Here is a 230,686-nt window from a genome sequence, read left to right as displayed (position 1 = left end):
TTTACCTGCAAAAACTTCGCATGCTTTATTAACTCCAGAATCTAGGAAAGCGCAAGGCATATCTGATGGATTAATTCGGTTTTCGGTTGGGATTGAATCTAAAAAAGATTTGATTAAAGATATAGAGCACGCTATAAGTTGTACCTTGAACCCTGAACTGATGAAAACTAATGCATAAAAATAATAAACACAAAAAAGGCTATAATTTTAAAGAATTAATTCAAATACATCCTGCTTTAGAACCTTTTGTTTTTGAGAATCCTCATGGTAGTACTACAGTCAATTTTGCAGACCCACAAGCGGTTAAAGCATTAAATATAGCGTTACTTAAGGCATATTATAATATTGAATATTGGACTTTTCCTGACGCTCATTTATGCCCACCAATTCCAGGACGCGTAGATTATATACATCATTTAAATCAATTGCTCAAACCTTACACACTAAAAACGCCTATACACGTATTAGATGTTGGTGTAGGAGCGACTTGTATTTATCCTTTGTTGGGACATTCGGTTTACCAATGGCATTTTGTAGGAACTGATATTGATCCTAAAGCGATGAGTTATGCACAAACCATTATTGATAAGAATGGTTTTTCTGAGTCTATTGAATTGCGCTTGCAAGCTGAAAAATCTCAGATACTTAAAGGCGTTATAAAGTCTTCTGATGCTTTCGTTTTAAGTCTGTGTAATCCGCCTTTTTATAGAAGCGAGCAAGAAGCTTTAGAAGCAACGCAACGTAAAATGAAAGGATTAGGTAACGCAGCTCCAATTAGAAACTTTAGTGGAACAGCTAATGAACTTTGGTATGAAGGTGGTGAAAAAGCGTTTTTGCATAATTATTTATATGAGAGCTCATTATATAAAACCCAGTGTTTTTGGTTTACTAGCTTAGTTTCTAAAAAAGACTTAGTTAAGTCTATGCAAAAATCATTTCAGAAATTAGGAGCGACACAAGTTAAAATCATTCCTATGCAATTAGGAAATAAAGTGAGTCGTATTGTGGCGTGGACTTTTTTAACTGAAGCTGAGCAAAATGATTTTATAGTTGTAAATTCGTAATTCATAATTGATTAAAGATGAAACTAGATATATTAGCTTTTGGAGCACATCCTGATGATGTTGAATTAGGCTGTGGAGGCACTATTGCCAAAGAAATTGCCAACGGGAAAACAGTAGGTATCATAGATTTAACACGAGGCGAATTAGGCACTCGTGGCACTGCTGAAACTAGAAAACAAGAGGCTAGGCAAGCGGCAAAAATACTAGGCGTTTCTGTGCGAGAAAACTTAGGTTTTGCAGATGGTTTTTTTGTAAATAACAGACAGCATCAATTAGATATTATAAAAGTGATTAGAAAGTACCAGCCAGAAATTGTGTTGTGTAATGCTATTGACGACAGACATATTGATCATGGAAAAGGAAGTCAGTTAGTCAGCGACGCCTGTTTTTTAAGTGGTTTAATTAAAATAGAAACAGAAGTCGAAGGGCAATCACAAGATTTATGGCGACCTAAGCAGGTGTATCATTATATACAATGGAAAAACATTGAACCCGATTTCGTGGTTGATATATCAGGATTTGCGAATCAAAAAATGGATGCGGTTTTGGCTTATAAAACTCAATTTTATGATGCCAATAGTAAAGCACCAGAGACACCAATTTCAAGTCAGAATTTTACAGATAGTGTGTTGTATAGAGCAAGAGATTTAGGCAGATTGGTAGGCCTAAGTCATGCCGAAGGCTTTACGACAGAACGATATGCAGCTGTAGAAAGTTTGTTTGATTTGAAGTAATAATATTTAAAAAAAATCTTTGCAGTATATCCTAAAAGATTTACATTTGCATTCGCATTACAAATGTATGCTACATGGTGGTTGTAGCTCAGCTGGTTAGAGCGTCGGTTTGTGGTACCGAAAGTCGCCGGTTCGAACCCGGTCTTCCACCCAAAAGTAAAAAGCCTCTTAGTTTTAAGAGGCTTTTTTTGTGCCATAAGATGAGCATAAATAAAAACCGCTTCAAGTTATTCTTGAAGCGGTTTTGCGTGAGTGATTGCAACGGCATCCTTTTGTTTTGTGAACTAGTTTCTGCATTGTAGTGCAGCATAAAAAAACAAAAGATATAGTGTAAAGCACGACTGTTGTAGTGACCACTACAAGAGGCACGCCCAAAAAAAACTATCTCGTTGCTTTATCGACAATAATGCGGTTGTCGCGATTTGCTAATTCCCATGCTGTATGGAAAATTAATCGCGTTCTGTTTTCTAATAAATCGTATTCAATTTTGTCTGGCGTATCACTTGGTTGGTGATAATCGTCGTGTGTACCATTAAAATAAAAGATAACAGGAACGTTATTTTTTGCAAAATTATAATGGTCACTTCTGTAGTAAAAACGGTTAGGATCGTTATCGTCGTTGTAGGTGTAATCTAAATCTACGTTACAATATTTTGAATTTACGGCTTCTGAAATGTTGTGAAGTTCTGTACTTAATTTATCGCTTCCTATAAGATAAACATAGTTTCTGTCGCCACCTTCACGCTTAGGATTGGTACGACCTATCATATCAATATTTAGATTTGCAACGGTATTTTCTAAGGGTATAATAGGATCGACATCTGTGTAATATGAAGAACCTAGTAAGCCTTTTTCTTCACCAGTAACATGTAAGAACAGGATAGAGCGCTTAGGACCTTGTCCGTTTTTTGCAGCTGTTTTAAACGCTTCTGCAATTTCTAGCATTGCAACAGTTCCAGAACCATCATCGTCTGCACCATTATATATTTTTCCGTCTTTAACACCTTCGTGGTCTAAATGTGCAGAGATTACAATTACTTCGTTTGGCTTTTCGCTTCCTTTAATAAGGGCTGCAACATTTTCAGATTCAAAATCGGTAGCATCATTTTTATAATCGATACTAAGGGTTGCAGAAACCGTTTCGGAAGTTTCGGAAGTATCAAGATTTGGATATAAAGATTTTGCTAAGCCTTCAGTGATAAAGAAGTAATAAAAATCTTCGGTTTTTCCTTTAACACTCATTCTACCTCTAGAACTTGCAAAGCGTCTTTTTGCCATTTCGTAGATTTCAGGATAGTAAAATAATACAGCTTTTGCGCCACGATCTTTAGCAGCATCTCTTTTTGAAGCATAAGCTTGTCTAAAATTAGACCATTTTGAAGCCTCGCTATTTCCAGAAATCACAAAATTTCCATCTGCATTTTTAGGTTCACCAGATTTAATAAGGACTATTTTTCCGTTAACGTCTAAATTGCTATAGCTAGAGTATTTTTCATCATCAATACCATAGCCTGCATAAACAATATCATCTGCTTTAAAAGTGCCATCTTGACTCGACAATACAGACATGTAATCGTCCATTGCAGTATAGGTTTTACCATTCGCAATAAGCTGAACCGTTGGGACTTTTAAAACTTGTAAAGGGACTTCTTGAAAGTAATCATTATTAGGTTGCGCCGAAGGAATCCCAAGGTCTATATATTGGTTTTTAAGATATTCAACAGCTTTCTTTTGACCAGGTTGACCAGTTTCTCGGCCTTCGAACTCATCGGATGCATAAATGTATAAGGCTTCTTTTAATTCTGCTGAAGTAATGCTATTTGCATAAGCAGTAACATCTTTGGTTTGAGGTGTAGATGAAGCTTCAGCTGTAGATTTATTTTGTGAAGAACCACAAGATAAAATCATACTCGAAACACCAAGAACGACTAGTAATTTTTTCATGTTATTTTGAATTGTATTTGGTTGGTAATTTGTGTTTTATATGAAAATGCATATAATTTCCGAAATTACAAAAAAGCCATTTAGCACTTTGAGAAAGCTATTTTTTTTAACAAACTTTAACAGCATGATGCTGTTTAAAAATCAACGTTCATTAAAAGCCTGTTTTCTTGGTTAGCCAATTGCCAAGCTGTAGCAAAAATAAGTTGAGTTCTTTTTTCAAGCAGTTCGTAATTTATTTTATCTGGTGTGTCTGTAGGTTGATGATAATCTTCATGCTCACCATTAAAATAAAAAATGACAGGAATATTGTGTTTTGCAAAGTTGTAATGATCGCTTCTAGAATAGTATCGGTTACTATCGTTTTCATCATTATACTTGTATTCTAAGGTTATGTTTGTGAAGTTGTTGTTGACTTTTTCGTTAATGTAATGCAGCTCTTTGCTTAATCGATCTGCTCCAATTATATAAATATAATTTGGGTTGTCTTTATGTGAACTGTCAACTCTACCAATCATATCGATATTTAAATTTGCTATTGTATTCTCTAATTTAAATAAAGGGTTTTGTGTATAGTATAAAGAGCCTTGAAGTCCGATTTCTTCAGCTGTTAAGTGCAGGAAAAGCACGCTTCGTTTTGGTCCATGACCATCTAACTCTGCTTGTTTAAAGGCTTCAGCCATTTCTAAAATAGCAACAGTACCAGAGCCATTATCGTCTGCTCCATAATGTAAATCGCCATCTTCAAAACCTAAATGGTCATGATGGCCAGAAATAATTAGAAGTTCTTCAGGCTTTTCAGAACCTTTAATATAGGCGACTACATTTTCGGTAGCATCAATTTCATCTGGAAAGAAACTCTTTGGAATTTTCTGGAAGTAAACAGAGTCGTTAATTGGGGACTTAATATCTTCTTTTTGGTAATAAGATTTTAAGAAATTCACAGCTCTTTTTTGTCCAATTTCACCTGTAAACCTACCTTCAAAATCTCTTGAAGCAAATTGATAAAGATGCCTTTTTAATTCGTTAGCAGTAATTGTTTTAGCGTATTTTTGAACAAGAGCACTATCAACGATTATAATATTTTTTTTAAGATTTTCAATTTTAGTAGTATACCTGACTTCAGCACATGATCCAATGAGGATAAATGCTGAAAGAAAATAATACAACTTCATAAGCCTATTTTTTTGAGCATCAAATATATAGAAAAAAAGGCAATGAACTATTCGGTTATTTCAATATTGTCAAGTTCTTCTAAAGCATTATCTTTTACTTGCTCTTCGCGGACTTCTAACTCTTCAGTATTACCAACTTCAGTTTCGTTAAAAATTGTTTTATAAGTAGAAATGACTAAAGCAATAATGGTTAATAAAAATATAAGCTGAACACTTTTTTTAGATTGGTTTTGCTTTTTAGAAATATAAAAAGCTGCTAATCCAAAAATTAAAGCAGCAATTGCAGGAATAAATGCCATACTAAATAGAGGCAAAGCCGATAGAACCACAGCGAGTATAGCAGCAATAGTTCCTAGAATAATGAATAGATTTCTCATAGGTCTTAGTTTTTTAATCCAGTAGCAGATTTAATTTTTAATTCACCTCTTCCAACGGCAACTTCAAATTTGGCTAAAACAGGTATTTTATTTTCGTCGGCTGTCAGCCAAAGCACATTAGCGTTATTGCCTTTTAGAACGTTGCTATTGTTAATGCGGATGGCTAATTTGTAACAGGCTTTACTTCCTATTTGTGTGTTTAGTGTTTCTTTTCCTAAAAGGGTTATTGAAACGACAGTTTCCTTATTGTCAAACAAAACAGTAAATGAATCTGTAGAGCCAATACTCGCCTTATGTATATCTAAAGTCCTGATATGATATATGGTACTTACAAGATCTTTAGTGCCTGGGTTAAATTTGATGTTGTCATTTCTATCCCAAAAACCAGATTCAAAATTTTCGCTTTTTTGACGTCTTAGGCTTTTTACTGTTTGTGTTTTATAATCAAAATTATATTTCACAAATTTATAATGACCACCTTCATCTATATCTCTTTGGTATAAGTATGGCGCCAGTGTTTGTGGGTTTACATAGCTTTCATAGATGTCTCTAATTTTAAAAAAATTATCCCATTTGCTATAAGTTGTTGCTGTGCATTTTAAACGGAGTAAAGTTGCTTTAGAGGTGTTTACTTCGCTTGTTTCCATACGAACTTCGGCAAGATCTGTCATTAATCCAGACATGTTATACGAGGCTGTTAAGACCAGTTTTTCCCCAGCTTGAAAGGCATTATTTTGCGCGTTAACAGATGCCGTTAAGAAAAGCGTTAGAATGAAGAATAAATATTTCATAGATGTTTTTTATATAATCATTAATAACGTTTGATTAATCATAAATTGTGCCTAAAATAAAAATTAATCTAAGATTAAATGAAATAAAATTATTGAAGCAATTATGAAATCACTATTCAATAATTAAAATGCAATAATAAGAAGGATATATTTAGGCGCCATAAAAAAACTATTTTTTGTATGAATTTTATAAGTTACCTTTGTTGTGTATAAGACCCTAAGATATATTGAAACGATTACAATTACTCCTTCTCGTGCTAATGATTTCTGTTAGTGCTAAATCACAAGTTGGAATTGGTACAACTTCTCCAGATTCATCCGCTGTATTAGATATCTCATCGACTTCAGGAGGCATATTATTGCCTAGAATGAATACCTCTCAACGCGACGCTATTCCTTCTCCAGCTACAGGCTTATTAATTTATCTTATTGATGGGACAAAGCAATGCTTGCAAGTGTATAATGGCACAGGTTGGGAGAATATATATTGTCCGACCACTAATACAGTACCTATGGCATCCAATGTAACTTTTAGTGGTACGCTAAGTGTTGGAGGTACTTTAACTGCAGAATATGTTTATACAGATAATGAACTTGATCTAGAAGACGTTTCGATTTATCAATGGTATAGCGCCGATGATGCTTCGGGGACAAACGAAATTGCAATAAGTGGCGCGACAAGTTTGACCTATACTATTGGTGCAAGCGACAATGGTAAATATTTAAGCTTTGGTGTAGTTCCTGTAGCCGCCACTGGGGCTTTAACTGGTGTTGAAGTTAGAAGCAGTTATTTAGGAGCCATTGGTACAACATCTAATGTGGCTAGAATAAATGAGTTTCATTATGATAATGTGTCTACTGATGTCAATGAATTTGTAGAAATTAGAATTACTGAAGGCTTGGCCAACCAGCCAGCAGATTTATCTCAATATACCGTTTCGCTTTATAATGGATCTACACAAACGGCTTACTTAACCCAAACTTTAGATAATTTAACCCAAGCCTGCGACGCTTCAAATTGCTATTATGTTTGGGATGCTATTAGTATACAAAATGGTGCTCCAGATGGTATAGCATTAAGTGGTCCTTCTGGTCTTATAGAATTTATAAGCTACGAAGGCACATTTACAGCTTCAAATGGAATCGCTTCTGGAGCGACAAGCACAGATGTTGGTCTTGCTGAATCGAATGCAACTTCAGCGAATGGATCCATAGAACGTACCGCAGCAGGAGGTTGGGGCTCAAATCCGAATGCCAACACCAAAGGTCTAGTCAATAGCTTATGAAAAATTTGTCCGTTCTATTTTTCATATTTATAATGGCTTCTAATCTGTTTTCACAAGTTGGAATCGGAACTAATACACCTAATGTTTCTTCAGCATTAGATGTAGAAAGCAATGCTAAGGGCATGCTTCCGCCTCGAATGAATTCCGCTCAGCGAGATGCATTATCAACCACAACAGCTTCTAAAGGCCTTATTATTTTTAACACAGATTCTAATCGATTAAATATTTTTGATGGCATAAGATGGCATGCGATTGTAAATCAGCAATCTGAAACTATTTGTGAAAACGCAACAACCTTATCGGAGTTTTTAAATTGCTTACAAAGCAACTATACACCAGCGCAAACTTTGGGTTATAGTTATGCTAGAGATGTGCTTTATAGTAGTATTGATGTTGACCCAAGCACGCAAGAGTTAAAAGGAATCTATTCTGGATTTACGATTATAATGGATTACTCTACAGATCCAGATCCTTCTGTACATGCCTTTAATTTAGGAATTAATACAGAACATGTTTTTCCTCAAAGTATGGGCGCAGGCGATGAGCCAGGAACAAGTGATATGTTTAATATTTTTCCTTCTAGAGTTGAAGTGAATTCAAGTCGAGGAAATTGTCCGTTTAATGAAATTGTTGATGCTGATACAGAAACATGGTATTATTTAGACCAAGAAATGACAAGCATTCCTACAAGTAATAGAGATGATTATTCTGAAAAAGATAATGAGGCTTCATATCCTTCACTTGGCATAAGTCAACAATGTGCTTTAGAACCACGAGAAGCTAAAAAAGGCGATATTGCTAGAGCGCTATTTTACTATTATACAATTTATAATTCGGTAAATATCAATACCTATCCTTCTTACGCCAATGAAGATTTTTTTATGGCTATGAAAACCATATTGCTGCAATGGCATATCAGCGATCCTGTTGACCAGATAGAAATCGATAGAAATAATGCCATTCAAACCTATCAAGGTAATAGCAATCCTTTTGTTATAGATGCTACTCTGGCGCAAAGAATGTTCAATTAAAAGAGCGTCTAAAAAGAGGTATTTCTATAAACGTATAAATGCTCTAAACGATTCATTGGACACTATCAAGCATTTAAAATTTTAATATTAACATTAGTTTGTTGATATAAAATAAGTGCTATTCTGCTATAAGTGGTTTAAAAGTTTTAGTTTCGTTTTACGCTAAAATACAGAACAATCCTGTACTTAATTAATTAAACAAAAACACTAACCATTATGAATTTAACATTACCATTTAACTTTAAAAACATTTGTTTTGCATTGGTCTTATCCTTTTGCTCATTGCAAATAAATGCTCAAATGCCATGTGGTATGCCAGACATTACACCAGATGAAGCCAGAGCACTTATTGAAGACCTTGAAATCCTAAGACGTGCAGACGTGACGCCAACAGGTTTAATTACAGTGCCTTTTCAACCGCATATTGTGAGAACAGATGCTGGGACTGGTGGACCAAATGTAACGAATGCCATAAACAATATTATTGCGGCTAGAGACAAGTATTTACCTTATGGCATTACTCTCGATATTTTACCTATAAATTATATTAATAATACAGACTTAATGGTTTTAGGAACCAATGGCGATCCAGGATCTGGTTATACTGAAGGCGATAACATACTGCAGTTAAACAATGTGCCTAACGTGGTTAATGCTTATTTTGTAGATACTGCTTATGGATCTAGTGGAGGTTCTATTGGAGGTTATGCTAGATTTCCATGGAATTTACCTAACGATTATTTTGTGATTGTAAACAATAATGCAAGTGATAATGGGACGACAGTTGCTCATGAAATGGGACACTATTTTGGACTCTTACACACTTTTGAAACGGCTTATGCTGTAGAGCTTGTAAATGGTTCTAACTGTGGTGTTGCAGGTGATTTATTATGTGACACTCCAGCCGATGGCTACCATACCTTTGGAGATGTCAATTCAGGGACATGTGCTTATACTTCTGGAACAGATGCTAATGGCGACCCTTACGCAGCAGATCCTACTCAGATCATGTCTTATAACCAACCTTTTTCTTGTAGCACCAACTTTTCTTCGGATGCAGAAGATAGAATGCGATTTTATATGGGAAAAGAAGACCCAAATAATACACGAGCTTATTTGTTTCAACCTACAATGGTTTGTAGTAGCTATAGTGCTGTTTTAGGTGCTGGCGGAACCGTTTCTGTTACTGGTGCTAATATTGATGGAGGAACTACAGATCCTAATGGCGACACCATTACTCTTACGGCAACACCATCTTCTTTTACCTGTTCAGATATTGGCGATCAATTGGTAACCTTAACGGCTACAGATCCTAACGGGTTTACAAATACTTGTACAACAACGGTAACCGTGTCAGATAATGTGGCTCTTTCTGCGATTTGTTCTAGTCCAACCATTTCACTAGATACTTCAGGAAATGCAACAATTACAACTGCACATATCGATGGTGGTTCTGCTGTTGGTAACTGTGGCCTTGATTCGGAGTATTTAACTATAGGTTTTGAAGAGGTGTCATTAGTGTCTGCTTCAGGAGTTGAAGTTGGCGGACCTGGTAATATGTTTAATATTAAAGCAATTAATCCTATTACAGTTAATTCTTTCGATATTCATGCCAATATTGGATCAATAGAATCGCATAGCTACGAAGTATATTATAAAGCAGGATCTTTTGAAGGCTCTCAATTTACTATTGGTGATTGGACCTTAGTTGGTAGTACAACATTAATGGCGAACCCAATAGGTTCACTAACTCCATTAAACTTGTCATTAGGCATCGATATTGCTGCTGGTGAAACCGTAGCATTTGCTATTTTTGCTTCAGATGGCTCTAATATTATTTTTGAAAATGGAAGCGCATTAGGAACCTTATGGACAAGCGATTCTAACCTTGAGTTTTATGAAGGGTATTATAGTGCTTACCCCTTTGCTGGAATTGCTAATCCTTATGTGTTTAACGGAAATATTGTGTATACTACAGCAAGCTTATTTGATGGTAATTTTGATTGTACTGATATTGGTACACATACTGTGACCTTAAATAGAAGAGACAATACAGGAAATGTAGCCACTTGTGATGCTACGGTGACTATTCAAGATGCTGAAGATCCTTCGGTAAACTGCCTTGCTGATTTTGCTGTCGATAGTGCTGGTGATTTTACTCTTCCTGATTATTATGCAGGTGGTTCTGTAACGGCTTCAGATAATTGTAGTATTGCTAGTGTTGTTCAAACTCCTGCGCCAGGAACTAGTTTAGCCGATGGTGTTCATGCAATAAGTTATTTGGCTACAGATAGCAACGGAAGAACCAGCACATGTTCGTTTAATTTAACGGTTAATGATAATACACTAAGTGTCGATTCGTTTGAGTTAGGTTTAAATGATATTTCTTTAACACCTAATCCTACCGCAGATAAGATTGTACTGTCTAATAACAGCCAGATAAAATTAGTTTCTGCCGAGTTAATAGACTTAAACGGACGCATCATTACAACGGTTAATTTAGAGCACATGACAACGAATAAAGAAATTAACCTTTCTTCATTTGCAAATGGTCTGTATTTAATGCGTATTGTTTCTGAACATGGTAGTATTACGAAGCGTATTGTGAAATACTAAGTCCATGATATTTTAAAAAAAAAGAGCAACATAAAATGTTGCTCTTTTTTTTTGTTGAGGTGTTTGGTGTTGAGGTGTTTGGTGTTGAGGTGTTTGGTGTTTAATTGTTTAGGTGTTGAGGTGTTGAGGTGTTGAGGTGTTTGGTGTTGAGGTGTTGGGTGTTGAGTTGTTTGTTGTTAATTGCATCATTAAAAATGCAGGAAAAAGTAAAAGTTATATATTTGATGCGTTATTTCAGCATTGGAGTTGTAATCCTTTGTGATGGATAATGACACCAAAGTGTATTTCCTAATGGATAGAAACCATCAAGGGAATGGCTTTGGTGTTTTTTATAGAATCTCTTTTTAGATTTTAATAAAAGTCCTATATTTAAACTCTTCCTTTTTACGATTAATTATAACTAACTCTTGTAAGAATTTCTATTTTTACAAAACACATAATATATTATTTACCTGAATGGGCAAAAAAAATAAAAACACCTTTGAGCAAGACCTGTTCAAAGCCGCAGATAAATTGCGTAAAAACATAGACGCAGCCGAGTACAAACACGTCGTTCTCGGACTCATATTTTTAAAATACATTTCTGAATCTTTTGATGAACTGTACCAAAAGCTTCTAAAAGACGAGTACTCTGACGCCGAAGACCGTGACGAGTACATTGCCGAAAACACTTTCTTTGTTCCAAAGCTAGCACGTTGGAGTCACATACACGCACAAGCAAAACTTCCATCGATTGGTCAAACTATTGATGAAGCTATGGAAGCGGTAGAAAAAGAAAACAAAGAACTCAAAAACGTACTACCACAAGTTTACGGTAAAGCCAACTTAGATAAAACCGCTTTAGGTGAACTTATCGATTTAATCTCCAATACCGAATTACAAGCCGAAAACGAAAACTCTAAAGACCTTTTTGGTCGTGTATACGAATACTTCTTGGGTGAATTTGCCAATGCCGAAGGTAAAAAAGGCGGACAATTCTACACGCCAAAAGCCATTGTAAAACTTATGGTAGAAATGATAGAACCCTACAAAGGGCGTATTTACGATCCTGCGTCTGGTTCTGGTGGTATGTTTATTATGAGTGAGAAATTTGTAACCGCACACTCTGGTAATATAAAAGACATTACGGTGTACGGACAAGAAAGCAACCAAACCACTTGGAAGCTCTCAAGAATGAACCTTGCCATACGTAACATTAACAGCAAGTTCGTCGCTTGGAATACCGAAGGCTCGTTTCTTAAAGATGCACACCCAGATTTAAAAGCCGATTATATACTAGCCAATCCACCATTTAATCAAAAAGAATGGGGCATAGACATTTTACAAGACGATACACGTTGGCAATATGGCACACCACCAAATGGGAATGCCAATTTTGGGTGGATGCAGCACATGCTCTACCATTTATCGCCAAACGGTGTTATGGCAACCGTTTTAGCCAATGGCTCTTTAAGTTCTAACACCTCTGGCGAGGGCGATATACGTACAGCCTTAGTAGAAGCAGGTTTGGTAGAGTGTATTGTAGCCTTACCAAAACAACTGTTTTACAACACAGGTATTCCTGCTTGTATTTGGTACTTGCGTAGAGGTAGAGCCAACACCAACGAAGTACTTTTTATCGATGCCTCAGAAATGGGCTTTATGAAAAGCCGAGTACACCGCGATTTTACAGAAGAAGACATCACTAAAATAACAGAGACCTATTTAAATTGGAAAAAAGAAGGTGACTACCAAGACATAAAAGGCTTCTGCAAAAGTGCCAACTTAGACGCTATACGCAAACACAAGCACGTACTCACACCAGGACGTTACGTGGGCATACCAGACGAAGAAGACGATGGCATCCCATTTGAAACCAAAATGGCAGACCTTACCGCAACCTTACAACAACAAATGCAACAAGAGGAAGCCCTAAACCAAGAAATTAAAACACAACTGGCTAATATTGGGTTTAGATTATGAGTAGCGTAGATAATGAATTACCTGATGGTTGGTTGGAGTGTTCTTTAGGAGAAACCGTTGAAATTTTATCAAGCAAAAGAATATTTGCTGCTGATTATGTTCCTGAAGGCATACCGTTTTATAGATCTAAAGAGACTATTGAGAAGTCTAAAGGTGAAGTAATATCAAATCCTTTGTATATAAGTCCTAAAAGATTTAATGATATAAAGAACAGCCATGGTTCACCTATAAATGGAGATATACTTTTGTCTGCTGTTGGTGAAAGAGCTGGTATTCCATATTTAGTAAAAAATGAATCGGATTTTTATTTTAAGGATGGAAATCTAATTTGGTTCAGAAATTTTACAAATAAGATTGATTCGGAATATTTAAGTTACTTTTTTAATTCTAGAATTGGGCAGCATAAATTAGAATCACAAATGATTGGTTCTGCGCAAAAGGCATTAACAATTGTTGGCTTGAAAGGAATGTTGTTAGAATTACCACCAATCCAAGAACAAAAAGCCATAGCCAAAGTCTTAACCGCTTTTGATGATAAAATAGAAAACCTACGCGCACAAAACCAAACCTTAGAACAAACCGCACAAACTATTTTTGCAGCATGGTTTGGTAAATACCAAATTGGAGATGAACTGCCTGAGGGTTTGCGTGTTGGGAAAATAGAAGATTTAGTTGGAGAGCTAGAAAGTGGTAAAAGACCAAAAGGAGGAGTAGGAAATATTCTAGAAGGTATCCCAAGTATTGGTGCCGAAAGTATTGGAGGAATTACAAATTTTGATTATTCAAAAACAAAATATGTTCCAATAGATTTTTTTAAGAAAATGAATAGAGGAATTGTTAAAGAGTATGATATTTTGGTATATAAAGATGGAGGAACACCTGGTACATTTATTCCTAAATTTTCAATGTTTGGAGAGGGTTTTCCTTTTAAAGTATTCTGTATAAACGAACATGTTTTTAGAGTACAACCAAAATTTGAATATCAGCGCTTTTATTTATACCAATGGCTTAATAGTTATTATTGTAAGAAACAGCTTCAAAATATTGGAGGCAAAGCAGCGATACCAGGAATAAACTCTACTGATTTTAAAAACTTAGAAATAATAATACCGCAAGAAGATTTAATAAAGGAGTTTAATAAATTAGTTAAAGATTTTTATAAAAAAATATTAACTAACATGACACAGATTCAATCATTAAGTAAAACCAGAGATGCTTTATTACCCAAGTTAATGCGTGGTGAGATAAGAGTTAATGGGTTTGAGAATAATAACACCTAAACTTAATTATGAAAGATACTTTAAAAGCAATATTAATTATAATAATGGCGATTGTTGTTCTAGGAGTTGTGGGTGGTATTGTATTCGATGCTTTAGACGCATTACAACGTTTTTTAGATAGTATTCCTTGGTGGTTTTGGTTAATTGGAGTGATTCTGTTTATTTATATACTATCAAAACAAAAATAAGTTATCGTTTCAAAAACTTTAGACTATTTATTATTAAAGAAGATATGGCAAATATAAAATTAGTTGCGGACAGAGAATTTGAAAGAGATTATCAAATCTACGATGGAAGAATAATAACATTAGTTTTTGATGAGTGGGATAATTCAATCACGTTTAGTGAAAACGGAAATAAAATAGGAGATGAATTCAAATTTATTGATTATTCAGAAAGAGAAGAACGATATCTTTTAGCAAGAATGTTTAGTCCTATAGAAAGAGCTGGTTTAGGTAGAGAAGCACTGAAATTTTTTATAGATATTACTGGAGCAATAATTTATGCACAAAAAAATGATGGACAAGTAAGAAAAGATGGATCTAACCTTACAGGAAACGCACCATTTTTTGTAGGTAAAATGCAAGAAGAAGGATTAATAGAAAAGTATAATTATTAGAATCATATTAGATATACATTATGGAAGAACCATTTAAACCATCCAGCCTATCAATTAAAGAATTATATGGTAATGCAGATGCAAAATATAAAATACCGCAATACCAAAGACCCTATAAATGGGAAGATGAACAGGTAGAAATACTATGGGATGATATTTATGATGCGTATATAAATGAAGAAAGTAACTACTTTTTAGGCTCTGTTATTACTGCTAAACCTAGAGATAATGAAAACACAGCATATTCAGATGTGGTAGATGGTCAACAACGTTTAACAACGTTAATGATTTTGTTTTGTGTAATTAGAGATTTGTACCCAGATCTAAATAAAGACGAAGAAATAGACCAAACTGTTGTTAAGTTACATACCATACAACATTCTATAGCGGAATTTGGACAATACAACAGGCTTAAATTATTTACACATGCACAGCATAGTTCAGATTTTGAAAGTCTTATTTTAAAAGGCGATACATTAAGTTTAAGAAAGCCGTATAAATATCAAATACGTACTGACGAAGAACCTAAATATAAGTTTATGAATTCTGCTGTAATTTTTAGACAGCGACTAGAAGCTATAGGTTTAAAAGAAGCCGAAAAATTTATTAATTTTTTATTCAATAATGTAAAAATTATTAGAATTGATTGTAAAAATAGAGAGTTTGCGATAAAACTTTTTCAAGTGTTAAACGACAGAGGAATGGATTTAACAGCAGCCGATTTAATAAAAAGTTTTCTCTTAGAAAAATTATACAATACACATAAAAATAACCAAGACGTTTCTAAAATAAAAGAAGAACAGTTCATTTCCGATTGGAGAGAAATGGAGCAAACCATTAAAAGTAGCGACTTAAATCTAAACGATTTATTTATTATATATGAATATTATACGCTTGGGCAGAATCCTAAAAAGTCCTTATATGATGAATTGCAAAATGCTTTTAAAGATAAAGACCCAAACACTTTAATTGGAGATATAAAAGTTTTCGCAAATACATATCTAACAGATATACATGATAAAGATGATAAGGTATTATATTCATTTTGGTATATCCGTTGGTCGATGTACTGGAAAAGTATTTTAATGACAGCTTTACATAGCAATTATGAAAGCTATGAAGACTTAAAAGTAGAATTAAGACGTTTTTATTATTTGTATTGGATAGCAGGAAAAACTTTGTCTCAAATAAAGCAAACCTCTTTTAATATGATTCGATGGATAAAAGAGAAAAAATCCATAGAATATATAAAAGAAGAGTTAGATAAGAAGCTAGATGCAGATGGTATTACAAACTTAGCATCTCGATATTTAACATCAGAACATGTAGCAAATGAACCGTGGATTAAACCATTGTTACTTTTAATGGAGTATAATGTAACAGATGATAGTAAATTATCTTATGTACCATTAAGTAAAGATTTACATCTTGAACATATCTTACCTGTTAAGTATAATAAATTTGATGAGTGGAATCACGTATCAAATGAATTAGCTGGTAAATGGTTAAATAGTGTAGGAAATCTTACTTTATTGGGAGGCAAAAAGAATATAGAAGCCAGTAATAATCCATTTTCGGTTAAAATGGGAATCTATAAAGGAAAAGGGAAATATGATGATAAAGATGATAAGATAACAGCATTTATGATTACGCAAAGTATTATGCACAATTATGAAAATAAGAAGTACAATCAACTTTGGAATGATGATGCAATGAAAGATAGATGGAAATGGTTTTTTAAAGAAGCTGAACAAATATTAGATTTAGATTTTTCAAATATTATTGTGAATCAAGAACCTATTTTAATTTAATGAAACTATCAGAAGACAACATAGAACAAGTCTTTATAGACCAGTTAGTAGGTCAAGGTTACACCTATCATTATGGTCCAGCCATTGCACCTTATAGTGATAATCCGCAACGTGAAGGTTTTGATTCTGTGTTGTTAGAGCAGCAATTAAAGCATGCCTTACGTCATTTAAATCCAGACGTTCCAGAATCGGCTAGAGTAGAAGCCTACCAAAAAATAGTCAACCTTGGTACACAAGACCTTATGGAAAACAATGAGCGTTTCCATACCTTGTTAACCAATGGTGTAACGGTAGAGTATAATAAAGAAGGCAGGACTAAAGGGATTAATGTAAAACTATTAGATGTTGCTCAGCCACAAAACAACCAGTTTTGGGTAGTCAATCAATTAGTAGTTAAAGAAAACAACAACGAAAAACGTTTTGATGTAGTAATTTATATTAACGGATTGCCTTTAGTATTTATAGAGCTTAAAAATGCTACAGACGAAAATGCAACGGTACGCAAAGCCTACCAACAGATTCAAAACTATAAAACCGCTGTGCCAAGCATTTTTTATTACAATAGTGTATGTGTTATTAGTGATGGTATAGATGCTAAAACATCGAGTGTGTCAGCACCTTTTTCACGTTTTCTCTCTTGGAAAGCACCAAAAAAAATAGACAACGACCCAAGAACAGAATTACAAATTCTAACCGAATACATGCTCAATAAAAAAACGGTGGTAGAACTCATTCGCTACTGTACCGTTTTTGAGCAAGAAGAAAAAAAGGATGATAACACAGGCTTAATTTTTCAAGTAAAAATTAAAAAAGTCGCTGCTTACCATCAATATTACGCAGTACAAAAAGCAGTAGCGCAAACTATAAGAGCTACAGATAGTAAAGAAGGTGACCGTAAAGTAGGTGTAGTATGGCATACCCAAGGTTCTGGTAAGTCCTTATCTATGGTGTTTTATTCTGGTCAAATAGTAACGCATCCACAAATGGAGAACCCAACTATTGTGGTACTAACAGATCGAAACGATTTAGACGACCAATTGTTTAGCACCTTTGGGAACTGTAAAGACTTGTTACGTCAGACACCTGTGCAAGCACAAAGTAGAGACCACATCAAAGCATTATTAAATGTGTCTGGCGGAGGTGTTATTTTTACAACCATTCAAAAATTCTCGCCAGAAGAAGGCAATGTGTTTGATACCTTATCAGAACGTACAAACATTGTTGTGGTTGCAGACGAAGCACACCGCAGTCAATACGGATTTAAAGCACGTGTGGTTGAGATAGAAGATGGTTCTGAAATTAGGTACGGAAACGCTAAGTACTTACGCGATGCTTTACCAAAAGCTTCTTATATAGGATTTACAGGAACACCCATAGAAAAGGAAGACAAATCTACACCAGCAGTTTTTGGAGAGTACATTGATGTGTACGATATTAAACAAGCAGTCGATGATGGCGCCACAGTGCCTATAAGTTACGAGTCGCGTTTGGTAAAAATTAAATTGAATGAAGAAGTTACTAAATCTATAGACAGCCAAATAGATGCTATAGAAGGTGCAACGGAAGATCAAATAGAGAAAGCAAAGACTAAAAGTGCAGCCATAGAAAAAATTGTTGGTAAAGACGACCGATTAAAAGACATAGCTACAGATTTGGTGAGTCATTTTGAAGCCAGACAGAAAGTCTTCGAAGGTAAAGCGATGATTGTGAGTATGAGTCGTAAGATTTGTGCAAAACTTTATAACGAGATTGTAGCCATACGTCCAGAGTGGCATCATACAGATTTAGACAAAGGCGCTTTAAAAGTGATTATGACAAGTACCAGTGATGATGAAGCCATTTTACAACCACATCATACCACAAAAACACAACGAAAACTATTAGCAGCTCGAATTAAAGACCCAAACGACCCCTTGCAAATGGTTATTGTTAGAGATATGTGGTTGACAGGTTTTGATGCGCCAAATTTACATACCATGTATATTGATAAAAAGATGCAAGGTGCCAACTTAATGCAAGCCATAGCACGTGTAAATCGTGTTTATAAAGACAAACCAGGAGGTTTAATAGTCGATTATATTGGTATAGGTCAAGATTTACGTAACGCGATGGCAACCTATTTACAAAGTGGTGGTGAAGGCACACCTATTGTAGATATAAAAGAAGCTATAGCTGGTATGTTAGAAAAGTTTGAAGTAGTAGAACAAATTTTGTTTGGCTATGATTACAGATCTTATTTTAAACTAGACACCAATGCAAAACTTCAGATTCTACTAGGTGCACAAAATTTTGTGTTGCAAAACGAGAAATTAAAAGACCGTTTTCTTAAAGAAGTAACATTGCTGTCTAAGTTGTTTGCCATGTCTATTCCTAGTCCGCAAGCCAATAAAATTAAAGATGAGGTTGCGTTTTTTCAAGCAGTAAAAGCTAGGTTAAATAAATTTACTGGTAATACCATAAAATCAGATTTCGAAGTAGAAACAGCGATTAAGCAAATAGTAGATGATGCCTTATCTAGTGAAGGTGTCATAGATGTATTTGAAGCCGCAGGAATAAAAGCCCCATCTGTAGGGATTTTATCCGATGAGTTTTTGTTGGAAGTTAAAAACATGCAACAAAAAAATGTGGCGTTTGAGTTGCTTAAAAAATTGTTGGCAGATGAAGTGAGAGTGCGTAAAACAAAAAATATTGCGCAAGGCAAACGCTTTTCTGAAATGTTAGAATCTGTAGTAAAGCGCTATCATAACAATCAAATAGATTCAGCCCAAGTATTAGCAGAATTGTCTGCTATTGCAAAAGACATGCGATTGGAAGACCATAAATCTGAAGAATTAGGATTAACTCCAGAAGAATATGCTTTTTATAGTGTATTGACACAGAACGATTCCACAAAAATGTTGGATGACGAAAAAATGAAGGAGTTAATACATGTTATTGTAGATGTTATTCGTAAAAATGCCACTGTAGATTGGAGTAAGCGAGATGACGTTAGAGCTAAATTGAGATTAACGGTTAAGAAAATATTAATGCGATACGGTTATCCGCCAGATTTAGCCAAATTAGAAGCCGATAAAGTATTAGAGCAAAGTGAGTTGTTGGCAGATGTGTTAACTAAAAGTTGATATGAAAATAGACAGCTTACCATAAGACATTATTGCGAAAGCTTTTGAAGGTGAGTTGTTGGAGTAGTTGGATTGTGGTGGTAGTACTGAGGTGTTGTTGGATGAGGTAAAGGTATAATTAAGAAATCTTGTATAGGAAAGAAAATAGAGTTAGAATAATTGAAGTAAAAAATGGCATTATTTTTAAATACCCAAAAACTAAACCACTGGATACCTAAATTAATTGAAGAAAGCGAAAAAGAATTAATTTTAATAGTTCCATATATACAAACATCAGAAAACATTATAAATGCTCTAAATGAAGCTGATACTAATGGTGTAGAAATAACATTAATTTATAGAGAAAATAAATTATCAGAACACGAAAAAAATAAGCTTTTACTACTTAAAAATATAAACCTATTGCATCACCCCAATGTGCATTGTAAATGTTATTACAATGGCGATTTACTTATTACAGGCTCTATGAATCTTTATGAGTATTCTGAAAAAAATAATAGAGAAATGGGTATGCTAATGCATAGGCATTCTATTGAAGAGGATAAGAATACTATTAATAGGGATAGAAAAGAGGTTTTTGATGATGCTATATTAGAAATCCGACAGATAATTAATAGTGCTAGTTTAGAAAAAGCAAGTGAAAAAGCGAAACAGTCTGCTTTCAAAATTGATATTATTAAAACGGATGAAGAGTTAGCTAGAGATTTTTGCGATAGATTAAATAAAGCCTTTTTAAATAAAAAATTTAAACCTTTCAAAAATATTGATAAAAACAATTTTGGGAGAATTGTTATAAAAGGGAGTGTTACTATAAAGTGGTATGCAAAATGCGATAACTTTTTTGATAAGGTAGATGTCGTTTTTGAAGATAATAGAATAGCAATCACATTTAATCTGGAGGAAGTAGATTTAAAGAAGTTATACACAGCTTGGGAAAGTGTATACGATGAGTTCGAATTTCATGGTTTTAAATATTATTGGAATAGTTTAGATCAAGATTTATTCCTTTATAGACATGATAATTTTGATTGGAGTGATGAAAATAATCAACAAAAAAAGTATGCAAAATATAACGAAGGTATTACTGCGATTATTAATAAGTATAGGGAATTAGCAAATAAATAAACTATTCGAGGAGGATGATTTCTGCTTAAAGTTGGTTCCGACGTTGTCGGAATTTCAAGTGGTGTTGGTGTTTGGTTGTGCTTAGTCTTAATGTTGATTTTTGCATTGCCTAAAAGGAGGTGCAAGCTTTATAGTGGGTTTGTTTATTTTAAATATAGGATTGAAAAATCAAATAGGAGTATACTATTACAGGAAATAAAGTAAGGTTATATTAAATCTTAAGAATTAATTTAGAATATAGGGTTAAATTTATAGCCTTAAATTTAAAGCGATGAAATATTTAATAGCTGAAGATGAGCTAGCGTTACAGCAATCTATAGTCACTTATTTAAAGCGTGATGGTCATGTTTGTGAAGTGGCATCAGATTATCATGAAGCGATTCAAAAATCAGCGATTTATGACTATGATGTCATCATACTTGATATCAATTTAATTACAGGAAGTGGTTTAGACGTGCTTAAAGAAATTAAAAAAGATAAAAAAAAAACTGGTGTTATTATCATTTCGGCAAATAATTCTTTAACCGATAAACTAGAGGGCTTAGATTTAGGTGCAGACGACTATATTACAAAACCCTTTCATTTGGCAGAACTTAATTCTCGTATAAATGCCGTTTTAAGACGTGGTACTTATGGTGGCGATGAGATTATGAAATTTAATGAAATACAAATAGATACAAAGTCTAGAGTCGCATATATAAATGAAAAACCAATGGGACTTACAAAAAAGGAATACGATTTGCTAGTGTTTTTTATTTCGAATAAAGGTAGAGTGTTATCAAAAGGCATGATTGCAGAACATCTTTGGGGCGACGATAGTGATCTTCTTGATAATTTTGACTTTATTTATGTGCACATAAATAATTTACGTAAAAAGCTAACTGCTGAAGGAGGGAAATATATAAAAACGGCTTATGGCAGTGGTTATAAGTTTATTGATGAATAATTAATGGGAACAAAAACAAATCTAATAAAGAAAACTTCCAAAACCTTCCTTATAACAGGTTTAGTTTTAGCCATTCTAAGTTCTGTAGTGCTTTATTTTTATACCAAAAACCTTTTACAGGAAGAGATTGAAGAAGCACTTTACTCAACAGAAGCCAGAATTGTAGAGCGCATGACCAAAGGAGAGGCTCATTATGATTTGCCTCCAATTATAGAAATACTAAATGTAGAGGGGTTAAGAAAAGACATTTTAAAAGATACCATTATATACGACCCTTCACAAGATGAAATGGAAGTGTTTAGAGAGCTTTCAACGTTTAAAACGATTAACAATAAAAACTATCAAATTACAGTGCGAGATATGATTGTAGAAACTGAAGATATTCTTTCTGCTATCGTTTTTTCTTACATTGTTATTATTGTACTTGCTTTTTTGTTTTTGTATTATTTTAATACTGCAAGAAATATTAAGTTATGGCGTCCTTTTTTTATAAATTTAGAACAAATGAAATCGTTTTCATTGACCTCAAATCATAAATTGGAGTTGGTTGAAAGTGATATTTTAGAGTTTTCTGAATTAAAAGTTGAAATTGAAACGCTAACGAACAAGGTACGGTCAGATTACCTAAATTTAAAACAATTTACAGAGAATGTCTCTCACGAATTGCAAACCCCTTTAGCAATAATTCAAGCAAAGATTGATAATATCATTAATGAGAAATCAATTAATGATACTCAGTTCGAACAAATTACGTCGATTCAAAAAGATATTCATCGCCTTAAGCAACTCAATAAACGAGTAACTATTCTTTCGAAGATTGATAATAATCAATTTGCAAATATTGAAAATGTCAATCTTACAAATCTATTTAAAGAGAAGATTGGTAGTTTTAAAGAGATGGAAATCGATAACATCACTCATTTAATTACTAATGAATTAATAGTGCCAATGGATGCTTTTCTTGCAGATATTCTTATTAATAATTTAATCTCGAACGCTATTAAACATAGTGATAAGAATGATGAGATTTCAATAATTACAACGTCTAATACTTTAGTTGTCTCTAATAAAGGCAAACAGGCTATTGGGCATCCAGAAAGAATATTTAATAGGTTTTATACAGAAAACACTAGTACTGAATCTACTGGGTTAGGATTGGCCATTGTAAAAAGGATTTGTGATTTCTATAAGTTCGATTTAGGCTATGAGTATAAAGACTTTAAGCATTCCTTTTCTGTGAGTTTTCATTGAAAAAATACCACTTATTACATTAGTGGCGTTTAAATTTAGTCCGTTAAAAATTTTCACAGCATCAATAAAACTTAAGATTTAATTTAGAATTGCCCTTTAATTTTATTCCTTATTAAGGAATAAAACAATGAGAAAAATAGATTTTTTAAAGCCAATTATTAACTTTTTTTTAATTGGATTATTAATAACAACTTTAAGTCGATTCATTCTTTTTATTGGGTTCATGCCTCGAATCATTGAAACAAAAAACTTTTGGTTACTTTTCCCAATAGGATTGCGTATGGATATTATTTTAATGTCTTATATGGCTATCTTACCAACAGTACTCATATTATTTATGCCTTTCCGTTTTTTAACACAATTAGAGAAATTTATACGCTTCTTTTTTATTGTCTGTTTGTTTTTTTTGTTGTTTATGGAATTGGCAACACCAAACTTTTTAATACAGTACGACACTAGGCCAAATCGCCTTTTTGTAGAATATTTAGTTTACCCAAAAGAAGTCTTAACGATGTTATTTAAAGGGTTTTTATGGATAATAATTGTGGCTGTTGCAATTTTAATTGCAAGTCTTTACTTTTTAGTTAAAAAGTCGAAAACATGGTTTTTAATAAGAAAAGAAACGTCCTATGCTTTTAAGTTAAAGATGGTCATTCCTGTTTTGTTTTTGTTGTTTTTTGGATTGCGATCAAGTCTTACGTCTGTTCGGCCAATTAACGCAAGTGATGCTGTGTTTTCAAAAAATCAATTTGTTAATAGTCTTGCCTTAAATTCACTCTATACAGTTGGCTTTGCGGTTTATTCTTTGAAAAATGAAGAGGATATGATTAAGATGTACGGCAGTGTGCCAAGTGAAGAAGCTCTAAATAGAGTAAAGAAATACATGACTGCTGAAACTAGTGATTTTACTAATTCTGAAATCCCTCTATTGCATTTTCAGGAAAGCACTCATAAAAGAGAAAAACCATATAACTTAGTTATTTTCTTACAGGAAAGTTTGGGCGCAGAATATGTTGGTGTGTTAGGTGGACTTCCATTAACACCAAATTTTGATGAGTTATCAAATGAAGGTTTGTTATTTACTAATTTATATGCAACTGGCACAAGAAGTGTTAGAGGAATTGAAGCTGTTACTACAGGATTTCTTCCTACACCTTCTAGAAGTGTTGTAAAGTTAGGAAAATCTCAAAACGGCTTTTTCTCTTTAGCAGATGCACTAAAAAGGAAAGGCTATGAAACTAGTTTTGTGTATGGAGGCTCTTCAAATTTTGATAACATGGCTTCTTTTTTTAATGGTAATGGCTTTGATGACATTATAGATGAGAGAGATTACTCAAAAAAAGAATGTGATTTTAAGGGTACATGGGGTGTTTCAGATGAGTCTCTGGTAAGAAAAGGAAATGAGCTTTATAAATCGTATCAAGGAAAGCCATTTTTCTCTTTAATGTTTTCTAGTTCTAATCATGAACCATTTGAATTTCCAGATAATAAAATTGAACTCTATGACAAACCAAAAGGAACAGTAAATAATGCCATTAAATATGCCGATTATGCTATTGGAGAATTTTTTAAAATAGCAAAAAAAGAAGCATATTATAACAATACTGTATTTATAATAATAGCAGATCACAACACCAGAACCTGGGGAGACGATTTGATTCCTGTAAATAAGTTTCATATTCCAGCGTTAATTATAGCACCAAATATTGATGGGGGAATGACTTATGATAAGCTTTTATCACAAATAGATATTCCACCAAGCTTACTTGACTTAATAGGTGTTGATATTGAAACACCTATGGTAGGTAGGAATATCTTTACACTTAATGATTCTATAAAAGGAAGAGCCATGATGCAATTTCATTCTACAAATGCTTTTAGAAATGGAGAAGATTTAATTGTGCTACAACCTGGGAAAGAAGCCTTACAGTTTAAAGTCACTAAGGATGATGCTTTAATTCTCGAAAACAATATTGATCAAAGTCTTGTTCGTGATGCGATTAGCCATATTGTATTAGCTTCACAATCGTATAATAAATTGGAGTATAGGTTACCAGAAGTAACGAGTAACGATTAAAACGGAGTGATTATTTAAAGGGTTCTGGAAAACATAATTTATACGCATCTTTTCTTCAAAAACATTTTAATCCTAATAAAAAAACTCAAAGGCTATCAGCAAATGAATTAAGCTATTTGACTTGCTTAAAATTTTCTTAAGAATTGACCTGTATTTTTATTGTAATTAGTTATAACCTTATATAATAAATAGGTTTAATTGTAAATTTAATATTTCAAATAGATGTTTAAAATCCGAATTATAGTGTTTATTTGTTTCTCATTTTGTTATGTAAGAGCACAAGAGGAAGACTCACCTCAGGAAATAAAAATAGAGCGTACAATTCAACAAATGGGAGATGTAGGGCAGTTTTTACCTATGGTAGCTTCTGCTACTTTAATTCTAATGAATGGAGATAAAGAAGGCGGATGGCAATATCTTAAAGGTTTTAGTGCAAATTTAGGAGCTACATATATTATGAAATATTCTATAAATAAAGACCGACCAGATGGCGCGACAGATGGACTAGCTTTTCCTTCAGGACATACCTCCTTAGCCTTTCAAGGAGCTTCTTTTATACAAAGGCGCTATGGTTGGAAGTATGGAATTCCTGCTTATGCTGTAGCAGGATTTGTAGCCTATAGTCGTGTTGAGGGCTTAGATGATCGGCATGACTGGTTTGATGTTATTGGAGGAGCTTTAGTGGGTATTGGAAGTACTTATTTATTTACAACATCATTTCAAAAAGAACACTTTAAATTATCATTTTCATCTGACAACAATGATTATATGGTAGGATTAATATATAAATTTTAAGTAATGCGAGTATAATGATATTAATTAATAAAATAAAAGGCTTTTTCTAAACTTTAAATCTATATAAACTATCAATCGTTTCGCTCAAGGTACCCTTGGCTTACTTTATAAAATACAAAAACCCATAACTTTCGTTATGGGTTTCTTTTGCGGAGAAAGAGGGATTCGAACCCCCGGAGGTGTGACCCTCAACAGTTTTCAAGACTGCCGCATTCGACCACTCTGCCATTTCTCCTTGAGTGCCTCATCAGGTATTCCCTGAATGCGGATGCAAATATAGAATCCTTTTTACTTCTTTCAAATAAAAAATGAAATTTTATTCCTTTAAGTTTTATAACTATAAGATAAATTTATCCTGAACTTAGTTATTAACTCATCTTCAAATATTATTTTTGTCTAAACTCCAATACCTATGAATATTATTGACCATTTATCTTGGCGATATGCTACCAAAACATTTAATGCTAATAAACGTGTTGAAGAGGATAAATTAAACATTCTGTATAAAGCGTTTAATTTAACTGCAAGCTCTTACGGTTTACAGCCTATAAAATTAGTGGTGCTTCAAGATAAAGCCCTGCAAACGCAATTGGTAGAACATTCTATGGACCAAGAGCAAATTGCTCAGGCATCACATGTTTTGGTGTTTTGTATTGAGACCAAAATAGATGCTGAGTATATTGTTAATTATTTTAATAGAATTAAAACCATTAGAAACACTCCCGATAGTATTCTTGAGCCTTTTAAAGATTTTTTAGTTGAAGATTTTTCTAATAAACACCAAACAGAAATTGAAAATTGGGCCATTAAACAAGCGTACTTGGCTATGGGAAATATATTAACGGTTTGCGCTATTGAAGGTATAGATAGCTGCCCTATGGAAGGGTTTAACCCCAAAAAATATGATGAGGTTCTTCAGCTACAACAAAAAGGCCTAAAATCGGTACTGTTATTGCCTATTGGGTACAGGTCTGATGATGATAGGTTTGCTTCATTTAAAAAAGTTAGAAAGCAAATTTCTGACGCTGTCATAACATACTAACAATAAGATGGCAAGATTGTTGTTATCATAAAAAATAATTACATTTGTGAAACCCTCAATATCAAATCAAAATGAAAAACCTATTCCTCTTATTTGTTTGTGCACTAGTTTTTAATGTTTCAGCTCAAGAAGAACATGTATCTAATCTTAATTGGCTAACTGATATAGACGAGGCTAAAGCTATTTCGTCTAAAGAGAATAAGCCCATTTTGGTTTATTTTACTGGAAGTGATTGGTGTCCGCCTTGTAAAATGTTGAAACAAGATTTTTTTAACTCTACTAAGTTTGAAGAAAAGGCTAAAGGTATGGTCTTGCTAATGGTTGATATGCCAAGGAAGGTCGATGTTATTACGAAAGAACAAAAAGCAAAAAACAGTAATTTGGTTCGACAATATAACAGCAGAGGGAGTTATCCTAATATTGTGGCACTAAACTCTAAAGGTGCTGTGCTTGGTGAACTTTCTGGTTATACTTTTTTAAGAGAAACCGATAGACATTATGCCTTTGTAGATTCAATATTAGAAAATTATTAAACCTTTTTTATAGATATTTTAAGAGCGTCAATAATTACATTGACGCTTTTTTTATTCTTTTTTTTAATTGTAAATTTGAAGATAAATTTTCACTCAATTTTATGCCTGGATTTGAATTATTTGGAGACTTAGAACGTCAAGAGTTAAATGATGTATTAGATAATGGTGTGCTTATGCGTTATGGCTTTGATGCGATGCGCAACGGACATTGGAAAGCAAAATCGTTAGAAAAGGCTCTTGAAGAAAAACTACAAGTGAGTCATGCACAATTGGTGTCTAGCGGAACAGCTGCGGTTTCTATTGCATTAGCAGCCGCTGGAATTGGAGCAGGTGACGAGGTGATTATGCCAACATTTACTTTTGTGGCTAGCTTTGAAGCGATTATGATGCTTGGCGCTGTTCCTATTTTGGTTGATATTGACGATACACTCACGTTGAATCCTGAGGCTGTTGAAAAAGCAATCACGCCTAAAACCAAAGCTATTATGCCTGTGCACATGTGTGGGAGTATGGCGAATTTGAATGCTTTAAAGCGTATTTGTGATGCTAATGATTTGATCCTGATTGAAGATTCTTCACAAGCAACTGGTGCAACTTATTACAGAAAACCTCTAGGAAGTATTGGCGATTTGGGGTGTTTGTCGTTAGATTTTGTAAAAATAATAACCGCTGGTGAAGGTGGTGCAGTGCTCACTAATAATCCGAAGTATGCTTTGCATGCCGATCATTTTTCAGATCATGGACATGATCATATAGGTAACGATAGAGGCGCAGAAAGCCATCCGTTTTTGGGTTATAACTTTAGAATCTCTGAATTACATGCTGCTGTTGGCTTAGCACAAATAAAGCGATTAGATGAGTTTGTTGCCATTCAAAAGAAAAACTATACTATTATTCGAGAAGCCCTTTCTCAAATTTCTGATCTAAAATTTAGAACAGTCCCAGAAGGTGGCGAAGAAAGTTACTCGTTTTTAAGTTTCTTCTTACCAGACTTAGAAATTTCAAGAAAAGCTTCAGCGGCTTTAAAAGAGGCAGGAGTTGATGGCTGTTTTCATTATTACGATAACAGTTGGCATTATATTCGTGAGTGGCAACACCTTAAAGATCTTAAAACGCTGTACCCTTTATCTAAAGAGGTTATTGATGGGCTTTCCTACCTTCAAACGAAAACCTTTGAAGCCTCTGACCATTATATTGGACGGAATATCTCTTGCTTGATTAAATTGTCATGGACTGAAGCTGAGGTTAAAACGCGAGCTGAGCTCATGGTAAAAGCAATTACTTCTGTGTTCAAATAATTTCTACAAAAAATAGATTACCTGCTCTGTCGTCAGACAGGCTTGACTACATTCATAATTCTATATTTTAAGTTGTTAAAAACCAATACGTTATAAATTATTTTTAAAATCCTAACCCATAAGGTTAGGTGCTAACAAGTTCATTTTAGGTAGTTTCAGCATAGAATTTTTAAAACGCTATTAACCTAAAACTGAATCACAATGAGAAAATTAATTTTCACGCTCGTGTTCCTTATGTCAGGAATCACGTTCGCACAACAAGGTATTAATTACAAAGCCTTGATTAAAGACGGTTCTGGCAACGTGGTTGCCAACGATTTAATTACCATCCAATTCACCATCTTACAAGGTGCAGCACAAACCAATGTCTATCAAGAAAGTCACGCACCAACAACCGATGCCAATGGCATTGTTATGGTAAACATTGGTGATGGCACACCCATTTCTGGAACCTTTAATGCCATAGATTGGGCAGCAGACGACCACTATCTAAACGTACAGATAAACACAGGAGGTGGTTTAACAGACATGGGCACCACACAGTTTATGGCAGTGCCTTACGCCAAACAAGCCGAAACCGCAAGCATAGCCAATAATGTCACTGGGCTGGAAACCAAAGACGAGGGCAATGGTATAGGTTGGCGTTTGGTAGGTAGAAACCCGAGTTATTTTGGTAACATAGGTCTTGATGCTGTAGATGTAAGCCAAAGCAACACCACAGGCAACTCTGGTGCTACTGGCGATTATGCCTTTGCTTCGGGACGCCAAGTGTTAGCTTCTGGTCGTTACGCTATGGCAAACAATTATGGTAACACAGCCTCTGGAGAGTACGCCACAGCCTTTGGATATATTACTTCTGCCGAAGCTTATGTTTCCATGGCATTGGGACAACGCAATGTTGGTGGTGGCAACCCAACGGCTTGGGTGCAGACAGACCCACTTTTAGAAGTAGGTAATGGTTTTGGAAGCACCTATAGCAATGCCTTAACCATTTTAAAAAACGGAACTGTTACAGCACCCAGTTTTGATATGGCAGAAATTACCGACCCAAAAGCTCTCATTACCAAAGAATATTTAGAAAACACAGCCATAGTTGCCACAGGGTTGGAAGCTATTGATGAAGGTAATGGCATAGGCTGGCGCTTGATTGGGCGAGATCCAGATAATTATTATAATATAGGAGAAAATGCAGTAGATTTGAGCAGAAGTGTGTTTAACAATGTTGCTGGTGCTTCAGGTATTGGTGCTTTTGCAGTTGGATATGCTGTTAATGCTACAGGTGATTACGCATTAGGAATGGGTATTAGTGTTAGAGCGTCAGGACACAGGTCAACAGCAATAGGAAACACAACAACTGCAACTGGATTAAGTTCTACAGCCATGGGAACTAGTACAGAAGCCTCTGGAGATCATTCAACAGCGATGGGACGTAGTACAGAAGCATCTGGAGATTATTCTACAGCAATGGGAAATGGCACAGAAGCATCAGGAGATTATTCAACAGCAATGGGAGATAATACAGTAGCATCAGGATACGTTTCTACAGCAATGGGAAATGGCACAGAAGCATCAGGATATATTTCTACAGCAATGGGAAGTAATACAGAAGCAATAGGATATGCTTCAACAGCTATGGGAAGTTTTACAGAATCATGGGGAGAAGCTTCAACAGCAATAGGTTTTTTTACTACAGCAGAAGCTTTTGCATCAGCAACAATAGGTCGTTATAATATTGGTGGTGGTAATCCAACAACTTGGGTAGCTACAGACCCATTATTTGAAATTGGAAATGGTACCTCTAATGCTAGTAAACAGAATGCATTAACCGTACTTAAAAATGGTAATATGGGTATTACCACCAACACACCAGAAACCAAGTTGCAGGTTACTGGTGGTAGTGATGCTGGTCTTAACCATGCTGGTGGTTTTGTGCTGTTGGGTGAGACCTCTGGTATGAATTTGGTTATGGATACCAACGAAATCATGGTTCGCAACAATGGTGTGGTAGCACCTTTATACTTACAAAACGATGGTGGTTCTGTACATGTTGGTGGTGCTGTGGTGCACAGTAGCGACCGTAGGTTAAAACACAATATAGAAACCTTGCCCTATGGTTTAAACGAAGTCTTGCAATTGGCACCTAAACAATACTACTGGAAAAACCGTGGCGAGCAAACCCACAAATCGTTAGGTTTAATTGCTCAAGAAGTACAACCCATTATTTCAGAACTGGTACACACAGCCAATGATGAAAACAACACTTTAAGTGTAAACTATACCGAATTGATTCCAGTTTTAATCAATGCCATACAAGAGCAACAAGAGATTATAGACAGCCAAAACAAAACCATTTCTGGACAATCAACAGCATTACAAACTTTGTTAGAGCGTGTGGAAGCTTTGGAAACTAAAACCGAAAATAAGTACGTCGTTGTAGACAAATTAAAAACGAAGTAATCTTTAGGTTAATAGCGAAACAACTTATAAGATTACATGCCTGTCGAAAGACAGGCTTTGTTTTTGTTTTCAATGTGATTTTTTTCAACTTTGACTTCAAGTAGATTTTTTTATTATATTTATTGAGTTGAAAATCAAAAAGATACCTTAAAATCCAGCCCAATGCTTTGTCTGCCATCAATCCATATATTAAAAAATATAGCCTTTATTCTGCTTTTTAATTTTTCAACAGGTGTCTTTTCACAAAACAACCAAGAACGTGTAGCCGAAGCGTTAGACGCGTTTATGACCACCGAAAACCCTAACGATGGTATAAAAAATTTATTAGAATTACAAGATGTTGTTGTAGAAACATCAGATTCGCTACAAGGGCATTATTATATGAATTTAGGCATTGCCTACGGCCAATTAAACCGAGCAGATTCATCCTTTTGGTATCTTGACAAAGCCGAAAAATTTGCCAATACTACAGAATCAGATTTTTTATTAGCCATGATTAATAACACAAGAGGTTTAGTGTATATGGGCAAAGCCGAATACGAAGCCTCTTTGGCTGCATACCAAGAGGTGATGAAATTAGCAGAAGGAAAAAACGATGATAAGCTTAATGATGTATTGAGTAAAACCTATGGCAATTTAGGAGGTGTGTATTTTCAGCTAGGGCAAATGGATAAGGCACTGGAAACCACAAAAAAATGTCTGGTATTGTCTGAAACCTTAAAAGATACCACAGATATGGCTTTAAATCATTTGCGTTTGGCTATGGTATATAACGATGTAGATAAATTAGAAGAAGGTATTTATCATTTAAATGAAGCGCGAACATTTTTTAAAGACTTAAACAATACGACCATGTTGGTTTATGCTGAAAGTAGTTTGGGTAAGATATTTGAAAAAAAAGGACAGCTAGGTCAAGCTTTTAGTCATTATGAAGCCGCACATCATTTAGCAACAACTGTTGGAGAGCAAGAAGAATATGCTTTAACCTTACTTTCCATGGGACAGGTAAGTCTTAAACTGTCTAAGTTTAAATCTGCTAAACGTTACGCAAAAGATGCGCTTATATTTTCAAAAGAAAAAGGGTTTGCAGATAGTGAAAAAAGCGCCTACGATTTGTTGTATAACATTGCTTTACAAAACAAGCAAACCAAACAAGCTTTAGATTATAGAAATGCCTACTTCACCTTAAGTGATTCTCTAAATAGTGTTGAAGTAAAAACACGTGTTGCCGATTTGGAGGCCAAGTACGAAACCACTAAAAAGGAAAAAGAAATACAGAAACTCACATTTGAAAGTCAGCTAAAAGATGCCAATTTAGCAAAGGCGAGAAGCACACAAATAGCCTTGACAACTGGAGCTATTGGTATTATCACTATTTTAATGGTGTTCTTTTTCTCTCGTCAAAAAAAGCTAAAAGCCGAACGCGAGGCTCAAGCGTTACAAGTAGAAGCGTTACAAAAACGTTTTATGGAATTGCATAGCAGTCCATTAGAACTTTCGGTAGAGCTGGATATGGACACCTTAAACAAAAAACTGCATACGCCTTTAACTGAACGGGAATTTGATGCTTTAAAACTATGCGTTTCAGGAAAAACCAATGCAGACATAGCCGAAAAGCTCTATATTTCAGTAAGTACAGTAAAATTCCATTTACGAAATGCGTACAGTAAATTAGGCGTTAATAACAGAAAAGAAGCGTTTCAATTTATGTTGAAATCAATTTGATGCCCTATAATTTAAAGCATGCCCTTTAATTATTTAAGTATCTAATCTATCGTATAGAACCAAGGCTGAGGTTAAAACGCGAGCTGAGCTCATGGTAAAAGCAATTTCTACCGCTTTGAATTCATAGTATTAAAACATTTTTAGTAACTTTAAGTGATGAATTTGCTATCAATGAATCACATAAAATTCTTTTTTTTTTGCTTTATTCCAATTATTTCTTTTTCACAAAGCAATAATCAAATCGCTTTTAGAGAACTAACAGTAGAGCATGGTCTGTCGCAAAATAGTGTCGTTAGTATTGCACAAGATAGTACTGGGTTTATGTGGTTTGCGACACAAGATGGCCTGAATAAATACGATGGTCGGAAATTTAAGCACTATGATATTCAGTTTGAAGACGTCACCAGATCGACCTATAGTAAGCTAGGGAAAACCTATGTGGATAAGAAGGGTAGATTATGGGTTGTTTCTAATTCTGGAAAATTGGAATATTATCTGCAAGAAACAGATCGCTTTCAGGCGGTTTCAAATATGAAACACGTCAGTACTCTTATTCAAGATACAAATCAAGATTATTACATAGGTACTTATAATCATGGCCTGTATAAGATAAAACCGCAAACACAGGACACCTTACAATTTTTAAAACCCAACCACGCAGCGCTTACTATATATGATTTTCTAGAAACCAATAACCAAACCATTTTGGCTGCCACTAATAATGGGATTATTGAAATTAAGGATAGCCATTATGAGATGATAAATATTGCTCCTCAAACTAATTTTAGCGCTTTAGCCACATCTAAAACAGGTGTTTTATATTTAGGAAGTTATGGCAAAGGCCTTTTTGTAAAGTCTCAAAGTGACCACAATTTTAAATCATTTAAAGGGTTTTCATCACAACAATTGCCCAATAATTTGATTATACAAGATCTGTTAGTAGATAGTCAAAACCGATTGTGGATTGCAACGTATGGACAAGGTCTGTTTGTTGTAGATTTCAATTTAGAGACGATTCAAAATTTCACCGAGAACAAAAATAATCCCTATGCTTTACATTATAATGATGTGTTGTCTTTATACCAAGATTACACAGGAACCATTTGGTTGGGAACAGATGGGACAGGATTAAGTTACTACGATGCCTATTTGGTTAAGTTTAATATTTTAACAAACGATCAAGTGCCTCAAAATGTCAATGTTGATGTTATTAGAGCCATTACTATAGATAAAAACGGTGCAATTTGGGTTGGTACTTCTGGTAAAGGACTGACTAGAATACATACTAAAAACCAAGAGTTTTTTACATATACTTCTGAGAATTCTAATCTTTTGGGTGATAGAATTATGAGTCTGTTGTATGATGATGATGTATTGTGGATTGGTCATCAATCTCATGGTCTTCAGATGATGGATGCCAAGGGTAAAATGACGACTTTTAATGAAACTGCTGATTTTACAATCTGGAAAATTTTTAAAGATGCCTTAGGGAATATGTGGCTTTGTACTCGAGATCATGGCCTTATAAAATTTGATGAAAGTACAGGCGTTATAAAGGAGTTTTCGCTAGAAAACTCTAGTCTAACCTCTAATAATATTAGAACAATAGAACAAGGAGAAGCCAATATACTTTGGGTTGGATCTGAATCTGATGGCTTATACCAACTAAATATTAAAAATAATAGTCTAATAAAAGTAGAGGGTATTTCAGATAAAATAAAGTCGCTATACTATCATGATGACATACTCTGGATTGGGACTAATGGTAACGGCTTAAAATCATATCACACCAAAAATAAAACCATTTTTAATTATACTAAAAAAGAAGGCTTGCCAAATGATGTGATTTACAGTATTCTTTCAGATGAAAACAAGAATTTATGGTTAAGTTCTAACAAGGGCATTACTAAGCTTAGTATTGTAAATGATCTTATTTCTGATATTGAGAATTATGGCAATTATGACGGCTTACAAGCATTTGAATTTAATACAGGAGCCTATTTTAAAGATTCGAAAGGGATGCTGTATTTTGGAGGACTAGAAGGGTTGAACTGGTTTAATCCGAATGATTTAGAGTTTAATCCTATTCAGCCAAAAACAATTATTTCTGGATTTGAAGTCTTTAATAAAGAGCGTGAATTAATTGAAAATCAAAACCTTAAAGCAGATGAAAATACAGTAACATTTACATTTTCTTCTTTACATTTCTCGCAACCTGAACGCAATCAATATAAATATAGATTGATTAATAATGATGACGATTGGATTGTTTCTGGAAACAATAATGTTGCTCATTATACTAATTTACCACCAAATGATTACGAATTTCAAGTGATTTCTAGTAATTATGATGGCGTTTGGAACCATTCACCTGCAACATACTCATTCACCATTTTAAAACCTTGGTATGCGACCAATTATGCAAAGACACTTTATGTTTTATTAGGATTGTTTTTTGCTTTCGGATTGTATAAATATTTAAAATGGCGTTGGCAAATGAAAATGCAATTACAATTTGAGCATAAAGAAACAGAACGTCTTAAAAAATTAGATGAATTTAAAACCAAACTTTACACTAATATTTCTCATGAATTTAGAACGCCATTGACATTAATTTCTGGACCAATAGATCATCAGTTAGCAAAACCAGAACTTAGTAAAAAGGACAAAAGAGAACTGACCTTGGTTAAACAAAATGCAGATAGATTACTAAAACTGGTAGAGCAAATGCTTAACCTTTCAATGATAGATTCAGGACAAATCAAACTCAAGGTCTCTGAAGGCAACTTGTCTGTTTTATTGAAGCAAATTGCGAGTGCATTTCAGTATAAAGCCAATCAGAGAAATATTAATATAAAAAGCAATATTCAAGATTTAAAGCAGGTTTGGTTTGATAAAGATATTATTGAAAAAGTAACCTCTAATTTGCTGTCAAACGCGGTAAAATACGCGCCACAACATAGTGTTGTTATTTTTGAAGCCAAGCAGCAAGACGAAATGTTAGTGTTATCTGTGATTAATACAAGTGATTCTGTTGGTAAAAATGACTTGAGTAAATTATTTCAAAGGTTTTATCAAGATAATGAGCTGTCTGAAGGTGTTGGTGTAGGCTTAGCCTTGGTAAGAGATTTAGTCACTCTAGCTAAAGGCACAATTATCGCTAATAATATTGATGATAATAAAATTCAGTTTACGGTATCGCTTCCGATTCAAAAAACAGCTTTTAGCCACTCTGAAATTTTTCAGAATAATACCATTGAAAATCAAGAGGAATTGATGCCAGAAGCAACAAACAATACTAATCCAAATAAACCTACTTTATTAATTGTTGAAGATGACTCAGAAATCCGCGAATTTATTCAATCTACTTTTAAGAGTAATTATACTATTATTGAAGCAATTAATGGCAAAATAGGTATTGAAAAAGCCAATAAAAATCTTCCTGATTTAATTATTAGTGATATTATGATGCCCGTACAAAGTGGTATTGAGCTTTGCCATGCGATTAAAACAAACGAACTTACGAGTCACATTCCAGTAATTTTGTTGACGGCAAAAGTAGGCGAGGTAAATGAGATTGAAGGGATTAAAACAGGAGCCGATGCTTATGTAACCAAGCCCTTTAATATTGAGAAACTTAAAATTAGAGTTGAAAAACTTATAGAAAGTAGACAAAAAATTAAAAAGCATTTTAGTCAGACCTTTCAAATTAATCCAGATTTAGCCATAACTTCAACCGAAAGCGATTTTTTAAAAAAGCTTCAAGCGGTTTTAAATCAGCACATTACCAATTCAGAATTTAATAGTGATGCTTTTGCAAAACACATGCATATCAGTAGAGCACAGCTACATAGAAAATTAAAGGCGATTACAGAAATGAGTACTAGTGAGTTTATACGTTCTCAACGCTTAAAATCTGCAATAAAATTACTTCAAAACTCAGACGCTACAGTAGCAGAAATTGCTTATCAAGTAGGTTTTAATTCACCTTCATACTTCAGTAAATGCTTTAAAGAAGTTTATGGGTGTACACCTAATGAGTACACTACTAGCGCTTAAAGGTCGCTACAACTTTACCAGCCTTTCCAATAATTGAAACATAATTTATATGCTTTGAAACATATCATGTATTCAAGCAGATGGTCTTTATCTAGTTTTAACCATCCTTAAAGCGTAGTTGATGAAAAGCCAAGAAAAAGCAGAAAATAAAATCTATTTAAATATAGATCATCTAAACAAAGGAGAATACGAATTAAAGATTTTATTGAACAATAAAGTCGTGAAATCAGTAAAAATTATAAAAACCAATAAATCAACAATATTATGAAAACAATTAGTAGAATAGTTATCACTTTTTTAACATTATTAGCAATATCATGTAGTAGCGACAGTTCTGATGATGGACAATCTGGAGGGCCTGGTGGACAAGATGCACACACGTATAGTTTAGCTTTTACAGGAGGAGATGTTGATGGAGATACATTCACAGGAAGTAAACCCAACAATGAAATACTTGCCGTAAGAATAGATGGGACTATTGATGAGCCAGATGTTATTTTATTGACTATTGCAGAAGAAGCTCAAGCCAATAATTTTAATGTAGGTTTTCAGATAAAAATGAATGGGGATACTCCTGTTTCATTTAACGAAAATGGCGATGCTAACGATTCACAAATGGTATTGACTTACGATGATTATACCTTAAACGCTACTTCTGGTTCGATGACAATTACAGGCATGGGTGAGGTTGTTTATCAAGATGTTGTATTGCCTTATTTTGAACTAGAATTTACAGCTGAAATGCAAGGGGTGAGCTCTTCTAATTCATTTGTAACTCAGGTCTCAGGAACTATAATAGTAAAACGTAAAAATTAAATAATATGAAAACTAAATTAGTCGTCCTGTTGACGTGTTTATCAATAGTTACAAGTATTGCCCAAAACAGTATCAATTACAAAGCCTTAATAAAAGATGATCTTGGTAACGTGGTTGTTAACCAAACAGTAGATGTACAATTTAGTATTTTAGAAGGCGCTACAATCGTCTATCAAGAAACCCATACCCCAACAACTGATAACAATGGTATAATAGTTCTTAATATTGGAGAAGGTACAACAACTGACGTGTTTGAAGATATTTCGTGGGGTGATGATGAACATTGGCTTAATGTGCAGGTAGATACTGGATCTGGTTTAATAGATATGGGAACTACGCAATTTATGGCTGTGCCATATGCGTTATCTTCCGGCGATAATTATTGGTCTAAAACAGGAAATGAAATATACACAACCAATACTAGTGTTGGAATTAATAGAGTGAATCCAGAGCACACGCTTGATGTTAGGTCTAATACTCAAACTGAACCTGCAGGATTCAATCTTTCTAATAGTGATAAGTCACGAAATTTAAGGCTTTTTAGTGGAAGTGATACCTTTCCAGATCCTTCTATGACTTGGGTTCCAGGGAATAGCTTGCTGTTTGCAACATACGATGACAATACTTCTGCATTCGAAGAATTAATGCACATATCACCATCAGGTAATGTGGGTATTGGTGTAGATGATCCGCAGGCAAGACTCGATATTCTTGGTGGAGACTGGAATTTGGATGCTGGTAATCCCGGAGATTTGAGAATTGGAAATGAGACTTCTAATTTCCGCATTGGAGTTGCAACTGGTGGAGGTGGAGCCGGAATTACTAGAATGTACAGTCAAGGCAACAGTCTTCATCTTGGGACGAATAATCGACCAAGTCTCACTATAGGTCAAAATGAGAACGTAGGAATAGGAACGACTACACCCAATACTAAATTGCAAATTTCAGGTGGAAGTGATGCGAGTAACAGTAACGGCTCGGGATATTTAGTTTTAGGGAATGAGTCTGGAGCGAACTTGGTGTTTGATAATAATGAAATAATTGCACGAAATAATACAGATTCGTCAGTTTTATATATGCAACAAACAGGTGGTTCTACGAGTTTTGGAGGTGATGTTTCAGTTTCTGGTGTTGCCACGACTCCATCAATGTATATTACCAATATTGAAGCTGCTAGTAGTAAAGTGTTGGTTACGAGAGAATATACTGAGGCAAAATATTCTAAAAGAACTAAAGAAATTGTGATCCCAAGTGTTGCATTTCAACCTAGTAGCAATTATCACCCTGTGCCCAGACCATTAGCCGGAGGACCGGATCTTCCCGCCACTAATCGTTACCAAATTCTAGATAATGGTTTGCTATATACAGTTTATGACACTGCCGACTATATGGCGCCTTTGACGCTACCCGTGGGTACCACTGTTAATCAAATAAGCGCTTTTTTATATGATAATGAACCTACAAATCTTCAATTTTCATTAACTGCTACCAGACTAACAAATAATATAAAAACTCCAATTTTCACTTTATACACAGATAATTCGAACTCAAATCAAACATTGACGCATTCCACGCCTTTAACAATTTTATCTGATTACATGTACTTTTTTACAATCACTACAGTGTCGGGAACGGACTGGGAAGATCAAGCCATTAAGGGAATTAAAGTAATTTATACAGAATAAGTTCATTTAAACATATAAAGTAATAATTAAAACGTATAGAATTATGAAAGTAATATTTTCAATGGTCATTTTACTTCTATCGTCTTTTGGGTTCGCTCAAGACGGCATTAACTACAAATCTATTATTAAAGATAACTTAGGTAACGTCATAGCTAATCAAACTGTAGATGTGCAGTTTACAATATTACAAGGCGTAGCACAAACGAATGTGTATCAAGAAACACATTCGCCAACTACAGATGTTAATGGCTTATTGGTAGTCAATATAGGTGAAGGCACAACAAGTGATGTCTTTACAGATATTAGTTGGGGCGATGACGATCATTTTTTAAATGTTCAAATTGATACAGGATCTGGTTTAACGGATATGGGAACGACTCAATTTATGGTAGTACCTTATGCTTTGCATGCGAAAAATGTCTCTGGACTTGAAGCTTTAGATGAAGGGAATGGTGTTGGCTATCGTTTAAAAGACTCCAATCCCGTTTATTATGGTAATATAGGAGATAGAGCTGTTGATTTAAGTTATGGAGGTGATACAGGTTATGATGCTGGTCAAGGTGCTGTTGGAACAGGTTCTGTAGCTATGGGACAATATACAACGGCCAATGTTGGTTCTGTAGCCATGGGATATGGATCTTCAGCAACAGGGCAGTATGCAACGGCTATGGGAAGCAATACCATTGCTTCAGGACCATTTTCGGTTGCTATGGGTGAAGCATCAACAGCATCGGGAATTTCAGCTACAGCAATGGGCTATAATACAGAAGCATCAGGACAAACCGCTACAGCTATGGGCTTGGAAACCGAAGCATCAGGAGAAAACAGTACCGCTTTAGGAAATGCCACAAATGCTATTGGCGAAAATTCATTGGCAGCAGGCGAACTTACACTGGCTATAGGTAAAACATCAACAGCCATAGGAAATGGCATCAATGCCAATGGATTGCTCACAACAGCCATTGGTCGATTTAATACAGGAGGAGGTGACCCAACAACTTGGGTAGACACTGATCCGCTTTTCGAAATTGGTAATGGAGCTAGCTTTGGAGCTAAAAGTAATGCTTTAACAGTTCTAAAAAACGGAACTATAACAGCTCCAAGTTTCGATATATCAGAAATTACAGATAATAAGGCGTTAATTACCAAAGAGTATGCAGATGCTAACTACACAGGAGGAGGAGGGGCTTCAACAGGACTTGAAGCTCTTGATGAAGGTAATGGTAGAGGATGGCGATTGATTGGAAGGGATCCAGCTAATTATGGCAACATTGGCTTCAATGCTGTTGATTTTAGTTATGGTTTAACGGATAATTATTATGGAGCACTTGGTCAATTAAGTTTTTCTAGCGGTTATTTAACAAGAGCTTTAGGTGAAAGTTCTTTTTCCGCTGGATCATCCACTTCTGCTTTAGGGTATTCATCTTTTGCTGCAAATTCTTCAACTGAAGCTAACGGAAATAGTTCTTCAGCCTTTGGTTTCTTTACGCAGTCTGATGCATATGCATCGTTTGCAATTGGAGGTAATAATATTGGAGGAGGATCTATAGACAACTGGGTTGAAACAGATCCTTTATTTGAAATAGGAAATAGTAACCAAGATGGTGTGCAAAATAGGAGTAACGCATTAACAGTTTTAAAAAACGGTACTATCACTGCGCCAAGTTTTGATATGTCTGAAATTACAGATAATAAAGCACTAATTACTAAAGAGTACCTTGAGGCCAATGGTGCTTCTGGTCTTGAGGCTATAGATGAAGGCAATGGAATAGGGTGGAGATTAAAAGGTAGTAATCCTGATTTTTATGGAAATATTGGGTTAGGAGCCATTGATTTTTCTAGAAGTTCTGGAAACTCTTCTTCATATGGAGCATTGGGTTTATATTCTTTTGCTACAGGCTTAAATTCTTCAGCATCAGGAACTAACGCTATTGCTTTGGGGCGAAACACTAGATCTATTGGATCTCGTTCTGTAGCTATAGGACAAAATGCTACTTCATCAGGAATAGAATCTATTGCAATTGGAGCAAATGCAACAACAGATGCTTCCGGTCAAAGAGCCATCGCAATTGGAAATAATGTTTTAGCTAGTGGGAATAATTCTTTTGCTTCAGGATACTATACATCCGCTTCTGGAGAAAGTTCTACTTCTATGGGAAATCAAACTGAAGCTACTGGAGATAGCTCAATGGCTATGGGTGAACAAACTGTAGCATCGGGCTATGCCTCGACAGCGTTAGGTAATATTACTGTAGCTTCAGGGTTTAGTGCGACAGCTATGGGGTTTGAAACTATAGCCGATGATCAATTTTCAACAGTTGTAGGACGATTAAATGATAATACAACGACAACGAGTGCTTTATTTCAAATTGGAAATGGTACATCTGGAGGACGCTCTAATGCATTTACGGCATTAATGAATGGTCATATCGGTATCGGAACAGATAATCCAGGGACTTTGTTACATATAGAAGGGTTAAATAATGTAGGATTAGCATCTGGAACTGGCTTATTTATGGTTGGTTATGAAGTCGGAAATAACTTAGTATTTGATGGTAATGAGATTCAAGCTAGACTGAACGGAGCAGCAACTAATCTTCATCTTCAATATCATGGAGGTAATGTAGCAGTAGGCGGTACTCTAGTACATAGTTCAGACCGACGCCTAAAAAAAGACATTGAAGATTTAAATTATGGCTTAAACGAAATTTTAGCACTTTCTCCCAAAGCTTATAACTGGAAAAATAGAGAACAAGATTATAAATCTATGGGCTTAATAGCTCAAGAAGTTCAGAGTGTGATTAATGAAATTGTTCATATCGCTGATGACGAGAATAAAACCTTAAGTGTGAGTTATACCGAATTGATACCTGTATTAATTAATGCGATTCAAGAACAGCAACAAACTATTAACACATTGAAAAAAAACAATTCAGATAAAGACGAGGTCTTAGCAAACTTAAATGGGCGACTACAAAATATTGAGAAATTACTGAGCATAAATAAGTAGCACTTCTTTAATTGTCTGTATGTTTACAATAACAAAATTAAAATCAGATTGTAGTGTTAGTTGTAGTTTTAAAATTGATAGGCTAATTCAATTCATAATATCTTGTTGTCTTTGATTTTTTAATCTTATTTTTTTGTAAATTGTTGAGACCTAGATAGGTATAAGTTATTTATGAAAATCAATCCAACAGATTATGAAAACAAAACTCACACTATTTGTCATGCTATGTATTACGCTTACTACAGTTGCTCAACAGAGCATAAACTATAAAGCCGTTATAAAAGATGATTTAGGCAACGTGGTTACCAATCAAACTGTAGATTTACGGTTTGCTATTCTCCGAGGCGGAGCAATCCTTTACCGAGAAACACACTTGCCAGTAACAGACGATAATGGTATTGTTATTGTAAACATAGGAGAGGGCACACCAACAAGCGGAAATTTTGAAACTATAATCTGGAGAAACGACCCACTTAGTCTTCGTCTTCGTGTTCAGGTTGATATTGGCTCTGGGTTGATTGATATGGGAATCACAGAATTTAAAGCTGTGCCTTATGCATTAAATGTTACAGGCTTGGAAGCTTTAGATGAAGGCAATGGGATAGGTTGGCGTATTATAAGAGATAGAAATCCTAATAATTATGGTAATATTGGATTAGAAGCCATTGACTTAAGTTTTTCTGATATACCCTCAACAACCAGTGGCGCAATAGGGTTGAATTCAACGGCAATGGGACGTTATACAACCGCTTCTGGATTAAACTCAACGGCAATAGGACAAGATACAGAAGCATCTGGCTTTGTTTCAACAGCAATGGGGTATCATACTACAGCACCATCGTATATCGAAACGGTTGTAGGTAGTTATAATACGAGTTATATTCCAAATAATGTAGTAGATTGGGATGGTTCAGATCGATTATTTGTTATTGGTAACGGTTCTTCTTCTGGAAATAAAAGCAACGCATTAACTGTATTAAAAAATGGCAATATTGGTATGGGTACAGCCACACCAAATTATAAATTAGACGTTTCTGGTGCTACCAATATTAACGAAGGCGTAAGCTCAGGTATAGCTTTACGAGTTAATGGAGATGAAGCCCTTTGGTACAACGGTAACTATTTTAGTTGGGGTTATGGTACTGGTGCTGGCTATAATTTTTTTGCAACCAACGTTGGACTTGGGGTCTATAATCCAAATGTAAGATTAGATGTGGATGGTAATATAGAATATACAGGTACTATTACTGATGTTTCCGACAGGCGACTTAAAGAAAATATCAAACCTATTGAAAATGTTTTAGTGCAACTTCAGAGCATCACAGGTTATACCTACAACATGAAAAACGATGCCACAAAAAAACGTGAATTTGGTGTCGTAGCTCAAGACGTACAAGCAGTATTCCCAGAAATGGTAAGCATTATAGATAATGAAGATCATTTAGGCGTTAGCTATATACAACTCATCCCAGTCTTGTTAGAAGCCATCAAAAAACAGCAGGAGATTATAGATTCGCAAAACTCCAAAATTGATAGTTTATCTGCTGATCTAGAACAGAGAGATCAACAAGCAAAGGCCTTTGATGAAAGGTTACAGCTCATAGAAAAGAATCAACGCATTAATAATTAAACACCCAACTTTTATCTATTTATAACCAACTATATGCTATTTCGTACTAACCATACAATTAGAATTACTAGGTTTTTATTTTTCGTTATATTGTTGATTGATAATTTTTACCAACTAAAACCTCAAATCATGAAAAAAGTAATTTTCTTATTAGCGTTTTGCATAACAATAACAACTTTTGCCCAACAAGGCATTAATTACAAAGCCATTGTTAAAGATAACATAGGCAATGTGGTGGCAAACGACCTCATACAAGTACAGTTTTCTATTTTACAAGGTGTAGCACAAATCAATGTCTATCAAGAAACCCATACATTAACTACAGATGCCAACGGACTCATTATTGTAAATATCGGAGAAGGCACTACAAGTGATGTATTTGCAGATATCAATTGGGGAACAGACGATCACTTTTTGAATGTGCAAATAGACACTGGTGCAGGATTAACAGATATAGGCACCACGCAGTTTATGGCTGTGCCTTATGCTTTACAAGCTGAAAAAGCGGCAAATGTAAGTGGACTTGAAGCTTTAAATGAAGGGAATGGTGTTGGTTGGCGTTTAATAGGTAAAGATCCAATTTATTATGGAGATATAGGTGAAAATGCCGTAGATTTAAGTAATAGTGATAGTACTAATCCTAGCGTCGAATTTGGAGGAACAGGAATAGAATCTTTTGCTGTAGGGAGTAATACATCAGCTACTGGTAATGGATCAGTAGCAATGGGAAATCATACAGAAGCTTCTGGAGAAATTTCTACAGCTATGGGGGGTACAACAGAAGCTCAAGGAGATTTTTCTACAGCTATGGGGAAATTTACCCTTGCCTCAGAATTTTCTACAACAGCAATGGGAGAGAGTACATGGGCCGAAGGAATGAATTCAACAGCAATGGGATATTTATCACATGCAAAGGGACAGTTTTCTACAGCTATAGGAAATAATACTAAGGCTGAATCTTATATCTCAACAGCCATTGGAAGGTTTAATATAGGAGGAGGAAATTCTACAGGATGGATTACATCAGATCCTTTATTCGAGATAGGTAACGGAACAAGTGGTGGAAATAGAAGTAATGCATTAACGGTTTTAAAAAATGGGACCATTACTGCACCAAGTTTTGATTTAAATGAAATTACTGATGATAAAGCATTGATAACAAAGGAATACGCTGAAGCTAATTTTGATGATAGTTCTGGTCTTGAAGCTTTAAACGAAGGTAATGGCACTGGTTATCGAATTGCTGGAAGAAATCCAAGTTATTATGGAAGTATTGGAGAAAGTGCTGTCGATTTAAGTTTGAATGAAAGTAATTCAACAATACGTGGCGCAACCGGACAATATGCTACAGCTCTAGGACGAATTACAACAGCTTCAGGGAAAGATGCTCTTGCGACAGGTTATTTTACAACAGCTTCTGGAGAATATTCTACAACTCTAGGGACTTTTACAATCGCTTCAGGGGAATCTGCTACAGCTATAGGAACTCAATCAACCGCATCTGGAGAAGGTTCTACGTCCATTGGAGGTGGAACAATAGCATCTGGGAATTTTTCAGTTGCTATGGGTTTTGGTTCTAAAGCTGAAGGTCAGGATTCTTTTTCCATGGGATTTATAACGGAAGCTTCTGGAAATGAATCTACAGCTATTGGTTATCAATTAAAAGCAGAAGCTTTAATTTCTACAGCTATAGGAAGATATAATGTTGGAGGTGGAAATGCTACATCTTGGGTCTCAACTGATCCATTGTTTGAAATTGGTAACGGAACAAGTAATGCTAATAGAGCCAATGCATTAACCATTTTAAAAAATGGCAAAATAGGTGTTGCTAAAAGTTCAGGTATTAATGCCAAACTAGATATCGATCATGCCAGTTCGCAAACCTCGCCTCAAATAAATATTAGGGAAACCTCTGGTACCTTTGCACGTCTTAATTTTTCTAATACAAATAGTTCAGACTATTGGGCCATTGCTGGGAGTTTAGATGGTAATACAATAACAGATCGTATTAATTTTTACCATTCAGATGTTGGCGATATTTTCACTATTGAAGGTGATGGCGATATTAAAGTAAACGGAAGTGTAGTCCACAGTAGCGATCGCAGATTAAAAAATGATATTGAAACGATTCCTTATGGTTTAGATGCTGTTTTACAATTACAACCAAAAGCTTACCACTGGAAAGCAAAACCAGACCAAGAGAATAAATCTTTAGGTCTAATCGCTCAAGAGGTGCAAACTGTTATTAAAGGAATTGTGCATACTGCAGATGATGAGAACAAAACCTTAAGTGTAAGTTATACCGAGTTGATTCCTGTATTGATTAAAGCTATACAAGAGCAGCAAGAGATTATAGATTCACAGCAAAAATTATTGGATAGTGAAAAACAAAAAAACATAGAGCAGGAAAATCAATTTCAAACCTTATTAAAACGCGTGGAACGTTTAGAGAATGACACATCCCAATAAATGTGACAATAATGATATGTTTTGTTACATATGTTATATAGAAGTTTTAAAAAATAAAAGAAATTTGATGAAAGCTAAAACAATAACTTAACGCAAAAGATATTTTATTGATTAAAAAAGTTATTACCATTCATACAAGGAAATAGACCAACAATACATTCTTTTATGAATTTCTAGCAAGAAACAACTACATTTAGTTGCTAATCAATATATTAAATTATGAAAAACATTACTACAGTATTTCTCGTTTTATTTATTTCATTTACAAGTTTTGCTCAAAATGGCATTAATTACAAAGCTGTTGTAAAAGACAATAGTGGTAATGTTATTGCAAACGACCTTATTGTTGTTGAGTTTACAATTCATTCTACCAGCGCAGTAGGACCTACTGTGTACCAAGAATCTCATACACCTAATACAGATGATAACGGACTTATTATAATTAATATAGGAGAAGGAAATCCTTTAAGTGGTGTTTTTAATGATATTGATTGGGCTGCAAATCTCCATTTTTTAAATGTGCAGATTAATACAGGAGACGGATTGCAAGATATGGGAACTACAGAATTTAAAGCCGTCCCTTATGCACTCTCTGCACCAGATACCTCTAAATGGGAGGATAACGGAAATGGAATTCACCGATTAAATGGTAATGTTGGTATAGGTACTGCTAATCCAGCAAGAAAATTACATGTTATAAGTGATGACCAAACAATTACGACATATTTCCAAAACAATTATGCTGGTAGTGGTTCTAAATATGGGATATATAATTATACCACATCCGATGGAACAGGAACTAGATATGGTTTGTATAATAATGTGAGTTCCAATGATGCTACGTCTCCAACTTACGGGATATATAATACATTAAGCACAGCTGGAGCTTCAGGTAATATGTACGGTGTTTACTCTTATATCTCAGCTAGTGGTACAGGAAATCATTATGCACTATATGGGTATGCCAGTGGTCCCGGTAACTATGGCATATATGCATACAATAACGATGAGCAGGGATATGCCGCATATTTTAATGGAAGAACTCAAATTTCCGATCGACTTATGATTGGAACTGATTCACACGGACGAACAGGACTTAATGTGAATCAAAAAGATCTTTACGTTAGAAATGCAGATACTACCACTGTAAGAACAAGATATTCTGGAGCAGGAACCGGTGGAGAAACGGAATATTATATGAATAGTGGATTTAGAACACTTGAATTGCAAGCTTCAGAAACAGCCAGTACAGGCTCACAAATACAAATGTATAAGGCCGATGGTTCATTGGGAATATCTTTAGATGCCGATTTTTTAGGTCTTGGAAGAGTGATAACTCAAGAAATTGAAGTTACAGGAGCTGATTTGGCCGAGTTTTATGCGGTTTCTAATGCTTCACAAGCAAAACCTGGCATGATCCTTTGTTTAGATCCAAATAAGCCTGGCGAGATGATGGTGTCTAATCAACCTTATGATAAAAAAGTAGCAGGTATTATTAGTGGCGCTAATGGCATACGGCCAGCAATTTTAATGGGAGGAGAAATGACTTCAGACGAAAGTGCTTTAAGCCAAGAGAATAGATATGCAACTAGCGATGGTAAACATCCATTAGCCTTAACAGGTAAAGTTTATGTGTATGCTGATGCATCTAATGGAAGTATTGAAGTTGGAGATTTGCTTACGTCCTCTACAACTCCTGGTTATGCCATGAAAGTAACGGAGTATTCTAGAGCACAAGGAGCCATAGTTGGAAAGGCAATGTCGTCTTTACCATCTGGACAAGGTTTTGTCTTGGTATTAGTCAATCTTCAGTAGATATTTTAGCTATTTAAATCATAATTTGATTGCAATTAATTAATTAGTAAAGTAACATTTAATTTTATAAGTATATTTGATTAATAAAATTAGAATTGCTTTTATAAAGAATCATAAAAACAAGTAGTATCATGAAAACAATCTCTGCAATTTTATGCCTTTTGGTGCCTTTTTTAGGAATGACTCAAACCATCGAAAAATTCAGTATCGATAGTGGAGGTGCCAGTGCCACAGCTGGAGGTATAGAAATTCTCTACACCATAGGCGAAGTGAATGTCCAAGAATTAAGTGCAGGAAACATTCAAGTTTCTGAAGGCTTTATTAATGGAAGTATGAAGATAAAAATAGACCCTAAGCTCTTCTTACAAGGGCCAATATTAAATCCAACGTCTGCAGGACTCATGAATGATGATTTAAGACAAAATACTTTAATTCCAACGACAAGCCCTTATGCTGATGCAGCAGTTTGTAATGCCTCAGTTTTTAATGTCACAGGAAACAATGCTATTGTAGATTGGGTTTGGGTAGAGTTACGTGCTGCCAATGATAATACAAAACTAATTAATGGGAAATCGGCTTTACTTCAACGTGATGGAGATGTGGTTGGATTAGATGGCGTTTCAGAAGTGGTTATGTTAGCAGCTCCTACCAGTTATTACGTAGTAGTTAAACATCGTAACCATTTAGGAGCAATGAGTGCTTCAACAATAACGCTAAACGAGTCAACTTCTACTGAAGTCGATTTTAGAAATAGTGGTTTTTCAACTTTTGGAAGCCATGCACAAGTTGTTTTAGGCTCTGGTGATACAGCTTTATGGTCTGGTGATACTAACTTGAGTAATCAGATAAAATTTTCTGGTGCTGGAAACGGATCAAATACCATAAAAGACTATATTTTATCAGATCCTTTAAACGGATTTAACTCCGTTACATTTTCGTCTTCAGGTTATTTAAATACAGATTTAAATTTAAATGGCCTAGCGAAGTTTTCTGGAGCAGGTAATGACAGTAATATTATAAAAGACAATGTTTTGATGCATCCATCAAATGGGTTTAATTCACCTACATTTACTATAAATACAACAGTCCCAGAACTAGATTAGTTGCTTTTGTTTTTATGATTTGTAAATTGAAATAGTCGTCTAATATTAATCCATGTTTTGGGATTAGTAATTTATTATAAAAAGGTGAAATATTCTTAAAATGAATTAAAGCTTTAATGAAAGAAAATTGTTTTAAAAACGGAATAAAATTTTTGAACGAACCAAAAGCAAAACCATGAAATTAAACTTAATAAAGAAAACTACCGTTTTGGTAATAATCCTTTTGGTCTTTAATTGTAAAAATGAGAAGAAGACAGAATCTATTGAAGAAGTTATAGTTGAAGATGTTGTAAAGACTCCTTCTAATGTTATTGATGTGCTAACTAGAAGCATGGAATTTCAATCGGTTGATACTATTCCATCTGGTTGGAATACAATAAAATATGAAAACCTTTCTAATGAGACTCATTTTATTTTACTCGATAAATATCCTGAAGGTAAAACCGTTGAGAATACTATAAGTGATGTCGCTCCTGTTTTTGCTGAGGGCATGGATTTAATTAATATTGGGAAGGCAGAAGAGGGGTTTGCAGCTTTTGGTAAGTTGCCTGAATGGTTTTTTAGTGTGGTATATAGTGGTGGTACAGGATTGATTGCTCCAAAACACACTGCTATTTCAACGGTTAAATTAGATCCTGGTTATTATATTATGGAATGTTATGTGAAAATGCCTAACGGTAAGTTTCATACACTCATGGGAATGGCGAAACCAATTATTGTAACCGAAGCAGATAGTGGTAATACACCACCTGAAGCTACTGTAAATATAACCTTATCAGGTGAAGAAGGAATCTCTTATGACAAAGGTATTACTAAAGGAAAACATATTTTTTCTGTGTATGTAAAAGACCAAAAACCGCATGAAAATTTTATATGGCATGATGTTAATTTAGTAAAACTTGAAGATTATGCAAGTGAAGAAGAATTAGAGGCCTGGATGGATTGGTCTGACCCAAAAGGCTTAGTTACTCCTGTTCCTAATGGCGTGACATTTTTAGGAGGTGTAAATGATATGGTTGCTGGTAATACAGGTTATTTTTATGCCGATTTAAAACCTGGTAAATATGCCTTTATTTCTGAAGTGCCAAAAACTAAAAGCAAAGGCTTGTTTAAGGTCTTTGATGTCGTAGAATAATGAGCCATGAGGTTGTTTAAGTTTAAATGGCCTAGCTAAGTTTTCTGGAGGAGGTAATGACAGTAATATTATAAAAGTCAATGTTTTGCATCCATCAAATGGGTTTAATTCATCAATATTAACTATAAATACAACAGTCCCTGAACAAAATTAACAGATACTAATTTGAAAAAAATCATAATACTCATAAATTTTAAAAAAATGAAAAAACTTTACAATTTTTTACTTTTAGCTTTCATCTCTTGCTATGGCTTTGCTCAAAGCTACGACTTAGGGATTATTCATATCACGAATTACGATTTTAAAATCGTAGCAATTCCGGATTTTGATTCTGCTGGCAATACAGATATCTCTGATGTAGGTTTTACTTTAGTACTGCCTGCTGGCAATGTTGATGTTATTAATCCTGTCGGGTTACTTACCGCAAGACCTTGGACTACCAATGAATATGACGCTGCCTTTTTAACGGGTCTAGGACTTGGAGATGGGACAAAAGATGTCTTTCAATTTAATATGCCTCCAGGTCAAAGTATTTTAGCACATACGACTGGTCAACAAATAGACTTAGTTAGCTTTTCTATTTCGAATACACCAACCAGTGATCAAATGTATTTTCTATTAAATAGCGATCCTATTGCCTTAGGAGCTGGAAATGTATTAGATAGTTTTTACAACTCTAATATTGATGAAACAACAACTCAAGATTATTTCTCTGCTCCAGCAGCTGGACTCGATAGTTTTATGTTTTCTACGCTTACTGTAGAAGATCATGTTTTGAGTAACACGTCTATTTCAGTATATCCTAATCCAACGTCTCATTATATAAATATTGATACAGCACTTGAAATAAGTAGTGTAGAAATTTTTGATATACTAGGTAAAAAAGTGTTAACGACGAAAAACACAAGAATTGATGTAAGCCATTTTCAAAAAGGATTATATCTAATGAACATATTCACCAAAAAAGGGAAACTCACTAAAAAAATAGTGATAGAATAATATTAAAAATGCTATTAATTGAGGTTAAGGGAGGTAATATAAATGCGTATTATTTCCCTTTAATTTTTTAATAGTTTACATACTCCACAATTTCTAAGCCATAACCAATCATACCAACGCGTTTAGTTTGTTCTGTGTTAGAAATAAGTTTTAGTTTATGAATATTTAAATCATGTAGTATTTGAGCGCCAATTCCAAAATCTTTATTGTCCATTTTAATTCGAGGTGCTTTTACCACTTCATTTGGCTTCTGAGAGGCTTTTAATGTTTGGAGTCTGTTCAATAAATTCATAGAACTGGATTCTTGATTAATGAAAATGATAGCGCCTTTGCCTTCTTCATTAATAACACGAAACATGTCATCTAGTTTTTGATCTGCATTATTTGTTAATGTGCCAAGAATGTCATTGTTAATTAATGTAGAGTTCACACGAGTCAAAATAGATTCAGAAGGACTCCAGTCACCTTTAGTTAATGCTATATGTATCTGATTGTTAGTTGTTTGTTGGTATGCTCTTAAACGATAACTTCCAAATCTGGTTTTAATGTTAAAGTCTTCTTTTTTCTCAATCAATGAATCATGAAGCATTCTATAAGCTACTAAATCTTCAATAGAAACTATTTTTAAATCAAACTTTTTAGCTACACTATAAAGTTCTGGTAAACGTGCCATTGTGCCATCTTCATTCATGATTTCAACAATCACACCAGCAGGTTTTAATCCTGCTAATCGTGCAAAATCAATTGCAGCTTCTGTATGTCCAGTTCGCCTTAAGACACCACCTTCTTTGGCAACTAACGGAAAAATATGTCCAGGACGAGCTAATTCAAAAGGTTTTGTATCATCATCAACTAGTGCTTTAACAGTTAATGCTCTGTCATTTGCAGAAATTCCAGTGGTTACACCATGACCTCTTAAATCAACAGAAACCGTAAACGCAGTTTCCATAGGATCTGTGTTATTGTTAACCATCATATGAAGTTCTAGTGCTTTACAACGTTTTTCTGTCAGAGGTGTGCAAATAAGTCCGCGACCATGAGTCGCCATGAAATTAATCATTTGTGGCGTTACCATTTCAGCAGCAGCAACAAAATCGCCTTCATTTTCTCTATCTTCATCATCAACAACAATAATAACCTTTCCATTCTTAATGTCATTTATAGCATCTTCAATGGAATCTAATTTGAAAGTTGAAATTGAGTTTGTTTTAGTATTTGTCATCATAACGCAAAGATATTGCTTATTTTATGTGTTAGAAAAGTCTTCATTAATTTTATTTCGTCTAACATAATGTGATAACGGATAAAACAAGAACCCAAAAAGATAATAGCCTATTTTTTTAGAATTGGTTTTCTCTTGAATAAAGGTGTACAGAGTGTTGGTGTTTAATAACGATTTCACGTAATAAAATAAAAATAAAACAATTGAAACTACAGATAATTGTATTGCAGCTGATGCAAAATTAGGAAGATTATTGTTTTTAAATACAAAGAATAGAATAAATAGAATTAATCCTGTTATGTAGAAAATCAATGCTGTTTTAGAATAAAAAGAATACGCTTTTAAAAGCAGATTAACTTGAGCCTTATCTTCTTCTTTAACAAGATTTTCTTTTATTTTTTTAGTTGAAGCCGCTTTTGCATCTGATTTAATTTTTAGTACTTTTTTAATCGGTTCTAAAATGTGATCAAACTCAAATAAACCTCTATCTGCTGTAGCTCTCTTTGTGAGATATACACCCAAAGGTAACATTATAAGTGTCGAAAACCAGGAAGCAAAAACAGGATTTAAACTGCCTTCTTTTGCACTATTAAGGGCAAAAATACCAATAAAGTGATAGGTTAAAAACAAGAGTATTGCAATAACCATTGGCAGTCCAATACCTCCTTTTCTAATTAATGCGCCTAGTGGAGCACCAACAAAAAATAGAATGATACACGCAATACCTAAGGCAAATTTTTCATGCAATGCAATAATATGTCTGTTGTAGTTACTGTTTTTATTCTTGAAAGAGTTATTCTTAGTCGAAATAATTTGTTGGGTACTATTTGCAGTATTTATAGCTAAATCTAAAAGTTGAATTTTCTTTCTGTCATCAAATAAGTCTAAGATTACACCTTTATAGATTGAATCATTAGTTTTAGGTTTTAGACCACTGTTAAGCTGACCTACATACGTTCTATCGTATAAGTTTGTTGAGAATTCGTCATATTCTTTTTGTTTTTCAACTGTAAGAGAATCTATAGTGTAGTTTAACGCGCTAATATTAAGCATGCTATGCTTATTTGAAATATTTTTATCGTCTAAGTCAACATCATTCTCTTCAGATAAATCGACGTTAATGGTATATTTTTTAAATATACTTTTAACCATTGGGTGTTTTTCGCGCTCTTTGTATTCTTTTGGAGGTGTATCATCATAAAAATAACCATCGTGAAGAATGAATTTCAAGACATTTGAATCTTTATTTCCAATTAATTCTCCAGTTTTTGAAATTATAGTTCTATGATTTCCTCTTGACTTTTTATTTTTTTCATGAATGACAACACCAGTAAGATATTGACCTTTATCTCCACTTTTTTCTTCAACTTTAATATTATAGTTGCCAGCTTCATTAAATTGTCCTGCCACAATAGCCATTGCAGGTTTTAATTTTTTGATGTTATTTCTTAAGTTATATGAATTGTATTCTCCCCAAGGAATCACATTATTACTAAAAAAAAAAGTGGTGATGCCAAGAATACCAATAAAAACACTAAGTCCAGCCATAGCACGTTGTAATGAAATTCCTGTCGATTTCATTGCAGCAAACTCATAGTTTTCGGCAAAATTACCAAAGACCATTATAGAGGATAATAGTATTGTTAGTGGAAGGACTAACGGAATTAATTTTGGAGAGTAGTATAGCAAAAATTTAAATACCACAATAAGGTCTAAATCTTTTCCAGCCAGCTCTTTAATAAATAGCCAAATCGTTTGTAAAACAAAAATCAGCATGAGTATTACAAACACGCTGATAAAAGTTTTGAGGTAAGTGTTTAATATGTATCGATCTAATATTTTCACACGTTGTGCAAGTTAACCTAATCTAGTTTTTCGATGTAGTAGTTCTTATACTTACTTTCATCAAAGGTAAATAAGGTTTTTGATAAAGGTTCATTTGTTTTAAAAGAATTAACAGTTAATGTGGTTTTTGTGCCATTCTTACCTGTTTCTATTAAATTATAAATGTGTTTCGTTTGAGCATCAATCCCAAGAAGTACACTTTTAATTTCAGAATTAGAATCAATAGGAACTAATTTTACATATTGAATTTTTCTCCCTTGAACATTTTGAATGATATCCATTTCATAAGTAAAACCATCTTCATAAAAGGATAACATTTTACTTGGCGTTATACTGCCTTCTTCTTCCATGTTTTCTGAAGAAATAGTGACTTGTTCATCTTCTGGACTAATGCTGTATAAAGTCTTTCCGTTGTAAATCCTTGTCATACCAAGAATATTAAGGCGATACTTTTCTCCTTCCATGACCACATCACCACGTGTTTCTTGTTTGATGTTTTCTGCTGAGTTATGAAGTACGTATTTAAAATCTATTGAGATGTTGTCATAGCTCTTTACTTTATCTGAAACTTCATTTAACAACATTTTTGCTTCATTTTGAGCACTACTATTGAAACTTATTAAGAGGGCAAATAAGAATATTAATCTTTTCATTTTTAAATATTTTACTATGTTATAGACTTTCGTTAGATAATAACTGATCAAGAGCCACTAAATCTGGAACCAAAACCTGTCTGGCTTTACTACCTTCAAAACCACCGACAATGCCTGCAGCTTCTAACTGGTCAATTAAGCGTCCTGCTCGATTATAACCTAATTTTAATTTACGTTGTAATAGCGAAGCAGAGCCTTGTTGAGCTGTAACAATAATTTCGGCAGCTTCTCGAAATAGTTTATCTCTATCTTCTATATTGTTATCAAGACTTGTGCCACTTTCTTCACCAACGTATTCAGGAAGCAAGTGTGCATCTGGATAGGCCTTTTGCGCACCAATAAAATCAACAATTTTTTCAACTTCTGGTGTGTCTACAAAAGCACATTGAATACGTACAACTTCATTGCCTTGTGTGTAAAGCATGTCTCCACGGCCAATAAGCTGATCTGCTCCAGAATTATCTAAAATCGTTCGTGAATCTATTTTACTAGTTACTCTAAAAGCAATACGTGCAGGGAAATTAGCTTTAATAATTCCTGTAATAACATTAACAGAAGGCCTTTGAGTTGCAATAATTAAGTGAATCCCAATAGCACGTGCTAATTGTGCTAAACGCGCAATAGGCGTTTCTACTTCTTTGCCTGCAGTCATAATTAAATCAGCAAACTCATCAACTACTAAAACGATATATGGTAAAAATTGGTGACCATCATTCGGATTTAATTTACGTGCTTTAAATTTTGCGTTATATTCAGCTATATTTCTACATAAAGCATTTTTAAGCAACTCATAACGATTATCCATTTCAATACATAATGAGTTTAATGTATTGATTACTTTGGTATTGTCGGTAATAATTGCATCTTCACTATCTGGCAGTTTAGCTAAATAATGACGCTCAATTTTGTTGAATAAAGTCAGTTCTACTTTTTTAGGATCAACCAACACAAATTTTACTTCTGCAGGGTGTTTTTTATAGAGTAGGGAAGTCAGAACAGCATTTAATCCTACAGATTTTCCTTGTCCTGTTGCTCCAGCCATAAGCATATGAGGCATTTTAGCTAAATCGACTACAAAGGTTTCATTACTAATCGTTTTTCCAAAAGCAATTGGTAATTGCATTTCAGACTTTTGAAATTTCTGAGAAGCAATCACAGAGCGCATCGATACAATTGTCGAATTTTTATTTGGAACTTCTATACCAATAGTTCCTTTTCCTGGAATTGGCGCAATAATACGAATCCCTAAAGCTGAGAGGGATAACGCAATATCGTCTTCTAGATTTTTAATTTTAGAAATTCTAACGCCAGCTTCTGGCACAATTTCGTAGAGTGTTACTGTTGGACCAATGGTCGCCTTGATGCTCGCAATGCCAATTTTATAATTGTTTAAGGTTTCAACAATTCTATTTTTATTTTCCTCAAGTTCTTCTTGGTTAATTGTGATACCTTCGGTGTCGTATTTTTTTAATAAATCTAATGTTGGGAATTGATATTTGCCAAGTTCTAAAGTAGGGTCGAATTGCCCAAAATCTTCAACCAATTTATTGGCTAGATTATCAGTTTCAGAAATTTCTTCAGCCACTTGCTCAACTTCCATTTCAACTGCTGGTTCAAGTTCAGGTTCTTTTTTAGATACTTCTACTTTAAAATCTTTTTCTTCGTTGTTTGTTGCTGAAGTGTTATTGGTTGTTGTTGCGGTGTTTTCAAGAGACATTTCTAAAGCCGATTTAATCTCTTCTGCTTCAGCGGTTAAATCATTGTCTAGCGGAATAAATTCTTCTTTAAAATCTTCAATTTCTTCACTTAGCTCTTTTTTTGCCTTTTTGAATACTTTTCTAAAGCTTTCAACAGTCATTTTAAATCGCGTTGCTAAATAAGTGATTAATCCAAAAACGAGTAAAAGAATCACTCCAATCTTTCCAATATAATCTTGTAAAAAAGAATTAATTTCAAAACCTATTGTTCCACCTAATAAATCATTTTTATGTGCAAAAAAACCAAATAAAATAGAAAGCCAAATCACAATACAAGTTCCCCAGAACCAGTGTTTTCTTAGTTTGCTTTTCTTTAAGTTTAATAAGACATAAACACCAGAAAGAAATATAAGTCCAGAAAATATAAAAGACGCAACACCAAAACCACGTTGAATAAAGAAGTCACTTAACCATGCTCCAGATTTACTAAGCCAATTTTGAGTTTCTACGTTTCTACTCGTAAATTCTGAAAGCGTACTTTGATCTGCTTTTCCTGTAAAAAAGAAAGATAGAAAAGCAATAAAAAGTAATAATCCAAGGATAATTAATAAGCTTCCAAATACCAATTTTTGTTGGTTAGATAACTTAAAACTTGGAGCTTTAAATTTTGGCTTTTTTTTAGTTTTAATTTTAGTCTTCTTTTTCGCCATGCTTACTTTCCATGATAGTGGAAATCTTTAATTTCTAATATTGTTTTAGATAAGAAACAAAAATACAAATTACTAACGTTAATCCTAGAGCAAATTGTATATTAAAAAATCTTTGGAAAATATATAATACAACCTACTATTACTGCAGCAATTGCAAAAATAAAAACAGCTCCAGCTGCGAGGTCTTTTATGAGACCAATTTTAGAGTGATGTTCTGGGTGAATAAAATCTGCAACTTCTTCAATTGCAGTGTTTATTCCTTCAATCGCTATAATAAGTGCAATGCATAATATTTGAATAATCCATTCTGTAGACGAAAGCTTGAAATAAAAACCAAGTATGGTCATAATAAGCCCAATAACACACTGAATTTTTATGCTACTTTCAGTAGTTATTAATAAATAAGCACCTTTAAAAGCGTATTTTACACTTTTAAGTCTATTGACCAGAAAGGAGTCTTTTTTATTCATTATAAAGCTTCTAATGCTGCTTTGTAGTTGGGTTCATCTACAATTTCTGAGACCTGTTCGGTGTGCGAAATGATGCCTTTTTCGTCTATAACAATTACACAACGAGAATGTAAAGTCTCTAAAGGACCATTAACAAAGTTTAAGCCATAATCTTTTCCAAATTTTCCGTTTTTATAATCTGAAAGGTTGATTACATTTTCTAACCCTTCGGCACCACAAAAACGTGCTTGTGCAAAAGGTAAATCATGAGAAATACACAAAACTTTTGTATTGTTTAAACCACTAGCTTCTTTGTTGAAAGTTCTAACAGATTGAGCACAAGTTCCTGTGTCAATGCTTGGGAAAATATTTAAAACCACCTTGCTTCCTGAAAAATCCGAAAGCGATTTAGAGGATAAATCTACTGCTGTTAATGTGAAATCAGGAGCTTTTGTGCCAACTTTTGGTAATTCTCCTGAGGTTTGTATTGCGTCTCCGTGTAATGTTACTGTTGCCATATCTTTTATAATTATAAGTGATGTAAAAGTACGTGTTTTTATCTGTTTTTTGAAATATAAAAACGATTACTGTAATAGGCATTCTTTATTTTTATATAAAAATTATCAATTTTGATGATGACATTTAAAGTGGTAATTTTAAGGAATTATAAAACTTAATAAAAAAGAAAATCAATGGAACATAGTAAAAATGGTGATATGAATAAATGTCCATTTCTTAGTGGAACTCAAAAACAGACAGCTGGTCGTGGAACTAGTAACAGAGATTGGTGGCCTAATGAATTAAAATTAAATATTTTACGTCAAAATGCTGAAAAATCTAACCCAATGGGAGATGATTTTAATTATGCTGAAGCATTTAGTAGTGTTGATTTTAAAGCATTAAAGCAAGATGTCATTGATTTAATGACAGACTCTCAAGATTGGTGGCCAGCAGATTATGGTCATTATGGTGGATTTATGATTCGTATGGCTTGGCATAGTGCAGGAACATATAGAGTTGGAGATGGACGAGGAGGAGCTGGATCTGGGTCGCAACGTTTTGCGCCACTTAATAGTTGGCCTGATAATGGTAATCTAGATAAGGCACGTTTGTTATTATGGCCTGTCAAAAAGAAATACGGTAATAAAATTTCATGGGCAGATCTAATGATACTTGCAGGTAATTGCGCATTGGAATCTATGGGATTCTCCACTTTTGGATTTGCAGGTGGAAGAGAAGATGTTTGGGAACCTGAACAAGATATCTATTGGGGAAGTGAAACAGGATGGTTAGATAATGATGAGCGTTATGATACAAGTGATGGCGATCTAGAAGGCCATTTAGGAGCAGCGCACATGGGATTGATTTATGTAAATCCTGAAGGCCCAAACGGTGAACCTGATCCGTTAAAATCTGCACATGATATAAGAATAACTTTTGGTCGAATGGCAATGAATGATGAAGAAACAGTTGCTCTTGTTGCTGGTGGACATACCTTTGGAAAGGCTCATGGTGCTGCAGATCCTGATCAATTTGTTGGCGCTGAACCTCATGGAGCTCCTATTGAAGAAATGAGTACTGGTTGGAAAAATACCTTCGGAACTGGAGTGCTTGATGATACGATAACAAGTGGTTTGGAAGGTGCTTGGACACCACATCCTACACGTTGGGATAATGAGTATTTTGATGTATTATTAAATTATGATTGGGAATTAACTAAAAGCCCAGCAGGCGCACATCAATGGACACCAACCGCGGCTTCTAATGCTAGAATGGCACCTAAAGCTGGTGATGCAAATGCTAAACAAGCTTTAATGATGTCTACTGCAGATATGGCATTAAAAATGGATCCTGGTTTTTTAGAAATATCTAAACGTTTTCACAATGATCATAAAGCTTTTGAAGATGCATTTGCTCGTGCTTGGTATAAGTTAACCCATCGTGATATGGGTCCTGTGAGTAGATATTTAGGGCCAGAAGTCCCAAATGAAGAGCTTATTTGGCAAGATCCAATCCCAACAGTTAATTATACCTTAAGCGATTCTGATATTAAATCTTTAAAGGCTATGATTTTAGCTTCAGGGTTATCCGTTTCTGAATTGGTTAAAACAGCTTGGGCTTCTGCATCAACTTATAGAGATTCAGATAAACGTGGTGGTGCAAATGGAGGCCGTTTGCGATTAGAACCTCAAAGAAGTTGGGAGGTTAATAATCCTGAAGAATTAAATAAAGTATTAAAGGTATTAGAAGGTATTCAAGACCAATTCAATGGAACCGTTTCTATGGCAGATTTAATTGTGTTAGCAGGTTCAGCTGGTGTTGAAGAAGCGGCTAGAAATGCGGGTCATGATGTTCATGTGCCTTTTACTCAAGGTAGAGGTGATGCATCTCAAGAACAAACCGATTTAGAATCGTTTGGATACTTAGAGCCTTTGGCAGATGGCTTTAGAAATTACATGAATTCTAAACTAAAGGTTGCCGATGAAGATTTATTAGTAGATCGAGCAAATTTATTAACACTTTCTATTCCAGAAATGACTGTACTTATTGGAGGTTTGCGAGTTTTAGGGGCGAATTATAATGGTTCTAAAAATGGAGTGTTTACCGATAAAGTAGGAAGTTTAACAAACGACTTTTTTACTAATATTCTTGATTTTTCTATTACCTGGAAAGCTGCAACATCAGAAGAGAAAGAGTTTATTGGACGCGACCGTAAAACAGGAGCAATGAAATTCTCTGGAACTCGAGCCGATTTAATTTTTGGTTCTAATACTGAATTGAGAGCTGTGTGTGAGGTTTATGGTGCAAATGACGGACAAGATAAATTTGTAAAGGACTTTGTTTCTGCTTGGACAAAAGTGATGAATCTTGATCGCTTTGATTTAAAGTAGTTTTAAAAAATGTTAAATAAAAAAGCCAACACAAATTGTGTTGGCTTTTTTAATTTATAATACGTTTTTAGTTAACGTGCTTCTCTAAAAATTCAGCAACACCTTCACGATTGGCATGCATAGCAGCATCTCCTTTTTGCCAGTTAGCTGGACATACTTCACCGTTTTCTTGAACGTGTGTATAGGCATCAATTAAACGTAAAAATTCAGAAACATTTCTACCTAAAGGCATGTGGTTTATGCTTTCATGAAAAATTGTCCCTTCTTCATCTATTAAATAAGTCGCTCTATAAGTCACATTATCACCTTCTACGGTATAAAGCCCAGTGTCCTCATTAAATGTTTCATTCGTAATGTCTAATATACCTAAAGTAGAGGCTAGGTTTCTATTGCTATCAGCAACTAAAGGATAAGTAATACCTTGAATACCTCCATTGTTTTTTGGTGTATTCATCCATGCAAAGTGAACTTCAGGAGTATCGCAAGATGCACCAATTAATAACGTGTTTCTTTTTTCTAACTCAGCTTTAGCAGCTTCAAAAGCGTATAGTTCAGTTGGACAAACAAAAGTGAAGTCTTTTGGATACCAAAACAATAATACTTTTTTATTGTTTTTTTGTGCTTCTTCTAAAATATTAATCTTGTTGTTTTGACCAGTTTTATCAATTGAATCAACTATAAGGTTTGGGAATTTTTTTCCTACTAATGCCATACTTTAAATTTTTAAAATGTTGTAATTATAATTTTGTGCAAAAGTAGTGAACAACATAAGAATTTCATATAAAATAAATATGAAATTTTTATAGTATTATAACTGAAGATTATTGAGTTTTGAAATCTATTTTTTAACGATTTGTCTAATCTTAATATTTAAAGCTGCAAAGAATAAAGTGGTAAAAGGACTTAGCCAGTTAAAAATGGCATAAACAAAGTAATCTGCAACATTAACACCTAAAACACCAGACTGATAAGCACCACAGGTATTCCATGGGATAAGTACAGAAGTAACCGTTCCTGAATCTTCAAGGGTACGGCTTAAGTTTTCTGGAGCAAGCCCTTTATCTTCATAAGCTTTTTTAAACATTTTTCCAGGAATGACTAAAGCTAGATATTGATCACTAGCTATAGCATTTAATCCTAAACAGCTAATAACCGTACTTGCAAATAAACCAAAAACAGTTGTGGCTACAGAGAGTAATGCTTTTGTAATTCGAGCTAATGCACCAATAGCATCCATAATACCACCAAATACCATTGCACAGCAAATTAATAAGATGGTCCAAAGCATGCCTTTCATACCTCCAGCGCTGAATAAATCATTTAGCTTGTCATTATCGGTAGTAATTTGTGTATCAGTGAATATTGAATTGACAATAGCAGAAATGTTAGAGTCCGCTAAGTTGTTGAGTACATCTGATTGAAAAATTAAAGCAAAAATTGCTGCTAAAACGATACCAACACCTAAAGCTATTAATGGTTTTGTCTTTAGTAATATTAATGCAATAACGGCTAATGGGACTAGAAATAATAATGGGGAAATTTCAAATGTGCTATCTATACTTGCGAGTAAATTAGTAACATCAGCACTTCCCGTTGGATCGATATTCATGCTTATAATTGAAAATACAATTAAAGTAATGATAATTGTTGGTACTGTGGTAATCGTCATATAACGAATATGCGTAAATAAATCGGTTCCAGCCATTGCAGGAGCTAAGTTGGTTGTGTCGCTTAAAGGGGACATTTTATCACCAAAATAGGCGCCAGAAATTACAGCTCCAGCAATCATTCCAGGGTGAATACCTAGCGCACTTCCAATACCAATTAAAGCAATACCAACTGTTGCAGAGGTAGTCCAAGAGCTACCAGTTGCAATTGAAATAACAGCACAAATTATAACCGAAGCAGGTAAAAATATGGAAGGACTTAATACTTCTAATCCATAATAAACCATAGCAGGAATAACACCACTTACTAGCCAAGTACCAGCAAGTGCACCAACTAAAAGTAGAATTATAATAGGAACAGAAACGCTTTTTAGGTTTTCCCAAACTTCTTTCATCATGATAAGAGGAGATACTTTGTTTAGCATACCTCCAACAAGAGCCACAAAGCCTCCCATTAATAAAATAATTTGATTGGTATATGTGCCAAACCATTCTTGACCTTCAACAAAAAAGATATTATACGCTAGAAGTCCCATTAAGATTACAACAGGTACCATAGCTTCAAAAATATTAAGCTCTTTATTATCAATGATTTTTTGTTCTTGAATGTCTATTTTAGAAAGATTGTCGTCGTCTTGCATGTTTGTTTTTTTAGTCTTGTAATGTTACGATTTTCATCTAAAGTATGCAAATTGAATTCCTTGATGTATGTTTGCAAACAATATGGATTCATTAACACAAATTGTATTAGGAGCTGCTTGTGGTGAAGCAGTTTTAGGAAAAAAAATAGGAAACAAAGCGTTGTTGTTTGGTGCTATTGGCGGGACTATCCCTGACTTAGATGTCTTAGTTGGTGGTTTTTTATATGGTAATGAAATTGATACAATGCTTTTTCATCGTGGGTTTATGCATTCTATTTTGTTTTCCATTCTTGGAGCTTTTGCTTTTGGCTGGCTTGTTTATAAAATTTATAATTCTGGTAAAAGAGAAGGTACAACATTACAGAAAGATTGGATTTTGCTATTCTTCTGGGCACTGTTTACACATCCTATTTTAGATAGCTTTACACCTTATGGTACACAGTTGTTTGCGCCGTTTTCTAACTATCGTGTTGCTTTTAATAATATAGCTGTAGCTGACCCATTATATACACTTCCTTTTTTAATAAGTATGATTGGACTTATGTTTTTTAAACGGACTTCCATAAAAAGGCGATTATGGCTGAAATGGGGAATTGGTATAAGTTCTGTATATATGATATTTACGATTGGGAATAAATTTTATATGGATGCTATTTTTGAAAAATCTTTAGCAGATACTCAGGTGAATTATACTCGTTATAGTTGTCAACCGAGTATTTTTAATACCATTTTATGGTATGGTATAGCTGAAACAGAATCGTCGTATCGAGTTGCTTTTTACTCGCTTTTCGACTCGACTAACCGATTTTCTGAATGGATGGAAATACCCAAAACAAGAGCCATTACAAAAGAAGAGTATCGAGATATTAAAGATTTAGCGTGGTTTAGTAAAGATTATTTTAATGTTATTGAAATTGAAACTGATAAGTATGTTTACAATGATTTACGGTATCCTTTGGTAAAAACAAAACAAGGCTATGAATCTGTTTTTAGTTTATTGCTTTTTAAAGAAAATGATAGATTAAACATGGAAGAATTTGAGCCAAAGGTTGATGATTTTAATGAGGCGATGTCAAATCTTTGGGAACGAATAAAAGGCATATAAATAGCCTTTCGTAATTAAATCAAAAGGCTATTTATTATACTAGTTTCTGTGAGTTGAATCAATTCTTAACTCAAAATATTTAATTCTAGCATGCAGTCTTTCATCATATTATAAGTACGTTCAATATCAGCATCTAATCCTATAGAAAAACGAATCAATCCATCACTTAGTCCCATTTCTGCTTGTTCATCTTCAGGTATTTCTGAAGATGTAGAACTTCCAGGTGCAGAGAATAAAGTTTTATAAAAGCCTAAACTAACAGCTAAATAGCCTAAATTTCGATCTTGCATCAGTTCCATTAAAGCATTGGCACGCTCTAAAGAACCAACATCAATAGTAAGCATACCTCCAAAACCATATTGAGGATTCATCATCGACTTAAACAGATCGTGAGAAGGATGCGATTTTAATCCTGGATAAACTGTTTTTAATCCAAGACTCTGAAATTTTTCAGCCAAATACAATCCGTTTTTACTATGTTGTTGCATTCTAATATGAAGGGTTCTTAAGTTCTTCAATATAGAAGCTGCTCTTAAACTATCCATTGTAGAACCTAACAACATACATGCGCCATCATTAACATTTCGCAAGTCATTAATAAATTCTTGAGTACCACAAATAACACCACCTACAGTGTCTGAAGACCCATTGATGAATTTGGTTAAACTGTGAATAACAATATCTGCACCTAATTCAGCAGGAGAAATTGATAAAGGAGAAAAGGTATTATCAACGACTAGTTTAAGGTTATATTTTTTTGCCAGTTTAGCTAATCCTGAAATATCGGCTACTTCCAATAGAGGATTGCTAACAGATTCGCAATAAAGCACTTTCGTTTTTGAGGTGATTGCAGCTTCAACAACCTCTAATTTTGTAATATCGACAAAGGAGGTTTCAATATTAAAACGAGGTGTGAAATTTTTAAGAAAAGCATAAGTTCCTCCGTAAATAGTTCGACTAGAAACCACATGATCACCAGCTCCACAAAGCTGCATGAGTACAGGTGTAATTGCTCCCATTCCTGACGCACAAACATTAGCAGTTTCGGTGCCTTCCATAGCAGCTAGTGCTTCGCCTAAGTATAAATTTGAAGGTGTAGAATGACGTGAGTATAAGTAGCAACCATCGGCATTACCTTCAAAAGTGTCAAACATGGTTTTTGCAGATAAAAACGTGTAAGTAGATGAGTCAGAAATTGAAGGATTCACGCCTCCAAATTCTCCGAAATATTGTAAATCTTGTATGTTATTTGCTGGTTTAAAAGCCATTATCTTAAATTTAATAAGTTTGTTTTGATGTAAAATTCGATTATATTAGATTAATAATCAATATATGTGTACTTAATAAGAAAATAAATCTATATTTTTATATTTTAGTAGTTTATTAATAATATAAAATAGATTTATCTCTGTTTTAACTGAAAATTTTTCAATATGACTTTTGATGCTATAGATCAAAAATTAATTCATCTTTTACAGCGTGATAGTAAGCAGACTAATAAAGAACTATCAAACAAGTTAAATCTTTCTGTAACCGCAGTTTATGAACGGATTAAAAAATTAGAAAATCAAGGTGTCATCTCTCGTTATGTGGCTTTAGTTAATAAAGAGAAGGTAGATAAATCTTTTGTTGCTTTTTGTCATATTAAACTTACTCAACATGCTCAGGATTATGTTGTTAAATTTGAAAAAGAAGTCACTAACTTGCAAGAAGTTTTAGAATGCTATCATATTAGTGGAGATTATGATTACCTTCTTAAAGTATTAGTAAAAGATATGGAGGCGTTCCGTGAATTTATGGTCAATAGACTTACGAAAATTAATCACATTGGTAGTACTCATAGCATGTTCATGATTAATGAAGTAAAACACACAACAGCAATAACAGTTTAATACGATGCAAAGTAAAACATACAAGATCATTGAATTTTTTATAATTTTTTTAGCGCTTCCAGTTAGTTTTGCTTTGCCTTATGCTCTCGCCTTGAAATTAATTTTGGGTGGACTTGGATTTATTTATGTAGTTTTTGTGTTGTTAAGAGTAGAAAAGAATGAGTTTAAAGTTAATCCGAGTTTAAATTGGAAATCCTTCTGGAAAAACACCTTATTTAAATTGTCATTAATAGGGACACTTACCATTTTGTTTGTGTGGTTTACTAATCAGGAAAATTTATTTATCGTAATGTTGAACAAGCCATTATTTTGGATTATGATTTTGTTTGTATATAGCATTTTTTCGGTTTATCCTCAAGAATTGCTATACAGAATTTTCTTTTTTCAACGTTACAAGTCTCTTTTTTCTAGTGAGATATTATTTATACTTATAAATGCAACCGTATTTTCTTTAGCGCATTTATTTTTTAAAAATATATTAGTACTCATCCTTACTTTTGTTGGAGGTATTCTTTTTGCGTTAACATTTAAAAAGACAAAGTCAACACTTTTAGTGTCTATAGAACACGCTATATATGGCTGTTGGTTATTTACAGTAGGTATGGGCGAGATGCTTGGTTTTCCTTCCTGAAAAGACATTTAAAAAAATCATCAGTTCTCATTCGTAATTCATAATTCTATGTTGTACTTTTGTATTTCAAAATTTAAAAAATCATTATGAATTCATACGATGTAGCAGTAATAGGTTCAGGACCTGGAGGATATGTAGCAGCCATTCGTTGCGCACAATTAGGCATGAAAACTGCAATAATTGAAAAATATTCTGTACTTGGTGGTACCTGTTTAAATGTTGGTTGTATACCAAGTAAAGCCCTTTTAGATTCTTCTCATCATTACGAAGATGCCATTAAACATTTTAGTGAGCATGGTATAGATATTCCTGGAGATATAAAAGTAAATTTAAAGCAAATGATTACTAGAAAGCAATCTGTGGTTGATCAAACAACTTCTGGGATTGATTTCTTAATGAAGAAAAATAAAATTGATGTTTACGAAGGTATTGGTAGTTTTAAAGACGCTACTCATATTACTATTTCAGGAAATGAATCGACTGAAATTGAAGCAAAAAACACCATTATTGCAACTGGAAGTAAACCTTCAACACTACCATTCATAAAAATAGATAAAGAGCGCATTATTACTTCTACTGAAGCTTTAAAGCTTACCGAAATCCCTAAACATCTTATCGTTATTGGTGGAGGAGTTATTGGTTTAGAACTTGGTCAAGTCTATAAACGACTAGGAGCCGAAGTTACTGTTATTGAGTATATGGACAGAATTGTACCTACCATGGACTCCGCAGTTTCTAAAGAATTAAATAAAGTATTTAAAAAGCAAAAGTTTTCTATTAATACTTCACATAAAGTGAAATCTGTAGAGCGTAATGGCAATGAAGTTATCGTTAAAGCCGATAATAAAAAAGGAGAAGAAGTAAGTTTTACTGGAGATTATTGCTTAGTATCTGTTGGTCGTCGTCCTTATACAGATGGCTTAAATGCTGAAGCAGCAGGTGTAAAATTAACTGAGAGAGGTCAGATTGAAGTGAATGCGCATTTACAAACAAACGTTTCTAATATTTATGCTGTTGGTGATGTTGTAAAAGGAGCTATGTTAGCACACAAAGCTTCTGAAGAAGGTGTTTTGGTTGCAGAAATCATTGCAGGTCAAAAACCTCATATTGATTATAATTTAATTCCTGGTGTAGTTTACACTTGGCCAGAAGCAGCTGCTGTTGGTAAAACTGAAGAAGAATTAAAAGAAGCTGGGATTGCGTATAAAACAGGTCAGTTTCCTATGCGTGCTTTAGGTAGAAGTCGAGCAAGTATGGATTTAGATGGCTTTGTAAAAATTCTAGCGGATAAAACTACTGATGAAATTTTAGGAGTTCATATGGTTGGAGCTCGCGCTGCAGATATGATTGCTGAAGCTGTAGTTGCTATGGAATATAGAGCATCTGCTGAAGATGTTTCGCGTATGTCTCATGCACACCCTACTTTTACTGAAGCAATTAAAGAAGCTGCGTTAGCAGCAACGGACGATATAGCACTTCACATGTAAGCCAAGAGCTTTAGAGTTTATTAAAATATTTAAAAGCGAACCACCTAGGTTCGCTTTTTTTATACACTTCATTTAAAAAATTAGACTTTCATCTGCTTAAATATGCCTTTTGTCGATTTGTTGTATTTACTTTAATTGCGATGCACTTTCGATTTCAATTTAAAATATTTTTAATTAATGTGACTTATTTAGAGAATACGTGTCTAAATATATAAGTCATCAGAAATTTAGAAATGAAATAGCATTTGGAAACCCAAATTAATATAACAAAACAATCTAAAAATGAGTTGTCTGATGAGGATTTAATTAAATCTATCGTGAAGACTAATGATACATTGCTCTTTGAAATTCTTTACGATCGATACGATAACGTCGTTTATAATAAATGTCTTGGTTTTGCTAAAGATGTCGATGAAGCAAAAGATTTAACTCAAGATATTTTTTTAAAGCTGTTTGTGAAGTTGGCTAGTTTTAAAGGGAACTCTAAATTTTCGACTTGGTTGTATGCTTTTACATATAATCATTGTGTGAATTATGTGACTCGAAATACAGAACGAAAAATCCAAAAAGAGTCTGTAGAAGTGTCTTATTTAGAAAACCTTAGCGAAGTAGAAAATGATTACAGCTTTCATCAGATGAAAGTTGAAAAATTAAAAATCGCACTAAATAAAGTGTCTCCAGATGATAAAATGATTTTGTTACTGAAGTACCAAGACTATTTGTCTATTAAAGAGATTGAAGATGTATTAAATGTTGGCGAAAGTGCTGTAAAAATGAGACTTAAACGCGCAAAAGAAAGATTGGTTTCTGTGTATAAAATAGTAAACAATGAATAATCCATTTAAGCAATTAAACAAACCATTACAGCCTGTTCCTGATGAACTCAAGGCTAAGGTGATGAGTGATATAGCTACGGCTAAATTGCTAATGGAACTTGCTGAACTATTTTCTTTAGATGCCGCAAAAGTGGTAAAGACTGTAATCGATAAAAGAACAAAAACGAAAAAATAAAGTATAATTTATATGGACAAAATAACAGAGTGGAAAAATTTAATGACGAGCTCACTTTCTTCAATGTTAAGTGAAGTAGGACAGGTGATTCCAAATATAATTGCAGCTATTTTTATTTTAATTATTGGTTGGTTATTAACAAAGTTAATTGTTAAAATTATAAAGAAAGCCTTAGTATTTGCTAAAGCCGATAAGTTAGATGATAAATTAAACGACATTGAATTTTTTGGCGAAGGAAAATTGAAGTTTAATATCATCAAAATTGTCACGAAATTTGTAAAATGGGTATTATATATTATACTGTTAATTTTAATTTCAGACATCTTAAATCTGACAATTATTTCTGAGGAAATTAGTAATTTATTACGCTATCTGCCAAAGTTATTTACAGCATTAATCATTTTTACTTTTGGATTACTCTTAGCAAATTTTGTAAAAAAGGGGATTCAATCATTTTTTGAATCTATGGACATGTCTGGTTCAAAAATAATAAGCCAAATTGCTTTTATTATACTCTTAGTTTTTGTGACTGTTACAGCTTTAAATCAGGCAGGAGTAGATACAAATATTATTACAAGTAATGTCACACTTTTATTAGCTGGATTATTAATTGCATTTGCCTTAGCATTTGGTTTAGGGTCTCAAAAGGCTGTTTCTAATCTGTTGAGTGCTTTTTATGCTAGAAAAACGTATGAGATTGGACAGAAAATTATTTATAAAAATGAAGTCGGTACAATTGAATCGATTAATAATATTTCAATGGTACTAATTACAAATAAAGGAAAAAGAGTAATTCCTATTAAAGATATAGTAGAAAGCGAAATAGAAATTCAAGAGTAAACACGTTGTGTTTATGGTTAATTAGCTATGGTTAGGTTAGAAGGGCTTGGATTTTTTGAGTTTTTTACTAGAAAACCCTTTTCAGAAATGGAAGGGGTTTTCAATATTATAACTCCCTTATTAAATCTCTAATACGTAAACGTTTATTGTAATTATATTCGTTTACATCTCTTACAAAACAGTACTCACTTATAATGTCTTTTTTTACTTTTTCAGATAATTCTTCAACGGTAAAAGGACCAAATTCTTGAGATTTTTCAATATAATAAAACTCATGATCGTATATTAAGTTGGTCACTTTTTGTTTGTACTTTTCCCGAAGAAAGTGTTGAACATCTTCTACAGAATTTAAACCATCACTATAACTGCTTTCATTAATAAATACAGCACAATCGCCTGTATTTTCTTTATTTAAAACTAAGATGTCATCATCTTTAAAAAAAGCTTTAACCGTTGTTGTTCCATCTTCCGTTTCAATAGTAAAGGTGTTTTTTACCTCAATAGACCACGATGTTTCTATTTTTTTTTCATTCTCTAGAATATTGAGTGTGTTTTCATCTTTAAAAATATAGACTGCTTTTTTCTTTGTTATACCATTAACCAATACCCAATGCTGATTTAAAAACAAGGGTTCAAAATGAACATCATAATTAAATGGTTCGAGGTTAGGAAGCATGTTGAATATTGCAGATGGCATGAAAATTTTGAATATGATTCAAAATAAAACTAACGAAAAAAAACAATTTTTATTCTAAAACATCAATATTTTCGATGAGTTGCAAGTTCCTTCTTACTTCTTTTTATTGCGCTTATTGTAATTTTTGTCGCCTCTAGTTTTTGGCTTTTTGTATTTCGCAGCAATTTTAAATTTATAAGAACCGCCTAAATTTTCTTTAGAATTTTTTGCCGATTTCTCATGAAATGCAGGACCTGGTGCATCCTCATCTTTTAACCTTTTGTGCGGATTGTTACGTTCTTTAATTTGCGGACGTTCTTCTTCGATGAGTTCTGTAGATATTTCTACAGCTTCAGGAATTTTAATTAAAGGAATTTCCATCTGCATTAATTGCTCAATTTGCTTTAAGGCTTCTTGTTCCTTTTCGGTTGAAAAAATTAACGCTTGTCCTTCACGTTCTGCACGACCTGTTCTGCCTATTCTGTGCATGTAGTTTTCTGGAAAATCTGGCGTGTCAAAATTAATAACATGTGACACATTATCAATATCTAAACCACGTGCCATAACATCTGTGGCGACCAAAATACGATTTGTGCCTTCCTGAAATTGCTCAATACTTCGCAGTCTGTAATTTTGTGTTTTGTTAGAGTGAATGACACACAACTCGTCGTGAAACGTCTCAGCTAAAGCTTCAAACAAACGATCTGCCATTTTTTTATAAGCAACAAAAATTAATACTTTATTGAAATCTTCTTCGTCTTGAAGTAAGTATTTTAATAGATTCAACTTGGTATGAAAATTTGGAACTGTATATTTAGATTGAGTAATATTATCTAATGGTGTTCCAGACACTGCAATAGATACACGTTCTGGAGAAATGAAAAAATCATTGATTAATTCACTTACATCTTGAGTCATAGTCGCCGAAAACATTATGTTTTGTCGTCGTTCTGGAAGAATATCAAAAATATTAATCAATTGATGTCTAAAGCCTAAATCTAGCATTACATCAACTTCATCAATTACTAATTTTTGAATGGACTTAAGTTGTAAAACTCTCGATAAGGCTAGATCGTACATACGTCCAGGCGTAGCTACAAGAATATCTAAACCTTCAGCTATAGCTTTTTTTTGTGTATTTATGTTGGTACCTCCATAAACGCCTAAAACTCGATTATTAATGTATTTAGATAGTTTTTCAATTTCATCAACAACCTGTACAACCAATTCACGAGTTGGCACTAAAATTAAAACCCTTGGGTTTTCTTGCTGTGAGTATTTTAAGTTTTTTAATATAGGAAGCATATAGGCAAAAGTTTTTCCAGTACCTGTTTGTGCTATACCTACAATGTCTTTTCCAGAACTTACAACATTAAATGCTTGCTCCTGAATTGGAGTAGGTGTTGTAAACCCTAAGTCGTCTAAAGCGTTATATAAAGGCGTATTTAAATTTAAATCGTTAAAAGTCACAGTGTATATTTAAGTCGCAAAGATAATTTAAATCCTTTAGCTATTCAGACTCTAGAGGTTTTAAAATTAAACGCTCTGCTTGTGCTTTCCAATCTTCCTCAAGTAAATCCCAATCTGTAATGACAGGATAGGCTTTATATTCATTTTGTTGTGTTACTTTATAAGAAGGTTCTACAACAGCCAAATAAGACTCATTGTCTTCTGGATTCTCATATGTGTAGTTTAAGGAATAGACATGATATAATTGCGATTTAACTTTTAATTCGCCTATTAATTTTGTTTCAGTTGGATACTCGTCACTATCGCTTAAGTATTGTTCAAGAGACAGTTTTGAGAACGCTTTTTGGGTTATATAATTATTTGGAACTTCATTTAACTTGTTTACCTGATGGTAGCTTTTTATCATAGAAAACCTAGTGTCTAAACTATCTAATAAAGAAGATTTTGTTTCCTTTTTAATAGGCAAATGATGTTTAATCCTAGTTTGAGCTGCTTCAAATATTAACCACCTCTTAGCATCAGAGGTTACTATAGGTTCGGTAAAATTATCGATAAAATCTATATGAGAGGATTCAGGGACGCTTTTTAGATAATTTAAGTAGTTATACATTAGGTTATGCTGTGCGTAATCATAATCTTCTTCAGAAGAAAGCATATCTTGAAACGATTTAAGATCTACTAAAGCGCTATCAGTAAGCTTGTTAAAATGTGAAAGAACCTCCTCTTTTTTGCTGTGATCTGATTGTAATATGTGAGCTGAAATACTTAAAACTTGAGTTTTATAGTTGCTTATATCTTTGAGGCTAATAAAATCTTTGTAGTTTTTAATTGCAAAATCTGTTGAATCTCTAAAAGGAGAAAACAGGCTATAATTGTAATTGGCTTCTTTTTTTGGAGGATTATTAAAAAATAAAGCTTTAAATATTTCTAAACGATTTTCGTTTTCTAGTTGTGGTATTAAGGTTAAAATATCTCGTTTAGCATCATCATTTACATCTGTTTGCTGATATAGTTTTTCAACAAAAGGTAAAGTTTCTTCATCATTAATAAGATTAAATTCTGAAATGATTGTAGAAAGTACTAAGGTTTTATTTTCGGCTGAAGCATAATCGCTTTGAGTTGCTTGATATAATTTTTTTAAATCAGAGTCATCAAACTCATAATACTCAAATGCACCAATTGCGTTTTTGAAGACTAAAGAGTCATTAGATTTTAAATCGTTTAGGATTTCATCGGTCTTGGAAGCATAATAGTCGAGAGTTTTGTTTTTGTTTTTATTTCGATAACTATATAAAATCTCTTGAGTTAAAGCACTATTAATATTTTCGTTATTAGTATAGGCAGAAGCCAGAAAAAAGTAATCATTATCTAGCCACATTACATGCTTTGTTTTTATACTATCATTATCACTAATTGCTATAAATTCAAAAGCTTCAACCTCATTAATAAAAACTGTTTTTTCATGAGTCGCAGTTTCGTTATAACTTAATAAATTTTCTTTATTAGTCTCAAAAAACTTTTGAAGCGTATCAATTTTAAAGTAAGGTTTCAGCTTAGAATAACCAAAAGCATACATGTCTCCACTATTATTATTTCTGGAATAATAATCGTTTGATTTTACAAAGTAAGAATCAGTATAATCATCTTCATCTATATTATACATATTTGATTTTAGGGTTTTAAAGCTGAAGTCTTCTGTACTGTGTTCTTCTATATCTTCATCAATAAAATCTTCAAATTTAAAGCTTTCAAAAAAGTGATTATTTGGGTCTGTTTTTTTTCCTTTTTCTAGTTTATGACTGAGGAGCATATAGGTTCTATTTCCTCTAAAAAACAATTTACAAATACCATGAGAGACTTCTTTTATGAGAAGTTCATATTGGCGACCTTCATAGCCATCTTTATAAATAACTTTGGGCTCAGAAAGTATTTCAGATGTGGCTAAAAACGAGTTTTCAATCGATTTAAATGAGGCTTCTAAATCTTCTAATCTGTACCCTAACGGAAAGTCGTTATAACGAACAATATAATTGTCTTTATTTACCATATCTTGAGAAGAATACATATTTAACACAGTCATTTCTGTAACACCTTCAAGTCCACTATTAACTTCTCTAGACGAATCTTTTGGTTCAGTAGGTAATTGAATTGAAAAGGCGCCTTTTTTATTATAATAATCAATCCACACATCAGAAGCGACTGGTAAAGGTTTCGGTTTAAAAAAAGTAATTGAATTAAAAAAACGATTAGCAGATTTGCTATTTACTTTTTCTTGATTTCCTAGAATAAAAAATTGATAAAAAATACCATTTTTAATCAAGTAAATGGAGCGTACAGCAGAAAACGCCTCTTTTTCTTTAAATTCGAATATAATATCATAGCCAGAAGCACCATCTATAGTTATGTTTTTTTTAATTATGTTTTCTGCCTCATACTTCGCTATAGCATTGTCTATAACTTGAGAGTAAATAGCTTCTTTATCTTCTTTTTGAGGATTGGCTCTAATGTCTATAGCAAAAAAAGAATAAAGCTTTTCAGAAACTAAATCTGTACTACTATTTATGGCAATTCTACTCGAAGAGTTGTCTATAGTCACTTCAGAAGGAGTTTCTACACTATAGCCTAAGTCGGCATTGGTATAAGTTTTCCATAACATTTTAGAATCATCTATTTCGTAATTATTAGCGACTCCTGTAAAATTTGCTTCAACAGGAGTAACTTGATAACCTTTCTTTTTTAATAAATTGATAATTCCAAATTCACCAGGTAAATGCGCAGCACCAACAGCAGAAAATACAGAACTTCCATTTTCTATTTCATGATTAATACTGTGACTCATTTCTTTATTTCTTCGTGCTAGTTCATCGTCATAGCCATCATGCAAGATTAGAAACGCATCAATAGCATTGATGTCTCCAGTAATGTAGATGTTTATCATGTCTTCCATTTGCGATTTATAAGTATCTATATCATACTCTACGATTTCAAGTAATGTTTCTCTCTTTTCATCCTTAGAAAGCTTTGCAAAATGATTCATTTGGTTATCTATATTTTCTAAACCAATTATTTGTTTTTGCATCGTTTTTGCATGTGCTAGAAGGTGTAAATCTACAAATCGTGCTTTGTCATCATCTTTCTCCTCATCTGGCTCAAACATAGCTAATAAGGCATCTGGATCATCAATATCGCTTTCTTCTAAGGTAAATCCATTCACTTCAAAAAACCGATCTTCCAACTGCTTGTATTCTTCTTCACTCATTAGTTCTTTAAAGACTAAATGTGCTTTAGTTTCAAATTTTTGAGAGGCCATTTGTAGTATTAAGGAATCTGGCTGAACTTCTAAAGCAAATTTTTCGCTACTCTTCATCGCTGGAAATACAGCATCACTAAAATTAAAAGCTCTGCTATCATCTAAATGCATAGTCCCAAACAAGTATGAAGGTTTCTTAGAATTTAGACCTTCAATTTTCCAAAGCAATTGATATTTACTGGTGTCTTGTGCATTTGTGCTAAAAGAGAGGAGTACAAGTAAACTGAAGCATATTGCTGACTGTATATAATTTTTTAAAAAATGATGCATAAGAAAGAGCGGTTAGGTATAAATGGTTTTATTTGTAGTTTATTTTTAACTAAAATAGGTAGATTCTTAATAAATTTGATGGATATCTGAAAAAGATTTTTCTTTGAGACAAACTAGAAAACATTTAATTGATAATATTGAAATTTTTAAAACCCAATTATTGGCTTGGAGTCAACAGTTTGATGATGTTGTTTGGTTAGACTCAAATCATTGTAAACAAAAATATTCTAAGTATGACGCTGTATTAGCTGTTGATGCTTTTACAAGTATTCAAACCGATTATAGCAATGGTTTTAATAAACTAAAAGATTATCAAAACACGACTGGCGATTGGATTTTTGGGTATTTAACATACGATTTAAAAAACGATGTAGAGCAATTAGGATCTAATAATTTTGATGGTTTAGAATTTCCAGATTTGTACTTTTTTCAGCCCAAAAAGCTTTTTTTAATTAAAGGAAAAAAGCTTGTAATAAAGTATCTTAATAGTGTTATAAATGAGTGGCAAGATGATATAAAGTGTATTGAAACGTATTCGTTTGATGGTCTTCAAAAAGTGTCAGACCATCCAATAAAAATAAAACTTCGCACATCTAAAGACGAATACTTTAATAAGTTAGATAAGATGTTATATCACATTCATCGTGGCGATATTTATGAAGCTAATTTTTGTCAAGAATTTTATACTGAAAACACTCAAATTCATCCTTTAGAAACCTATTTGAAATTAAACGCCATTTCAAAAACGCCATTTGCTGCCTTTTTAAAAGTTAGCGATAAGTACGTGTTGTCTGCTTCTCCAGAGCGTTATATAAAAAAGAAAGGAAGAAAAATAGTGTCTCAACCTATAAAAGGGACAGCTAAGCGTAGCGATAATTATGTTGAAGATCAAGCGTTAATTCAGCAATTAAAAACTGATGAGAAAGAACGTAGTGAAAATATTATGATTGTCGATTTGGTAAGAAATGACTTGTCAAAAACCGCAAAAAAAGGAAGTGTAAAAGTCAAAGAATTGTGTCAGGTTTATACGTTTAAACAAGTGCATCAAATGATATCTACAATTATTTCAAAAGTTAAAAAAGAAGTGCATCCTGTAGATGTTCTTCAAACGACTTTCCCTATGGGAAGTATGACAGGTGCTCCAAAAATTTCAGCCATGGAAATAATTGAAACCCTTGAAGATGCTAAACGCGGACTGTATTCTGGAGCTGTGGGTTATTTTTCGCCTAAAGGAAATTTCGATTTTAATGTCGTTATAAGAAGCATTCTATATAATGAAACCAATAAGTACGTGTCGTATTCTGTTGGTGGTGCTATTACTGCTAAAAGTCAACCTTTAAAAGAATATGAAGAATGTTTAGTCAAAGCAAAGGCCATGCGTGAAGTTCTTGAAAGTTGAATAGTCAAAAGCGAAAAGGCAAAAGTTAAATGTGTAAATTTGTTAAATGAATAGTCATGGTGTCTCTTGAAATAGAAAAAATGCTTAATGTTTTAATTAAAAAGCTTCTAAACTAATGCCTTGTGCCTAATTACTTATATCTTGTTTCAAACTTTCCAAAAACATATAAATCAAAACCTACCTTTTCTACAAGAAAGCAAACTTCTTATCGCTATTTCTGGCGGATTAGATTCTGTGGTTTTAACACATTTATGTCATCAAGCCAAGCTAAATTTTGCCCTTGCACATTGTAATTTTAATTTACGTGGAAAAGAAAGTGATGCTGATGAAGAATTTGTTCTCCAACTTGCTGAAGATTTAGACGTTGAAGTTTTTATTGAAAATTTTGATACTGAAACTTATGCCGAAACGAATAAATTATCAATACAAATGGCAGCTCGTGAATTGCGTTACCATTGGTTTTACGAATTAAGTCATCAATTACAATTTGATTATGTTTTAACAGCACATCATGCCGATGATAATTTAGAAACATTTTTAATCAATTTATCTAGAGGAACTGGGTTAGATGGTCTTACAGGTATTCCAGAAGTGAATGAAAACATTGTTCGTCCGTTGCTAGAATTTCCAAGAAAAGCGTTAGAGGATTATGCTAAAAATAATAATCTAAAATGGCGAGAAGATAGTAGCAATGCATCAATAAAATATTTACGAAACAAATTGCGACATGAGGTCATACCTAAGCTAAAAGAGGTCAATGCTGAACTGCTTCAAAATTTTAAGCACACTCAACATTATTTGCAAGCTTCTAAATCTTTGGTCGAAGATGCTGTGATTCGAGTTCAGAAAAAAGTGGTTTCTGTTGAAGGCAATACGATTAAATTCAATATTAAAAAACTTCAGAAATACTCTAACAGTAAATTGTATTTGTATGAATTGCTTAAACCTTTCAATTTTACTGCATGGAATGATGTGTATCATTTGCTAGAAGCACAATCTGGGAAACAAGTCTTTTCAGAAACTCATAGATTGTTAAAAGATAGAACACATTTACTTTTAACTGAAATTTATTCAGAAGAAAACCACGAAGCAATTCAAATTTCTGAAGATGATAAACTCAAGAATATTCCTTTAGGTCAACTAACTTTTGAAACTGTAAAACAAATCCATGAGCATAACAAGTCAACACTTTATGTTGATAAAGATTTGTTAAATTTTCCACTATATGTAAGACCTTGGCAAAAAGGCGACTATTTTTATCCTTTTGGAATGCAAAACAAAAAAAAACTGAGTAAATTTTTTAAAGACGAAAAATATTCGTTGATAGAAAAGGAGCAGACTTTAGTTTTGTGTTCTGGTGAAGATGTTATTTGGATTATCAATAAACGAAGTGATAATCGTTATAGAGTCTCAGAAAAAACAAAACAAATTTTAAAAATCACCATAGAATTATGAAGAAAATCTTTGCTTTTCTTTTCGTTTTATTTTCAATATTTACAGTTCATGCACAAATAGAGCGTGTAAAATGGACCACTGAAACTGAAAAATTATCAGACACAGAATACCATCTAATTTATAAGGCTGAGATTGAAGACCATTGGCATTTATACTCACAGTTTCTACCCGAAGATTCTACCATTCCAACAGAGTTTTTTTATAATGAAGAACAATTAGGGAAAGATTTTGAGCTAATTGGTAAAGCGACTGAAAGTGAGTCGATTACAGATTTTGACAAAGTATTTCAAATGGATTTAACCTATTTTGAAGACCATGCTACTTTCACCCAAAAAATAAGAATATTAAATCCAGAGATTAAAAATATTGAAAGTGAAGCTTCTTATCAGGCTTGCGACGATAAGAGCTGTATTTTTGATAGTCAGGTTCTTAATTTTAGCTTAACAGGTTCTAGTGAAGTAGTAGTAGCTACGATAGATGATAAGAGTAAAGTCCTTTCAGAAAAACTACAACTAAATGTGACTGGTTGGGATAAATACGAAAAAGAAGAGGTTAAAGAAAAATCTAATTTTGGTATTTTTATTCTTGGGTTTCTTGGTGGCTTAATAGCTTTATTAACGCCTTGTGTGTTTCCTATGATTCCGTTAACGGTTTCTTTTTTCACTAAAAGCGCTAGTAACTCGCAAAAAGGGTTGGTTAATGCTATGCTTTATGGCGTGTTTATTTTATTAATTTATGTGTTGTTAAGTTTGCCTTTTCACTTTTTAGATTCTTTAAACCCAGAGATATTAAATACCATTTCAACCAATGTGTGGCTAAATATTTTCTTCTTTCTCATTTTAGCCTTTTTTGCCTTTTCATTTTTTGGTTATTATGAAATCACTTTACCAGCATCATGGGGAAATAAAATGGATGCAGCCTCTTCTAATATAGGAGGCTTTATAGGCATCTTTTTTATGGCATTAACACTAGCTATTGTATCGTTTTCTTGTACAGGACCAATTTTAGGGTCGCTTTTAGCAGGCTCATTAACAAGCGATGGTGGAGCCATGCAGCTTACAATGGGAATGACAGGTTTTGGTTTAGCATTAGCTTTACCCTTTACATTATTTGCAATGTTTCCAAAATGGTTAAATGCACTTCCTAAATCTGGAGGTTGGCTAAATACCGTGAAAGTCGTTCTTGGGTTTTTAGAGTTAGCAATGGCTTTTAAATTCTTGTCTAATGCCGATTTAGTGAAACATTGGGGACTTTTAAAACGTGAAGTGTTTATTGGAATCTGGATAGTTTTAGGGATTGGTTTATTATTGTATTTACTTGGAAAAATTAAGTTTCCACATGATGGACCGCTTAAAAAATTAAGTTTCGGACGTATCTCTTTTGCGGTTTTAGTTGCTGCATTTGTAGTGTATTTAATTCCAGGTTTAACAAATACAAAACATGCTAATTTGAAGCTTTTAAGTGGCTTTCCTCCACCTTTACCATATAGCTTGTACGAAAAAGAATCTGACTGTCCATTAGGATTAAATTGCTATAAAGATTTAGCAGAAGGTCTTGAAGCTGCAAAAACTGAAAATAAACCTATCATGCTAGATTTTACAGGCTGGGCTTGCGTGAATTGTCGAAAAATGGAAGAACAAGTCTGGAGCCAAGATAAGATTTATAACCTATTAAAAAAGGATTATGTTATTGTGTCTTTATATGTTGATGATAGAAAAGAATTAGATGAAGATGAACAGTTTCAGTTTATAAAACATAATGGATCACTTAAAAACATAAAAACCATAGGCGATAAATGGGCAACTTTACAAACGCTTAATTTTGCTTCAAACTCACAACCTTTTTATGTATTGTTGAATCATGATATGGAATTGTTAAACTATACAAATGCTTATGAAACTGATGATGAGGCGTATTATGATTGGTTAATGGAGGGTTTGAAGAACTTTAAAGAATAAAATATTATTAAAAGTTATTATAAAAGCGAGATATACTCTCGCTTTTTTTGTTTTTATATAATAGCTTTACATTTGTAAATGAGTTGTTATTCTGCACTTGATGCGGAATCCATTTCCAATTAAATTCAAGTGAAATATGAAACTACAAGGTCAAATAGTAGATATAAAAAACAGACGTATTTTTAAAGGAGAAGTCCATATTGTCGATGGTAAAATAAACGCCATTATAGAAAAAGAACACGCGATTAATCATTACATTCTTCCTGGTTTTGTAGATGCTCATATTCATATAGAAAGTTCGATGTTGGTCCCAAGTGAATTCGCAAAACTTGCAGTTAAACATGGTACAATAGCAACGGTTTCAGATCCTCATGAAATTGGTAATGTATTAGGAGTAAAAGGTGTAGAATTTATGATTAATAACGGAAAGCAAGTTCCTTTTAAATTCAACTTTGGCGCACCAAGTTGTGTGCCTGCAACAAGTTTTGAATCTGCTGGAGCTGTTATTGATTCAGATGCGATTAAAACACTAATGGCAAATCCAGATATTAAATATTTAGCCGAAATGATGAACTATCCAGGTGTTTTGTTTGATGATGATGAAGTCATGAAAAAAATAGCTTGGGCTAAGCATTATAATAAACCTGTAGATGGTCATGCGCCTGGAGTGAGAGGTGAAGATATTACAAAATATATAGCTGCTGGAATTTCTACAGATCATGAATGTTTTACCTATGAAGAAGCTTTAGAAAAACTCCAAAAAGGAATGAAAATTTTGATTCGTGAAGGGAGTGCTGCTAAAAATTTTGAAGCGCTTATAGATTTACTTCCAGAACATTATGAAAACATGATGTTCTGTAGCGACGACAAGCATCCAGATGATTTGATAGTCGATCATATTAATAAGTTGTGTGCTAGAGCAGTTTCTAAAAATATAGATGTTTTTAAAGTATTACAAGCAGCTTGTGTAAATCCTGTAAAACATTACAATTTAGATGTTGGATTATTGCAAGTTGGAGATGATGCAGATTGTATTTTAGTTGAAGATTTAAAGAGTTTTAAAACCCTTCAAACCTATATTAATGGCGAATTAGTTTACGATTTTGGTAAGGTTAATATTAAAAATGTTGCTTTTGAAAATCTTAATAATTTCAATACAGAAAAGAAGTCGATTTCTGATTTCAAGATAGCATCTTCAGCAAAAAAAATCAGAGTTATTGAAGCTTTGGAAGGACAACTCGTCACGAATGAAATTATAGAACAAGCGACAATTTCAGAAGGGAACTTAATTTCAAATGTTGATAATGACATCCTAAAAATGACCGTAGTAAATCGTTATAATAATGATAAACCAGCTATTGCTTTTATAAAGAACTTCGGATTAAAAGAAGGTGCTATCGCGAGTTCTGTTGGTCACGATTCACATAATATTATTGCAGTTGGTGTTTCAGATGAAGCCCTTTGTAAAGCTGTAAATTTAATCATACAAAATAAAGGTGGTATCTGTGCAGTAGGAACTTCCGAAGAAAAAATTGTTCCACTTCCAGTAGCAGGCATAATGAGTGATCAAGACGGTGAAACCATTGGTAAGAACTATGGACATCTGGATCAAATTGCAAAGCGGTTAGGAAGCACGCTTCATGCACCATATATGACCTTATCGTTTATGGCACTTCTTGTTATTCCTTCATTGAAATTAAGTGATAAAGGCTTGTTTAATGGAACTACTTTTAAATTCACCTCATTAGAATTATAATAGATTTTTTATTCTCAACAATTTTCATACATTTATAGAAAATAGTCTATAATGCTTAAAAAAGTTTTTGGGAGTGCAGTATTTGGAGTAGAAGCTACAACCATTACAGTTGAAGTAAATGTGAATAGCGGAATAGGTTATCACTTAGTTGGTCTTCCCGATAATGCCATTAAAGAAAGTAATTATCGTATTGCTGCAGCATTACAGAATAATGGTTATAAAATTCCAGGTAAAAAAATTATTATAAATATGTCTCCTGCAGATTTACGCAAAGAAGGAAGTGCTTACGATCTTACTCTTGCCTTAGGAATTCTTGCGGCGACGAAGCAAATTCAAGCCAATAATTTAGAAGATTTTTTAATTATGGGTGAATTGTCTTTAGACGGAAGTCTTCAGCCTATTAAAGGCGCTTTGCCTATCGCAATTAAAGCCAAAGCAGAAGGTTTTAAAGGGTTTATTCTTCCAAAGCAAAATGCTAAAGAAGCTGCAATCGTTGATGACTTACAAGTCTTTGGAGTTCATAATATTAAAGAGGTTATTAATTATTTTGATAAAGACGAACCTCTAGAGCAAACCATTATTGATACCAAAAAAGAGTTTGAAAAAAACCTTGATTTCCCTGAGTTTGATTTTTCAGATGTGAAAGGCCAAGAGAGTATAAAGCGTTGTATGGAAATTGCTGCAGCTGGTGGACATAATATTATTCTTATTGGACCTCCAGGAGCTGGAAAAACGATGCTGGCTAAACGCTTGCCTAGTATTTTACCTCCAATGACAATTCATGAAGCTTTAGAAACGACTAAAATTCACTCTGTTGTTGGACGCGTTAAAGAAAATATTGGGCTTATGGCTCAACGTCCATTTAGAAGTCCACATCATACCATATCAAATGTCGCCCTAGTAGGAGGCGGAAGTTACCCACAACCAGGCGAAATATCTTTATCGCACAATGGTGTATTATTTCTTGACGAATTGCCAGAATTTAAACGTGAAGTTTTGGAAGTGATGAGACAACCTTTAGAAGATAGAGAAGTTACTATTTCTAGAGCACGATTTACAGTAACTTATCCATCTTCATTTATGTTAGTAGCGAGTATGAATCCTAGTCCTGGAGGGTATTTTAATGACCCAAATGCACCAGTAACATCTTCTCCTGCTGAAATGCAGCGATATTTAAGTAAGATTTCTGGACCTTTGTTAGATCGAATCGATATTCATATAGAAGTCACTCCTGTACCTTTTGATAAGCTTTCAGACGACAGAAAAGGCGAGACATCAGTGGAGATAAGAAAACGAGTCACTAGAGCGAGAGCATTCCAAACACAACGTTTTATGAATTCAGATCGTGTGCATTATAATGCTCAAATGAATACCAAACAAATCCGAAAATATTGTCGGTTAGATAATACTTCAAAAGCATTAATAAAAACAGCAATGGAGCGTTTAAGTCTTTCGGCTAGAGCTTATGATAGAATTTTAAAAGTATCTAGAACCATTGCAGATCTTGATAATCAATTAGATATAAAAGAGAGTCATATTAGTGAAGCCATTCAGTACAGAAGTTTAGATAGAGAGGGTTGGTTGGGTTAATATTTTTCTTACCTTTAAGGAGCTATTAACTTAAATTCTTACTTATGAAAAAATTATTATTACTACTTCTAGGCTTTGCTATAGGATTTTTAGTTGCTTACTACTGTTTTTGTAACCAAAATAACTTAGATAATATGTCAACACCAAAAGGGATTATTAAATGGACTGAAGCAGTTGCTTTAGATGAGGCGTTCAATTCACGCCACCAGTTAATTAGTGACTCCATTGTAAAAAGACCAGACAACCGTTCTTCGTGGTGGTCTTTAGATGATTTAGAAGGCTTTATTAAACATGCAAAAAAACAAGCAGATACTTTAAAATATGACCTTAATGGCTTTAGAATGTATTTAGGAGCTCATGCAGATTCAGGTAAAGAAGTAGGCTATACGACTATATTTATAGTGCCTACAGGAGTACCATCTTTATCTGAAGGTGGACTAGGTGATTTAAAGGTGGGTAATGGAGATATTCCAAAAGCAGATGGATTAAATGGAGGGGATCCAGGTGAGCCACCATCTGTAAATTATCCACAATAGTAAAACTTTGTGAAAGATTTTCTATATAAAAATTATACGCTATTAAATGATAGTGTAATAATAATGGCAGCTATAGCTGCCATTATTAGCTATAAGAAATTTAAAAACACTAATGTTAAGTATTTTATTTATTTTTTAATATATGTAGCATTAGTTGATTTTCTAGGAGGCTATAAATCATTTTTCTCTGAATATGATACTTTAAAAAGGTTTAAAGAAATTATTAAAGGGACTTTTTTTGATAATAATTACTGGTGGTTTACTTTGTTCTGGAATATAGGAAGTGCTTTGTTTTTTTCTTATTATTATTACAAATTGATTGTAAATCATAGGTTTAAGTCGATAATAAAAGTGACTTGTTCACTATTTTTATTGATGTCTTTTGGTTTAATTATTATTGATATAAATAGATTCTCAAATGCGTTCATTAATCCAATTAATATATTTGGAGCTGTACTTATTTTAATGAGCATTTCTTTTTACTTTATTGAAATATTGAAAAGTGATAAAATTCTTGGAATAGTGAAATCAATAAACTTTATTATAAGTGTCGCCATTTTTGTTTGGTGGTTAGTTGTTACTCCATTAATTTTTTATGATATATATTTTTCAAGTTCTGATTTGGAATTTGTACGATTAAGAAGAATGGTTTATCTACTTTCAAATATTTTTATGTATACTACATTTGCAATTGGCTTAATAGTTTTAAAACCAGAATACGATTAGTTTTTTGAATGGTAGAATTTTTAACGAGTAACTTTCATTTTATTGTTTATAGTTTTGAGATTATTGCAGCTTTAGTAGGAATTATTCTACTCCCAAAGTATAAAAACTCCTTCTCGAAATATTTTGTATATTTTTTAACGTATGTCGTTTTTGTTGAAGTGATAGGTTATACTTTAGCCTATTATCGAAATCATGAGTTATTAATTTTTATTAAAAATGCAGGTGTAAGCGGCTCAACTTGGTGGTATACCATTTTTTGGTCCATTGGAAGTATTTTATTCTTCATGTTTTATTATCATGGGGTTTTAAAGTCCCAACGAAATAAAGCAGTTATTAAAGGTATTAGTGCTATGTTTTTTGTTAGTGCTATACTTTATTTAATTATATATTCTAGTCAAGTATCAAGATCGTTTTCCCCTTTTTTACAAATTACAGGCGCATGTGCTTTATTAGTATGCTTGGTAAGCTATTTTACGGAACTCCTACAAAGTAACCTTGTATTAGATTTTAAAAGATTACTTAGCTTTTATATTTCTGTAGCGATATTTACTTGGTGGTTGGTCATCACACCATTAGTGTTTTTTGAAATTTATAATACAACTGATGATTGGGATTATGCCAACCTAAAGCGGTTAATATTTTTATTTACTAATGTATTTATGTATACTTGCTTTACTATTGGTCTCATTGTTTCAAAACCTAAATATGATTAACACAGTTTTAAAAATATTACAAGAACAAGGGCCAGTCTCTACATCAGCCGAGCGTTATTTATTGGTTTACATGATTGGTGTTTTACTCATTGTCTGCTCGTTAATTATTATATTTTTTATTGTTTTTCAGAAAAGAAAAAATCAACTTTTATTAGATAAAATTAAGCAGCAGCAAATATTTGATGAAGAAATCTCTAGAACTCAAACCGAAATTCAAGAACAGACCTTGAAAAACATTGGTTGGGAATTGCACGATAATGTTGGTCAATTATTATCTGTAGCGAGTATGCAATTAAGTATTCTAGGAACTCAAGTGTCTGAAGAGGTTAAAGCGAACATCACTGAAACGACCAATATTGTTAGAGAGAGTTTAAAAGAAGTACGCTCATTATCTAAATCATTAAATAATGAAGTCATTTTAAATATAGGTTTTGAAAAGTCGATTACTAATGAGTTAGATCGATTAAAACGTATGAAGTTTACAAGTGCAGAATTATCAGTTAAAGGAGAGAAAGTTGTTATTTCAGATAAAAAGCATGAAATCATTATGTTTAGAATTCTACAAGAATTTTTCTCCAATTCTGTTAAATATTCTGAGGCAAAAAACTTAAGTGTAAAGTTAGATTACAAAAAAGATTTTTTGATTATTAATGCTAGTGATGATGGAAAAGGCTTTGATGTTGACACTGCAGAATTAGGTTCAGGGCTATTAAATATGAAGAGTAGAGCAGAGCTTATAAAAGCCAAATTTAATTTAAGCTCTAAGCCTAATAAAGGTGTTTTACTGACTCTTGAATATCCACTTAATCAAATAGTTTAATTAGTGCATGCTTCCCAAATGGCATCTTTTGGTAATGGAGCAATTATGTTTAATTCTTTTTTTGAAACTGGATGAGTGAATTGAATTTGTCTTGCATGTAAATGAATACTCGCATCTTTATTACTTCTGTCAAAACCATACTTTAAATCTCCTTTAATTGGACATCCAATTGAAGATAATTGTGAACGTATTTGGTGATGTCTTCCAGTTTCTAGATTAATTTCAAGTAGAAAATAATGATCCAATTTTCTTAGTATCTTATAATGAAGTATAGCTTTTTTACTTTGATCTACTTCTTTTATATAAGCCCTAGATTTATTGTTTTTAGGATTTTTCTTTAACCAATGAATTAAAGTGTCTTCGGTTTTTGGAGGCTCATTTTTTACAACTGCCCAATAGGTTTTGCTAATATTTTTTGAAACAAATAATTTGTTTAACCTCGGTAAAGCTTTACTCGTCTTGGAGAAAATAACTAACCCAGTTGTAGGTCTATCTAATCGATGTACTGTGCCTAAATAGACATTTCCAGGCTTATTGTATTTAATTTTGATATATGCTTTTACAATATCACTTAAAGGTTGATCGCCAGTTTTATCACCTTGAACAATATCACCAGCACGTTTGTTAACGACAATGATATGATTATCTTCATAAATAACTTGAAGATTGCTTTTATGAGAAAGAATTTTTTCGGTCACTAATACTGTTCTTCGTCATTAGGAAAATCTCTGCTTTTTACATCTGTTACATATTGAGAAATGGCACTCGTCATTTCTTCATAAAGATTCATATAGCGACGTAAAAATCTTGGATTAAATTCATGGGTCATACCTATCATATCGTGTAAAACTAAAACTTGTCCATCAACTCCATTTCCAGCACCAATACCTATAACAGGAATACTAACGCTTTCTGCAACTTCTTTGGCCAACTTTGCAGGAATTTTTTCTAAAACTATCGCGAAACAACCTGCTTTTTCTAACATTAACGCATCTTCTTTAAGTTGTTTTGCTTCCTGTTCTTCTTTAGCACGAACAGTATAAGTTCCAAATTTATATATAGACTGTGGGGTTAATCCCAAATGTCCCATAACAGGGATTCCAGCATTTAAAATACGCTTAATAGATTCTTTAACTTCTTTGCCACCTTCCATTTTCACGGCATGACCACCAGACTCTTTCATAATTCTAATGGCAGAGCGTAGAGCTTCTTTAGGATCACTTTGATAACTTCCAAAAGGTAAATCTACAACCACTAGAGCACGATCTATAGCTCTAACTACAGACGAAGCGTGATAAATCATTTGGTCTAAAGTAATAGGTAATGTTGTTTCATGACCAGCCATAACATTACTTGCAGAATCACCAACCAGAATAACGTCAATTCCTGCACCATCAACAATCTTAGCCATAGTATAATCATAGGCTGTTAACATAGATATTTTTTCTCCATTAGATTTCATATCTACTAGAGTTTTTACAGTTATTCTTTTGTATTCTTTTTTTGCTACAGACATCTTTTAGGTATAATTTGATAGGATGTAAAAGTAATAAATTAAGTATACATAATGTTAAACTTTTCTTTAATGCTATTAAAATTGAGGGTTTGTAATTTATTTTAGCTAAAAACTAAACAATTATGACACGTGTAATACTATTTTTTGTAATGCTGGCAACTGGAACCATAGTTGCACAAGAGAATGCCCATGATGATGTGAGAAAAACTATTGAAACCTTTTTTGAAGGTTTCCATAAAGGTGATACTACTTTAATGAAATCTGTAATGATGAATAAATTTACTGCCCAGACTGCATTTAAGGATAAGGAAGGTAAAGATGTATTGGTTACTGAAGAATCTTCAAAATTAATTAACGCTATAGCAAATAGACCAGCTGACCAGAAATGGGATGAACGTTTATTAGATTTTAAAATTCGAGTAGATGGTAATATGGCAAATGCTTGGACACCTTATGAATTTTGGTTTAATGATAATTTCAGCCATTGTGGTGTAAATTCATTTCAACTATTTAACGATAATGGACAATGGAAGATTATTTACTTAATAGACACAAGAAGACGAGAGGGCTGTCAGGAGTAACAGATTATTAAAATTTGCTTTTTGTAGAAATTAGCTTCATATTTGAATGACTAATTTTTAAACTCACCTTATTTTGAAAAGAATTATTATAACTCTGTTAATGCTTTTTTGCATTGCTTTAAATGCTCAAGAAAGTGTAGAAGAAGAAGTTGTTGAAGCCTACAAAAATCCAATTAAAATTGGACTTAAAGGAGGGTTAAGCTTGCCTTCTTTATCAGATAATTCAGATAATATATATACTCAAGATTTTAAATCTTATGTGTCTTTTGAAACAGGACTGTTTGCCGAATACGGATTTAGTGATTTGTTGTCATTACAAGTTGAGCTAAATTACACGGTAAAAGGCGGTGAGCGAACTGGAAGCCAGCCTATTCCTGCCGCTCAATTAGAAGGGCAATTGCCTCCAGATATAGCACTTCCATCAGGAACAGTTCTTTATGCTGAGTTTAATAATAAGAGTGCATTAGAATATATTGAAATACCAATTTTAGCTAAATTTACTTTTGGTGAAGACTGGAAGTTCTTTGGAAATATAGGTCCTTATGCAGGTTTTTTAGTTGGCGCAACTCAAAAGACTAGTGGCACTTCTAACATCTCTGCCGATATTCCAGGAGTTGGTTTCTTACCAAACCTCTTACCAGATGAAGTCTCTTTTAATGCTGAAACAGATGTGAGTGATAGTATAAAGAACTTTAATTTCGGGGGAATTGCAGGAATTGGTGTTATAAAAACAGTTAGTAGTCACTCAGAAATCCTTTTTGAAGTTAGAGGTACTTACGGTTTTATTCCAGTTCAAGAAGATGAAACTTTTGGAGAAAGTCGAATAGGTAGTGTTGTCTTTTCTTTAGGATATGCTTATAAACTATAATCTTGTTAAGATTAACAATCTGACATATTAACACCAACAGCTAAACCACCTTCACTGGTTTCTTTGTATTTTGAATTCATATCTTTTGCTGTTTCCCACATAGTCGCTACCACTTTGTCTAGAGGAACCTTAACATTTTCAGGATCTGTATCTAAAGCTAATTCTGCGGCATTAATGGCCTTAATAGCTCCCATAGCATTACGCTCTATACATGGTATTTGTACTAAGCCTCCAATAGGATCGCATGTCAGCCCTAAATGATGCTCCATAGCAATTTCAGCAGCAACTAAGACTTGTTCTGGAGTACCACCAAGCAATTCGGTTAAGGCTCCAGCAGCCATTGCAGATGACACACCAATTTCTGCTTGACAGCCTCCCATTGCAGCAGAGATAGTTGCACCTTTCTTGAAAATGCTTCCTATTTCTCCAGCAACTAACAAGAATTTTTTAATGTCTTCAAAATTACCATCATGGTTTTCAATAACCAGATAATACATCAATACAGCAGGGATAACACCAGCACTTCCATTAGTAGGTGCAGTAACAACACGTCCTAATGAAGCATTAACTTCATTTACTGCTAAAGCAAAACAGCTTACCCATTTTATAATTTGACGAAACTTGACTTCGGTATTTCTAATAGAATAAATCCATTCCACAGGATTGGTGTATGCTGTATTTCCTTTAAGGTTTTGATTCATATCAAAAGCACGCCTCCTTACATTCAATCCACCTGGAAGATTTCCTTCTGTATGACAACCTATATACATGCATTCTAACATAGTATCCCAGATACGTTGTAATTCTTTGTCAATATCTTCTTCAGAACGAATTGATTTTTCATTTTCTAAAACGACTTGCGAAATAGGTAAATTTAAATCTTTACAAAACTGTAAAAGCTCTGTGCCTTTATCGATTGGATAAGGAAAAGAACATTTGATTTCAAAATTTCGTTTAGAATTTTTTCGTTCTTCTTTAACTACAAATCCACCACCAATAGAGTAGAAGGTCGATTTTTTGCGTTTATCCTTAATAAGGGCAGTAAATGTTATGCCATTTGAATGAAAGGGTAAAAATTTGCGATTAAAAATGATTTGAGTTTCAGGATTAAAATCAAGTGATTTTTCATTATTAAACGCAATAATATTTGATTTTTTTATAGTTGAAATAATTTCAGAAATGGCTTCGGTTGGAATTGTTTCTGGGTCGCAACCACTTAAACCTAACATCACAGCATAATCTGTAGCATGTCCTTTTCCAGTTAATGATAATGATCCGTAAAGATCAATATGGATTGATTCAACATTATTAAAAGTGTTCTGGTCTTTAAGTTCTTGAATCCAGCGTTCTGCAGCTCTCCAAGGGCCTAGTGTATGAGAACTAGAAGGTCCAATCCCAATTTTAAGCATATCAAAAACAGAAATACATTCCATAAAATATTAGCATTAATGCAAAACAAATATAAGTTTTTGCAGTATATGAAAGCAGAATTTAAATTAAAGTTTTTTTAAGTTTCTGACAGCTTGTCAGTTTCACGGTGTTGGCATAATCATTGACTTATACAACTCGAATAAAAAAATAAAATTTCAACACAATAAAATATAATTATGAGTAAGATTATTGGAATCGATTTAGGAACAACAAATTCATGTGTCTCTGTAATGGAAGGTAATGAGCCTGTTGTTATCCCAAACGCAGAAGGTAAACGTACAACGCCATCTGTTATTGCTTTTGTAGAAGGAGGAGAAATTAAAGTTGGTGACCCAGCAAAACGTCAAGCAGTAACAAATCCAACAAAAACAGTTTATTCTATTAAGCGTTTTATGGGAAACAAATATTCTGAATCTAAAAAGGAAGCAGAGCGTGTACCATATAAAGTAGTAAAAGGAGATAATGACACACCTCGTGTAGATATTGATGGGCGTTTATATACACCTCAAGAATTATCTGCGATGGTGCTTCAAAAAATGAAAAAAACAGCTGAAGATTATCTTGGACAAGATGTAAGTGAAGCTGTAATTACTGTTCCTGCATATTTTAACGATGCACAACGCCAAGCAACTAAAGAAGCTGGTGAAATTGCAGGCTTAAAAGTCCGTCGTATTATTAATGAGCCAACTGCTGCGGCATTAGCTTATGGTATGGACAAAAAAGGAACAGACCAAAAAATAGTGGTTTTTGATTTTGGAGGAGGTACACATGATGTGTCTATTCTTGAATTAGGTGATGGTGTATTTGAAGTATTATCTACAGATGGTGATACACACTTAGGTGGAGATGATGTTGATCAAAAAATTATTGATTGGTTAGCTGATGAATTTAATGCTGAAGAAAGTATAGACTTACGTAATGATCCTATGGCTTTACAGCGTTTAAAAGAAGCTGCAGAAAAAGCAAAAATTGAATTGTCATCTTCTGCACAAACTGAGGTTAATTTACCTTATGTAACAGCAACTGCTAGTGGACCAAAGCACTTAGTACGTACTTTAACACGTTCTAAATTTGAGCAGTTAATAGACGATTTAATTAAGCGCACAATAGAACCTTGTGAATCTGCATTAAAAGCCGCAGGTTTGTCAAAGAGTGATATTGATGAAATTATCTTAGTTGGTGGTTCTACGCGTATTCCTGCAGTACAAACTGCTGTAGAGAAGTTCTTCGGAAAAGCTCCAAGTAAAGGAGTAAATCCTGATGAGGTTGTCTCTTTAGGAGCTGGTATTCAAGGAGGTGTATTAACTGGTGATGTAAAAGATGTCCTTTTATTAGATGTAACGCCTTTATCTCTTGGTATTGAAACTATGGGGAATGTGATGACGAAGTTGATTGAAGCTAATACAACAATACCTACTAAAAAATCTCAAGTGTTTTCAACAGCAGCAGATAATCAACCTTCAGTAGAAATTCACGTCCTACAAGGTGAACGTGCTATGGCTGCGGACAATAAAACGATTGGACGTTTTCATTTAGATGGTATTCCACCAGCTAGACGTGGAACACCGCAAATTGAAGTAACTTTCGATATTGATGCCAATGGTATCATTAAAGTTTCGGCAACAGATAAAGCCACAAATAAAACTCAAGATATTCGTATTGAAGCATCTTCTGGTTTGACAGAGGAAGAAATTCAAAAAATGAAAGCTGATGCTGAAGCTAACGCTGAAGCAGATGCAAAAGCAAAAGAAACAGCTGATAAATTAAATAGCGCTGATGCCATGATTTTTCAAACTGAAAGTCAGTTAAAAGAATTTGGTGATAAATTATCTGATGATAAAAAACAGCCTATTGAAGAAGCTCTTGAAGAATTAAAGAAAGCTTATGAAACTAAAGATGTTGCTGTTATTGAACCAGCTTTAGAAAAAATAAATGAAGCTTGGAAAGTAGCCTCTGAAGAAATGTACAAAGCACAAGCTGAAGCGCAGCAAGGTGGAGCAGAAGCTGGACCTGATGCTAGTCAGAATGGACAAGAAGAAGGTAGCGATGTCGAAGATGTCGATTTTGAAGAAGTGAAATAATTTGATTCATACAAAGTATAAATCTAAAATGTTTAAAAACGCAATCATTAATTTGGTTGCGTTTTTTTAATAACTCACAATAAACTATGCATGCATAATATATTTTGTAGTATATTTGTTAAAATTATTTCTTAAAATATGCAAACTCAACTCACGCAACTTTTAAATATTAAATATCCTATTATACAAGCACCAATGTTTTTAGTATCTAATACAGCAATGGTTATTGAAGCTATGAAAGGTGGAATAGCAGGCTGTATTCCTGCCTTAAATTATCGTACTCTTGATGAACTAAGAGCGGCAATTAAAGAATTAAAAGCAGCTAAAGTCGAAGGTGGCTCTTTTGGTTTTAATTTGATTGTAAATAAATCTAACCTTAAGTATAAAGAGCAATTGCGTGTGTTATGTGAAGAAGGCTGTGATTTTATTATTACCTCTTTAGGTAGTCCAGAAGAAACGATTAATCAAGCCCATGCTGTGGGTATAAAAGTGTTTTGTGATGTCGTCGATTTAAAGTTTGCACAGAAAGTGGAAAGCTTAGGTGCTGATGCTGCAATTGCTGTTAATAACGAGGCTGGAGGACATCGTGGTAATATGACACCTGAAAAATTAATTACTCATTTAAAAGATAATATTTCTATTCCTGTAATTTCTGCTGGAGGTGTTGGTTGTAAAGCAGATATTGATAAAATGCTAAGTTATGGTGCTGAAGGTGTTTCGGTAGGAAGTCCTTTTATCGCTTCTGTTGAAGCTGGAGTTACAGATGAGTATAAGCAAGCTTGTGTAGATTATGGTGCTGATGATATTGTTATGACTGAACGTATTTCTGGTACTCCTTGTACTGTAATTAATACACCATATGTCCAAAAAATTGGCACAAAACAAACTTGGTTGGAGTCGGTTTTAAATAAAAACAAGAGGCTTAAAAAATGGGTTAAAATGATTCGTTTTACAATTGGTATGAATGCTGCAACTAAGGCAGCGACTCAAGTTACATACAAAACTGTTTGGGTTGCTGGACCTAGCATTGAGTTTACTAAAGCCATCTTGCCAACTAAAGAAATCATTAAAAAGTTAACGGTTTAAAAGCCCTCTAATCTATCTTTTCTATCTTTTCTTTCTTTGCTGAAGATTTTGTTAAAGGAGTTGTTAAAGGAAGAATCCAATCTGCTTTCCAAACAGGATAGGGTTCTGCTGCAATATCTATATCAGGATTTGTAAGTTGTTGTGGAGGTCTAGCATTTAGCGAAGATTCAATATCAGCATAAACAGATACATCTTGTCCTTTCTGTTTGTATTCTTCTTTTATTTTTTGAGCAAATTGCCATATCATTGGTGGTCTGTTAATTACTTTTCTAGATTGAAAATAGGGCATAAGTTGTTCAACATTAATAATATCCATGAGCTCTCCGTCTTTATTCTTTACATAAAACAAGCCCATTGCTCTTTTTGTTCTTAGTTTCATATGCCAAGCATACTTATGACCTTCTTCGGTCCAACTTGCATTTCCTGGAATGAGAAAATGACGTAAAGGCATAAAAACCATGATAAATACCCAGAGACCTAATCCGAAAGTAATTAACTTTTGCTTTTTATTTAAAGGGTTGTCATTAAGCTTTAAAACTTTATTTTGAATCCAGATCTCTTTTCTAAATAATTTATTAATCCATTGTCTCGGCCAATCTGGATCAAAAAACAGCGTACTAGCTGCAATCATAAACCAAGGGAAAATACCAATATTAAACAGCCTAGCGTTCATGAGATGAAATGTTGTGCCAATTAAGAAAGCCCAAATTCTTGTTCGTTTAATAATTAGAAAAGGAACTATAAATAAATCGATGATTAAACCTGAATATGCCATGATTAAAACCATCCAATATTCAGTGAAATATTTTCCAATTATTGGGAAATCGGTTATCCTGGAAAGCCAAGTTCCTAAAGGTTCTCCAACTAACCAATCTGAATTAATTTTTGCGACACCTCCAAAGAAAAATGGTACAGCAATCATAAATCGTAATAGCCATAAATGCCAATTGGAAACATAAGATTTTCGCATTTTCCGAAATAATAAAGCATCTATTGAAAAACTTCTACTTGCAGGAATAAACATCATGACAAAGCTTAGTAGCGCTACTAGATAAAAGTGATTAAGATAGCGTGTTTGTTCTAGCAAGAACATATAAGTAAAACTTAAAAAGAACAGGACAATACTTATTCTATAAAACAAACCTATGATAATAAAAACGGACAATAAGCCCATTAAATAAAATAGGTAATACATACCATCACCTTCTAAGGGTTCTAAAGATAAAAAAGGCCAATGTGGAAAATGATATTTCGGTTTAATCCAATAGGTATAAATCCAATTTTTATCAAAATATCGCCATACTTCCCATAACATAATTGCACCAAAGAAAATCCTAAAAACGATGATGCTTGCAATGTCAACTTCATCAAATAAGTGTCTTAATTTATGCTTTAGCTTTTGCATTAGTATGGTTGTTTAATTTTTGGTTGAACGAAAAATACAAAAATATTTTTTAGCTATTAAATCTGTTGGTCTTAATACTTGGCCATTCTTCTTTCAAAATACCATAACAGCAGGTGCTGCGTTTAAAACCATCTAGCATTAGTGTATCCTTACGCAGAATGCCTTCTAGTTTAGCGCCAAGCTTTTCAACAGCTTTTCTTGATTTTATATTTCGCTCATCTACACGAAATTCCACCTTGTCAAATTCTAAAGTTTCAAAAGCATATTGAAGCATTAAAAATTTCATTTGTTTATTTAAACCGGAGCCTTGAAATTCAGATCCAATCCATGTCCATCCAATGTGTAACACTTTATTCTTCCAATTAATAAGCGCAAAACGAGTACTTCCAGCATAAGCCTTTTTTTTCTTGTCATAAATGATAAAAGGAATAGCAGTTTTATTATAATACCGATTAACTGCACACTCAACATACTCTTTCAGTTTTTCAGGAGGAGAAATTGCGCTTGGAGAATAAAATACTAAATCTTTTTCTTCAGCAATTTTTGAAAGATGAGTATAATTGCTTAAATCTAAAAGAGAGAGTTTTACATATTCATTTTCAAGATGAGGTATATTCATTTATACTAATAAATTTATTAATTCTACATTAACGATATGTTTGCCTTCAAAAGGAATGATTTGTAAAGTCTGATCAAACAATTCTTGAGCTCTTAATGTTTCAGAGGCTATGCGTTCTTCAGTTAGGTATTCATCTTGAGTGCCATAAATCATTTTAACTTTTGCCTTTAAAAAGCTGAAATCTTTTGGCTTTAATTCTTTAGGAATGCCACCAGAATGTAATATCAATTGCGAGCACTGTAACTTTCGTTTTGCAACATAGCGCATGGCCACACTAACGCCTTGCGAATATCCTAAAACAATGAGGTTAGAGGAACTTGGGATTTTTTCAGCTTCAAAAATAGCATCAAAATTACGCATCACGTTTTCAGTCTCTTTAAGCGTATTTTCTTTTGTAAGCCAACTCGCACCAACATGCTTAAATTTAGGAGGAATATAATATTTGCTCTGCGCTTGAGGCGCAATAATATAGTTTTCGTTTGGAGGCAAGCCTTCAAAATATTTTAAAAAATAACGACTTAAATAACCCATTCCATGGCAAACAAACCAAATATTTTTAGTCGAATGCGTTAAGCTATTTAATGTTGTATAACTATTTGTAGTTGTATATGATATTTCTTTGTCTTCTAAATTCATTTTGTATTTTTACAATCCGACTTTAAAAATACAGTTTTATATGAACTTATCTAAATCTGAAATGCTTGCCAAAGCAAATGAAATTAGTAAAGGCACTTTATTAGAAACGCTTGGCATTGAAATTATAGATTATGGTGAAGATTTTCTGGTAGCTAGAATGGCTGTAACTCCTAGGTTACATCAACCAGATGGTGTATTACATGGTGGTGCTACTGCAGCATTGGCAGAAAGCGTAGGTAGTTTTGCAGCGCATTTGTTTTTAGATATAGAAAATAAGTTTGTGCGTGGTATAGAGATTACAGCGAACCATTTAAAAGCTGTTACTGATGGTTACGTATATGCCAAAGCTACCTTTATACATAAAGGGCGAACCACTCAATTATTTGATATTAGAGTTACAGACGATCACGATAACCTAGTCTCTGTTTGTCGTTTATCAACCATATCGTTATCTAAACCGACCTAATGACTTCAGGAGATTTTTTTGAAAGCCTTCAGCAGCATTTTAATAAAACACTTCCATTAGTTGTTTATAGAAAACCAAATAGTAAGGAAGTTAAAGCATTGCTTCAGGATAATGAAACTATTCATTATGTAAATGATTTTTCTGAAAGTGGTTTTGTATACTCTCCATTTGATGCTCTTGAGAAATCAATCGTAATGCCTTTAAATGCTTCGGAAGAAATTAAGACAGATTTTATTTTGTCGAGGACAACTGAAACATCACACCAAGCGACGAAATACTCAGATGCAGAAAAAGCAGCGCATATTCATTTGGTTCAACAAGGTATTGAAGCGATAAATCATAAAGATTTACAAAAAGTAGTTTTATCAAGATGTGAAACAGTAAACCTTTCCGATAGCCATCCTATAGAAATTTTTAAACGATTGATGAATGCCTATCCTAATGCTTTTGTGTATTGTTGGTGTCATCCAAAAATCGGATTATGGTTAGGCGCAACACCAGAAACTTTGCTTAAAGTAGATGGGAATCAGTTTTCAACAATGGCATTGGCTGGAACACAAAAATATGAAGACACTTTAGAGGTGATTTGGAAGACTAAGGAAAAGGAAGAACAGCAGCTCGTTACAGATTTTATAACGAATAGTTTGAAGAACTTAGTTCATCCTTTAAATGTTTCAGAACCAATGACTTTAAAAGCTGGGAGCTTACTACATATAAAAACATCAATTTCTGGAATTTTAAAAACGTCATTAAAATCTGTTATAAAAAAAATACATCCAACTCCAGCTGTTTGTGGTTTCCCAAAGGCACATGCAAAACAATTCATTTTAAAGCATGAAAATTATAACAGAGAGTATTACACAGGATTTTTAGGAGAACTCAATTTGCAACTCAAACAAACACGAAATACGAATCGTCGAAATGTGGAAAATAACGCTTATGCTACTATAAGAACCTGTTCTCATTTGTTTGTGAATTTACGCTGTATGCAATTAAAAAAACAACAAGCTTTAATCTATGTTGGAGGCGGAATAACAAAAGATTCTATAGCTGAAAATGAATGGCATGAAACGGTGAATAAAACTCAAACTATGAAGCGCGTTTTAGATTAAAATATAATTCTGTTTTGTATCTTTGAATGCAGATGAAATACCCAAAAATTCCTTTAGCGCAAACCGTTATTCAGCTTTGTAAAGCGAAACACATTGAGCATATTATCATTTCTCCAGGAAGTAGAAATGCACCTTTAACTATTGGTTTTACTCACGATGATTTTTTTACATGTTATAGTATTGTTGATGAACGCTGTGCTGCTTTTTTTGCATTAGGAATTGCTCAAAAAACACAAAAACCAACAGCTGTTGTTTGCACTTCTGGAAGTGCCTTGTTAAATTATTATCCAGCTATTGCTGAAGCATTTTATAGCGATATACCTTTGGTGGTTCTATCAGCAGATAGACCTAAGCATTTATTAGGTATAGGTGACGGACAAACCATCAACCAGGAACAGGTTTATAAAAACCACATATTATATTCAGCAAATTTAAAACAGGATTTAAAAGAAGGCCAAAGCTTTTTACAAGATGATGAATTACCAATCTTTAAAAACATAGAAAATAAATTAGAGAAATTTTTAGGTCTTCAGCAAAATCGGCAAGAGCAAAATGAGAATGAAATAAATGAAGCCCTTAATATTGCTATTCATAAAAAAGGGCCAGTACATATTAATATCCCATTTGACGAACCTTTATATGAAACCATTGATGTTTTAACTGTTAAGCCTAAGGCTATTGAAGTTACGATAAAACCCAAAAAAATTGAAGAATTACTATTAAAAGACTTAATTGAAGACTGGTATCATGCGACGAAAAAGATGATTATTGTTGGTGTGAATTCGCCAAATGCTATTGAGCAAAAATGGCTAAATGAACTTGCAGAGGATAAAAGTGTGGTTGTATTTACAGAAACCACTTCTAATTTACATCATCCTAATTTTTTTCCTAGTATTGATAAGATAATTGCGCCTTTAAACGATGATGAGTTTAAAGCCTTACAGCCTGATTTATTATTAACTTTTGGAGGATTAATAGTCTCTAAGAAAATCAAAGCTTTTTTACGTCAGTATAAACCTAAACATCATTGGCATGTTGATTTGCAAAAAGCAAATGACACTTTTTTTTGTTTAGAACATCATATAAAAACTACACCAAATCAGTTTTTTTCTGAATTTTTCCCAGAAGTTACTCACCTTACAAAAAGTAATTATTTTGAAACTTGGTCTTCGGTTAAAAAGATAAGAAAGAAGAAGCATATTGACTATTTAGAGCATATTTCGTTTTCAGATTTAAAAGCCTTTCAAAATGTTTTTAAACATATTCCTGATAATAGTATATTACATTTAGGTAATAGCTCAACAGTGCGTTATGCGCAACTTTTTAACATCAATAAAACCTTAGAGGTTTTTTGTAATCGAGGAACAAGTGGCATTGATGGTAGTACAAGTACAGCTATTGGTTGTGCTGTGTCTTCTGAAAAACAAACTGTTCTCGTTACAGGCGACTTAAGTTTTTTTTATGATAGTAATGCCTTGTGGAATAACTACATTCCGAATAATTTTAGAATAATTATTATCAATAATCAAGGTGGTGGAATTTTTAGAATTCTTCCTGGACATAAAAACTCTGAAAATTTCGATACTTTTTTTGAAACCAAGCATCAGCTTTCAGCCAAGTCATTAAGTGATATGTATGGCTTTGATTATGTTGCTGCCACAAAAGAAGATGATCTTAAAATAACCCTTTCTACATTTTTTAATAGCGATGAAAAACCTAAAATATTAGAAATTTTTACTCCAAGAGTTGATAATGACTCTATACTACTTAATTATTTTAAAGCTTTAGTGTAGTTTTCGTCGAATAAATACGTGCTTTGTCGATACTTTTAAGTGTTTAATATTTAATTCATATTTAAAGATTTCTAATTAAGTATCTTTATAAATAGATTTTTAAATTATAATAATAAAATAGTACCATGAGTAAAAGAGATGAATTAATCGCAAAATACGCTGCAGATTTAAAGGATAAATGTGGCGTAAATCCTGATATGGATTTATTAACCAAAGTAACTATTGGTTGTGGACCATCAATTTATAACGCAGATGCTGCTACAGTTTCTGGAAGTGATGCTTCAGAATTAGCTACAGTAAAAAACAATTTTTTAATCAAGAAATTAGGATTAAAAGATAGCGCAGATTTAGATAAAGCAATAGATGCTGTAATGGATAAATACGGACGTTCAAATAGAAATAAATATAGAGCAGTTGTATATTATTTATTAACGAAGCATTTCAAAAAAGAATCTGCATATTAAAATTAGTTCTTTTATAAAATTTATTAAAGCGTTACAATTTGTAACGCTTTTTTTATAGTTATCTTTGCAGCATGATACATATAGGCGAATACAATACTTTAACTATTTTAAGAGAAACAGATCCAGGGTTATTCTTAAGTGATGAAGAAGATAATGAGGTCTTACTTCCTAATCGATACGTTCCAGAATCATTTAAAATTTGGGATAAACTTGAAGTTTTTGTGTATTTAGATAACGAAGAACGTCTCGTAGCTGTAACCGATAAACCTTATATAAAAAAGAACGAATTTGCGCTGTTACGCTGTAATGAAGTGACTAATATTGGTGCTTTTTTAGATTGGGGAATGGTGAAGGAATTATTTTGTCCGTTTAAAGAACAAGCCTTTAAGATGAAAAAAGGAGGCTGGTATTTAGTATATTGTTATTTAGATGAAGAGAGCAATAGACTAGTTGCTTCTAGTAAAACAAATCAGTTTTTAGACAATAAAACACTAACGGTTAATCAATTTGATGAGGTTGATTTAATAGCTTCTCACCCTAGTGATATTGGCTGGAATGTAATCGTGAATAAAGTGCATCTTGGACTTATATATAACGATAATATTTTTCAAGATATTAGCGTAGGTGATAAGTTAAAAGGAATTGTGAAAAAAGTGCGTCCTGGTAATAAATTAGATATTACTTTAGGGCAAATAGGTTATAGAAATATCGAGCCTAATGCAGAGAAAATCATGCATCACCTTCATGATAATGATAGCTTTTTAAACTTAACAGATAAATCTGACCCAGAAAAGATTAAAGACATTCTTCAAATGAGTAAGAAAAGCTTCAAGAAAGCCGTTGGTTCTTTATATAAGCAAAAGCTTATTGAAATTAAAGAGGATGGTATTTATTTAGTTTAAAAAAGTTTAAATTGTAAGGCTTTCGGAATAGCATCCTTATGCACCATAATTGAGATGGTTTTTAGTTTTGCATAAGCCTCACTCATATAAATATAACCACCATTAGCAACACGACTCGAGTCTTTTCCCCAAGAATTTTTAACTTTATAATAGGTTGTTCCGTTTTGATCTTTAAGTAGTCCAGTAATATGCATTAAATGATCATCAGTTGTGTTATAATTTTCAAACTCTTGTTGTCTAAACTCAGCAGTAATCTCTTTTTCAGGACTTACATTCAGTAAGGCATCAGTAGAATCATTTAAAGGAATCACAGCAATACCATGTTTTGATGAGAACGTTTTTTCGCTTACATCACAATCCAATTCAATGCTGAATCCATTATGTAATGCATGATTCATAATTTCAATTAAATCATCTAAAGGCACATTATAAAAATCACCATTAGAAAAGTTATCAGGAATGTTTAAAACAAAATTGGTATAAAAAGGCTGATGTGTAAAAGAGGTAATTGTAACGTAGTCCTTTGGATTAATGGTAGTCATTTCTAAAAAGGATTGAGGCGTATACTCGATACCTTCATAATTAAACGAAGTTACGTTTGGACCTAAGTAATAATCCAAGACATGGTTTACATCATTTTTCCAATTTGAGGTGTAGGCATTAGTATCCTTTAAATAGGTTGTAAGAATGTTTTTTAAAGAATCAGCCATTTTAGAATGGTTATGTTTTTCTTCACCTTCTTTTAAACCAGAATACACATAATTAGGAACAATGCCATGTGTTGCAATGCTATTAGTAACATCATGCGCTAATCCTCCTTCACTAAATTGTGCTTTGCCTTGGCGCATTACATAAGTCCAAGCTTTTTTAAAATAAGTATGTCTTACTGTATACATTTCTGAAAGATCAATTTGTTTACCAGTAAGTCTCATGATTTCACTTTCTAGAAAGGATGATGTCGAAAAACTCCAACATGTTCCAGTATTTCCTTGGCTAATAACATTAGTGGCCTCTAAATCTACAGTAGTTTTAAATTCATAAGATTGAGAGAAACCAAGCCATGTCGTAAAAAGTAAAACGAAGAGTGTTATATTATTTTTCATCGGAATAGGATGCTTTTATTTAAAATAATTTATTTTTGACTAAAATAGTAAAAATGAATAAAGCAAATTGGAAAACTGCTAAAGAATATAAAGATATCACTTATAAAAAGTGTGATGGTGTCGCAAGAATAGCTTTCAACAGACCTAATGTAAGAAATGCTTTTAGACCTCAAACGACTAAAGAATTGTATGATGCATTTTACGATGCTGGTGAAGATACGAGTATAGGTGTTGTTTTATTATCTGCTGAAGGTCCTTCAACTAAAGACGGTATTTGGAGTTTCTGCTCTGGAGGCGACCAAAAAGCAAGAGGCCATCAAGGATATGTAGGTGAAGATGGTTATCATCGTTTAAATATTTTAGAAGTTCAGCGTTTAATTCGCTTTATGCCAAAAGCCGTCATTGCTGTGGTTCCAGGTTGGGCTGTTGGTGGAGGACATAGTTTACATGTGGTTTGTGATTTAACGCTTGCTAGTCAAGAACATGCTATTTTTAAACAAACCGATGCAGACGTTACAAGTTTTGATGGTGGGTATGGTTCAGCGTATTTGGCAAAAATGGTCGGACAAAAAAAAGCACGTGAAATCTTTTTCCTTGGAAGAAATTATTCTGCACAAGAAGCTTTTGAAATGGGTATGGTAAATAAAGTTGTTCCTCATGAAGCTTTGGAGTCAACTGCCTATGAATGGGCTCAAGAAATATTAGCTAAATCACCAACGTCAATAAAAATGCTAAAGTTTGCGATGAATTTAACTGATGATGGCATGGTGGGTCAACAGGTTTTTGCAGGTGAAGCAACGCGTTTAGCTTATATGACTGATGAGGCTAAAGAAGGACGAGATGCTTTCCTTGAAAAACGCAAACCTAATTTTCCTAAAAAATGGATTCCTTAATTTATGGCTGATTTAAAACATTGGATTGCAGCTGCACGATTAAGAACATTACCACTTTCTATTTCTGGAATCATAGTGGCATCTAGCTTTGCAGAATATAATGGGTTTTTTAATTGGCAAATATTTATTTTGGCCATTTTTACAACCTTAAGTTTTCAAATACTATCTAATTTTGCTAATGATTATGGTGATGGTGTAAAAGGTACAGATAATGAAGATCGGATAGGTCCTAAACGAGCCTTGCAAAGTGGTAAAATTTCTGCAGAAGATATGCTAGAAGTTATAAAAATAAATATTCTTGTTTGTATTATTCTTGCTTTTGCTCTCATCTTCTCTGCATTCGGAGTCAAGTATTTTGCACACACATTTATTTTCTTCATATTAGGAATGGGTGCTATTTATGCCGCTATTAGGTATACTATGGGTCATAATGCTTATGGCTATAAAGGATTAGGTGATATTTTTGTGTTTATCTTTTTTGGAGTGGTTAGTGTTATTGGTTGTTATGTTCTTTATAGTAAGCAAATAGATCATGTTGTATTTTTACCGGCTTGTGTCTTAGGATTGTTAAGTGCTGGAGTACTTAACCTTAATAATATGCGAGATATTAATTCAGATAGAAATGCCAATAAGAACACTTTAGTAGTTAAGCTCGGCCGTAAAAAAGCAAAATGGTATCACTATTTCCTTATTGTTTCTGCTATTATTATTGCTTCTCTTTTTGGTATTCTGTATTATACTAAGCCTTTAAACTTAATATTCTTTGTCGCCTTTATTCCTTTAGTCATTCATCTGGTAAAAGTGGCCAAAACTAAAAATCCAGCAGATCTCGACCCAGAACTTAAAAAATTAGCCTTAACTACGTTTCTTCTTGCTGTGCTTTTAGGAATAGGGTATTTATTGTAATCTATTTCTTATAAAAAAGACGATATTTTTTTATTTATTAGAATTAAGCCTTTGTAAATCAATTATTTATGCTTATATTTAATGAGTTGATAAATATTATCAACTTTGAAAGCTAAGGTATTAGCTTCAATTTTGGGGACTGAAAAACTCAGACAAATTCTACAATATGTCTGAGTTTTTTTTGTAATTTCCTGTTTTAATTTTAAGCTTATGAAAATTACTTTTTATGGCCATGCTAGCTTAGGTATTGAATTTGAAGATGTACATATTTTAGTTGACCCATTTATTACGGCAAATCCTAATGCATCACACATTAATATAGAAACCCTTAAAGCTGATTATATTCTACTCACTCATGCACACCAAGATCATATCCTTGATGTTGAAGCTATTGCAAAACGAACAGATGCTGTGATAATTTCTAATTATGAAATTGTGACTCATTTTCAAAAGTTAGGATTAGAAGGTCATCCTATGAACCATGGAGGTTCTTGGGAGTTTGAATTCGGTATGGTGAAATATGTTAATGCTATTCATACATCTTCGTTTCCTGATGGTAGCTATGGCGGACAACCAGGTGGTTTTGTTATTGAAGGTGAACATAAAAATATATATATCGCAGGAGATACGGCTTTGACTTTTGATATGAAACTAATCCCACTTTACACAACACTAGACTTAGCAATTCTTCCTATTGGTGATAATTTTACAATGGGTATCGACGATGCTATTCTGGCAAGTGATTTTGTAGAATGTGATAAAGTATTAGGTTACCACTATGATACTTTTGGTTATATTGAAATTGACCAAGAAGTTGCAAAACGTAAATTTTTTGATAGAAATAAAGACTTGATGTTATTAGAAATAGGAGAGAGTTTAGAGTTGTAAGGTATTAAGAACAAAAAACTACCTCACCTTACTTCGCAATACAAGTTTGTGTAGCAGTTTGGGAGATAAACGCTTCACATAAACGCCGAATTTTTCAAACTTACCAATATAAGCTTCAAATTTTTCTTTCTTAATGGCTTTAATCATTCGTTTTACAAAGACTTCGACATCTAATCCGTTTTCGGTCATGTTGTCTTGATAGCCTTGTTTAGTACCATCAGCAGTTAGTGCATTTCGTGCGACATTCGTATTTACAAACCCTGGACATATCATGGTCACTTTTACATTGTCCTTGTCGTGCTCTAATCGTAAGGCATCAAAAAAGCCATGTAGGGCGTGTTTTGCGCCACAATAAGCCGATCTATATGAAGAACTAAATTTTCCCATAAGACTAGAAACCACTACATAATGTCCAGATTGATTCGCTATAAAATGTGGTAATAAAGCTTTAGATAATGCAACTGTACCTAAGTAGTCTATTTCCATGAGCTTCCTGTCGACCTCAATAGATGTATCTATAATCGGTGAACGCTGACTAATACCTCCATTATTAATAAGTATATCAACTTGTCCAAAAGCAGTAACAGCTATGTTTGTAAGTGTTGGCATGTCATCAATTTCAGCTAAGTCTAAAGGCAAAACATAAACAAGATTAGGTTGTTTACAAAGCGTTTTAACATTTTCAAGCTCTGTTGTTCTTCGAGCAGAAAGAATGAGTTTACAATCCATCTTAGAAAGTGCTATAGCTAGGCTCTTTCCAATTCCGCTAGAGGCTCCAGTAATCCAAATGACTTTATTTTTGAAGTCCATGTTCTTTGTCTTTTAACCAATTAGCTCTTAAATCGTCACTTAAAGTACCTGTGCCATCGTGTTTCCAACCTGGTGGTTTTATTAAGTATAGCAATCTGTTTTTTATAGATTTATGCCCAGAAAATGCATCTTTAAACATGTATATCCATTCAATAAATGCAATTTTTATAGGATTGTAAGTGTCAATATTTTTAACGAGCCCATAAATCACTTTTTCATCGTCAAGTTCAGGTTGAAAAGTCCCAAATAATTTATCCCAAATAATTAAGATTCCTGCATGGTTTCGATCTAAATACAAAGGATTACTTCCATGATGTACACGATGATGAGAAGGTGTATTCATTATGGCTTCAAACCACTTTGGCATTTTGTTAATCGCTTCAGTATGTATCCAAAATTGATAGAGTAAACTTATAGACATTTGCAGCAGAATCATTCCAGGATGAAATCCTATTAGTGGTAACCACAACCAAAAAATAAAAGAATAAAAACCGCCAGACCAAGTTTGTCGCAAAGCCGTACTCAAATTATAATGTTGTGACGAATGATGCACAACATGCGATGCCCAAAATAATCGACATGAATGTGAAATACGATGAAACCAATAATAAGAAAAATCATCAGCAAAAAAGATGAGAATAAAGCTCCACCAAACTACAGGAATGGTAAACAACCTAAAATTCTCATAAATATAAAAGAAACATAATAGTACTAAAGCCTTACTGAAATAGCCTAAAAAAACATTGCCTAAACCCATTGCAATAGAGGAGAAGGCATCTTTAGTTTCGTAGGTTTTTATATGCTCTTTGGTAGTCACATATAGTTCTAATAGCATAGATACTATAAAAAACGGAATTGCATAAAGGATGATATCTGGGAATTCTGTCATTTTTTTATTTGTTAGATTTTGAGAAGTCAAAACCCATTTTGGTATGCAAAATACAAAATTTATTGCCTATTTTTGGGCAAATTATGACCGCAACTTACCAACAGTATATTTTAAATTTTAAACGCCCAAGTGGTACATCTCGTGGTATTCTTAAAACCAAAGAAACGTGGTTTATTATTCTGGAGGAAAATAAAAAGCAAGGCATTGGTGAATGTGGACTTTTACGAGGTTTGAGTGTTGATGATGTCCCTAATTACGAAGACAAGTTAAAATGGACTTGCAATAATATTCATTTAGGTTTAGATCTTTTGCTAGAAGCACTTATCGAATTTCCTAGCATTCAGTTTGGTTTAGAAATGGCATTTAAGTCGTTAAAAAGTAATCATAAATTCGAATTGTTTCCTTCTGAATTTACACAAGGAGATGATACCATTCCTATTAATGGCTTGATTTGGATGGGAACCGAAGATTTCATGAAACAGCAAGTCAAAGATAAAATTGAAGCTGGCTTCAGTTGTATAAAAATGAAAATAGGCGCTATAGATTTTCAAACAGAATTGAACCTTTTAAAATCAATTAGGCAAGAGTTTTCATCAAAAGATATAGAATTGCGTGTAGATGCTAATGGCGCTTTTCAGCCTTCAGAAGCTTTAGAAAAGTTAAAAAGACTTTCTGAATTTGATTTGCATTCTATAGAACAGCCTATTAAACAAGGTCAGTGGCAAGAGATGGCTCGACTATGCGAAGACACACCATTAGCTATTGCACTTGATGAAGAACTAATAGGTGTATTTTCGGGAACAAAAAAGAAAGACTTACTAGAAACTATAAAGCCTCAATATATTATTTTAAAACCTAGTTTTGTTGGAGGTTTTAAAGGGAGTCAAGAATGGATTCATTTGGCTAATCAACACCATGTAGGTTGGTGGATTACTAGTGCCTTAGAAAGTAATGTTGGATTGAATGCAGTTGCTCAATGGACTTACATTTTAGGAAATAAAAACCCTCAAGGCTTAGGAACAGGAAGTTTATTTACCAACAATTTTGAGAGTCCGCTACAAGTAAAAAATGGTAACTTGCAATACCAAAAAAATATAAATTGGAATTTTAAATTTTAGAATATGTATATAGCTCAAACATTTAATGTTTTACACGATTGGTGGCGTTATGTTATTGGAGTGATATTAGCAATTATTGGTGTTAGTCTTTTCTCAATGCCTCATTTTGTTGCTATTTTCGCTAAACGAATGAAGGCTGAAGTTGATATAAATAGATTAGATGATGTTAAATATTTAATGTCACTTTTTGAATCTAATGAAAACTTAATCTATATGCTTTTGCCATTTGCTGGAGGCTTATTGTTCTTAATTTTGACAGCAAAATGGTTACATAATCAGTCTTTTACACATTTAACGACATCAAGGCAAAAAATTGATTGGAAACGCTTTTGGTTTGTCTTTTTCTTTTGGGGAATTATTTCTTCTGGATTGGTATTGTTAGATTATTATTTGTCTCCTGATGAGTATGTAATAAATTTTAATTTGAAACCTTTCTTGATTCTTGCTGTTATTGCAATTCTACTAGTACCATTGCAAACTAGTTTTGAAGAGTATTTATTTAGAGGGTATTTAATGCAAGGTATTGGAGTTTTAGCAAAGAACAAATGGGTGCCATTACTGTTAACTTCTATTGTTTTCGGATTGCTGCATATTGCGAACCCTGAAGTAGAGAAACTAGGCTATGTTATAATGGTATACTATATCGGGACAGGTTTATTTCTAGGAATTATGACACTTATGGATGAAGGTTTAGAACTAGCTCTAGGCTTTCATGCGGCTAATAATTTATTCACCGCGTTATTAGTCACAGCAGATTGGACTGCTTTTCAAACCCATTCTGTACTTAAAGACATGTCAGACCCAACATCTGCTGGATTTTTTGATGTCTTTATGCCAGTTTTTGTTGTATTTCCTATCATCCTTTTCATCTTAGCTAAAAAATACAATTGGTCAAATTGGAAAGACAAGCTAGTAGGAAAAGTCGTTGAGCCTCCTAAGGAAGATTATAAAATTTTAGAGTAGTGATTCCTACTTTTAATAAAATACATAATCGCTTTAAGTTAAATAGTAGCTCCTATAATTTTGAAGAATTAAAGGAAGTCGCTTACAGTCATGTAAAAGAAGGTTTGCCTTTTGAAAAATCTATTGGCAACTTTTTAACTGATTGGTTAGATGACAAAGATTATATTTTAGTTCCTACTTCTGGTTCAACGGGAACACCAAAAACGATTAAATTACAAAAACAAGCCATGGTACATTCTGCCCTTGCTACAGGCGATTTTTTTAATCTGAAACCAGGAGATAAAGCTTTACATTGTTTGTCTTCAGATTTTATTGCTGGAAAAATGATGCTTGTGCGTGCATTAATTTTAGGACTAGAGTTAGATGTTACTGAGCCAGCTTCAATACCAGTTTTTGATTATAAAAAAGCCTACAATTTTTGTGCAATGGTGCCCATGCAACTTCAAAAAACCATAACACATTGTAGCAATATTAAAACTATTATTCTTGGAGGAGCGCCTGTGTCATCTGCTTTAAAAGCAGATCTTCAAAGTATTAACTCAAATGTCTTTGAGACTTATGGAATGACAGAGACCATTACTCACATTGCTGTAAAAAAACTAAACCATTTGAATGTTACTGATTCAGAGTTTTTTTTTCAAACCCTTCCTAATATTAAAATAACTCAAGACTCTAGAAATTGCTTAGTCATAGATGCTAAGAACCTTTCTGATAATAAAATAATCACTAATGATGTGGTTAAGTTGCATTCAGAAACAGCCTTTGAATGGCTTGGTCGTTATGATCATGTGATTAATTCTGGAGGCGTAAAAGTATTTCCAGAGCAATTAGAAGCTAAACTTTCTAAGGAAATTCCTTTTCGTTTTTTTATCAGTAAAGAAACAGATGATACTTTGGGAGAGCGTATCATTTTGGTTATTGAAGCTCCTTCAAATGAATTGAATTCTTCAGTATTTGAAGGTTTAAATAAGTTTGAAATTCCTAAAAAAATCTATTCCGTAGAAAAATTTACTGAGGCATCTAATGGTAAAGTGCTTCGTCAAAAGACTTTGAAAAAAATAAAATAACGAGTTCCCTCATTCAAAAGTATACTTCACACATTGCTGGTTTTATAGATTAAAGATTGCACATAAGTTTACACCAACTTAAAAACTAAACTTATGAAAACACTAATCCAAATGGTATTTGTATTAACGATTACAATCCAAATACAAGCGCAAGAAAAAATCATAAGAACAGAGTCAATTACTATAGAAAATGTTATTCCGTTTATGGTTGAAGAATATGCTTCGCCTTCTGAAGGTCATAATATTACGCTGTTAATTGAAACCACAAAAAGAAACTTTACAAGCGAAGAGGGTATTCTTTTAAAACAGGCTGTAAAATATGTTTCTGAGCAACTTTCTGAAGACGATTACATTTCAATTGTGGCATATAATAATTTAAATGGTATTGTGCTTGAACAAACTTCTGCTAAGAGCTTAAAGAAACTGCTTAATGTTATTAATGATTTTTCGTCACATCTAAGTTCAAAAACAAACGACGGCATCACTTTGGCTTATAACTATGCAAATGAAAATTATAAGGAAGATATAGAAAATACAGTCATAATGATTAGAAACCCAAATGGTTCAAAAGTTATAACGTCACAAGAACTTTCAAAAACTTCAGCTTTAGAAAATACAGAAGCAAAGAGACCAAAGAATAACATGGTTTTATTAACCGCAATTGCTGTGCTTCCAGAACTTATTGCAATTATAAAAGATTAGTTTATTTGTACTTCATTAAAATATGCTTTACTCATTGAAAAGGGCATTTAACGCATTCAAAAGTCTGTTTCACTCATTATAATACATTATATTGTAGTATTACTTTGTAAATTTGAGTAAACCAATAAAACCAAATTACTATGAAAACAATTATACAAATATTCTTAATCTGTGCAGTTTTTCAACTTCAAGCGCAATCAGACAAAAATAATGACAATACAATATTGACACAAAATGTTGATGAGGAAGATGAATTGGTTGTAACGGCTTTAGGACTTAAAAGAGACAAAGACGCAATAAGTTCTGCTTATACAGTGGTAGATAGCGAAGCGTTGGTTAAGGCAAATAATCCAAATATTATTGAAAGCCTTTCAGGAAAAGTTAGCGGACTTCAAATTGTTAGATCTTCTAGCGGATTAAAAGTTTATTTACGTGGTTCACGCTCACTGTTAAGCGATAATGCAGCTTTGATAGTTATTGATGGTGTGATAAGTAATGGGAGTTTTTTAGAAGCATTAAACCCAAATTCAATTAAATCTGTTAATGTAATTAAAGGTGCTAATGGTGCCGCTTTATATGGAAGTGATGCTAGTAATGGTGTTTTGGTTATTACAACTAAAGGCGGAATTAAAAAGAAAAAAATTGAACCCAAAGCTTTAAATAAACTAAAAGTATATTCAGGAAGTTTGAAAGTGAAGAATATTAAAAGTAATGCAAGTTATATGAGAGCTTATTCTTCAGCAACTTCTGCTCAAGAGGCTTATGATATATTTCTAAACCAAAGAGTAATGCACCAAGACGACCCAGCTTATTATGCTGATGTCTTTAGCTATTTTTTTAAATGGAATGCTAAAAACCAAACGAAGGCCATATTAAACTACATTTTACAAGTTGAACCAGATAATGTTGAATTATTAAAGGCTTTAGCATATAAATTAGAAGAAGCTAAAGAATATGATCTGGCAAGTTCTGTCTATCTGAATGTTTTAAAGCTGAGACCTGAAGATTCTCAGTCGTTTAGAGATTTAGCTTTAATGTATGCTGAAACCAATAAACCACAACGTGCTTTTGATTTACTGAACAGTCTCTTATTCGATAATTTAGATGAAACACTATCAAGTCCAGCAACTAATGAAGTGATAAGTATGCAGCAAATAGTAAGAAAAGAAGTGAATAATATATTGCAAAAAAATAGTGGGATTAATAAAAAAGCAATGAATAACTCTCATTCTGAAAATGCAAAATATGATTTGAGAATTGTTTTAGATTGGAATCGTGAAAATGCAGATTTAGACTTGCAGGTTATCGATCCATTATTAGAAATGTGTTTTTATAGCTATCCTAAAACTCAAATAGGAGGAACATTAACTTTAGATGTTCAAGGGACTTTTGGACCTGAAGAATTTACACTAAGAAACGCAAAAGTGGGCGATTATTATATTAAAGTAAATTATGATAATGCCGTTGATAAAAATGAAGCGCCAACCTTTTTAAAAGTTTCGACATTTAAGAATTACGGTAAGCCAAATGAAATGAAAGATGTTAAAGTTATTAGACTAAACAAGAATAAAGGTGATGATATAATAGCGAAGATTAAAGTTTAGTTTAGTAATTTTAATTGAGGAAAAAGGAATGCTTAAGCATTCCTTTTTTTGTTATAAACCTAAACCTGTAAAAGGCCTAGGTTAAATTTCTTCTCGATAGGAGCGTGGTTTGCAGCTTCAATTCCCATACTTATCCATGTTCTAGTATCTAAAGGATCTATAACTGCATCAGTCCAAATTCGTGCTGCAGCATAATAAGGAGAGACTTGATTGTCATATCTGTCTTTTATTTTATTGAATAGTTCAGCTTCTTTTTCAGCTGTAATTTTTTCACCTTTCTTTTCTAAAGATGCTTTTTCAATTTGCAATAATACTTTAGCAGCTGAGTTTCCACTCATAACAGCTAATTCGGCACTAGGCCAAGCCACAATAAGTCTTGGGTCGTAAGCTTTTCCACACATGGCATAATTTCCTGCACCATAACTATTGCCTAGAACAATGGTGAATTTTGGAACTACAGAATTACTTACAGCATTTACCATTTTTGCACCATCTTTAATAATACCACCATGCTCACTTTTACTCCCGACCATAAATCCAGTAACATCTTGTAAAAAGACTAACGGAATTTTCTTTTGGTTGCAATTGGCAATAAAACGAGTGGCCTTATCAGCACTATCGTTATAAATAACACCTCCAAATTGCATTTCTCCTTTTTTGGTTTTAACTAATTTTCGCTGATTGGCAACAATACCAACAGCCCAGCCATCAATCCTGGCGTAAGCTGTGATAATTGTTTTTCCATATCCTGCTTTATATTCATCAAATTCAGAATGGTCTACAAGGCGTTTTATGATCTCATACATATCGTATTGATCTGCTCTACTTTTAGGTATAATTCCATAAATGTCTTCAGGCTTATCCTTTGGTTTTATGGCTTTTGTTCTATTAAATCCTGCTTTATCATAGTCACCAATTTTATCAATAATATTTTTAATAGTATCTAGAGCATCTTTGTCATCTTTAGCTTTGTAGTCTGTAACACCAGAAATTTCACAATGTGTTGTCGCACCACCAAGAGTTTCGTTGTCAATACTTTCTCCAATTGCAGCCTTTACTAAGTAACTTCCTGCTAGAAAAATACTTCCTGTTTTGTCAACGATAAGGGCTTCATCACTCATAATTGGTAAGTACGCACCACCAGCAACACAGCTTCCCATAACAGCTGAAATTTGCGTAATTCCCATACTGCTCATGACAGCATTATTCCTAAAAATACGGCCAAAATGCTCTTTGTCTGGAAAAATCTCATCTTGCATTGGCAAATACACACCTGCAGAATCTACAAGATAAATTATTGGTAATTTGTTTTCTATAGATAATTCTTGAGCACGTAAATTCTTTTTTCCTGTGATAGGAAACCAAGCTCCAGCTTTAACAGTAGCATCATTTGCAACTACTATACATTGTTTTCCTTTAATATAGCCAATCTTTACAACGACACCTCCTGAAGGGCATCCTCCGTGTTCAGCATACATGTCTTCACCTGCAAATGCACCAATTTCTATGCTTTTAGATTTACTATCGAGTAAGTAATCTATACGCTCACGAGCGGTCATTTTTCCCTTTGCATGATGCTTATCGATGCGTTTTTGCCCTCCTCCAAGTTTAACTTTAGAAAGACGTTTAGTTAATTCTGAAACTAGTAATTTATTGTGATCTTCGTTTTTGTTGAAATTGATATCCATAAATAAGAATTATTTGCTACGAATTTACAAAACCAAACCTTGTATTAAAAGTGAATGTTTTGTTAAATAATATTACATGGAAATATATTCCTAGGAATATAAAATAATTTATTGTAAGTTTGTATCACTAAACAAAAATTATAATTATGAAAAAGAATAAAATTATCTTTTATGTAGCAACAGGATTGCTTACGCTATTAATGTTGTATTCTGTGAGCATGTATTTTTTTAAGCATGATGATGTTTCACAAATGTTTATCAATTTTGGTTATCCAGCGTATATCATTTATCCATATGCAGTGGCTAAATTATTAGGGTTATTTGCCATTTGGAATCCGAAGTTTAATATTATTAAAGAGTGGGCTTATGCTGGTTTTTTCTTTGCTTTTATTTTGGCGTTTTTCGCACATTATATGATAGGAGATGGGGAACAAATGGGAGCGTTAATTGCGTTGATTCTATTAATAATATCATATATTTTTAACAAAAAAGCACAAAACTAATATGAAAAAGATCATAGCCTTTGCTGGTAGTAGTAGTCAGCAATCCATTAATAAACAATTCGCTGTTTATGTAGCCAATCAAGTTCGTGGAGTACAAGTTGAAGTTTTAGATTTAAATGATTTTGAATTACCACTTTATAGTATTGATTATGAAACAGCGCATGGTATTCCAGATAATGCACAACTGTTTTTAGATAAGATTAAAAATTCAGACGGTATAGTGTTGTCATTAGCAGAGCATAATGGAGCTTATACTACAGTCTTTAAAAATATATTTGATTGGATGTCTCGTATCGATGGAAAACTATGGAATAATAAACCAATGTTGCTTATGGCTACTTCTCCTGGAGGTAGAGGCGGATCAACAGTTTTGGGAATTGCTAAAGGACGTTTTCCTTTTATGGGAGGAAATATAGTTGCTGATTTTTCTTTACCATCTTTTAATGATAATTTTTCTGACGGAAAGATCACTAATAAAGAATTGTATGAAGAGTTATCAAAACAAGTGACAATTTTCGAAAATGTAATATAATGGGTGACTTATCTAAAGATATCAATTCTGCTTTTCCAAATAATAAAGTAAAAGCAATGCTTAACATAATGTATACTGCAAATTGGATTAGCAGTTATCAGAATACTTTTTTTAAACCTTTTGGTATTTCACCGCAACAGTATAATATTTTAAGAATATTAAAAGGCGCAGGAGAGGCTTTAAAAGTGCAAACGATTAAAGAGCGTATGATAGAAAGAGCGCCAAACACTACGCGTTTAATGGATAAGCTTTGCGCAAAACATTACATAGAACGAATTCCTTGTCCAACTGATAGACGTGTCGTACATATTAAGATAACCAATCAAGGTTTAACGCTTTTAGAAGAAATATCTAAAACACATAGAGATGATTTACTTAAAAATTTAACTCAAGTTGAAGCTGAGCAATTAAGTAATTTATTAGATAAAATAAGATAAAAATAGAAAGGAAATAAAATGAAAACGATATTACGAAAAGCTGAAAACAGAGGGTTTGCAAACCATGGTTGGTTACAAGCAAATCATTCGTTTAGTTTTGCAAGTTATTACGATGAAAATAAAATACACTTTGGCGCATTACGAGTATTAAATGATGATATAATTGCGCCAAAAATGGGGTTTAGCACACATCCGCATGATAATATGGAAATTATTACTATTCCACTAGGAGGCGAATTAAAACATCGCGATTCTATGCATAACGAATGGCAATCTATTCTGCCAGGAGAAGTACAAGTCATGTCTGCAGGAAAAGGCGTTCAACATTCTGAAATTAATGGTTCGGTTCAAGAGCACTTAAGTTTATTTCAAATCTGGATCATTCCAAATAAACAGAATGTAGAACCACGTTATGATCAGAAAAAATTTAATCAGGAAGATCGAAAAAATAAGCTTCAAACCCTTGTGTCTTCTATTGAAGAGAACCATGAAGGGAGTTTAAAAATCTACCAAGATGCTACTTTGTCTCGAATAGATTTAGATAAGGATAAAACTTATAGTTATACATTAAAAAGTAAAAATCATGGTGTTTATGTTATGAATATTTTTGGGAATGTGATTATTAATGACCAAATATTAAAAACACGTGATGCTATTGAAGTTACTCAAACAGAGAAATTTATTGTCAATGCTTCAGAAGATTCTCAATTACTTTTCATTGAAGTGCCAATGATTTCATTATAAAATTTCAACTTCACCCTAAAAAGCATCTGAATTAAGATGCTTTTTTTATGCAAAAAACCGATATTTGTCTTAACTAACTAAAATTACAAATTAGATTATGGCAATGAATAAAAATACAGTATTAGCATGGGCAACATGGATTATGATTCTCGTCGGATTAGGACTTATGGCACTTGGTGCGTTTAGGTATGATGAAGTAGCAGGATGGGGATTTGCAGCAGTAGGCTTTGGCTTCTTTTGTATTGCTTGGGTGTTTAACGCTTTAAAAGGAAGAATGTAATGAGTGATGATAAAAAAATAATTTTCTCAATGTCTGGTCTAACCAAGACATTTCCTGGTGCAAATACTCCAGTTTTAAAAAATATTTATTTAAGCTTTTTTTATGGCGCTAAAATAGGAATCTTAGGTCTAAATGGTTCTGGTAAATCAACACTATTAAAGATTATTGCAGGAGTCGATAATAATTATCAAGGAGATGTTGTCTTTTCTCAAGACTATTCCGTTGGTTATTTAGAACAAGAACCGCAGCTAGATGAAGATAAAACAGTTATGGAAATTGTTAGAGAAGGTGCTGCTGAAACGGTAGCTATTCTTGATGAATATAACAGTATTAATGATCAGTTTGGTTTAGAAGAGGTTTATAGTAATCCAGATAAGATGGAAAAGCTCATGAATCGCCAAGCCGAGCTCCAAGATCAAATTGATGCAGCAAATGCTTGGGAACTCGATACAAAATTAGAAATTGCTATGGATGCCTTACGTACTCCTGATGGTGATAAAAAAATAAGTATACTTTCTGGTGGAGAGCGCCGCCGTGTGGCATTATGTCGTTTACTTTTACAAGAGCCAGATGTCTTATTACTGGATGAACCAACTAACCATTTAGATGCAGAATCTGTACACTGGTTAGAGCATCATTTAGCACAATATAAGGGTACCGTAATCGCAGTAACACATGATAGATACTTTTTAGATAATGTTGCTGGCTGGATTTTAGAATTAGATAGAGGCGAAGGTATCCCATGGAAAGGCAACTATTCTTCTTGGTTAGATCAGAAATCTAAGCGTATGGCTCAAGAAAGTAAAACAGCTTCTAAACGTCAAAAAACTTTGGAGCGTGAGCTAGAATGGGTGCGTCAAGGCGCAAAAGGCCGTCAAACCAAACAAAAAGCGCGTTTGAAGAGTTACGATAAACTTATGAGCCAAGATCAAAAACAATTAGATGAAAAATTAGAAATTTATATTCCTAATGGTCCGCGCTTAGGAACTAATGTGATTGAAGCTGTTGGAGTGAGTAAAGGCTATGATGATAAATTATTATACGAAGACTTAAATTTTAATTTACCTCAAGCTGGAATTGTTGGTGTTATTGGTCCTAATGGAGCAGGAAAGACCACAATTTTTAGAATGATAATGGGAGAAGAAACGCCTGATAAGGGCGAGTTCAAGGTTGGTGATACAGCGAAGCTTGCTTATGTCGATCAAAAACATTCTAATATAGATCCCGAAAAAACAATATGGCAAAACTTTAGTGATGAGCAAGAGCTCATTTTAATGGGAGGAAAAGAAGTAAATTCTAGAGCTTATTTAAGCCGATTTAATTTTTCAGGAGGAGAACAAAACAAAAAAGTTAAACTGCTTTCTGGTGGTGAAAGAAACCGTTTACATTTAGCAATGACGCTCAAAGAAGAAGGTAATGTATTGCTTTTAGATGAGCCTACTAATGATTTAGATGTCAACACATTAAGAGCTTTAGAGGAAGGGCTTGAGAATTTTGCTGGCTGTGCTGTAGTCATTTCGCATGATAGATGGTTTTTAGATAGAATATGCACACATATTTTGGCATTTGAAGGCGACAGTCAAGTCTATTTCTTTGAAGGGAGTTTTAGTGATTATGAAGAAAATAAAAAGAAACGTCTTGGAGGCGATTTAATTCCTAAACGAATAAAATACAAGAAGTTAATTCGATAATAAAAAAGCCAGCTATTGCTGGCTTTTTTATTCGTATAAGTTGCCTGAGTCTAATTTAAAATCAGAGACTACATCGAGTTCTTTTATTGCTTTAAAATTTTTGTCAAAGGTATTTATCTCAGTTTCAATAGACTGAGTATACTCGTTAGCGTAAAGAAGTTTTTTTGCTTGTATGGCTAGTATAAGAACAAGAAGCATAAAAAGGATAATGAAAATAATTTCAATCATCACTAGGTTCTTTTTTTCTTTGGTACATATGACCTTCGGTGAAATCGGTATATTCTTTTTCTTCTTCTTTTATTAATTCATCAGAAGCCTTTATTAATTTATCGTTTTCAGCTTTTAATTTATAAGACTTCCTTATACCTAGAATTAATAGTATTAAAAAGAAAAAGGAGCATATGCCTAATATCCAAACAACGTTAATCTGTTCTAATAAGGCAATAGTTTTGTATGTATATAGGGTACGCATAAATAGTGTCGTAGGCTAAATAATTTGGGTTATTTGTTTTCAAATATATAATAAATTTTTGAAGTAAAGTGCTAGTAGTGAAAATTTTATAGCATTCAATACCAATCTAATTGAATGACTTCAATGTCTTTATTTTGTGAATTCACTAAAGTTTTAAATAAGGTGACATCACTTAAGCCTTCAGTACCTCTATAATGATAAGGAAACACTTTTTTCGGCTTAAATTCTAGAACAGCATCTGCGGCACTTTCTACAGGCATAGTCCAAGGTAAATTCATACACACGAAGGCAATATCGATATTTTTTAGAGCTCTCATTTCAGGAATATCTTCTGTGTCTCCAGAGATGTATATACGGTCGCTTCCAAGAGTAACCACATAACCATTACCTCTGTCTTTTGTGTGGTATTGTAAGGCTTCTTCACGTAAGTTATACATTGGTATGGCTTCAATGCCAATCTTAGTGGTTCCAATATTCAAATCAATACTTTGAAAATTAGACATTACTGAAAGATCGGTTTTTAATGCTTCAGGTAATTTTTCCGCAACAGCTAATGGTGCAATAATTTTTGAATTAGGCGCTATAACTGCTTGTAGTGTTTCTGTATTTAGGTGGTCTGCATGAATATCAGTAATTAAAATCAATGATGGTTTTTTCATGTTTTTATATAATTCTGTTCCTCCAACAGGATCAACATAAAGCACAACATTTTCATATTCTAAAACCAAAGAGCCATGAGAAATAGGTAATATATTGACCTTATTATTTTTTACAATTGGAGCTGTAGTTGGAGTGTCTTCAGTTGTTGCTTGTTTTTCATTTTTACAAGACACTAGTATTAAACTAATTATAAAACATTGGTATATTATTTTTTTCATGATGAATGAATTTAGTATTTAAAGATAGTCACTTCTTCTAAGAAATTAAACTTTGTAACAAAATATATGTATTTGCTACCAATATTTTAGGTATTTATATTTCAAAAACGATATTTTTTATCGAAATTGCTTAACCAAAAAATTGTTCAACTTAAATACAATATAGAATATGTCTGATGATTTTGATTTATTAGAAACAAATTCCGAAGAAAAAACGGAAAAGGTAGATGTTAATTGGGGAAAAGCCATAGACCAAATGAAGTCGAAACTGGCTCAAGAAGATGATCCTGAAAGTCGCCAGAAAATATTAAACGCCACATTAGATAATGTTGTCGATATGGCAGAAAAAGACAGAACAACACTTCTAGATGCGATAAAAGATCTAACAGACTACCAAGATGAAGTCGGTATTATGTTCGAAGGCTTTTCTGCTTTAAATGCCGAAGAGCAAAAAGTCATCGATGATGCTATAAAACGTTTAGAACGTGCTAAAGTTGAACTTGAAGATGCTAACAGTAAACCAGATACATGGTGGAATAACCTTTGGGGAAGAAAAAGTAAAATAAGAAATGCAGAGGAGGAACTAAAAAATGCTCAGCAAGAGCGAAATGCGGCAGATAATAAAGCTAAAGCTTTATTTCAACAACGTATCGAAAGTGCAGATGTTCAAACCTTATTAAATGAGCTGTCTTTTAAAAGCCAAGCTGCTGTTAAACGTTTAAAGGATAGAGAGCTAGAAATTAAAGAAGTTGAAGAAAGCCTAAAAACGGCAATTGTAGAAGCCAGCAATAATCACACAAAGGCGCTTCAAAAGAAAAAAGAAGTCGAAACACAACTAGAAGAACAATACGCTTTATTAAAACAAGCACGTCAGGCTTTAGAAGAGGTTGCTGACAAACAATCTACTGAGTATTCAGATGCTTTAGCAAAAGTCACTCAATTAGAACAAAAAGTAGAAGAACTCGAAGGCCTTAAAAATGCATATACAACTTTAGCGGCTTCTAAAGATAGTTTTGTGCATAAGCATAATTTGACCATTAAGGTCTTAACATCTTTACGTAGTAATTTACAAACACATCGTGCTAAATTAAAGTCAGATACAGACGAGCGTCTTAAATATTATGATGGCTATATCGTGGCATTAAAAGCGAGAACAGATCAGGAATTTGCAGCCATTTTAGAGCATTTAGGTGTGAAAACCGACGAGCATATTGGCGAAACCCTAGCAGCAATGCATACAGCAAGTGCTAAAGCACGCCAAGAAATGATGGATAATATTCCAGTGCATGAAAAAGTCATGCAAGGCGTTTATGGTAGCTATGCTGAGGCTTTAAAAGAAATTAGAACCAAAGATGCTGCCATTCAGCAAAATTTTGCAGAGCGTTACGGCATCGATATGAAAGCCATTTTCGATGAGTATTATAATGCTGATCCAAATGCGCCTACTGATGGAGGAGGAGAGCCTGAAGGCGAGCCAAAACCTGAAGCTAATGACGATGATTTATTGTCTTAAAACAATTTGGGCGTTACCAAGACGTCTTTTATGAAACCGTCTTGGTCGCGCTTTCTCAAGTCGCTTTTATTTTTCGGTCATTCCGTATTTCAATACAGAACCCATTAACAAAAAATAAAGAGCTCCAACAATTGTTCAATCGCTAACGCAATACAATTTTAGAAAACTCGTGTCCTAAAAATGATAGTAACTCCTTTAGATTCAGCAGTACTCGATTCCAAAGAGCAATACGTTTTCTATCATAAAATGATAGATTTTGCACTCAAAGAACTCATAGTAGCTGTACAACAAAACCAAATTTGCAACGAACAGGAAGTCCTCTTGTTTAAACAATATTGCGATTTGTTGCTCTATTCTATCGAAGCCATGCGTGTAAAATACATGTATGATGAAGAAGAAAACATGAAAGTCGATTTAACAGACTCTGGTTTTCCTAACTATCTTGAGTTTCGTTACCTTTTTAATGACTTAGAGTTGCGTGAAGATTATCTAGGAAAGCTCACTAATGTAGATGTTTTAAAGGAAGAATTTCTTGATTCATTATTAAGAAAAAAAGAGCCTATTGCTAAGCGTAAGCTTTTTCAAGCGGCTTCAATTGTCTATTATACATCAGCTAAAAAAGAATATATTTTCAACCGATTTGTACAAGGTAAAATTATTAAAGCTCACGAAGGTGCTTCTGGATCGTATTTGGTAAGTTGGAGTTTTTATGATGTGTCACACAATAGACCTTTTATTTGTTATATGTATTTTGATTATGATGGTAGTGACGCCTTAAAAGAAAAGGAAGACATTTACGCTACACTTAAATCTGTTGCAGATCGTGAAATGACTCTAGATACAATGGCTTATGCAATAGATAAACGTTTGCCTAAAGTGTATCCAAAGCAAATCAAACGTGTCGACTTAGGGCCAATACATAATGTGTTTGCAAAAGATGAAAACCAAGTTACACATGCTATTCTAGAAGGTGTAGCCAATAAAACAATTCCTTTAAATTCGTATGCAATTTCTTTTAAAATTGATGAAGTCAGTTCTAAAAGTGAATTTAAAGAAGGAGGTTTTTTTAGTAAGCAAACCTTTCAAAAATGGGACAATATTTTTAGAGAAAAATATGTGTTTGCACCTCATAGAATAATACAATTGTTATACAACAAAACCCCAGAAATTATGAATAAGCTCGCTAAAGCGCCAATTCAAATTGCAGATTTAAATATCAAAAACTAATTCTTATGAAAAATTTTATTGTATTAATTCTTATAGTGATTTCATCTAGTAGTTTCTATGCACAATCCTCTCCGGAAGAAATGGTTGAAAAGTTTTTTGAAAAATATAAAACCGAAGGTTCAACAACTGCATTAAATTATCTCTATAGTAAGAACGATTGGGTAAGTCAGTCTAGCGATGATGTGATATTGCTTAAAAATCAAATGGAAGCTCTTAAAGAAGACTACGTTGGAAAATATTATGGTTATGAGCTAATCTTAGAGAAAAACCTATCTGATAGTTATGTATTAAAAAGCTATTTAGTAAAGTATGGTAGACAACCTCTCAGATTTACTTTTCAATTTTATAAACCTAATGACGTATGGGTTTTTCATGGATTTAGTTATGATGCTAATTTAATTGAAGAAGTCAAAGAAGCTGCTAAACTGTATAATTTCAGATTGCACTAGAGACCAAAAAGTAAAATAATATAATCTGGCTGCTTATGCAAAAGGACCACTGAACACAAAAAACATGGAACACAATTCAACTTTTCCTATAAAACAAAATGAACTCGATATGCTTCGCGATGAAGCCACATCGTATTTAAAATCAGTTCAATGGGAGCAAGGGCAACGTGCTAAGAACAAAGAAAACAATGATAAAGACGAATCTATTCTTTTGTATTTGTCTAGAGCTAATAATGGAAGCAATGTGAATGTGACTTCAGTGTCAAAAACGATTCTCGCATTAAAAAAGCGTTTGCTGCCAGAATCGGTTGCTATTCCTATTCATTTAAATCAGACTTTATATGCTGTTCAAGAAGGGATAACTCTTGGTATTTGGATAAAAGATAGTTATTATGATGCCTCTGGCTTGTCAAGTTTAAGTGAAAATAAGTCAGTTTTAGATAGTTCTGGAAAACGGGAATACGAAAGTAAAATGCATACGGCAACTGCGTTTATGTTATTCGCTTCAGCATATAAGATTTTACATGATTTAAAACCGCATGCTTCAGACGATTTAAGCGTGATGAAACAAAAGTTTGCTGGTATTCCTGAGGTCTCATTAATGTCGCCTTTAAAAGGAATTTCGTGTAGTCTGTTTTATTATGATAAGTATTTAGGACATCCAGAAATTATTAAATCTGATAAAGATGTGATTGATTTTTCTGTAGTATATTTTGAAGCGCTTATTGATGAGATTCAATTGCGTAAAAGTAGTTTAGAATATACAGAAACTATTGTCGATAGAACGTATAAGCTAGAAAACTCTGATTTTGCTATTTCTGGTTGGGATAATGTGTTTCAAGGAACGGCAAAAAGCGTTGAATTTAATAAAATTGAATTCGAGCAAATTGTAGGAAATAGAGATGCAAAGCATTTTGCACGTCGTTTAACCGAACGCATGTTGAGTTACGACTTTGAAGCTAAGAAAAACCCTTTTCAAGAATTAGGTGGTTTTATGCCAGTTTTTATGGGTTATGGTATTCCTGGAACAGGAAAAAGTATGCTAATTGCCGCTATTGCAACACGTTTAAAAATGCATTGCGATAATTTAGATATTCCATTTCTATTTCATCCTATGCCAGATACTTTAATTAGTACATTTCAAGGTGGTTCTGCCGAAAAAATGGTGGAGTGGATGAAGCCTTTACAGGATCCTTCTAAGTTAATATTTGCACCAATTGATGATGCAGAGAATAATTTGCAAGAACGTACAGCTCAAGGAGTTTCAGCAGGTGTAAAAGAGGTTATTGGTGTGTTTCTTCGTTATACTGAAGGCGCTTATGCCGTAAACTATGGTAATAGTTCAATAGGTTTGTTTACTAACCTACCAGAAATGCTAGACAAAGCGGTCATTTCAAGAGTACAAGGACGGTTTTTAATTGATGGTGCTCGAACAGAGCACGATTTTTTAGATCAAGATCATTTATGGTGGAGAAAATTAGACACGACAATGCCTGATTTTGTTAATATGCAAGGTCCCGAAAACTATAGCTATCTTCAAGATCAAGGCTTAGCTAAAAATATGGGTGAAATTTTAAATGTTTCAAATAAACCAACAGAAGAACGTGTTTTAGAAGCGTATAATAAAGTAGAAAAGCATTTTAAAACGAATCACCATTTGTTTTATGCGAACTTATATGTAGAGATTCAAAAAATATTTCCTTTCTTTTCATCTCGAGATGTTCGTAATATTCAAAGTGCAGTTTCACTTCGTTTAACCGATTTTGATTTAGAAGAAGATTGGTTTGATAATCCAGAAATCTATTTCAAAAAAGATTATGACACTAAGTTTAATATGCTTCAGGAATTAATGCGTGCCAATATGAAAGGTTTAGATTTTTCTGAAATAAGACGACAAGAAGTGGTGCGTTATTTAGATAATGTGGCTACTATTGCTGATACTGATTTTAAACGTAAAGTCGATGCGAGAATCAATCAATTAAATATTGATTTAGAGGCTAGAGAACAATTCAATAGTAACAAATAATAGGTAAAAACACTAGGTGAAAGTTTGAAAATAGAGCGAAATATTTAACTTTTTCTTTATAACTTTTGTCTTTTAGCTTAAAGAAAATATGCAAAAACTTAAAGCAGCTAATTTATATCAAAGTGAACTTATTCCAGTAAGCGGAAAGTTGGTAGAACGCTATAATAAGTGTTTAATTAAGCTTGGGTTTGAGTCGACTAAACTTAAAAGTTTTTCTATCGATGGTATAGGTTGGAGTCCTGAAATTGCTGAAGAAAAAGGGAATATGCACTATTTAAATCATGGCGATGCTAATCCGCATGGAATTATTATTACACCATTGCAAAAAGGAAAGCCTGTTTATATTCCTTACCATACTTTTGATCGTGAAATGATGAAGTTCATTTTTAATACTTACGAATCAAAAATAAATGATATTACTAGAGATTGTGCTATTTGTTTAGATTTTGACCAGCAGATTGATGCTTTTTATGAACCCTTAGATGTGCTTAAATATGATGTTGTTTCTATTAATTTTCATTTAATTAATGAGCTGTATCATGTACAGAAAGAACAGTTTCAACTTATTGAAACTTTTAAGTCTGAGAACAATTTTATTGACGAAGATTTACATCAAAAACTATTAAACTCCGCTAGAACGTATGGCGATTTACGTCATCGTGATTTAGAGTTACCAACCATTCAGTTTAAAACCAACTCTTTTTATACAAGAGCCTTAGGTGGTGTTTATGTCTTGCGCGATTTTATTTCGGAAATCGTCGTTTTTGAAGACGAGGAATGGTATAAAGAAGCTATAAAAGATACGATTCACGACGTGCTAATTTATCATATCGAACAGCCTGAACTCATGGATAAATTGCGAGATCATTTGCTTATTGAATGTGATTTAGAAAAGGTTGTAAAAACGAAACATTATCAGCGTGTAAAAAAAATAATGCTAGCCACAGAGTTAAAAGATATAAAGCATCCAATTAAAGATATTCTAGATGATAAGGTGTTGTTTAGACGTTACCTTAATACAATTGATGCAAAAGCCTTGAAGCGTGTAAATGGTGTCGAGATTTATTTAGAGCGTTTAGAGCGTAGTAATGCCTTCAAAATACATGATTTAGTCGATCAGAAGTTCTACGATGCTTTACATGAACCACATTCTTCTTTAGATGTAAAACATCAAGATTTAATGTGGAAGCTCCTCGTTAATGTATCTCCAAAAGATGTTTTATTTTTATATTGGTATGATAAAGAGGAATTCTATAATTTATATAAAACCTGGGATGATTCTATGAAAGATTGGGTTATTGCAACAATTAGTAACAATATATAAAGAAATTAGACTAACTTAGTAAGACAACTATTTAGACATCATTAGATTAAAAAATAGTAAAAACAAAAAACAATGGGATTAGAAATTATCATATTTATAGCAGCAATACTTTTTGGTATTTTTATCTATTGGAGAGAATCTAATGGAAATGGGTTGTACCGATTTATAAACAAAATAGTTAATAGTAAAGAATTACAAATGAAACCCAATAATAAAAAAGGATTTGTCTTCGGACAAGCTTTTTTGCCTAGATTGGTTTATGTAACAGGTTTTTTACTACTTGTTGCCATGGTGCTACAATTCTTAACACCTTTTAAAATATTTGCAAGTTATAACGGAGTTTCTGCCTTTGCATCAGTCATTGCTGGAACATTAATCGGAACTTATGTCGCAAATTTTGTAATTAAATCTGGAGATGTTATTGAAGAAAAAAGCGATTCCATTGAAGATGTTTTTCATGACACTATTGAGAAAGGAAAAGATTTTATTGAAGATATAAAGAACAAAGGAGAGCAAGCTATTGAGTCTACATCAGATAAAGTAAGCGATGCAAAAGAAGAGGTTAAAGAGGAAGCTAAAAGCGCAAGAGAGCGCTTGAAAGATAAAGGGTTAATGTAGTATATTTAGTATTACATGTGAATGACTTCTCGAGCGCAGTCGAGAGGTTATAAATTAGGTCACGACTGCGCTCGACCAGACAGAAAAAAATAAGAATGATAAAAAACTACTGGAATAAAGGAGGAAAACAAAAAGCAATTGTGATTATAACATCACTTATATTGCTTGTCGCATTATTTGTTTTAAGAGACGATTATCAACCTGCTCTGCTATTTTTAAGAAAATATATTTTCATTATTTTATTAAGTCTTATCGTTTTGTTTTTAGGCTTGCGAAAATTTAGAAGTTCTGCAGCTGGAGGAAAACGAATAGGTATTTTGTTTTTGCTGATTTTGTTCTTCGGCGTGTTATATGGTGTAGGTTGGCATTTTAAAATGTACGATTATATAAAGACATATAACGTTTTTAATAACTTGAATAAAATTGAAATTAATGAATTGCCTTTAACTCAAAACGAACGTATTCAGCCACTTCGAAATATTTTTTCAATGGCCAATGAAAGTGTAGGAGAAACAAAGGATGTGTCTCTTCCTCATTTAGTTCGTGTAGATGGTTTAAATAAATGGACAATGGCAATTCAGCCTACCGAAAAGTATGTTTGGCAAGGTATAAGTGATAACACTGAAGAAGTTTTTTCAGTATCAAGTACAACGCCTTTTCCTCGTTTTTCAAATGAAAATCGTATTCCTGTTACTTTTTCTATTGGTGAATCATTGAAGTTTAGTAGAAATACTTACAATGCAGTAGTGCAGCGTTTTAACGCTTGGATGCTCTTTAATTATGAACCAAGCGATACATTTTACATGAAGAATGATTCAGGTGAATGGGTAGAAGTTGTGAGCTTAATTAAATGGAAAGGTTTTTTCTTTCCTTATCCAACCTTTGGAGGTGTTATGGTTATAGACAATGGAGAGCATACTTTTAGCGATTATGTTGAGCGTATTTTAATTGGGAAAGGCACATATATCTCTCCCGAAGAAATGAAAAATCATCCTTATTTAATAGGGCAAAATACTTTGTCAGAAAAAGTTTCGAGATTACAAGCGGAATCGCTTAAGTTTCTTGGAGGATTTAATGATCCCTTACCTTGGAATATGGAAACAGCTGTGAAGATTCCTGATTTACCAGATGACCAAAATCAGCAGCCTTTTGTAACCGATTTTGATTTTTCTGATACTAAAGAAAGTGCTTATAGCGGATTGTATCATTGGTTCGGATTAGAGCCAGTTGGCGATGAACGTACTAGCTTAACATTTAGTGTATTCGTTCCTGCAGATGGTTCAGATAAGTTGTACTATTATGATCATGCAACCAAAAAACAAGGGTATGCTGGTGTGTCTGCAATGCCACTAAAAGTGATCGAATCCCGAAAAGAATATGATTGGTCTGTAAATAAACCTGTTGAGTTTAGACCATATATAAAAAATATAGCAGGACGTAAACGTATGTTTTTCCTCGGAACCATTTCTGCAATTAAAGATGCTAATTCTCAATTTGATGGTTCGGCAACTCCAGATTTAGCCTTAATTGATAGTGAGTATCGTGATGTGGTTTGGATTGATGCTAAGCATCCTAGTCAGTGGGAGAAATCGGTTTACGATCAACTCAATGAAGCTTGGCGTGCAAGTGAAGGAATTGGGTATTATTATGAAAGTGAAGCTAAAACTGTAGAAATGGCTCAACAAATTTTAGATTCAATAAAAGCCATTCCTGCTGCAGATAAAGCAACATTGCAAATTGAAGAATTACAGAGGCAAATAGACTCTATTAAAGCTTCAAAACAAGAAGAAAAAGAAGTTTCTAACTAAATTTCTTGTGTAATTCGGTAACTACAGTTTCAATTTTCTGGTTTTCCATGGCTTTGTTTAGCCAAACAGGAGGTGATTGTCTTGCTTCACAGTCTTTTATGGCACAACGCTGACATGTTACTCCAACATCCAATGTTTTTATTGAGGTATCCTCTAAGAAGTTTACTTTTCGCTCTAGCTGTTTGTTAATTAGTAATCCTATACTTATACTTCTGTAATGGTTGTCTTTAAAAGGGTCTTTTGTTGCTGAAGAAAATACTAAATACTTCATTTTGTCATCTGGATAATGTGAAATTTGCATTGCAAATTCATGCGTTTTGTTGCTGTTTTCAATATCTTTTAGTACGCCTAACGAAGCCCAACGCCTGCAATAAAACTCATTAGTTTCATTGGCATGAGGTGAGTGTTGATGCGATAAATGCAGCTCTTTTTTAAGATGAAACTTGTTGCTTTTTGCTTCATGTGTAAATCGCAAAAAGAATAAATTATGAATATTAAAGTCTTTTGGAAGAATATTAGTTATTCGTTGGTAAAAAGATTCAGGTGAAGCATTAAAAGTGTGCATCATCTTTAAAAACAATTTCTCATCAAACCTATCCTTTTCAAAAATAGTACTTAATTGATTGCTTATTGTGGTTCTTGGTAAAATTAATGCTCCAGCAAAATAGGAGGCGTAAAAATTATTCAGCACTTGATCAAAATTATCGAATTTTATCCATGAAAAAGTAAATAAGCGATCTTTTAATTCAAGGTAATTATATGCTAATTCCTTAGCATAAATAAAAGTTTTTTGAGCTTCGTCAATGGTATTTGCTAGCAATAAGGTTTTTTTCTTTGGAACAAAAATTGAGCGTAAATCTGATAAACTTTCATGTTTGTTTAATTCGTTCTGATTAATGGTGTAGCCATATTCCTCAATTAATATTTCTTCCAATTCTTTAGAAGTTATGGTTTGATTTAAATCAATTTGATATGCTTTTGCAAACTTTAAAACACTGTTCTCTAAATCTTCAAAATAATTATTATTTGCTTCTTGTAAAGAACGAACGGAAGCAAGATAGAAGTTCTCGCGACTAAAGTTGTAATGTTGTGCGATCTCTATAATAGTACTAATAAAGGCATTTACTTTTGTAGGAGCGTTTGCTACTATTTCTATGAGTGTGCTCTCTTTAATGCCAAAGATTTCCAGAGGAATCTCTTTTAAGATTTTTGACTTTAGTATTTCTCCTATTGGAGCTAAGTTTTTATCTAGTTTTAAGGAAACCATTTGGTCGTATGGAACGTCTAATTTTTCCGCGAGGATAGCAATTTTGTCAGGTTTCGGATATTTTTTTCCTTTCTCAATTTCATTTAAATAGGACTTTGATAAGCCTGAAAGTTTAGATAAACCAAATAGTGACAAATTCTTGTCAGTCCTTATCTGCTTTAACTTTAATCCTAATATTAGCTTGATGTATTCTTCTTCCATAAAACAAATATAATCAATTTTGCGAATATCAAACATTTTGCGAATTAAAAAATTTAGCGAACGTTCGCTTGGTTTTTTTAAATCTTTGTTTTAATATTGCGTTATAAAATTTTTTATCATGGAAAACCAAATATTAAAAATGCCAATAGTTCAATTCTCTAAAGATGTTAAAAACTATTACCCAGAAATTTTAACAGATGAAGCTTTAAAATTTATTAAAGTCCTACATGAAAAATTTAATAGCAAAAGATTGTTCTTATTGTCTAGAAGAAAAGAACAGCAAAAGTTATTTGATGCTGGAGAGTTTCCTAAGTTTCCACAAGAAACAAAAGAAATTAGACAAGGAGAATGGACAGCTAATTCAATCCCCAAAGACCTGCAGGATAGACGTGTTGAAATTACAGGTCCTGTAGATAGAAAGATGATTATTAATGCATTGAATTCTGGAGCAAAAACGTTTATGGCTGATTTAGAAGATAGTAATGCACCAAGTTGGAAGAATTCTATTGAAGGACAGCAGAACCTTAAAGATGCTAATAAAAAAACGATAGCTCTTCATGATGTAAAGCGAGGAAAATCTTATCAATTGAATGAAAAAACAGCTGTGTTATTAGTAAGGCCAAGAGGGTTGCATTTAAACGAAAGACATATTCTTGTAGCTAATGAAGAAGCTTCTGGAAGTTTAGTAGATTTTGGTTTATATGTTTTTCATAACACAAAGACCATGATTGAAAATGGAACAGCTCCTTATTTCTATTTGCCAAAATTAGAACAATACCTTGAAGCTCGCTGGTGGAATGAGGTTTTTGAATTTGCCGAAGATTATTTAAAGGTTCCTGTAGGGACTTTTAAAGCGACAGTTTTAATAGAAACGATTACGGCAAGTTTTCAGTTAGATGAAATTATTTATGAATTAAAAGATCATATTGTTGGACTTAATTGTGGTCGTTGGGATTATATTTTCTCTTACATTAAAAAGTTTAGAAATCATCCAGATTTTATTGTTCCAAACAGAGATCAAGTTACCATGACAACGCCTTTTATGGACGCGTATTCTAAATTGGTAATTCAAAGATGTCACAAGAGAGGTATTCTTGCAATAGGTGGAATGGCTGCGCAAATTCCTATTAAAAATGATGTGCAAGCTAATAAAATCGCTTTAGAAAAAGTTAGAAAAGACAAAGAGCGCGAAGTGAAAAATGGACATGATGGAACTTGGGTGGCGCATCCTGCTTTAGTTGAAGTTGCAATGAAGGAATTTGACAAGCATATGAAGACTGCTAATCAAATGCATGTTGCTAGAGAGGATTTAACAATTACTGAAAAAGACTTGGTGGCCTTACCTCTTGGGACTGTTACCGAAAGTGGTGTTAGAAAAAATATTAATGTTGGAATCTTATATATTGAAGCTTGGCTTCGTGGTTATGGAGCCGTTGCTTTGTATCACTTAATGGAAGATGCGGCTACTGCCGAAATTTCGCGCACTCAAATATGGCAATGGTTAAAGAATAAAGTGAAGTTGGAGGATGGACGATTATTCACCATGCAGCTATTTCAAGATATTTTTGATGATGAAATTGAAAAAATTATTGCTGAAGTAGGCGAGGATAATCTACCTAACACAAAATTTAAACTAGCAATTTCTTTATTTGAAAAGTTGGTTACAGAAAAAGAGTTTGAAGAATTTTTAACGCTTCCAGCTTATCAATACCTATAAAAAAATGTCTCGCAACTACTGCAATAGTTTGCGAGACCTAATTATCAAAATCTTGAAAAACCTTAATAATCAAATACAAAATTATGAAAAATTTAGCACAAAGTAATTATAGTTCTGCTTTAGAAACTGTACGCAACCTTAAAACAAAATATGGAAACTCTTGGGATAGTATACACCCAGAAAGTGCAGCTAGAATGGTTGCTCAAAATCGTTTTAAAACGGGATTAGATATTGCTCAATATACAGCAGCCATTATGAGGAAAGATATGGCAGAGTATGATGCAGACACAAAAAATTACACACAATCACTTGGTTGTTGGCATGGATTTGTTGCGCAACAAAAAATGATAGCTGTTAAAAAACACCATAACACTACAAATAAAAAATATTTATATCTATCTGGATGGATGGTTGCGGCATTGCGTTCAGAGTTTGGACCACTACCAGATCAGTCTATGCACGAAAAAACGGCTGTTCCTGCATTAATTCAAGAGATTTATGATTTTCTTAAACAAGCAGATGCTATTGCTCTTAATGATTTATTTAAAAGACTTGAAAATGGTGAAAATGTGCAATCTCTAATCGATAACTTTGAAACGCATGTCGTTCCTATTATTGCAGATATTGATGCAGGTTTTGGAAACGAAGAAGCGACATATTTATTATCTAAGAGAATGATTGAAGCTGGAGCTTGTGCTATTCAAATTGAGAACCAAGTGTCTGATGCTAAACAATGTGGTCATCAAGATGGTAAAGTAACTGTGCCTCATGAAGATTTTATAGCAAAACTAAATGCTATTCGATATGCTTTTTTAGAATTAGGTGTTGAAGATGGAATAATTGTCGCTCGAACTGATTCTGAAGGCGCAGGATTAACACAAAAACTTCCTGTAAGCCAGAAACCAGGTGATTTAGCTTCACAATATTTAGCCTTTATCGAAGCAGAAGAGATTGCTATTGAAGACGCAAAAGAAGATGATGTGCTACTTAAAAGAGATGGTCAACTAGTGCGTCCTATAAGATTAGCAAACGGACTCTATAAGTTTAAAGAAGGATCTAATATTGATAGAGTAGTATTAGATTGTGTTACAAGCCTTCAACATGGTGCAGACCTTTTATGGATTGAAACACCAACACCAAATATAAAGCAAATTGCACATATGGTAAATAGAGTGAGAGAAGTTGTCCCAAATGCGAAATTGGTTTACAATAACTCACCTTCTTTTAATTGGACTTTAAATTTCCGAAATCAAGCTTATGACGATATGCTAGCTTTAGGAAAAGATGTTTCTAAATATGATAAGAATAATTTAATGGATGCTTCTTATGATGATTCAGAATTATGTAAGCTTGCTGATGAGAAAATTAGAACCTTCCAGATTGATGGAGCAAGAGAAGCTGGTATTTTTCATCACTTAATTACTCTGCCAACGTATCATACCACAGCGCTTCATATGAATGATTTAACTGCAGGCTATTTTGGAACTGAAGGTATGTTGGCTTATGTGAAAAGAGTGCAGAGGCAGGAAATTAGAAAAAATGTGTCTTGCGTAAAACATCAAAGAATGGCTGGCTCAGATTTAGGAGATGATCATAAAACATTTTTTGCTGGAGAAAAAGCATTAAAAGCAGGAGGAGAGAAGAATACTTCAAATCAATTTGAGACTCAAAGTAAAAAAAATAAAAATGAAGAAAGAATAAGTGTTCTTGCTTAAACCGTTAGTTTTACATTTAGTTAGTAAAAAGCACTTCTCATTGAATGGAAGTGCTTTTTTTTATAAAGGAAATTCCATTTTAATATCACAGCGTGCATAAGGGCAATTTTCTTCTACAGGCACTTCAATAAAACCATATTTCCTATAAATATAAATTGCATTTTCGAGCTTACGACTAGAGTAGAGAAGTAGTCTTTTAAATTTTTGATTTTTAGCAAAATCTAAGCAGTATTGCATCAATTGCTGTCCAATGTTATGACCACGATGTTCTGGTGAAACGGCCATTTTAGTGAGCTCGAATGTGCCTGATTCTTGAATTGGCATCAATGCTACTGTTCCAACAACATTATGGTTCAGCATTGCAAAAAAGATATAGCCACCTTTCTCAATAATATATTTTTCTGGTTGACTCAACACTTCTTCGTCAAACGGTTCGACATAAAAATGGGTTTTTAGCCATTCAATATTAAGCGTATAAAAGTCTTTAGAGAAATGAGTTTTAAAAGGAATAATATTAATGGTCATGAGCTCTAATAAAATCAGTAATTAAATAAGTGATGAGTTTACCTACTTGTGTTTCAGTTTCTGTAGATGGAGCAGCTTCACAAATATGTAAGTAAGTTGCATTTTTGTGATTTGCAAAATGGTCTACAAAACGTCTAGCTTTATTAACGTTAAAACCACTAGGAGACATGGCGCTACTTGGTATATTTTCAATGGCGTCACAATCTATTTCTATACCAAAAGGTTTGTCGGAAATATGTTTTAAAGCACGATCCATTTCTGTTTTGAATTTCAATGTTTTTCTAATGGATATAGCTTCAAAAGTATTGTAATCAATGGTTTTTAGCTTATTGATAGTATTTAAAATATTTTGTGATGTGTAGTTTTCGTGTATACCAAAAATGAAATAGTTTTTCAGGAAACCTTCCGCGAAAGCGTAACTAAATCCGTTACCACTATGTCGTCCCTCTTCTGGTCTAAAATCAGTATGCGCATCAAAATTAACAACATTAATAGCGGTGTTTAGTGCAAGTGAAGCTCCTTTAATATTACCATAAGCATTGTTGTGGCCTCCACCTATAATAATAGGCTTCTTTCCTGCTTTAACAATGTCATGGATTATAGACACCACTTGTTTATCGATTTTACTAACCATTTTTCTGGCTTTAGCAACATCTTTCTTTTTAGATTGGTCTAAAAGTTTAAGTTTTTCTAATTCATCTTCAAAATTTAAATGCCCTAGAATAAGTACTTTTTTAGGGTTGGTAAATGCATTACTTTGAATATTTAACAAAATTTTAATGGTAGCCTCATAAGCTGATGAAGTTCCTGATTTCCCGTAGTTTGCGAAAACTCCTACATCTTCAGGCAAGCCAATTATTACATGCTCGACATCTAAATTTTTAAGTTGCTCGTATATATTGAAAACAGAAGCTAATACAGTAATGTGTTCGCCAAATTTTGACTCTTTTGGTCGTTTGTTAACTAAACGTTTTAGTTTTTCAGCATTAAATAAAACCAATTTGTCCATTTTGAAAAGTCTGTATAATTAAGTTAATAAAATTACGTTTTTTTTAAGCTTAATCGCAATTAAACCATTAATAAATAAATATATTTGAATCAAAATTACGCTCTAAATTTTAACCTTTAAAACAAGTAATTATGGAAAGTAAGAAAAGCAATATAGGATTAAAAGTCGCTTTAGGTATAGCGTTAGCCTTATTTTTAGGAACAGGATTTTATACATCTCAACTGTATCAAGAAAAAAAGGAGTCAGAAAATCAGCTTATTAAAGAAAAGCAAGTCGTTTTAAATGATTTAAGTAATATGGCAAAGCAATATGATCTTGCAATTGATGAGAATGACATAACTAATGAGAAGTTAATTGAAGCTAAAGAGCGTATTCAAGGATTAATTGATTCATTAAAAGTTTCTGAAGCTAATGTTGGAAGTTTATGGAGATACAAACAAAAGTATGTAGCATTACAAAAAGAGATGGATGTACTTTTAGTTGAAAATGATAGGCTTAAAGTTGAAAATGAATTATTAGCAACATCTTTAGATAGTACAAGAGTAAGATTAGAAGAGCGATCGATGTTTACAGATTCACTTTTAGTACAAAATACTGCTTTAGCAGAAGTCGTAGAAAATGCAGCAGTACTTAGTGCAGTAAACTTAAAAGGTTATGGTGTAATAGAACGTACTTCAGGTAAATTAATACCAACAGAACGTGCTAGAAGAGTAGATAAAATACGTGTGTGTTTTACAATGGCAAAAAATAGCTTAGTACAAGCAGGAGACCAAGAATTATATATACAAGTTATTGATCCAAATAATAATACACTAGGTGTAAATGAACAAATACAGTTTGGTGATCAAACTCTAAACTATAGTATTATAAGTAAGTTTAATTACGAAAACAACTCTTTAGATGTTTGTGAATTTGTAACAGCTAGAGGAGAGAAATTTGAAAAAGGACGTTATACTGTTAATGTGTTTAATGATAGAGATTTAATTTCTAGTGATGAATTTACATTAAAGTAATGGGTCGTTATGTTTAAGATGAAAAAGCTCGAAACTATTTGTTTTGAGCTTTTTTTATTGACTTAATTGAGCAATACAAGCTTCTCTAATCTTCCAAATGCTTTCAACTGAATGCGGAACATTCTCTGAGTTTATCCAACTTTTTAAGAAGCTTTTATGTTTATTTATTTTGTAATTCCCAATTTGCTCTGGAAGGATTTGCTCTTCAAATAATAAGTCCTTATAAAATGAGGTGTGGCTTACTTCGGCTCTTGTGAAGTCTAAGATCAGCTCATTAAATTTTAAGTAAGTGTGTGCTTCAGGAATGTAACTTAGTTTGTATTTAGATAATACGTTTCCAATACCTTTTGTATTGTTTTCAGACATTTTATATAAGCCTAAACAAAACTGAATATGTAAAGCATCATTTTCAATAGCGACCTGTTTTAGAAATGCATGCTTAGTAGAGCAAGTTCCTTTTTCTTCTTTTAAAATTAAGAGATAATCACTTCGGTCTGTATTCCTTCCATAAGGTAACGATTGAACATAATTACTTAGGGCGTCAAAATCTTTATACCCTTTTTCTAGGCATAACTTTGATAGAGGCTTAGATGCTTTTAAGCTAAAGTTAAATGAGGATGCCATTTATAAGTACAGAGTCTATATGGTTTTCACCAAAAGCATAGGGTAAAAAATTATAGCTAGGAATTGCTTTAGTAATAATAATGTTGGCTTTTTTTCCTCTAGTTATACTACCATAAGAATTAGATATGCCCATAGCATAAGCTCCATTTATTGTTGCGGCATTAATTGCTTCTTCAGGTGTCATTTTCATTTTTATACAAGCTGTACTTACTACAAAATTCATATTTCCACTAGGTGTAGACCCTGGGTTATAATCTGATGCAAGTGCCAATGGCAGTCCAGCATCTATGATTTGTCTAGCAGGCGTGTATGGTATGCTTAAAAAATATGAACATGATGGCAGTGCAACAGGCATTGTGTTGCTTCCTTTTAAAGCGTTTATATCGTCATTATTCAGTTCTTCTAAATGATCTACTGAAAGCGCGTTGTGTTTAACACCTATAGCAACACCTCCAAAAGCGTTAAATTGATTGACGTGAATTTTAGGTATGAGACCATATTTTTTTCCAGCTGAAAGTATGCGCTCTGTATCTTTTAAATCAAAATAGCCTTTTTCACAAAAGACATCAATATAATGAGCTAGTGCTTCTTTTTCGATTTGCGGAAGCATCTCGTTTATAATCAAATCTAAATATGCTTCTTTGTCTTTTTTATAAGTTTTTGGAAGTGCATGAGCGCCCAAAAATGTAGCTTTTACTTTGATTGGAAAATCTCTTTTAATACGTTTAATTACTCGAAGCATTTTGAGTTCAGCATCAACAGTTAAGCCATAACCTGATTTAATTTCTATAGCTCCAGTACCTAATTTCATGACTTGTCGTACTCGTTTTATAGATTGTTGGTATAAGGCTTCTTCGCTTGTGTTCTGAAGTTTTTCTGCTGAGTTTAAAATTCCACCACCACGTTTAGCGATATCTTCATAGCTTAAGCCATTAATTCTATCAACAAATTCTTGCTCTCTATGCCCTGCATATACGATATGAGTATGCGAGTCGCACCATGTAGGAAGTACTATTTTACCAGTTGCATCTATAACTTCATCGGCTTCTATATTGATTAGTTCTTCCATGTTGCCATATTCTACAATGGTATCATCTTCGATTAAAAGATAAGCGTTTTTAATTGTTGGAAGCACTCTCATTTCAGATCCAGATATTTTTAAAACATTTGTATCTCTTACTTGGAGTAATTCTTTGATATTTATTATGAGTAATGACATAGTTGTAATTGAAAGTCTAAATTTATGAAAATAAAAAAGCGTTGGCAATTAGCCAACGCTTTAAATTTTATAAAGTAAAACAAATTATTGTTTAATGAATTTATAAGTTGTGTTATAGTCTTTAAATTTAATGATATAAATACCACTATTAAGTTTGGATACATCTAAGTTTTGACCAAGTTGAATAGTGTTGTTCATTACGCGTTTACCTAAAACATTATAAATAGAAATATTTAAATCGTTAGTAAAGTTGCCTTTAAAGTTTAGTTTGTTTTTTGTAGGATTAGGATATATAGTAATTTCATTTAATGTGTTTTCTTCTGTACTTAAAGTAATATGATCATTTAAATATAAAGCTAAGTCATCCTGTAAGTAACTCACTGCAGCGATGTCTAAGTCGCCATCGTTATCAAAGTCTTGAATCTCAATATCAAAAGCAGCAGAATTTGTATCATCAATAATAATTTCACTAGCCAATCCACCAACAGCATCACTTGTAAACCAAATAAAGTCAGCATCAGTAGCTCTTCCATTAGTGACTAATAAATCATTAAAGGTGTCATTATTAAAATCGGCAACTGAGGCCATTGCTGTTCTTGAGATCGAGGTTGTAACAGTTGTTTCAGTAAAAGTTGTAGCTGTACCAGCACTATCCTTAGCGTACCAAGCAATATTTGGGACAGCAGTTGGACTATTATCAGACTTAATAATATCTAAACTAGAATCATCATTAATATCTGCGAAAGAAACAGTCCATAGAAATCCATTTCCAGTACTTACATTATTATCATAAGCAGTAAATGGAACATTTCCACTACCATCAATACCATCAGGAATTAACTTGTTATCAAATACACTAACATTACCATTACCAGTAAATGCCACGACAACATCTAAATCGCCATCACTGTCATAATCAGCTATATCAAAAGCACCTGGCTGACTACCAGCCACTACTGGAGTAATGTCTCTTAGAATACCAAAGGTGCCATCACCATTACCAAGAAAATAAACAACTTTATTTCCATCGTAAGAAGAGACAACTAAATCTAAGTAATTGTTAACATCATTATCGATATTCACAGCCATGACCATTCCTGCTCCAGGAATTGCTCCAGAGATTTCAACAGCAGGTTCAAAAGTTTCATCGCCATTGTTTTCAAACCAAACAACGTTGCTATTCACATAACTCGTTGCAATAATGTCATTATTTCCATCAGCATTAAGATCTGCGATGGTTATTCCTTCAACATAGGATAAGTCATTAGGTGCTATGGCAGATAAAGCTCCCATATCCATAAAAGTACCATCTCCATTATTTTTATACCAAGTAACATCACTTCCAGTATCGGTACCAATGGCAATATCTAAAAAGGCATCACCATTTAAATGCCCTGAAGCAATAGTGTAAGGTTCTATACTCGTAGAGGCATCAATGACAGATTTAACAAAGCTTTGAGCTTGTATTGAAGTAAGAGTCGTTAGAACAAAAAGACTAGTAAGTAAAATTTGTTTCATAATATAAATAGATTTGTATATCAAAGATAAGGTTTTATTTTAAAAAAGAGTTATTTATCGGTAAAAATACACACTTTGTCGTTACTTTAGACTTCCAACCATATCTTCAGGTTTAACCCAAGCATCGTAGTCATCTGCAGAAACATATCCTAAATTAATAGCTTCTTCTTTTAAAGTTGTTCCATTTTTATGTGCTGTATTTGCAATTTCTGCAGCTTTATAGTAACCAATTTTTGTATTTAGAGCAGTAACAAGCATTAAAGAGTTATTCAATAATTCTTTAATAACAGCGTGATTTGGCTCAATACCTGTAGCGCAGTTTTCATCAAAACTTTTACAGGCATCACCAATAAGTTGAGCAGATTGTAAAACGTTAGCAGCCATCATAGGTTTAAAGACATTAAGCTCATAATGACCTTGGGTACCACCAACAGAAACAGCAACATCATTTCCAATAACTTGAGCACAAACCATGGTTAAGGCTTCGCATTGAGTAGGGTTTACTTTTCCAGGCATAATTGAACTTCCTGGCTCGTTTGCAGGAATAATAATCTCGCCAATACCTGAACGTGGCCCAGAAGCCATCATACGAATGTCGTTTGCAATTTTATTTAGAGAAACTGCAAGCTGCTTTAAAGCTCCATGGGTTTCTACTAAAGCATCATGTGCAGCAAGCGCTTCAAATTTATTTGGAGCAGAAATAAAAGGTAGTCCAGTAAATTTTGCAATATATTCGCTAACACGTTTTGAATATCCAGTAGGAGTATTTAATCCAGTACCAACAGCTGTACCACCAAGGGCAAGCTCACTTAAATGATCTAAAGTGTTTGTTAAAGCTTTTAAACCATGATTAAGCTGTGAGACATAACCAGAAAACTCTTGCCCCAAAGTAAGCGGAGTCGCATCCATTAAATGTGTACGTCCAATTTTTACAACGTTTTTAAAATCATTAGATTTTTTTTGCAAAGTATCGCGTAATTGCTCAACACCAGGAATTGTAGTTTCTATAATTTTTTTATAGGCAGCAATATGCATTCCAGTAGGAAAAGTATCATTTGAGGACTGAGATTTGTTAACATCATCATTAGGCTGTATCGTTTTTTCGCCTTCACCTATAACTTTTCCAGCAATTTGATGAGCACGATTTGCTATAACTTCATTAACATTCATATTGCTTTGAGTACCAGAACCAGTTTGCCAAATAACTAATGGAAATTGATCATCATGCATTCCAGTTAAAATTTCATCACAGACTTGAGCAATAAGATCGCGTTTTTCAATAGCTAATACGCCTAATTCACAGTTGGTATAAGCTGCAGCCTTTTTAAGATAAGCAAACCCATAAACAATTTCTAAAGGCATAGATGCTGGTGCTCCAATTTTAAAGTTATTTCGAGAACGTTCTGTTTGGGCTCCCCAAAGTTTATCTGCAGGGACTTTTACTTGTCCCATAGTATCTTTTTCTATTCTGTAATCCATTGTTTTTTATGTAAAAATTGCAAACACAAAATTACGGATTTTATCGTTTATTAAGGATTAGATTTTAAGATAATTTTGAAGAATTTCTGTGTTAGATTTATATGTGTATTGGTAAATTTTTTTAAGACTATTAATAGGTTTACTTTTGTGAATAATTATAAATTACAAAAGATGTTTAAAAGATTACTTTTAATAATTGTATTGTGTTTCTCAAACAGTTTGTTTGCTCAAACTGAAGATGTTATTACAGGGTTAAGCCATCCTTTAGGAATCGCGTTTGATGATGAAGACATGTATATTTGTGAGCATGCACCAGGACCTAATGCTGGAATTCTATCTAGAGTTGATTTATTAGTCACACCTTTAGTTAAAGAAGATTTAGTGACAGAATTATTTTACCCAAGAGCTATTTATCTTCATGGTAATGATTTATATTATGCCATTACGACTTCATTAAATAAAATTGATATTACCTCTTCAAGTCCTAGTCCAGAAGTAGTTGTTACTGGATTAAACTTTCCAAGATCCTTGGTTTTAGTAGGAGATTATTTATATATGGCTGAAGCTGATAGGATTAGAAAAATTAACATTCAAGATGCTAGTCCAACTCCAATAGATGTAATAACAGGCTTGCCAGATGATCCGCTTTCAATGGCCTTACGAGGTGACGAAATGTTTTTTGCTTCGGCCAATAAAGTCTCTAAGTTTTCACTTCTGGATGCTAGTCCTGTTGTAGAGTATGTTGTTACTGGGTTTGAATCGAATATTTATTCTCTTGTTTTTTATGGCGACACGTTAATTGTTGGCATGGCATTAATTCGTAAAATGATGACTATTGATATGAATGCAACGGTTTTAGTTGCTGAAGAATTTTTATCTAGTATGAGTGGCCAACCAATGCATTTAGTGATACATAATAATGAACTCTATATTGCTGGAGGCATTAATAGTAAGGTTTTTAAGTTATCTGATTTAAGTTCTTTAAGTATTGAAGACTCTCAACCTTTTATTGTGCAGCAAGTTTATCCTAATCCAACTAAAAATTTAATTCAAATTTCAGGGTTAAAAGAGCAGACAGCATACGAGGTTTATAATACTAATGGTTTGGTTGTTTTAAAAGGAAATTTAATGCCAAATGAAACCGTTAGTTTAAGTGCTTTAAGTTCTGGGATGTATTTTTTTAGATTGCACAACAGAAGCTTAAATGAACTAACTTTAAAAGTTATGAAGGATTAATAGAAATTACTGTTAATAAATCTTATATTTTATATTGCATAAAAAAACACTTTCACTTATCTTTGCGATAGTAATAAAATAACAGACCAATATATTATGTTCGAATTTGACCAATATTTAGGATTTTTAGCGTTCTTAACCATATTAACTATAGGTTTTTGGTTAATGATATTTTTATTGACTTTTGTTATTCCTTATTGGATTTTTGGCGCTTCAATAGAACGTTTTAAAGAAATTAGAGAAGAAAAGAAAGCAAAGCGTAACGCTTAGTCTTTTTATTAAAATATATAAAAAGGGAAACTCATTAAGTTTCCCTTTTTTTTTTAATTAATATGTTGTTAATACTATAATGAACTAAATTTTGCGTTAGCGATTGCAGCAAACTACCATGTAGTGCGAAAAGCGCGACTTGAGCATTGCGAGAGTAACGCCCAAAAATCAATTAGCCTTCAAACTCTATATCCTCACCATCATTTCCACGACCTCGTTGTTGCTTTTTCTTTTGGTTAAATCTGTATGTAAATGATAGGTTAAAACTGCGTTCACGCCATTGAAATTCGCTAGAACTTGTAAAGGTTTCTGCATTGGTATCCATTATCCTTTTTCTAGAGTTAAACAAGTCGCTCACATTAAATGCAATTGATGCTTTTTCATTAAATAAATCTTTGCTAAATGCCATGTTTGTAGAAAACACACCTTTGCTTTTGTTTTGTGCATCTTCTCTAGGACCTCTATAATTCATACTGGTTTGCCACTCTATATTTGCTGGCAATGTGTATTTGCTATTTAGTCTTGCAAACCAACTTGTGTTTTCATTACCAAGATCTACACCATTAGGATCTACACCTTCAGATTTTGATTTAAAAAAGTTGAAGTTAGCACTTGTATTAAATTTACGAGATGGTCTGTAAGTAAGCGTAAACTCGAAACCATAACGATCTTCACTAGCTAAATTTATTGGTGTACGTTGAATTACAGGAACATCTTGTCCGTTTACGTTTACTGTATTTCCTGTATCAAAGCTTACAAAATTAAACACATCTGTAGCATGTTGATAGTATGCAGACGTATTAAATGTAATTTTACCAAAGCGATTGATATAACCTAAGTCATAACTTCCAGAGTAGCTTGGATTTAAATCTGGATTACCTTGAAAAATGCTAGTTACACTAGATCGAGAAGGGAAAGGGTTAATGAATCTAGAACGCGGTCTTCTTAAACGTCTACTATAACCCAATGTTAAGCTTTCGCTATCACTTAATTCATAGTTTAAGTTGATTGTTGGAAATAATCCTGTATAATTCTTTTTGCTGAAATCGCCACTTGTAGGCTGATCTATAGTTACTTGTGTGTTTTCTACACGTAAACCTAGTAGGTATGAGAATTTACCATGTTTGCTTCCATATTGCGTATATACAGCATTTACATATTCTTTGTAGTTTAATAAATTACTTAGCGAATTATTGATTAAAAACTGGTTGGTGTCTTCATCTAGAATTTCAACAATATAATCTGTAGAAAGTGTATTAAAATTTCCTCTATATCCTAATTCAAATTGTGAATTTTCACCAATAGGCAATACATAATCCGATTGTAATAAAATTCGGCTTTGATCTTCTAAGGTGGCTACTTTTTCGCTAGTTAGGCCATCTATAGCAACGAGAGAGTTTTCGTCTTCTGAACTGTCTTCATATTGAAAATCTACAGTTAACTTATGTCCACTAGTTTCAAAATTTTTAGTAAAATTGGTTGAATATTGAATTGTTTTATCGTCTTCTAACTCAGGGTCAAAACGCAAGCTCTCACCAGTTAATACATGGTTGTTATCAAATTGAAGCAATGTATTGGTCGTATTACTTTCGTTATTACTATCTCTGTAAAAAAAGGAAGTGGTTAATGATGCAGAATCATTAATATACCATTCTACACCAAAATTTGTATTTAAACCTTTACGAACACGATCAAATTCTCGTGTTTCTTCTAAACTATTTCCAGTTGATTTATAAGTGGTATTTGTAAATGAATTCCCTGGAATTTCTCTATAACTATAGCCTGTTGTATTGAAAATATTAAAATTACCAGTTCTGTAATTTAAATTCCCAGAGATTCCAGCAGAAGGGTTATAGCCAGCGTTAACCGTAACAGCTCCATTAAGACCTTGAAGTTTACTACGTCTTAGTATGATATTTAAAATACCAGCAGTACCTTCAGAATCATAACGAGCAGAAGGTGAAGTTATAACTTCAACTTTTTCTATAGACTCGGCAGGTAATTGGCGTAAAGCATCAGTTGAATTAAGACCAACTAAACCTGAAGGTTTTCCATTAATTAATATACGTACATTATCCTGACCTCTTAAAGAGACATTACCTTCAACATCTACAGAAACAGATGGCACATTGTCAAGTACATCGCTTACTGTTCCACCACGAACGGTTAGGTCTTTACCTACATTATATATTTTTTTATCTAGTTTAATTTCAACTGTAGTACGCTCTGCAATGACTTCAACTTCGTCAAGAGCTTCGGCATCTTCAGCTAAATAAACGACTCCAATGTCCTTGTTTTTTGTAAGGTCTACGTCTGGAAGTGTTTTTTTACCAAAGCCAATAAACTCTACGGAAACATCATAAATTCCTGCAGGAACAGGAATGTTAAAATTTCCTTTTTGATCTGTAATGCCACCAGTTATAATTTTGTTTTCTTTTTTACTAAAAAAGCCAACAGTAGCATATTCTAAGGGTTGTTGAGTTTCTTGTTCAATAATTTGTCCTGTAGCTCTAACCTCATTTTGGGAAAACGAAGAATAGGAGAATAACACAATACAAATGAAAGTAAATAAATGTTTAGTCATGATTAATTTTCTCAATAGGACTGCAAAAGTAGAGCATGGTTTAGTTGTGTTTGGTTAAATGTTTGTTAAAAAAAAGCTTCCATTTAGGAAGCATTTTTTTTAATTAGTTATAATGTCAAGAACTTTTCTTGGAGGTTTACAGATAATGGCTTTGTCTCCATTAATAACAATTGGTCTCCTCATTAATTTAGGAAATTCGACCATCATTTTAATATATTCAATATCTTCAAAATCATCTAGGTTTTTAACAAGAGGATGGAAGTGGTCTCTCCATAAATCATCTTCAGTTCGAATTAAATCTATTGGTTTTACGTCTAAGAGCTTAACAATACGTTTTAGTTTTCTTTCGGTTAAAGGATTATCAAGGTATTTAATAATCTTATATTTCTGTTTGATTTTTTTTAAAAAATTAAGACAGGCGTTAGACTCATAAGAATCTGGGTTATGGTATAATATAATCATAATGTAAGTTAGGGATTTGGGAGTTTATGTCTGTATTACATGTTTTTAGGTTTTAATTAAATCTGTTATTAATTCAGTTGGACGACCAATAATTGCCTTATTTTGATGTACAACAATAGGCCGTTCAATAAGCTTTGGATGTTTTACCATAGCGTCAATTATTTGAGAATCACTTAAAGTTTTACCTTTATAGTTCTCTTTCCAAATGACTTCGTTTTTTCTAATAAGATCTATAGGTTGTAGACCTAGTAAGTTAAGTAACGTTTTTAATTCATTTTTATTTGGAACGGTTTCAAGATAATTAATTATTTTAAACTCTAGGCCAGAATTCTTTAAAATTTCTAATCCTTGGCGTGATTTGCTACAGCGATTATTGTGATAAATAGTTGTCATTCAGCATTTTATGTTTATAAATTGTTAGTTTCAGTCGTTTGTTGTCCCATCATCATCAGGTATGCCTTTAAAAAGTCGCCAATATCACCATCCATAACTGCATCAACATTACCAGTTTCATGCAAAGAACGTACGTCTTTTACCAGTTTATAAGGATGCATGACGTAGTTTCGTATTTGGCTTCCCCATTCAATTTTCATTTTTCCAGCTTCAATGTCTTCACGCTGTGCTAATTGTTTTTGCAATTCAATTTCATAAAGCTGAGATTTTAGCATTTGTAGCGCTCGAGTTCTATTGTCATGTTGAGAACGGGTTTCTGAGCATGATATTTGAATTCCAGTTGGTTTGTGTGTAAGTTGCACTTTTGTCTCTACTTTATTAACATTTTGTCCGCCAGCTCCACTAGAGCGTGCTGTTACAATTTCAAAGTCGGCTGGATTAATTTCAATTTCAATAGTATCATCAACTAGTGGATAGACATATACTGAAGCAAAACTAGTATGACGTTTTGCATTACTATCAAAAGGAGAGATGCGTACTAATCTGTGTACACCATTTTCACCTTTAAGCCATCCAAAGGCAAAATCACCTTCGATTTCTAAGGTTACCGTTTTAATACCAGCAACATCACCTTCTTGGTAGTTAAGTTCTTTAACTTTAAAGCCATTTTTTTCGGCATACATTAAGTACATGCGCATAAGCATGTTGGCCCAATCGCAGCTTTCGGTACCTCCAGCACCAGCTGTAACTTGTAGCACAGCACTTAGATTGTCGCCTTCGTCAGAAAGCATGTTTTTAAACTCGATATCTTCAATAGCTGTATTAGCTTTTTCAAAACGTGTTTCTACATCAGTAGCAGAAGCTTCATTGTCTTTATAAAATTCATAAATAACTTCTAAATCTTCAACTAAAGTTTTAGCAGCATTATAATCTTCTACCCATTTTTTCTTCTCACGAATTGATTTCATAGTCAATTCAGCAGCTTTGGAATCATTCCAGAAATTAGGGTCAAAAGTTTGTTCTTCTTCGTTTTGAATTTCAATTAACTTAGCATCTAAGTCAAAGGTATTGTCTTAGCGCTGTAAGACGTGTATTAAGATCTTTAATTTGATCAGATGTAATCATGTGAAGTTTATTTTCAACAAAAATATGATTTATTACTATTCACGAAAATATATCTTGATATAATTTTATAGTTTTATACTCAAAAAGTGATTTATGATTATTGATTTAAGAAGTGATACGGTTACAAAGCCATCACAAAGTATGTTGGATGCTATGATGTCAGCTAAAGTTGGAGATGATGTCTTTCGAGAAGATCCAACAGTTAATCAATTAGAAGAACGTGTTGCTCAAATGTTTGGTAAAAGCAATGCCTTGTTTTTTCCTAGTGGGACGATGGCCAACCAAACAGCTATAAAACTACATACGAGTCCAGGAGAACAAGTCATTTGTGACAAATATGCGCATATCTTTAATTATGAATCAGGTGGAGCTTCATTTAATAGTGGTGTTTCTTGTAAGTTGATTGATGGCAAAGGAGGGATGTTTAAAGCAAATCAAGTGCTTGAAGCTATTAATCCAGATGATTATTATTATAGTCAATCTCGATTAGTTGAGATAGAAAATACAACAAATAAAGGAGGTGGTGCCTGTTGGGATTTTGAAGAAATCTTAAAGATTAAAAAAGTATGCCTTGAAAATCATCTAGGATTTCATTTAGATGGTGCTCGTTTATGGAATGCATTAGTTGCTAAGGGCGAAACAACAGCGCAGTATGGAGCGGCTTTTGATACCATTTCGGTGTGTTTAAGTAAGGGATTAGGTTGCCCTGTAGGCTCTTTATTAATTGGAGACTCAGACATTATGAGGCAGGCTATTCGAGTTCGAAAGTTGTTTGGAGGTAATATGAGACAAGCTGGTTTTTTAGCAGCAGCTGGACTATATGCATTAGATCATAATATAGAAAGACTTACAGAAGATCATAAAAAAGCCAAAGACATTGCATCTGTATTAAAAACACTTTCATGCATCAAAACTGTCGAACCAGTTGAAACGAACATCATCATTTTTGAACTTCAAAACGATTATGATGCTTCAAGTTTTTTAGCTCTACTTCAAAGTAAAGGGATTAGTATTATAGACATGGGTGAAAACAAACTACGAATAGTTACTCATTTAGATTATACTAATGAAATGCATTCTTATCTATTAGAGGTGCTTGTATCTATCTGATTTTGATGGTCTTAAAATTTTAATTTTCATTTTATCGATTAAAAATGCATTTTGTCGAAATGTTAAAGGCTTCTTAAATTTTAAAGGACAAACAGTTTGATAAGCATTAATTTTGTCGGAAATTAGAGATTACCACTCATTTTATATGATTTTTTAGCATAGAGTGACTTTTGTAAAAAAAGTGTGTCTAAATGAGTATAACAATTAATTTTTTAACCATTAAATATTTTAAGCATGAAAAAATCCTTTTTAACCATTTTGTCTTTCATAGTGAGTATTACTGTGTTTGCACAAGATTTACCAACTAACCCAGAACCCGGAAAATGTTACGTTCGATGTGTAACTCCAGATGTTTGGGTTAACCAAGATGTAACTATTCAAGTATCACCTGCATACAAGAAATTAAGTACAGTACCAGCAAAATACACTACTGTAAATGAAGAAGTTGTTGTAGAAAATGCAAGTCAACGTTTAGAAGTTGTTCCTGCAGTTTATGAAACTCAAGAATTTGTAGTTACAGTAAATGAAGCAGCTCAACGCTTAGAAAAAGTACCATCAAGAACTGAAACACAAACAGAAACTGTTGTGGTAAAAGAAGCTTCTCAGCGTCTTGAATTAGTGCCAGCTGTTTATGAGACTCAATCTTTTGAAGTAATTACTCAGCCAGCGAGCCAAAGACTAGAATTGGTTCCTGCTGTATATGAAACACAAGATTTTACTGTAGTGACTCAAGAAGCTTCTCAACGTTTAGAAGTTATTCCTGCAGTTTATGGTACAGAAACAAGAACTTATAAAAAGAGAGAATATGGAACATCATTAAAAGTTGTGCCTGCATCTTTTTCTCCTAATTATCAAGTTATTGAAACAAAACCTGCTACTGCTAAATGGCAGATGAGTGATACACCAGCTGCTGAATGTCAGTCTAGTGATCCTAACGATTGTAGATACTGGTGTTATAAGAGTGTCCCTGCTCAAAACATTACAATTAACACTACAGACTTAACTTCTGATGCTACTTTTATTAGAACTCCTGATTGTGATCCTAATGCTAATGGTGGAGAAGATTGTGGTATGTCAACTTATACTGTAAAAGTTGTAACAACTCCTGCAACTACAAGAGTAATAGATATTCCAGCTGTAACTAAAAATGTTAAAAAAACAGTTATGGTTACTCCTCCAACAACAAGAGTTATCGAAATTCCTGAAGTTAGAAAAACGATGAAACGTGTTGTTATGGTAACACCTCCAACAACAAGAGTGATCGATATTCCTGCTGAAACGAAAACAGTTACTAAAACAATTATTATTCCTGAAACGACTAGAGTTGTTGATATTCCTGCAGTAACAAAAACAATGAAACGTGTCGTAATGGTAACACCTCCTACAACTAGAGCTATTGATATTCCTCAAAAAACAGCAACTATTAAGAAAACTGTTTTAACTGAAGACTCTAAAGTTGTTGAAACAGTTGTTCCTGCAATAAATAAAACAGTAACTAAAGAAGTTTTACAAACTAAAGGAGGATTAACAACGTGGAAAGAAGTTGAATGTACTTTATTAGAGTACAATGACCTTAACATTAACTGGAACTTAGGTTCTGCAACCTTAACAGGTGCTGCTAAGGCTGAAATTGACGCAAAACTATTACCAGCTTTATCTGATGGTGTTTCTGTAGAAATTGCGTCTCATACAGATTCTAGAGGGTCAAAAGAAAGTAACCGTTTATTATCTGAAAGAAGAGCTCAAGCTGTAACAAATTACTTAATATCTAAAGGGATTAATTCTTCAAGAATTGTATCTAATGGATATGGTGAGTCTAGATTAGTTAACAGATGTTCTGATGGTGTATCTTGTACTGAAAGAGAACATTTAGCAAACAGAAGAACTCAATTTAGAGTAATTAATCAATAATTACTTTTTCAAATACAATAAAAAAAGGAAGCTAGTTTAGCTTCCTTTTTTTATATCTTAAAGCAGGCAACTATTTAAACATATCCATTCCTGGTATGTTTGGCATGCCATCTTTAGCAACTGCGCTAATTTCAGTTTCGTTTATCTGTGTCGCTTTTTCAATAGCCTTGTTTAAGGTCAGAATTAAATAATCTTCAAGCTGTTCTTTATCTTGTAACAATTCATCATCAAAATAAATAGATTTAATCGTTCTATTAGCAGTTAATGTGATTTTTAATTTGCCATCATGGCTTTGCTCATCAATTAAAACTGTATCTAAGCGCTTTTTAGTTTCTTCTACTTTTTTTTGAGCTTCTTTAAGTTTGCCCATCATTCCCATTAGGTCTCCAAACATAATTTTATAGTTTATAATTCGGTACAAAACTATTTAATTTTTCTATTTTTGAAAAGTATAATCTTTACAATCAATTAGTCCATTTGAAAAAACAGCTCAGTCCACCAATAGCGAAACAAATTCCCAAAAAACTTGTTGCACACTATGATGAGAGAATAGATAATTATTATTGGCTCAATGATAAAGAAAATCACGATGTCATTAATTATTTAAATGAAGAAAACGCTTATACTAAAAGTGTTTTAAAACATACAGAGTCTTTTCAGAAATTGCTTTTTGAAGAAATGAAGCAAAGAATTAAGGAAGATGACGCCTCAGTGCCTTATAAATTAAATGGATATTGGTATGTGACAAAATTTGAAAAAGGTAAAGATTATCCAATTTATACTCGTCGAAAAGAAACCTTAGACGCTTCTGAAGAATTATTGTTTGACTGTAATGAAATGGCCAAAGGGCTTACTTATTTTAAGCTTGGTAGTATTGCAATTAGTCCTGATAATACGCTTGCTGCTTATTCTGAAGATACTGTAAGTCGAAGACAATACGCTATTAAAGTTAAAAATTTAATTACAGGCGAAATCTATTCCGAAGACATAAAAAATACCACTGGAGGTGTCACATGGGCAAATGATAATAAAACTTTATTTTATGCTAGAAAAGATGAGGTAACACTGCGTTCGAATAAAATTTTTAAGCATAGATTGCATACTAATGTAGATAAAGATGAAGAAGTGTTTCATGAAACAGACGAGACTTTCAACACCTTTATTTATAAAACCAAATCAAAGAAATACTTAGTTATTGGTTCAGCAAGTACGCTAACAACAGAATATCGAATACTTAATGCGAATAACCCTGATGGTGTTTTTAAGGTCTTTCAAAAGAGAGTTCGAGAGCTCGATTATGCTATAGCACATTATAATGATAGTTTTTATATCCTTTCAAATAAAGATAAAGCGACAAATTTTAAACTGCAAAAAACTAACGAAATTCAGACCGAAAAAGAATTTTGGCAAGATGTTATTTCACATAGAGATCATGTCTTATTAGAAGATATTGAGATTTTTAAAGATTATTTAGTGCTCAGTGAGCGTGAAAACGGTCTAAATAAACTTAGAATAATGAGTTGGAATGGTGAAGAAGATTATTATTTACCATTTGATAGTGAAACTTATACAGCAAATACAGGAAACAACCCAGATTTTGATAGCGATGTTTTGCGTTATAGTTTTAATTCTCTTACAACGCCTAGTTCTGTTATAGATTACAACTTTAAGACAAAGATTAAAGAAATAAAAAAAGAACAGGAGGTCTTGGGAGGTAAGTTTAATAAAGAGAACTATACCTCTGAACGAGTTTGGGCTACAGCGCGTGATGGTGTAAAAGTACCTATTTCTTTAGTTTATAAAAAAGGAATACAGTTAGATGGTACTAACCCTTTGTTGCAATATGCATATGGCTCTTATGGCTCAACAATTGATCCTTATTTCTCAAGCATAAGATTAAGTCTATTAGATCGAGGTTTTATCTATGCGATTTCGCATATTAGAGGAGGTGAATATTTAGGACGAGAATGGTATAACGCTGGTAAGCTGAAACTAAAAATGAATACGTTTCATGACTTTATTGATTGTTCTAAGTATTTAATTAATGAAAAATACACTTCAAGCAAACATTTGTATGCCTATGGAGGTTCTGCTGGAGGACTTTTAATGGGTGTTATTGCGAATTTAAATGCTGAGTTATATTATGGAATCATTGCAGCTGTTCCTTTTGTTGATGTCGTAACCACAATGTTAGATGATTCTATTCCACTTACAACAGGAGAGTATGATGAATGGGGAAACCCTAACGAAAAAGAGTATTACGATTATATGAAATCATATTCACCATATGATAATGTTAAAGCTCAAGAGTATCCCAACCTATTAGTTACAACAGGCTTACATGATTCTCAAGTACAATATTGGGAGCCTGCTAAATGGGTCGCTAAACTTAGAGCATTAAAAAAGGATAATAATAAAATCTTGCTTCATACTGATATGGATTCTGGTCATGGAGGAGCGTCTGGACGTTTTGAAAGTTTAAAAGAAGTGGCGCTAGAATATGCTTTTTTACTAGATTTAGAAGGAATTCTTATGTAAGAAAAAAAAAATACGTATTTTTGCGAGGTTTATGTTACTTTTTTAGTAGCAGCTTAAAAAGCATATATGACACATAAAAATCAAGTTTTTGATAATGTTCTAGATTTAGTAGGTAATACGCCTCTTATAAAACTAAATTCTATGACTGCTCCTTTTAAAGGTGATTTTTACGCTAAAGTAGAAGCCTTTAACCCTGGGCACTCTTCAAAAGATAGGATTGCATTATACATTATAGAGCAAGCCGAGAAACAAGGTATTTTAAAACCTGGTGATACCATCATTGAAACGACTTCTGGAAATACTGGTTTTAGTATAGCAATGGTAAGTATTATTAAAGGCTATGACTGTATTTTGGCAGTAAGTTCTAAGTCTTCAGCCGATAAAATTGATATGTTAAAAACAATGGGCGCAAAAGTTTATGTTTGTCCAGCCCATGTTAGTGCAGATGACCCAAGGTCTTATTATCAAGTTGCAAAACGCTTACATGATGAAATTAAAGGCTCAGTTTATATCAATCAATATTTTAATGAACTTAATATAGATGCGCATTACATGTCCACTGGTCCAGAAATCTGGAAACAAACTGAAGGAAAAATAACGCATTTAGTTGCTTGTAGTGGAACAGGAGGGACTATATCTGGGACTTCTAAGTATTTAAAAGAGCAAAATCCAAATATTAAAGTTATTGGTGTTGATGCTTTTGGTTCTGTGATTAAAAAATATCATGAAACTAGAGAGTTTGATGAAAAAGAAATTTATCCCTATAGAATTGAAGGTTTAGGAAAGAATTTAATTCCTACTGCAACAGATTTTGACCTTATAGATGAATTTGTAAAAGTAACAGATGAAGAGAGCGCTCATACTGCAAGAGAAATAGCAAAAACTGAAGGTATATTCGTAGGCTATACCTCTGGAGCTGCAATGCAAGCTATAAAACAATTGCATGAAGCTGGCGAGTTTAGCGATAACGACAAAGTAGTTGTTATTTTTCCAGATCATGGATCACGCTATATGAGTAAAGTATATAGCGATAAGTGGATGGCAGATCAAGGCTTCTTTGATAGTAAAAATGAAGTCGCAGCACAAAGCATTCAGTATATAAAATAAAGACCAATAAAATAATAGAAGATAGAAGACTTTTCATACAAAAGTCTTCTATCTTTTTGTTGTTAATAATAGTGCATAAAAAGATTATGTTTAATTAGAAGAAATATCTAATTTTGCAACTACTAACTAAGCGTGATAGCAGATGAAAGATTTATTTGAAAAGATTTATAAAGATAAAGGACCATTAGGAAAATGGGCTGCACAAGCAGAAGGTTACTTCGTTTTTCCAAAATTAGAAGGCGAAATTTCTAACCGAATGAAATTTCAAGGTAAAGATGTAATTACTTGGAGTATAAACGATTATCTAGGTTTGGCAAATCACCCAGAAGTACGTAAAGTAGATGCTGAAGCGGCTTTACAGTATGGTTCTGCCTATCCTATGGGAGCACGTATGATGTCTGGTCATACAGACTTACATGAAAAACTTCAAAATGAATTAGCCGAATTTGTAAATAAAGAGGCTGCATATCTTTTAAATTTTGGTTACCAAGGTATGGTTTCTACTATAGATGCTTTGGTCTCTAAAGACGATATTATTGTTTATGATGTTGATGCGCATGCTTGTATTATTGATGGTGTACGTTTGCACATGGGAAAACGCTTTACTTATAAGCATAATGACGTTGAAAGCTTAGAGAAGAATTTAGATAGAGCCACAAAAATGGCTGAACAAACTGGAGGAGGTATTCTTGTTATTTCTGAAGGTGTATTTGGAATGCGTGGCGAGCAAGGTCGATTAAAAGAAATTGTTGCTCTAAAAAAGAAGTTTAATTTCCGTTTGTTTGTTGATGATGCACATGGATTTGGAACGCTTGGTAAAACAGGAGCAGGAGCAGGTGAAGAACAAGGTGTTCAAGACGATATAGATGTTTATTTTGCAACTTTCGCAAAATCTATGGCAAGCACAGGTGCCTTTATTGCTGCTGATAAAGAAATCATAGATTATTTGAAGTACAATTTACGTTCTCAAATGTTTGCTAAATCTTTACAGATGCAATTAGTTGTTGGTGCTTTAAAGCGCTTAGATATGTTGCGTACAATGCCAGAATTGAAGCAAAATCTATGGAAAATAGTTGATGCTCTACAATCTGGATTAAAGAAACGAGGTTTTGATATAGGCACAACGCAAAGTTGTGTAACTCCAGTATATTTAAATGGAAGTATTCCTGAGGCAATGGCTTTAGTTAGAGATTTAAGAGAGAATTATGGTATTTTCTGTTCTATAGTAGTTTATCCTGTAATACCAAAAGGTCTAATTTTACTACGAATGATTCCTACGGCAACTCATACTTTGCAAGATGTTTCAGATACTTTAGACGCCTTTGATGCTATTAGAGAACGTCTTGAAAATGGTACGTATAGACGTCTTTCTGCGGCTTTAATTGCTGCAATGGGAGAGTAGTCTTATCGCTATATAATTTTTAAAAATCAGATGGTTTTCATCGGATTTTTTTATGCAATAAATTGATAATCAATTAGTCCGTTAATCGAGAAAGTTGAAATTTTCTTTTTTTTGTCAGAATTTACTTTATATTTGCCTTCGAATTTATTTTAAACCCAAATCGAAATGAAATTCCTACTTAAACAATTAGCAACAGCTATTGTTGCTATAACCCTATTTAATTGTTCTGTTGAACAGTTAGACTCAAGATCAGAAGAAAACGCTCAAGACACTTCTGAAACTTTATCCTCATTTACTTGTAGTACTGGTGTGTGCGGAGCACGTTTAACCAATAATGGTACGCTATCTGTAGATTTAGCTATTTATGATCATAACAATATGTTATTATTTGAAGAGCTAAACATAGCTTCAGGAGGTGGTGCTACAACTTGGCAAAGTTTCCCAACAGGAAGAATATCTTATACTGTTACAACTCCTGCAACAAGTTTATTTAAAACTGTTGTTATCGATATGGCAGATTGTATGGTTTATGATATGGAAGTTGCCGAGAACAACATGTTGGTTACAGATCAGCCTACTTTACAAGATTAAACTTAGTCTAGTTTAGAGCATACCAATACAATTTTTGAATTTGATTTATTTGTAGTGAAGAAGAGGTAAATATGACCTCCTTCTTTAATTTTAAATCTTTTTCTGATTTGCTGAACCGTTTCTGGAAAGTTACGTGTAGAAATATTAGCTTTAGTAAAATTCTCTTTTTTTAAGAGTTTTTTACTATAAGCTAAAACGTTTTCTATTTTAAAACATCTTCCAGGAAAGTCTATGAGCACTTTACTTGTGTATAAATGCGAGTGCTTATGTAGCTTAGAAATATGAAACTTATGAGTTATTAAATGAAAAGCTCCAGATTTCATAATCGCTGCATTTGGTTCGTATAAATAGTGCTGTGGTAAACTGTAAGTAGCTTCAGTCTTATTGGCTTCGTTGAGCTGAAAAGTGAATTCTTCTACAATTGATGGTTTTATGTTTATGGTTTTTACAGAAACATGTGATGCATAACCTTTTTCTAAAACCCATAGTAGCTCTTTAACTTCATTGTTTACAGCAACGATATGGATGCATTTAACATGCTCTAATTCGTTTAAACCAATGGTAATATCTAATAATGGAGATGATTTTAAGAGTATATTTTTTGATGTCTTAAACAATAAATCTAAATGCTTAGGCACATGTGGTAAACAATCTTTTAGAAAAAACACTTTTCCTTTTGTATCATGACGCCTTGATGGATCGATGTAAATCCAGTCATATTGTTTATTTGATGTACAGATATAATCAATACCATCTGTAGTTATAACACTAATATTATTTTTTTGTAGCTCTTTAAAGTTATGAGATACAATATCAGATAGATCTTTGTTTATTTCACAATGAGTCACCTCTTTAAAAGACTTTGAAAAGTAAAAACAATCGACCCCAAAACCACCTGTAAGATCTATGATGGTTTTTCCTTGAATTATACTTGATTTATATTTCGCTGTAATTTCAGATGATGTTTGCTCAATGTTTAGCTTATTTGGATAATAAATAGTATTACAATTAAACCATGTTGGAAGCTTTGTTTTACATCTTTTTTTAGCCTCAATTTGTTCAATAATTGCCTTTGTCTCAACTGAAGAGAATGAGGTTCCCTTTAAGAGTAGCGAAGTGATTTCAGAATTTAAATTATTATTTATAAAATCTTGAATTTCAATATTTAATATCTCTTTATTCAAAGTTTTACTATAATCCTTTAGTTAGCTTTTTAACGACTTTGTTTTCAGATAAAAACTCTTTTAAAATGACCTTAATTGCAGTATAAGCAGGTACTGCTACTATGAGTCCTATAACTCCAAATAAAATACCAGCAATTAAGATTACTAAAAAGATTTCTAAGGGATGCGATTTTACACTTTTTGAAAAGATTACTGGCTGACTCACAAAATTGTCAATTAATTGTCCAATTGCAAATACAACAAAAACCCAAAACGCATTTGGTAAAATAACGTCCCTAAACCCTTCGCCTAAGTTGCTTGTCATAGTTAGTGTTACCATTAAAAACACGCCTATTAATGGTCCAACATAAGGGATTAAATTTAGTAATGCACATAGAAATGCTATTACTAAAGCATTTTCTACGCCAATAATCATAAGACCAATGGTATAGATTATAAATAATATTAGAATTTGAAAGATTAAACCAATAAAGTATCTAGATAATAAGTCTTTTATTTTAACGGATGAATTTTTCCAACGCGATTCATTGCCTGAAGGAATTAAAGTCATGATTCCACTTTCAAAAAGACGACTGTCTTTTAAAAAGAAAAATGAGATAAACAGTACAGAAAACAAGCCAATACTGAAGCTTCCTAATCCACTAACAAAAGTATTTAAGAAGTTTGGAATTAATGAATAATCAATTTTTGAAAGTACGTTAGAGTCTTTTATTGACTGTTCAACATCAATATTATTAATTTCAAAATAAGCAATGGCTTCTCGATATAAGTTTTCAACATTTCCTTGTAATTGTTCAATGTCTAAAAGCGATAAATTGTGACCTTGTTCAACAATTAGTGGAATAAATAATAGGACTAACCCAAAAAGTAATCCGATTAAAAAAATCATTGTCACTATTACTGCAAGCGCATTTTTGAATCTAAGGCGTCGTCTTAAAAAAATAACAATGGGTCTTCCAATTAACGAAATTACACCAGCAATGGCTACATAAACAATAACAGCTTGAATTTTATAAACAAAAAATACGATCAAAGCAATACCAAGTATAATGCCAAGTGCTTTTAAAATGCCGTTTGAGATTTGATTTGAAGTCATACTGTAAATATAATAAAACAGTTATATAAGTTGCTTCGTCATTTCATATAAAACAATATTGGTCGCTTGTACAACATTCATACTGCTGTTTTGTCCGAACATATCTATTTGAATTATAATATCAGACAGCTTTAAATTAGCGTCACTAATGCCAAAATTTTCATCGCCAATTATAAGAGCGATAGGTTTTTCTTTCGAAAAAGAACAGGTATAAATAGATTGGCTTTTACTAGTAATTTCAAGAGCAGCAATATAATAGCCAAGTTCCTTATAGGTTGAAATTACCTCTGAAGCATTAGTTTTTACATCATATTTAACAACTTTTTCTGTAGCTCGAGAGGTTTTAGTCATTTTTCGACCTAACGGAATATGTTCGCCACAAAACACAATTTTTTCTACACCAAAAGCATCAGCAATTCTAAATAAACTTCCAATGTTTGGTGCATTTGTAACGTTTTCGCAAATTATTGTAATAGGAAATGTGCGTTTGGTAAAATTGGTATTGTAGTGGTGGAGTTGCATTTAATTCTCAAAAGCGTATTTAATAATATTCGCTCCCATTTTTAATGCTTTTTCACGGACTTCAGGAGAATCATTATGAACGACTTCATCTTCCCAGCCATCGCCTAGATCGCTTTCAAAAGTGAAAAGTAGTACCAATCTGTTCTCATGAAATAGTCCAAAGGCTTGTGGACGTTTGCCATCATGTTCATGTATTTTAGGTAAGCCATTTGGGAATTTATAAACATAATTAAATATCGCATGATTTGCAGGAAGCTCTACTAATTCTTGATTTGGAAAGACTTTTTTAAGCTCTTTTGAAATGTAAGGCTGCATACCGTAGTTATCATCGATATGCAAAAATCCTCCAGAAGTTAAATAGTTTTTCAGGTTTTCAGCATCTGATTCGCTAAAAAACACATTACCATGACCAGTCATATGTAAAAAAGGAAACTGAAAAATATCTGTGCTACCAACTTCAACAGTTTGAGGCTTCGTTGCTATTTTAGTTGAGATATTATTATTGCAAAATGCGATTAAGTTAGGTAAAGCTGTAGGGTTGCCATACCAATCACCACCACCTTTATATTTTAAAATCGCAAGGTCTTGTGATAACACACAAAAGGATGTTAGAGAAAATAAAAAAGACAAAAAAATCTTCATAGTTATTCGTTTACAAAAGCTACAGAATGGCAAGCCACAATAGCTGCTGTTTCTGTCCGTAATCTGGTTGTTCCCAAAGTTACAGGAATAAAATGAAATTGAAGTGCTTGTTGGATTTCTTTAACAGAAAAATCGCCTTCTGGTCCAATTAAAATGGTTACATTTTGTTTAGGTTTTAGATGATTTTTAAGTGATATTTTTTCTGAATCTTCACAGTGTGCTATAAATAGTTGTCCAGCTATTTCTTGGTTGATAAAATCGCTAAATGAAATCGCTTTATTAAGTTTTGGCAGATAACAATGAAGGGATTGCTTCATTGCAGATAAAACAATTTTTTCATAACGTTCTGGCTTGATAATTTTTCGTTCACTATGATCACAAATAATAGGAGTGATGCTATCAACACCAATTTCTGTTGCTTTTTCGAGAAACCACTCATAGCGATCATTCATTTTAGTAGGTGCTACAGCAAGGTGTAGGTTGTATCTATGCTTTGGTTGTAGTTGCTTAGCAATTAGTGTTGCAATACACTTTTTTAAATCTGGAACAATTATTTGTGCAGTAAATAACCATCCTTTTCCATTAGTAATATGTAAAGTATCATTTGTAGTTTTACGTAAAACTTTTACAATGTGTTTGCTTTCTTCTTTCGAAAAAGAAAACTGAGTAGTGTGTTCGGTAATTTCAGAGTTATAGAATAATTGCATAATACGAATATAACAACTTGATTATTTGTATAAAAAAAAAGAGTGTCAATATTTGACACTCTTTTTTTTTATATAATAAATAACAATTATTTTTCTTCTCCACCACCATTACATTTTCCTATAGTATCTCCATGAGCTAAATGTGCATTTAGCGCATTTATACTTACTGTGATTTCATGAGAATTCTCTGGGTTTCCAGGTGGAATATGGCAAATAGTTATTTTTTCATTTTGAGCTTTAGCTTCAGTTGAACTGCTTGTCATAACACAACAAACACATAATAAGGTAATAATAAAAATTACTTTTTTCATAATAGTTTAATTTATAGATTTAGGCATTATTGCATATCGAAATAACTATAAATGATGCTGAAAGAAAAAATATTAGGATGAAAACCTAAAAAATCATAATGAATGGTTTTTTTATGCAAATTATTCTGCTAAAGTGCTGTATTATAAGAGTGTACTGTTATTTATCATCAAAGCGATCTACAATTTTCAGTACTTTTATTTCTCTAATTTCCTTTGGCTCATGTGTTTTTAAAACAATATAATACCACTGTTTCTGAACTATATCAATGGTAAAAACATCGCCAACACTATATTGAGGATTTGTAATCTCACTTTCAAAAGTAGGGTGAGTTAAACCTGCTTCAAACCAGCCTAAATCACCACCACGACTCGCATTATTATCCATTGAATATTGACTTGCTAGCATGCTAAAAGGTGTGCCTTCTTTATATTTAACTAAAATTTTATCACGTAAGGCATTAATTTCAGAAACGGTCATTTTTAAACCATCAAAGAAAATATAACTAACCCTATGATTTGTGACAGTGCTTTTTTCAATGACTTTGTATTTTACTCGTTCAGTTTCACTTTCGACTGTTGTAGTGCCTCCATTAAATAAATCGATCGCTAAAGCCGTTTGATGTTTTTCTTCATTAAACACAATAATTTTATTGTATTTAGATTTGTGTACTTTAAGGTAGTCTTCAGCGTCTTCCATATTTATTATGGAGTCAAAATCTTTTGTAACTGTATCTTGTGCCGAAATCGAAATTGAAAATAAGAAAGTGAAAAGTAATAGTTTATTCATTTGTAGTCATACTTAGTGTTATGAAAACAAAAAAACAAAAATTATAGATTGCAAAAATGAATTTCTATAAGGTTATTAACAGAAATTTCAACAATAAAAAATCCTTTAGGTTATTTTAAATTTTCAATCGCGCAGAAGCACTAATATTTTGGTCAGCAAAATCGTGTTCAAGAAATTTTAAATAACCAACAATAGCTATCATTGCAGCATTGTCTGTTGTGTATTCAAATTTTGGGACGTAGGTAGTCCATCCAAACTTTTGTTCTCCTTTTTTTAAAGCTTCTCGAATGCCAGAATTGGCCGAAACGCCACCACCAATAGCAATATGATTAATCCCAGTGTGTTTACTGGCTAGTTTCAGTTTGTCGATTAGAATACCAATAATGGTATATTGAATAGAAGCACAAATATCGTTGAGACGTTCTGAAATGAAATTTGGATTCGCTTTAACTTCCTTTTGAATGAAATATAAAATACCAGTTTTTAATCCAGAGAAGCTAAAATTTAATCCATCAACTTTTGGTTTCGTAAATTGAAATGCTTTTGGGTTGCCTAATTGAGCACGTTTGTCTATTTCTGGTCCTGCAGGATAGCCTAACCCTAATATTTTTCCACTCTTATCAAATGCTTCTCCAACGGCATCATCTAAAGTTTCGCCAATAACTTCCATTTCAAAATAATTAGTCACCTTAACAATTTGTGTATGGCCTCCAGAAATTGTCATGGCTAAAAAAGGAAAAGGCGGTTTGTTAAAGCCGCTTTCATCTATAAAATGCGCCAGTATGTGTGCTTGCATGTGGTTAACATCAATTAGCGGAATGTTTAAACCAAACGCTAAAGATTTTGCAAATGACGTTCCAACTAATAACGAACCCATTAATCCTGGGCCTCTTGTAAAGGCAATAGCATGAAGCATATCTTTTGTTATTCCAGCTTTTTTTATGGCTTGATGTACGACTGGAACAATATTTTGCTGATGAGCTCTTGAGGCTAACTCTGGAACAACGCCACCATATTCTTCGTGTATTTTCTGACTCGCAACCACGTTGCTTAAAACCTTGTTGTTAAGCAATATAGATGCAGAAGTATCATCGCATGAAGACTCAATTCCTAGGATGTAAATATTTTGTGAAGACATTAGCTAAAATTAGGCACAATAATTGTTAATTTTGACTTCAAAGTTATAACTTTAAAACGTATCAAAAAATTTTTAAAAATAGCATCAAAAATTGTAGCTGTATTGCTACTGCTTTTCATCTTATTGGTGTTGGTGCTTTCTATTCCTGCTGTTCAAACTAAACTTGGGAAATATGCAACAAATTGGTTGAATGATGAATATGGAACTAATATAAACATTAATAAGGTTGGTCTTCAGTTTAATGGCGATGTAGAATTAAAAGAGATTCTTATTATAGATTATAAAAACGATACGCTTATTAGTGCAGTAGAATTGAATACTTCTATTTTAAATTTTAAGAACCTTATCAATAGTAAATTAGCCTTTGGTGATATTGATTTAGAAGGCTTAGTTTTTAATTTAAAAACCTACAAAGGCGAAACAGATACGAATTTAGATGTCTTTGTTGCACGTTTTGATGAGGACAACCCTTCTCAAAAGGAAAGTGGTTTCCTGCTTTCATCTAGCGATATATCTATTTATGGAGGCACATTTAGACTTATTGATGAAAATAATGAAACACCAACAATTTTAGAATTTTCAGATATCGATATTAATGCCACAGATTTTTTAATTCGAGGTCCAAATGTAAGCACGAGGATAAACACTTTAGCTTTTGTAGATAGTCGCGGCTTAGTCATGAAGAACTTGTCTTCTAATTTTGCCTATACTTTAAATGATATCACTTTAGACAATCTTAAGATTAAAACCGCTAATTCTTCACTAGAAGGTCAGGTGAAGTTTTCTTATAATCGTGAAGATTTGGCCGATTTCACAAATAAAGTATTAGTCGATGCTAATTTTACTGATGCCAATATAGCTTTAGATGAATTGAATACGTTTTATAACGAATTTGGTGTTGGTCAACGTGCAAATTTTAGTGCCAACCTTAGCGGAACATTAAACAATTTAGATGTTAATGAGTTGAGGTTAAATACGAGTTCTAGAACACGAATTTATGGAGATATAAATTTTGTTAATTTATTTAATGCAGCTGAAGATAATTTTTCAATGAATGGAAACTTTAGTAACCTTACTTCAAATTATAAAGATTTAAAAGCGTTATTGCCAAATGTTCTAGGAGAATCAATTCCTTCAATTTTTGATAAACTCGGAAACTTTACAGCTATTGGAAAATCCTTTATCACATCTTCTACAATTGATGCTGATTTAAGAATTGATACAGAATTAGGTTATATCATTTCTAATTTAGAAATGAAAAAAATTAATGATATCGATAATGCAATCTATAATGGAAATATAATTTTTGATGAATTTGATTTAGGCGCATTTTTAAATGATACTAATTTAAGTAAAACATCTTTAAATCTTGATGTTGACGGAAAAGGCTTCACTCAAGAACATCTTAATACTAAGGTTGAAGGCGATATATATAGCTTGACCTATAATGAGTATACCTACCAGCATATTCAGGTTTCTGGGAATTTAGAAGACAAAATATTTAACGGAAAAGTCGATTCAAAAGACAAAAATTTAGATTTAGAATTTAATGGATTAGTCGATTTTTCTAAAGATATAAATGATTTTGATTTTGTTGCTAAAGTCGATTATGCTAACCTGAAGGCGCTTAATTTTATTAAAAAAGATAGCATCTCTGTGTTTAAGGGAATTGTAGATATGAAAATGCAAGGCACAAGCTTAGATGATGCTGTTGGTAGTATAAAGTTTAATAAAACGTATTATAAAAATGAAAATGATGAATATGTTTTTGATGATTTTGCCATAACATCATCGTTTGAAAATGAAGTAAGATTTTTAGGTGTCAACTCTCCAGATATTATTGAAGGTCAAATGAGTGGTATCTTTTTAGTCGATAATATTGATGAATTGTTTTTAAATGCGATAGGAAGTTTATATACAAATTACAGTCCATACGAAGTATCAACCAATCAGTACATAGACTTCAATTTTAAAATTTATAATAAAATTGTAGAAGTCTTTGTGCCTGAACTGCAATTAGGTAAAAATACTTATATAAAAGGACGTGTTGAAAGTGATGAAAAAGAATTTAAACTCACGTTTAAATCACCTAAAATAGAACTGCTTGATTATTTTGCAGATAATATTGAGTTGCAAGTTGACAATAAAAATCCACTATTTAATACCTATGTTGAAGTCGATAGTATAAACTCTAAATACTATGCGATATCTAAATTTAATTTAATTAATGTGACCTTGAATGACACCTTATTTATGCGTTCAGAATTTAAGGGAGGAAAGCAAAGTAACGATTTATATAATTTAAGTTTCTATCATACTAAAAATCAAGAAAATCAATCTGTTGTTGGGTTCAAAAAATCGAATGTCACTTTTAAAGGCAATACTTGGCACATCAATGAAAAAAGAGATAATTATAATAAAGTGACTTTTGATAATGATTTTAAAAATTTCAATTTAGAGCGATTTGTACTTAATCATAATAACGAAAAGATTAAACTCTCAGGAATTATTAAAGGTTCAAACAATAAAGACATCAAGCTTAATTTTGAAAATGTTCATTTAGATAAAATCACACCAGACATAGAAGATTTATCACTAAAAGGTCTTGTAAATGGTGGTCTTAATATATTAGAACAAAACGGAAGCTTTTTGCCTACTTCAGAAATCACTATCGATGACTTAGAAGTCAATGATTTAGTATTAGGGTCGTTTCTAGCAAACATCTCAGGAAATCAAAACTTAACCAGCTATGCTGTAAATGCAAGTATTAAAAATGACGAAGCGAAATCGTTTGCTGCGTTTGGAAGTATTGATATGTCGTCAGACGCTCCATTAATTAATGTTGATTTAAAATTTAATCATTTTAATTTGCAACCTATAAATCCTTTTTTAGAAGGTATTTTAACTGATATTAGAGGTTTTGCTACAGGTACAACTAAGGTGATTGGCGATTTAAATAAGCCAAGTATAAACGGAGAATTAGAATTAAACCAAGCTGGTTTAGGAATTCCAGAACTAAATGTAGATTATAGTTTTGCAGATAAATCGTCTGTATCTCTAAAAAATCAAAGCTTTATTTTTAATACCATCGATATAACAGATACGGTTTATAATACTAAGGCAGTGTTAGATGGAAGCTTGAGCCATGTGAATTTTGGTGAATGGAGCTTAGATTTAAACTTAGAAACAGAGAGGTTATTAGTTCTCAATACAACCGAAGATGAAGACGAACTGTATTATGGAACAGGTTTTGTCGGCGGAACCGCTAGCATATCTGGTCCTGCAGACCGATTGCGAATTAATGTCATTGGAGAAACAAAACGCGGAACCACTTTTGTAATCCCATTAAGTGATAACGAATCGTTTGGCGATAACTCTTACATTCACTTTTTAACATTAGAAGAAAAACAAGCTAAATTAGAAGGTCGTGAAGTCATTGCAACCGAAACTTCTGGCTTAGAATTAGATTTTGATTTAGAGGTGACACAAGATGCTGAAATTGAAATTGTAATGGACAAAGAAAGCGGAAGTACTATTCGAGGTCGTGGAGAAGGAGGATTATTAGTTGAAATTAATACCAACGGAAAGTTTAATATGTATGGTGATTTTTCCGTCTTTGAAGGAACTTACAAATTTAGATATGCCGATATTATTCAAAAGGATTTTACGGTTGTTCCTGGTGGTACTCTGGCTTGGGATGGCGATCCTCTTAAAGCTAGAATTGATATCGAAGCAATTTATAAAACTCAAGCAAACCCTTCACCTTTATTAGATTCTCCAATCAATAGAAGAATACCAGTTAATTTAGGAATCCATTTAACAGGTGACTTAGAAAAACCTGAACCAGATTATAATTTCGAATTCCCTAATTTGAGCTCTACTGTAAAATCTGAGTTAAGCTATAGACTAGAATCTAAAGACGATAGAAGTAATCAAGCCATCTACCTTTTGGCTACAGGATCGTTTTCTAGTGGTTTAAGCGAACTTAATATTACTGGTACTATTGAAGAACGACTCAATGGAATTATTAATGGCTTAATATCTAATGGCGATAATAAACTACAAGTAGGTTTAAATGTTGAACTTGGAGAAAATAGACCAGATTATCAAACAGATGATAGATTAGGTGTTACTTTACAAACCAACATTAGTGATCGTATTCGAATTAATGGTAAAGTTGGTGTGCCTATTGGAGGTGTTAGCCAAACAGCTATTGCAGGAGATGTACAAATCGACTTTTTGTTAAACGAAGAAGGCACATTTACAGCTAAAGTGTTTAATAGAGAAAATAGTATTAGAAATTTCGGAGAAGAAATAGGTTATACTCAAGGACTAGGTATTGCTTACAATGTCGATTTTGATAGCTTTAAAGAATTACTTCAAATTATCTTTAAAGGAAAAAAGAAAATAGCAGAGGAAAAAGAAGAAGAGGAGGCTAGACAAAATAAGCCAAATGCTTTACCAGATTTTATTGGTTTTGAAAAGAAAAAAGATACCATAGATTAATTTTTCTAAGAAATTATAAAGCTTAAAAGGTTTTATTTATAAACTTCTTTATTAACGAAAACGATATAGTTTGTGCTTTCTGTTAAAATATGACAAATGCTTGCTTTTTTCTTGATTTTCTTTAGTAGCTTTACTTTTTAAACTGATAACTTATATGTCAAAAACCATAAAAAAAATTGGAGTCATGACTTCTGGAGGAGATGCTCCAGGAATGAATGCTGCAATTCGTTCTGTGGCAAGAACATGTGCATATCATAATATAGAATGTGCTGGAATTTATAGAGGTTATGAAGGCATGATTGAAGGAGACTTCAAAGAATTGACTGCTCGTAATGTAAAAGGCATAATTAATAAAGGTGGAACCATTTTAAAATCGGCTCGCTCTAAAGCATTTCGAACGAAAGAAGGTCGCCAAAAAGCGTATAACGCTCTTAAAGCAGCAAATATTGATGCTCTGGTACTTATTGGAGGAGATGGCACGTTTACAGGTGCTTTAATCTTTAATCAAGAATTTAACTTCCCAGTTATTGGAATTCCAGGAACTATTGATAATGATATTTTTGGAACCTCACATACCTTAGGTTATGATACAGCATTAAACACCATTGTTGATGCTATTGATAAAATTAGAGATACAGCAAGTTCTCATAATCGCTTGTTTTTTGTGGAGGTTATGGGAAGAGATGTAGGACATATTGCACTTAATGTTGGTGTTGGCGCTGGAGCGGAAGAAATCCTAATCCCAGAAGAGGATTTAGGACTTGATCGATTGTTAGAATCTTTAAGACGCAGTAAATTATCTGGAAAATCATCTAGTATAGTCGTTGTTGCTGAAGGTGATAAAATTGGAAAAAATGTTTTTGAGTTAAAAGACTACGTCGATGAAAACATGTCTGAATACGAAGTGAGAGTTTCTGTGCTTGGTCATATGCAACGTGGTGGTTCACCTAGCTGTTTTGATCGTGTATTGGCAAGTAGAATGGGAGTAAAGGCTGTAGAGAGCCTGCTAGATGGACAATCTAATTTTATGGTAGGCTTATTAAATGATAAAATCAAACTAACCCCTTTAGATAAAGCAGTTAAAGGAAAATCTAAAATCAACGAAGAATTAATACGTGTGTCAGATATCATGACCATATAATAGCAATAAAAAAATGACAAAATTAAAATTAGGAATTAATGGATTTGGTAGAATTGGAAGAATTGTTTTTCGAGCTACTATTAAAAAGGAGAATGTAGATGTTGTAGCTATAAATGATTTGTTAGATGTAGAACATTTGGCTTATCTTTTAGAATATGATTCTGTTCACGGACGATTTGATGGCACCATTGAAGTTAAAGACGGACACCTTGTCGTTGATGGTAAAACCATACGTGTCACTGCAGAGCGTGACCCTAAAAATTTAAAATGGGATGAAGTCGGAGCAGAAGTTATTGCAGACTGTACAGGAATATTTACAACTATGGAAACTGCAAACTATCACATTCAAGCAGGAGCAAAAAAAGTTGTGATTTCTGCGCCAAGTAAAGATGCTCCAATGTTTGTAATGGGTGTAAATCATAATGACGTAAAAGCGTCAGATATCATAGTATCTAATGCCTCTTGTACTACTAATTGCTTAGCACCTATGGCCAAAGTTATAGATGATAACTTCGGAATTGAAGAAGCACTTATGACAACTATTCACGCTTCTACTGCAACACAATTAACAGTTGATGGACCTTCACGTAAAAATTACCGTTTAGGACGTTCTGCTTTAAACAACATTATTCCTTCAACAACTGGAGCGGCAAAAGCTGTGGGAAAAGTAATTCCACATTTAAATGGAAAACTTACAGGAATGGCTTTTCGTGTTCCAACTGCAGATGTCTCTGTTGTCGATTTAACGGTTAGAACTCAAAAAGAAACATCTTATGAAGCGATTAAAGCCGCATTCCAAAAAGCTGCAGATGGTGAATTAAAAGGAGTGCTAGGTTATACAGATGATGCAGTAGTTTCTCAAGATTTTGTAGGTGAAACAAATACATGTGTGTTTGATGCCTCTGCTGGAATTGAACTAAATTCTAAATTCTTTAAAATTGTAGGCTGGTATGATAATGAATTTGCTTATTCTACTAAACTTGTAGAATTGGCTATGCATGTTAACACACTTTAGAAAACACAAAGTGAAGCTGTTAATTTTTATTAACAGCTTTTTTTATTTTTGATATATGATATTAATAGCTGATAGCGGATCTACAAAATGCGATTGGATTGCATTAGACCAAAAAGGAAAGCAATGTTTTGAAAAAGTAAGAACTAAAGGCTTAAACCCAGCAATTCTTAGCGAAAAAAAACTCACTAAAATCATTAAAAAAAGTGATGTCCTTATGCAAAGTAAAAAGGAAGTCACTCATGTTTTCTTTTATGGTGCTGGTTGTGGTACTGAAAAACCTAGACAACTATTAAAGAATATACTAGAACGCATTTTTAAAAAAGCTATCGTTGAGGTGCAAGAAGATACCATGGCTGCCGTTAGAGCTTCAATAAGCACACCAAATGAAGCAGCTATAGTCTGTATTTTAGGTACAGGCTCTAATTGCAGTTACTATGATGGCAAACATTTGCATCAACGTGTAGACTCTCTTGGGTATTCAATTATGGATGATGCTTCAGGAAATTATTTTGGCAAACAACTTCTTCGTGATTATTATTTTAATCATATGCCAGAAAATTTAAAAGCTTCATTTGCTAGTCAGTTTAATGTTGAGCCTGATTATATAAAGTATAACCTTTATAAACAACCCAATCCAAATGCCTATTTAGCGGCTTTTGCTGAGTTCATGTTTTTGAATAATGAGTCTGAATACATTTCTAACCTTATAACATCAGGAATCACTTTATTTGCAAAAAATATGATTTACCAATTTAAAGATGAGTTGGCTAATGTGCCTGTACATTTTGCAGGCTCTATTGCTTTTTTCTCTCAAAAAGAAATTAGAACCGTAGCTAAAGCACTTGGCTTTAAAGTTGGTAATTTTGTAAGAAGTCCTATTGAGGGCTTAAGTAAATATCATATTAATAACTTAAATTAATGGAAATAGCTATTATTGCCCACGATGGGAAAAAAGCTGAAATGGTTCAGTTTTTAAATGAGCATAAAGAAATTTTTCATCAGAAAGAAATTACATTAGTATCTACAGGAACTACTGGTAAAAAAGTGAAAAAAGCAGGGTTTGACGTTACCAGATTATTATCTGGACCACTAGGTGGTGACGCGCAAATTGCAGCTAGAGTTGCAGAAGGAAAATGTAATTTAGTGCTATTTTTTAGAGATCCATTAGAAAAACATCCTCATGAACCAGATGTGCTTATGCTTATGCGTATCTGCGATGTGCATGACGTACCACTAGCAACCAACCCTGCAACGGCGGAATTATTAATAAAAGGGCTTTAGTTTTATAGATTTAAAAAATAAAATTATCTTGTAACACATGATAAAATCAACTTCAGAAAATCAACTACAAGATAATCAGTACGATACAATAATTATAGGTTCAGGAGTTGGTGGATTATCAGCTGCTATTTGTCTTGCTAGAGACGGACAAAAGGTTTTAGTTTTAGAACAACACGATGTTCCAGGTGGTTGGTGTCATAGTTTTTATCTTAACGGTTATCGCTTCACTCCTGGTGTACACTATGTTGGCTTAATGGAAAAAGGGCAATCCTCTTGTGAGTTGTATGAAGGCCTTGGCATTGCCAACGATATTGGGTTTTACAGAATGAATCCTAAAGGATTTGACCATTGCTGGATAGGTGAAGAACGATTTGATTATTCTGCAAATTGGGAGGACTTTCAAAAGGATCTTATAGCACGTTTTCCTCATGAAAAAAAGGGCATTACAAAATATCTGAAATTGGTTAGAAATGTTGGAAGGCAATTACAACTCATACCAAAAATAAGAGGTTGGTGGCAACAAATTACAATTCCATTTCGTACTAAGCATATGGGAAAGTATTCTCCTTTTACCTTAAAGCGTGTTATTAATTGGCATGTTAAAGATCCTTTGTTACAAAATATTTTAAATATTCAGTTTGGCAACCATGGTTTGCCTCCAGGAAAAGCAAGTTTTATTATGCATGCAGCAATCATGTGTCATTATGCTGAAGGGGGTTTTTATCCAATGGGTGGAGGAGGTGCTTTGGTGAAAGCAATGACGAATAAAATCAAAGCTTTTAATGGTAAAATTAAAACGAGTACTCCTGTAAAGTCTATTTTGATTGAAGATAAGAAAAAGAAAAAAGCTGTAGGTGTAGAGCTGTCTTCAGGAGAAAAGATTTATGCTAATCATATCATATCTAATGCAGATCCAGATACTACTTATTTTAATTTAATAGGAAGAGAACATCTTAGCAAAAAACTATTAAAGAAGTTAAACAACACGACTTATTCTTGTACATCATTAATGTTATTTTTAACGGTTGATATGGATGTCAAAAAAGCAGGATTAGATTCAGGGAATATCTGGAGAATTCCTAATAAAGATTTGGATACCATAAATGATGATATGCAGAAAACTAATATTCTTGATGGCGAAGAATTCTCTGGCATGTTTATTAGTTGTACCTCATTAAAAGATCCAATTAGTTTCGATGGTCGCTATCATACTATTGAAGCTATTACCTATATTAATTACGACGCTTTCGCGGATTTTAAAGACGAACCTGTAGAGCGTTCAGCAAGATACTTAAAGTTTAAAGAACAAATTATTCAAAAGTTTTTAGTGACTTTAGAAAAGGTAATTCCTGGTATAACTGATGCTATTGTGCATAAGGATTTAGGTACTCCAATGACCAATGAATATTACATCAATACAACTCGGGGCAATGTATATGGAACCGAAAAAAGTTTAAAACATATTGGACCTTTTGCCTATAAACAAAAGAGTGAAATTGAAAACATGTATATGTGTGGTGCTTCAATTGTGTCTCATGGAGTTGCTGGAGCTGGGTATTCTGGAGTGCAAACAGCTGGAGCTATTTTAGGGAGAAGGCAAGATGATTTATTAAGTCTCGAAGACAATCAAAGTTTGCGCATTTTTGAGGCTGAAGATGATTCTAATTATCCAGAATGGATGACCAAAAAAATCGAAGTGAAAAAAGCACGATTGGCTTCTGGAGGCGATATATTTGCAAAAACTGAAGGCTAAATTACTTTCGTCTTTTAGAAAGCATTTCTAAATATAAAGCTTCAACTTTAGTTCTCGCCCAAGGTGTTTGTCTTAAGAATTTTAAACTCGATTTTACTGAAGGGTCATGTGTAAAACATCTAATGTTTATTGTATAGCCTAAATATTCCCAACCATAATGCGCTTGTAATTCAGTTACAATTTGCTCTAACTTTATTCCGTGTAATGGATTGTTTGGTTGAGCAGTCATTATTCAACTAGGCTTTTAATTTTAACAGCTTTTTCGAAGTGATCGAGTTGGTGCGTTAAAATCCACCATGTCGCTGCTTCCATTAATAATTCAGGGTTATCATTTTTATTGGCAAAGAAGGCATAAAAGGATAAACCCACATTTTCACCTTTTTGTTGAATCTTTTGGTTGCAGACTGATATGATTTTGTTTTTGAGTTCTGGTCTCATTATTTTTTTGAATTGGAATTTCTATTTCGTCTAGAGTTTCTATTTCTATTCCTGTTTTTATTTGTTCTGTTGCCTTCTGTGTGTTTTGAAGCATTTTGCCCTTTGCTTTTTCTTGAATTATTAGAACGTCCTTGTCCTTGTTTTTTTGGTGCAGTGGGTTCATTTGGATCTGGTTCAAAATCTTCAATGGTTTCTGATGGAATTTTTAAATCGACTAATTTTTCAATGTCTCTTAAATATCCTAGCTCTTCTGTACAAACTAAAGAAATAGCTTCTCCTTGAGCGCCAGCACGACCTGTTCTGCCAATACGATGTACATAATCTTCTGAAATATTTGGCAATTCAAAATTCACAACATGAGGTAATAACGGAATATCTAATCCACGTGCCGCAATATCTGTAGCCACTAAAACACTTATACGTCCACTTTTAAAACCAGCAAGTGCTTTAGTTCTTGCACCTTGACTTTTGTTGCCATGAATAGCAGCTGCAGAGATATTAGCACTAATCATTTTTTTAGTCAGCTTATTAGCACCATGTTTAGTACGTGTGAATACTAAAACTTGATTCCATTGTCCATCAATAATGAGTTTTAGGATTAGTGCTGTTTTTTTGCTTTTTGCAACTCGAAATACTTTTTGCGAAATGGCATCAACCGTTGTGTTTTCTGGCGTAGCTTCAACTTGAATAGGATTGTGTAAAATCCCATGAGCTAATTTTTTGATATCCTTAGAAAAGGTGGCTGAAAACATTAAGTTTTGTCTTCGATCAGGCATCAATCTCATCACGCGTTCGATATCTCTTAAAAATCCCATATCAAGCATTCGATCTGCTTCATCTAACACAAAAATCTCAACACGTTTTAAAGACAATAGATTCTGAGACTCTAAATCTAATAAACGTCCTGGTGTAGCGACAAGCACATCAACACCTTGTCGTATGGTTGCGACTTGAGGTTTTTGATTTACACCTCCAAAAATGACTGCACTTCTTATATTCAGATATTCGCTATATTCTCTAACATTAGCATAAACTTGTGCCGCTAATTCTCGTGTTGGTGTTAGAATTAATGCGCGAATTGGTCTGTATTTTTCTTTTGGATTTTCAGATAGTATATGTAATAAAGGTAATGTGAAACCAGCCGTTTTACCAGTACCTGTTTGTGCAGATGCTAGAACATCTTTTCCCAGTAAAATAGGAGGGATAGCTTTTTGTTGAATTGGACTTGGTGTAGTGTACCCTTTTTTTTGGACAGCTTTTAATAAGGCTTCAGATAAGCCTAATGCTTTAAATGACATATGATAAATTTGGTCAATGACAATTTACGCTTGTCATTTTGTAAGTCACAAAGGTACGTCTATTTTTTTTGGTGTAGTATTATTCCTTTGAGTACACTTGATTTTCTTGTTCAGCAACACGAATAAAGGTTGTACGCTTTGTTAGTTCTTTTAATCGAGAAGCACCAACATAAGTACAAGTACTTCTTATACCACCAAGAATATCTAAAAGCGTGTGATCGACTTTACCTTTATAAGGAACTTTAACCGTTTTTCCTTCACTAGCTCTATATTCTGCTACACCACCAACATGTTTATCCATGGCAGTATTAGAACTCATGCCATAAAATTGCTTATAATGTTTGCCATTATCTTCAATTAATTCACCTCCAGATTCTTCATGGCCAGCAAGCATACCACCAAGCATTACAAAATCTGCTCCTGCACCAAATGCTTTAGCCACATCTCCAGGAATGGTACAACCACCATCACTTATAATATGACCACCTAAACCATGTGCAGCATCAGCACATTCGATAATAGCTGATAATTGCGGATAACCTACACCTGTTTTTACACGTGTAGTACACACACTTCCTGGACCAATTCCAACCTTAATGATATCTGCACCAGCAAGGAGTAATTCTTCTACCATTTCACCCGTAACTACATTTCCTGCAATAATGACTTTATCTGGATATTGTGTACGTGTATGTTTAACAAAATCAACAAAATGTTCAGAATAACCATTAGCGACATCAATACAAATAAATTTAAAATGCGGATTAAAGCTGAAAATTTCAGCTAGCTTTTCAGCATCTTGAGCACCAGTGCCTGTGCTAATTGCGATATAATTTTCTATCCCTTCAGGCGCATTACTAGAAAAAACGTTCCAATCTGTAACCGAGTAGTGTTTATGAATAGCAGTAAATAATCCTTTTTGACTTAAAGCCAGAGCCATCTCAAAAGTGCCAACCGTATCCATATTGGCAGCCATAATAGGAATACCTTGCCATTTAGTTTTACTATGTAAAAATTGAAATTCACGTTGTAAGGATACTTGGGATCGACTCTTTAGTGTTGAGCGTTTAGGTCTAATCATGACATCTTTAAAACCAAGCTTTATATCGTATTCTATGCGCATATTCTTTAATTAGGAGATAATCAAATATAGAAGTAAATAAACTATTTTAGAAATGTAATTATTAACAGGTTGTTGATAGTTTTAATAAGAGTTCTGTTTTATAAAATTCGAATATGATAGTTTAAAGTTTAATATATTTTATTTTTATGTAAATTAGTTCAAATTAAATTTATTTAAATGAGCCATTCTACTTCAGAACCCTTTAGTCTGAAATCTATATTTTCTTTAAAATCATTATTATTAAAGTTTATTGGTGTTTTATGTGCAACCATAGCTATTAAAGGGTTTATGATTCCTAATCACTTTTTAGATGGAGGTATTTTAGGGATTTCTATTTTAGTTCATGAATTCTATCATATAGATGTTAGTATACCATTGATTTTACTAAATCTACCTTTTGTGTATATTGGCTATAAGAAAATTGGAAAAAACTTTGCAGCGCATGCATTTTTGTCACTAATTATATTAGGAATATTAATTAATATTCTTCCAATACCTCCTGTTACATATGATCATTTTTTAACAGCAATTTTTGGTGGTGTCTTTGTTGGCTTAGGGATTGGATTTGTCATTCGTGGTGGTGGTGTTATTGATGGATTAGAAGTAATAGCAGAATATACTAATAAAAAATTAGGGCTTTCTACTTCTGAAATTATTATGGCTATTAATACTACAATTTTTTTAGTCATTGCTTTCTTTTTAGGAATTGAAAAAGCAATGTATTCTATAATTACTTTTTTTACTGCATTACGCGTTTCTGATTACGTTGTTGATGGTTTTGAAAAATTGATTTCGCTTACTATAATTTCACCAGAACCTGAATTAGTAAAACAAATTATAGTTAATGATTTCAATAAACCTATTACTGTTTACAAAGGAGAAAGAGGCAACTTACCAGGGAATTATGGAGTTAAATATGATTGCGATATTATAGTAGCCGTTGTAACTCGATTAGAAATGCATAAAATAAAGAAAGCCATAGCAGAAGCAGAGCCTAAGGCATTTATGTTTGTTCAAAATATTAGAGAAGTTGGAGGAGGTATAACTATTAAAAAAAATAGTCATTAATGGATTTAGATTTTAAAATTTTATACAATAAAATTACTGAGACTTTAAAACAACAATTACCTAGCCATTTGACCTATCATGATATTAATCATACTTTATATGTCCTTGATCGTGCAATATATATAGCTAATAAAGAAAAAATTTCGGAGCATGAACTAAAATTGATAAAAGTTGCTGCTTTATTTCATGATATTGGTTTTATTAAAAGTCATATTGATCATGAAAAAAAAAGTACAGAGTATGCTAGGCATAAGCTTAGTAACTATAATTTTTCTAAAGCAGATATTGATAGAATATGTGGAATGATCATGGCTACTAAAATTCCGCAAACACCTAAAAATCTATTAGAAAAAATAATTGCTGATGCCGACCTAGAATATTTAAGCACCAATTCTTTTAAAGTAAATGGTGATAGATTATATAAAGAATTAAAACATTATAATAATAAACTTACTCGCAAAGAATGGAATAAAATTCAGATTCAATTTTTAAAAGCCCATAGCTACCATACTAAGTATTGTAAACAATATAAAGAATTTAGAAAAAACAAAAATTTAGATATTCTAATTCAAGAAAATTTATAAGTAACGCTATTAAATAATATAATTATGGATTCAATTAAAAATGAAATTCTCTTAGCATTTGATACATTCTGGGATATTTGGGCAAATAGAGATAATAAAGAAAATACTTTAGATGATATTATCCCTTTTTTTAATAATTCAATAAGTACTATTGGAACTGGAGATCATGAATTAGGAAAAGACTATCATGAAGTGGTTCAGAATTTTAAATCTGATTTTAATGAATTTCATAAGCCATTATCTATAAATTACACTTATAAAAAAGCTATGGTATTATCAAGTACTAGTGGCTATGTTGAAGCTGTGGCTATTGTGAGTTTCGAATTAGATGACGGCACACCTCTTAACCTTCAATTAAGGTTTACTACAATTTTTGTACTTAAAAATGATAAGTGGTTAATTGCTCATAGTCATATATCTATGCCTTCTAATGATCAAGATATAGGAGAATCTTTTCCTATTGATGCTTTAAAAGCAAAAAATAATAGACTTCAAGAATTAGTTACTATTAGAACTAAAGAATTAGAAGAAAAATCGGATCTTCTTCGAAAAGAGAAGGAAAAAACAGAATTGCTATTGTACAATATTTTACCAAGAAAAATTGCTAGAGAATTAATTGCTAAAGGAAAAATTGCAACTGTTAGACATGAAAATGTTAGTGTTATTTTTACCGATTTTATGGGATTTACACAAATTGCTTCAACGGTTTCCGCTAAAAAAATAGTTAAAGAGTTAAACGAAATCTTTTTTCATTTTGATGATTTAATTAGAGAAGAATCTCTCGAAAAAATAAAAACAATAGGTGATTCTTACATGGCAGTGTGTGGCTTGCCTGAAGCTGATGATAAGCATGCTTATAAATGTGTTAGAGTAGCAAAAAAAATGCAAAATTTTATTCAAAATAGAAATAAAACCAATGACATTGAATGGAAAATGAGAGTAGGTATTCATTCAGGTCCTGTAGTCGCAGGTATTGTTGGTAAAGATAAATTTGCCTATGACCTTTGGGGTAATACTGTTAATGTTGCTAGCCGATTAGAAACTGCTGGATTGGAGGGTAAAGTTAATATTTCACATGATACTTATGAACTTTTAAAAGGCGACCCTATTTTTACTTTCGAAAGCAGAGGTAAAATAAATACTAAAGGTAAAGGCGAAGTGGAAATGTATTTTGTAAGTTAAAAATAAAAATCCCACGAACTTGCCTTAATTAGAGCTGTTTCGTGGGATAGTTAAAACTAAAATAGTTAGGGATTTATAGACTATTTGCGCTTTATTTTTTTTTGCTTTTTGACTTTTCCATCTTTTCTGTAGTAGTAAAAGTCTTCGGTATCTGTAAAATGATTAGATGCATTCCAAGTATTGTATTCTATAAAATGATTTGTATTACAAGAATTTGCGCCACATATACCACAACCTTGGTTCCAGTAGTTTACGTGACCATTAGTTGAAATGATTTCTCCAAATGAGTTGTATCTAATATGCAATCCGCCTACTTGACTGACTAAACCTAATCGGTTATAATTAATATAAACTGAGCCTAAACGTTTTACTTGATCATATCTATTATAGTTAACAAATACATTGCCAACTCTACGGACTTTACCATCTCTATCGTGAGTAACAATAACACCTCTTGGTACACTTGAAGCAGTAAATGTAACTTGGGTTCCTGGTGCGCCAAAAGTAGAATTTATAGAAGGGCCTCTTCTAGATGTTCTAGTTCTGTAGTAAAAGCTTCCTTGTGTGTCGCTTAGATTTGTATTAAAATCAAAACTTCCATCTGGGAAAATTAAAAACTCCACACCACGCTCTACAAACTGAATTGGTTGTGCATAACTGTAGCGTGAAATATTTAAATCTTCACCTTGTGTTGCAGTAATTTTTTCTGCTGCTGTTACAGTTGTTAATGTCATTAACAAACCTGTAAATAATAGTACTAAATTTTTCATAGTAAAAGGGTTTTAGATTATGCCTACTCATTTAGCTTTTCGGCTTACGCTATTTGTTTATCTAGTTTCAATTGTCATGCCAAAAATGTAAAGTCTTGTCTATTAGATAGTTGATTGTGTTTTTATTATGCTTTCTTTTTTTTACTTTTATAAAAACTAACCAAACGATGTCTGTACAACTTAAGGACTGCAAGAATTGTGAGCAACCTTTTAATGAAGTCTATGAGTTTTGTCCGTATTGTGGACAAAAGGATAAAGATGAGTTAACTATTGGTGTCTTGTTTTATAACACGATAAGTAATTATTTTTCTTTTGATGCACGTTTTTTTAAGAGCTTTATTCCTTTACTCTTTAGACCAGGTTACTTAGCCACTAAGTTTATTGAAGGTAAGCGCTTATTGTATTTACATCCTGCTCAAATGTACTTATTTATTGCTGTAGTTTTTTTCTTTTTAAATTCATTTAATGTTAATAAATGGAAAAATGAAATTGACACTAGTTTGGCAAAAACTCTAAATAAGGAGAAAGTATTGGATACCGTTAGAGATGAAAAGGTTAGAGATTCTTTAAAACTTATAGAATTATCTAAATTAAGGACAAAAGATTCTATTGCAAAAGCAGCGGTTAGAAAAGCTCTTGAGGATAATAAAGTGTTTACTGGGATGACTCAAAAAGAAATTGATTCACTCGTTAGTATAACAAATGCTAAGAATAATAACTTGAATTTTGATTTTAATGAAAAAGAAATAGATTCCCTTATTGCTGTTGGAGCTTCAGAAAATCTTATTTATCGTGCTATGGGAATGCCAGATGATGCTGGACGATTTAAACGTCATTTTTATGGGCAAATGCTAAAATTTTATAAGTCACGTGAAGGCGGAAGCATATTACAACGATTATATGATACCATTCCTATTGCGATGTTCTTTTTACTACCTCTTTTCGCTTTAATTTTGAAGATTCTTTATATAAAACGCGGACGTTATGCGCATCATTTGGTCTTTAGTTTTTACTATTTTTCATTCCTATTTACAGTTTTTAGTATTATTATAGGAATCAACTTTGTATGGGATATTCCAGACTGGATTGATTGGCTAGTTGCGTTTTCTACTTTTTTCTATTTATTTTTTGCTTTAAAGCGCTTTTATCAACAAGGTTGGTTTTGGAGTTTCTTTAAGGCAAGCTTAACAGCTTTTGTCTTTGTAATATTTGTAGCACCTTTAGCGATGATGTTTCTAAGCCTATTTGCCTTTTATTTTTATTAGAAAGTACTATAGTTTTTCTTTTAAATACTGCCCAGTAACTGAAGCTTCAATTTTTACTAGGTCTTCAGGAGTTCCTGAGGCGACAAGCTGACCTCCAGGTTCTCCGCCTTCTGGACCTAAATCAATAATATAATCGGCACATTTTATGAGTTCCAAATTATGTTCAACCACAATAATAGAATGCCCTTTTTCTATTAAAGCATTAAATGATTTTAATAGTTTTTTAATGTCGTGAAAATGGAGTCCAGTCGTCGGTTCGTCAAAAATAAATAAAGCGTTTTCTTGCCTTGAACCTTTACCTAAGAAAGTGGCTAATTTAATACGTTGTGCTTCACCACCAGAAAGGGTTGAAGAACTTTGTCCGAGTGTAACATAGCCTAAACCAACGTCTTGTAAAGGTTGAAGTTTAGCTTGTATTTTTGTTTGATGATGTTCAGTAAAAAAAGCAATAGCATCATCAATAGTAAGGTTAAGTATATCATCAATACTTTTACCTTCAAAATTGACCTCGAGGACTTCTTTTTTAAAACGTTTTCCTTTACAGGTTTCACATTCTAAATGAACATCAGCCATAAATTGCATTTCAATTGTAACTTCACCTTCACCTTTACAAGTTTCACAACGTCCGCCATCAACATTAAAACTAAAGTGCTTGGCTTGATAATTACGAATTTTGCTTAGCTTCTGGTTAGAATATAACGCACGAATATCGTCATAAGCTTTCACATAAGTCACTGGATTAGAACGTGAAGAGCGCCCAATTGGATTCTGATCGATAAATTCGATATGCTTTACGTTAGAATAATCTCCTTTTAATTCTGAAAACTGTCCAGGTTTATCACCAAAACCAGTAAGTTCCTTTTGTATGGCAGGAAATAATATTTTTTTAATTAAAGTACTTTTTCCACTTCCTGAAACTCCAGTAACTACGGTTAGCATACCAAGAGGGAAATTTACATCAATATTTTTGAGATTGTTTTCACGAGCACCAATGACTTCAACAGAATATTTAGACGTGCGGCGTTTTTTAGGCACATCAATCTTAAGAGTTTCATTCAAATACTGAGCTGTTAACGAATTTGAAGCTAATATATCTTGAAATGTTCCAGTTGCTACCACATGTCCACCAAAGGTTCCAGCTTCTGGTCCAATATCTATAATGGCATCAGCTTCTTTCATAATGTCCTCATCGTGCTCAACTACAATTACAGTATTACCTAAATCTCGAAGCGCTTTTAGAACTAAAAGAAGGCGTTCGGTATCCTTTGGGTGTAATCCAATACTTGGTTCGTCCAGTATATACATAGAGCCTACTAAACTACTGCCAAGTGAGGTTGCTAAGTTAATTCGCTGGCTTTCACCTCCAGATAAGGTATTAGATTTTCTATTTAAAGTGAGATAATTTAAACCTACATTTGATAAAAACGAAAGCCGATTATTAATTTCTTTTAATAAGCGTTTTGCGATTTGGGTATCATAATTATTAAGTTCTAATTGTTTAAAGAATTGGCTTAATTTATTTAAAGGCATTTCAACCAAGTCAGTAATAGTTGCACCTGCAATTTTAATATAGTTTACTTCATTGCGTAATCGCTTTCCGTTACAGGCTTTGCATTTAGTTTTTCCTCTGTAGCGTGAGAGCATCACACGGTTCTGAATCTTATAGGCTTTACTTTCTAATTCGTTAAAGAAAGTATTTAGACCTTCAAAATAGGAATTGCCTTCCCAAACTAATTGTTTATGTGTTCCGCTTAGTTCAAAATAGGGTTTATGTATAGGAAAATCGAAATGATGTGAATTATTTACTAATTGATCTCTATACCAACTCATACTTACTCCTCGCCAAGGAAAAATAGCATTTTCATATATTGAAAGCGCAGTATTTGGAATTACTAAATCATCATCAATATCAATTATATCACCATAACCTTCACATTTAGGACATGCGCCATAAGGGTTGTTAAAGCTAAACAAGTGCACATTTGGTTCTAAAAAAGTGATACCGTCTAACTCAAATTTATTACTAAAATGCTGTTGTTTATTGTCGTTTAACGATTCGATATAACATTCGCCCTTACCTTCAAAAAAAGCTGTTTGTACAGCATCTGCCAATCGGTTATGGAAATCTTCATCCTCTTTAGTGATAATTCGATCTACGACAAGAAAAAGATCTTTAACTGATTCAGTAATATTTTGAGATTCATCTAAGCGTATGATATCATCTTTCACTTTTATTCTTGCATATCCTTGCTGATTTAAGACTTTTAACTTGTCTTGCATGGCGCGACCATCTTCTAAATGAATAGGAGCGAGAAGAAGAAGTTTTTCGCCTTCAGGAAAAGATTTTACAAAGTTAACAACATCTGCAACTGTATCCTTCTTGACTTCTTTTCCAGATTCTGGAGAGTATGTTTTTCCAATTCTAGCAAATAGTAATTTTAAGTAATCATAAATTTCTGTAGAAGTTCCAACGGTTGAGCGTGGGTTTGTAGAATTTACTTTTTGTTCAATAGCAATAGCTGGAGCAATGCCTTTGATGTAATCTACTTTAGGTTTGTTAAGTCTGCCTAAAAATTGTCGAGCATAACTAGAAAGGCTTTCTACATAGCGTCTTTGACCTTCAGCATATAGAGTGTCGAATGCTAAACTAGACTTTCCTGAACCAGATAAGCCAGTTATGACCACGAGTTTATTTCTTGGAATCACAACATCAATATTTTTTAGGTTATGCAATTTTGCACCTTTAATGATGATGTTTGTTTTAGGATTTACTTCAGAAATATTAGTAATCATAAGCTTTTTACGAGAATAATCTTGCAAAGATACTTCATATATTTCAGCATAAAAAATAGATTATTGTGCAATTTGTTGTTAAAAAAATCATATTTTTTTTGCATTTTAGGAATGATTGTTGTTATATTTACCTCATAACATTCTATAAACTAAAAAACTAGCCTATAAGCTGAGCATTACTTTTTAAATTTTAACCCCAAGCTGGAAGTCTATCTTCTATGCAAAAAAGTAATGATTATGAAAAAAGAGCTTATCACTGATGCCACTCTGGTTAGTAACTACATTAAAGGAGACGAAAGTGCATTAGAAATTCTAATTACTAGACACAAACAACGTATTTACAGTTTTATCTATTCTAAAGTTTACGATAGAGATATAGCTGAAGACATTTTTCAAGATACTTTTATAAAAGTGATAAGAACATTAAAACGTGGTGCTTATAATGAAGAAGGTAAATTTTTACCTTGGGTTATGCGTATAGCTCATAATTTGGTTATCGACCATTTTAGAAAGAATAACAGAATGCCTAAATTTAGTAATAGTGGTGAGTTTAGTATTTTCTCTGTGCTAAGCGATAGTGCTTTAGATGCTGAAAAATCGCTTATTAAAGAGCAGGTAGAGCGTGACGTTAGACGTGTTATTGAAGAATTACCAGCAGACCAAAAAGAGGTTTTGGTGATGCGTATGTATAATGATATGAGTTTTAAAGAAATATCAGAAAAAACTGGTGTTAGTATAAACACAGCATTGGGAAGAATGCGTTATGCGTTAATAAATATGAGAAAGATAATTGATAAGCATAATATTATTTTAACCAATTAAACAATAATATATAATTTGTTGCGTTAGTAAAGTAAACCAATAAAATTAATAAATGGAAAAACTTTACTCTAAAGACCCCAAAAACAAACAAATTAATATGAACCCTAAGAAAGAAACGATAGATTTTCTTCTTAGTTACTCTAAGGCTTTAAGTGTTATAAATTGTAATAAATTGAAGTTTGAAGCGCTTCTAAACTAAACTTTGAAAAAGTCCTGAATAGTCATCAGGACTTTTTTTTATAATATGCTTTTAAAACTGATTGCCTCCCAATAGTTTTTGTAATAATATCTTTTTCTAAATCCCAACCTCGAGCTGGCGAATATTCTCGTCCATACCAAATAATCTGCAAATGTAAATCGTTCCAAAGGTTTTTTGGAAATAAACGTTTTGCATCTTTTTCAGTTTGAACTACATTTTTTCCATTAGTTAAATCCCATCGGTACATTAGTCTATGAATATGTGTGTCTACAGGAAATGCTGGAACCCCAAAAGCTTGAGACATAACAACACTAGCTGTTTTGTGACCAACAGCTGGTAATGCTTCTAAATCTTCGAAATTTTGAGGCACTTTTCCATCATGCTTTTCAATTAAAATTTTTGATAAGCCATAAATTCCTTTGCTTTTCATAGGTGACAATCCAACAGGTTTGATAATATCTCTAATGTCTTCAACAGACAATTTTACCATATCATAAGGATTATCAGCCTTTTTAAATAAAAGAGGTGTGATTTTATTTACTCTAACATCTGTGCTTTGTGCAGATAACAATACTGCGATTAGTAAGGTATAAGGGTCTTTATGGTCTAATGGAATGGGAATTTCTGGATAAAGGGTATTTAATGTAGAAATTATAAAATCTACTTTTTCTTGTTTGTTCATTAATTGTACATTTGTATTACAAAGTTAAAAAATATGACGACACTTAAAGTAGGAGATAAGGCTCCAAATTTTAAAGCTTTTAATGAACAAGGTCAATCTATCTCTTTTGAAGATTATCAAGGAAAAAAATTAGTTGTTTTTTTCTATCCAAAAGCCAGCACACCAACCTGTACTGTTGAAGCTTGTAATTTAGGAGAAAACTATAAAGCCTTGCAAGATGCAGGATATTCTATTTTAGGTGTTAGTGCAGATTCACAGAAAAGGCAAAGTAATTTTAAAGCAAAATATAAGTTTCCTTATCCTTTACTCGCAGATGTTGATAAGGAAGTGATTAATGCTTTTGGAGTTTGGGGACCAAAGAAGTTTATGGGACGTACTTTTGATGGTATTCATCGTGTGACTTTTGTTATTAATGAAAACGGTATCATTGAAAGGGTGATAGACAAAGTCAAAGCTAAAATACATACTCAGCAAATATTAGAATAAAAAAAAGCGACCCATGGGTCGCTTTTTAGTTTATATCAAATCAATTATTCGTCATGAAACAATTCTTCTGTTTCACAGCTAAATAAGCTTTTTTCTTTAATAATTTTTGAAACTCCTTCAGGGAGCATGGCTTCCCAACCTGGTTCACCATCAGCAATCATTTTTAAAACCGTACGAGAGAATATATTTAATGTTTTAGAGTCATGATCAGTAATATCGACTACTTTCCCATTGTACTTAAAGAATTTATACAATTCTTTCATTCTAGGATGAACTTTTAAGTTCTCGCTTGTCGTTAAAGTCCCATCTTCATTTTGCATTGGGTATAAGTACACGCGTAAATCTTTAAAGAACAATTTTCCAAAGGCTTCTAAAATTCCACCACTTAAATGACGATAGTACTTTTCATCAAAAATATCGACAAGATTATTCACACCCATTGCTAATCCCATTCTGTTTTTAGAATATTGAGAGAAGTATTCGACGAGTTTATAATATTCTTGAAAATTAGAAATAAGAACCGTTTGCCCTAGAGAGCAGAGTAATTTTGCTCTATCCATAAAATCCTGTTCATCAATTTCCCCTTCGGCACGAAGGTTAGATAAAGTAATTTCAAAAACCACTTGAGTTTTTTCTTCATCTACTTTATTTTCTTTTAAGAACATGTCATAAGATTTATGAAACATATCCATGTTCACTTTAGTTACTGGTCTAAAGCTTCCACGAAGTGCAAGAATGTTTTTCTTATATAGTACTCGTGCAGGTAAAACGTTATTTCCATCTGGAGCAAACATGACAGCATCTGTCATACCATTTTTTACCAGCTGCAAACTCATTAATCGATTATCAACATCTTCAAAAACTGGACCTGCAAAATTAATTGTGTCAATTTCAATTTGATCCTTATCTAAATGATCATATAAATATTTTAATAATTTTTTTGGTTCATTGTATTTATAAAAAGCACCATAAATTAGGTTAGTTCCTAATATACCTAAGGTTTCTTGTTGAAGACGTGCATCATTTTCTTTAAAACGTAGATGCAGAATAATCTCATTATAATCTTGATCAGGCTCTATTTGGTATTTAATACCAACCCAGCCATGACCTTTAAATTTTTTAGCAAAATCAATAGTCGCTACAGTATTTGCGTAGGAGAAAAAGAGTTTATTAGGATGAATGTCACGTGTTAAACGTTCTTCAATAAGTTTAACTTCATGATTTAACATCTTGCGTAAACGCGCTTCTGTAACGTAACGCTTATCGTTTTCTATACCATAAATCGCATCACTAAAGGCTTTGTCATAAGCAGACATGGCTTTTGCTATAGTACCTGAGGCACCACCAGCTCTAAAAAACTGACGTACGGTTTCTTGACCTGCTCCAATTTCGGCAAAGGTTCCGTAAATGTTTTCATTTAAATTAATACGAAGTGCTTTCGTTTTTAACGAAGGAATTTCATCAAACTCTTTGTCACCTTTAATGGTTATCTCCATCTAAATTTGGTTTTATCCTAATAATAACAAAGGTATTAAATAAGTATACCAAACAAAAAAATAAACTTATTTTTGTTATAAAATCTTACAGCATTGAAAATCACTTTTCTTGGCACAGGAACTTCACAAGGCATTCCAGTAATTGGAAGCGATCATCCAGTTTGTTTAAGTAAAAACCCTAAAGATAAACGCTTACGTGTTTCGGTTTGTATTCGCTGGAATGATTATACTTATGTAATAGATTGTGGGCCAGATTTTAGACAGCAAATGCTTCAAATAAATGCGACTCAATTAGATGGTATTTTATTTACACATGAGCATGCAGATCATACCGCAGGATTAGATGATATTAGACCTTTCTTTTTTAAGCAAGGCGATATTCCAATTTATGGTCATCAAAGAGTTATTAATGCACTTCGTAGGCGTTTTGATTATATTTTTGAAACTGAAAACAAATATCCAGGAGCACCAGGTGTTAAGGCTCATACCATTATTAACGCGCCTTTTAGGCTAAATGATTTGCCTGTAGTACCTATTAATGGTTTCCATGATAAACTACAAGTTTTTGGTTTTCGATTTGATAAATTTGCGTATTTGACAGATATGAAAACTGTAGAGGATGCCGAAATTGAAAAGCTTCAAAACTTAGATGTTTTGGTAGTTAATGCGCTTAGAAAAAAAGAGCACATTTCTCATTTTAATTTAGATGAAGCATTAGCATTTATTAATAGGGTAAAGCCTAAAAGGGCTTATTTAACACATATTAGTCACTTAATGGGCTTTCATGATGATGTACAACAAATACTTCCAAAAAACGTTTTTTTAGCGTTCGACGGACTAACCATTAACCTTTAAATTATACTTATGAAGAATAAAATATTTATGTACTTGTTTATTTTTGCTGCTTTACTTATTGTTTTTCAATATGTAAACTCAAAGAACATTCACGAAGCTAATGCTGCTAAAATTGAAGATTATAAATCGAAAATTGTAAAGTATAAAGATTCTGTTAGAGATATAGGTGATAGGGCTTTTGGTTTATCTGAATTTACGCTTGGTTATTCTGAAGAGGCCTTAAATTATATAGAAAAGCGAGGTTATGAAAGTGACCAAGTTATTGCGCTTATTGAGGAAACATTATACGAGCTAAATTTAAGAGCCGAACCGCATCCTTTAATTCCTTATGCTCCTATGACTGAAAACGGGAAAATGATTGTAAACGCCGTAAGAGTCTTAAATCATAAATGGGTGATTACCAATTTTAATGATGGCGAGTATTGGGGTGAATTATTTCTAAAATATAATATTGAAGCTAACGGAGAAATCACTTTTGAATTAATCGATTCTTTTTTATATCCAACTAATTAACAGTTATAAAAGTATTCGCTTTAATGTGTTTTCCGCTTTTTGTAAAGCCTTCAATTATAATTTCATAGGTTCCTGAATTATCAGAAGTAAAAAACGAGAAGTTGTTTTTATTTGTATCTAATTCAATATTTGGTAGCCATAATAATTGATTCCTAAAATCTGGAATTCTTTTTAAAGCGGAATCATTTAGGTCGTAATTTGGACTGTAGTATATTTTTTCTTCTTCTGGTTTTTGCAATTGTGTTTCTATAATAAAATCACCTTTATTGCTTATGTAATTTAAATTGAATTCATTCTTTATAGTTTTAAAAGATATAATACCATTATAAATTTTAGATCCATAAGTATATTGACCTTCAACAAGGCTAATCGTGTCTACATCATAGGGATTATAGTTTATAGCGTCACTATGATTTGTTATTAAAACACCATCAATTAGTACTAAAGGGTGTTTTGATGCTGTCGCTTTAACATATGTGTTATTAAAATCTCTAACTTCAAAAGTTTCATTTATTATTGCAGCACCATGTATAACCTCTATAAATGTTTCTTTCATGGTTTTAAATCTTGTGAAGTCATTTAATTTATATGTCGTTGCAAGTGGATCATAAAAAGAAGTTTTATAGTTTCTTGCTATAATACTATCTGTTTTTACATTATAATATGCATTTTCAACTTGATTATTGATGCTTTGGTTTTTTACCCAATCTTTTATGTTTTCGTTTAAAAGAAGTTGATTAAACTTTAATTGTTTTGGGTGAAATGTACTTTCATAAATTTCAATAGCATAATCCTCAGCATTTAATTCCTGAACTTGTACAAAAGCACTAGGATGACTATAGTTTTCATTGATCGTAAAATGAAATTGTCCAGCATCATTTGTCGTTACATTTTTAAATATAAAATGTTGGGTTCCAGCTATGGAAAGCGATATGGATTTGTTTTTTAGCGATGCGCCATTATTAGATGTGATTTTTCCTGAAACTAGTTCTCCTCTTAATTCTGGTAAATAGTAAGTTGTTGGTGCATAATTAGTTGTTTTTGGATGCTCGACTTTCTTGTTTATAACCTTTACAGAATCTGTTTTTCGAACAGAAATAGACGCATTTTTTAAATTTGTATAGGTATTTGTAATTGTAATTTCAACCTTTTCTCTTGACCTATAATTGATTTTATTTGAGCTAATCTTTAAGTTTTCATCAGAAATAAGATCTCTGCTTAAAGCTTCTGTGTTTAATACCTCTACAATGTCTTCACTGATGTTTGATTCATGATTAGCGGATTCAGTACTGTAAGGGTTTATGATAAATATATCGACTTCAGAGAATGGATTTTCAACATTGTTTCTGGTCCAATTGGTATAAGAAATAAGCTTATAATGTCCTGTTTTAATTGTTGGAGGAATAAAAAAATCGCCATAACTCACACTGTTTTTAACCAATAATTTATGATTAAAAATCACAGTATTGTCACTAGCCAATAAGGTGACATAATTGATGGTACTAATATTGCTTAGCGTATGATTTTTAGGAATGATATGATACGACTTGTAATTTAAAAATTCTCCAGCCAATACAACATTAGTATTGACTTGCAAATGAACAGTTTCTTGAGGAATCTGTGTTTTTAGCAAGTTGTATTCCTGAATACTTATTTGCGAAAATAAAGCATTGAAACTAAGCGTTAATAGTAATGTTATCGTTTTATTCATAGTTAATCTTCCCAAAATTCTGGGCGTATATTTGAGGCCACTGATGTACAGTCACCACACTCAGGATTAGCAATAAACCAAATGTCGTTTAATAAAGTACTTTGCTCTTGAGTAATATTATAATTGAAATTTTCATCAGCAAATGTGGTTACTAGTCTATAAATTTCTTGTCTTTCATTTAAATCCATATCAGACACAAAATTATCTGTAGCATCTAATTCTAAGACCTCACAGTCATAAATATAATCTGGCTTTTCTAATCCGAAGTCTTCGTAATTAAAGTAGATCCTTTTAGAAGTTACAGATTCTACCGAAAAAAAACCAATAACTTTAGAGCTAGGATTAGTATTAGATTTAATGTTTCCAGTAACATAACCAGGTTGACTTTGAGATAAAATACTTCCAATATCACCTAATTCATTTACAATATTATAAAACGTATAGGTTTCAATAGATTGAGAAAATTGTTTTACTAGTATGCTGTAGCGATCTCTAATAACACCATTGTTTTTGTTGATAAAAAGTAGAGGGAATCTCGATACAGTATTTAAGTCGAGGTCATTTGTCGACGTTTGTATAATCCCAATAGAACTATTTGAGTTATAGCAAATTCTTTCCTCTTGAGTTCTTTCTTGAAATTCGACATCAAAAAATACTAAGGTATTTGGAGGTATAATTTCTTCAGTATAATTACTAAAAAAGGCTTCTTTAAAATAATAATGAGGTGCAACTACTTTATAGGTCTCTTCATACTCATATCTAAAATATTGAGCTTCGTTATCTTGATTATCACTATCAATAAAAATTTCAATACCTTCTTCTCCGTCATCATTTGTTATAAGTTCAGGGTATACATTAGTGATTTCGGATTCTGGTGTAAGTATGCTTGGTGTAGATTCGTATTCATTACCATCTTGAGTGTTTATAAATAGAGTGTACTCTAAATCAGGAACCGCTTGAAATGCTATATCAGAAACGTATTCACCATCAGCATTCTGCGAAAAATCAAATCGATTACTATTGTTATCTTCGACCCAAACAGTGGCATTGTTTTCGGTTATAGACTCATTTTCTTCTAGAATATAAGTTCTAGAAAGTTTAACGACTTGCTGTTTTAATTCATTCGTTATTGTGCTTTCTACAACCAAGATATCTTCAAAAGTTATCGATTCTACTTCATAAGGCTCTCGACAACAAAGGGCTAGAGTGAAAATGAGAAGAAGGTTTATTTTATATATGATTTTCTTTTTCATAATTTAAAACTTAAAGTTATAAGTTATAGTAGGAATTGGTACAGCAAAAATAGATGTTTTATAGGCTTGAATTTTTCCGTTTTCATTCACAAAAAACACAGAATAAGGATTATTTCTCCCTAAGACGTTATATACCGAAATATTCCAAAAACTATGTGCCAATTTTTTGATTTTATGATTGCCTTCTATATTTAATCCTATATCTAGTCTATAATAATCTGGTATTCTGAATTTATTCCGATCACTATATACAACTTGTTCTTCACCAGCAAAGGTGTATTTGGCTATAGGAAAGGTTACAGGTCTTCCCGTTTGATAGGTGAAGTTTGTAGAAATACTGTAGCGATGTGTTAATTTGTAATTAGCAATAAGTGAAAAATCATGAGGTTTATCAAAATTTGCTGAAAAGTACTTACCATCATTTACGCGTTCTTCATCTATAGGACTATCTAATTTCACTAAAGACCTAGAATAACTGTAGGCTAGCCAGCCATTTAGTTTTCCTTTTTCCTTTTTGATTAAAAGCTCAATACCATAAGCTTTTCCTTCACCTTGAAGCAGTTCTTGTTCAATGTTTTCATTTAGATTTAAGTTAGCTCCAATCTTATAATCTAAGAGGTCCTTCATTTTTTTGTAATAACCCTCTAAGCTGAGTTCTATATCACTATCGTCTAGATTTTTATACAAGCCTAGAGCAAATTGCGTAGCACGTTGCGGACTAGTATTTAAATCGGAAAGTTTCCATGTATCAGTTGGAGCTTCAGTTGTATTATTTGATAATAAATGAATGTATTGAATTGATTTGTTGAAGCTTCCTTTTAGAGAGAAACTAGGCGATAAGAAGTACCTTAAAGAAACCCTATATTCTGGTCCACCATAGGTTTTTATAAATTCATTTTTACCATAATTTCTAATTTCTGATACAGTCGATTCATTTCTTGGACCATCATTTGCATAAACGTTTTGAGTTGAGGCACCTAATGCAGCATAGAAGGAATACCGTATGCCTAAATCAATTAAGAGTTTATCATTGACTTCAAACTTGTCTGCTATGTATATCGCTGATTCTAAAGCTTTTTCTTTGTCGATGGTTAAAGGTTCAACATCAGAATGATCGCCATTTGGTTTTATTTCTCCAGGATTGATGTTGTAGAGTTTTGTGCTTAAACCATAATCAAACTTATGTTTTTTACTGTGTAAGTATTTCATGTTTAACTTTAACTGCGTTTCGTTAACCTTATAACCAAAATCAAAGTTTAAATTGGCATCACCTTCAAAACCAATGTCAAATTTATATTGACTATTCACTAAGATGACTTCGCTTTTATGCTTATTGTTAAACGAATGATCCCATTTTAGAGAAGTTGCAAGGTTGTTATATTTAAATAAAGAATCGGAAGTAATACTAAACTTATCTTTACTATAATAGACAGACGCTTGAATGTCATTATTTTCATTAATGTTATGCTTGTATTTTGCAATAATATCATAAAAAGAAGCTTCACTATTTTTTAAATCTTCTTCATCGATTGCTCTTAAAATCCAATTGGAATAGGTTGAACGAAAACCTGTGATTAAAGAGGATTTCTCTTTCACGATAGGAACTTCTAGGGCTAAGTTAGCCGTTACAGGACCAATAGAACCTTCACCAGAAAATTTTTCTACATTTCCTGTTTTGGTTTTGATGTCAAAAACAGAAGACAGCCTTCCACCAAATTCCGCAGGAATACTCCCTTTATAGATATTTACACTTCCAGTTGTAAACGGATTTAAAGCAGTGAAAAAACCTAAAAAGTGAGAAGGACTGTATATTACAGCATCATCAAGTAAAATTAAATTTTGATCTGTACGTCCACCTCTAACATTAAATCCTGAGGATCCTTCTCCTGCTGTTTTAATTCCAGGCAATGAAGTAGCTACTCTTAAAACATCTCGCTCACCTAAGACTACAGGAATGGTTTTTAAACCAACCACATCAATAGTGGTTACACCAACAACAGCTTCTTTAATGTTAGCATCTTTTTTGGCATCAATAACAACTTCATCTAAGGTTTCAGCAACTTCAGGAATACTTAAATTTAAGCTTCCATTATTGTAAACCATAACATCATTTAAAGTTTCTTCAAACCCAAAAAGTTGAGTTTCAATGGTGTTGAATCCAGCAGGGACTTCTATACTATAAAATCCTTTGCTGTTTGTCGTAACACGTATGTCTTTATCAGCAATACTGATAATTAAATTCTGTATTGGATCATTAGTATTTTCATTTCTTGCATAACCAGAAAGAGTGAAAAAGGGTTTGTTTATGTTATCCGTTTGCTTTCCAATAATGCTTATATCCTTTTTAGCATCTTCGTTTTTATTATAAAATAGGATCGTATTATTCGTATTTATATTAACGCTGTCTTGTTTAAATATGCCACTAGCCAACTTTTCATTAATAACTGTATTATTGGTTAGAATTATTCTGTTGTCTTGGATATAATAATTGAGTGTTGTTTCTTTTAATAAGTCATTTAGAATGGTGTTTATATTGACATCTTGATAATCTTTATTTAAAGCGATATCAGAAAACCAATTTTCTTGAAAATAGAATGTATATGAAGTTTTGCTCTCTAATTTTTCAATAACTTCTTTTAATGTATTGTTTTCTAATTGCAAAGTAATTGAACTATTGGATTGCCCAAATACAGCCTGTACAAGCAAAAACAAAAAACATACTATAAAACACTTTTTTATCATATCTCTAAGTTTAGAATATCTTATTAAAGCTGATTATTTAATTCATTACTTATTAACTTATAAAACTGAGCAGGATTGTTTTTTAAGAGTCTTGGGTTCATTTTATAATAATCATTAATGTAAGCTTCTTTTTCAGGAAAAATATCTCGAAAACTCTTTTTAGATTTTATCACATAAAAAACGCCTTTGTATTCAAACAAGTAAGTGGTGTATTTCTTAAAAATATAAATGGTTTTGTTTGCCTTTATTTTTTGCTTTTCAATTTTAGAATGCTTGCTGTAGAGTTTAAGATGGTTTCCTTCATAGATTAATTCTAAGAAACCATTTAATCCTAAGTCTTCTAAGTCTGAATGATTGAAAAAGTTTATAAACTCATGTGAGTCAATGGTAAATCGGCTAATATTTTTTGAAGTTAATTTAATATCTAAAAAATTAACCTTTGAGTTTGGCTTTAAAATCAACTGGTCTTCAACTAAATCATATTTTAAAGACAAATTATAAAAAGGCTGTTCTTTTATTACAGCTGAGCCTTTAAAATTATTAAAGCTTTTAAAAAATCGATACTGATCTTTATTCGATTTTAAATAGTCTATAAATACCTTACCATTAAGTAAATCTATGCTTTCAATACCAACTACAGAATCGTAAACTTTATAATACCTTTCTTTAGAGGCTTCATTTTGAGAAAAGAGCGTTCCTATACAGGCAAAATATATAAGTGCTATATAAGTGATTTTCATTTATTATGGATTGATGATAATTACCAAATAAAGGTATATATAAATCCAGTTCCACTATAATATTTGTGAGAATTTAAATGTTAAAGTTTTGTGTTAAAGTGCTAAATTGTTGTGAATCAGAAGTGTAAAAATTAGATTAAATCGATTAACCAATTTTTAAACGCGTAGAAATTTTGAGGAGCAACACCATGGCCTACTGGAAACTCACTATATTGATGTTTGATGTTTAAGGCGGATAAGAATTTTGGTGCTTGTCTTGCCCAATCCACAGGAATGACTTGATCTACACTGCCATGAGAACAATAAAAATTTAAATGCGAATAATCTTTGTTTTGTATATCCTTGGGTAAGATATCCACATTTATATAACCACTTAAAGCTATTATATTATGTACTTTTTCTGGATATGTAAGTGCTACTGCGTAGCTTAAAATAGTGCCTTGACTAAATCCTAAAAGTGTGATGTTATTTTTATTAACTGGATAAGCAGCAATGGCTTCACTAATAAATGTAGCAACGAGATCTCGAGATGCTTTAACTTCATCATCATCACTCCATTTTCCATTAGAATCAAAATTTATGGCGTACCAAGCATTACCATAAGGTTGCATGGCATGAGGTGCTCTAACTGAAATGATAAATAATTCTTCAGGTAATTCACTAGCAAAAGAAAAGAGGTCATTTTCATCACTACCATAACCATGAAACATTATAAGTAATGGTGCATTTTCTTTTAAGGTTGACTCACGAATGATATGATAAAGGGAAAGATTTTGTGTCGTCATTATTTACCAATGTTTGCAAATATTTTTTGAAAAAAAGCACCAAATAAGGGCACTTCTTGTGTTTTTCCAGAAATAGCAGAAGCTATTCCATAAATAAATAAAATACCAAAAAACACCCAAAAACTAGTGCTAATTAGCCAGCTGTCAAAGGAAGCTGTAACAAACCCAAAAATCATATAAGCCAGACATAAGCCAAATCCTTGACGAATATGAAAGGCAGCAAATTCATTTTTTTTATCATTGTTTAAGAAGAAAGCTATGATTGCACCTATTATAGTAATATAACCAATAATAGCTAGAGTTTTACCTTCTTGTATTGTGTTTTCTGTCATCATTTAATAATCAATTTATTATTCGCAATAATACCGTAGACTTGACCTTTTAATTCAGAATTTAAAAAGATACTATTCTTAGATTTAGAATTTAGATGCGATGTGGTAAAGGTGTATTTTTCATTAGGATTAAATAATGTCGCATTAGCTTTATTTCCAACAGAAATACTTGAGTTTTCAATACCAAAACGCTCTTTTCCACGTGTTAGAATACTAATGGATTGCTTTAAGGAAAAGAGGGTATTTAAAGCGCTAAACGCACTTTCTAAACCAACAGTGCCATAACTTGCATAATCAAATTCAATGTTTTTTAGCTCAATATTTAACGGATTGTGATCACTTGTAACCATATCTATAGTACCATCTTTTACACCTTCAATTAATGCATCAACATCTTTTTTAACTCTTAAAGGAGGAAGGACTTTAAAATTAGTATCGAAATGAGTTAATACATCATCTGTAAAAAACAAATTATGAATTGCAACGCTACAAGTTACATTTAGGCTTTTTTTCTTGGCTTCACGAATAAGCCCAACCGCTTCTGCAGTAGATATTGTAGGAATATGTAATTTACCATTGGTGTATTCAAGTAAAAACAAATCGCGAGAGACTTGTAGTGCTTCAGCCAAGTTTGGATTTCCTTTTAACCCTAATGTGGTACTAGTTTTGTGCTCATTAACAACACCTTGCCTGCTAATAGAGTTATCTTGAGGATAGGAACAAATTAAACCATCAAAATTATTTGCATATTGTAACGCTATTTTTAAAACATTAGCATTGGCAATTGGCTTTTTATAATCATAAAAGGCATGTGCTCCAGCATTTGTCATATCAAACATTTCTGAGATGTGCTCTCCTTTACTTGCCTTAGTTAATGCACCAATAGGTAATAATTGAACCGCATGATTTTGAGCTTTTGTATTTACAAAGCTAATGTCTGAACTTGTATCTAGAGTTGGTTGTGTATTTGCATTCATGGCCACAGCTGTAAATCCCGAAACCGCAGCAGTTTGTAATCCGTTTTTAATAGTATCACGTTCTTCAAACCCTGGCTCTCCAAAACAAACACTACTATCAAACCAACCTTGAGAAACATGTAGGTTGTCTCGTTTTATTTCTTTGTAATTGTCTGTGTTTTTAATATTTTTTGCAATTTTAACAATCACACCTTTTTCAATCAAAATATCTTGAACAGTATTATGAAACTCACTTTTGGAGTCTATAATGGTTGCAGATTTTAAGAGTACGTTCATTTAAAATATTTTAAGATGAGCATTTCAATAACCAAAAACACTAATGCAAAAATAACAAACCATTTCCATAGCGCGTTAATTTTTGAGTCACTTTTTATAGTGTCAAAAAGTTGAGATATAGAATCGTTCTTATTTATAGAAGTTAATGGACTTAAATCTTGATAAACGAGTTTACTTTCCGCTCTAGGGTAATTATAACTAACGTTTTCTAGAGTTTCTGTTTTGTTTTTAATCGTATAAATTCCAGCTTCATTTGGGACTTCATCAGTAGTAATTGCAACTTTATTATTAAAATATTGTTGCTGCGGAATCATATTTATGTTTTCTTTATTTAAGGATAAGATTTCGTCTTGTTGTAATGTAACACTCACATCGTAATGGTTTTCTTGACCAATTGAGTAGTATAAGTTTGGAATTCGTAAACTACGCTTTGCAATATTATAAAAAGTGGGAACAATTAAAGGCGAGTTTTTAAAGTTTGAATTTTTGGTGTTTAATGCTGAAGTAAACACGAAGAGGTTCTTGTTATTCGCTAAAAACGGTTTTCCGTCTTCAAATTGTAAAACTTTGGAAGTGCTTTCTGAAGCAAATGTATAATAGCTATTCACTTTTGGATACTGAAAATTATCAACGCGTTTATCAAAAACATTGGCGTATAAAGGATGCGAGTAATTTATAGTTGTTATTTTTTTCTCTGAAGCATTTAAACGATTATAAACAAATCCAGATGACTGCAATAAGGTATTATAGGACGCTATTGAATTATCCTCCGAAGGAATAACAATCACATAACCACCATTGCTAGTAAAGGCGTTTAAAGCAGTAGTTAACGCATTTGGAATCGTATTTAATTCGTTTAGAATGATAAGGTTTTGATGGTCTATTTCGCTGTAATTAAGTTGATTATCTGTAGTAGAGCTATAGTTAAACTCATCTGCTTTGTAAATACGCTTTAAAAAAGTATCGTCTGAAGCATTAATAGATAATACGTTTATCTTTTCTGAATTATTAATATTAAAGTACAAGCTATTGTCAAACTGAAGCTGTGTGTCATCAATACTAATTTCGCCATTAATCGTGTCATCTAAAGGCATTGTAAAACTTGTTGAAGCTTCATTTTCAATTGCTACAGCAGTTTTTGCCATGAGATGACCATTACTAAATAACGACACAGGAATATTGTCTTTTGGACTTCCTGAATTACTTAACATAACAGTCAAATCAATATGAGTGGCTGTCGTTTTTGAGATATAAACACTATCAATTGCAATATTATTCGTGTTTACAGGTTTTAAAGCGACTGTATGTAAACGAATAACAGAATCTAAACTAGGGTTGAAAGGGGTTTCTTTTTGCTGAAAATCCGAAATAAACACCAAGTTTTTAACTGACTTATTTTCTTTGCTAAATAGCGTTTTACTTTTTAAAAGAACGGCATTATAGTTCAATTGATTTGAAGCATAATCTAGTTGTAATAAGTCATTTTTAATGGCTTTAATGCTTGTATTTTTAAACGTTTGTTGGTTCGTGAGTATAGATACGGTTTCATCTTCTGGGACTTCAGTAATGATATCTTGAATTGCACGCTTAAGTAACTCACCTTGAGAGCCTTTGGCTTGTAAGCTAAAGGAATTGTCTAAGTAGATAACTGTTTCTGAAGTGGTGTTTAAACGATTAGTTTTTGAAGTGTATGGTTGTGCAAAAGCTAGAATTAATGCAGCGAATAGTAATAGCCTAGCTAATAAAGTCAACCACTTTTTTATAACTGAACTTTTTCGCGTTTGTAAAGTGACTTCTTTTAAAAAGGCCACATTAGTAAAGTTTTCTTTTTGAAACTTACGGAGTTGAAATAAATGAACAATTATAGGAATGAGCAGTGCAAATAAAGCGTAAAGAAGTTCTGGATGTTTAAACTGCATATTGTTTTAGATTGGTCAAAGATAGAAAATGATTGTGAATTTTAAAGCATTTTGTTTTTTGTTTAACAAAAGAAAAAATAATCCGTCATGGACTGCATTTTATGGTTCTTAAAATAAAGTCTTATGTCGTTTTGAGCATCTTCATTAGCAACAGTAACAATACATTGCGGATTTTCTATCTGTTTTAAATAGTCAAAATTTAAAAGCTCTTGTTCATAAATATGTTTGCCAATTTTCTTTTGATTATCGCAAATCCAATAAAATGAAATCCCTTTATCTATCAAAGATTTAGCAATTGATTTTCCTTTTGTTCCTGCACCCCAAATCGTAAGCGGTTGTAATGGATTATGATCTAATTCTAGGAAGTAATGAAGCTTAATATCTAGAAAGTAATTTTGAGCATAATGTTCGTGAGTGCGCGATGTTCTTGTGCTGTAATCTCGCCATTTATGCAAGACTTTGTTACAGGGAATACAGGTGAAATTATGTTTATAAAAGCGAAACGTTAAATCATAATCTTCAGGATAACGATTCGGATTAAAAGCATCACAAGCCTCAAAATCTTCTCGATGAATCATCCAGCATGGTGAAGGAATCACACACTCTTTATATATTTCAGAAAAGTTACTACCTGTTTTAGTTAAATCATTTAACCAAGTTTCATAACGCGCATAACCATTACTTATGCCTTCGTCACTAAAATAGCGTACACATCCAATAGCAACATGCTTTTTTCCATATTGCAACAAACTAGAAACAAGACGGTTTAGTTTGTCTTTAGTCATGATGTCATCACTATCCATTCTAGTAATAAAGTCACCTTGACTATGCTTGTAAGCTAATTGTAAAGCATCTATAATACCTTGTCCAGTATTTTTTAAAAGCTTTATTCTAGGGTCTTTTTGTGCATATTTTGAAACTAGATCATAACTATAATCTGTAGAGCCATCATCAACAATAATCAATTCCCAATGGGTATAACTTTGATTCATGATCGACGTTATACATTCACTCAAAAAGGCTTCTGTATTTTTAAAAGGTGTTAGTATACTTATAAGTGGCTTTTGCATATGACGAATATAGCGATTCTTCATTTTAACAAAAACTTAAGGAATTAAATTGTAACGCATTGTATTTTTGTGCGTCAATTTATCGAACTAAAACCTAATACATGAAAAGAATATTTGCCATTTTTGGCTTAAGCACGTTGTTAGTTGCTTGTGGATCTTCAACTAAAACAACAACTTCTAATGACTTAGCAACGAGTACTGCTATTGAAACGACCTTAGATTTAACTAAAGTCGTTGATGATAAAGTTCCAGTGACTATTAATCCTGGACGTTTTACTACAGAAACCGTAACGTATAGACTCCCTAGAGTGGTTCAAGGGACTTATTCTGTAAGTGATTTTGGAAAGTATGTAGACGATTTTAAAGCCTATGATTATAAAGGTGTTGAGTTGGCTACCACGAAAGTAGATGATAACTCTTGGAGTATTACAAATGCTACAAATTTAGATAAAATTACCTATTACGTTAACGATACCTTTGATACAGAATCATCTGGTGGTATAGGAGGAGAGAACCCTTTTTCTCCTGCTGGAACAAATATTGAAACAACAAACTATGTCTTAAATTTACATGGTTTTATTGGTTATTTCGATTCACTTAAGAATGCACAATATAAACTGGATGTCACTGCGCCTTCAGATTTTAAGCGTACATCTGCAATTCAGGAAGTTGGCACAAAAACAAGTGCTGATGGAACATCTACAACAACTAGTTATTTTGCACCTCGCTATTTTGATATTACTGATAACCCAATGTTTTATGGTAATCTTGATGTTGAAGAATTTCAAGTGGGTGACATTAAAATTGTTTTAAGTGTGTATTCTCCTAACAACGTGCACTCTGCAGCGACTTTAAAGGAGACAATGTATAACATGATGCAAGCACAAAAAAAATATTTAGGCGATGTGAATAGTACACCACGTTACGATATTTACTTATACTTAAGCGAAATGAAACCAGATTCTCCTAAAGGATTTGGAGCCTTAGAGCACCACACATCTACAGTTGTTGTGATGCCAGAAACATCTCCAGCTGCAGGCTTAGCAAAAAGTATGGTCGATGTGGTTGCTCATGAGTTTTTTCATATTGTAACTCCTTTAAGTGTGCATAGTGAAGATGTTCATTATTTCGATTATAACCAACCAACATTCTCTAAGCACTTATGGATGTATGAAGGTGTTACCGAATATTTCGCTCAACACTTTCAAGTGTATGAAGGTTTAGTTTCTGAAGATGATTTTTACAGCACCATGATGAGCAAAATTAAAACAGCGGCTAACATGAACGACACCATGAGTTTTACCGAAATGAGTGAAAATGTATTAGATCAGCCTTATGCTCCTCAATATTATAATGTGTATATGAAAGGTGCTTTAATCGGGATGTGTATTGATATTTTAATGCGCGAAGAAAGTAATGGCAACAGAAGCATGCTGTCTTTAATGAAAGAATTATCAGCTAAATACGGAAAGAATAAACCTTTTAACGACGATACAATTATTGAAGAAATTACAGCAATGACATACCCTTCTGTTGGTGAATTCTTAAAGACTCATGTAGAAGGTACAACTCCAATCGATTATAACGCCTTTTTTGCAAAAGCTGGTTTAGCGCTTTCTGAAGGTCGTGTTAAAACTAACTATATTCAAAATGATGGCGCATTTATTTTTGCACCAAACAACGCAACTAAAACTATCGCATTTTCTCCTGCTGTTGCTAATAATAGCTTCTGGAATGATAATGGCGTAAAAGCTGGCGATATTGTAAAATCTGTCGATGGTGTTGCCTTAACCATGGCTTCTGCTCAAGAAGTTATTGGTGGTATGTTTGCATGGCAACCTGGTCAAGAAATTAATGTGGTTTTAGAACGTGATGGACAAGAAGTTGTTGTTAATACAACGCTAACCCAATCTTATACTACTGGAAGTGGTTTAAAGCCAATTCCTGATGCTACTGAGGCTCAGATAGCTTTACGTAAGGCATGGTTAAAGGGCTAGTCGCTTTTTACACATCAATTATAAATGACGACTGATATTTTTTTATCAGTCGTTTTTTATTTGGGCGTTACCCAGACTTTGAGCACGCTAAAGTCTGCGTCGCGCTTTCAGCAGTCGCTTTTTTTGACCTGTCATTCCGCTCTTCGATGCGGAAGCCACAAAAAAGAGCTTCAACATAGGCTTCAATCGCTAACGCAAGGAAAAGCCTTCAAAGACACCTAAACCAAACAAAGCAAAATCATACTTCACAGGATCCTTTTTATCTAGTTTTCTCAAAGCAGTATCTAATTCTAATAAGGCTTTTCCATCGTTTTGTTTGCGATGTAGCAAGCCTAACTTTCGAGCAACATTACCAGAATGTACGTCTAGCGGACAAGACAGTTGGCTAGGAGAGAGGGTTTTCCAAAGACCAAAATCAACACCAGCACAATCGTTTCTTACCATCCATCGCAAATACATATAGATATGTATAATTAAGGTGGTTATATTAATTAAAATTTATTAGCTGACTCTTATCTAATTCGATTATATCTAGCTTACCAAATTGCAATGAAGTGGTTCCTCTAAATACAGGTGGAATTGGTTTAGAAATTACATCATTAATTAAACCTTGTAATATCTCATTGTCAGGATTGTTTTTTAAATATTCTTTAAAAGCGTCTGGTGTAACAACTTCTGGCACATCATCGACATACTTTTCAGATGCACTATGATAACCATTTAAAGTAAATGTATTCAACTGTTGATTGGCGGACCAAATAGAGTATTCATTAAAGCCTTTATATTTGAGTATAAAGTGAAATTTTCCATTTGTATCGTTTGATATATAAGATACATCTATCCGTTCTATAATCGCATTTACAGAGCTTCTAACAGCTTCAAAACCTAGATTAACGTCATAACCTTCGACAACCATATTGACCCTATTTAAGCGATTGTTATCAAGTTGTTCAGATAGACTATCTTGAAGTACGACCAAATCACCTTTCATTTTTGATAATTTAGCTTTCGATGATAGGTATAAATCTTTAAATCTTATATCATCTTCTAAATCTGGGTCATGCATGTTATTGAATGCTTTGGTGACCATTTTATGCTGTGATTTAATCTTTTTATCTAATTGAGAAACCTTTAATTCTAGTACCTCTATTTCATCCGTATCAACTTCAATAGCATTAAGATATTTTTGTAAATTTTTAGATAAGAATAGATGCTTTATAATGAAAGTTTCTATTCTTGGAATATTGAATCCTCTACTTCCTTTGCATATTTGAAGAGGTTTATTTTTTCCTCTACACTTATATGAATTATCCCTACTCTTCACTTTCTTGACGCCTCTAATTCTAGAACCACATTTAAAACAGAACACTAAACCATTCAACAAGTAATTATAAGATGTATTCTTACCACTATTTACTTTTTTGTTCAACTTGAAGTTTTCCTGTACAGCCAGAAAATCTTCTTCTGATAATATTGCCAGATGAGGCAATGATATTCTTTTATCACCCCACACATAAATCCCCATAAAAGTTTCATTCTTAAGGATGCCACTTACTGTAGAACCCCACCACTTTTTGTTGTTCGTGGTTATTAATTTACCTGTATAAGAATCTTTAGATATTCTTGATTTATTCAACTGTTTATATCTGGTTGGTGTACCAATATCATTTAGTTTGTTGGCAATGGTATATGTACCCATTCCTTCTAATGACCATTTGAATATCTTCTTCACAACCTCTATTTCTTCTGGATGATGAATCATATAACCCTTTTCATCTTTTTTAATACCATAAGCTTGTATTCCATGTGCTTTACCATCATTGGCTAACTTCTTGAATGCCTCTATTACAGCGTCACTTGTATTCTCTGCATGCCATTCATTGACCAATGACATTATTCCAGCCATGAACCTGTTTTGCTTATTATTCAAATCATAGAATGAACCAGCTGGATAATACTTGATATCATAGGTTACCACCGCAGCTTGGAATATTCGCCATACATCAGGATTTCTTTCTAATCTAGCTTGATTGATGACAAATACATGCTTAATTTTGCCAGAACGCATATCTTTTAATAATCGCTTGAAATCGTCTCGTTTTTCCTCACCTGTAGTTCCAGACTTACCTATATCTCGATAGGTTTCATATCTCATTTGCATATCCTTGGCAAATGCAATGCCACTCTGTTCTTGAGTGAATTCAGAAGTGTCTTTGTCTTCTTCTTTATTTCCAGAAATTCTAATATAAACTCCTACCATTTCTTAATATATAATTTATAAATACTTCTAATATAAAAAATTAATTAATATGTATACTTAGGATGGCAATGAAGTTTTATATTTTACTCTTGGGGGGGTGAGCGCAATCGGGGGGCAAAATACTTCTAATTGAGGATATGACTTATTACATCGTTGAAATGATATAGCTAAAGCTGGTTGAAGATTGTTTTTTAAAATGTTACTACTAGTTGAAGGTTTACTTTTTCTTTTTATTAAGTGATTGTATGGTGGTGTACGTAAGTACACACCACCTACAAGAGCGTTATTATAATACTCTTATAGTATGTACCCAATTTATTTAGGTACTAATCACCTGAATTATTTAGACATTAATTCAACTAATGAATTAAAGTTAGATATCTATAATAGATTATATCTATTAAATATAATTTAATAATAGATAAAAAATATAACTCTTAACTATTGACTTAGTCAAGAATTTTATCTATCCTTAGAGTAAATGGGCAAGATGTGGTTCAATCTTGTTCAAATAACAATTTGAACCCAAACAATAAATGATTTGTATAAGACTTACAAGAAAAACAAAACCGTTATCAAAACTAAAAATGTTCCTGGTAACTTCACTACTATTCAAAACAGAATATTACACGATAAGCGGCTAACTACCGATTCAAGAATTCTACTATTTTCAATACTCTCAGATTCTGAAGACTTCACATTCAGTCGAACTGGATTAAGTAAAAGAATAGGGATTTCAGAGCATAAACTTGATAAAGCAATCAAAAACCTAGTTGAATTCGGTTATATGAGTAAAACCAAAGCTCATGCTCAATATTATTTCTATACAATTTCAGAATATGGTAATCTAAATCAGATAAAAGATGAATCTGAGAAGATTAATGTAAATATAGTTGAACCAAAAGAAGTGCCATCATCTTCAATAGAATTAAATTCAGAACCTGTAAGAACAAAACAATTTTATGATGATTTGTCAAGACTTAATGATTTCTTACAAGAAACCAGTGAATATATAAACTATAAGTTGGTCGCAGATGGTTTGGAGAAGGTACAAACTAGAGATGACCTCTTTCAATTAAAAGCAGAAATAACAAAAGACATCAGCAAGAATAAAATACAATATTATAAGGAAATTGAAGAATTTGTAAATGGCGGATATGCACCTAAAACACTTAAACCAAAAATATTAATAGAAGTGCGAAGAATAATAACGGATGAACATAAAAAGCCATCAATAGAAGAAGTAAATAAAATAAGAAACAAAATTAGCCATGACATCTATAAAAACAAAGTAAAAAGGCATGGCTTTGACCATGAAACTCAACTTGTAGACCAGTATGAAAACCCACTTGATTAGGTTATCACGTATAGCTAAATTAATGTTAATTGTTCATTGATAAAAAATAAAACACTAACTTTGTTTTCTGTAATGAAGAAGTTTATCCATAAAATAATGTCAATTTCAATGGCTTTTGTAGTGTTATTCTCTACAATGTCATTTACTGTGAATATGCATTATTGTGGAGATACCTTAGTAGAAACTGCAATATTTAATAAAGCAAAAGGTTGCGGAATGGAAATGGAAAAACCTTCTATTGAAGGATGTTCTATTACCAAGAAAAACTGTTGTGATGATAAACAATTAGTAATTGAAGGTCAAGATGAACTACAATTACAAGTTGACAAAATTACGTTTGAGCAACAAGTATTCGTTGCATCTTTTGTTTATACTTACATCAACCTTTTTGAAGGTTTAGACAATAATGTATCTACTTACGAAGAATACAAACCGCCACTTGTCATTAGGCGTATCTACAAGATTGACGAGACTTACCTAATTTGATTTTTAAACAATAGACTTTTTTATCCTATGACTGCAATGTCATATGGATATTTTGCTGTATTCAGTGTTTTCCAAACACCAATGTCTAATAGTTTAATTATCAAATCCAATGCTAAACAAAAGCATCAAATTTTTAATAGAAAATAAACTCGTTGCAGTTCTGCTACTCGTACTTTTTGTGGGTTGGGGAACAGTAAATGCACCTTTTAACTGGGACACAGGTTTCTTACCAAGCAATCCTGTGGCTGTAGATGCCATACCTGATATTGGTGAGAACCAACAAATCGTTTTTACTAAATGGGATGGTCGCTCACCGCAAGATATAGAAGACCAAATTACCTATCCACTCACAACATCATTACTCGGTATTCCAGGAGTAAAAACCATTCGTAGTTCTTCTATGTTCGGCTTTTCAAGTATCTATATCATTTTTGAAGAGGATATAGAGTTTTACTGGAGTAGAAGTCGTATTCTCGAAAAACTCAATTCCTTACCAAGTGGTTTATTGCCTGAAGGTGTTAATCCTGCGTTGGGTCCAGATGCCACAGGATTAGGACAAATATTCTGGTATACACTTGAAGGTCGTGACGAAAACGGAAACGTAACTGGTGGTTGGGATTTACAGGAATTACGTAGTATTCAAGATTACTATGTGAAATATGCATTGTCTTCCGCAAGTGGTGTTTCGGAAGTCTCTTCTATTGGTGGTTACGTTCAGGAATACCAAGTGGACGTTAATCCAGAATTAATGCGTCAGTATAATATAGGATTGCATCACGTTGTAAAAGCGGTAAAAGAAAGCAACAAGGACATTGGTGCACAAACTTTGGAAATTAACCAAGCCGAGTATTTAGTGCGTGGTTTGGGTTATGTGAAATCAATTGCAGACATCGAAAATGCAGTTGTCACTTCCGAAGATTATACAGCAATTAAAATTAAGGATATAGGAAAAGTCTCATTAGGTCCTGCGACCAGAAGAGGTTTATTGGATAAAGAAGGTGCGGAAGTTGTTGGTGCTGTTGTGGTAGCTCGTTATGGTGCAAACCCAATGGAAGTCATTAATAACGTAAAGGAGAAGATTAACGAATTAAGCGCAGGGTTACCATCAAAAGTTTTATCAGACGGAAGAACATCGCAAGTAACTATAGTCCCTTTTTATGACAGAACGGAATTAATTCAAGAAACATTAGGTACACTTAACGAGGCATTAACTTTAGAAATTCTCATTACCATTTTGGTTATAATCATTATGGTATTCAATCTTCGAGCTTCTGTTTTGATTTCAGGACTATTACCAGTTGCAGTTTTAATGGTGTTTATTGCTATGAAACTTTTTGGAGTTGATGCCAATATTGTCGCCTTATCTGGTATTGCAATTGCTATTGGTACAATGGTCGATGTTGGTGTCATACTATCAGAAAATATCATTCGGCATTTAGATGAAGATGATGGAACACAATCAATTAATACGGTAGTTTATAACGCAACAGCTGAAGTGTCTGGCGCAATCGTAACAGCTGTTATGACAACTATTATTAGTTTTATTCCAGTATTTACAATGATTGGTGCAGAAGGGAAACTATTCAGACCATTAGCATTCACAAAAACCTTTGCTTTAACAGCTTCTATAATTGTAGCGTTATTTTTAATTCCCCCTTTTGCTGCTTTTTTATTCAGAAAGAAAAGCATTAAAACCACTTTTAAATATGTTTTGAATGGTATTTTAATAGCATTAGGATTCGCTGCAATAATTTATGGATATTGGTTAGGATTGATATTGATAGCTTTTGGAATTACAGGATTTCTTAATCTTCAAAATAAGATAGCAGAAAAACAAGCAAATCTTATCAATATCATTATTTCGGTATCAGCTATTGTATTCTTGTTGGCTGAATATTGGAGACCATTGGGCGTGGATAAAAGCATTTTCTGGAATCTCATTTTCGTAAGTGTTATTTGTTTTGGTCTATTAGGCGTTTTCTCATTATTTATCAAATACTATACACGTATTTTAAGGTGGTGTTTAGATAATAAGTTGCTCTTTTTGTCAGTCCCAACAGTAATTGTAATTGCAGGATTTTTCATTATGAAAAACACTGGCAAAGAGTTTATGCCATCTTTAAATGAAGGCTCATTTTTACTAATGCCAACCTCGATGCCTCATTCTGGTTTGGAAGAAAACAAACGTGTTTTACAGCAATTGGATATGGCAGTAGCCAGTATTCCAGAGATTGAAACGGTTGTAGGTAAAGCAGGAAGAACTGAATCAGCATTAGACCCAGCACCTCTATCAATGTACGAAAATGTGATTCAGTACAAACCAGAATATATGCTGAATGAGAGCAGAGAACGCCAACGCTTTAAGGTGAATGATGAGGATTTATTTGAGTTGAAAGATGGTCGATTCATTGCAAATCCAAATAGTACCAATAATGCCAACTTTATTACAATCAAAAGGTCTCAATTAATAGAAGATAACAGTGGTGAGTTCTACCGAAATTGGCGACCAGAAATACAATCACCAGATGATATTTGGAATGAAATAGTAAAAGTAACCAAGTTACCAGGTGTCACATCTGCACCCAAACTACAACCAATAGAAACCCGATTGGTAATGCTACAAACAGGTATGCGTGCACCAATGGGAATTAAGGTTAAAGGTCAAGATTTAAAACAGATTGAAGCGTTTGGCGTACAATTAGAAGACATTTTAAAGCAAGCTGAAGGTGTAAAAGATGAAGCTGTTTTTGCAGACCGTATAGTAGGTAAACCTTATCTGCTCATTGATATTAACAGAGAGAAAATAGCACGATATGGTATATCCATAGATGATGTACAAAACGTATTAAAAGTTGCAGTTGGCGGAATGGTCTTAACCCAAACGGTTGAAGGTCGAGAACGCTATGGTGTGCGTGTACGTTATCCAAGAGAACTACGAGCAAACCCAACCGATTTGAAACAAATATACGTTCCAGTGGAAAAAGGCAGTCCTGTTCCTTTAAGTGAACTAGCAACCATAAGATACGAACAAGGACCACAAGTCATTAAAAGTGAAGATACTTTTTTAGTTGGCTACGTATTGTTTGATAAAATGGATGGTTATGCGGAAGTCAATGTGGTTGAAAATGCACAAGCCTTAATACAAGAAAAGATAGATAGTGGCGAATTAGTCGTACCAAAAGGCATCAATTACCAGTTCACTGGAACATACGAAAATCAGTTACGAGCAGAAAAAACCTTATCGGTTGTTGTGCCTTTAGCATTGGCTATCATTTTCTTAATTCTGTATTTCCAGTTCCGTTCCGTAGGGACATCATTGATGGTATTTACAGGTATTGCAGTAGCATTTGCTGGTGGTTTTGTAATGATATGGCTTTATGGTCAAGGATGGTTTTTAAACTTCAATTTCTTTGGTGAAAACCTACGTGATTTGTTCCAAATGCACCCTATTAATTTAAGCGTTGCCGTGTGGGTTGGATTTATTGCACTTTTCGGAATTGCAACTGATGATGGCGTAGTAATGGCAACTTATTTGACACAAACATTTGATAGAAACTCACCTGAGAACAAAAAACAGGTAAGAGCATCAGTGGTCGAAGCTGGTGAAAAACGTATCAGACCGTGTTTAATGACAACTGCAACCACGATTTTAGCATTATTGCCCATACTAACATCCACAGGACGAGGTAGCGATATAATGATTCCCATGGCAATTCCAAGTTTTGGTGGAATGCTCATTGCCTTAATCACTTTGTTTGTTGTGCCTGTATTGTACAGCTGGAAAGCGGAAGTTCAACTTAAAAGAACAACATAATGAAACACAGAATAATAAATATAAAATTCATCTTGACTCTTGGCTCTTGTTTCTTGAGTCTTTTTGCAAACGCACAGCAATTAGAATCTTTAATTAATGAAGCGTTAGAGAACAATCCAGAGATTCAAAAGTTCGAGTTGCAATACAAAAGAGCTTTCGAAAAAGTCAACGAGGTCAATACCATTCCCAATACCGAATTTGGAGTCGGTTATTTTGTGAGTGAGCCAGAAACACGTACAGGTGCACAACGCTTTAAAGTATCTGCTAAACAAATGTTACCCTGGTTCGGAACCATTACCTCGAGAGAAAATTATGTGAGTTCTTTGGCAGATACCAAATACGAAGATATTGTTATCGCAAAGCGAAAATTAATGGCTTCGGTATCACAATCCTATTACAATTTATACGCCAACAAAGCAAAACAAAAGGTGTTTATTGAAAACATTAACTTACTGGAAACCTACGAAACATTGGCATTAACATCGGTTGAGGTGGGTAAAGCATCAGCAGTAGATGTATTGCGTTTGCAAATGCGTCAAAATGAATTGCAACAATTAAAAGAGGTATTACAACAACAATTTTTAGCAGAACAAACCAAGTTGAACAACCATTTGAATAGAGCAAATGACGTCACTGTTACTGTGGTTGATGATTTAAGTATTCCATCGGAAGACTTTGAAATCAATACTAAAAATTTAGCATTGCACCCTGAATTATCGAAATACGATAAACTCTATCAATCTATAGAACAATCCGAATTATTAAATCAAAAAGAAAGAAGTCCTATGATTGGTTTCGGCTTGGATTATATCAATGTTGCTCAAAGACCAAATATGGATTTTAGTGACAATGGAAAGGATATTGTTATGCCAATGGTTTCGGTTTCAATCCCAATTTTCAATAAGAAATATGAATCTCAGACCAAGCAAAATGTGTTGCAACAGCAGGAAATTGAATCTCAAAAAAAAGAACGTTTAAATAGCCTGGAAACACTATTGGACAAGGCGATTAATGAACGTATTTCTGCAAAAATAAGTCACACAACCCAAACCAAGAACCTAAAACAGGCGAAGGATGCAGAAGACATTTTAATCAAAAACTACGAAACAGGAACGATTGATTTTAATGATGTATTGGATATTCAAGAACTGCAATTGAAGTTTCAAATAAACCAAATAGAGTCTGTGAAGACCTACTATGTGCAGACTACGATAATTAATTATTTAACCAATTAGTAAAAAATGGACAGCATAACACAGGCGATTTTAGGTGCAGCTATAGGTGAAATTTCACTTGGTCGAAAGATTGGTCCCAAGGGAGCTGTTTTAGGAGCATTAGTAGCCACTATTCCTGACCTTGATGTTGTTTTGCTTCCGTTTTATTCAGCAGTAGAACGCATTAGTATCCATCGTGGGTTTAGCCATTCTATCTTATTTAGTTTTATAGGTGCATTCTTAATAGCGCTTATCTTATCAAAAATTAAATGGACAAGGCAAATCTCATATATAAGACTTTGTGTTTTTAGTTGGTTAGTATTGTTCACACATATGCTGTTAGATGCTTTTACAACCTATGGAACACAACTATTTTTACCGTTTTCTAATTACAGAGTTAGTTTCGATAGTATAAATATTGTTGACCCTTTATATACACTTCCATTATTCTTAGGTGTATTATTAAGTACTGGTGTTTTTAGAAAAAAGCCTAATAGAATAATATATAGTAAAATGGGGCTTATAATAAGTTCGTTGTATTTAATTTTCACATTATGGATTAAGCAATCAGTAAATCAAAAGTTTGACACTCAATTAAAAAAAGATTCCATTGTATATAATGAATTGCTAACTGTACCAGTAAAATTTGGTAGCATTTATTGGTATGGGGTAGCAAAAACTGATAATAGTTTGTACATAGGTAAATACAATAATATTGAACGAGAAAAAATCACTTTTACCGAGTTCTCTATCAACGACAATTTATTAAATAAAGTGGATAGTGAATTAGCAAATACACTTAAATGGTTTTCTAAAGGCTATTACACAGTTGTGGAGAAAGATGGTATTATCCGACTTTATAATATGCAATGTGATATGCAAGGTATTCGTACTTATGGAGAATATAAAGTACCAACGGCATTTTATTTTGAAATAACACCTCAACCAAACGGAAAGTATAGAATGTCAACAGGAATGCATAAAAAACAGCCATTATGAAGCACAAAATATACATAAAAAATATGGTTTGTAATAGATGTAAATCTACGGTTATAAATGAACTGAATTCATTAGGTTATGATTTAGATTCGTTAGAACTCGGACAAGTAATTTTGACTACAGATGCGGTTATTGATTACACCAACATACAGAAAGTTTTAGGTGAACACGGATTTGAAATTATTACTGATGATATCCAAGTCTTAATTGAAAAGATTAAAATAACTCTAATGCAAAAACTAGAGAATCAAGAAGTTTCAAACCTTTCTGTTTTTCTACCCAAAACCTTTAGTAAACCTTATTCAGCTCTAAGTAAAATTTTCAGTAAAAATGAAGGAATTACTATTGAAAAATATCTCATTAATCTAAAAATTGAAAAAGTGAAAGAGTATATACAATTAGCCCAGTTAAACTTCTCAGAAGTTGCTTATAGCCTTAATTATAAATCAAGTAGTCATCTGGCAAGGCAATTTAAAAATGTAACAGGTATGTCAATGAGCAAGTTTAGAGATTTACAAAAATGGAATAGAAAGACATTAGACCAAATTGTATAAAAATTAACCAGAATTATGAAAACCTCAATAAAATATGGGAATTAATTTTGAGTATTAATTTAAAATGTTAAAAACTATGACACATACATATAATATACAAGGAATGACTTGTGGTGGCTGTAAAGCATCAGTAGAAAAATATTTAGGTAATGTTGACAAGGTTACTAGGGTTGTTGTAAACCTTGAAAAATCCGAAGCTGAAGTTATGATGAGTAGCCACGTTGATATAGAGACCCTTCAAAAAGCATTACCTGATAAATATGCTCTTACGGAAAAGGAAAACAAAAATGTTTTCCAGATGACATCCCAAACTATTGATGGTGCAAAGGAAAAATCAAAATTACAACAATTACAACCATTATTACTTATCCTTTTTTACATAGTAACTGCGAGCCTATTAATGCATTATAATAATTGGAATGGTAATGCTGTAATGTTGGATTTTATGGGCTTGTTTTTCATCGTATTCAGTTTTTTTAAGATGCTCGATTTAAAGAATTTTCCTGAATCATTCAGGATGTATGACCCATTGGCAAAAAGAATCCAGTTTTATAGTTGGATATATCCATTTATAGAGACTGCACTAGGTTTGATGTTCTTAATGCGTTTTGAAATTGAAATTGCACTTGTGGCTACACTGATAATATTGAGTATCACAACAGTTGGTGTTACCAAAACGCTTTTAGATAAAAAATCCATTAGATGTGCTTGTTTAGGGACAGCATTAAAGTTACCAATGACTGAAGCCACATTTATTGAGAATGCCATTATGATAGTGATGGCGATTGTAATGTTAACTTAAATTATTTAAACAAATGAAATCACATACACTTTGGATGATATTAGGCTGTTTACTTCCGTTGCTACTCATTTTTGTAGCACCAAGTATTGGATTGGGAGAAAACGTTTCCTTGTTCATTTTTATAATTCTGATGTTTGGATGCCATCTCTTGATGCCTCATCACAAGCACAAAAATCACAACAATAAAAAGCGATAAAACCATGAATACATTTTACATCAAAAAATTAGGATTTGCAACTGGCTTAACTGGAGCACTGCTTTATTTGGGCTGTATGTTGGTTATGCTCACGGTTGGGCAAGATGGTACTGTGAAATTTTTTAATAGTTTAATTCACGGATTAGATGTCACCTCTGTTGTACGTATGGAAATACCACTTTGGGAAGCTGGAATAGGTACTGTTCAAACCTTCATTTTAGGTTGGTTAATTGGGGCATGCATTGGAGCGTTATACAACTGGCAATTAAAAAAATAAACGATTATGGAAAACATATTAGTACCCACGGATTTTTCAGACAACTGCAATAAAGCGGCAAAATTGGCTATCGATATGGCTGTCATATTTAATGCTGAAATTCATTTTTTACATCAAATAAAAACTCCTGTGGATTGGGTTAAATTGAGTAAAAAAAATGAAGAAAGATTTCCAGAAACAAAGAAAGAAATTGGCTCTGCAAAAACAAAATTAAAAGAGCTAGAACGTAAATCAGAAAAAAATGGGTTAATCTGTAGAACCTTTTTGGAATATGTTTCAGATGAAGATAAAATTGTAAAACACTCAGAACATTTTCATCACGATTTTATCATAACAGGAAGTAAAGGAACACAAGCAGGTTTTCTAAATAAAATATTAGGAAGTACTGCTCAACGAATTATTAGAAAATCGATAGTTCCAGTTTTGGTTGTAAAACAAGCTGAAGTGAATTTTCCTATTAAAAATATCGTGTTTGTTTCAGATTTTTTAGAAGATATAAGAGAGGCATTTAGTGAAGTTATATTAATAGCTGAAAAACTTGGAGCACATATTCATTTGTTAAATATCAATACTAAATCAGATTTTAATAGTGTTGAAAATGGTCTTAAACCAATCGAAACTTTTGTAAAACAGTTTCCGAAGTTTGAAAACTACTCATCTCACATTTATAATGAATCAACCATAATAAAAGGTCTTGAGAAGTTCACTGAAACAAACGAAATAGATTTAATTGCTATATGTACTCATAGTAGAAAAGGGTTATTGAGCATATTCTCAAAAAGCATTGCAGAGAATTTAACAAATCATTCTAACCTGCCAGTAATGACAATACATCTTTAAAATGAACAAAAAAATTAATATTGTTAAATACTCAGGAGAGGTTGAAGCTTTTAATATAGATAAGCTTGTTAGGTCATTAAGACATTCAAAGGCAAATGAGGAAGTCGTATCACAAATTGCTAAAGAAGTCCTAAATACTCTAAAGGATGGAATGACCACCAAGGAGATATATAAAATAGCATATGAGATGTTGAAAAGGAAGTCGAAATCTAGTTCCGCAAGATACAAACTCAAAAAGGCAATTATGGAATTAGGACCAACTGGATATCCTTTTGAAAAATTTGTAGGTAAAATCCTTGAACACGAAGGATATTTCGATGTAAACGTTGGTGTTATAATGCAAGGTCATTGTGTAACTCACGAAGTTGATGTAACAGCTTTAAAAGAAAATGAACATTATTTGATTGAATGTAAATTCCATAGTGTCCAAGGTAGGTTCTGTAATGTAAAAATTCCACTATATATAAACTCAAGATTTAAAGATTTAGAAAGGCAATGGTTAAAACAAAAAGAGCATTCTCTGAAATTACATAAGGGATGGGTATATACTAATACACGACTTTCTTCTGATGCCATCCAATATGGTAAATGTGCGGGACTGGGACTTGTAAGTTGGGATTATCCTGCGGATAATAATCTTAAAGGTAGAATAGATAGTTCTAGACTACATCCAATTACTTGTCTTACCAGCTTAACAAAAAAAGAAAAGCAAAATTTATTGAATAGCGGAATTGTTTTATGCAAAGAGCTATGTGAAAAGCCTTCTATATTAGAAATAGAAGGAATAAATGAATTAAAAAGGAAAAGTATTCTTAAAGAAGCTAACGAATTGTGTAATACTTAGAATATATGGAAGGAAATAAAAACAGAATAGAAACAAACTGGTATGTAATTACAGGTGGACCAAGTAGTGGTAAAACTACTACTATCAATATGCTTCAAGATAAAGGTTACAAAACTACTATTGAACATGCTAGACATTATATAGATACAATGCGTACTGAAGGACAAACAGTTGAAGAAATGAGAAGTAATAAAAGAAAATTTCAGTTAGGGATATTGGATATGCAAATTGAACAAGAAGCATCAATAAATCCAGAAGATATCGTATTTCTTGATAGAGCTATACCAGATGCTTTGGCATATTATCGTTTTTTAGAATTAGAAGTAGACCAAATACTTAAGGATGCCATGAATAATGTTAGTTATAAAAAGACATTTATACTTGAGAGGCTTCCATTAATAAATGACTATGCTAGACTTGAAAACTCGGATGACCAAATCAAAATACATAATCTAATTACTGATGTATATAAATCACTTCCTTTTCCTGTTATTACTGTCCCAGTTTTAAAACCAGAAGAAAGAGTAAATTATATTTTAAATAATCTTTAAACTTACATAAATGGAAAATCACGAACATCACGACCATAGCAAAATGAACCATTCTAATTTGAATACTGACAAAGTAGAAATGGAACACTCTGGTCATAATCCTGCTCATGGTAAGATGGGACACGACCATCATAAAATGATGATTGAAGATTTTAAAAAACGTTTTTGGGTTTCAACTATTCTAACTATTCCAGTTTTGCTGCTATCGCCAATGATTCAACAATGGTTAGGAGTTAATTGGCAGTTTACTGGCGCAAACTATCTACTTTTTGTCTTATCAAGCATTATATATTTCTTTGGTGGTTTACCATTTTTAAAAGGATTTTTTAGTGAGTTAAAGAAAAAGTCTGCTGGAATGATGACTCTAATAGCAGTGGCTATTTCTGCTGCTTATTTTTATAGTGTAGCAGTTATTTTTGGGTTTGAGGGTAAAACTTTCTTTTGGGAATTAGCAACGCTTATCGATGTAATGTTAATTGGTCATTGGTTAGAAATGCGTTCCATTTTGGGTGCAAGTAAAGCCTTAGAAGCATTGGCAGCATTAATGCCCAATGAAGCCAATTTAGTTGATGGAGACCAAACAAGAAAAATAAAAATTAATGAGTTAAAACAAGATGATATTATATTAATTAAACCTGGAGAGAAAGTTCCCGCTGATGGAATAATCGTAGAAGGTGAAAGCGACCTCAACGAAAGTATGCTAACTGGCGAAAGTAAGCCTGTAAGAAAGACTATAAGTGAAGAGGTTATTGGTGGTGCTATTAATGGTAATGGCGTTATAAAAGTAAAAGTGAAAGGTATCGGAGAAGAAACCTATTTATCCAAAGTGATTAATATGGTTCAATCTGCACAAAAACAAAAATCTAAAACACAAAGATTAGCCGATGTTGCGGCAAAATGGCTAACTGTTGTTGCATTGGTATTGGGTTTCGGAACTTTCTTTATTTGGTTAAGTTTAGGTAAAGACCTGTCTTTTGCTTTAGAGCGAATGGTAACTGTTATGGTTATTTGTTGTCCACACGCTTTAGGGTTAGCTGTTCCTTTAGTAGCTGCAATTTCTACTAGTATTTCTGCAAAAAATGGCTTATTGATACGTAATAGAACTGCCTTTGAAAACTCACGTAAAATATCAACCATAGTTTTTGATAAAACAGGAACTCTTACTAAAGGTTCTCACGAAGTTGTTCGTATTGTTCCATTGTCATCTAATTACGATAAAACAGAATTGCTAAAATACGCAACAGCAGTTGAGAGTCCATCAGAGCATCATATTTCCAAAGGATTAAGGAGAAAAGCAAAAGAAGAAAAAATTAAAATCCCTACAGTAGTCAATTTTAAATACAATGCAGGTGTTGGTGTTAGTGGCACAGTCAATGGTAAGAAAGTACAAGCAGGTGGCTATGTACTTATGCAACAATTAAGCAAAGATGTAGCTGAAGATATAGACGAGGGAATTGAAACCAAAATCTTTACTATAGTAGATGATGAAGTGATTGGCTTTGTAACTTTTGCTGATGAAATAAGAGAAAGTTCATTTGGAGCCATAAAAACTCTTCAAAAAAACAATATAAAAGTATCATTATTAACTGGAGATAATGAAAAAGTCGCCAAAGATGTAGCTGTTAAGTTAGGTCTTGATGATTTTATGGCAGAAGTTTTGCCAGACCAAAAGCAAGATAAAATCAAAGAACTTCAATCCAAGGGAGAATTTGTTGCAATGACTGGCGATGGTGTCAATGATGCGCCTGCTTTGGCTCAGGCTGATGTTGGAATAGCTATTGGTTCAGGAACAGATGTAGCAGCTGAAACTGCAGATATTGTTTTAGTAGATAGTAACCCAAACGATATTGCAAATTTGATACTTTTTGGAAAAGCCACCTATCGTAAGATGGTGCAAAATTTAGTATGGGCTACGGGCTATAATATTGTCGCTTTACCTTTAGCAACTGGTTTTATTCCTGGATTAATGATTAGTCCAGCTTTTGGAGCGGCATTAATGAGTATTAGTACAATTATATGTGCAATAAATGCGCAACTATTAAAAAGAGAACTAAATAATTAAGACATGAAAAAATATGTAATTTACATCGGAATATTAGCTATCGGACTGCTATTAGGTTGGCTTCTTTTTGGAAATTCATCTAATAAAAAAACAGACCACAACCACGATACTGTTGCAGAAACTAATCAAATGTGGACCTGTTCAATGCATCCTCAAATTATGCAACCTGAATCTGGTGATTGCCCAATTTGTGGGATGGACCTAATACCTGCGGAAAGTAGCTCTGAAGGTTTATTAGCAGACCAATTCAAACTTACTGAAAATGCTATGGCATTGGCAAACATTCAAACGTCTAAAGTTGGGAATGATAAAATAGAAGATAATACTATCAAATTATCTGGAAAGATTGTTGAAAATGAAGAAGCTAATGCAGTTCAAGTCAGTTATTTTTCTGGAAGAATTGAACGTCTTAATGTTAGTTTTACAGGCGAAGAAGTGAGAAAAGGTCAACTACTGGCAACCATCTATTCACCAGAATTGTATGCAGCTCAACAAGAATTGATTACAGCTGCTTCTTTAAAAGAATCGCAACCAGCTTTATACAAGGCAGTACGTAATAAATTGAAATTATGGAAGCTTTCTGAAAATCAAATCAATCAAATTGAAACATCTGGTAAGGTCAATGAAAATGTTCCTGTATATGCAACCGTTTCGGGTACAGTTTTGGAAAAATTAGTTGAACAAGGAGACTATATTAAACAAGGTCAACCTTTGCTTAAAATTGCAAATCTAAATATCGTTTGGGCAAATTTTGATGTGTATGAAAATCAAATCAATTTGTTTAAAAAAGGACAAGAGATTACTATAACTACCAACGCATATGCCAATAAAGAATTTAAATCTAAAGTAGATTTTATAGACCCCGTTTTAGATACCAGAACAAGAACTATAAAATTAAGAGTTGTGCTTAATAATAAAGATGAGGTATTTAAACCAGGAATGTTTGTTGAAGGAAAAATTAAAGGAATAGCTTCGAGTAATGAAAAAATATTAATAATACCATCATCGGCTGTTTTATGGACAGGAGAGCGTTCTGTAGTGTATCTAAAAGTTAATCTCAATCAACCTGTTTTTGAAATGCGTAAGATTACATTAGGCAATCAAATTGGAGATAGCTACGAGGTATTAGAGGGTTTAAACAATGGTGATGAAATAGTTACAAATGGAACGTTTACGGTAGATGCAGCAGCTCAATTGCAAGGAAAAAAATCAATGATGAATAAAGAAGGTGGTAAAGTGATGACTGGTCACGAGGGACACCTTGGAATGGAAGAGACGGCTTCGGTAAACAATGAGAATCATTCCAATATGAATGAACGCATAAAAGTATCAACCGACTTTCAAAATCAATTGAAAGTAGTTTTTAATGATTACATCAAATTGAAAGATGCTTTAGTTAAAGATGATTCAAATAATGTAATGGCAGAATCAAAAAAGCTATTGAAAAATTTATCTAAAGTTGATATGAAACAATTAGTCAATAATGAGGCACATAATCATTGGATGTCATTAGAAAATGAAATTAAAATATCTGCATCATCAATTTCAAAAACATCAGATATTAAAGAACAACGAAATCATTTTAAGCACCTCTCATCGCATTTAATTAGTGCGATTCAGATATATGGTGTCAATGAAAAAGTCTATGTAGAATTTTGTCCTATGGCAGATAATAACAATGGAGCATATTGGCTAAGTAAAGAGAAAAAAGTAATCAATCCATATTTTGGTGATGCAATGCTAACCTGTGGAGAAGTAAAACAAATTATAGAATAATTATTAAACTAAATATATATTAATTAAATTTTAAAACAATGAAGAAAGTAATTTTAAGTTTTGCTGTAATTGCAGCAATGGGTTTAACGAGCTGTAATGGTCAAACAAAAAAAGATGCGGAAACCACAACAACAGAAATGTCTAGTGATATGGCTATGACAGATGCGTCATTTGGTGTAAGAGGAAATTGTGGAATGTGTAAAAACACAATAGAAAAAGCAGCAAATGGTGTTGAAGGTGTTTCAAGCGCAACATGGGACGTAGAAAAAAAGAAAATTGATGTATCCTTCGATGACTCTAAAACGGATATGATGGCAATTCATAAAGCAATAGCAGCTTCAGGTTATGATACCGAAAAAGTAGCTGGCGATGAAGGAGCATATGATGGTTTACCAGGGTGTTGCAAATATGACCACGAAATGATGATGAATCAGTCTGGTGAAGATAAAAAGGATGATAACCATTCAGGTCACGACCATTAAGCAAATATAAAAAAGAGTCTTTTTCGGAAGGCTCTTTTTTATTATATAGAAATACTATAAATTATTTGCACAACCATTGCACAATTAATTTTATATCTTTGCTTTAATGAAATTTTTAGCATTCATATTAGCTATATTAATATTGGCATTATCTGCAATGCCTTGTTCTGATGGTCAAAATTTAGAAGACCAACAACACGATGAAATTAGTACTGAACATAATCATCAAGAAGATAGTGACGATTCCTGTCCAGCTACTTGTATTTGCAATTGTTGTGGTATCTCAATCACTCATGTGCCTTTAGCGACATTTGAGTTATTAAATTTTAGAAAAATCCCCACTCAATTAATATCTACCTATCAGTCAAATTATAGATTTGATTTTCATTCCAATATCTGGCAACCACCACAAGTATAATTCAGTTTTTACAGGATAGCTTTATCCTTTCATGATGTTTTCATTTTCATGGAAGCATTTACATTTTTTTTTAACTGAATTAATACATTTTCTATGATTAATAAAATCATTGATTTTTCAATCAATAACAAATTCATTATTGGTTTGCTTACGCTTACCATAATCGGAGCAGGTATTTGGAGTATGACCAAAGTACCCATAGATGCTGTTCCAGATATTACAAATAATCAAGTGCAGGTAATTACACAAGCACCAAATTTAGGTACAGAAGATATTGAGCAGATTGTAACCTATCCAATCGAAGTTGCAATGAGTAACTTGCCTGATGTACAAGAAATTAGGTCAATTTCTAGATTTGGGTTATCTGTGGTTACCATTGTGTTTGATGATGATATAGGAACATATCTACCACGTCAATTAGTTGCTGAAAAACTAAACGAAGTCAAAGAACAAATTCCTATTGGCTTTGGTGAGCCTACTATGGGACCAATTTCAACAGGCTTAGGAGAAATTTATCAATACACTTTAAAAGTAGCACCAGAGTTTAAAGATAAATATAACATTGCCGATATACGCTCAATGCAAGATTGGATTGTACAGCGTCAAATGGCAATGGTTGAAGGCGTGGTTGAGGTGAACGCCATAGGTGGTAAAATTAAACAATATGAAGTAGCTGTTGACCCAAACGATTTAAACGCCATTGGTTTAACCATTACAGATGTGTTCAATGCACTCGAAGCCAATAATCAAAATACAGGTGGCGCATATATCGAAAAAAACCATCAAGCTAATTTTATTCGTGGGGAAGGCTTGGTGAGAAGTTTAGAGGACATTAAAAAAATCACGGTTAAGAATATCAATAATATTCCCGTAACTATTGGTGATATTGCTACGGTACAATTCGGTTCTGCTATTCGTTATGGTGCATTAACCCAAGATGGTGAAGGCGAAGTTGTAGGTGGTTTGGTGATGATGCTAAAAGGAGCAAATTCTAACGATGTTATCGCAAATGTAAAAGAACGAATGGCAGAAATTGAAAAGTCATTGCCAGAAGGCGTCATTATTGAACCATTATTAGACCGAAGTAAATTGATTGGTGAAACAACCTCAACAGTTACAACTAATCTTATTGAAGGCGCATTAATAGTCATTTTTGTACTTATCTTTTTATTAGGAAATTGGCGAGGTGGTTTAATTGTAGCTTCAACCATACCGTTGTCTTTATTATTCGCATTTATTTTGATGAACGTATTCGATGTTTGGGTAAACCTAATGAGCTTAGGAGCCATCGATTTTGGAATTATAGTAGATGGAGCGGTAATTATAGTAGAAAGTACAGTATTCCTAATAGCATCACAAGTTCTGAAAAAGAAACAGCTTACAGCCAAGGAGCGTGATAAAGTTGCTTCTAACGCTTCAAAAAAGATGATGAATGCAGCGTTTTTTGGTCAATTGATTATCCTTATAGTTTTTCTACCTATTTTAGCCTTACAAGGCATTGAAGGAAAGATGTTTAAGCCTATGGCGTTGACCTTTATTTTCGCTATGATTGGTGCGATGGTACTTTGTTTGACTTATGTCCCAATGATGTCTGCTTTAGTGCTAAGAGCACCAAAAAATGATAAAAAATCTTATGGAGACAGATTTGTACATTGGGTTGAAGATAAATACCAACCTTTATTGGTTAGCGCATTGAGAAAAGGTAAATGGGTGATTGGTATTGCAGTTGTGCTGTTCGGTATTACAGTTTTTATGTTTACCCGAATGGGTGGTGAGTTCATCCCACAACTCGATGAAGGAGATATAGCATTTCACGCTATTTTAAAACCAGGAAGTTCACTTACGGAAACTATTGAAACTACAACTAAAATAGAGCAAATAGTAAAAGCCAAATTTCCAGAAGTAGAAAAAATAGTCAGTCGAATTGGTGTTGCCGAAGTACCTACGGACCCAATGCCGATGGATTTTGCGGATATTTTTGTAATCCTAAAACCTAAAAGTGAATGGACAACAGTGTCTTCAAAAGAGGAACTCATTGAAGAAATGAAAGAAGCAGTCGAAATTATTCCTGGCGTTAATTATGAGTTTACCCAACCTATTGAAATGCGTTTTAACGAGTTGCTTGAAGGTATTAGAGAAGATATTGCTGTTAAACTTTATGGTGAAGATATAAACATCCTCGCTCAAAAAGCAGAGGAAATATCAAAAATTATTGCAGATACTGAAGGTATAGGTGATATGCGAGCAGAAGCTACAAAAGGATTGCCTCAAATGACCATTACTTACAATAGAAATAAATTGGCACAGTACGGACTTCAAATAAATACGCTCAATCAAACCGTACAATCTTCATTTGCAGGTGGTACAGCAGGTGTGATTTTTGAAGGTGAAAAACGCTTCGATTTGGTGGTGCGTTTAAGTGCTCAAAACCGAAAGGATATTTCAGATGTTCAAAATCTATACATCAATTTACCTTCAGGTGCTCAAATTCCTTTGCGTGAAGTTGCGGATGTAAGTTACAAAGCAGGACCAATGCAAATCAGTAGAGATAATACTAACAGAAGAACCTATGTTGGCATTAATGTAAGAGGTCGTGATGTAAAATCATTAGTAACTGAAATAAAATCAAAATTAGATGCTGAACTTCAATTACCTTCTGGTTATTTCATCCGCTATGGTGGTGCATTTGAAAATCTGGAACGTGCCAGTAACCGATTACAAACCGTTGTGCCAATTGCATTGTTACTCATATTTATATTGATATACTTTGCATTAAAATCACTACCACAAACTTTAATGATTTACATAGCAATTCCAATGGCAACCATCGGTGGTGTAGTTGCATTATGGTTACGTGATATGCCATTTAGTATTTCGGCAGGTGTTGGTTTTATTGTATTGTTTGGAGTTGCGGTTCTTAATGGATTGGTAATGATAAGCGGACTCAATGAATTAAAAGATGAGGGTGTAACCAACCTGAAAGATAGGATTGTAGAAGGCACAAAACGAAGAATTAGACCTATTATGCTAACTGCTTTTACCGATGTATTAGGCTTTCTACCAATGGCGATTTCATTATCAGCAGGTGCAGAAGTACAGCGACCATTGGCAACGGTGGTAATTGGTGGATTATTGACTTCAACCTTACTTACATTGTTCGTTTTACCGATTTTATATCATTGGGTAGAAAACAAATCGTTTACGTTTAAACCGAATAAGAAAATGATTACAGCAACAGTAGTTTTTCTTTTACTGTTTGGTTTTTCAGCACAAAGTTATGCGCAAAAGATAAGAGATACGCTTCCTGAAATTTCGTTGCAGGAAGCTGTAAAACTATCAAAAAGCAATTATCCATTGCTCAAACAAAAGCAGTTGGAAATTGCAAAACAAGAGCAATTAAAAGTGACTGCCTATAATTTCGGAACTACCCAAATTTTCACAGGTGGAGAAGAGATTGATAGTGGTAATGGCATCTACACAACTATTGGTATTGGTCAATCTAATATTGATGTGTTTGGTATTGGTTCAAAAATGAAGTTACAAGAACAACGCATTCAATTAGCTCAAAAAGGGTTTCAACTTTCCGAGTTGGAATTAGAATTAGAAGTCAAAAAAGCATGGTCTAAATGCTATCAAATGAAACGGAACTTTAATTTGTATAAAGAATTGGATTCTATTTATTCCAAATTCGAACAAGCAGTAGCTTTAAATTATGAAGTCGAAGCGATTTCCAAGTTAGAGTATTCGGCAGCTAAAAATCAAGCGTTTCAAATTCAAAATAAAAAGGCGCAAGCCTATAGTGATTATCTTATTGCCTTACAGCAATTCAATTTGTGGTTGGTATCAGAAGAAATTTTTACAGTTTCAGATGAATTTGATGTAGCTATGAATGTAGCTATTGAAACATTCACTATTAATAACCATCCGTTGTACAGTATGTCGCAGAACATTTTAGATAATGCCGAAGCCGAATATAAAGTTGCAAAAGCCGATAATTTACCGAAGTTCAATTTACAAGGTGGCTTACAAAAAGTAAATGGAAATTCGGGGTTTTACAGTTATCAAGCAGGAATTTCCATTCCGTTTTTATCTGGTTCTAACAAGGCACAAATTAGAAGTGCCAAAATAGATAAAGAAATAGCCGAAACTAATGTAGTGTTCAAAAAACAGGAAGTACAATCGAGATTCGTACAGGCTAAAGAAAATTACATCAAATGGAAAACATCTTGGGAATTTTACAAAGACCAAGTTTTACCATTAACAAAAGAGCAAAAAACAGGTGCATTACTGGCATACAGAGAAGGCGAAATAGACTATACTGCATTTACGCAGTTGATAAAAGAAGCCATTCAATCGGAACTGGAAGCACAAACAGCATTAGTAAACTATTTAGAAAGCACATTTCAACTTCAATATTTTAATCAATAAGACAATGAAAAATAAAATAAATAAAATTCTTACCGTAATGGTGTTAACCATTTTTGTTTCAGCTTGCGGAAATAAAGAAAATGATAATCATTCTCATAGTGAAGAAAGGAAAACAGAAGTTACCGAAGAGCATAATGAAAGCGAAGAAGTAATGCTTTCACAGCAGCAATTCGATGCGTTGAAAATGAAAATAGACACCTTGACATTACGCAATATGAGCGGATATGTTGAAGCAAACGGAACGTTAGAAGTACCACCGCAAAATGAAGCGGCTATCACAACAGTTGTTGGCGCAAATGTTGTTTCAATTGAAGTGATTGAAGGGGATAAAGTTAATAAAGGTCAAGTAGTAGCTTATCTATCGCACCCAAATATTATACAAGCGCAAGCCAATTATTTAAACGCTTATAGCAACAGTAATTTTTTGAAAAAGAATTATGAACGACAACAAAAACTATATGAAGCAGGTGTTGGCTCTGGTGCTAATTTTCAAAAGGCTGAAGCAGAATATTATGCATCAAAAGCAATGGTAAATGGTCTGCAAGCACAATTACGACTATTAAGTGTCAATACTACTTCAGTTCGTAATGGTACTATTATGCCACGCATTGCCTTGCGAAGTCCAATAGAGGGGTTTGTGCAAAAGGTTGAAGTAAAAACAGGACAATATGTAGAACCACAAACTGAACTATTTGAAATTGTAAACACGCATCACGTTCACGCAGATTTTATGGTTTTTGAAAAAGATGTATATAAAGTAAAAGAAGGTCAGAAAGTAAACTTCATAGTACAATCCATTCCAGATACAGAACTTACCGCAGAAATCTATTCCGTAAGCAAAACGTTTGAGGATAACCCTAAAGCAGTTCACGTTCACGCAGAAATAGAAAACAAAAAAGGCAACTTAATTCCTGGGATGTATATTCAAGGTAAAATTCAAGTGGATAGTGCGAAAACAATAGCACTACCCGAAAGTGCCATTTTTAAAGAAGGAGATAAACATTATATATTTTCAGTTGAAAAAGAAAATAACGATTGGAGCTTTAAACCCATAGAAGTGATTGTTGGAGAAAAAGATGATAAATGGGTAGCAATTAAATTTTCAGAAGGCATAGAAGAAAACACAAAATTCGCTTATAACAATGCCTATTATCTTATGGCAGAAATGAAAAAAGGAGAAGCTGAAGACCACGATTAATTATGAAAACAATAGAACAACTATTAGAGTCAAAAAATATACGTGTTACGGCAATGCGTTTATTAATTTATAAGTTCCTTGCTGAAAAACAAGTAGCTGCAACTTTAAGCGATATTGAAAACGCTTTTGAAAAGGCAGATAGAACTACACTATATAGAACAGTTAAGACATTTGTAGAGAAGGATATTGTTCACCAAATAGATGATGGCACAGGTATAGTTAAATATGCATTATGTGAACAAGATTGTAGCTGTGAAATTGAAACCGATTTACATCTACATTTTCATTGCAATAATTGTAATGAAACTGTTTGTTTAACAGAACACAAAATCCCTAAAATAAAAGTCCCGGAAGGCTTTGTTTCAGAAAATATAAACCTAGTGATAAAGGGAATGTGTGATAAATGTAGTGGGCAATAATTGCACTTCCATTGCATCTGTTTTTTAAGTTTTTTTGTAATAAGAAATGAAAATAAAAAAAGATGATATTATTTATTTATCTGCTAATATATTTTTTATTGGTATTTGTAATAAGGTCAATTTTATTAAAAAATAAAACAGGTATTAATCCATTAACCTTTAATAAGACTGATGATGCTCACGGTTTTAATGGAAAGGTTTTTACAGTTATATCGTTTATGGAGTTAATTGTCGTAGGTATCTACGCTTTTAAGATTGAGTGGTATAAATTTTTACTTCCTTTTTGGTATATTGAAAATGAAACTTTATCCTACATAGGCTGGGGATTTTTAATTCTCTCTCTAATTGTAGTTTGGATTGCTCAATCACAAATGGCTAATTCGTGGAGAATTGGAATTGATGAAAAGAACAAAACAAAACTTGTAACTAAAGGATTATTTTCAATTTCCAGAAACCCAATCTTTCTTGGAATTATGATTGCAAATATTGGATTGTTTTTGGTTATTCCAAATGCTTTTACACTATTGATAATTTCACTATCGACAATAAGTATAAATACACAAATCAGATTAGAAGAAGAATTTCTAAACCGAGAGTTCGGTAATGATTATTTAGAGTATGCAACGAAAGTAAGAAGATGGATATAAGCATTTTTGTACTTGGAAAATTACACTAATAGATGAAAAAAAAGAAAGTTAATTTAAGAGATTTAAAACCAGATTCAGAGACCCAACATAGTCACAATGACGGTCACAGTCATAGTAGTGAAGAAAGTATTTCAAATTTAAAAATCTATCTACCAGCTATTTTTAGTTTTGTATTGTTAATAATTGGCATTACAGTAGATTATTTTGAAGCATTTCCTCATTTTTCTGGTTGGATTCGTATTCTTTGGTATGTAGTAGCCTATATTCCTGTTGGATTTCCTGTGGTCAAAGAAGGATGGGAAAGTATTAAAAAAGGCGATTTCTTTACAGAGTTCTTTTTAATGTCTATAGCCACAATTGGAGCATTTGTTATTGGTGAATATCCAGAAGGTGTTGCCGTTATGTTATTCTATGCAGTGGGTGAACTATTTCAAAATGCAGCAGTCAATAGAGCAAAAGTAAATATAAAAGCCTTGTTAGATGTTAGACCTAAAGAAGCCAATGTGTTTCGTGATGGTGATTACATCAGTGTTTCACCAGAAGATGCAAATATTGGAGAGAAAATTCAAATTCGTGTTGGTGAAAAAATCCCATTGGATGGTATTTTATTATCTGAAAAAGCCTCATTAAATACGGCAGCTTTAACAGGCGAAAGTAAACCTGATTCAATACTGAAAGAAGCCAAAGTGTATGCAGGTAGTATTAATTTAGAAAGCGTTATAGAAGTTGAAGTGACAAACAAGTTTGAAGATAGTTCTATTGCCAGAATATTAGATTTGGTTCAAAATGCAACATCACGTAAATCTAAAACAGAATTATTTATTAGGCAGTTTGCACGTATCTACACACCAATTGTTGTGTTTCTGGCTATAGGTGTTACATTCATTCCTTACTTTTTTGTAGATGATTATGTGTTTAGAGATTGGTTGTATAGAGCCTTGATTTTTTTGGTAATATCTTGTCCTTGTGCGTTGGTAATATCTATTCCATTAGGTTATTTCGGTGGATTAGGAGCAGCTTCAAAAAACGGAATATTATTCAAAGGTGCTTCATTTTTAGATGCAATGACCAAGATAAATACATTGGTGATGGACAAAACAGGAACAGTTACCAAAGGTGTTTTCAAAATTAAGGACATCAAAACTATTGATTGGGAAGAATCAGAATTTATGAAATACCTAATGGCTATGGAAGAACAATCCACGCATCCAATAGCAAAAGCCATTATGGAGTATAATGAAAGTGGCGAAGATTATGAAGCGCAAGACGTATCTGAAGTTGCAGGTAAAGGTTTAAAAGGCATTATAAATGGTAAAACAGTTTTAGTAGGAAATAAAGCCTTAATGATTGCCAATAATATTGATGTTTCAACTGAAACGGAATCGATTATAGAATCTATTGTATTAGTGGCAATTGATAATAAGTTTGCAGGTTATGTAGTAATTGCTGACGAATTAAAAGAAGATGCAAAAGAAACAATTACAGCATTACACAAAGTAGGTATTAAGAATATTATGATGCTTTCAGGTGATAAAGATTCCATTACCCAACAAGTCGCTAAAGAATTGGATATTGAAAATGCCAAGGGTGGATTATTGCCAGAAGATAAATTAAACGAAGTTGAAACTTTAAAGCAAAATACTGAAAATAAAGTAGCTTTTATTGGTGATGGTATTAATGATGCACCTGTATTAGCAGCAAGTAACGTTGGTATTGCAATGGGTGGTTTAGGGAGTGATGTAGCTATAGAAACAGCAGATGTCATTATCCAAACCGACCAACCTTCAAAAGTAGTGAGAGCCATTAAAATTAGTCGTTCAACTCGAAAAATTGTATGGCAGAATATCATTTTAGCGTTTGGTATTAAAGTGATTGTATTAATTTTAGGAGCAGGTGGTTTGGCAACAATGTGGGAAGCCGTTTTTGCTGATGTTGGTGTGGCTTTACTGGCAATATTGAATGCAGTTAGATTGCAAAGAATGAGTTGGAGCTAATTTATGTTTTTGAGGCATTCTCAATAAGTACCCTTATAGCTGATGAGGCTGAACCACCATACTTAGACCTTTTCGAAATGTCAATTAATTTCTTTTTAAGTTGTGGCGAAATACGCATTGTAAATATCTCACTGTTCGCATTATTCTTAATTGAAGGTAGTCTTCCCATATATTCTTTATATATAAATATGCAGAAAATGTATAAACATCACCAAATTATTCAAAAACATGATTTAACTGAACCCATATGCACCAGCATAGCCCGTATTTCGCAGTCTATACTTTGAAATAAGTGCGGTTTTTATGCCATTTAGAAACATTTGGAGAGAGTGGTCCGTTAAAAGACTTTGAAAATTGGAATATTTCAAAACCTCAACCATGTATCCCGCCTTATTTTAAGGTTGAAAAACAACTTGTATATACAACATGACGGATATGTAAAAAAAATTTTTATAGAATTTTCATCAATTATTAAATGGTTATGTATATACACATTAGGAACAGTTCTGCAACTGTTTACATTATAGGGAATTATGTAAACACTTCATATTTGTTAAATAGCTGATATACAGTATTATAGATATGTTTAATATAAAACTGTTTACATAATGCGCATTATATGTTGTATATGTAAACAAATTTTTGTAAATTAGTTATCTATTAAAACGTAACTATATATGAAGACTCAACCAGTTAATTACGATAAAATGTATAACGAAGCACGAAAAATGTTTTTCGACAATACAGATGCTTATTCTATTGAACGAAAGTCTGAATATTTAGCTTATCTATTGGCTCTTGAAAGCGGTTTACGTGTCTCAGACCTTCTTCAACAGAAATACCAAAATTTTTCATTTAATCAAAAAATTGAGAAGTACTGCTTCACTACGTTAATAAAGAAAACAAAAAGCGAGCATACAGGAGTTATATCCAATGAGTTATATCATTACATTCAGGAGTATAAAGATGCCGTTAGGGTTACTCATAATAGGTCTAGCGAATATATTTTTTATAACTACAGAACTAACAAGACTTATACAAGACAATGGCTTCATAAAAGAATAAAAATGGTAGCTAAGAAACTGAAATTTAAAAACATTGGTGTGCATTCCATAAGGAAAGCTTCGGCTATACATGTACTCGATTTGACTGGCAGTTTATCAATGGCTCAATACCATTTAAGTCATAAAAGAGCAACAACAACAGACAAATACTTAGGCGTTACAAAAGCTAGTGCTCTTGAACAATTAGCTAAAGTATTTTAAAAATTAGCTAGGTAATATTCAAATATAAATTTAAGA

The 230,686-nt window shown here is 33.0% G+C and carries 193 protein-coding genes, 2 tRNA genes and 1 pseudogene (1 of these 196 only partly in view); 128 read left to right on the top strand and 68 right to left on the bottom strand.

From position 1 onward, the window contains the following. The 4 genes from ACFS5M_RS09140 to ACFS5M_RS09125 all read left to right on the top strand — a co-directional run. Window positions 1-178, top strand: the 3' portion of a protein-coding gene (locus ACFS5M_RS09140) for a trans-sulfuration enzyme family protein (RefSeq protein WP_183488074.1). 1,001 nt of this gene lie to the left of the window's left edge; the window shows 178 of its 1,179 coding nt (coding positions 1,002-1,179); its start codon lies off the left edge, out of view; the stop codon is at window positions 176-178. Further along, the gene (gene rlmF / locus ACFS5M_RS09135) at window positions 171-1,064 is read left to right on the top strand and encodes a 23S rRNA (adenine(1618)-N(6))-methyltransferase RlmF (protein WP_183488072.1); all 894 of its coding nucleotides are present in this window, start codon (window positions 171-173) and stop codon (window positions 1,062-1,064) included. The genes ACFS5M_RS09140 and rlmF overlap by 8 nt, the downstream gene beginning before the upstream one ends. A 17-nt stretch (window positions 1,065-1,081) precedes the next feature. Further along, window positions 1,082-1,798 (top strand): bacillithiol biosynthesis deacetylase BshB1, encoded by a 717-nt coding sequence (bshB1, locus tag ACFS5M_RS09130; RefSeq protein WP_183488070.1) that lies wholly within the window; start codon window positions 1,082-1,084, stop codon window positions 1,796-1,798. Between the two features lie 76 nt (window positions 1,799-1,874). Beyond that, window positions 1,875-1,950, top strand: a tRNA-His gene (locus ACFS5M_RS09125). 229 nt (window positions 1,951-2,179) lie between these two features. Here ACFS5M_RS09125 and ACFS5M_RS09120 read toward each other — a convergent pair. From ACFS5M_RS09120 to ACFS5M_RS09105, 4 genes are all read right to left on the bottom strand, one after another. After that, the gene (locus ACFS5M_RS09120) at window positions 2,180-3,742 is read right to left on the bottom strand and encodes a M28 family peptidase (RefSeq protein ID WP_183488068.1); all 1,563 of its coding nucleotides are present in this window, start codon (window positions 3,740-3,742) and stop codon (window positions 2,180-2,182) included. 134 nt (window positions 3,743-3,876) lie between these two features. Next, window positions 3,877-4,914, bottom strand: a complete 1,038-nt coding sequence (locus ACFS5M_RS09115) for a M28 family peptidase (protein ID WP_183488066.1) — start codon at window positions 4,912-4,914, stop codon at window positions 3,877-3,879. A 47-nt stretch (window positions 4,915-4,961) separates the two neighbouring features. Further along, the gene (locus tag ACFS5M_RS09110) at window positions 4,962-5,291 is read right to left on the bottom strand and encodes an FUSC family protein (RefSeq protein ID WP_183488064.1); all 330 of its coding nucleotides are present in this window, start codon (window positions 5,289-5,291) and stop codon (window positions 4,962-4,964) included. A 5-nt stretch (window positions 5,292-5,296) separates the two neighbouring features. After that, window positions 5,297-6,082, bottom strand: coding sequence for a DUF3108 domain-containing protein (locus ACFS5M_RS09105; protein ID WP_183488062.1), 786 nt, complete (start codon window positions 6,080-6,082; stop codon window positions 5,297-5,299). 227 nt (window positions 6,083-6,309) lie between these two features. Here ACFS5M_RS09105 and ACFS5M_RS09100 point away from each other — a divergent pair, with 227 nt between their 5' ends. The 14 genes from ACFS5M_RS09100 (at window position 6,310) to ACFS5M_RS09035 (ending at window position 26,003) form a co-directional block, all read left to right on the top strand. Further along, window positions 6,310-7,368 (top strand): hypothetical protein, encoded by a 1,059-nt coding sequence (locus ACFS5M_RS09100; RefSeq protein WP_183488060.1) that lies wholly within the window; start codon window positions 6,310-6,312, stop codon window positions 7,366-7,368. Then, complete coding sequence (locus tag ACFS5M_RS09095; protein ID WP_183488058.1) at window positions 7,365-8,399, top strand: endonuclease; 1,035 nt, start codon at window positions 7,365-7,367, stop codon at window positions 8,397-8,399. Before ACFS5M_RS09100 ends, ACFS5M_RS09095 begins: the two co-directional genes overlap by 4 nt. 216 nt (window positions 8,400-8,615) lie before the next feature. Beyond that, a complete protein-coding gene (locus tag ACFS5M_RS09090; protein ID WP_183488056.1) occupies window positions 8,616-11,015 on the top strand; it encodes an HYR domain-containing protein in 2,400 nt (799 codons plus the stop codon). A gap of 456 nt (window positions 11,016-11,471) precedes the next feature. Then, window positions 11,472-12,977 (top strand): type I restriction-modification system subunit M, encoded by a 1,506-nt coding sequence (locus tag ACFS5M_RS09085; RefSeq protein WP_183488054.1) that lies wholly within the window; start codon window positions 11,472-11,474, stop codon window positions 12,975-12,977. Next, complete coding sequence (locus ACFS5M_RS09080) at window positions 12,974-14,257, top strand: restriction endonuclease subunit S (RefSeq protein ID WP_183488052.1); 1,284 nt, start codon at window positions 12,974-12,976, stop codon at window positions 14,255-14,257. The genes ACFS5M_RS09085 and ACFS5M_RS09080 overlap by 4 nt, the downstream gene beginning before the upstream one ends. 8 nt (window positions 14,258-14,265) lie before the next feature. After that, window positions 14,266-14,445, top strand: coding sequence for a hypothetical protein (locus tag ACFS5M_RS09075; protein ID WP_183488050.1), 180 nt, complete (start codon window positions 14,266-14,268; stop codon window positions 14,443-14,445). 44 nt (window positions 14,446-14,489) lie between these two features. Continuing rightward, window positions 14,490-14,876: a hypothetical protein gene (locus ACFS5M_RS09070; protein WP_183488048.1), complete on the top strand. Its 387-nt coding sequence runs from the start codon at window positions 14,490-14,492 to the stop codon at window positions 14,874-14,876. Window positions 14,877-14,896: 20 nt separating this feature from the next. Then, window positions 14,897-16,687, top strand: a complete 1,791-nt coding sequence (locus ACFS5M_RS09065) for a DUF262 domain-containing protein (RefSeq protein ID WP_183488046.1) — start codon at window positions 14,897-14,899, stop codon at window positions 16,685-16,687. Continuing rightward, entirely contained in the window at window positions 16,687-19,809 is a 3,123-nt protein-coding gene (locus tag ACFS5M_RS09060) for a type I restriction endonuclease subunit R (RefSeq protein WP_183488044.1), read from the top strand. The genes ACFS5M_RS09065 and ACFS5M_RS09060 overlap by 1 nt, the downstream gene beginning before the upstream one ends. A 171-nt stretch (window positions 19,810-19,980) precedes the next feature. Further along, the gene (locus tag ACFS5M_RS09055; RefSeq protein WP_183488042.1) at window positions 19,981-20,934 is read left to right on the top strand and encodes a phospholipase D-like domain-containing protein; all 954 of its coding nucleotides are present in this window, start codon (window positions 19,981-19,983) and stop codon (window positions 20,932-20,934) included. 271 nt (window positions 20,935-21,205) lie between these two features. Then, window positions 21,206-21,880, top strand: a complete 675-nt coding sequence (locus ACFS5M_RS09050) for a response regulator transcription factor (protein ID WP_183488040.1) — start codon at window positions 21,206-21,208, stop codon at window positions 21,878-21,880. A 3-nt stretch (window positions 21,881-21,883) separates the two neighbouring features. Next, window positions 21,884-23,131, top strand: coding sequence for a sensor histidine kinase (locus ACFS5M_RS09045; protein ID WP_183488039.1), 1,248 nt, complete (start codon window positions 21,884-21,886; stop codon window positions 23,129-23,131). A gap of 127 nt (window positions 23,132-23,258) precedes the next feature. Beyond that, a complete protein-coding gene (locus ACFS5M_RS09040; protein WP_183488037.1) occupies window positions 23,259-25,208 on the top strand; it encodes an LTA synthase family protein in 1,950 nt (649 codons plus the stop codon). Between the two features lie 222 nt (window positions 25,209-25,430). Beyond that, window positions 25,431-26,003 (top strand): phosphatase PAP2 family protein, encoded by a 573-nt coding sequence (locus tag ACFS5M_RS09035; RefSeq protein ID WP_183488035.1) that lies wholly within the window; start codon window positions 25,431-25,433, stop codon window positions 26,001-26,003. Window positions 26,004-26,153: 150 nt separating this feature from the next. Here ACFS5M_RS09035 and ACFS5M_RS09030 read toward each other — a convergent pair. Beyond that, a tRNA-Ser gene (locus ACFS5M_RS09030) sits at window positions 26,154-26,238 on the bottom strand. A gap of 177 nt (window positions 26,239-26,415) precedes the next feature. Here ACFS5M_RS09030 and ACFS5M_RS09025 point away from each other — a divergent pair. From ACFS5M_RS09025 to ACFS5M_RS08955, 15 genes are all read left to right on the top strand, one after another. Continuing rightward, complete coding sequence (locus ACFS5M_RS09025; RefSeq protein WP_183488033.1) at window positions 26,416-27,045, top strand: NAD(P)H-dependent oxidoreductase; 630 nt, start codon at window positions 26,416-26,418, stop codon at window positions 27,043-27,045. A 71-nt stretch (window positions 27,046-27,116) separates the two neighbouring features. Beyond that, on the top strand, window positions 27,117-27,578 hold the full coding sequence (locus ACFS5M_RS09020) for a thioredoxin family protein (RefSeq protein ID WP_183488031.1): 462 nt from the start codon (window positions 27,117-27,119) through the stop codon (window positions 27,576-27,578). 101 nt (window positions 27,579-27,679) lie between these two features. Further along, window positions 27,680-28,876, top strand: a complete 1,197-nt coding sequence (locus ACFS5M_RS09015; protein ID WP_183488029.1) for a DegT/DnrJ/EryC1/StrS family aminotransferase — start codon at window positions 27,680-27,682, stop codon at window positions 28,874-28,876. 201 nt (window positions 28,877-29,077) lie between these two features. Beyond that, window positions 29,078-31,333, top strand: a complete 2,256-nt coding sequence (locus ACFS5M_RS09010) for a tail fiber domain-containing protein (protein ID WP_183488027.1) — start codon at window positions 29,078-29,080, stop codon at window positions 31,331-31,333. A gap of 162 nt (window positions 31,334-31,495) precedes the next feature. After that, a complete protein-coding gene (locus ACFS5M_RS09005) occupies window positions 31,496-33,058 on the top strand; it encodes a LuxR C-terminal-related transcriptional regulator (RefSeq protein ID WP_183488025.1) in 1,563 nt (520 codons plus the stop codon). Between the two features lie 171 nt (window positions 33,059-33,229). Continuing rightward, a complete protein-coding gene (locus ACFS5M_RS09000; RefSeq protein WP_183488023.1) occupies window positions 33,230-37,117 on the top strand; it encodes a hybrid sensor histidine kinase/response regulator transcription factor in 3,888 nt (1,295 codons plus the stop codon). A 264-nt stretch (window positions 37,118-37,381) separates the two neighbouring features. Beyond that, the gene (locus ACFS5M_RS08995; protein WP_183488021.1) at window positions 37,382-37,933 is read left to right on the top strand and encodes a hypothetical protein; all 552 of its coding nucleotides are present in this window, start codon (window positions 37,382-37,384) and stop codon (window positions 37,931-37,933) included. A 5-nt stretch (window positions 37,934-37,938) separates the two neighbouring features. Continuing rightward, the gene (locus ACFS5M_RS08990) at window positions 37,939-39,618 is read left to right on the top strand and encodes a hypothetical protein (protein WP_183488020.1); all 1,680 of its coding nucleotides are present in this window, start codon (window positions 37,939-37,941) and stop codon (window positions 39,616-39,618) included. 43 nt (window positions 39,619-39,661) lie between these two features. After that, window positions 39,662-42,628, top strand: a complete 2,967-nt coding sequence (locus ACFS5M_RS08985; protein ID WP_183488018.1) for a tail fiber domain-containing protein — start codon at window positions 39,662-39,664, stop codon at window positions 42,626-42,628. A gap of 193 nt (window positions 42,629-42,821) precedes the next feature. Next, window positions 42,822-44,258 (top strand): tail fiber domain-containing protein, encoded by a 1,437-nt coding sequence (locus ACFS5M_RS08980; RefSeq protein WP_183488016.1) that lies wholly within the window; start codon window positions 42,822-42,824, stop codon window positions 44,256-44,258. A gap of 129 nt (window positions 44,259-44,387) precedes the next feature. After that, on the top strand, window positions 44,388-46,727 hold the full coding sequence (locus ACFS5M_RS08975; RefSeq protein WP_183488014.1) for a tail fiber domain-containing protein: 2,340 nt from the start codon (window positions 44,388-44,390) through the stop codon (window positions 46,725-46,727). A gap of 219 nt (window positions 46,728-46,946) precedes the next feature. Continuing rightward, on the top strand, window positions 46,947-48,542 hold the full coding sequence (locus ACFS5M_RS08970; protein WP_183488011.1) for a hypothetical protein: 1,596 nt from the start codon (window positions 46,947-46,949) through the stop codon (window positions 48,540-48,542). A 131-nt stretch (window positions 48,543-48,673) separates the two neighbouring features. Continuing rightward, a complete protein-coding gene (locus ACFS5M_RS08965) occupies window positions 48,674-49,645 on the top strand; it encodes a hemagglutinin protein (protein ID WP_183488009.1) in 972 nt (323 codons plus the stop codon). Window positions 49,646-49,820: 175 nt separating this feature from the next. Next, complete coding sequence (locus ACFS5M_RS08960; protein ID WP_183488007.1) at window positions 49,821-50,780, top strand: hypothetical protein; 960 nt, start codon at window positions 49,821-49,823, stop codon at window positions 50,778-50,780. Between the two features lie 201 nt (window positions 50,781-50,981). Next, the gene (locus ACFS5M_RS08955; RefSeq protein WP_183488005.1) at window positions 50,982-51,779 is read left to right on the top strand and encodes a T9SS type A sorting domain-containing protein; all 798 of its coding nucleotides are present in this window, start codon (window positions 50,982-50,984) and stop codon (window positions 51,777-51,779) included. Between the two features lie 67 nt (window positions 51,780-51,846). Here ACFS5M_RS08955 and ribB read toward each other — a convergent pair whose 3' ends face one another. The 6 genes from ribB to tpx form a co-directional block, all read right to left on the bottom strand. Continuing rightward, window positions 51,847-53,004 (bottom strand): 3,4-dihydroxy-2-butanone-4-phosphate synthase, encoded by a 1,158-nt coding sequence (gene ribB, locus ACFS5M_RS08950; RefSeq protein ID WP_379898597.1) that lies wholly within the window; start codon window positions 53,002-53,004, stop codon window positions 51,847-51,849. A gap of 21 nt (window positions 53,005-53,025) precedes the next feature. After that, complete coding sequence (locus ACFS5M_RS08945; RefSeq protein WP_183488003.1) at window positions 53,026-54,846, bottom strand: LptF/LptG family permease; 1,821 nt, start codon at window positions 54,844-54,846, stop codon at window positions 53,026-53,028. Between the two features lie 17 nt (window positions 54,847-54,863). Further along, window positions 54,864-55,499 (bottom strand): LolA family protein, encoded by a 636-nt coding sequence (locus ACFS5M_RS08940; RefSeq protein ID WP_183488001.1) that lies wholly within the window; start codon window positions 55,497-55,499, stop codon window positions 54,864-54,866. A gap of 19 nt (window positions 55,500-55,518) precedes the next feature. Next, the gene (locus ACFS5M_RS08935) at window positions 55,519-57,906 is read right to left on the bottom strand and encodes an FtsK/SpoIIIE family DNA translocase (RefSeq protein ID WP_183488000.1); all 2,388 of its coding nucleotides are present in this window, start codon (window positions 57,904-57,906) and stop codon (window positions 55,519-55,521) included. 101 nt (window positions 57,907-58,007) lie between these two features. Next, window positions 58,008-58,376, bottom strand: coding sequence for a diacylglycerol kinase (locus ACFS5M_RS08930; RefSeq protein ID WP_183487998.1), 369 nt, complete (start codon window positions 58,374-58,376; stop codon window positions 58,008-58,010). Next, window positions 58,376-58,873 (bottom strand): thiol peroxidase, encoded by a 498-nt coding sequence (gene tpx / locus ACFS5M_RS08925; protein ID WP_183487997.1) that lies wholly within the window; start codon window positions 58,871-58,873, stop codon window positions 58,376-58,378. The genes ACFS5M_RS08930 and tpx overlap by 1 nt, the downstream gene beginning before the upstream one ends. Window positions 58,874-59,047: 174 nt before the next feature. Between tpx and katG the strand changes: the two genes are divergently transcribed. Beyond that, window positions 59,048-61,246: a catalase/peroxidase HPI gene (katG, locus tag ACFS5M_RS08920; protein WP_183487996.1), complete on the top strand. Its 2,199-nt coding sequence runs from the start codon at window positions 59,048-59,050 to the stop codon at window positions 61,244-61,246. Window positions 61,247-61,313: 67 nt separating this feature from the next. On the opposite strand, the gene ACFS5M_RS08915 is transcribed toward katG, so the two are convergent. Together ACFS5M_RS08915 and nhaC are read right to left on the bottom strand one after the other, a co-directional pair. Next, on the bottom strand, window positions 61,314-61,958 hold the full coding sequence (locus ACFS5M_RS08915) for a peroxiredoxin (RefSeq protein WP_183487995.1): 645 nt from the start codon (window positions 61,956-61,958) through the stop codon (window positions 61,314-61,316). A 126-nt stretch (window positions 61,959-62,084) separates the two neighbouring features. Then, entirely contained in the window at window positions 62,085-63,554 is a 1,470-nt protein-coding gene (gene nhaC / locus ACFS5M_RS08910; protein WP_183487994.1) for a Na+/H+ antiporter NhaC, read from the bottom strand. 82 nt (window positions 63,555-63,636) lie between these two features. Between nhaC and ACFS5M_RS08905 the strand changes: the two genes are divergently transcribed. Beyond that, a complete protein-coding gene (locus tag ACFS5M_RS08905) occupies window positions 63,637-64,659 on the top strand; it encodes a metal-dependent hydrolase (RefSeq protein ID WP_183487993.1) in 1,023 nt (340 codons plus the stop codon). A gap of 65 nt (window positions 64,660-64,724) precedes the next feature. On the opposite strand, the gene ACFS5M_RS08900 is transcribed toward ACFS5M_RS08905, so the two are convergent. Continuing rightward, window positions 64,725-65,927: an aminotransferase class I/II-fold pyridoxal phosphate-dependent enzyme gene (locus tag ACFS5M_RS08900; protein WP_183487992.1), complete on the bottom strand. Its 1,203-nt coding sequence runs from the start codon at window positions 65,925-65,927 to the stop codon at window positions 64,725-64,727. A gap of 165 nt (window positions 65,928-66,092) precedes the next feature. On the opposite strand from ACFS5M_RS08900, the gene ACFS5M_RS08895 reads away from it, so the two are divergent. From ACFS5M_RS08895 to ACFS5M_RS08870, 6 genes are all read left to right on the top strand, one after another. Beyond that, window positions 66,093-66,551 carry an Lrp/AsnC family transcriptional regulator gene (locus tag ACFS5M_RS08895; RefSeq protein ID WP_183487990.1) on the top strand — a complete coding sequence of 153 codons (459 nt, stop codon included), beginning with the start codon at window positions 66,093-66,095 and terminating at the stop codon, window positions 66,549-66,551. A gap of 4 nt (window positions 66,552-66,555) precedes the next feature. Next, window positions 66,556-67,182, top strand: coding sequence for a CPBP family intramembrane glutamic endopeptidase (locus ACFS5M_RS08890; protein WP_183487988.1), 627 nt, complete (start codon window positions 66,556-66,558; stop codon window positions 67,180-67,182). Window positions 67,183-67,268: 86 nt separating this feature from the next. Continuing rightward, window positions 67,269-68,669: a dihydrolipoyl dehydrogenase gene (lpdA, locus tag ACFS5M_RS08885; protein ID WP_183487986.1), complete on the top strand. Its 1,401-nt coding sequence runs from the start codon at window positions 67,269-67,271 to the stop codon at window positions 68,667-68,669. 245 nt (window positions 68,670-68,914) lie between these two features. After that, window positions 68,915-69,505 (top strand): RNA polymerase sigma factor, encoded by a 591-nt coding sequence (locus ACFS5M_RS08880; RefSeq protein WP_379898588.1) that lies wholly within the window; start codon window positions 68,915-68,917, stop codon window positions 69,503-69,505. Beyond that, on the top strand, window positions 69,498-69,680 hold the full coding sequence (locus tag ACFS5M_RS08875; protein WP_183487984.1) for a hypothetical protein: 183 nt from the start codon (window positions 69,498-69,500) through the stop codon (window positions 69,678-69,680). The genes ACFS5M_RS08880 and ACFS5M_RS08875 overlap by 8 nt, the downstream gene beginning before the upstream one ends. 12 nt (window positions 69,681-69,692) lie before the next feature. After that, window positions 69,693-70,520, top strand: a complete 828-nt coding sequence (locus ACFS5M_RS08870) for a mechanosensitive ion channel family protein (RefSeq protein WP_183487982.1) — start codon at window positions 69,693-69,695, stop codon at window positions 70,518-70,520. A gap of 106 nt (window positions 70,521-70,626) precedes the next feature. Here the strand turns inward: ACFS5M_RS08870 and ACFS5M_RS08865 are convergent, their stop codons facing one another. The 3 genes from ACFS5M_RS08865 to ACFS5M_RS08855 all read right to left on the bottom strand — a co-directional run bounded on the left by ACFS5M_RS08865 (window position 70,627) and on the right by ACFS5M_RS08855 (window position 76,246). Beyond that, complete coding sequence (locus tag ACFS5M_RS08865) at window positions 70,627-71,217, bottom strand: hypothetical protein (RefSeq protein ID WP_183487980.1); 591 nt, start codon at window positions 71,215-71,217, stop codon at window positions 70,627-70,629. Window positions 71,218-71,310: 93 nt separating this feature from the next. Next, window positions 71,311-72,666, bottom strand: a complete 1,356-nt coding sequence (locus ACFS5M_RS08860; protein ID WP_183487977.1) for a DEAD/DEAH box helicase — start codon at window positions 72,664-72,666, stop codon at window positions 71,311-71,313. 40 nt (window positions 72,667-72,706) lie between these two features. Next, on the bottom strand, window positions 72,707-76,246 hold the full coding sequence (locus ACFS5M_RS08855) for a TraB/GumN family protein (protein ID WP_183487975.1): 3,540 nt from the start codon (window positions 76,244-76,246) through the stop codon (window positions 72,707-72,709). A 103-nt stretch (window positions 76,247-76,349) separates the two neighbouring features. On the opposite strand from ACFS5M_RS08855, the gene pabB reads away from it, so the two are divergent. The 9 genes from pabB to ACFS5M_RS08810 all read left to right on the top strand — a co-directional run bounded on the left by pabB (window position 76,350) and on the right by ACFS5M_RS08810 (window position 87,199). Continuing rightward, complete coding sequence (gene pabB / locus ACFS5M_RS08850; RefSeq protein ID WP_183487974.1) at window positions 76,350-77,645, top strand: aminodeoxychorismate synthase component I; 1,296 nt, start codon at window positions 76,350-76,352, stop codon at window positions 77,643-77,645. A gap of 120 nt (window positions 77,646-77,765) precedes the next feature. Continuing rightward, window positions 77,766-79,100 (top strand): tRNA lysidine(34) synthetase TilS, encoded by a 1,335-nt coding sequence (tilS, locus tag ACFS5M_RS08845; protein ID WP_379898584.1) that lies wholly within the window; start codon window positions 77,766-77,768, stop codon window positions 79,098-79,100. Further along, the gene (locus tag ACFS5M_RS08840; protein WP_183487972.1) at window positions 79,097-81,058 is read left to right on the top strand and encodes a protein-disulfide reductase DsbD family protein; all 1,962 of its coding nucleotides are present in this window, start codon (window positions 79,097-79,099) and stop codon (window positions 81,056-81,058) included. Before tilS ends, ACFS5M_RS08840 begins: the two co-directional genes overlap by 4 nt. 136 nt (window positions 81,059-81,194) lie before the next feature. Next, entirely contained in the window at window positions 81,195-82,814 is a 1,620-nt protein-coding gene (gene ade, locus ACFS5M_RS08835) for an adenine deaminase (protein WP_183487970.1), read from the top strand. Between the two features lie 51 nt (window positions 82,815-82,865). Further along, on the top strand, window positions 82,866-84,404 hold the full coding sequence (locus ACFS5M_RS08830; protein WP_183487968.1) for a YifB family Mg chelatase-like AAA ATPase: 1,539 nt from the start codon (window positions 82,866-82,868) through the stop codon (window positions 84,402-84,404). A 44-nt stretch (window positions 84,405-84,448) separates the two neighbouring features. After that, the gene (locus ACFS5M_RS08825) at window positions 84,449-84,940 is read left to right on the top strand and encodes a hypothetical protein (protein ID WP_183487967.1); all 492 of its coding nucleotides are present in this window, start codon (window positions 84,449-84,451) and stop codon (window positions 84,938-84,940) included. A gap of 9 nt (window positions 84,941-84,949) precedes the next feature. Next, window positions 84,950-85,666: a hypothetical protein gene (locus ACFS5M_RS08820; RefSeq protein WP_183487965.1), complete on the top strand. Its 717-nt coding sequence runs from the start codon at window positions 84,950-84,952 to the stop codon at window positions 85,664-85,666. A gap of 8 nt (window positions 85,667-85,674) precedes the next feature. Beyond that, window positions 85,675-86,379 carry a hypothetical protein gene (locus tag ACFS5M_RS08815; RefSeq protein WP_183487963.1) on the top strand — a complete coding sequence of 235 codons (705 nt, stop codon included), beginning with the start codon at window positions 85,675-85,677 and terminating at the stop codon, window positions 86,377-86,379. After that, window positions 86,372-87,199 carry a sensor histidine kinase gene (locus ACFS5M_RS08810; protein WP_379898579.1) on the top strand — a complete coding sequence of 276 codons (828 nt, stop codon included), beginning with the start codon at window positions 86,372-86,374 and terminating at the stop codon, window positions 87,197-87,199. Before ACFS5M_RS08815 ends, ACFS5M_RS08810 begins: the two co-directional genes overlap by 8 nt. Here the strand turns inward: ACFS5M_RS08810 and ACFS5M_RS08805 are convergent. Further along, on the bottom strand, window positions 87,196-87,897 hold the full coding sequence (locus ACFS5M_RS08805) for an RluA family pseudouridine synthase (RefSeq protein WP_183487961.1): 702 nt from the start codon (window positions 87,895-87,897) through the stop codon (window positions 87,196-87,198). The genes ACFS5M_RS08810 and ACFS5M_RS08805 overlap by 4 nt on opposite strands. Next, complete coding sequence (gene panB, locus ACFS5M_RS08800) at window positions 87,897-88,715, bottom strand: 3-methyl-2-oxobutanoate hydroxymethyltransferase (protein ID WP_183487960.1); 819 nt, start codon at window positions 88,713-88,715, stop codon at window positions 87,897-87,899. Before panB ends, ACFS5M_RS08805 begins: the two co-directional genes overlap by 1 nt. Window positions 88,716-88,837: 122 nt before the next feature. On the opposite strand from panB, the gene ACFS5M_RS08795 reads away from it, so the two are divergent. Both ACFS5M_RS08795 and ACFS5M_RS08790 read left to right on the top strand, forming a co-directional pair. Continuing rightward, window positions 88,838-89,296, top strand: a complete 459-nt coding sequence (locus tag ACFS5M_RS08795; protein WP_183487959.1) for a nuclear transport factor 2 family protein — start codon at window positions 88,838-88,840, stop codon at window positions 89,294-89,296. Between the two features lie 100 nt (window positions 89,297-89,396). Then, a complete protein-coding gene (locus ACFS5M_RS08790; protein WP_183487958.1) occupies window positions 89,397-90,164 on the top strand; it encodes a porin family protein in 768 nt (255 codons plus the stop codon). Window positions 90,165-90,175: 11 nt separating this feature from the next. Here the strand turns inward: ACFS5M_RS08790 and ACFS5M_RS08785 are convergent, their stop codons facing one another. Continuing rightward, complete coding sequence (locus tag ACFS5M_RS08785; protein WP_183487957.1) at window positions 90,176-91,597, bottom strand: L-serine ammonia-lyase; 1,422 nt, start codon at window positions 91,595-91,597, stop codon at window positions 90,176-90,178. 174 nt (window positions 91,598-91,771) lie between these two features. Between ACFS5M_RS08785 and dnaK the strand changes: the two genes are divergently transcribed. Together dnaK and ACFS5M_RS08775 are read left to right on the top strand one after the other, a co-directional pair. Beyond that, window positions 91,772-93,676 carry a molecular chaperone DnaK gene (gene dnaK / locus ACFS5M_RS08780; RefSeq protein ID WP_183487956.1) on the top strand — a complete coding sequence of 635 codons (1,905 nt, stop codon included), beginning with the start codon at window positions 91,772-91,774 and terminating at the stop codon, window positions 93,674-93,676. Between the two features lie 138 nt (window positions 93,677-93,814). Beyond that, entirely contained in the window at window positions 93,815-94,762 is a 948-nt protein-coding gene (locus ACFS5M_RS08775) for an NAD(P)H-dependent flavin oxidoreductase (RefSeq protein WP_183487955.1), read from the top strand. Window positions 94,763-94,769: 7 nt separating this feature from the next. On the opposite strand, the gene ACFS5M_RS08770 is transcribed toward ACFS5M_RS08775, so the two are convergent. From ACFS5M_RS08770 to ACFS5M_RS08760, 3 genes are read right to left on the bottom strand one after another with little or no spacing between them, the layout of a single operon-like run. Beyond that, a complete protein-coding gene (locus ACFS5M_RS08770) occupies window positions 94,770-96,167 on the bottom strand; it encodes an HTTM domain-containing protein (RefSeq protein WP_183487954.1) in 1,398 nt (465 codons plus the stop codon). A gap of 49 nt (window positions 96,168-96,216) precedes the next feature. Continuing rightward, entirely contained in the window at window positions 96,217-96,786 is a 570-nt protein-coding gene (locus tag ACFS5M_RS08765; protein ID WP_183487952.1) for a GNAT family N-acetyltransferase, read from the bottom strand. After that, a complete protein-coding gene (locus ACFS5M_RS08760) occupies window positions 96,787-97,422 on the bottom strand; it encodes an alpha/beta hydrolase (protein ID WP_183487950.1) in 636 nt (211 codons plus the stop codon). It abuts the gene before it with no gap. A gap of 40 nt (window positions 97,423-97,462) precedes the next feature. Between ACFS5M_RS08760 and ACFS5M_RS08755 the strand changes: the two genes are divergently transcribed. From ACFS5M_RS08755 to ACFS5M_RS08735, 5 genes are all read left to right on the top strand, one after another. After that, window positions 97,463-97,888, top strand: a complete 426-nt coding sequence (locus tag ACFS5M_RS08755; RefSeq protein WP_183487948.1) for a PaaI family thioesterase — start codon at window positions 97,463-97,465, stop codon at window positions 97,886-97,888. After that, window positions 97,888-99,000: a chorismate-binding protein gene (locus ACFS5M_RS08750; RefSeq protein WP_183487946.1), complete on the top strand. Its 1,113-nt coding sequence runs from the start codon at window positions 97,888-97,890 to the stop codon at window positions 98,998-99,000. The genes ACFS5M_RS08755 and ACFS5M_RS08750 overlap by 1 nt, the downstream gene beginning before the upstream one ends. A 32-nt stretch (window positions 99,001-99,032) precedes the next feature. After that, window positions 99,033-100,793: a 2-succinyl-5-enolpyruvyl-6-hydroxy-3-cyclohexene-1-carboxylate synthase gene (gene menD, locus ACFS5M_RS08745; protein ID WP_183487944.1), complete on the top strand. Its 1,761-nt coding sequence runs from the start codon at window positions 99,033-99,035 to the stop codon at window positions 100,791-100,793. Between the two features lie 125 nt (window positions 100,794-100,918). After that, window positions 100,919-101,257, top strand: a complete 339-nt coding sequence (locus ACFS5M_RS08740) for a DUF2853 family protein (protein WP_183487942.1) — start codon at window positions 100,919-100,921, stop codon at window positions 101,255-101,257. Between the two features lie 71 nt (window positions 101,258-101,328). Next, complete coding sequence (locus ACFS5M_RS08735) at window positions 101,329-102,159, top strand: CvfB family protein (RefSeq protein WP_183487941.1); 831 nt, start codon at window positions 101,329-101,331, stop codon at window positions 102,157-102,159. On the opposite strand, the gene ACFS5M_RS08730 is transcribed toward ACFS5M_RS08735, so the two are convergent. After that, entirely contained in the window at window positions 102,156-103,262 is a 1,107-nt protein-coding gene (locus ACFS5M_RS08730; protein WP_183487939.1) for a C1 family peptidase, read from the bottom strand. The two genes, ACFS5M_RS08735 and ACFS5M_RS08730, sit on opposite strands and share 4 nt — an antisense overlap. Before the next feature lie 53 nt (window positions 103,263-103,315). On the opposite strand from ACFS5M_RS08730, the gene ACFS5M_RS08725 reads away from it, so the two are divergent. The 3 genes from ACFS5M_RS08725 (at window position 103,316) to ACFS5M_RS08715 (ending at window position 105,949) form a co-directional block, all read left to right on the top strand. Then, window positions 103,316-104,155: a 1,4-dihydroxy-2-naphthoyl-CoA synthase gene (locus ACFS5M_RS08725; RefSeq protein ID WP_183487938.1), complete on the top strand. Its 840-nt coding sequence runs from the start codon at window positions 103,316-103,318 to the stop codon at window positions 104,153-104,155. Window positions 104,156-104,158: 3 nt separating this feature from the next. Then, a complete protein-coding gene (menA, locus tag ACFS5M_RS08720) occupies window positions 104,159-105,061 on the top strand; it encodes a 1,4-dihydroxy-2-naphthoate octaprenyltransferase (protein ID WP_183487937.1) in 903 nt (300 codons plus the stop codon). Window positions 105,062-105,271: 210 nt separating this feature from the next. Beyond that, the gene (locus tag ACFS5M_RS08715; protein ID WP_183487936.1) at window positions 105,272-105,949 is read left to right on the top strand and encodes a metal-dependent hydrolase; all 678 of its coding nucleotides are present in this window, start codon (window positions 105,272-105,274) and stop codon (window positions 105,947-105,949) included. An 18-nt stretch (window positions 105,950-105,967) separates the two neighbouring features. Here ACFS5M_RS08715 and ACFS5M_RS08710 read toward each other — a convergent pair whose 3' ends face one another. After that, window positions 105,968-106,759 (bottom strand): SDR family oxidoreductase, encoded by a 792-nt coding sequence (locus ACFS5M_RS08710; protein WP_183487935.1) that lies wholly within the window; start codon window positions 106,757-106,759, stop codon window positions 105,968-105,970. Continuing rightward, the gene (locus ACFS5M_RS08705; protein WP_183487934.1) at window positions 106,743-107,648 is read right to left on the bottom strand and encodes a sterol desaturase family protein; all 906 of its coding nucleotides are present in this window, start codon (window positions 107,646-107,648) and stop codon (window positions 106,743-106,745) included. Before ACFS5M_RS08705 ends, ACFS5M_RS08710 begins: the two co-directional genes overlap by 17 nt. An 83-nt stretch (window positions 107,649-107,731) precedes the next feature. Here ACFS5M_RS08705 and ACFS5M_RS08700 point away from each other — a divergent pair, with 83 nt between their 5' ends. From ACFS5M_RS08700 to ACFS5M_RS08680, 5 genes are all read left to right on the top strand, one after another. After that, window positions 107,732-108,766: an o-succinylbenzoate synthase gene (locus ACFS5M_RS08700; RefSeq protein WP_183487933.1), complete on the top strand. Its 1,035-nt coding sequence runs from the start codon at window positions 107,732-107,734 to the stop codon at window positions 108,764-108,766. Window positions 108,767-108,769: 3 nt separating this feature from the next. After that, window positions 108,770-109,729 carry a CPBP family intramembrane glutamic endopeptidase gene (locus ACFS5M_RS08695; protein WP_183487931.1) on the top strand — a complete coding sequence of 320 codons (960 nt, stop codon included), beginning with the start codon at window positions 108,770-108,772 and terminating at the stop codon, window positions 109,727-109,729. Further along, window positions 109,729-110,796 (top strand): AMP-binding protein, encoded by a 1,068-nt coding sequence (locus ACFS5M_RS08690; protein WP_183487929.1) that lies wholly within the window; start codon window positions 109,729-109,731, stop codon window positions 110,794-110,796. The genes ACFS5M_RS08695 and ACFS5M_RS08690 overlap by 1 nt, the downstream gene beginning before the upstream one ends. Before the next feature lie 93 nt (window positions 110,797-110,889). Beyond that, on the top strand, window positions 110,890-111,498 hold the full coding sequence (locus ACFS5M_RS08685) for a hypothetical protein (protein ID WP_183487927.1): 609 nt from the start codon (window positions 110,890-110,892) through the stop codon (window positions 111,496-111,498). A gap of 140 nt (window positions 111,499-111,638) precedes the next feature. After that, the gene (locus ACFS5M_RS08680) at window positions 111,639-113,102 is read left to right on the top strand and encodes a TonB-dependent receptor plug domain-containing protein (RefSeq protein ID WP_183487925.1); all 1,464 of its coding nucleotides are present in this window, start codon (window positions 111,639-111,641) and stop codon (window positions 113,100-113,102) included. A 59-nt stretch (window positions 113,103-113,161) separates the two neighbouring features. Here ACFS5M_RS08680 and ACFS5M_RS08675 read toward each other — a convergent pair whose 3' ends face one another. Then, on the bottom strand, window positions 113,162-114,790 hold the full coding sequence (locus ACFS5M_RS08675; protein WP_183487923.1) for an acyl-CoA carboxylase subunit beta: 1,629 nt from the start codon (window positions 114,788-114,790) through the stop codon (window positions 113,162-113,164). A 146-nt stretch (window positions 114,791-114,936) separates the two neighbouring features. Between ACFS5M_RS08675 and ACFS5M_RS08670 the strand changes: the two genes are divergently transcribed. The 6 genes from ACFS5M_RS08670 (at window position 114,937) to ettA (ending at window position 118,977) form a co-directional block, all read left to right on the top strand. Beyond that, window positions 114,937-115,293 (top strand): DoxX family protein, encoded by a 357-nt coding sequence (locus ACFS5M_RS08670; RefSeq protein ID WP_183487921.1) that lies wholly within the window; start codon window positions 114,937-114,939, stop codon window positions 115,291-115,293. A 1-nt stretch (window position 115,294) separates the two neighbouring features. After that, the gene (locus tag ACFS5M_RS08665; RefSeq protein WP_183487919.1) at window positions 115,295-115,825 is read left to right on the top strand and encodes an NADPH-dependent FMN reductase; all 531 of its coding nucleotides are present in this window, start codon (window positions 115,295-115,297) and stop codon (window positions 115,823-115,825) included. After that, on the top strand, window positions 115,825-116,262 hold the full coding sequence (locus tag ACFS5M_RS08660) for a MarR family winged helix-turn-helix transcriptional regulator (RefSeq protein WP_183487917.1): 438 nt from the start codon (window positions 115,825-115,827) through the stop codon (window positions 116,260-116,262). The genes ACFS5M_RS08665 and ACFS5M_RS08660 overlap by 1 nt, the downstream gene beginning before the upstream one ends. Before the next feature lie 18 nt (window positions 116,263-116,280). After that, window positions 116,281-117,006 carry a pirin family protein gene (locus ACFS5M_RS08655; protein ID WP_183487915.1) on the top strand — a complete coding sequence of 242 codons (726 nt, stop codon included), beginning with the start codon at window positions 116,281-116,283 and terminating at the stop codon, window positions 117,004-117,006. Window positions 117,007-117,103: 97 nt separating this feature from the next. After that, complete coding sequence (locus tag ACFS5M_RS08650; protein ID WP_183487913.1) at window positions 117,104-117,286, top strand: CAL67264 family membrane protein; 183 nt, start codon at window positions 117,104-117,106, stop codon at window positions 117,284-117,286. Continuing rightward, window positions 117,286-118,977: an energy-dependent translational throttle protein EttA gene (ettA, locus tag ACFS5M_RS08645; protein WP_183487911.1), complete on the top strand. Its 1,692-nt coding sequence runs from the start codon at window positions 117,286-117,288 to the stop codon at window positions 118,975-118,977. Before ACFS5M_RS08650 ends, ettA begins: the two co-directional genes overlap by 1 nt. A 220-nt stretch (window positions 118,978-119,197) precedes the next feature. Here the strand turns inward: ettA and ACFS5M_RS08640 are convergent, their stop codons facing one another. Both ACFS5M_RS08640 and ACFS5M_RS08635 read right to left on the bottom strand, forming a co-directional pair. Next, a complete protein-coding gene (locus tag ACFS5M_RS08640; protein ID WP_183487909.1) occupies window positions 119,198-119,449 on the bottom strand; it encodes a hypothetical protein in 252 nt (83 codons plus the stop codon). A 95-nt stretch (window positions 119,450-119,544) separates the two neighbouring features. After that, window positions 119,545-120,327, bottom strand: coding sequence for an MBL fold metallo-hydrolase (locus tag ACFS5M_RS08635; protein ID WP_183487907.1), 783 nt, complete (start codon window positions 120,325-120,327; stop codon window positions 119,545-119,547). Between the two features lie 169 nt (window positions 120,328-120,496). Here ACFS5M_RS08635 and ACFS5M_RS08630 point away from each other — a divergent pair, with 169 nt between their 5' ends. The 7 genes from ACFS5M_RS08630 (at window position 120,497) to ACFS5M_RS08600 (ending at window position 129,292) form a co-directional block, all read left to right on the top strand. Then, complete coding sequence (locus ACFS5M_RS08630) at window positions 120,497-121,840, top strand: microtubule-binding protein (protein ID WP_183487905.1); 1,344 nt, start codon at window positions 120,497-120,499, stop codon at window positions 121,838-121,840. A gap of 180 nt (window positions 121,841-122,020) precedes the next feature. Beyond that, window positions 122,021-123,067 carry a hypothetical protein gene (locus ACFS5M_RS08625; protein ID WP_183487903.1) on the top strand — a complete coding sequence of 349 codons (1,047 nt, stop codon included), beginning with the start codon at window positions 122,021-122,023 and terminating at the stop codon, window positions 123,065-123,067. A 5-nt stretch (window positions 123,068-123,072) separates the two neighbouring features. Then, complete coding sequence (locus ACFS5M_RS08620) at window positions 123,073-123,516, top strand: hypothetical protein (RefSeq protein ID WP_221267574.1); 444 nt, start codon at window positions 123,073-123,075, stop codon at window positions 123,514-123,516. 64 nt (window positions 123,517-123,580) lie between these two features. After that, window positions 123,581-125,542 carry an AAA family ATPase gene (locus ACFS5M_RS08615; RefSeq protein WP_183487902.1) on the top strand — a complete coding sequence of 654 codons (1,962 nt, stop codon included), beginning with the start codon at window positions 123,581-123,583 and terminating at the stop codon, window positions 125,540-125,542. Between the two features lie 88 nt (window positions 125,543-125,630). Beyond that, entirely contained in the window at window positions 125,631-126,866 is a 1,236-nt protein-coding gene (locus tag ACFS5M_RS08610) for a DUF6638 family protein (protein WP_183487900.1), read from the top strand. A 72-nt stretch (window positions 126,867-126,938) separates the two neighbouring features. Further along, the gene (locus ACFS5M_RS08605; RefSeq protein WP_183487898.1) at window positions 126,939-127,484 is read left to right on the top strand and encodes a YtxH domain-containing protein; all 546 of its coding nucleotides are present in this window, start codon (window positions 126,939-126,941) and stop codon (window positions 127,482-127,484) included. Window positions 127,485-127,579: 95 nt separating this feature from the next. Further along, window positions 127,580-129,292 (top strand): hypothetical protein, encoded by a 1,713-nt coding sequence (locus ACFS5M_RS08600; protein WP_183487897.1) that lies wholly within the window; start codon window positions 127,580-127,582, stop codon window positions 129,290-129,292. Here the strand turns inward: ACFS5M_RS08600 and ACFS5M_RS08595 are convergent. After that, window positions 129,285-130,760, bottom strand: a complete 1,476-nt coding sequence (locus tag ACFS5M_RS08595) for a helix-turn-helix domain-containing protein (RefSeq protein ID WP_183487896.1) — start codon at window positions 130,758-130,760, stop codon at window positions 129,285-129,287. The genes ACFS5M_RS08600 and ACFS5M_RS08595 overlap by 8 nt on opposite strands. Window positions 130,761-130,878: 118 nt before the next feature. Here ACFS5M_RS08595 and aceB point away from each other — a divergent pair, with 118 nt between their 5' ends. Further along, on the top strand, window positions 130,879-132,477 hold the full coding sequence (gene aceB, locus ACFS5M_RS08590; protein ID WP_183487895.1) for a malate synthase A: 1,599 nt from the start codon (window positions 130,879-130,881) through the stop codon (window positions 132,475-132,477). Between the two features lie 83 nt (window positions 132,478-132,560). Next, entirely contained in the window at window positions 132,561-134,192 is a 1,632-nt protein-coding gene (locus ACFS5M_RS08585) for an isocitrate lyase (protein WP_183487894.1), read from the top strand. A 60-nt stretch (window positions 134,193-134,252) separates the two neighbouring features. On the opposite strand, the gene ACFS5M_RS08580 is transcribed toward ACFS5M_RS08585, so the two are convergent. Both ACFS5M_RS08580 and ACFS5M_RS08575 read right to left on the bottom strand, forming a co-directional pair. Further along, entirely contained in the window at window positions 134,253-134,717 is a 465-nt protein-coding gene (locus tag ACFS5M_RS08580; RefSeq protein ID WP_183487893.1) for a GNAT family N-acetyltransferase, read from the bottom strand. Continuing rightward, window positions 134,707-135,726 (bottom strand): formimidoylglutamase, encoded by a 1,020-nt coding sequence (locus tag ACFS5M_RS08575; RefSeq protein WP_183487892.1) that lies wholly within the window; start codon window positions 135,724-135,726, stop codon window positions 134,707-134,709. The genes ACFS5M_RS08580 and ACFS5M_RS08575 overlap by 11 nt, the downstream gene beginning before the upstream one ends. Window positions 135,727-135,857: 131 nt before the next feature. On the opposite strand from ACFS5M_RS08575, the gene ACFS5M_RS08570 reads away from it, so the two are divergent. After that, the gene (locus ACFS5M_RS08570) at window positions 135,858-136,739 is read left to right on the top strand and encodes a chromosome partitioning protein ParA (protein WP_183487890.1); all 882 of its coding nucleotides are present in this window, start codon (window positions 135,858-135,860) and stop codon (window positions 136,737-136,739) included. 54 nt (window positions 136,740-136,793) lie between these two features. Here ACFS5M_RS08570 and ACFS5M_RS08565 read toward each other — a convergent pair whose 3' ends face one another. From ACFS5M_RS08565 to fumC, 4 genes are all read right to left on the bottom strand, one after another. Continuing rightward, window positions 136,794-137,363 carry a hypothetical protein gene (locus ACFS5M_RS08565; protein WP_183487888.1) on the bottom strand — a complete coding sequence of 190 codons (570 nt, stop codon included), beginning with the start codon at window positions 137,361-137,363 and terminating at the stop codon, window positions 136,794-136,796. Continuing rightward, window positions 137,347-138,582 (bottom strand): imidazolonepropionase, encoded by a 1,236-nt coding sequence (hutI, locus tag ACFS5M_RS08560; protein ID WP_183487886.1) that lies wholly within the window; start codon window positions 138,580-138,582, stop codon window positions 137,347-137,349. The genes ACFS5M_RS08565 and hutI overlap by 17 nt, the downstream gene beginning before the upstream one ends. A gap of 84 nt (window positions 138,583-138,666) precedes the next feature. Then, complete coding sequence (locus ACFS5M_RS08555; RefSeq protein ID WP_183487884.1) at window positions 138,667-140,100, bottom strand: T9SS type A sorting domain-containing protein; 1,434 nt, start codon at window positions 140,098-140,100, stop codon at window positions 138,667-138,669. An 81-nt stretch (window positions 140,101-140,181) separates the two neighbouring features. After that, window positions 140,182-141,579 carry a class II fumarate hydratase gene (fumC, locus tag ACFS5M_RS08550; protein WP_183487882.1) on the bottom strand — a complete coding sequence of 466 codons (1,398 nt, stop codon included), beginning with the start codon at window positions 141,577-141,579 and terminating at the stop codon, window positions 140,182-140,184. A 171-nt stretch (window positions 141,580-141,750) separates the two neighbouring features. Between fumC and ACFS5M_RS08545 the strand changes: the two genes are divergently transcribed. Both ACFS5M_RS08545 and ACFS5M_RS08540 read left to right on the top strand, forming a co-directional pair. Next, window positions 141,751-142,815 (top strand): T9SS type A sorting domain-containing protein, encoded by a 1,065-nt coding sequence (locus ACFS5M_RS08545; protein WP_183487880.1) that lies wholly within the window; start codon window positions 141,751-141,753, stop codon window positions 142,813-142,815. 96 nt (window positions 142,816-142,911) lie between these two features. Continuing rightward, window positions 142,912-143,085 carry a hypothetical protein gene (locus ACFS5M_RS08540; RefSeq protein WP_183487878.1) on the top strand — a complete coding sequence of 58 codons (174 nt, stop codon included), beginning with the start codon at window positions 142,912-142,914 and terminating at the stop codon, window positions 143,083-143,085. A 172-nt stretch (window positions 143,086-143,257) separates the two neighbouring features. Here the strand turns inward: ACFS5M_RS08540 and ACFS5M_RS08535 are convergent, their stop codons facing one another. From ACFS5M_RS08535 to prfB, 4 genes are all read right to left on the bottom strand, one after another. Beyond that, window positions 143,258-145,669 (bottom strand): TonB-dependent receptor domain-containing protein, encoded by a 2,412-nt coding sequence (locus ACFS5M_RS08535; RefSeq protein ID WP_183487876.1) that lies wholly within the window; start codon window positions 145,667-145,669, stop codon window positions 143,258-143,260. A 99-nt stretch (window positions 145,670-145,768) separates the two neighbouring features. After that, window positions 145,769-146,131 (bottom strand): ArsC/Spx/MgsR family protein, encoded by a 363-nt coding sequence (locus tag ACFS5M_RS08530; protein WP_183487874.1) that lies wholly within the window; start codon window positions 146,129-146,131, stop codon window positions 145,769-145,771. 45 nt (window positions 146,132-146,176) lie between these two features. Next, window positions 146,177-146,524, bottom strand: coding sequence for an arsenate reductase (glutaredoxin) (arsC, locus tag ACFS5M_RS08525; protein WP_183487873.1), 348 nt, complete (start codon window positions 146,522-146,524; stop codon window positions 146,177-146,179). A 14-nt stretch (window positions 146,525-146,538) separates the two neighbouring features. Continuing rightward, window positions 146,539-147,649, bottom strand: a protein-coding gene (gene prfB, locus ACFS5M_RS08520) for a peptide chain release factor 2 (protein WP_183487871.1) whose coding sequence is annotated in 2 segments (ribosomal slippage) — window positions 146,539-147,585 and window positions 147,587-147,649 — 1,110 coding nt in all. Because the reading frame shifts where the segments join, the coding sequence is not laid out codon by codon here. 93 nt (window positions 147,650-147,742) lie between these two features. Between prfB and ACFS5M_RS08515 the strand changes: the two genes are divergently transcribed. Together ACFS5M_RS08515 and ACFS5M_RS08510 are read left to right on the top strand one after the other, a co-directional pair. After that, entirely contained in the window at window positions 147,743-148,759 is a 1,017-nt protein-coding gene (locus ACFS5M_RS08515; RefSeq protein ID WP_183487869.1) for a threonine aldolase family protein, read from the top strand. Window positions 148,760-148,993: 234 nt separating this feature from the next. Continuing rightward, window positions 148,994-150,670, top strand: coding sequence for an OmpA family protein (locus ACFS5M_RS08510; protein WP_183487868.1), 1,677 nt, complete (start codon window positions 148,994-148,996; stop codon window positions 150,668-150,670). Between the two features lie 70 nt (window positions 150,671-150,740). Here ACFS5M_RS08510 and ACFS5M_RS08505 read toward each other — a convergent pair whose 3' ends face one another. After that, a complete protein-coding gene (locus ACFS5M_RS08505; protein ID WP_183487866.1) occupies window positions 150,741-151,064 on the bottom strand; it encodes a YbaB/EbfC family nucleoid-associated protein in 324 nt (107 codons plus the stop codon). Window positions 151,065-151,147: 83 nt separating this feature from the next. Between ACFS5M_RS08505 and ACFS5M_RS08500 the strand changes: the two genes are divergently transcribed. The 4 genes from ACFS5M_RS08500 to ACFS5M_RS08485 all read left to right on the top strand — a co-directional run bounded on the left by ACFS5M_RS08500 (window position 151,148) and on the right by ACFS5M_RS08485 (window position 156,308). Further along, window positions 151,148-153,208: a S9 family peptidase gene (locus ACFS5M_RS08500; RefSeq protein ID WP_183487864.1), complete on the top strand. Its 2,061-nt coding sequence runs from the start codon at window positions 151,148-151,150 to the stop codon at window positions 153,206-153,208. A gap of 66 nt (window positions 153,209-153,274) precedes the next feature. Further along, on the top strand, window positions 153,275-154,315 hold the full coding sequence (locus ACFS5M_RS08495) for a PLP-dependent cysteine synthase family protein (protein WP_183487862.1): 1,041 nt from the start codon (window positions 153,275-153,277) through the stop codon (window positions 154,313-154,315). 142 nt (window positions 154,316-154,457) lie between these two features. Then, window positions 154,458-155,717: an aminotransferase class I/II-fold pyridoxal phosphate-dependent enzyme gene (locus ACFS5M_RS08490; RefSeq protein ID WP_183487860.1), complete on the top strand. Its 1,260-nt coding sequence runs from the start codon at window positions 154,458-154,460 to the stop codon at window positions 155,715-155,717. Between the two features lie 165 nt (window positions 155,718-155,882). Further along, the gene (locus tag ACFS5M_RS08485) at window positions 155,883-156,308 is read left to right on the top strand and encodes a hypothetical protein (RefSeq protein WP_183487858.1); all 426 of its coding nucleotides are present in this window, start codon (window positions 155,883-155,885) and stop codon (window positions 156,306-156,308) included. 2 nt (window positions 156,309-156,310) lie between these two features. On the opposite strand, the gene ACFS5M_RS08480 is transcribed toward ACFS5M_RS08485, so the two are convergent. The 8 genes from ACFS5M_RS08480 to tsaD form a co-directional block, all read right to left on the bottom strand. Beyond that, complete coding sequence (locus ACFS5M_RS08480; RefSeq protein ID WP_183487856.1) at window positions 156,311-157,492, bottom strand: class I SAM-dependent methyltransferase; 1,182 nt, start codon at window positions 157,490-157,492, stop codon at window positions 156,311-156,313. A gap of 7 nt (window positions 157,493-157,499) precedes the next feature. Then, the gene (locus tag ACFS5M_RS08475) at window positions 157,500-158,588 is read right to left on the bottom strand and encodes an AI-2E family transporter (RefSeq protein WP_183487854.1); all 1,089 of its coding nucleotides are present in this window, start codon (window positions 158,586-158,588) and stop codon (window positions 157,500-157,502) included. 21 nt (window positions 158,589-158,609) lie between these two features. Next, window positions 158,610-159,110 carry a TrmH family RNA methyltransferase gene (locus ACFS5M_RS08470; protein WP_183487852.1) on the bottom strand — a complete coding sequence of 167 codons (501 nt, stop codon included), beginning with the start codon at window positions 159,108-159,110 and terminating at the stop codon, window positions 158,610-158,612. Then, window positions 159,111-159,752, bottom strand: coding sequence for a DUF4159 domain-containing protein (locus tag ACFS5M_RS08465; RefSeq protein ID WP_183487850.1), 642 nt, complete (start codon window positions 159,750-159,752; stop codon window positions 159,111-159,113). A 2-nt stretch (window positions 159,753-159,754) separates the two neighbouring features. Next, window positions 159,755-160,459 carry a 16S rRNA (uracil(1498)-N(3))-methyltransferase gene (locus ACFS5M_RS08460; protein WP_183487848.1) on the bottom strand — a complete coding sequence of 235 codons (705 nt, stop codon included), beginning with the start codon at window positions 160,457-160,459 and terminating at the stop codon, window positions 159,755-159,757. A gap of 86 nt (window positions 160,460-160,545) precedes the next feature. Further along, a complete protein-coding gene (locus tag ACFS5M_RS08455; RefSeq protein ID WP_183487846.1) occupies window positions 160,546-160,770 on the bottom strand; it encodes a hypothetical protein in 225 nt (74 codons plus the stop codon). Window positions 160,771-160,927: 157 nt separating this feature from the next. Then, complete coding sequence (locus ACFS5M_RS08450; protein ID WP_183487844.1) at window positions 160,928-161,557, bottom strand: peptidylprolyl isomerase; 630 nt, start codon at window positions 161,555-161,557, stop codon at window positions 160,928-160,930. 115 nt (window positions 161,558-161,672) lie between these two features. Then, on the bottom strand, window positions 161,673-162,695 hold the full coding sequence (gene tsaD, locus ACFS5M_RS08445) for a tRNA (adenosine(37)-N6)-threonylcarbamoyltransferase complex transferase subunit TsaD (protein ID WP_183487842.1): 1,023 nt from the start codon (window positions 162,693-162,695) through the stop codon (window positions 161,673-161,675). A gap of 102 nt (window positions 162,696-162,797) precedes the next feature. On the opposite strand from tsaD, the gene ACFS5M_RS08440 reads away from it, so the two are divergent. From ACFS5M_RS08440 to ACFS5M_RS08415, 6 genes are all read left to right on the top strand, one after another. Beyond that, a complete protein-coding gene (locus tag ACFS5M_RS08440) occupies window positions 162,798-167,201 on the top strand; it encodes a translocation/assembly module TamB domain-containing protein (RefSeq protein WP_379898542.1) in 4,404 nt (1,467 codons plus the stop codon). A 154-nt stretch (window positions 167,202-167,355) separates the two neighbouring features. After that, window positions 167,356-168,342, top strand: a complete 987-nt coding sequence (gene pfkA / locus ACFS5M_RS08435; protein WP_183487840.1) for a 6-phosphofructokinase — start codon at window positions 167,356-167,358, stop codon at window positions 168,340-168,342. A 13-nt stretch (window positions 168,343-168,355) separates the two neighbouring features. Then, window positions 168,356-169,357, top strand: a complete 1,002-nt coding sequence (gap, locus tag ACFS5M_RS08430; protein ID WP_183487838.1) for a type I glyceraldehyde-3-phosphate dehydrogenase — start codon at window positions 168,356-168,358, stop codon at window positions 169,355-169,357. Between the two features lie 55 nt (window positions 169,358-169,412). Beyond that, on the top strand, window positions 169,413-170,276 hold the full coding sequence (locus tag ACFS5M_RS08425; RefSeq protein WP_183487836.1) for an N-acetylglucosamine kinase: 864 nt from the start codon (window positions 169,413-169,415) through the stop codon (window positions 170,274-170,276). Next, entirely contained in the window at window positions 170,276-170,638 is a 363-nt protein-coding gene (locus tag ACFS5M_RS08420; RefSeq protein WP_183487834.1) for a methylglyoxal synthase, read from the top strand. The genes ACFS5M_RS08425 and ACFS5M_RS08420 overlap by 1 nt, the downstream gene beginning before the upstream one ends. Before the next feature lie 37 nt (window positions 170,639-170,675). After that, complete coding sequence (locus tag ACFS5M_RS08415) at window positions 170,676-172,391, top strand: phytoene desaturase family protein (RefSeq protein ID WP_183487832.1); 1,716 nt, start codon at window positions 170,676-170,678, stop codon at window positions 172,389-172,391. Between the two features lies 1 nt (window position 172,392). On the opposite strand, the gene ACFS5M_RS08410 is transcribed toward ACFS5M_RS08415, so the two are convergent. The 4 genes from ACFS5M_RS08410 to ACFS5M_RS08395 all read right to left on the bottom strand — a co-directional run bounded on the left by ACFS5M_RS08410 (window position 172,393) and on the right by ACFS5M_RS08395 (window position 175,250). Further along, a complete protein-coding gene (locus ACFS5M_RS08410) occupies window positions 172,393-172,620 on the bottom strand; it encodes a VF530 family protein (RefSeq protein ID WP_183487830.1) in 228 nt (75 codons plus the stop codon). Beyond that, entirely contained in the window at window positions 172,620-172,829 is a 210-nt protein-coding gene (locus ACFS5M_RS08405; protein ID WP_183487828.1) for a DUF6500 family protein, read from the bottom strand. Before ACFS5M_RS08405 ends, ACFS5M_RS08410 begins: the two co-directional genes overlap by 1 nt. Next, on the bottom strand, window positions 172,829-174,127 hold the full coding sequence (locus ACFS5M_RS08400) for a DEAD/DEAH box helicase (protein ID WP_183487826.1): 1,299 nt from the start codon (window positions 174,125-174,127) through the stop codon (window positions 172,829-172,831). Before ACFS5M_RS08400 ends, ACFS5M_RS08405 begins: the two co-directional genes overlap by 1 nt. A gap of 79 nt (window positions 174,128-174,206) precedes the next feature. After that, window positions 174,207-175,250, bottom strand: coding sequence for a GMP reductase (locus tag ACFS5M_RS08395; protein ID WP_183487824.1), 1,044 nt, complete (start codon window positions 175,248-175,250; stop codon window positions 174,207-174,209). A gap of 177 nt (window positions 175,251-175,427) precedes the next feature. Between ACFS5M_RS08395 and ACFS5M_RS08390 the strand changes: the two genes are divergently transcribed. From ACFS5M_RS08390 to ACFS5M_RS08380, 3 genes are read left to right on the top strand one after another with little or no spacing between them, the layout of a single operon-like run. Continuing rightward, window positions 175,428-176,318, top strand: coding sequence for a YitT family protein (locus ACFS5M_RS08390; RefSeq protein ID WP_183487822.1), 891 nt, complete (start codon window positions 175,428-175,430; stop codon window positions 176,316-176,318). Next, a complete protein-coding gene (locus ACFS5M_RS08385) occupies window positions 176,318-176,902 on the top strand; it encodes an HD domain-containing protein (RefSeq protein ID WP_183487820.1) in 585 nt (194 codons plus the stop codon). Before ACFS5M_RS08390 ends, ACFS5M_RS08385 begins: the two co-directional genes overlap by 1 nt. Before the next feature lie 24 nt (window positions 176,903-176,926). Then, the gene (locus ACFS5M_RS08380) at window positions 176,927-178,084 is read left to right on the top strand and encodes an adenylate/guanylate cyclase domain-containing protein (protein ID WP_183487818.1); all 1,158 of its coding nucleotides are present in this window, start codon (window positions 176,927-176,929) and stop codon (window positions 178,082-178,084) included. Window positions 178,085-178,164: 80 nt separating this feature from the next. On the opposite strand, the gene ACFS5M_RS08375 is transcribed toward ACFS5M_RS08380, so the two are convergent. Further along, window positions 178,165-178,854, bottom strand: a complete 690-nt coding sequence (locus tag ACFS5M_RS08375) for a hypothetical protein (RefSeq protein ID WP_183487816.1) — start codon at window positions 178,852-178,854, stop codon at window positions 178,165-178,167. Window positions 178,855-179,021: 167 nt separating this feature from the next. On the opposite strand from ACFS5M_RS08375, the gene ACFS5M_RS08370 reads away from it, so the two are divergent. Then, a complete protein-coding gene (locus ACFS5M_RS08370) occupies window positions 179,022-180,119 on the top strand; it encodes a DUF3667 domain-containing protein (RefSeq protein WP_183487814.1) in 1,098 nt (365 codons plus the stop codon). 6 nt (window positions 180,120-180,125) lie between these two features. Here ACFS5M_RS08370 and uvrA read toward each other — a convergent pair whose 3' ends face one another. After that, window positions 180,126-182,912, bottom strand: coding sequence for an excinuclease ABC subunit UvrA (uvrA, locus tag ACFS5M_RS08365; protein ID WP_183487812.1), 2,787 nt, complete (start codon window positions 182,910-182,912; stop codon window positions 180,126-180,128). Window positions 182,913-183,149: 237 nt separating this feature from the next. Here uvrA and ACFS5M_RS08360 point away from each other — a divergent pair, with 237 nt between their 5' ends. Together ACFS5M_RS08360 and ACFS5M_RS08355 are read left to right on the top strand one after the other, a co-directional pair. After that, window positions 183,150-183,734, top strand: a complete 585-nt coding sequence (locus ACFS5M_RS08360) for an RNA polymerase sigma factor (protein WP_183487810.1) — start codon at window positions 183,150-183,152, stop codon at window positions 183,732-183,734. 52 nt (window positions 183,735-183,786) lie between these two features. Further along, window positions 183,787-183,933 carry a hypothetical protein gene (locus ACFS5M_RS08355; RefSeq protein WP_183487808.1) on the top strand — a complete coding sequence of 49 codons (147 nt, stop codon included), beginning with the start codon at window positions 183,787-183,789 and terminating at the stop codon, window positions 183,931-183,933. A 25-nt stretch (window positions 183,934-183,958) separates the two neighbouring features. Here ACFS5M_RS08355 and ACFS5M_RS08350 read toward each other — a convergent pair whose 3' ends face one another. Then, complete coding sequence (locus ACFS5M_RS08350) at window positions 183,959-184,615, bottom strand: endonuclease III domain-containing protein (protein WP_183487807.1); 657 nt, start codon at window positions 184,613-184,615, stop codon at window positions 183,959-183,961. A 33-nt stretch (window positions 184,616-184,648) separates the two neighbouring features. Between ACFS5M_RS08350 and bcp the strand changes: the two genes are divergently transcribed. Further along, window positions 184,649-185,101: a thioredoxin-dependent thiol peroxidase gene (bcp, locus tag ACFS5M_RS08345; RefSeq protein WP_183487805.1), complete on the top strand. Its 453-nt coding sequence runs from the start codon at window positions 184,649-184,651 to the stop codon at window positions 185,099-185,101. 44 nt (window positions 185,102-185,145) lie between these two features. On the opposite strand, the gene ACFS5M_RS08340 is transcribed toward bcp, so the two are convergent. Next, on the bottom strand, window positions 185,146-186,597 hold the full coding sequence (locus ACFS5M_RS08340) for a TonB-dependent receptor (RefSeq protein WP_183487803.1): 1,452 nt from the start codon (window positions 186,595-186,597) through the stop codon (window positions 185,146-185,148). A 93-nt stretch (window positions 186,598-186,690) separates the two neighbouring features. Here ACFS5M_RS08340 and ACFS5M_RS08335 point away from each other — a divergent pair, with 93 nt between their 5' ends. Together ACFS5M_RS08335 and ACFS5M_RS08330 are read left to right on the top strand one after the other, a co-directional pair. Continuing rightward, complete coding sequence (locus tag ACFS5M_RS08335) at window positions 186,691-187,452, top strand: MBL fold metallo-hydrolase (RefSeq protein WP_183487801.1); 762 nt, start codon at window positions 186,691-186,693, stop codon at window positions 187,450-187,452. A gap of 9 nt (window positions 187,453-187,461) precedes the next feature. Beyond that, on the top strand, window positions 187,462-187,965 hold the full coding sequence (locus ACFS5M_RS08330) for a hydrolase (RefSeq protein ID WP_379898527.1): 504 nt from the start codon (window positions 187,462-187,464) through the stop codon (window positions 187,963-187,965). Here the strand turns inward: ACFS5M_RS08330 and ACFS5M_RS08325 are convergent. The 9 genes from ACFS5M_RS08325 to ACFS5M_RS08285 form a co-directional block, all read right to left on the bottom strand. Then, entirely contained in the window at window positions 187,958-189,676 is a 1,719-nt protein-coding gene (locus ACFS5M_RS08325) for a hypothetical protein (RefSeq protein ID WP_183487799.1), read from the bottom strand. The two genes, ACFS5M_RS08330 and ACFS5M_RS08325, sit on opposite strands and share 8 nt — an antisense overlap. A gap of 2 nt (window positions 189,677-189,678) precedes the next feature. After that, entirely contained in the window at window positions 189,679-190,929 is a 1,251-nt protein-coding gene (locus ACFS5M_RS08320) for a DUF4249 domain-containing protein (protein ID WP_183487797.1), read from the bottom strand. Between the two features lie 3 nt (window positions 190,930-190,932). Beyond that, window positions 190,933-193,671: a TonB-dependent receptor gene (locus ACFS5M_RS08315; protein WP_183487795.1), complete on the bottom strand. Its 2,739-nt coding sequence runs from the start codon at window positions 193,669-193,671 to the stop codon at window positions 190,933-190,935. A 23-nt stretch (window positions 193,672-193,694) separates the two neighbouring features. Beyond that, entirely contained in the window at window positions 193,695-194,411 is a 717-nt protein-coding gene (locus ACFS5M_RS08310; RefSeq protein WP_183487793.1) for a hypothetical protein, read from the bottom strand. Between the two features lie 131 nt (window positions 194,412-194,542). Continuing rightward, window positions 194,543-195,196, bottom strand: coding sequence for an alpha/beta hydrolase (locus ACFS5M_RS08305; protein WP_183487791.1), 654 nt, complete (start codon window positions 195,194-195,196; stop codon window positions 194,543-194,545). Further along, the gene (locus tag ACFS5M_RS08300; protein ID WP_183487789.1) at window positions 195,196-195,531 is read right to left on the bottom strand and encodes a hypothetical protein; all 336 of its coding nucleotides are present in this window, start codon (window positions 195,529-195,531) and stop codon (window positions 195,196-195,198) included. The genes ACFS5M_RS08305 and ACFS5M_RS08300 overlap by 1 nt, the downstream gene beginning before the upstream one ends. Beyond that, window positions 195,528-196,781, bottom strand: a complete 1,254-nt coding sequence (locus ACFS5M_RS08295; protein ID WP_183487787.1) for a dihydroorotase — start codon at window positions 196,779-196,781, stop codon at window positions 195,528-195,530. Before ACFS5M_RS08295 ends, ACFS5M_RS08300 begins: the two co-directional genes overlap by 4 nt. Further along, window positions 196,778-198,700, bottom strand: coding sequence for a BatA domain-containing protein (locus ACFS5M_RS08290; RefSeq protein WP_183487785.1), 1,923 nt, complete (start codon window positions 198,698-198,700; stop codon window positions 196,778-196,780). The genes ACFS5M_RS08295 and ACFS5M_RS08290 overlap by 4 nt, the downstream gene beginning before the upstream one ends. Window positions 198,701-198,762: 62 nt before the next feature. Next, entirely contained in the window at window positions 198,763-199,770 is a 1,008-nt protein-coding gene (locus ACFS5M_RS08285) for a glycosyltransferase family 2 protein (protein ID WP_183487783.1), read from the bottom strand. Between the two features lie 101 nt (window positions 199,771-199,871). On the opposite strand from ACFS5M_RS08285, the gene ACFS5M_RS08280 reads away from it, so the two are divergent. Continuing rightward, window positions 199,872-201,767: a M61 family metallopeptidase gene (locus ACFS5M_RS08280; protein ID WP_183487781.1), complete on the top strand. Its 1,896-nt coding sequence runs from the start codon at window positions 199,872-199,874 to the stop codon at window positions 201,765-201,767. 189 nt (window positions 201,768-201,956) lie between these two features. Here the strand turns inward: ACFS5M_RS08280 and ACFS5M_RS08275 are convergent. Then, window positions 201,957-202,232: pseudogene (locus ACFS5M_RS08275) on the bottom strand (DUF2400 family protein); the annotation flags it as partial. Window positions 202,233-202,254: 22 nt separating this feature from the next. Beyond that, the gene (locus tag ACFS5M_RS08270) at window positions 202,255-204,027 is read right to left on the bottom strand and encodes a recombinase family protein (protein ID WP_183487779.1); all 1,773 of its coding nucleotides are present in this window, start codon (window positions 204,025-204,027) and stop codon (window positions 202,255-202,257) included. A gap of 541 nt (window positions 204,028-204,568) precedes the next feature. On the opposite strand from ACFS5M_RS08270, the gene ACFS5M_RS08265 reads away from it, so the two are divergent. From ACFS5M_RS08265 to ACFS5M_RS08165, 21 genes are all read left to right on the top strand, one after another. Then, entirely contained in the window at window positions 204,569-205,384 is an 816-nt protein-coding gene (locus ACFS5M_RS08265; RefSeq protein ID WP_183487777.1) for a hypothetical protein, read from the top strand. Between the two features lie 72 nt (window positions 205,385-205,456). Continuing rightward, window positions 205,457-205,870, top strand: a complete 414-nt coding sequence (locus ACFS5M_RS08260; protein ID WP_183487775.1) for an HYC_CC_PP family protein — start codon at window positions 205,457-205,459, stop codon at window positions 205,868-205,870. Between the two features lie 109 nt (window positions 205,871-205,979). After that, entirely contained in the window at window positions 205,980-209,684 is a 3,705-nt protein-coding gene (locus tag ACFS5M_RS08255; RefSeq protein ID WP_183487774.1) for an efflux RND transporter permease subunit, read from the top strand. Next, window positions 209,684-210,919 (top strand): TolC family protein, encoded by a 1,236-nt coding sequence (locus ACFS5M_RS08250; protein WP_183487772.1) that lies wholly within the window; start codon window positions 209,684-209,686, stop codon window positions 210,917-210,919. Before ACFS5M_RS08255 ends, ACFS5M_RS08250 begins: the two co-directional genes overlap by 1 nt. A gap of 6 nt (window positions 210,920-210,925) precedes the next feature. Continuing rightward, window positions 210,926-211,897 (top strand): metal-dependent hydrolase, encoded by a 972-nt coding sequence (locus tag ACFS5M_RS08245; protein WP_183487770.1) that lies wholly within the window; start codon window positions 210,926-210,928, stop codon window positions 211,895-211,897. Next, a complete protein-coding gene (locus tag ACFS5M_RS08240; protein ID WP_183487767.1) occupies window positions 211,894-212,451 on the top strand; it encodes a helix-turn-helix domain-containing protein in 558 nt (185 codons plus the stop codon). The genes ACFS5M_RS08245 and ACFS5M_RS08240 overlap by 4 nt, the downstream gene beginning before the upstream one ends. A 76-nt stretch (window positions 212,452-212,527) precedes the next feature. Continuing rightward, a complete protein-coding gene (locus ACFS5M_RS08235; protein ID WP_183487765.1) occupies window positions 212,528-213,253 on the top strand; it encodes a heavy-metal-associated domain-containing protein in 726 nt (241 codons plus the stop codon). A 200-nt stretch (window positions 213,254-213,453) separates the two neighbouring features. Beyond that, window positions 213,454-213,726: a DUF5676 family membrane protein gene (locus ACFS5M_RS08230; RefSeq protein WP_183487763.1), complete on the top strand. Its 273-nt coding sequence runs from the start codon at window positions 213,454-213,456 to the stop codon at window positions 213,724-213,726. A 6-nt stretch (window positions 213,727-213,732) separates the two neighbouring features. After that, window positions 213,733-214,566 (top strand): universal stress protein, encoded by an 834-nt coding sequence (locus ACFS5M_RS08225; protein ID WP_183487761.1) that lies wholly within the window; start codon window positions 213,733-213,735, stop codon window positions 214,564-214,566. Between the two features lies 1 nt (window position 214,567). Further along, window positions 214,568-215,410: an ATP cone domain-containing protein gene (locus ACFS5M_RS08220; RefSeq protein WP_183487759.1), complete on the top strand. Its 843-nt coding sequence runs from the start codon at window positions 214,568-214,570 to the stop codon at window positions 215,408-215,410. 5 nt (window positions 215,411-215,415) lie between these two features. Continuing rightward, complete coding sequence (locus ACFS5M_RS08215; RefSeq protein WP_183487757.1) at window positions 215,416-215,961, top strand: AAA family ATPase; 546 nt, start codon at window positions 215,416-215,418, stop codon at window positions 215,959-215,961. Window positions 215,962-215,971: 10 nt separating this feature from the next. Next, window positions 215,972-218,023 (top strand): copper-translocating P-type ATPase, encoded by a 2,052-nt coding sequence (locus ACFS5M_RS08210; RefSeq protein WP_183487755.1) that lies wholly within the window; start codon window positions 215,972-215,974, stop codon window positions 218,021-218,023. A gap of 3 nt (window positions 218,024-218,026) precedes the next feature. After that, window positions 218,027-219,799 (top strand): efflux RND transporter periplasmic adaptor subunit, encoded by a 1,773-nt coding sequence (locus ACFS5M_RS08205; protein ID WP_183487753.1) that lies wholly within the window; start codon window positions 218,027-218,029, stop codon window positions 219,797-219,799. Between the two features lie 38 nt (window positions 219,800-219,837). After that, window positions 219,838-220,281, top strand: a complete 444-nt coding sequence (locus ACFS5M_RS08200; RefSeq protein ID WP_183487751.1) for a heavy-metal-associated domain-containing protein — start codon at window positions 219,838-219,840, stop codon at window positions 220,279-220,281. 106 nt (window positions 220,282-220,387) lie between these two features. Further along, complete coding sequence (locus ACFS5M_RS08195; RefSeq protein ID WP_183487749.1) at window positions 220,388-220,699, top strand: DUF6660 family protein; 312 nt, start codon at window positions 220,388-220,390, stop codon at window positions 220,697-220,699. Between the two features lie 93 nt (window positions 220,700-220,792). Beyond that, entirely contained in the window at window positions 220,793-225,127 is a 4,335-nt protein-coding gene (locus tag ACFS5M_RS08190) for a CusA/CzcA family heavy metal efflux RND transporter (protein WP_183487748.1), read from the top strand. A gap of 4 nt (window positions 225,128-225,131) precedes the next feature. Continuing rightward, the gene (locus ACFS5M_RS08185) at window positions 225,132-226,325 is read left to right on the top strand and encodes an efflux RND transporter periplasmic adaptor subunit (RefSeq protein ID WP_183487746.1); all 1,194 of its coding nucleotides are present in this window, start codon (window positions 225,132-225,134) and stop codon (window positions 226,323-226,325) included. Between the two features lie 2 nt (window positions 226,326-226,327). Then, window positions 226,328-226,744: a Fur family transcriptional regulator gene (locus ACFS5M_RS08180; RefSeq protein WP_183487744.1), complete on the top strand. Its 417-nt coding sequence runs from the start codon at window positions 226,328-226,330 to the stop codon at window positions 226,742-226,744. 98 nt (window positions 226,745-226,842) lie between these two features. Next, window positions 226,843-227,391 (top strand): methyltransferase family protein, encoded by a 549-nt coding sequence (locus ACFS5M_RS08175; protein ID WP_379898510.1) that lies wholly within the window; start codon window positions 226,843-226,845, stop codon window positions 227,389-227,391. Window positions 227,392-227,423: 32 nt separating this feature from the next. Further along, window positions 227,424-229,385, top strand: a complete 1,962-nt coding sequence (locus ACFS5M_RS08170) for a heavy metal translocating P-type ATPase (RefSeq protein WP_183487740.1) — start codon at window positions 227,424-227,426, stop codon at window positions 229,383-229,385. A gap of 677 nt (window positions 229,386-230,062) precedes the next feature. Beyond that, on the top strand, window positions 230,063-230,650 hold the full coding sequence (locus ACFS5M_RS08165; RefSeq protein WP_183487738.1) for a tyrosine-type recombinase/integrase: 588 nt from the start codon (window positions 230,063-230,065) through the stop codon (window positions 230,648-230,650). Window positions 230,651-230,686 lie beyond the last annotated feature (36 nt).

It is taken from the genome of Lacinutrix iliipiscaria (assembly GCF_042686125.1).
Taxonomy (GTDB): Bacteria; Bacteroidota; Bacteroidia; order Flavobacteriales; family Flavobacteriaceae; genus Oceanihabitans; species Oceanihabitans iliipiscarium.
Note: the sequence above shows the minus strand (reverse complement) of the source record. Positions and strands in the feature narration are given on the sequence as shown.

What these genes read in the sequence shown, in the direction of transcription:
- ACFS5M_RS08915 (WP_183487995.1), bottom strand. Translation starts at nt 61,958, where the DNA reads ATGGCATTAGTAGGAAAAAAATTCCCAAACCTTATAGTTGATTCAATT.
- ACFS5M_RS08210 (WP_183487755.1), top strand. Translation starts at nt 215,972, where the DNA reads ATGGAAAATCACGAACATCACGACCATAGCAAAATGAACCATTCTAAT.
- ACFS5M_RS08865 (WP_183487980.1), bottom strand. Translation starts at nt 71,217, where the DNA reads ATGCCATCTGCAATATTCAACATGCTTCCTAACCTCGAACCATTTAAT.
- ACFS5M_RS08475 (WP_183487854.1), bottom strand. Translation starts at nt 158,588, where the DNA reads ATGACTTCAAATCAAATCTCAAACGGCATTTTAAAAGCACTTGGCATT.
- ACFS5M_RS08350 (WP_183487807.1), bottom strand. Translation starts at nt 184,615, where the DNA reads ATGAACAAACAAGAAAAAGTAGATTTTATAATTTCTACATTAAATACC.
- ACFS5M_RS08630 (WP_183487905.1), top strand. Translation starts at nt 120,497, where the DNA reads ATGTCTGATGATTTTGATTTATTAGAAACAAATTCCGAAGAAAAAACG.
- ACFS5M_RS08635 (WP_183487907.1), bottom strand. Translation starts at nt 120,327, where the DNA reads ATGAAAAAAATAATATACCAATGTTTTATAATTAGTTTAATACTAGTG.
- ACFS5M_RS08705 (WP_183487934.1), bottom strand. Translation starts at nt 107,648, where the DNA reads ATGACAGAATTCCCAGATATCATCCTTTATGCAATTCCGTTTTTTATA.
- ACFS5M_RS09010 (WP_183488027.1), top strand. Translation starts at nt 29,078, where the DNA reads ATGAGAAAATTAATTTTCACGCTCGTGTTCCTTATGTCAGGAATCACG.
- pfkA (WP_183487840.1), top strand. Translation starts at nt 167,356, where the DNA reads ATGTCAAAAACCATAAAAAAAATTGGAGTCATGACTTCTGGAGGAGAT.
- nhaC (WP_183487994.1), bottom strand. Translation starts at nt 63,554, where the DNA reads ATGCAAGACGACGACAATCTTTCTAAAATAGACATTCAAGAACAAAAA.
- ACFS5M_RS08405 (WP_183487828.1), bottom strand. Translation starts at nt 172,829, where the DNA reads ATGAGACCAGAACTCAAAAACAAAATCATATCAGTCTGCAACCAAAAG.
- ACFS5M_RS08625 (WP_183487903.1), top strand. Translation starts at nt 122,021, where the DNA reads ATGATAGTAACTCCTTTAGATTCAGCAGTACTCGATTCCAAAGAGCAA.
- ACFS5M_RS08235 (WP_183487765.1), top strand. Translation starts at nt 212,528, where the DNA reads ATGACACATACATATAATATACAAGGAATGACTTGTGGTGGCTGTAAA.
- ACFS5M_RS08460 (WP_183487848.1), bottom strand. Translation starts at nt 160,459, where the DNA reads ATGCAATTATTCTATAACTCTGAAATTACCGAACACACTACTCAGTTT.
- ACFS5M_RS08640 (WP_183487909.1), bottom strand. Translation starts at nt 119,449, where the DNA reads ATGCGTACCCTATATACATACAAAACTATTGCCTTATTAGAACAGATT.
- ACFS5M_RS08260 (WP_183487775.1), top strand. Translation starts at nt 205,457, where the DNA reads ATGAAGAAGTTTATCCATAAAATAATGTCAATTTCAATGGCTTTTGTA.
- ACFS5M_RS09105 (WP_183488062.1), bottom strand. Translation starts at nt 6,082, where the DNA reads ATGAAATATTTATTCTTCATTCTAACGCTTTTCTTAACGGCATCTGTT.
- ACFS5M_RS08815 (WP_183487963.1), top strand. Translation starts at nt 85,675, where the DNA reads ATGGTAGAATTTTTAACGAGTAACTTTCATTTTATTGTTTATAGTTTT.
- ACFS5M_RS08280 (WP_183487781.1), top strand. Translation starts at nt 199,872, where the DNA reads ATGAAAAGAATATTTGCCATTTTTGGCTTAAGCACGTTGTTAGTTGCT.
- ACFS5M_RS08490 (WP_183487860.1), top strand. Translation starts at nt 154,458, where the DNA reads ATGAAAGATTTATTTGAAAAGATTTATAAAGATAAAGGACCATTAGGA.
- ACFS5M_RS08515 (WP_183487869.1), top strand. Translation starts at nt 147,743, where the DNA reads ATGATTATTGATTTAAGAAGTGATACGGTTACAAAGCCATCACAAAGT.
- ACFS5M_RS09005 (WP_183488025.1), top strand. Translation starts at nt 31,496, where the DNA reads ATGCTTTGTCTGCCATCAATCCATATATTAAAAAATATAGCCTTTATT.
- ACFS5M_RS08990 (WP_183488020.1), top strand. Translation starts at nt 37,939, where the DNA reads ATGAAAACTAAATTAGTCGTCCTGTTGACGTGTTTATCAATAGTTACA.
- ACFS5M_RS08765 (WP_183487952.1), bottom strand. Translation starts at nt 96,786, where the DNA reads ATGAATATACCTCATCTTGAAAATGAATATGTAAAACTCTCTCTTTTA.
- ACFS5M_RS08725 (WP_183487938.1), top strand. Translation starts at nt 103,316, where the DNA reads ATGAATAAAGCAAATTGGAAAACTGCTAAAGAATATAAAGATATCACT.
- ACFS5M_RS09065 (WP_183488046.1), top strand. Translation starts at nt 14,897, where the DNA reads ATGGAAGAACCATTTAAACCATCCAGCCTATCAATTAAAGAATTATAT.
- ACFS5M_RS08620 (WP_221267574.1), top strand. Translation starts at nt 123,073, where the DNA reads ATGAAAAATTTTATTGTATTAATTCTTATAGTGATTTCATCTAGTAGT.
- bshB1 (WP_183488070.1), top strand. Translation starts at nt 1,082, where the DNA reads ATGAAACTAGATATATTAGCTTTTGGAGCACATCCTGATGATGTTGAA.
- uvrA (WP_183487812.1), bottom strand. Translation starts at nt 182,912, where the DNA reads ATGATTACTAATATTTCTGAAGTAAATCCTAAAACAAACATCATCATT.
- ACFS5M_RS09095 (WP_183488058.1), top strand. Translation starts at nt 7,365, where the DNA reads ATGAAAAATTTGTCCGTTCTATTTTTCATATTTATAATGGCTTCTAAT.
- ACFS5M_RS08870 (WP_183487982.1), top strand. Translation starts at nt 69,693, where the DNA reads ATGGACAAAATAACAGAGTGGAAAAATTTAATGACGAGCTCACTTTCT.
- ACFS5M_RS08790 (WP_183487958.1), top strand. Translation starts at nt 89,397, where the DNA reads ATGCTTTTTTGCATTGCTTTAAATGCTCAAGAAAGTGTAGAAGAAGAA.
- bcp (WP_183487805.1), top strand. Translation starts at nt 184,649, where the DNA reads ATGACGACACTTAAAGTAGGAGATAAGGCTCCAAATTTTAAAGCTTTT.
- ACFS5M_RS08565 (WP_183487888.1), bottom strand. Translation starts at nt 137,363, where the DNA reads ATGGCATCCTCATTTAACTTTAGCTTAAAAGCATCTAAGCCTCTATCA.
- ACFS5M_RS08975 (WP_183488014.1), top strand. Translation starts at nt 44,388, where the DNA reads ATGAAAAAAGTAATTTTCTTATTAGCGTTTTGCATAACAATAACAACT.
- ACFS5M_RS08240 (WP_183487767.1), top strand. Translation starts at nt 211,894, where the DNA reads ATGAAGCACAAAATATACATAAAAAATATGGTTTGTAATAGATGTAAA.
- ACFS5M_RS08575 (WP_183487892.1), bottom strand. Translation starts at nt 135,726, where the DNA reads ATGGACAAATTGGTTTTATTTAATGCTGAAAAACTAAAACGTTTAGTT.
- ACFS5M_RS08195 (WP_183487749.1), top strand. Translation starts at nt 220,388, where the DNA reads ATGAAATTTTTAGCATTCATATTAGCTATATTAATATTGGCATTATCT.
- ACFS5M_RS08855 (WP_183487975.1), bottom strand. Translation starts at nt 76,246, where the DNA reads ATGCATCATTTTTTAAAAAATTATATACAGTCAGCAATATGCTTCAGT.
- tpx (WP_183487997.1), bottom strand. Translation starts at nt 58,873, where the DNA reads ATGGCAACAGTAACATTACACGGAGACGCAATACAAACCTCAGGAGAA.
- ACFS5M_RS08285 (WP_183487783.1), bottom strand. Translation starts at nt 199,770, where the DNA reads ATGCAAAAGCCACTTATAAGTATACTAACACCTTTTAAAAATACAGAA.
- ACFS5M_RS09070 (WP_183488048.1), top strand. Translation starts at nt 14,490, where the DNA reads ATGGCAAATATAAAATTAGTTGCGGACAGAGAATTTGAAAGAGATTAT.
- ACFS5M_RS08410 (WP_183487830.1), bottom strand. Translation starts at nt 172,620, where the DNA reads ATGACTGCTCAACCAAACAATCCATTACACGGAATAAAGTTAGAGCAA.
- ACFS5M_RS08655 (WP_183487915.1), top strand. Translation starts at nt 116,281, where the DNA reads ATGAAAACGATATTACGAAAAGCTGAAAACAGAGGGTTTGCAAACCAT.
- ACFS5M_RS08505 (WP_183487866.1), bottom strand. Translation starts at nt 151,064, where the DNA reads ATGTTTGGAGACCTAATGGGAATGATGGGCAAACTTAAAGAAGCTCAA.
- ACFS5M_RS09015 (WP_183488029.1), top strand. Translation starts at nt 27,680, where the DNA reads ATGCCTGGATTTGAATTATTTGGAGACTTAGAACGTCAAGAGTTAAAT.
- ACFS5M_RS08795 (WP_183487959.1), top strand. Translation starts at nt 88,838, where the DNA reads ATGACACGTGTAATACTATTTTTTGTAATGCTGGCAACTGGAACCATA.
- ACFS5M_RS08180 (WP_183487744.1), top strand. Translation starts at nt 226,328, where the DNA reads ATGAAAACAATAGAACAACTATTAGAGTCAAAAAATATACGTGTTACG.
- ACFS5M_RS08530 (WP_183487874.1), bottom strand. Translation starts at nt 146,131, where the DNA reads ATGATTATATTATACCATAACCCAGATTCTTATGAGTCTAACGCCTGT.
- ACFS5M_RS08760 (WP_183487950.1), bottom strand. Translation starts at nt 97,422, where the DNA reads ATGAATTTAGAAGACAAAGAAATATCATATACAACTACAAATAGTTAT.
- ACFS5M_RS08510 (WP_183487868.1), top strand. Translation starts at nt 148,994, where the DNA reads ATGAAAAAATCCTTTTTAACCATTTTGTCTTTCATAGTGAGTATTACT.
- ACFS5M_RS08965 (WP_183488009.1), top strand. Translation starts at nt 48,674, where the DNA reads ATGAAAACAATCTCTGCAATTTTATGCCTTTTGGTGCCTTTTTTAGGA.
- ACFS5M_RS08985 (WP_183488018.1), top strand. Translation starts at nt 39,662, where the DNA reads ATGAAAGTAATATTTTCAATGGTCATTTTACTTCTATCGTCTTTTGGG.
- menD (WP_183487944.1), top strand. Translation starts at nt 99,033, where the DNA reads ATGAAATACCCAAAAATTCCTTTAGCGCAAACCGTTATTCAGCTTTGT.
- ACFS5M_RS08900 (WP_183487992.1), bottom strand. Translation starts at nt 65,927, where the DNA reads ATGGCTTTTAAACCAGCAAATAACATACAAGATTTACAATATTTCGGA.
- ACFS5M_RS08295 (WP_183487787.1), bottom strand. Translation starts at nt 196,781, where the DNA reads ATGAACGTACTCTTAAAATCTGCAACCATTATAGACTCCAAAAGTGAG.
- ACFS5M_RS08305 (WP_183487791.1), bottom strand. Translation starts at nt 195,196, where the DNA reads ATGACGACACAAAATCTTTCCCTTTATCATATCATTCGTGAGTCAACC.
- ACFS5M_RS08740 (WP_183487942.1), top strand. Translation starts at nt 100,919, where the DNA reads ATGAGTAAAAGAGATGAATTAATCGCAAAATACGCTGCAGATTTAAAG.
- ACFS5M_RS09045 (WP_183488039.1), top strand. Translation starts at nt 21,884, where the DNA reads ATGGGAACAAAAACAAATCTAATAAAGAAAACTTCCAAAACCTTCCTT.
- ACFS5M_RS08905 (WP_183487993.1), top strand. Translation starts at nt 63,637, where the DNA reads ATGGATTCATTAACACAAATTGTATTAGGAGCTGCTTGTGGTGAAGCA.
- ACFS5M_RS09110 (WP_183488064.1), bottom strand. Translation starts at nt 5,291, where the DNA reads ATGAGAAATCTATTCATTATTCTAGGAACTATTGCTGCTATACTCGCT.
- ACFS5M_RS09120 (WP_183488068.1), bottom strand. Translation starts at nt 3,742, where the DNA reads ATGAAAAAATTACTAGTCGTTCTTGGTGTTTCGAGTATGATTTTATCT.
- ACFS5M_RS08980 (WP_183488016.1), top strand. Translation starts at nt 42,822, where the DNA reads ATGAAAACAAAACTCACACTATTTGTCATGCTATGTATTACGCTTACT.
- ACFS5M_RS08300 (WP_183487789.1), bottom strand. Translation starts at nt 195,531, where the DNA reads ATGATGACAGAAAACACAATACAAGAAGGTAAAACTCTAGCTATTATT.
- gap (WP_183487838.1), top strand. Translation starts at nt 168,356, where the DNA reads ATGACAAAATTAAAATTAGGAATTAATGGATTTGGTAGAATTGGAAGA.
- ACFS5M_RS08770 (WP_183487954.1), bottom strand. Translation starts at nt 96,167, where the DNA reads ATGCAAAAGCTAAAGCATAAATTAAGACACTTATTTGATGAAGTTGAC.
- ettA (WP_183487911.1), top strand. Translation starts at nt 117,286, where the DNA reads ATGAGTGATGATAAAAAAATAATTTTCTCAATGTCTGGTCTAACCAAG.
- panB (WP_183487960.1), bottom strand. Translation starts at nt 88,715, where the DNA reads ATGTCTGTAGCAAAAAAAGAATACAAAAGAATAACTGTAAAAACTCTA.
- ACFS5M_RS08695 (WP_183487931.1), top strand. Translation starts at nt 108,770, where the DNA reads ATGTATATAGCTCAAACATTTAATGTTTTACACGATTGGTGGCGTTAT.
- ACFS5M_RS08715 (WP_183487936.1), top strand. Translation starts at nt 105,272, where the DNA reads ATGAAAATTACTTTTTATGGCCATGCTAGCTTAGGTATTGAATTTGAA.
- ACFS5M_RS08775 (WP_183487955.1), top strand. Translation starts at nt 93,815, where the DNA reads ATGCAAACTCAACTCACGCAACTTTTAAATATTAAATATCCTATTATA.
- ACFS5M_RS08315 (WP_183487795.1), bottom strand. Translation starts at nt 193,671, where the DNA reads ATGATAAAAAAGTGTTTTATAGTATGTTTTTTGTTTTTGCTTGTACAG.
- ACFS5M_RS08555 (WP_183487884.1), bottom strand. Translation starts at nt 140,100, where the DNA reads ATGAAACAAATTTTACTTACTAGTCTTTTTGTTCTAACGACTCTTACT.
- ACFS5M_RS09040 (WP_183488037.1), top strand. Translation starts at nt 23,259, where the DNA reads ATGAGAAAAATAGATTTTTTAAAGCCAATTATTAACTTTTTTTTAATT.
- aceB (WP_183487895.1), top strand. Translation starts at nt 130,879, where the DNA reads ATGGAAAACCAAATATTAAAAATGCCAATAGTTCAATTCTCTAAAGAT.
- ACFS5M_RS08340 (WP_183487803.1), bottom strand. Translation starts at nt 186,597, where the DNA reads ATGGAGATAACCATTAAAGGTGACAAAGAGTTTGATGAAATTCCTTCG.
- lpdA (WP_183487986.1), top strand. Translation starts at nt 67,269, where the DNA reads ATGAATTCATACGATGTAGCAGTAATAGGTTCAGGACCTGGAGGATAT.
- ACFS5M_RS08960 (WP_183488007.1), top strand. Translation starts at nt 49,821, where the DNA reads ATGAAATTAAACTTAATAAAGAAAACTACCGTTTTGGTAATAATCCTT.
- ACFS5M_RS08660 (WP_183487917.1), top strand. Translation starts at nt 115,825, where the DNA reads ATGGGTGACTTATCTAAAGATATCAATTCTGCTTTTCCAAATAATAAA.
- ACFS5M_RS08595 (WP_183487896.1), bottom strand. Translation starts at nt 130,760, where the DNA reads ATGGAAGAAGAATACATCAAGCTAATATTAGGATTAAAGTTAAAGCAG.
- ACFS5M_RS08455 (WP_183487846.1), bottom strand. Translation starts at nt 160,770, where the DNA reads ATGAAAAAAGTAATTTTTATTATTACCTTATTATGTGTTTGTTGTGTT.
- ACFS5M_RS08540 (WP_183487878.1), top strand. Translation starts at nt 142,912, where the DNA reads ATGTTCGAATTTGACCAATATTTAGGATTTTTAGCGTTCTTAACCATA.
- ACFS5M_RS08225 (WP_183487761.1), top strand. Translation starts at nt 213,733, where the DNA reads ATGGAAAACATATTAGTACCCACGGATTTTTCAGACAACTGCAATAAA.
- ACFS5M_RS08940 (WP_183488001.1), bottom strand. Translation starts at nt 55,499, where the DNA reads ATGAAAAGATTAATATTCTTATTTGCCCTCTTAATAAGTTTCAATAGT.
- katG (WP_183487996.1), top strand. Translation starts at nt 59,048, where the DNA reads ATGGAACATAGTAAAAATGGTGATATGAATAAATGTCCATTTCTTAGT.
- ACFS5M_RS08735 (WP_183487941.1), top strand. Translation starts at nt 101,329, where the DNA reads ATGATACATATAGGCGAATACAATACTTTAACTATTTTAAGAGAAACA.
- ACFS5M_RS08810 (WP_379898579.1), top strand. Translation starts at nt 86,372, where the DNA reads ATGATTAACACAGTTTTAAAAATATTACAAGAACAAGGGCCAGTCTCT.
- ACFS5M_RS08420 (WP_183487834.1), top strand. Translation starts at nt 170,276, where the DNA reads ATGGAAATAGCTATTATTGCCCACGATGGGAAAAAAGCTGAAATGGTT.
- ACFS5M_RS08750 (WP_183487946.1), top strand. Translation starts at nt 97,888, where the DNA reads ATGACTTCAGGAGATTTTTTTGAAAGCCTTCAGCAGCATTTTAATAAA.
- ACFS5M_RS08895 (WP_183487990.1), top strand. Translation starts at nt 66,093, where the DNA reads ATGACTTTTGATGCTATAGATCAAAAATTAATTCATCTTTTACAGCGT.
- ACFS5M_RS08380 (WP_183487818.1), top strand. Translation starts at nt 176,927, where the DNA reads ATGGATTCAATTAAAAATGAAATTCTCTTAGCATTTGATACATTCTGG.
- ACFS5M_RS09055 (WP_183488042.1), top strand. Translation starts at nt 19,981, where the DNA reads ATGGCATTATTTTTAAATACCCAAAAACTAAACCACTGGATACCTAAA.
- ACFS5M_RS09060 (WP_183488044.1), top strand. Translation starts at nt 16,687, where the DNA reads ATGAAACTATCAGAAGACAACATAGAACAAGTCTTTATAGACCAGTTA.
- arsC (WP_183487873.1), bottom strand. Translation starts at nt 146,524, where the DNA reads ATGACAACTATTTATCACAATAATCGCTGTAGCAAATCACGCCAAGGA.
- ACFS5M_RS08270 (WP_183487779.1), bottom strand. Translation starts at nt 204,027, where the DNA reads ATGGTAGGAGTTTATATTAGAATTTCTGGAAATAAAGAAGAAGACAAA.
- ACFS5M_RS08580 (WP_183487893.1), bottom strand. Translation starts at nt 134,717, where the DNA reads ATGACCATTAATATTATTCCTTTTAAAACTCATTTCTCTAAAGACTTT.
- ACFS5M_RS08395 (WP_183487824.1), bottom strand. Translation starts at nt 175,250, where the DNA reads ATGCGCATAGAATACGATATAAAGCTTGGTTTTAAAGATGTCATGATT.
- ACFS5M_RS08955 (WP_183488005.1), top strand. Translation starts at nt 50,982, where the DNA reads ATGAAAAAACTTTACAATTTTTTACTTTTAGCTTTCATCTCTTGCTAT.
- dnaK (WP_183487956.1), top strand. Translation starts at nt 91,772, where the DNA reads ATGAGTAAGATTATTGGAATCGATTTAGGAACAACAAATTCATGTGTC.
- ACFS5M_RS08425 (WP_183487836.1), top strand. Translation starts at nt 169,413, where the DNA reads ATGATATTAATAGCTGATAGCGGATCTACAAAATGCGATTGGATTGCA.
- ACFS5M_RS09115 (WP_183488066.1), bottom strand. Translation starts at nt 4,914, where the DNA reads ATGAAGTTGTATTATTTTCTTTCAGCATTTATCCTCATTGGATCATGT.
- hutI (WP_183487886.1), bottom strand. Translation starts at nt 138,582, where the DNA reads ATGTCATTACTCATAATAAATATCAAAGAATTACTCCAAGTAAGAGAT.
- ACFS5M_RS08450 (WP_183487844.1), bottom strand. Translation starts at nt 161,557, where the DNA reads ATGAATAAACTATTACTTTTCACTTTCTTATTTTCAATTTCGATTTCG.
- ACFS5M_RS08700 (WP_183487933.1), top strand. Translation starts at nt 107,732, where the DNA reads ATGACCGCAACTTACCAACAGTATATTTTAAATTTTAAACGCCCAAGT.
- ACFS5M_RS08605 (WP_183487898.1), top strand. Translation starts at nt 126,939, where the DNA reads ATGGGATTAGAAATTATCATATTTATAGCAGCAATACTTTTTGGTATT.
- ACFS5M_RS08585 (WP_183487894.1), top strand. Translation starts at nt 132,561, where the DNA reads ATGAAAAATTTAGCACAAAGTAATTATAGTTCTGCTTTAGAAACTGTA.
- ACFS5M_RS08320 (WP_183487797.1), bottom strand. Translation starts at nt 190,929, where the DNA reads ATGAAAAAGAAAATCATATATAAAATAAACCTTCTTCTCATTTTCACT.
- ACFS5M_RS08830 (WP_183487968.1), top strand. Translation starts at nt 82,866, where the DNA reads ATGCTTAAAAAAGTTTTTGGGAGTGCAGTATTTGGAGTAGAAGCTACA.
- ACFS5M_RS08385 (WP_183487820.1), top strand. Translation starts at nt 176,318, where the DNA reads ATGGATTTAGATTTTAAAATTTTATACAATAAAATTACTGAGACTTTA.
- menA (WP_183487937.1), top strand. Translation starts at nt 104,159, where the DNA reads ATGGCTGATTTAAAACATTGGATTGCAGCTGCACGATTAAGAACATTA.
- ACFS5M_RS08290 (WP_183487785.1), bottom strand. Translation starts at nt 198,700, where the DNA reads ATGCAGTTTAAACATCCAGAACTTCTTTACGCTTTATTTGCACTGCTC.
- ACFS5M_RS08535 (WP_183487876.1), bottom strand. Translation starts at nt 145,669, where the DNA reads ATGACTAAACATTTATTTACTTTCATTTGTATTGTGTTATTCTCCTAT.
- ade (WP_183487970.1), top strand. Translation starts at nt 81,195, where the DNA reads ATGAAACTACAAGGTCAAATAGTAGATATAAAAAACAGACGTATTTTT.
- ACFS5M_RS08825 (WP_183487967.1), top strand. Translation starts at nt 84,449, where the DNA reads ATGAAAAAATTATTATTACTACTTCTAGGCTTTGCTATAGGATTTTTA.
- ACFS5M_RS08255 (WP_183487774.1), top strand. Translation starts at nt 205,980, where the DNA reads ATGCTAAACAAAAGCATCAAATTTTTAATAGAAAATAAACTCGTTGCA.
- ACFS5M_RS08665 (WP_183487919.1), top strand. Translation starts at nt 115,295, where the DNA reads ATGAAAAAGATCATAGCCTTTGCTGGTAGTAGTAGTCAGCAATCCATT.
- ACFS5M_RS09050 (WP_183488040.1), top strand. Translation starts at nt 21,206, where the DNA reads ATGAAATATTTAATAGCTGAAGATGAGCTAGCGTTACAGCAATCTATA.
- ACFS5M_RS08685 (WP_183487927.1), top strand. Translation starts at nt 110,890, where the DNA reads ATGAAAACACTAATCCAAATGGTATTTGTATTAACGATTACAATCCAA.
- ACFS5M_RS08710 (WP_183487935.1), bottom strand. Translation starts at nt 106,759, where the DNA reads ATGGACTTCAAAAATAAAGTCATTTGGATTACTGGAGCCTCTAGCGGA.
- ACFS5M_RS08730 (WP_183487939.1), bottom strand. Translation starts at nt 103,262, where the DNA reads ATGAAAAATAATATAACACTCTTCGTTTTACTTTTTACGACATGGCTT.
- ACFS5M_RS08610 (WP_183487900.1), top strand. Translation starts at nt 125,631, where the DNA reads ATGCAAAAACTTAAAGCAGCTAATTTATATCAAAGTGAACTTATTCCA.
- ACFS5M_RS08675 (WP_183487923.1), bottom strand. Translation starts at nt 114,790, where the DNA reads ATGGATATCAATTTCAACAAAAACGAAGATCACAATAAATTACTAGTT.
- ACFS5M_RS09080 (WP_183488052.1), top strand. Translation starts at nt 12,974, where the DNA reads ATGAGTAGCGTAGATAATGAATTACCTGATGGTTGGTTGGAGTGTTCT.
- ACFS5M_RS08390 (WP_183487822.1), top strand. Translation starts at nt 175,428, where the DNA reads ATGAGCCATTCTACTTCAGAACCCTTTAGTCTGAAATCTATATTTTCT.
- ACFS5M_RS08355 (WP_183487808.1), top strand. Translation starts at nt 183,787, where the DNA reads ATGGAAAAACTTTACTCTAAAGACCCCAAAAACAAACAAATTAATATG.
- ACFS5M_RS08360 (WP_183487810.1), top strand. Translation starts at nt 183,150, where the DNA reads ATGAAAAAAGAGCTTATCACTGATGCCACTCTGGTTAGTAACTACATT.
- ACFS5M_RS08200 (WP_183487751.1), top strand. Translation starts at nt 219,838, where the DNA reads ATGAAGAAAGTAATTTTAAGTTTTGCTGTAATTGCAGCAATGGGTTTA.
- ACFS5M_RS08890 (WP_183487988.1), top strand. Translation starts at nt 66,556, where the DNA reads ATGCAAAGTAAAACATACAAGATCATTGAATTTTTTATAATTTTTTTA.
- ACFS5M_RS08875 (WP_183487984.1), top strand. Translation starts at nt 69,498, where the DNA reads ATGAATAATCCATTTAAGCAATTAAACAAACCATTACAGCCTGTTCCT.
- ACFS5M_RS08245 (WP_183487770.1), top strand. Translation starts at nt 210,926, where the DNA reads ATGGACAGCATAACACAGGCGATTTTAGGTGCAGCTATAGGTGAAATT.
- ACFS5M_RS08485 (WP_183487858.1), top strand. Translation starts at nt 155,883, where the DNA reads ATGAAATTCCTACTTAAACAATTAGCAACAGCTATTGTTGCTATAACC.
- ACFS5M_RS08840 (WP_183487972.1), top strand. Translation starts at nt 79,097, where the DNA reads ATGAAGAAAATCTTTGCTTTTCTTTTCGTTTTATTTTCAATATTTACA.
- ACFS5M_RS08165 (WP_183487738.1), top strand. Translation starts at nt 230,063, where the DNA reads ATGAAGACTCAACCAGTTAATTACGATAAAATGTATAACGAAGCACGA.
- ACFS5M_RS08415 (WP_183487832.1), top strand. Translation starts at nt 170,676, where the DNA reads ATGATAAAATCAACTTCAGAAAATCAACTACAAGATAATCAGTACGAT.
- ACFS5M_RS08310 (WP_183487793.1), bottom strand. Translation starts at nt 194,411, where the DNA reads ATGAAAATCACTTATATAGCACTTATATATTTTGCCTGTATAGGAACG.
- ACFS5M_RS08330 (WP_379898527.1), top strand. Translation starts at nt 187,462, where the DNA reads ATGAAGAATAAAATATTTATGTACTTGTTTATTTTTGCTGCTTTACTT.
- tsaD (WP_183487842.1), bottom strand. Translation starts at nt 162,695, where the DNA reads ATGTCTTCACAAAATATTTACATCCTAGGAATTGAGTCTTCATGCGAT.
- ACFS5M_RS08370 (WP_183487814.1), top strand. Translation starts at nt 179,022, where the DNA reads ATGTCTGTACAACTTAAGGACTGCAAGAATTGTGAGCAACCTTTTAAT.
- ACFS5M_RS09020 (WP_183488031.1), top strand. Translation starts at nt 27,117, where the DNA reads ATGAAAAACCTATTCCTCTTATTTGTTTGTGCACTAGTTTTTAATGTT.
- ACFS5M_RS08465 (WP_183487850.1), bottom strand. Translation starts at nt 159,752, where the DNA reads ATGAAGATTTTTTTGTCTTTTTTATTTTCTCTAACATCCTTTTGTGTG.
- ACFS5M_RS09000 (WP_183488023.1), top strand. Translation starts at nt 33,230, where the DNA reads ATGAATCACATAAAATTCTTTTTTTTTTGCTTTATTCCAATTATTTCT.
- ACFS5M_RS08205 (WP_183487753.1), top strand. Translation starts at nt 218,027, where the DNA reads ATGAAAAAATATGTAATTTACATCGGAATATTAGCTATCGGACTGCTA.
- ACFS5M_RS08970 (WP_183488011.1), top strand. Translation starts at nt 46,947, where the DNA reads ATGAAAAACATTACTACAGTATTTCTCGTTTTATTTATTTCATTTACA.
- ACFS5M_RS08185 (WP_183487746.1), top strand. Translation starts at nt 225,132, where the DNA reads ATGAAAAATAAAATAAATAAAATTCTTACCGTAATGGTGTTAACCATT.
- fumC (WP_183487882.1), bottom strand. Translation starts at nt 141,579, where the DNA reads ATGGATTACAGAATAGAAAAAGATACTATGGGACAAGTAAAAGTCCCT.
- ribB (WP_379898597.1), bottom strand. Translation starts at nt 53,004, where the DNA reads ATGATGACAAATACTAAAACAAACTCAATTTCAACTTTCAAATTAGAT.
- ACFS5M_RS08325 (WP_183487799.1), bottom strand. Translation starts at nt 189,676, where the DNA reads ATGAATAAAACGATAACATTACTATTAACGCTTAGTTTCAATGCTTTA.
- ACFS5M_RS08670 (WP_183487921.1), top strand. Translation starts at nt 114,937, where the DNA reads ATGAAAAAGAATAAAATTATCTTTTATGTAGCAACAGGATTGCTTACG.
- ACFS5M_RS08230 (WP_183487763.1), top strand. Translation starts at nt 213,454, where the DNA reads ATGAATACATTTTACATCAAAAAATTAGGATTTGCAACTGGCTTAACT.
- rlmF (WP_183488072.1), top strand. Translation starts at nt 171, where the DNA reads ATGCATAAAAATAATAAACACAAAAAAGGCTATAATTTTAAAGAATTA.
- ACFS5M_RS08600 (WP_183487897.1), top strand. Translation starts at nt 127,580, where the DNA reads ATGATAAAAAACTACTGGAATAAAGGAGGAAAACAAAAAGCAATTGTG.
- ACFS5M_RS08615 (WP_183487902.1), top strand. Translation starts at nt 123,581, where the DNA reads ATGGAACACAATTCAACTTTTCCTATAAAACAAAATGAACTCGATATG.
- ACFS5M_RS08995 (WP_183488021.1), top strand. Translation starts at nt 37,382, where the DNA reads ATGAAAACAATTAGTAGAATAGTTATCACTTTTTTAACATTATTAGCA.
- ACFS5M_RS09085 (WP_183488054.1), top strand. Translation starts at nt 11,472, where the DNA reads ATGGGCAAAAAAAATAAAAACACCTTTGAGCAAGACCTGTTCAAAGCC.
- ACFS5M_RS08650 (WP_183487913.1), top strand. Translation starts at nt 117,104, where the DNA reads ATGGCAATGAATAAAAATACAGTATTAGCATGGGCAACATGGATTATG.
- ACFS5M_RS08495 (WP_183487862.1), top strand. Translation starts at nt 153,275, where the DNA reads ATGACACATAAAAATCAAGTTTTTGATAATGTTCTAGATTTAGTAGGT.
- ACFS5M_RS08250 (WP_183487772.1), top strand. Translation starts at nt 209,684, where the DNA reads ATGAAACACAGAATAATAAATATAAAATTCATCTTGACTCTTGGCTCT.
- ACFS5M_RS08400 (WP_183487826.1), bottom strand. Translation starts at nt 174,127, where the DNA reads ATGTCATTTAAAGCATTAGGCTTATCTGAAGCCTTATTAAAAGCTGTC.
- ACFS5M_RS08470 (WP_183487852.1), bottom strand. Translation starts at nt 159,110, where the DNA reads ATGCAACTCCACCACTACAATACCAATTTTACCAAACGCACATTTCCT.
- ACFS5M_RS08545 (WP_183487880.1), top strand. Translation starts at nt 141,751, where the DNA reads ATGTTTAAAAGATTACTTTTAATAATTGTATTGTGTTTCTCAAACAGT.
- ACFS5M_RS08785 (WP_183487957.1), bottom strand. Translation starts at nt 91,597, where the DNA reads ATGGAATGTATTTCTGTTTTTGATATGCTTAAAATTGGGATTGGACCT.
- ACFS5M_RS09025 (WP_183488033.1), top strand. Translation starts at nt 26,416, where the DNA reads ATGAATATTATTGACCATTTATCTTGGCGATATGCTACCAAAACATTT.
- ACFS5M_RS08190 (WP_183487748.1), top strand. Translation starts at nt 220,793, where the DNA reads ATGATTAATAAAATCATTGATTTTTCAATCAATAACAAATTCATTATT.
- ACFS5M_RS08755 (WP_183487948.1), top strand. Translation starts at nt 97,463, where the DNA reads ATGAACTTATCTAAATCTGAAATGCTTGCCAAAGCAAATGAAATTAGT.
- ACFS5M_RS09075 (WP_183488050.1), top strand. Translation starts at nt 14,266, where the DNA reads ATGAAAGATACTTTAAAAGCAATATTAATTATAATAATGGCGATTGTT.
- ACFS5M_RS08680 (WP_183487925.1), top strand. Translation starts at nt 111,639, where the DNA reads ATGAAAACAATTATACAAATATTCTTAATCTGTGCAGTTTTTCAACTT.
- ACFS5M_RS08375 (WP_183487816.1), bottom strand. Translation starts at nt 178,854, where the DNA reads ATGAAAAATTTAGTACTATTATTTACAGGTTTGTTAATGACATTAACA.
- ACFS5M_RS08170 (WP_183487740.1), top strand. Translation starts at nt 227,424, where the DNA reads ATGAAAAAAAAGAAAGTTAATTTAAGAGATTTAAAACCAGATTCAGAG.
- ACFS5M_RS08220 (WP_183487759.1), top strand. Translation starts at nt 214,568, where the DNA reads ATGAACAAAAAAATTAATATTGTTAAATACTCAGGAGAGGTTGAAGCT.
- ACFS5M_RS08935 (WP_183488000.1), bottom strand. Translation starts at nt 57,906, where the DNA reads ATGGCGAAAAAGAAGACTAAAATTAAAACTAAAAAAAAGCCAAAATTT.
- ACFS5M_RS08215 (WP_183487757.1), top strand. Translation starts at nt 215,416, where the DNA reads ATGGAAGGAAATAAAAACAGAATAGAAACAAACTGGTATGTAATTACA.
- ACFS5M_RS09090 (WP_183488056.1), top strand. Translation starts at nt 8,616, where the DNA reads ATGAATTTAACATTACCATTTAACTTTAAAAACATTTGTTTTGCATTG.
- ACFS5M_RS08930 (WP_183487998.1), bottom strand. Translation starts at nt 58,376, where the DNA reads ATGAATAAAAAAGACTCCTTTCTGGTCAATAGACTTAAAAGTGTAAAA.
- ACFS5M_RS08570 (WP_183487890.1), top strand. Translation starts at nt 135,858, where the DNA reads ATGGAAAGTAAGAAAAGCAATATAGGATTAAAAGTCGCTTTAGGTATA.
- ACFS5M_RS09035 (WP_183488035.1), top strand. Translation starts at nt 25,431, where the DNA reads ATGTTTAAAATCCGAATTATAGTGTTTATTTGTTTCTCATTTTGTTAT.